We start from the raw sequence: 230,686 nt of genomic DNA on the forward strand, positions 1-230,686 counted from the left end.
ATGCCTTTGATATTAAGGGTAATTCTTTAAAAGACAAGGTTAAGGTTAAAGCAAATAATGTTGATACATCTAACCTTGGAGAATATGAAGTAACTTATGAAATATTAAGTAATAATAATAAGCCATACACAGAAACTGCTAAGGTTAGGGTAGTTAGTGAAAAAGATTATTTAAGTGATTTAAAAGCTGAAAAAGCAGAAGTAGGATACGGAACAGTTAAAAAGGATAAGAGTATTAGTGGAAATACAATAGCTCTTTTAAATGGCTTAGACTATGTAAAATATGATAAAGGTTTAGGACTTCATGCACCAGCTGAGTATGTTTATAACTTAGAAGGAAAGAATTACGAGTACTTTGAAGCTTATGTAGGTGTAGATGAAGCTATGGGATCTAGAGATAACCCATCTGTTGTATTTAAGGTATTTGTAGATGGAGAAGAAAAATTCAATAGTGGAGTTATGGGAAGCAAAACTAGTCAAAAGTACGTTAATGTAGATGTTAAAGGTGCTAAGGAATTAAAACTAGTAGTTACAGATGGTGGTAATGGAAATGGTTCAGACCATGCAGATTTTGCAGATGCTAAGTTAGTAACTTCTAATGCTATACCAAAATTAAATATTCCAAAATCTGTTTCAACAACTGTAGGAAAACCTATAGATGTTAAGGGTGAATTTAGTGCTATTGATGTAGAAGATGGAGATTTAACAGATAAGGTTCAAGTTGAAGGGGATGTCAACTTTGATAAGCCAGGTGAATATAAAATAACTTATACTGTAGAAGATAAAGATGGAAATAAGGTTTTTAAAGATAGAACTATAGCTGTTGTTGATATGAATGACTTTAAATATTTAACAGATTATGACTATAAGAAAGAAACTCACACTTATGCAGGTCCTAAGAAGGATAAATCTATAGATTCACATACTATAAGCTTAACAAACGAAAAAGGACAAGCTGTAAATTATGAGAGAGGTTTAGGAGCTCACTCAACTTCTACAATAGTTTATGATTTAAGTGATAAAAACTTTGACTACTTTAGCTCATATGTAGGAGTAGACAGAGAAATGTATGGAAGCATAGGTTCTGTAAGCTTTGAAGTTTATGTAGATGGAGAAAAGAAATTTGATAGTGGATTAATGAACTCAAAAGACCCAGCTAAGTATGTCTTAGTAGATATTAATGGAGCTAAGGAATTAAAATTAGTAGTTACAGATGGAGGAAATGGAAATGGTTCAGACCATGGAAGTTTTGGAGATTGTAAGTTATACTATGCAAATGAAAATGGAAAAGCTATAGATAAGGCTCCTTTAAATGACTTAGTTGAAAAGGTAGAAAAATTAAATCCAAGCATCTATGAAGAAGAAAGCTTTAATAACTTACAAAATACTTTAAAAGAAGTTCAAGAAAGCTTAAAGGATGGATATAACCAAGAGGAAGTAGACAACCTTTATAAAAAGTTAAATACTTCTTATGAAGCTTTAGTTAAGAAAACTGACTTTACAAAACTTCAAAGTCTTGTAGAGGAAGGAAGTAAGTTACAAAAGTTAAATTACGAACAAAATAGCTTTAAAGCTTATGAAGAGGTTCTTGCAAAGGCTAAGAAAACTTTAGAAAATAAAGAAGCAACTCAAAAAGAAATAGACTCTATGACTGAGGAATTAGAAACTGCTAAGAAGAATTTAGTTCTTAAAGAAAACAGAGTAGAACTTGAAAAAACTATAGAAAAAGCTAAAAAAATTGAGAATAAAGGCTATATTCAAATAAGATGGGAAAACTTTGTTTGGGCTATAGATTACGCAAGTGATATATACAATAATCCAAATTCTACAGATGAAGAAATACGTTCAGCTGTATTTACCCTAACTTATATGCAAGGTGAATTAAAATAATATTTTTAGCTTAAATTTAAGAAGGAGTACTAAAGTGCTCCTTCTTTTTTATTTAAAACTTATTTGTATATTAATTTTATTTTTCTTAAAAGTTAAATCCTTTAAGCTTTAAAAAGAGAGGGAAGGTATTTAAGAGGTAATAGTCTTATAAATTTTAAGGGGTAAAAATAGAATTTATTTATAGCTTAAAGTAAAAATAATTTCAAAGAATCTAAAAATAAGCCATATTAAAATAAATGTAATATATTTACAAAGGTTTTTATATGTAGTAATATGTTGAAGAATAAAATTAAAAAGAAAAATATGGAAAAGGGAATAAGGTTAATGAACAAAAAGAAAGAGGATTTTTTGAAATTAATTTTTAAAATTACCCTTCTTCTTCTCTCTGTAGCTTTTTTAAGTGCAATTCCTAGAAATAATATAATGCTTAAGGAAAGTAAGAAAATAGTAAACAAGGATTATGAACTTTGTAAGGATTTTGAAAACTCCTTTAAAGGAGGGGATAAAAGAGAGGGAATAAAGGAGGAAATGATAAAACATGATATTTTAAAAACCAAAGAGATATACTCCTATATACTTTTGCAAATTGTTGTAGCTATTATGGCCTTTGGATTTTTAAGTTATAGAAAAAAAGGATAGAACTTTTTAATATAGGTAAGAGTTTTATTTTCTAAAAATTTTATACTTTGGCAACGAAAAAAATATTAAATAAATATTAATAAAATAAAGATTATATGCTTTTAGAAAGCGTATAATCTTTATTTTATTATTAACTAAATGTAAAATAGTAAAATTTTTGTTTATATTATAAAGAAATATTTTTATGTAATATATTTACATAAAAGACTAAATGTAGTAATATGATTAAGAATAGTACTAAAAAACAAAATTTAGAAAAAAAGGGAGAAAAAGTATGGAGAAAAAAAGAGAAAATTTCTTAGGACTAATTAGTAAAGTTTTAGTTTTTCTTATGAGCTTAACATTCTTAAGTGCTTTTCCAAGTGAAAGCGTAAAAGCTAAGGAAAATAAAGAGGATACTATTAAGGAATATGAAATTTATCCTATTCCTCAAAGTATAAAATACGGAGAGGGTGCTTTAATTTTACAAGATAATGTTAATGTAGTTTTAGAAGATGAAATTGATGAAGCTACAAAAAATAGGTTACTAGAGGTTTTATCTATTAAGGGGATTTCTCATGAAGTAAGTGAGGAAATAAGAGAAGATAAAATAAACTTTCTAGTAGGAGTAAAGGATTCTAATGAAGTAGTTGATAACTATTTTAAAGAGAATAATTTAATTAAAGAAGGTCATTTTGATAAACATGATTCTCATATAGTTTCTATAAAGAATAATGTAGTTGCAGTTTTAGGAAAGGATACTGATTCTGCATTTTATGGAATAACTTCTTTAAAAGCAATTTTTAATCAATTAGAGGGAAATGAAATAAGAGAACTTCTAATAGAGGACTATTCAGATGGACAATGGCGTGGATTTATAGAAGGATATTATGGTATTCCTTGGAGCAATGAAAATCGTATGGATTTAATGAGATTTGGTGGAGATTTTAAAATGAATTCTTATATTTTTGCGCCAAAGGATGATGAATATCATAGTCTTAAGTGGAGAGAACCATACCCAGCTGAAAAATTGGCTGAAATAAAAGAGATGGTTGAAGTTGGAATAAGTACAAAAAATAAATTTATTTGGACAATTCACCCATTCTTAAAGGACGGAATGAACTTTGATACAGAGGAAAATTATAAAGAAGAATTAGAAAAAATAATAGCTAAGTTCGAACAGTTATATAGTATCGGTGTTCGTCAATTTGGAGTTCTTGCAGATGATGCTGAAGGTGATGCAGAAAATCAAGTGAAACTTATGGAAGATTTAGAAAAATGGCGTCTAGAAAAAAAAGATGTATATGAATTTATATTTGTTCCTAAAGTATACACAAAAGAAGCGGCTGGTGGTGATGTAAATAATGAATATTTAAAAACCATAAGTAAAATGCCAAAGAGTATAGATATTATGTGGACTGGTGATGTAGTTTTAGGATATGTTACAGAAGAAACTTTTAAGTTTTTTGAAGAAGCTGTAGGCAGACAAGCATTCATGTGGTTAAACTGGCCTGTAAACGATATAAACAATAAGCGATTATTAATGGGAAAAGGAGAAATGTTAGATCCTAAAGTTACAAATTTCAAAGGAATTGTAACAAATCCAATGCAAGAAGCTCAAGCTTCTAAAGTTGCTTTATTTGCAATAGCTGATTATGGTTGGAATAGAGCTGGTTTTGATATGGATAAGAGCTGGAAAGATTCTTTTAAATATATAGATAAAGATGCAAGTGAAGAATTGTATACTTTTGCAAAGCATATGAGTGATCCAGCTCCAAACTGGCATGGATTATCTTTAGAGGAATCTGAAGAATTAAGACCTATAATAGAGGAGTTTAAGAGAAAATTATGGAATAAAGAATCAATAATAGACTATAGCAAAGTAGTTCTTGATGAATATGAAGAAATTGTAGCTCATACTAATAGTTTCTTTGAAAAATCTAAAAATGAACTTTTAAAGAAAGAAATTAAAGGGTGGGTTGATTCTTTAAGAGATTTAAGTGAATCTACTATAGCTTATATAAACTCTGCAATAGCTTTTGAAAAAGGTGATTTAGAGGAGTCTATAAGATATTATTCTTTAGGAGAAGAAGAATATTTAGCTTCAAGATCTCATAGAACACCTATATTAGATGGACAATCAAGACCAGAACCAGGAACAAAATATTTAATTCCTTTCAATAAAGATTTAGCTAAAATTATAGGAGAAAATATAGATCAAGTTATAAATCCTGATTTTAAAAAGTTAAGACTTAATCCATATACAAATATGTCACCGCTTTATTGGGGACATGTTCAAGATATAGCAGATGGAGATAATACAAGATATTCTTCTATGTGGATTCGTAGAGCAGCAAAAGAAGGAGATTATGTAGCAGTTGAATTAGATGAAGTTACTAAGATTAATAATATTATTTTTGAGCAAGGACAAGATGAAGGGGATGAATTTAACTATGGCAAGTTCCAATATTCTTTAGATGGAGAAAATTGGGCTGATGTTGATGGGGTAGATTATGGACCTAAAATGCATAAAATAGTTGTTGAAAATTTAGATATAGAAGCTAAATATTTAAGATTTATTCCAACTAAAGAAATATTGAATAACTGGATTGCAGTAAGAGAATTCTCTGTAAATAAAGAAGATATTGATAATACTAAAGTCAAGGCTTATAGCAATTTAGAAACATTTAAAGAAAGTGATGTATTTATTAAAGAGGGAAAAGCTACTTTAAGTTTAGGAGAAGTAGTTTTAGGAAAAGATGATTTTGTAGGTATAAAACTAAATAAGTTAAGAGAAGTTAAAAATATAAATGTTGACTTTGAGAGTAATAAAAATATAGTTTTACAAAAGTCTATTAATGGTTCTGAATGGAAGGAAGTAGAGGATTTATCTGAGGTTGAAAGAGTTAGATATATTCGTCTTATAAATAAAGGAACTGAAGAAGTTAAATTCAATTTAAATTCTTTAGAAGTTGAGTATTCAGATAAAGAAGTTGACTTTGATGTAAGACCTTCAGCTGAAGAAAATTTTGAACCTAAAAATTTAATTGATGGAAAGCTTAATACATCTTTTAAACCAGCTGAAAATGCTCCGAAAAAAGGTGAGTTAACTTATATAATATCAGATAAAACTGATATATCTAAATTTACTATAATTCAAAATCCAAAGACAATTTCAAATGCTTTAGTTTCTATAAGAAATAAAGAAGGATGGAAGGAAGTTGGAAAGTTATCAAAAGGATTTAATGAATTTAGTACAGGAAAATATGGTGATATTTTTGAAATAAAAGTATCTTGGGATGGATTTGCACCAGTTTTACAAGAAATAGGAATTTCAACTGCTAAAGAAGGTACAGAAGATTCTGTAGATAAAACTAAATTAGAAGATTTAGTTTTAAAAGCTAAAGGTTTAAACAAAGATGATTATACTTTAGATTCTTTTGAAAATTTATGTGAAAAATTATCTATAGCTGAAGAAGTTTTAGGTAAGGAAGACGCAACTTATGAAGAAGTTGAAAATGCTTATTTAGGTTTAAAGGAAGCTTTAGATTCTTTAGTTAAAAAAGAAGAAAATGATGAAGAAAATTCAGAAAAGCCAGAAAATAATCCTGAAGTTCCAGAAAAACCAGAAGAAGATAACCAAGAAGTAAAACCTGAAACTCCAGAAAAACCTGAAAATGATGAGCAAGAAAAACCAAATAACCCTGAAAATGGAGAGGGAGAAAATTCAGAAAAACCAGAAGGAAATCTTCCAAATACAGGAGGAATATCAGCTTCTATATTTATGCAATTAGGTTTAGTTGCTATTACTACAGGAGCTATTGTTTATAAGAAAAAGAGAGATTAAATAAATTTTAATAAAAAGAAAATAATTTATTAATAAAATCTTTTTAGAAGGATTATTGACAAAAAGTGATTATAATCCTTCTTTTTTTAAATTTCTTTAAATTATAATAAAAAAAAACAATTTTTTTTAAAAATATTCATAAAAGCTTATGTAAAACATAAAAAAAACCTATTATTCTTTAATATTTTTTTAAAAAATACAGTTAAAGATTGTTAAATTTTAATAATCTAAAGTTTTGAGAATAATAAATGTAAAAATTTTGTATATGTGAAAGAATTATCATGGTTTTTTTTCTCATAAAGTGGTATCATTATAACATGATAAAAATATTTTAATGGTAAAATAACCCATTGAAATAATGGAAAACTAAATAGGGAATAAATAAGCACTAGAAGCAAAATATTAAGCTTACTAAAGTAATATTTTGCTTAAGGTATAAGCATTTCTTCTTTATAATTTTATGAAGACATAATAATTTAAATTTATGCTAAGTTTTAGCATATTAAAGACAGCTACTTAAAAGAATATTTTATCTTTTAAGAATAAGTTTTTGTATATAATGTGTGCAACTATTATTGAAAGTAGACAAGACCCTCTATAAGGTGAGATATAATATTTGTGCATTTTATAGAAAATATAGCAAATTTAAATATATCAATTAAGTTTTCTTAAATTAAGTCTTCTTATTTTGGTATAAATAAATGAAAGGAGAGATTAGGTCTATGAAAAAGAAATTACCTAAGGAAGCTTATGGCGGTGTAAATGGTAAAGATTACGTTCCTTATTTCACTGGAAAGTCCAAAAAAGGAGTAAATGTTCCAGTTTTAATTATAGGTATAGTCTTAGCTGTTATTTTTGCTGCTTCTACTGCTTATTCAGGTATGAAATCAGGTTTAACTGTTGCAGCAGGTATTCCTGGAGCTATTATAGGGTCAGTTTTTGTAGGTATTTTTGCTCGTAGTAAGGGTATTCTTGGGAAAAACATAACTCAAGGTATGGCAAGTGGAGGAGAATCTATTGCCAGTGGTATGATATTCGTTTTACCAGCTATCTTATTAATAGGAAGTAACTTTACATTCCTAGAAGGGGTAGCAGCTGGTGTTGGAGGAGTTCTATTTGGTATAGGAGGACTATCATTAGTTTACAACTACTTAATCATAGAGGAACATGGAAAACTTATGTATCCTGAATCTATGGCAATATCTGAAACTTTAGTTGCTTCTGAAGGAAGTGAAGAATCAATTAAGTTTATGGGTATTGGTTTTGTTATAAGTGGTATCATAAACGTTTTAACTGGATCATTTTTAAATGTAGTCAACAATACAGTAAACTATGTAGGTAGTAAATTCTATAAGTGGAAATTCTCAATAGAAGTAAACCCACTTTTACTAGGTATTGGATTTATAGTTGGTTTAGAAGTTGCTCTTACAATGTTTGCAGGTTCTATCTTAGCAAACTTTGGTATAGCACCTTTAATAGGTTACTTCAGTGATATGGCTGAAAAGAGCATGCATTCTTGGAATGATGCTTCAATCTTAATAAGCCAAATGGATGTAAATGCAATCTCAGGAAGCTATGTTAAGTATATAGGAGCTGGAATGATGCTTTGTGGTGGTATTATAGGAGCTGTAAAGCTTATACCAACTATAGTAGTTTCTATAAAAGAAACTTTAAAAGCAAGTTCTTCAGCTGATGGAAAAGGAGAAAAGAATAGCGGACCTATAATAATACTTTTAGCAGGTGCTGTTATAGTTTTCGTTGTTGGATTCTTTATTTCAAATAGTATTGCTATGGCTTTAGCAGGTGCAATAGTATCTATAATCTTATCTTTACTATTTGTAATAGTTGCAGGTCGTTTAACTGGTACTATAGGAACATCAAACCTTCCTGTATCAGGTATGACAATTGCTTCTTTAGTTATCTTAACTTTAGTATTCGTTGTTATGGGATGGACTGGAAAAGCTGATAATAAAGCACTTTTATTATTTGCTACATTCATGGTTGTTGCAATTTCAGTAGCAGGTGGATACAGCCAATCTCAAAAGGTAACTTACATCATAGGTGGAAGCAAGAAAGAAATGCAAAATTCTTTCATGATAGCAAGTATAATTGGTGTTGTTGTTGTTACAGGAACAGTTTTAGTATTAGCTAGCCAATTAACTCAAACAGGAGCAGATGCTCAATTTGCTTTACCACAAGCTAACTTAATGTCTACTTTAACTTCAGGTATAATGGAAGGTAACTTACCATGGCCAATGATAATAGTTGGAGTTGTTATGGCATTATTCTTATACTTAGTAGACCTACCAATAATGACTGTTGCTATAGGTTTCTACTTACCAATTTCAACAACTTCTATAATCTTAGTTGGTGCATTAATCCGTGTATTTGTAGAAAAAATTACTAAGAATGCACATGATAGAGAAGTTAGAGTTTCAAATGGTATAAGCTTATCTTCAGGATTAGTAGCTGGAGGTTCTATAATAGGATTAATAGGAATAATCCTACAAGTAACTGGTATCATAAAACCAGGTACACCAGCTGGATTCCTAGGTTCTAATGGAATGGCTATTATAGTCTTAGTTCTTTTAGTTCTTACAACAGTTGTACCTATTATGAGGTCTAAAGTAAAAAACAATAAGGTGAAAGAAAATGGATAATGAAGAGCTTTTAGATATGCACTTTAAAATTTCTGATAAAATTGAATATGAGGTTGATGAAAATGGTATAGTTACTATTTTAGAAAAACAAGACCATAAGATTCAAAGATTTTTCAGGAAGCTAAAATTTAAAATTCCAATGTATAAAAGAACTACTTTAGATGAATATGGTAGTTTGGTATTTTTAAATATTAATGGTGAAAACACTGTAAGAAAAATTGGGGAAATTTTAAAGGATAGATTTGGAGAAAAGGTAGAACCTCTTTATGAAAGATTGTTACTTTTCCTAAATCATATATATTTAAATTGCAAGTATATTGAAAAAGTAGAATAAATTCATTCTTTGGGTAACCTATAAGGGATAACACTCTTATAGGTTACTTTTTTATTTTATGTAAAATTAAAATAGCTTTTTAAGAAAATAAAAGGTAAGGCTTTAAGCTTCTTTATAAGATAAAAGCTTTTAAATTATTCTTGACCATATTAAAGTATGGAAATAAAATATATTTACATAAATAAGAGAATATAAATTTAAAAAGGAGTAGAAAATGAAGTATTATTTAGCACCTATGGAGGGAATTACAGGCTTTATATATAGAAATGCCTATGAAAAGTTTTTTGGAGGAATTGATAAGTATTTTGCTCCCTTTGTAGTTCCAAATAGCAGTAAAAGTTTAAAGACAAAGGAGCTTCGTGACCTTTTAAAAGAGAATAATGAAGGAATAAATTTAGTTCCTCAAATACTTACTAATGATTCCTTAGGCTTTATTGAAACTGCAAAAAAGCTACAAAGCTTAGGATATAAGGAAATTAATTTAAATTTAGGATGTCCTTCAGGAACAGTAGCTAAAAAGGGAAGAGGAGCTGGATTTTTAGGACATAAGGAGGAGTTAAATAGATTTTTAGAGGATATTTTTACTCTTAAGGACATAAAGATTTCTGTTAAAACTAGACTTGGAGTTTCAGAAGCATCTGAATTTTATTCCCTTCTACATATTTATAATCAATATCCTATGGAGGAGTTAATTATTCATCCTAGAACAAGAGAGGATTTTTATGGCAACACTCCAAATTTAGAGATTTTTAAGGAGGCACTTTCCTTAAGTAAAAATAATATTTGTTATAATGGAGATATTTTTACCTTAGAGGATTATAAAAACTTTTGTGAAAACTTTAAAGAGGTAGATAAAATAATGATAGGAAGAGGAATACTTTCAAATCCTGCCTTAATGAGAGAAATATTAAGGGGAGAATTTATGAGTAAGGAAGAACTTAAAGCCTTTCATTCAGAGATTTTTAATAAGTATAGGGAAGTTTTTAAGGATGATAAAAATGCCTTATTTAGAATGAAGGAGCTTTGGGGATATATGATACATATTTTCTCAGAGGGCAAAAAGTATGGAAAGGAAATAAGAAAGGCTAAAAATGTTATAGAGTATAATCAAGCTTTAACAAGACTTTTCTTAGAGGAGGATATTATAAGAGGACAAGGACTTTTTAGCTTAGAAAAATAATAAGTTTTTAGTAAAGGGCTTTTTAGGGCATAGAAAACTATGCTTTAAGGAGCTTTTTTTATTTTAAGAAGCTTTATTAAAGCTTAAAGAAAAAAAGCTTTTTCTCTTTATGGTATAATTTATATAAGTACATAGATAGGATTTTAATTTAACTTTAATAAAAGAAATTTTAAATTTATAGTAGGAAAAATGGAGATAATTATGGAAAAAGATAAAAAAGTATTAAACCTTTCAGGTTATGAGGATTTTAAATGCCTTGCAGATAAGTGTGATTTTACCTGCTGTGAGGGATGGGATATTAATATAGATGAGGATACATATAAAAAGTGGAAAAAAGATTGCAAAGAGTTTTTAAAAGGAACTAAGAAAAAGGAATTTAAGGGAGAAGAAGCTTATTTTATAAATAAGGAAACCTTTTCTAAGTGTCCCTTTTTAGATGAAAAGGGACTTTGTAATATTGTAAAAGAAAAGGGAGACCTTTATTTATCAAAAATATGTAGGACTTATCCAAGAATTGAAAACGTTCATGAGGATAAAGTAGAAAGGTCTCTTTCTTTATCCTGTAAGGCTGTTTTAGATATTTTAGATTCCTTATCTTCTGTTTCTTTTAAGGAAGAGGAGGAAGAAGAATTATTAAATTTAAAAATTAGAGATACCTTAGCTAGTATAGTAAAGGAAAGAGATTTTTCCTTAGAGGAAAGACTTTTAATTGCCTTTGATATGCTTTTAAGTATTTTAGAGGATGAAAGTTATACTAGTTATGAAGCCTTGTTAGAGGAGCTTAAAAAATATTACGATAAGGACTATAAAAAGGAAGTTGCTTATGTTTATAAGGAGATAGAAATAAATAAGTTAGAAGCTTTAGAGGAGATTAATGCTTTATTTTTAGATATGGTGCAAAATTATTTAAAGGTTAATAACTTAAAGGAACTTTTAGAACCTATAGAAAGCTTTGCAGGGGAAATTAAGATAACTTATTTAAAGGAAAATTATGATGAGTTTAAAAAGGCCTTTGAGGAATTTACTCCTTTCTTAGAGAAGGCAATTTTATATAAAATATACTCAAATTGCATAAGTTGTGATATGGAAAATTTAACTCTTTCTTTTCAGCTTATAATCCTTCAATTTCTTATGGTTAGATATGCTTCCTTCTTAAAATATTCCATAAGTAATGAGAAAATTGAGAAAGAGGATGTTAAAAATTATATTATGCTTTTTTCAAGAATTATAGAAAATAATATAGAAGGTATTTTAGACTTTTTAGAGGAAGGCTTTGGAGGAAGCATTTTAGAAATGGGCTATATATGTTTTATAACTCTTTTTTAAGTTAATTTTATAAAAAAGAAAGTTTAACTCTTCAATGAAGAGAAAACTTTCTTTTTTTATTTTTCCTCTCTTAAAGAAATATATTTAAGAGAGAATTTATTTAATTCTCTTTTCATTCTTTTAACTTCTTTATAGGTTAAAATTCTGTGGTATTGAGAGGCATAGGTTGCAGAACCATAAGGGTTTTCTCCTTTTTCCCCTCTTTTTAAGGATAGTATTGCCTTTTCTATAGAAGGACGTAAATTTTCACTATTTTTAAGTAAATATTTAAATTTATTTACATCCTGTATTCCTTCTTTTATCTTTTCTAATCTAGGAGTTGAATAAAAGCTTTTCCCTAAAGTATCTCTTTCTTTTGGATATATTAAAAAAGGGTCTCCACTTTCCCAGTATTTATATCTTATATCCTCTAGGGGAGAATTAACCCATCCATCTAGAGACCATCTAAGAAAGCCATCCATATTTTCATAAAGAGTATATAAAAGAGTGTAGACACTTTCTACAGGGTCACTTAAAGAAAAACTATTTGGATAATCTCCTGTGCAGGTATAAAGAGTTGTTAAAAGATTTAAACTTTTTCTTCTAGTAGAAAGTTCTCTTATTTTTTTACAGTCATGGTCTATATGAGATAAACCAATAGATATATAATCTATTTTATCTAAAATAAAGCTTTCATCTTTTAAGTTATAGTTAATAGCAGCAGATACCTTAAACTTTTCTCCCTCTTTTCCTCTAACCTTATCTATTAAAGATAAAAGGGCTTCAATTTCTTCAATACTTCTTTCATCTATAGAGATATAGGTTAAATTAAAACACTCCTTATCCTTTAGATGTTTCATAAAATCCTTTAAAAAATCCTCAAAGATTTCATAAAAAAGAGGGCTATTAACTTCTAGTTTTAAAGAGTTAAGCTCTCCCTTATAATCCTTAAAATAAAGAATATTTCCCCAGGGAAGTAGGCTATAACATTTAATCTTTCCTATATTCTCCTTAGGTTTTAATACTCCAAGGGATAGGTTAAAGTCTATCCACTTATCAAAGAGAGTATAGTCAAAGGAGAATTTCCCAAATTCATCTCTATTCCATTTAATTAAGGAAATATCACTATCATAGGATTGATGATTCCAAGGTTCTTCTACTATAGTTGCCATAATAGAATCACCACCAAGATTTTTATATTCTATTAAAATATCCTTTAAATAGGAAAGGTGTTTTTCTTTGAAAAAGTCCTTTTCTGAAATACCATAATATCTAGCTATAGCAAAAGGATGTTGCCAAAATTCAATTAAGGTATCTCCTTCCTTAGAAGAAGGAAGGGTTAAATCTAAAACCTTAAGCTTTAAGGAAAGAGATAAAAGTTTTGTCTTTTCATATTCTATAAAAATAGAACCCTTATATAAAGAAGCTTTAGCATCCTCTGGAACCTTTATTTTTAAGAAAGCACTTTTAAAGTCCCTTTCCTTTAAGCATAAGCCATCATAATATTTATGAATAATATCTGGTACATATAAGGTTTTAGAAGGAGTATCTCCTCTTCCTAAGGAGGCCTTTGTTTCATAAAGATAAGACAATTTAATATTCTCTTTATCTATAAAGTTACCTTTAGAGTTTTCTAAGGAGTTTTTTAAAATTTTTATATTATCAACCTTAAAGTCCTTTGTATAGAGAATAATCTTAAAGGTAATTTCTTCTCCTTTCCACAAAGTAGCTTCAAATTCCTTTTCATTTAAGTTTTTTATATTTTCATAATCTTCTTTAAAATGGTGAAAGTCTGTAGAGGCAAAGGAAGCAAAAAGCTTATTTTCCTTCTCCATAAAATTTCTCCTCCTTACATAAAAATTTCTAATAAATACATTATAAGGGAGTTTTCTACTTATTAAAATATGAAAAATTCTAAAAAATATTAAAGAAAATAAAAAAAGAGAAACCTAAAATTTTAGGTTTCTCAAATTTTATAAAATTTCTAAAACTTCTACATTGTAGCTTCCACCAGGGGCTTCTACAGAAACTATATCTCCTACCTTTTTTCCCATTAAGGCTTTTCCAAGGTCAGATTCTATGCTAATACACATATTCTCTAAATCAAGGTCCATAGTAGTAACTAAAGTAACTATATCCTCTTCATCCTCTTCTACAAATTTAATCTTAGCCTTACTGCTTAGCCCTAAAGTAGAATTATCTTCTTTCTTTTCATCAACTATAATAGCTGTAGAAATCATAGTTAAAAGATATTGTATTCTATTATCATTTTCTCTATAATTTCTACAAGCTTCTTTATACTCTGCATTTTCAGATCTATCTCCATGGGCTGCTGCCTCTAACTTTTCCTTTGCAATTTTTGCCCTTACAACAGACATTCTATAATCTAATTCTTCTCTTAACTTTTTAACATTTTCCTCTGTTAAATAATTATTCATAACAAAGCCTCCCAAAAACTTATTTAACTCTTTATTTTTTTATTATACATCATTTCAATAAATTTAAAAGGAGAGAAGATAAATTCTATATACAAATTTTATTCATAATTTATGTCGCACCTTTTTATTTAATGACTGCTTTATGCCAGAGTTATTTCCAAAGATTTCTTGATGCCTAAAGGTTTTAGCCATACTTGCCAAAGTTTTACTATTTTTTATATAGAGGAAAAAATAAAAAAAATAATTATTAGTATATTTTTTTTTTATAAAATAATATAAAAAGTATGGAAAAGTAGTCATAAAAGCCTTTAAAGCTAGTTATAGCAAGGCTTTAGCCTATGACTGCTTTAAAAAAACTCTGGCATATTTTTTCTAAACTCTGGCACAAAGAATTTTTATAAAGAATTTATAGCTATACTTAAACTTTTTTATTATTTAAATTTTGATGTTATAATATTATAATAAATATAAAAAAATACATTAGAGAATAAATTTAACATAATAAATGACTAATAAGTATTAATTTATTGTAATATAATTTTGAGTTAATAGTAAATTTTAAAAAATAATATACCTTTTAAAAGTTTATAATAAAAAATTAGACAAGCTTATACTTACATTTATTATTTATAGGGTTTATAAAGGAGAAGGTTTATAATGAATTTTATGAAGGATTTGCCAAAATCTTTTAAGGTAGAAAGTGCATATCTTGAGCAAATGCTTGATATGAAAAACTTTTCTGCTAGTTATAAAATGTTATGGCTATATGCTATTTATAAGGAGATTATTAAGGGGAAAAGTGAAGCTAGTGTAAAGAGGTTAGTTTCTAGAATGGTTGGTACAGTTTGGTATCCAATTATGTATTATAAGCTTAATTTAGGGGTACAGGATAAACTAAGTGATATAGTTTTTTATTTGCATGATGAATTAAATGTATCAAGAGAAGAAAATGAAGATTATATATCTGATTTTATTTTTAATAGTGAGGATAAAGAATTAAATAAAAAGGTAAATAATATAAGTCTATATGTTCAATATAGGCTTATTCGTCCACTTTATAATGAAAAAATAAGTATGAGAGAAAACATTTTATGTAGAAAACTTAAAGATAGTGAAATGCATTCTTATATTGTAGAGTTGTCAAATTCTGATAAAAAACCTTTTTATAGAATTGATAAAGAGAATAAAATAATAATATTTGGTTCTGATTGGGCTAATTATATTAAAGAAAATCAAGCAATTATTGAAGGGTGGATAAACTATAAATTTATATGTTATTTGCAGATAAAAAATCCTAATGTACCTGCAATACCTTTTAAAATATATCCACCTTTAAAACGTAACTTAGCACAGGCAAAAAAATATTGGAATTTAGTTAGTGAAGAATTGAAGATTACTGATATATATACAAGAAAGTTATTAGAAAAAAGTAACTTTGATATTTATGGTGATATAAGTATTGACCATTTTATACCTTGGAGTTTTGTTTTGCATGATGAACTTTGGAATTTAATACCTACTTTTAAAAACATAAATAGTTCAAAGGGAAATAATCTTCCAAACTTAGAGAGATATTATGATGATTTTTGTGATTTGCAATATAAAGCCTTTAAAGTAGCAAGAAAAAGTAAGAAAATACCTTCTAAGTATTTAGAGGATTATTTTAATGTAAATAAAAATCTTTATTCTTTAGATTTAAGCGAGGGAAAATCTAAGGAAATTTTTGTAGATTCCTTAAAAAATACTATAACGCCTCTTTATCAAATTGCTTTTAATCAAGGATATGGTACTTGGAATTGTAATTTAATTAATAGTAAGGAAATCTTAAAAGAACAAAATCTTAAAAATAAAGATATTATAAATGAAAATATTATTAAAAATTTTTAATTTAAGAAAAAATTAAATTTATATTTAATTAGAAATTTAATTTTAGTTTTTATAATACTATAACTTAGAGAATAATTTTATAAAAAATATACATTTATTATTAATTTTGTGTTTTATTTTTAAATAGTTAAATTCTTATAGCATAAATTAAAAGGCTAAAAATTAAAAAGAGAAAGAATAATAAAAAAGTAAATTTTTAATATTATTATGTATTATAGTATTAAATTAAAATATTTGTTAAAAACAGGTTTATATAGTAAGATTTCAATATAAATTATTTTTATAGGGGATTATAAAGTTTTAAAAGCTATTCCCTTTAAAATTTTATAGTAAAAAATAAATTTATAATTGATTAGGTGTTAAAATGGGAATAAAAGAAATGCAAGGAACACCAGCTTATCTTGAATACATAGGACCTAAAGGACGGAAGCATAGAAAAAAATGTATTTATAATGAGGGTGGAATTTGTAAATGTGGTAAAAGTAATTGTTATATACTAAAGTGTGTAGGAAGAATGTATTGCAAATATTATGATGATAATTGTGATAATTCTTCAAAAAGTGATTTAACCTTTGCAGAGCAGCTTAAATTACTGTCAAAGCTTTCCTGTGAAAGTGAAGCACAAGGATATAACAATGGAAAAAACAAAAGAAAAAATAATATTAAGAGAAATAAACTCTAACCTTTGCTGTCTTAATAAAACCTTTTGAACTTTTAAGTTTGAAGGGTTTTTTTTATTATATAAATTTATTTTAACAACAAATTTAATTAAGTTTATTGATATAAAAAATTTAACATATTATTTCTTTTGTAAATTTTATACTAATAATAATAAATATATGAAAAATTACTATATTTTATATTATTATTAAAATTAAGCTATGAATTTAACATATAAAGTCAATTTAAAAGTTTTTGAATATATACTTTACATAAAATTTCAATAGGAGTTGATTTTTTGAGAGAAATATTAGAGAAGTACAAAGAAAGATTAATAAATATTAGTGGAAAAAACAGAAGTTTAGTTATAAAGAAGTTATATAAAAAAAGAGCCTTTGATATTTATAATTTAATTGAATTTAATAATTCAATTTATGAAGAAATGATAAATTTTTTCAATGATTCTGAGGAGGAGAAAATTAAAATTCTAGAGGACTATTCTTTAGTTAATTCTATAGAAATAAAAAGATTAAAAAGAGGTTATGAGGAGTATTTATCAGAAATAGAAAACTTAAGAAATAGTGATAATATTGATAAATACAAGAAGGAAAAAGAAAAAATAAATAATAATTTTAAAGTTTTATATGAAAAGTTACAGAAAAAAATTAAAAGGATGCAAGACTATAGTTATTCCTTAAAAGATTTAAATAAAGAGTATATTTTGTTAGAAAAAGAGACTGGTAAAAGAGAATTATATTTAGCTTATCCTTTTATTGAAGGATACTTTAAGAACGGGAAATTTTTTAAAGCACCTCTTTTACTTATACAAGTTTATCTGAAAAAAGAGAGAGATAATTGGTATATATATAAAGGAGCCGAGAAAAAAATTATTTTAAATAAAGTTTTAATGCTAGCTATAGAGAAGTTTAACGAGGTAAAAGTTGAAGATTTTGATGAGTTTTATGAAGATGTTAGTGAAAAAACTATAAAATCTATATTAAATAAGCTTAATAATCTTGGATTATATATATCCTGTGTTAAAGATGACTTTTCTAAGTTTAAAGAATATACTAATAAAAATATGCCTAAATATTTATTTGGTAATGGAGAATTATTTAAAAATATTATAGTTGGACAATTTTCATTATCTAACTCAATTTATAATGATTATAAATCTCTTATATATTTAGGAGAAGAAAATCCTCTATTAAGGTCTTTATTAAAAACTAATGAGGAGTTAAGTAATAGTTTACCTTATGATTATGAAGAAAAAGAAGAATATGGAAAGTTATCTTTTAAAGAAAAGGATTTATCTTTAATCTCTCCTATAGATTATAGTCAAGAGATGGCAGTTAAATATTCTAATGATTTTAAAAGTCTAGTTATTTATGGGCCTCCTGGAACTGGAAAATCTCAAACAATAACTAATATAATATCAGATGCTCTTTCAAAAGAGAAGAGAATATTAATGGTTTCTCAAAAAAGAGCAGCTTTAGATGTAATATATAACAGGCTTGGAGATTTAAATTCTAAGGCTATTATAATACATAATGTAAATGAAGATAAAAAAGCCTTTTATAATAAAATTTCAAGTGTTATAAATAATAATGTTATTTCTGATTTTGACTTTAAGGAAGAAATAGAGAGTTTATCAGATAAAGTTGATAATAAATTAATTGAGTTAGAGGACTTATCTAAAACTTTATGCGAGAAAAATAAAAATGGTTTAAGTTTACAAGAGATGTATAGTAAAACTAAGAGAATATCATCTCATAAAGATGAAAGATATAGTGGTTTTATGAAATACAGACAGTTAATAAAAGATGAAGGTTTTAAGGAATATAGTTATGAAGAATTAAACTCAAATCTTCTTAACATAAGAGAGGAAAGCATAGAGGCTTTTGAAGTTTATTATAATATTTTAAAGGAAAACAACTATTTATATTTTATAAATTTAAATATAAATAGCATAGATATAGATGAAGCTATATTAAACTTTAATAACTTAATTACTTTTAATAAGAATATTTTAGATAATATTTCTCAAAATGAGGATGTTTTTAAAAGTTTAAAAGAATTTATTATAAAAAATCAAGGTAGTATAAATAAAGAGGAAATAGAAATTTTAGCTCTTGAATTAAATGAAGAAAAAAATGGTTATTTAAAGGAAGAGTTAAATAAGGGTAAATGGTGGATATTAAAAGAGGGAGATACAGAATATTATAATTTAGTAAAAAATAATATTGAGAAGAATGATTTTAATGTTAATAAAGAAAGCATAAAAAAATTAAGTGAAGAGGTAAACAAAAATAAAAATAAAAATCTAATTATACCAATTAATACAGTAGATTTTTGGAAAGGTAGAGAGGGAGAATTTGAAGATTTAATTTTTAATATATTAAAAGAGGATAAAGTAGGACAAGATTTATTCCATGAAACCTCTAAAGAAGGAATCTTATGTTATTCACCTAAATATGTTAAAGAAAGTCTAGAGTCAGATGTTAATAGTATTAAAGTAAGAACAGAGGATAAGTTAAACTTTATTGCAGAAGAATTTAATATGAAAAAAAATGGAGCTCTTTTAGAAAAGATAAATAAAGGAGAATGGTGGAAAATTAAAGGGGTTGACCCTTATTTAAATAAATTAATTTATGAAGCTTTTAATGAAGAAACTAAAGAAATAAATAATTATCAAATAGATAAATTAGCAGATAAAGTAAATAATGAACTAAATGGAGATTTAAATAAAGAGTTTAATGAGGATTTCTGGCTAAAGGATGTTGATTTTTCTAAAAATTATTTTAAGGAAGTATTAGATTTATTTAAAAATCAAGATTTTAATGTAGATAAAGAATTATTAAAAGAATTAGCAATAGAAAAGAATAATGAAAAAAATATAGATTTAACTAAAAGCTTAACAGCGGGTAAATGGTTTGATGTTTTAAAATGGGTAAAATATCCTTATAATAAAAAGAAAGAAAAAGAATTTTTAGAGGAGTTTGAAAGAAGATATAATAAGATATTAGATGAAATTATTGATATTAATAATGATTTAAAAATTTCCTATGAAAAGTATAAGAAAATTCATTCAGAAAATGTAGAGGAATTTAAAAGAAGAAAAGAAATCATAAAGAAAGATTTACTTAATATATATGAGGAAGTTAGAAAAATATTTATAAACAATGAGAAAAAGGAAAATGAAAATATAAAATTATTTAAGGAAGATTTAAATTTATTAAAAGAAAAAATAATGAAAATTAGAGACTCTATTTTTTCTGATTATTTAAATAATTATAAGTTAGAAGTATCAAATAAGAAAAGCTTTTGTAATATGCAAGAAAAATTAAATAAAGATTTATTAGATATTGCTTATAGCATAAGCAAGAAATATAAAGAAAATGCAGAAAAAGAAAAGAATAATTTAGCTGAATTTCATAAAAGATTTGATAATATATTTGAGGTTTTAAATTTATTTAGTGAAAATTTAATAGAGGGAATGCATAGTTTAAGTTTATTAGAATCAACTTTAAAATTTGAAAAATATTTTTATCTAAAAGATATGTTCTTAAAGGGTGATAATATTATAAAAGATTGCGAAAAATTTATCGAGGTCTTAGATTTATTATTTGAAGATATTGATACTATAAGTAAGGTTATATACTTAAATGAATTGCAGGGAAAAGCTTTAAAGTTTACTAAGGATAACTATAATATAATTTCAAAAGAAAATATTAAATATATAATTGATTTTTACATTATACAAAGCATAATGGATTTAGAAAAAACAGTAGAAGTTAAAGATATGATTAAATATATTGATGAATTTGATTCTATAGTTTATGAGGCAAATTCTTATATGGCTTCTAAAAGAAAAGATGTAAAAGAAGAAATATTAAATATGTATAATGATAAAATTAAAAATTTATATAGGAGATTTGAATATAAGGAATTTAAAAGACAAGCTGAGAAAAAGAGGTCTTTATTGTCTATAAGAAATTATATAGAAAAGTACTCTGACTTAATATTTGATGTATTTCCTTGTTTCCTTTTAGGTCCTGAAACAGTTTCTGATATTTTACCTTTAGTAGATGAACTTTTTGATATAGTAATCTTTGATGAGGCTTCTCAAATGTATATAGAAAATGCTATACCAAGTATATATAGGGCTAAAAAAGTTATAATAGCTGGTGATGACAAGCAGTTAAAACCAAGTAGTATTTTTAAAACTTCCATTAATAATGAAATTGAGGAAGAAGATATGGAAGAGGAATTTGAGGATTTAGCTGCAATTGAAGAGGAAAGTTTATTAGATTTAGCTAAAGTAAATTATAAAAGTGTATGTCTAAATTATCATTATAGATCTAAGTATGAAGAACTTATAAACTTTTCAAATTATGCCTTTTATGATGGTAAATTAAAGATTTCTCCAAATTTAGTAGGTAAAGAGTCAAATATTAGACCTATTGAAAGAGTTTTTTGTAAAGAGGGTAGTTGGATTAACACAGAAAATTTAGAAGAAGGTAATAAGGTTGTTGAATTACTACATAAGATATTAAAAGGAAGAAGAAATAAGGAAAGTGTAGGAATAATTACCTTTAATATAAAACAAAAAAACTTAATAGAAAATCTACTTGAAAAGAAAGCACAGGAGGATAAGGAGTTTAGAAATTTATATATAAATGAAATTGACCGTATTGAAAATAATGAGGATATAAGTTTATTTGTTAAGAATATAGAAAATGTACAAGGCGATGAAAGAGATATAATTATCTTTTCTATAGGATATGCTAAAAATGAAAAGGGAAGAGTATCAGTAAACTTTGGTTCTTTATCTCAAGAAGGAGGAGAAAATAGGTTAAATGTTGCAATAAGTAGAGCTAAGAAGAAAATATATGTAGTCACATCAATTGAACCTGAAGAACTTAATGTAGAAAATGTTAAAAATAAAGGAGCTATATTGTTTAAAAAATATCTTCAATATGTAAGAGCAGTTCATAATGATAATAAGGAAGAACAAGAATCTATACTAAATTCATTACTAAATTCTGAAAATAATAGTTCAAAGGAAGCAACCTTTGATAGTGATTTTGAAATGGAAGTATATGATAGGTTAGTAGAAAAAGGTTATGCTGTGCATACTCAAGTTGGAGTTTCAGGGTATAGAATAGATATGGCAATATATGATGAAAATGAGGATAAATATGTTCTTGGCATTGAATGCGATGGTTCTGCTTATCATAGTTCAAAATCAGCAAGAGAAAGAGATATACATAGACAAAGATATCTTGAGTCAAGAGGATGGAATATAATAAGAATTTGGAGTAAACATTGGTGGGATAATCCAAAGAAAGAAATTGAAAGAATTGAAAGCAAATTAAATAAAATAAAAAGAAATAAAAAGAATATTTCTTAGAAAAAATAAAAATATACCTCTATATTTAATATAGAGGTATATTTTTTTAAAAGAGAAAAGCTAAAATTTATTAAGATACAAATCTTTTAGCACACCAGCCTATATTACCATTATAATTAACTTTTAAGTAATCTCCACTTTCTTCTAAGATTAAAACCTTATTTCCTTTACTCATTACAGTTAATCTAGAGGAGGCCTTTGAATCCTTAGAAGAATGTAGCCACAAACCACTATGGGCTATGATGCTTCCTTCCCTTAAAGCTTCTTTCTTGTTTTCCTTTTCTTTATTACTTACTAAGGAAGAATCCTTTGAATTTACTGGGTTAGTTAAATATTTTAAAGAACACCAACCAGTTTCTCCATCTTGAGAAATTTTAGCAAAGTCATTACTTTCTTCTAATATAGTAACCTTTGTTCCCTTAGGCATAATTTTTATTCTAGAAGAAGAACTTGAATCTTTAGAAGAGTGTAGCCATAAGCCACCATTAGCCTTTACATAAGAGACCTTATTTAAGGTTTCTTCTTTCTTTTCAGGAGAAGGAGAGTTTTCCTCTTTTTTATTATCTTTAGGACTTTCCTTTTTATCTTCCTTTTTTATATCCTCTTTAATTTCCATTTTATAAGTGATTGGTTTACTTAAATATTCCTTTGCACAGTAGCCAACTTCTTCATTATATTGAACCTTAAACCATTCTCCTTTATCTTCTAAGATTTTAACCTTAGAACCTTCTTCCATAAGGGTTAATCTAGAGGAAGCATAAGAATTTTTAGAAGAGTGAAGCCATAGACCACCATTGGCTTTTACAGTAGCACTTTTAACATCCTCTACTATAACTTTTTTATTTTCTTCTATAGGTTTATTACTATTCTTATTTTCTTCAATAGTTTTTTTAGGTTCTTCCTTTTTAGCTTCTTCTTTCTTAGGAGTTTCCTTAGGGGATTCTTCTTTAAGGGTAACAATATCTTTTACATAGTCCTTTGAACAGTAACCAGTAATTCCACTATAATCTACCTTAAACCAAGAACCCTCCTCCTTTAAAATTTTAACCTTAGAACCATTATCCATTAAAGAAATTCTAGAGGAGATGTAAGTATTTTTAGAGGAGTGAAGCCATAGACCACCATTAGCTTTTATAGTGGCAATTTTTAAAGGAGCTTCCTCTAAAAGCTTATTTTCTTCCTTAGGTTTAGAGTTTTCCTCTTTATTTAAAGAAGAATTTTCCTCCTTAGGAGTGCTTTTTAAAAGTTCTAAAGAGGAATCATCCTTAGTATTTGGAGAGTTTTCCTCTAAAAAATCAGTATATTTATTGCTTATATAAGCCTTTTCTCCATTATAAAGAACTTGAAACCATCCATTAGAAGCCTTTCCAATTACAGTAAAGTCATCTCCCTTTGAGGCAAGTCCAAGAGCTTTTACACCAGAAGTTGTAGGAAAAGGTTTTTCATTAACATATACATCCTGTCTAGCAGTTACCTTTCCCTTTAAAGGAGTAACCTTAAAATCTCCTATAACTAAATTTGTTTTAGTAATATTAGAGTTTTCTTTTTTATTTTCTCCCTTATATTTATAATATCTGGTAGCCTTATACTGTCTATTATATCCATTTTCCTTACTAGGAACTTGTCCATTTAAATTACGTTGAGAATAGGCTTTGCCATAAAGATAGGCTTCATTTCCCATTACATAGGCAATTCCCTTTTCTTTATCCTTCCAGCCCATAAAACACATTGTATGATGTTCTCCACAAAAGATAATATCTCCCTTTTGTATATTTGAAAAATCTCTATGAAGTTCCCAGTTATTATTTTCAAGCCAGTTCCAAAAGTTTGAGGTATAGGCAATATGCTTTGGCACAGGAACTCCAATAGCTCTTAAAGAGGCCCCTTGAAAATAAACACAGGTATTACTTCTATCTCCATTATGAAGGTCAATAGCTTCTTTCATTGCCTTGCTTTGATTTTCCTTAGAGCTTTCATATTCATAAAGTCTTTTATTAATTTCTGAGGCAAAGTCTGAAGAGGTAGACTCCTTTTTAAAATCCTTATTATTATCCTTATTAACAGGTAAGATTACTTCTTCCATAGTAGGTTTTTCTAAAACCATATTATCTTTTTTATTAATAGTGTCATTATCCTTAGGAGCTTCTTTTTCTTTAGAAGGAACTTCCTCCTTTTTCTCATTTTTTAAAGGTTTAATATCCTCTTCCTTTTTATTCTTTGGAGTTTCCTTCTTTTTTTCTTCCTCCTTTTTAGGAGGAGCTTCTTTACTTTTTGTATTATTACTTTTAACTACAGCAACCTTATCATCAGATAAATCAACATTTATTTTATCCTTTTGTTGTTCTTGAGGTTGTTGCTGAACTACTGCTACAGCCATAAAATCATCTCCTATTTTCTTAAGTTTAAAATAGTTGTATAGTACTTAAATTTTCCATGTAATTATAACATAATTAAGAATGTTAATAAATGGTTTATTTTAAGTAAATAAAATTAAATATTTATTTAAAATTTATTAAATAAACTTTTCTTTAAGAGTTTTCACCTTAGAAAATACCTTTAAGAAAGAAATATGATTATTTAAAAAGAAAAAAGTAAAAAAATATTACTTTATAGGCTTGTAAACGTTTTGTTAATTGTGGTTTTTGTAAGAATAAGGGAGAGAAATTTTAAATATATATATAATGTGGACATGTTTACTTTTTAGTATAAGGGGGAATAGAGAAAATGCTTAAAAACAAAAAAATAATTGCTTTACTATTAGGAGGAGTTATTGGAGCATCATCTATTTTAGCAGGTTGTGGAAATTCTTCAGGAGGAGGAGCTTCTGCTGGAGGAGAAGGTGAAGAACCTGTTAATTTAGTTTGGTATGTAATAGGTAAACCTCAAACAGATGGTGAATTAGTAGAGGAGGAAGTTAATAAGTATATTAAAGACAAAATAAACGTAACTGTAGACATAAAACATATTGACTTTGGTGATTATAGTCAAAAAATGAATGTAATTGCAAACTCAGGGGAAGAATATGATTTAGCCTTTACTTGTTCATGGGCCTTCCCATATTTAGAAAATGCAAGAAAAGGAGCTTTCTTAGAATTAAATGACCTTATAGAAAGTAATGGGGCAGACCTTAAAGAAGTTATAGATGAAAGACTTTGGAAGGGTGCTGAAGTTGATGGAAAGATTTATGGAATTCCAAACCAAAAGGAAATAGCCCTAGCACCTATGTGGGTTTTTGATAAGGAGCTTGTAGAGAAGTATGATATTCCATATCAAGATATTCATACTGTAGATGACTTAGAGCCATGGTTAAAGGTAATAAAAGAAAATGAGCCAGACTTTGTTCCATTTTATACTCAAGGAGATGGTATTCCTATAGAAGGAATTGAGGATATTACTTCAGGTTTAGGAATATTTGTAGATGATGAAACTTTAACTGTTCAAAATATGTATGAAACAGAGGAAGTTAAGCATTTATTTAAGAAATTAAGAGAATTTTATGAAAAAGGATATATAAATCAAGATGCAGCAGTTAGTAATATGAAAAATGAGGTTAAGAGATTTGTATGGAAAGCAGATGGACAACCTTATGCTGAAAATATATGGGGACAATCTTTAGGAAGAGAAGTTGTTACATCTCCAATAGTTTCTTCAGCAGTTACTAATGCTTCAACTACAGGAGCTATGACTGCTATATCTTCAACTTCTAAACATCCAGAAAAAGCTATGGAGCTTATAAACTTAGTAAATACAGATGTTACTTTAAGAAATATGTTAATGTATGGTTTAGAGGGAACTCACTATGAAAAGGTTAGTGATAATCAAATTAAGAGAGATCCAAATGGACCATATAGTGTTACAAACTGGGCTTATGGAAACTTATTTGACACTTATGTTTTAGATAATGACCCAGTAGATAAGTGGGATGCTTTTGAAGAATTTAACCAATCTGCAAAAACTTCTCCAATTTTAGGCTTTAAGTTTGATTCAGAGCCAGTTACAACTCAAATGTCTGCTGTAGGAAATGTATTTAAAGAGTTCTTAAAGGCATTATATACAGGTTCTGTAGATACTGAAGAAACTTTAGAGAAGTTAAATAAGAAGTTATATGATTCAGGCTTAGAGGAAATAAAGGTTGAATTACAAAAACAATTAGACCAATGGAAAGCAGAGAATAAATAAAAAGGGGCTTAAAATAGAGATTTAAATATTAGGGGGCTTTAGGAATAAAATTAAATAGAAAAAAATAAAATGTGTAAAGGGAGAGTGTATTAAAATATAATAAAATTTATCTTAATACATTCCCTTTATTTTTTAATATTATAAGGGAGGATTTTAATAACATGGCAAGATTTACTTTACCAAGAGATATATATTACGGAAAAGATTCCTTAGAGATTTTAAAAAGTTTAGAGGGAGAGAGAGCCTTTATTGTAATTGGGGGAGGCTCAATGAAAAGATTTGGATTTTTAGATAAAATTTTAGATTACTTAAAAGAAGGTGGTTTAGAAACAAAGGTTTTTGAAGGCGTAGAACCAGACCCTTCTGTAGAAACTGTTATGAAGGGTGCAAAGGAGATGGAAGAATTTAAGCCAGACTGGATAATTGCCTTAGGGGGAGGTTCACCTATAGATGCTGCAAAGGCTATGTGGATTTTTTATGAGTATCCTGATTTTACCTTTGAAGAAGCTACTGTTCCTTTCTCCTTACCTAAGCTTAGAAAAAAGGCGAGATTTGTGGCTATTCCATCAACTTCAGGTACTGCAACAGAGGTAACTGCCTTTTCAGTAATAACTGATTATAAAGCTAAAATAAAATATCCTTTAGCAGATTTTGAAATAACTCCAGATATAGCAATTTTAGATTCTTCTTTAGCAGAAACTATGCCAGAGAAGTTAGTTGCACACACAGGAATGGATGCCTTAACTCATGCTATTGAAGCTTATACAGCAAGTTTAAGGTCTAATTTTTCAGACCCATTAGCTCTAAAGGCAATTGAACTTATAAATCTAAATTTAATAGATTCTTATAAAGGAGATAAAAAGTGTAGAGAGGAGATGCATGAGGCTCAATGCTTAGCTGGAATGGCTTTTTCAAATGCACTTTTAGGAATAGTTCACTCTATGGCACATAAGGTAGGGGCAGTTTTCCATATTCCTCATGGCTGTGCAAATGCAATATTCTTACCTTATGTAATTAAATATAATAGAAAAGCTTGTGAAGATAGATATGCAAATATTGCAAGACATATTGGCTTAAAGGGAGAAGAGGATAAGAGTTTTACAGAGGCTTTAATTAACTTAATAAATGATTTTAATAAAAAGCTTAATATACCATCTTCCATGAAGGAATATGGCATAGAAGAGGAGGACTTTAAAAATAATCTTAAGTTTATAGCCCATAATGCTGTTTTAGACCCATGCACAGGTTCAAATCCAAGAGAAATTGATGATGAAACTATGGAAAAATTATATACTTGTGCCTATTACGGAGAAGAAGTTGACTTTTAAAGGAAGTTGACTTTTAAAGGAAGTTGACTTTTAAAGAGGGAAATTTTTAGTTATATAGTAGTTAAAAATAGAGAAAGGATTGGATTGTATTAAACTCAAAGCTTTATAAAACCTTAGGAGGATTTAATACAATCCTATTTTTAATTTTATACTTTAACTTTGAGAGGGGTAATTTATGTTTAAAATTTTAGAGAAAAGATATTTAAATGATTTTGTGTACTTAATGAAAATTGAGGCTAAGAGAGTTGCTAAAAAAGCTAAGCCTGGTCAGTTTATTATACTTAAAACAGATAAAAAGGGAGAGAGGATTCCTTTAACAATTGCAGATTATAATAGTGAAGAAAACAGCGTTACAATTGTTGTTCAAGCCTTAGGTGCAAGTACTATAGACCTTGGCCATTATAATGATGGAGATTATATAGAAGATTTTTTAGGTCCTTTAGGAAGAGAAAGTGATTTTATATATGAGGATTTAGAAGAATTAAAAAAAGAAAATATTATTTTTATTGCAGGAGGAGTAGGAGCAGCTCCTGTTTATCCACAGGTAAAGTGGTTATATAATCATGGGATTTTAGCAGATGTTATAGTTGGAGCAAGAAGCAAAGAACTACTTATTTTTAAGGAGGAACTTGAAAAGGTTTCTAGGAATTTATATATAGCTACAGAGGACGGAAGTTATGGTTTTAAGGGAAGGGTAACCAATCTTTTAGAGAATTTAGTTAAGGAAAAGGGCATAAATTATAATAGAGCAATTGTAATTGGTCCCATGGTAATGATGAAGTTTACCTCTCTTCTTACAAAGGAGCTTAATATTAAAACTACAGTTAGCTTAAATCCTATAATGGTAGATGGTACAGGAATGTGTGGTGCTTGTAGGGTTACTGTTGGAGGAGAAGTTAAGTTTGCCTGTGTGCATGGACCAGAATTTGATGGGCATTTAGTAGATTTTGATGAATCAATTAGAAGACAAGCTCTTTATAAAACAGAGGAAGGAAGAGCATTTTTAAAGATTAAAGAGGGTGAAAGTCATAGTCATGGAGGCTGTGGCTGTAGAGGAGATGTGGAAAATGAGTAGTTTAAAGGGTAAAAGAATAAAACAAGGAGAGCAAGATTCTATAGAGAGAAGAAGTAACTTTAAGGAGGTTTCCTTAGGATATAAGGAAGAAGAGGCTATTTGTGAAGCTAAGAGATGCTTAAACTGTAAGAAGCCAAACTGTGTTTTAGGATGTCCTGTTTCTGTAGATATACCTTCTTTTCTTTCTTATGTAAAGGAAGGAGATTTTGCTTCTGCCTTTTATGAGGTTTCAAAATATAATTCTCTTCCTGCTATTTGTGGAAGAGTTTGTCCACAAGAATCTCAATGTGAGGGAAATTGTGTTTTAGGAATAAAGGGAGAGGCTGTAGCTATTGGAAATCTAGAAAGATTTGTAGCTGATTTTGCAAGAAAAAATAAAATAAGTCTTAACAAAAAGGAAGGGGAAAAGAGTTTTAAGGAAAAGGTTGCAGTAATTGGAAGTGGTCCTGCTGGTTTAAGTTGTGCTGGAGAGTTAGCAAAAAGAGGATATGAGGTTACAATCTTTGAAGCACTTCATGAGGCAGGGGGAGTTTTACTTTATGGTATTCCAGAATTTAGGCTTCCAAAGGAAGAGGTACTTAAATATGAAATAGAGGAAATAGAAAGTTTAGGAGTTAAAATAGAGAAAAATGTAGTAGTTGGAAAAACTATAGACCTTTCTGATTTAATAGAGGAGGAAGGATTTAAAGCAATATTTATAGGTTCTGGTGCAGGACTTCCTAAGTTTATGGGAATAAAGGGAGAAAATTCTAATGGAGTTTTTTCTGCTAATGAACTTTTAACTAGAGTAAATCTTATGCAAGCTTTTAAGGAAGAAAGTTTTACTCCTATAAATCTAGGAAAAGAGGTTGCAGTAGTTGGTGGAGGAAATGTAGCTATGGATGCAGCAAGAACAGCCTTAAGATTAGGAGCAAAAACTCATATAATTTATAGAAGAAGTGAAAAGGAGTTACCAGCTAGATTAGAGGAGGTTCATCATGCAAAGGAGGAAGGAGTTATTTTTGATGTACTAACAAATCCTAAGGAAATTTTATGTGATGAGAAGGGTTGGGTAACTGGAATTAAGTGTGTAAAGATGGAATTAGGAGAAGAAGATTCCTCAGGAAGAAGAAGACCTATTGAAGTTGAAAACTCAGAGTTTTTACTTAAGGTAGATAGTGTAATTATGTCCCTTGGAACATCACCAAATCCTCTTCTTTTACAAAGTACTAAGGGATTAAAGGGAGATAAGAGAGGATGTCTTTTAGTAGAGGAGGAAACTTTAAAAACTTCCTTAGAGGGAGTTTATGCAGGGGGAGATGCTGTTACAGGAGCAGCTACAGTAATTTTAGCTATGGGTGCTGGGAAAAAGGCAGCAAAAGCTATAGATGAATACTTAAGAGAAAAAGAGGAGTTAAAAAAGGGTTTAGAGGAAAATAAATAATATTTTATGAGAAAGAAAAAAAGCATACTACTTCCTTTAATATTATTTATTATAGCCTTATCTCCCCTTTTAGTTTTTTATATTTTACTTCCCTTAAGTGCTATAAAAATTCTTTTACTTTTAGTTTATTTAGTTTTTTCTTATGGTATTTTAACACTTATATACAAAATAAATTATGAATATTTTTGCAGAGATTGTTTTGAAAGTTTTCATGTAAATCCCTTTAAAAAAGAGGAAATAAGATGCAAAAGATGTAAGGGAATAAATGTTATTAAGGAGGTTTTTGTATCTAAGGAAGAACTTTGTGATTTTAATGAGGATTAATATTATTAATTTGTAAAGAATGTTTTTGTGAAACAAAATTGACACAGTTTTAGGGTATAATTCTAAAGAAAAATTTATGTGATTTTTAATAGGAGGTAGAAAAATGCGAAGAGGAACAAATCCTGCCTTAGAAGCTGGTTTTGAAAAGGCTGTAAGTACAGATAAAAGTATTATGACTGTAAAAGGAACCATAGTAAAGATATTAATACTAACAGCTATTTTAGGAGTTGCCTTTGTCTATAGCTATATGGCTTTTCAAAATCCAAGTATAAACTATAAAAGTGCTTTAATAGTTTCTTCTATAGGTGCCTTGATTTTAGGAATATTAACATCCTTTATGCCTAAAATTGCTCAATATACAGCAGTTTTTTATGCAGCCTTTGAGGGAGTTTTATTAGGTTCTATTTCAAGAGCTTTTGAAAATATCTTTGGAGGAATAGTATTTCCAGCTATACTTTTAACTATCTGCTGCTTAGTTGTTACTCTATTTATATATAGAAGATCTCAAAGTTTAGCTGACAGAATGCGTAAGGGAGTATTTATAGCTATATTATCTATAGGCCTTGTTTACCTTTTAGGTATGGTACTTAGTTTATTTAATATAACTTTACCTATATACAATTCAGGAATTATAGGTATTGCCTTTAGTTTATTTGTTGTAATAATAGCTACTATAAGCTTAATTATGGATTATGACTTTATATTAAAGGCTTCAACTTATAAATATCCAAAGTATATGGAGTGGTATGGAGCCTTTGGCTTAATGGTAACTTTAATATGGTTATATACTGAAATATTAAATTTATTCTCTAAAATTTCAGACAATCAATAAATAAAAAAGTCTTTTAGGAGTTTTTCTAAGAGACTTTTTTTATTTTAAAGTAAAATTTATGTCTTTTAAGATTTTTTAAGGGAAACTTTGCTATTTCTTTTAAATTTAATAATAAAAACTAAGTAAAGGGTAATTTTTAAAGGATTTTTTTTAAGAATATAAAAAAGTTTTCTTAAAAATAAGGGGATAAAAAGTAAAATATTTGAAATAAATCAAAAGGGACTATTTACATATATAGTAAATAAAGTATAATTATTATAAAGACTTCTTAAAAACTATGGCTATATATGAGGAATTTTAGAGATATTTATATAAAAATTATATTAAGTAGTAGATTATGGGAGGATTTTATGGAGAATAAAAAGGAAGATACCCTGATAGAAGAATTTAATGACTTAGTTTCAGAAATAAGCAAATCAGTTTTTGATAAATCTATTTATAGGGATTTAAAACTTACAGAAGAGAATTTAATAAAGACCCTTACAAGTACTTCAGAGAAGACTGCTACAATAAATAGAAATAACTTAATTAGTCTACAAAACAATATAAAGGTTATATTAGATAAAGCTATAGAGGATTTTAATTTAGGGGTTAAAGAGGGAGAAGAAAACTTTGAAAAAAAGGCCTCTAAATTTTTAAATAGCTTAGAAGAGTTAACCTATAAGTCTAAGGAAAATCTTTTTATTCTAAGAGAGAAGGCAGAAGATACCTCTAAGGATATAGAGAAGATTAAAGGCAATTTAGATGAAATAAATAGAAATATTTTTGACTTATCTAAAGAGGAAGGAATTCAAAATATAAATCTTTTAAAGCATATGTCTCTAGAGCTAAAGGAAAAAATAAATAAAAACAATACTGTTTTAAAAGAGCATATTGACACTTTAGATGAAATAGATAAAATGTTAAAGGGTGAATGCTTAAAAATAATGAATTCTGTAAATAAGCTAGAAAATAGGCTAAAGGTTAGCAAAATAGAAAACAAAGAAAACTTTTTAGGCCTTAAAGAATACTTAGGAGAGGGCTTTGAGGACATAAACACAACCTTTGAAAAGGATTTTAAAGAGATTGAAAATCTTTTTGAAATTGGCAATTCTGAATTAAATAATTCCCTAGAAATTTTAAATAACAATATAGAAAAATACAACCTAGACTTAATAGATTCCACAAGAAGACTTAGTGAAAGGGTAAATCTTTTAGAAAAGAAGATAAATAATATAAAAAAAGAAGATAATACAGAAAGTTTTTTTAAGGAAGAGTTAAAAAAAGATATGGATAGAAAATACTACTTTTTACTTTTTCTTATAGCTTTTATAGGATTTTTAGTTTTATTTTTTTAGGAGAAAAATATGGTTTTAAAGGATTTAGAAGAAAAGCTTTTTAAGGAGGAAATTTTAAATAAAAAGAAAAGAGAAGATATGTTTTTATCTCTTTATAAAAATTTAGAAGAATATAAAAAAGAACATAAGGTTTCTATTATAACCTTAAGACTTAGAGAATATATTTCCTCTTTAAAAAGTTATAATTTAAAGTTAAAAGAAATAAAGGGTGATTTAAAAGAAGGAGACCTTGCACTTTTGGCAAAACATATAGATTTTTATTTAAAGGAGAATGATTTTAAGTTACTTTCCTTAAAAAAAGAAAAGCTTACTTCTTTAGAGGAGAGCCTTTTAGAAGAAGTAATAGTTAGCTTAAAGTATAATATTTTAGAGCCTATTAAAGAATATAGAGAAAATCTTAAGGAAGAATATTTAAAGCATAATAAATGTCGATTAGACTTTGGACTTTCTACAAAAAAGATAAGGGAAGATTTTTTAAAGGATTTAAAATCTTATATGGAAGAGGCAAATAAGAAGGTAAAGGAAGAATTAAGTTTAAAATATAAGAATCTTTTAAGAGAAATTAAAATAAACTTAAAGGAGGAATTTAATTTAGATTTATTAAAAATAATAAGAGATGATTTTTTACAGCTAAAGCTTATAAACTCTAAAATTCTTTCTCTTTATAAAGTTTATGAAGAAAAAATCTATGAAAGCTTTTTTGAGGCTTTAAGTTCTTTTTCCTTAAGTGAAGATAAAGGAGAGAAAGATTATAAAGAGGAAGAGGGTTATTATAAGTTATTAAACAAAAGATTTTTAAAATTAATAGAAGGCTTTAATAAGGGCTTTATGAAAAACAGGCTTTTATTTGATATAGAAAATTTTATAAATCATGAAAGTTTAGAGAGAAAGATGGAAATTGAGCTTTTATATTCTTTAGATTTTTTTAAGGATAAATATCTAAAGCTTATAGATGAGATGATTTTTAATTTAAAGGAGGATTTAGAGGAAAAATTATATTTTGATTTTCAAAAAGACTTTGGGGATATATATTCCTTAGAGGAGCAAAAGCTTCTTTTAGATAAGATTTATTTAAGTTTAAAAGAAGTAAGCCTTTCAGACTTTAGTTACGTAAAATTAATTCACTATTTAAACTTTAGCAAGGAAAATAATATTTAGCATATTTTTAGAAATTTATAAATTTATCTTAGGGATTACAGATAAAAATATCCATATATTAATAAAAACTTTAAATTTGTAAAAATATGTAGTATTATAAAGGTGTCTATAGAAAAGAGTAGGGGGTAATATTGTGAAGAAAAAGGTAGTGTTCCCTATGGTTATTATAATACTTATTCTAGGAGTTTTTCTTTCTGTTTATGTTAAAAATTGTACCTCTTTAAATATGAAAGAGGGAGAAGTTGTTGCTATGAAATATTATATGAATAAAGAAAGAAGTGAAAATTATCACAATGTATCTAAGCATTTAGAAAAGGAGAGCCTTGAGGAATTAAAAGAGGTATTAAGAGAGTGTGAAAACACAGAGAAAAAGAACTTTGAACCTATAATAGATAGTGATAGAAAATTATACATCTTTTTAAAAAATAGTGATGTAATTGTTATAACAAACAATAGTATAGATGAAGAAAAATACATAGTTGAGTATCCTAATTACTCAATTTTAGGAGGAAGTAATAAGTCTAAATACCTTGTAATAAATTCAGATAGGTTAAAAAATTTATTTTTAAACATAGAAAACTCTCTTGAAGGTGTAAACGATTTTGGGGACAGGGTGAAAATTTAGAAGATTTATGGTAAAATTAAGAAAGTATTAAAAGCGATTTAAGGTTTTTAAATCGCTTTTTATTATTTTTATTAAACTAAGGTTAAAATAACATAAGAAACAATATTTCATAAGATAAAAAAAGGAGAGAACAAAAGTGAATGAAAAATTAAAAGATAGACTAAAGCTTACCTTAAAAGTTGCTTTTATAGGAATAGTTTTAGTTTTAGTTATCCTTGGATTTAAAAATATGTTTAAAGAATTTAATATGAAATACTTTAATATGTACAGAGATAGACTTCATTTTTTTAAACTTATCTTAATTTCTTTACTTGGCATTTTTGCCTATTTACCCCTATCAATTTATGATTTTTTCTTAAAGGAAAATGTAGGAATAAAATTAAAAAACACAAGGCTTTATAAATATTCCTTTATAGCAAGTTCTATTGCAAGTTTTTTAGGTTTTGGTGGTGCAACCTCCCTAGCCTTTAAGCAGTATTTTTATGGAGGATATGTAGAGGATAAAAAAAAGCTTTTAAAGGAAATTGGAAAGATTGTCTTTTTAAATTTAACAGGTCTTTCTATTCTTTGCATAATTTATCTTTTTTTAGAGTTTAAGAGCATAAAAGCTTTAGGAATAATAAAATATGTAGTTTATATAGTTTCTCTTTATGCTCCTTTAGTTCTTTTAAAATCTTTATATAATTATAAGAAAAATAAGGAAGAAGCTAAATTTACCATAAGAGTTGTATTAATATCCTTTTTAGAGTGGACTTTAAATATGCTTCTTATATACATAATTCTTAGAATTACAGGTGCTTTAGTAGATATTAAGGAGTTTTTTTATGTCTATGTAAGAGCAACTTCAATTGGAATAGTTAGTATGGTACCAGGAGGACTTGGAACCTTTGATTTAACTTTTATAGAGGGCTTTAAGAATCTAGGAGTTCCCATAGAGCAAAGTTTTTTAGTTTTGATTTTATATAGAATAAGTTATTTTGTATTACCAGCTTTAATAGGACTTATTTTATATATTCACGAATTTGGTATGAATTTTAGAAATCTTATAAATAATAGAAAAAATCTTAAATAGATTTTTAAAAATTCTAGACTTTTCCTAGTATTTTTTTATTTTAAAATTTAAGGTAAAAATAAGGTTTGTGAAACTTTAAATTAATATTTTAGAAGTAAAATAAGAAAATAAAGCCATTTATTCTTACAATAATGTAAGTGAAAAGAAAGATTAAAAAATGGATATTGAGAATAGGAGGGTGTATAATAAATTTTGACTTTGAATATTGGGAGGACAACAGGTGAAGGTAAATGTAAAAGTAAATGAAAAGGTAAAGCTATTTTTAAAAATAGCCTTCGTTTCTGTAGTAATACTTTTTATAGTTAAGGAGTTTACTTCAGTTTTTAGAAATTTTAATTCATCTTATTTCTTTATGTATAGAAATAAGTTAAACTTTTTAAACTTATTAATAATTGCAATTTTAGGCATAATATCTTATATTCCTTTATCTTTTTATGATTTTATTTTAAAGAAAAAGGTTGGAATTAGGTTAAAAAACAGAAAGCTTTATAAGTATTCATGGATTGCAAGCTCCCTTGCAAGTTTACTAGGCTTTGGAGGAGCAAGTTCTTTAGCCTTTAAGCAATATTTTTATGGAGATTATGTAGAGGATAAAAGAAAGCTATTAAAAGAAATTGGTAAGATAGTAGCTTTAAATTTAACAGGCTTATCAATAGTTTGTCTTACCTATATGCTGCTTAGAATATACTCATGGAATAATATTGGCATAATAAAATATGCTATAGGAATAATTGCTCTATATGCACCAGGATACATAATTTATTCTGCTTACAAATATAGAAAAACAAAGGATAAGTTAGAGTTTTTAAGCACTTTAGGAATTATATTCATATCTTTTTTAGAATGGCTTACAACCATAATTTTAATTTATGCAACCTTAATCATAACAGGCGCAACTATAAGTTTCTTTAATTTTTTACCAATATATATTGAGGCTGCTGTTGTTGGAATTTTAAGTTTAATTCCTGGGGGAATTGGTACCTTTGATTTAACCTTTATGAGTGGTTTAGAGGTTTTAGGTATTCCTATAGAACAGAGCTTGTTAGTTATAATATTATATAGAATTAGTTATTACATAATACCAGCTATTATAGGTATATTACTTTTTGTTCATGATTTTGGAGGAAAGATAAATGAAAAGTTTAATGGCTTACCTTATGAAATAGTATCTAAGGTAGCATATAAAATAGTTATTCTTTTAGTTTTCATATCTGGATGCATTATAGTTTTATCTAATATAGTGCCTGAATATCTTTTAAGAATAAAGTTTTTAAAAGCAATTTTAGGAAATCAAATTTTAGGATTATCTATTGGTATGAGTGTTATTTTAGGATTTTTAATAATATTAATGTCTCTTATGCTAAAATATAGAGCTAAAAGCATATACAAGGTAAGTATTATTTTATTTATCTTAGGAATAATTTTATCCTTAACTAAGGGAATTAACATATATGAGTTAATATTTTTAGTTTTAGTTGCTTATCTTTTATATTTAAGTAGAGGAATGTTTTATAGAGAAAGCTTTGTAGTTAGCTTAAAAAATACCCTAATAGATTCATCAATACTTTTTATATCTTTTATATCCTACTTTTTTATTTTATCAACCTTTGGAAAACACTTAAAATATGTAGGAATAGTTCGTAAGATGCCTTATAAAATGGCTTATAAGTTTGGTTTTATAGCTTTTGTTTTAATAACTGTAATATATGTTGCTATTTACTTTTTAAATAGAAGAAGAAAAATCCCTGTAAATACCTTTGATTCTTGCAAAAGTTATGTAGAGGAAATAATTAAATCTTACAAGGGAGATTCCCTAACTCATTTAGTCTTTTTAAAGGATAAATATATTTATTTAAATGAGAAAAAGGATTTATTTATTCAATATGAAGTTTATGGAGATAAACTTTTTGTCTTAGGAAATCCTGTAGGAAATAAGGAAAACCTATTTAGAGAAATAGAAAACTTTTGTGAATATGCAGATAAATATGGATACACTCCAGTTTTTTATCAAATAGATGAGGATATGATAAGTTATTTACACTCAAATGGATATGACTTTATGAAAATAGGAGAAGAAGCTAAGGTTTCTGTAGAGGATTTTAAAGTTGTTGGAAACAAGATGAAAAGTTTAAAAACTTCAAGAAGTAAGGTAACTAAGGAAGGATACACTTTTCATATGGTTAATCCACCTTTTTCAGAGGAATTTTTATTTTCCTTAAGAAAGATTTCAGATGAATGGTTAGATGGAAGAAAAGAAAAAGGCTTCTCTGTAGGGTTTTTTGATGAAGATTATTTAAATAAAGCACCTATTGCTATTTTAAAGGATAAAGAGGGAGAGATAAAAGCCTTTGCAAATATAATGCCAATGTATGATTTAGAAAGTTTTTCTGTAGATTTAATGAGGTTTAGTAAAAACACCCCAAGAGGAGTTATGGATTTTATGTTTATAAACTTAATTGAATATGGAAAAGAAGAAGGTTATAAAGTTTTCAATATGGGAATGGCACCTTTAGCTAATGTTGGCTTATCTAAATATGCCTTTTGGAATGAGAAATTAGCTCTTCAATTTTATGAAAACGGACAAGCGCTTTACTCCTTTAAAGGATTAAGAAGATTTAAGGAGAAGTTTAGTCATACTTGGGAATATAAATATATAGCCTATAGAAGAAATACCTCTATACTTATAACTGTAATACAGGCAGCTTTAGTTTGCTCAAGAAGTAGAGACGTAGAGGAGAGCATAATTTTTAGAAGCTTAAAAAGTGCTTTTAAGTAAGAAAATAAATTAATTAAATATTATAATATTTTAAGGGGATAAATATTTATCCTCTTATTTTTTGATTTAAAATAATTCTTAGTTTAAAATAAGTTTAATAAACTTATTTTAAAAGGAGATGAGAATATGAAAAAAATTAACTGGGGAATATTAGGCCCTGGAAGTATTGCCTGTGATTTCGCTAAGGCTTTAAATAGAGTAAATGGAGAAGTTTATGCTGTAGCTTCTAGAAACAAGGAGAGAGCTAATGATTTTGCTAAAGAATATAAGGTGCAAAAAGCTTATGGAAGTTATGAGGAGCTTATAGAGGATGAGAAAGTAGATGTAATTTATATATCAACTCCTCATAGTAATCATTATGAGTATATTATAAAAAGCTTAAAAAATAATAAGAATGTTTTATGTGAAAAAGCAATAACAGTAAATAAAAAAGAGCTAGAAGAGGCTATAAAAATAGCTAATGAAAAAAATCTAATTTTAGAAGAAGCAATGACTTTATTTCATATGCCTTTATATGAAAAACTTTTAGAAAAAATAAATAATAAGGATTTAGGAAAGGTAAATATGATTCAAGTTTCCTTTGGAAGTTTTAAGGAGTATGATGAAAGCAATAGATTTTTTAATCTTTCTTTAGCAGGAGGAGCTCTTTTAGATATTGGAACATATGCTTTATCCTTTGCAAGATATTTTTTATCTAGTATGCCAGAGGAGATTTTAAGTACAGTTAAAAAGGCTAAAACTAAGGTAGATGAAGAATCAGGTATAATTTTAAAAACAAGAGAAGAGGAAATTGCAACTATAGCTTTAGCCTTTAGGTCTAAAATGCCTAAAAGAGGCGTGGTTTCCTGTGATAATGGTTTTATAACTGTTGATAATTTCCCAAGGGCTAATAAGGCTCAAATAAATTACTTAGATGGAAAAGTGGAAGTTTTGCAGTATGGAGAAGAAGAAAAAGCTTTAGATTATGAAGTTTTATTTATGGAAGAAAGAATAAAAGAGAAAAAAGCTTCTAATACCTTAAATTTAACTTATGATGTTATTAAGATTATGGATAAATTAAGAAAAGATTGGGAAATTAAATATCCCTTTGAAAAATAAAGAGTATAAAATTATAGGGTGAAGAACAAATGTTCTATACCCTGTATTTTAGCATTTTTATTTATAAAAAAGTAAAGGTTAAAGAAAAAACTAGGTGAATAAATCACCTAGTTTTTCTTTTAAAGTTTTTCAACCTCTGTAGCCATAGGGCCTTTTTCCCCATCCTTTATTTCAAAAGAAACAGTATCTCCTTCTTTTAAACTTTTCATAGGTCCTTTATCCTTTAGCTGAGATATATGTACAAATATATCCTCTCCTTCTTTATAGGAAATAAAGCCATATCCCTTTTCTTCATTAAACCATTTTATTACTCCAGTTTTACTGTTCATAATACATCTCCTTAAATAAAAAATTAAACAGTAATAGTATTTCATATAAAAATAAAATTAAACATATTTTTTTAGTTTTTAAATAAAAAAATAAGCAGATTAAATTTAATCTGCTTATTTTTATTGCTACCTATGTTAAGTGAAGGAAAAGGAGAATCATAAACAGGGAATGTTATATTTCACTAAACATTGTAGCCTTGTAGGTAAAAGAAAAGTGAGGTTTTATTAATTCTATTACTTCTTTATATATCTATGATTTATCTTTTTTAAATATTACAAAAAGATAAGGAAAGAATTTAAATTTTTATTTACAAATTATTTAAAAGTTATTAATATAATATATATCAAATATTTTGAAAGTTTTATTGCATTTTGGAGGTGGTATAGATGGAAAGTCTTCCCCCTAGTAGGGATTTAGAAATTAACATAAGAGGAAGAAACCTTTTATATGCCTTTATAAAAAGATATTTATAGAAATCTTCATCTTATTTATAGAAAAGAGGAAAGTATATGAAAAAGAGAATAACAAAAGAAGAATTAAAAGAACTTTTAAAAAATTTTAAGAAAGAGAAATTAAATATTTTAGAGGAAATTCATCCAGCAGATATTTTAGATTTATTAAGAGAAGATTTTGAAAATATTTATCTTATAGAGAATTTACCAGAATACACTATTGCAAAGATTATAGATTTAGCAAAGGATGAGGAAAAACTTAAGATTTTAAAGAGTTTAAAGGAAGAAAAGAAAAAGAAGATTTTTTCTTTAATAGCCTCTGATGAACTTGCAGATTTATTAGGAAACTTAAACTGTGAAGAAAGTTATAAAATACTCTCAAGCATTCCAATTAAAGAAGCTAAGGATTTAAAAAATCTTTTAGCTTACAGTAAGGATACAGCTGGGGGAATAATGGCTAAGGAATTTATTTCTGTAAAAGAATTTATAACTGTAGAGGAGACTTTAAAGGAAATTCAAAAAAGAGCAAAAGAAGTTGAAAATATTTATTATATTTATATTGTAGATGATTTTAATAATTTAAAGGGAGTTATTTCCTTAAGAGATCTTGTAGGCTTTGACTTTAAAGATAATATATTAAAGGTTTCAAAGAAAAATGTAATTACAGTACCCTTTGATTTAGATCAGGAAGAAGTTGGTAATATTTTTGATAAATATGGTTTTTTTAGCTTACCTGTAGTAGACTATGAAGATAGGCTTTTAGGTATAATAACTATAGACGACGTTATTGAAGTTATAAAAGAGGAGTCCACAGAAGATATACATCTTTTAGGGGGAGTAGATGGAGAAGAAAAGGTTAATAACACTTTAATAGAATCTGTAAAGAAAAGATTGCCTTGGCTTTTGGTAAATCTAGTAACAGCTTTTTTAGCTTCTGCTACTGTTGGAGCTTTTGAAAGCACCATAAGTAAGGTTGTTATTTTAGCTACCTTTATGCCTATTGTAGCTGGAATGGGAGGAAATGGAGGAACTCAAACCTTAACTATTATAGTAAGAGGAATAGCCTTAGGTGAGTTAAACTTTAAAAATGCAAAAAGGATTTTTCTAAAGGAAATAGGCGTTGGGGTTTTTATAGGAATTGCTACAGGAAGTGTAACAGCTATAGTTGCCATAATTTTTACTGGTAAACTTGCCCTTGGTATAGTAATTGGACTAGCAATGATTTTAAATATGACTGCAGCTACTATGGCAGGATATTTAGTACCTGTTATTTTAAAAAAATTAAAGGTAGACCCAGCTTTAGCCTCATCTGTTTTTGTAACTACTGTTACAGATGTTTGTGGATTTTTCTTCTTTTTAGGATTAGGAACTTTATTTTTACCCTATTTAACATAATACTATATTAAAGAAGGTGTAATAAATGAAAAAGAAAAAAAACTTTAGACTAAAAAACATTTTACTAATACTTTGTTTGGCTTTTTTAGTTTTTTTAGGAGGAAAGATATACTTTAGCAATAGCGAAAACCTATCTAACTTAGAAGTTATTGAAAATCCTCAAGGAATAATAAATATACAAGAAACTAGATAAAGGTAAAATAACCCTTAGAAAAGTATAAGCTTTTCTAAGGGTTATTTTATTTATTATTTTTCTTAAAGAAAATATTTAAGCATAAAAAAAGTAAGAAGCATAAAAAACAAGCTAAGGCAACTATAATATAGACAAATCTCATTCCAGATATGAAAATATCAGGTCTTTCTTTTATAGAACCTAAAACTCTAAAACCTGCTAAAGAACTCATCTTTCCATATAAAAGAGAAGTTGAGGCAGAAACTCCAAAAGCAAGACCTAAATTTCTTATTAAAGCATTAGTACCACCAGCTATACCTAATTTATCCTTTGGCACAGAGGACATTATAAGATTTGTATTAGGAGATTGAAAAATACCATTTGAAAAACCTAATAAGGAAAGCATTATAAAAAGACTTATTTCCTTAGAAGTTTCATTTAGAGAAGAAAGTAGTATCATTGAAACTCCTGTTAAAAATAGACCTATTAAAATAAGTATTTTGCTTCCTATTTTATCTGATAAGCTTCCACTAAGAGGAGCTATTATAAATAAAACTAAGGGATAAGCCATCATTATAAAGGATATTTTTCCAGGATTATAGGATAAAATATCATTTAAATAAAAAGGTTGTATAACATTTATTGTATTTATAGCCATAAAGGATATAAAGGCACATATTAAACTTACAGAAAATATAGGGTTTTTAAACAAGTTTAAATTAAGCATAGGATTTTTAACTTTATTTTCATAAATTAAAAATACAATAAGTATAATAAGGCCTAAGATAATTCCTAAAATAACATAAATATTATTAAAACCTAAGTGTTGACTTAAAAGTATAAAGGTAAAAATAAAAATTGTAGAGGTGAAAAATAATATTGCACCTACTTTATCCATAGATTCTTTACTTTTAGTCTTTCTAATAGGTAAGTATTTTTTAGCAAATATGTAACAAATAATTCCTATAGGAAGGTTAATTAAAAAAATATAATGCCATGTAAAGTATGTAACTATAATTCCTCCTAAAGCAGGACCTAAAATTGACCCTAAGGCAACAAAGGAACCAGATATACCTAAAGCTTTTCCTCTTTCCTTAGGAGGAAACACATCAGTTATAATTCCTTGATTTGTAGCCATTAGCATAGAGGCTCCTATTGCTTGAACAATTCTAGATAAAACTAAAAAGAAAAGTGAATTTGATATTCCGCAAAGAAAAGAACCTAAAACGAAGATTAAAATTCCTTTTATAAAAACAGAACTTTTAGATTTTATATCTCCTAATCTACCAAAAATTAAAATAGAAGCTGAAATCATTATTAAATAAGAACTTACAATCCATTCTGTTCCTGCCATAGTTGCCTTAAGTTCCTTTTGAAGTATAGGAAGAGCTACATTTACTATACTGCTATCTAAACAGGCCATAAAAGGTTGCATAACTAATACTGCTAAAATAAACCATCTATTTTTATGGATTATTTCTTCTGGATTTTTTAAGTTTTCACCATCTTTACTCAAATAATCATCTCCTTTATTTAAAATATTAATATTTTGTAAAGTAACTATACAATTATAAAACGGCAGAATTTTATTGTCAAAAACAAGACTTTAAAAAGCGTGTCTTTCTTATTATTTTTAAAATATGAAAAAAAAATTAAATAATTTAAAATTTATTTTTATTAAAAAAACAATTAAACTTAATAAAAAGTAAGGCTTTTAGAAAATTAATATAAGTTTTTTGTTATATATTCATAAGATAATTGATATTTTTTTATTCTTTAATATTTGAAAAAAGGAAAGAAGTAGTAAAAGTGATAAAATATTAAAAAGGACTTATTTAAACTTAAAAAATTACTTAAATAAAAATAAGAAGGGGTTAAAGGTATGAATTTATTTGTAATATTAAAGAAACATTTTATAGAAAAGAAACTCCTAACTCTCTCTGTAGTTTTATCTCTTTTCATGGCTAGTATATTGCAGTGGAGTTTTTTTAGGTATATAGTAGGGGTTTTAGTTGCTTGTATGATTGTTATAGATTACAAGGATAAATTAGAAGAGATTAAAGAGGGCAGGAATGTCTTTAAAAAAATATATTTATATAATTTCATATTTTTTTTAGAAAGTTTTATTATTGGGTATTTAATAAATGAATTATTTTTTATTTTTACAAAAGATAAAATTTTTAAGATAAGTACAAATGATTTTAAAAGTACTTTTATAACTACAGTATGTATAATACTTCTTTTAAATTTGATTTATAGAAAGTTTATTTTAAAAATAGATTTTAAGGATATAGAGGAATTAAGTATTGTTATTACTCTTTTTATAATGAATAGTAATGCTATAAATGGAACTATAGGAAGCTTATACATTATACAAAGAAAGGATGGCATACACTTAATTATAAGCTTAATTTTGATTTTAGGCATAATAATTTTTCTTTACCTACTTTTAAGAAGGTTCATAATAAATGATTCTAAGAAGAATACTCTTAAAAATTAAAAGTAATTTTTAAAATATATAAATATATAAGCTTTTTCTTGGAAAGAATAAGTTAAAAGAAAAAAATAGGAGGATTTAAAAATATGAAAAATATTTTTAATAAAAAAATAGAACCTTTAAAAGATAAAGAATGTGGAGGAGCTTGTAAGGGAAATTGTGAATTTAACTTAAAGCCTTTAGACTTTGCTTATGATGCTTTAGAACCTTACATAGATAAGGAAACTGTAGAAATTCATCATGATAGACATCAAAAAGCTTATGTTGATAATTTAAATAAAGCTTTAAATAATCATAAGGAACTTTACAAAAAGAGCTTAGAGGAGATATTAAGTGATTTAGACAATACTCCTAGTGATATAAGAGGAGCTTTAGTAAATCAAGGGGGAGGAGTTTATAATCATGAGTTTTATTGGAGTATATTAGGAAAGGATAAAAACATCCCTTCTCTAGAAATGAAAAAAATTATAGAAAGAGATTTTGCTTCCTTTGAAAAATTTAAAGAGGAATTTAAAAAGTGTGCTCTTTCTACTTTTGGTTCAGGATGGGCATGGTTAGTATGTAATAAAGAAGGAAAATTAGAAATTATATCTACGAAGGATCAAGCAACTCCAATTTCCTTAGGATTAAAGCCTATACTTACAATAGATGTTTGGGAACATGCTTACTATTTAAAATATCAAAATAAAAGAGCAGATTATATAGATAATTTCTTTAATATAATCAATTGGGAAAAATGTGAGGAATATTATAAAAATAGATAGAATTTTTATATAAATTATACTAATAGCAATAAATAACCTTTATTTTAAGCAAAAAAATATATCTATAGCTTAAAATAAAGGTTATTTTATTTAAAAGAGTAATATTTATAATAATTATGTAATATACATATTATATTAAGAATAATTACATAATAAAGAAGTTGTTTCAATAAATTGGTAAAATATATGAGAATAATTATCAAATATTCTAATAAAATAAAAAAATATTTAGATTTTTTAGAAAAAATTTTAGAAATATATTGTTACATGGCCATTGTTTTGTTAAAATAGACATTGAGGGTAATTAAATATCCCATAGGGACATAAAAAGTCCCAAGTTGTTAAGAGGAATAGATATAGTAAATTCTTACTATAAGTTATTTTTTAGGGAGGAGAAATGAATATGATGTATTCAAGCGAAGTTCAAGAAATGTGTGTAATTGCTAAAGGTCCAAACCACGGTCCAGCACCAATCCCTGTAGAAGGTAGATGGGTTCAATCAAGAGAAATAAAAGATGTTTCAGGTTTAACTCATGGAGTTGGCTGGTGTGCACCACAACAAGGAGCATGTAAATTAACTTTAAACGTTAAAGATGGTATCATAGAAGAAGCTTTAATAGAAACTATAGGATGTTCAGGTATGACTCATTCAGCTGCTATGGCTTCAGAAATATTACCAGGAAAAACTATATTAGAGGCTTTAAACACAGACTTAGTTTGTGATGCTATAAATACTGCAATGAGAGAATTATTCCTTCAAATAGTTTATGGTAGAAGCCAAACTGCTTTCTCAGAAGGTGGACTACCAATAGGAGCAGGTCTTGAGGACTTAGGAAAAGGATTAAGATCACAAGTAGGTACTATGTACGGAACTTTAGCTAAAGGACCAAGATACCTTGAAATGGCTGAAGGATATGTAACAAAAGTAGCTTTAGATGCTGATGATCAAATTATAGGATACAGATTCGTTCACTTAGGTAGAATGATGGAAATGGTAGCTAAAGGAATGAACGCTAACGAAGCTATGGAAAAAGCTACTGGCCAATACGGAAGATTTGACGAGGCTGTTAGAACTATAGATCCAAGACACGAATAATCTATATATTCATTATTGAAGGAGGATAATAAAATGGCATTATTTGAAAGTTATGAAAGAAGAATTAACCAAATACAACCTGTATTAGAAAAGTACGGAATGGAAACAATAGAAGATGCTAAAGTAGTTTGCGAAAATTTAGGAATAGATCCTTATACAATCGTTAAAGAAACTCAACCAATAGCATTCGAAAATGCTGGATGGGCTTACACTTTAGGTGCTGCTATAGCAATAAAGAAAGGATGTAAAACTGCTGCTGATGCTGCTGAAGCTATCGGAGAAGGATTACAAGCTTTCTGTATTCCAGGATCTGTTGCAGATGACAGAAAGGTTGGATTAGGACACGGAAACTTAGGAGCTATGCTTTTAAGAGATGAAACTAAATGTTTCGCATTCTTAGCAGGACACGAATCATTCGCAGCTGCTGAAGGTGCAATCAAAATAGCTGAAAAAGCTAACAAGGTTAGAAAAGAGCCTTTAAGAGTTATATTAAACGGTCTTGGAAAAGATGCTGCATTCATAATTTCAAGAATTAACGGATTTACATATGTTGAAACTAAATTTGACTATGTAACTGGTAAATTAAACATCGTTAAAGAAACTCCATACTCAAATGGTCCAAGAGCTAAGGTTAAATGCTACGGTTCAGACGACGTTAGAGAAGGTGTTGCTATAATGCATCATGAAGGTGTTGATGTATCTATAACTGGTAACTCAACTAACCCAACAAGATTCCAACATCCAGTTGCTGGAACATACAAAAAAGAATGTGTTGAACAAGGTAAGAAATACTTCTCAGTAGCATCAGGTGGTGGTACAGGAAGAACTCTTCACCCAGATAACATGGCTGCAGGTCCAGCTTCTTATGGTATGACTGATACTATGGGAAGAATGCACTCAGATGCACAATTTGCAGGTTCATCATCAGTTCCAGCTCACGTTGAAATGATGGGTCTTATCGGTATGGGTAACAACCCAATGGTAGGAGCTACTGTTGCTGTAGCTGTTGCTGTAGAAGAAGCAATGAACAAATAATAGAACTTAACTTTTAGTTGATTCTATTTTAAAAGAAATAAAAGTACACGCTATGTAGATTTATGTCTTATAGTGTGTGCTTTTTTATTATAAATTTAATTAATTACTAGTTTTTTAAAAATAAAAATTAAAAATTCATATATATATTTTAATTTAGTAAACAAAATAGATAGATTTTTAAAAAGATTTAGGTTATAATATTGGATTATTTTATTTTAGGAAGTATAATAATAGTAGAAATACTAATAAAAATAATTAGGGAAATTCATTACCTTCTTAAAGTTAAATTAAGTTAGAATGGGTTTTTTATTGTTTATTATAAGATTTCAAATTTTTTTATTAAGGGAGTGTAATATGAAGAGAAATAGATTAAGTTGTCTAATAGTTGGTGCTGCAATAGGTGCTAGTGCTTTAATTTGCACAACAACCACTAAAGTTGATGCAAAACCCCTTGACTCTTTACAAAATATAAAAGCCACAGAAGGAACTTCTTTTGGAGAAGTTGTTTCATTTGAAGATTTAGCTTTAAGAAATAGTCAAGGCTCGGAATATAATGTAATAACTTTAATACCAAGTGGTTCAAGGGTTAAAATATTAGATAAAACTTCAGAAAAGTTTTATAAGGTTTCTTATAAAGATTTTGTAGGTTATGTAGAAAGCAGTAATATTAAAGTTTTGGGAGATGGATTAAAAGAAGATAATATTGGTTTAATTTCTACAAAAGAGTTAAATGTTAGAACCAGTCCAAATGCAAATGGCAAGGTAATAGGAACATTACATAAAAATGATAGGATAAACGTATTAGATAAGTCTAATGATGGTTGGTATAAAATTGATTTTAATGGAAGAAGAGCCTATGTAAGCAGTAAGTATGTAAATTTACTTTCATATAATGATGAAGAAGAAATTAATGCTACTAAGAAGGACTTATTTGAGGGAAATGGCTTTGTTAATGTAAATACCTCTTTAAATGTGAGACAAGCCCCTACTAATAATAGTAGAATAATTGGAAGCTTAAAAGCAGGAGATAAGGTAGATATAATAAATAAAGAAAAGGATTTTTATAAAATAAAATTTAATAATTCCTATGGATATGTTTACGCAGACTATATTTCAAAAAGTGAAATAAATAAAAAGGTAAAAGAAGTTAAGGAGGAGTCAAATCCTAAGAAAGAAACTTCAAAGGAGTTAGAAAGCAACTCTTTAAATAAAATTGGAATAATAGAGGTTAGTAGTTCCTTAAATGTAAGAGAAAAGGCAACTGTAAATAGTAAGTCTATAGGAAGTTTAAATAAAGGAAGTAAGGTAACTATTATAGGAGAAGAAGGAGATTTCTATAAGATAGAATTTAAAGGTTCTAGTGCTTATATATCAAAGGAATATGTTAAAATAGAGGGTTCTTCAGCTAAGGCTAAAAATGCTAGTAATATAGAAGAAAAACAAAATAATATAGAGGAAGAATCAAATAAAGCAGAAGATACAAATAAAGTACAAGCAGTAGAAGCTTCAAAGAAAAATGGAGTAGTAAATGTTAATAGTTCCTTAAATGTAAGAGCGAAAGCTAGTACAAGTAGTGAAATAATAGGAAGTTTAGGTGGCGGAAATAGAGTAACTATTATAGGAGAAGAAGGAGAGTTTTATAAAATATATTTTAAAGATTCCTATGGATATGTATCAAAGGAATATGTAAAAATAAGTGAAGCTTCAGGAAATGAAGAACAAGAAAATAAACCAAGTAGTCCAGAGAATAATAATACAAATACTTCAAAGAAAAATGGAGTAGTAGAAGTTAGTAGTTCTTTAAATGTAAGAAAAGGAGCTAGTACAAGTAGTGAAATAATAGGAAGCTTAAGTGGTGGAAATAGAGTAACTATTATAGGAGAAGAAGGAGATTTCTATAAAATAGAATTTAAAGGTTCTAGTGCTTACGTATCAAAGGAATATGTAAGAATAGTAGAGGACACAGAGGGAGAAGAAAGACCAGAAAGTCCAGAAACTACTGTAGGAATAGGTGTGGTTACAGCTACAAAAGGATTAAATATAAGAAGTGAAGCAAATACTTCCTCTCAAATTATAGGAGTATTAGGTAATGGAGAAAGAATTGAAGTAATAGGAGAAAAAGGCGATTTCTATAAGGTTATTTATAGAGGAGAAGATGGATATGCTTATAAATCTTATATAGAAATAGTAAAGGAAGAAGGGGGATTAAACCCTAACTTAGATATACAAAATTCATCTAAAACAAATTATAATGTAACTTTAGATAAGTATGTTAGACTTCAACAAAAGAATAATCCTGTTAGCTATTCTTATTCAGACCTTGAAAAGTATATAAACCCAGCAAAATCTACTAACACTTTACAATTTTTAAGAGTAGATAAATTTAGAGATATAAATGTTTCTGCTTTAAGTAGTAGACTTAATAATAAAGGAGTATTAAGTGGTCAAGGAGAAGCTTTTGTAAATGCTGCTAAGGCCTTTAATATGGATCCTATATTCTTAGTTGCTCAATGTCTTCATGAGACTGGAAATGGTACAAGCAAATTAGCAAAGGGTGTAACAATTACAGAAATAGCAGATGAAAGTAGTCCTATATATAATGGAGCAGGACAATTAGTTGGATATAAAATGATTAAATTAAAAAATCCTGTTACTGTATATAATCTTTTTGGAATAGGAGCAAAGGATAATTCATCAGTATTTCCTAATAGAGCTTTAATTTTAGGAACTACTTATGCTTATAATAGAGGATGGACAAGTGTTGATAGTGCTATAAAAGGTGCTGCAGAGTTTCTTTCTCTAAACTATGTTCATAGTTCAAAGTATGAACAAAACACTTTGTATAAGATGAGATATAATCAAAATATAGATAATATATGGCATCAATATGCTACAACTCCTTGGTACGCTTCAAGTATTGCAGATATTATGTCCTCTTATAAGGATTTATATATAGATAATAATTTTACCTTTGATTTGCCTAGATTTTTAGGATAAGAAATTTATAAAAAGTCTAAATAGTTTTTACTATTTTAGGCTTTTTATTTTTTTATTTATTATAGGAAATAAGAATAATTAAATACTTTATAAAGTAATATATTAAGAAAATATTTTTAGGAGTAACCTTTTGGATATTTTAAATTGGAAATTTATCTTTGCTATAATAGTCTTTGCTTTAATAGGGGTTATATGCCTTTTTAAAAGGTCTAAAGCTGGAGTTACGGCAAGTTCTGTAGGAATACTATTTACCATAGTCTTATGGGGGCTATTTAAGGCTACAATAAAGCTTAAAAATTTTCTAGGTAATTTCGGTTTAGATTTTAAGGACCTTTTTAATTTTATAGTTTTAGGAATCATTATAATAATAAGCTTCTTTCTTATTTTTATCTTATTAAATGGATTTAAGAGAGGAAAAAAGAGTTATAAAAAAAGCAGGAGGGGTAAAAAAAGATAGGGAATAAATATTCCTTATCTTTTTTATTTTAAGCTTGTCTACTTTTTACCATTCGCCAGGATAAGCTACAATATGAACTGTAACTTGACGTCTACCCCAAGCTATACATTCTTCATGAGAGTTCATATAAAGGTCTATTATATTTCCCTTTATAACTCCACCAGTATCAGAAGCAATGGCATATCCATATCCTGGTATAAAAACTTTTGAACCTAAAGGTATTACATTAGGGTCAACTGCTATTGTACTTATGCCATTTGGATCTCTAACAGGTCTAAGCCCCATAGCAGTTAAAGTACCACCACTATAAGCTGTAGCTTCCATAGACATGGTCTTTTTATATTTTCCATCACTACTTTCACTACTGCTAGATTGATTTGAGCTAACATTATTTAAATTTCCTAAGCTAGAGGAAGTGCTTTTAGCTTTTTCAGCCTCTTTTTTCTTAGCTTCCTCTTCCTTTATAGATTGAATTTTTTTATTTGCAACCTCTAAAGATTTGTTAGCTACATCCTTTACAGAATCAATGTTAAGTTGTGGGATTAATTGGTTTAATGTGCTTACAGCACTTTCAAGTTCCGAAAGGGACGAAGAAGAATCTATAATAGATACAGAATGAGAAATTAATGACATTTCATTATCTTTAATAACTCCTAAAACAGCATCTTTTTGTTTATTTAATTCTTCTATTTTCTTTTGTTCTTCAGATTTTTTACTGTCTAAAGTTTTAAGAGAGGTTTCTGTTGAAGCCTTAAGTTCTTTAAGTTCTTTTTTATCACTCTCTAGTTTTTCTATATCATTATTTAGAGAATCTTTTTGCGTATCTAAACTATTTATAAGGTTTCTATCTAAGGCAGACACTCTTGCAAGAGCATCAACTCTAGTTAGTAAATCAGAAAAATCTTCTGATTTAAGTAAAAATACTATAGGGTTCATAGTATCTTGCCCCTTATACATAGCACGCATTCTTTTCCCTAAAAGTTCTTGCTTATCTTCTATTTCAGCTTTTAAAGTGTCTACTTTCTCTTCAGTCTCTTTTAAATTCTCCTCAGTACTTTTCATTTTAGCTTTATTTTCTTCTAATTTAGAATTAAGTTCTTCAATCTCATTATTAAGCTTTGATACTTCAGAGTTTAGGGAAATAACTTGGTTATCTAACTGTGAATATTTTACCTTATTCTCCTCTATTGTAGATTTTTTGTCATTTACTGTATCAGCAAAAACCACACTACTAGTTGATAAAGTAATTGACGCAGCGATTAACGCTGATAAAAGTCTTTTTTGCATAAACTACACTCCTTTAGTTAAATTTTCCACAACTTAAGTGTATTTCATAACGTTTTACTGAATTATAACACAAAAGGTAATTGTAACACAAATTTAACCTTTAAAGATTTAAAATATGGTAAGAAAAAGTTAACAATTACATTATACTACAAAGATAAAAAATAAGAAATTCACCTTATATTGAAATAATTAAAATTATATATTATAATTAAAAAAAATAATATTTTGTATTTTTAGGTTTGATTTGATTAAAAGGGAAAGTGGTTAAAATCCACTACAGCCCCCGCTACTGTAAGAGGATACGAGTTTCTATAAGCCACTGATTTTAAAAAATTGGGAAGGGTGAAATAAGGATAAGCCTCAAGTCAGGATACCTGCCTAAAATTTATAAACTAAGCTTCGGAGGGAAGAGATTAGTATTTATTGTTCATAATTTTGGAAAATAATTACTTTGATTCAAAAGCATCTGTTCTTTGTAGCACAGATGCTTTTTATTTTTAATGTTTTTAGAGGTGAAAAATGAAAAAAGCTATATTAGTAGTAAGTTTTGGAACAAGTCATATAGAGGCAATAAATAACTCTATAAAAAAAATTGAAGATTCTATAGAAGAGAGCTTTAAAGATTATGATGTTTTTAGAAGTTTTACTTCACATATGATAGTTAGAAAGTTAAAAGAAAAATATGATATGGAGGTATTATTTCCAGAAGATGCTCTTAAAAAGTTAGGAGAAGAAGGGTATGAAGAAGTTATAGTTCAGCCACTTCATATTATTCCTGGGGAAGAATTTGATTACATAAAACATATGGTAGATATTAATAGACCTATGTTTAAAAAAATAGAAATAGGAAGACCTATTTTTTATTATGAAGGCTTTGAAGGAGGTCCTGATGATTATTCTTGTTTTATAGACACTATGAAGAATTTAATTGAAGAAAATTCTCCTTGTGTTTTTGTAGGACATGGTAGTGCAAATCCATCTAATGCTGTTTATGGATGCTTACAATCTGTTTTAGAAGATAAGGATTATAATGATGTCTTTGTAGGAACAGTAGAGGGATATCCTAATTTTTCAAATGTTTTAAAAAGAGTTAAGAAAAACAATATTAATAAAATAACTATAATTCCTTTAATGGTTGTAGCAGGAGACCATGCTAAAAATGATATGGCTTCAGAGGAAGAGGATTCATGGAAAAGTAGGTTTGAAGCTTCAGGAGTTTCTGCTAAGGTAATCTTAAAGGGATTAGGAGAATATGATGAGTTTTGCAACTTATATATACAAAGGATAAATGATGTTATAAAGGAAACCTACAAAGGTCTTGGAGAAACTAAAAAGAAACACAAGAGAGGAAGAAAATAATAATGGATTATATGAAAAGTCCTATGGGAATTGAAGAAAAAAGTTTTGAAATTATAGGTTCAGAAATGAAAAATGAAAGGAACTTTTCAGAGGAAGAACTAAATATAGTAAAGAGAGTAATACATACTACGGCAGATTTTGAGTATGAAGATTTAATAGATATAAGCAAAGATGCTATCGAAGCTGGAATATCTGCTTTAAAAAACGGAGCTAAAATATATACAGACACAACTATGGCTTTATCTGGAATTAATAAAAGAGCTTTAAAGGCATTAAATTCATCAGTTCAATGTTATGTTGGATTAGAAGAAGTATTTAAAATGGCAAAGGAAAATAATATTACAAGGTCAATGGCAGGGGTTGAACTTGCAGCAAAGGAAAATGTAGATATATTTGTTTTTGGTAATGCACCAACTGCTTTATTTAAGCTTAGAGAACTTATAAAAGAAGGAAAAGCTAAGCCAAAACTTATAATTGCAGTACCAGTAGGTTTTGTAGGAGCAAGTGAAAGTAAGGAAGATTTAGAGAGTATTAATACTCCTTATATAAGAGTTAGAGGAAGAAAAGGTGGAAGTACTGTAGCAGCAGCTATAATGAATGCTTTACTTTATATGAATTACAAAAGAGAAATGTAAATTAAAGAAGGTATAACAAATGTTTGATATGTATGTAGAAAGTGGAGGCAAAAAACTAAGGTGTGGCTATACAACAGGTTCCTGTGCAGCAGCAGCTTCTAAGGCAGCAACCTATATGCTTTTTAATAAAAACAACATAAGCTCTATAGATATAACTACTCCTAAAAATATAAAACTTAATTTAGAGATACATAATATAAATTTTTGTAAAGATAAAGTTTCCTGTTCTGTTATAAAGGATGGAGGAGACGACATAGATGCAACTTCTGGACTTGAAATTTTTGCAAAGGCAGAAGAAATAGAAGAGGGTTTTATTCTTTGTGGAGGAGAAGGTGTTGGAGTTGTTACAAAAGAAGGTCTTTTTGTAAAAAAGGGAGAAAGTGCTATAAATCCTGTTCCAAGAGAAATGATAAAAAAAGAGGTCTTAAGTGTTCTGCCTAAGGGAAAGGGAGTTAAGATAACAATTTTTGTTCCAAGAGGGAGAGAGATTGCTAAGAAAACATTTAACCCTAGACTTGGAATAGTAGATGGCATATCAATTCTTGGTACAACAGGAATAGTTTATCCAATGTCAGAGGAAGCTTTAAAAGAATCTATACGTATTGAAATAAGACAAAAAGCTTTAAAAAATAATAAATTATTTTTTGTTTTTGGAAATATGGGAGAAAGATTTTTAAAAGAAAGAGGGCATAAAGAGGATAATATAGTTGTTATATCTAACTTTGTAGGCTTTTCTATAGAGTGTGCCTTAGCCATTGGAATAAAGGATATAACTATAGTTGGTCATATAGGAAAATTAAGTAAGATTGCCTTTGGTTGTTTTAATACCCATAGTAGAGTATCTGATGTAAGGTTAGAAGTTATAGCTTTAGAGCTTACCTTAATGGGATATGATTTATCTCTTGTAGAAAAAGTTTTAGAAGAAAAAACTAGTGAAGGTGTTGTAAGGCTTCTTGGAGATGATTTTAAAAATCTTTACGAAAGAATAGGAGAAAAAATATTAAAAAGATTAGATATATACGCTTATGGAGAAGCTAATTTTAATATTTTAATGTACTATGGGGCTAAGGATATGAAGCTTTTATATAAGTCTTAAAGCTTTAAAGGTACTTATTAATTAGGAAAGGTTGAAGGATGCTTTGGTTAAAATACTCGGTTTAGGACCAGGACATGAAGATTATATAATTCCTAAGGTTTTTAAAGAAATTGAAAATAGTGATTATATAATTGGATTTGAAAGAGCAATTTCTAGCTTAAAGTTTTTAAGTTTTATAGAAAAAAATAAATTAAAAAAAGTAAAAAGCCTAAAAGGGATTATAGATTTTTTAAATAATAATAAGGGAGAAAAAATATCTATAGTGGCATCAGGGGATCCAACCTTTTATGGCATTACAAACTATATATGTGAAAATTATAAGGGAGAAGTTTCTGTTTTACCTGGAATAAGTTCTTTTCAGTATTTAACATGTAAACTTAAAAAGCCATGGAATAATGCTTTTGTAGGAAGTATGCATGGAAGGGAAGAGAATTTTATAAAAATTGTTAGGGAAAACAAATTATCTATTTGGTTAACAGATAAAAAAAACACTCCAATTACCTTAAGTAAAAAGCTAATAGAAAATTCTATTGATGCTACTTTATATGTAGGAGAAAATTTGTCTTATAAAGAGGAGAGAATAACCTTTGGTAAGGCAGAAGATATATTAAATAAAGAGTATGGGGATTTATCTGTAATAATAATAGAAAGATAGGTTTTCCTTTGGAGGAAAATTAAATGAAATTTTTAAAAGACTCAGATTTTATACGAGGAAAGTGTCCTATGACAAAGGAAGAAGTTAGAATACTTACTATTAGCAAACTAGAGTTAAGTGAAGATTCTACCTTTTTAGATATTGGAAGCGGAACAGGAAGCATTACTGTGCAAGGCTCAAAGCTTTTAAAAAAAGGAGTAGTTTTTTCTATAGAAAGAGATGAAGAAGCTATAAGAGTAACTAAGGAGAATATAAAAAAATTCTCTTGTAAAAATGTAACTCTTTTAGAAGGCGATGCTATAGAAAAAATGGAATTTATCTTAAAGGAGATAAATTTAGGGAAAATTTCGAAGTTTGATTCAATATTTATAGGAGGTTCTGGTGGGGGACTTGAAAAAATTATAAATATATCAGATAAAATTCTAAAGATAAAGGGAGTTTTAGTATTAAACTTTATAACTTTAAACAATTTATATAAAGCAATAGAATTTTTAAAGGAGTTAGGTTATAAAACTGAAATTTCTTTAGTTAACATAAGCAAAAATAAAGAAAATACATATATGATGATTAGCAATAATCCAATTTTTATTGTTAAAGCATTTAAGGAGGAAAATTAAGTGGCAATATTATACGGAATAGGTGTAGGTCCAGGAGATAGTGAGTTATTAACTGTAAAGGCAGTAAAGGCTATAGAAGACAGTAGTGTTATAGTTGCACCAAGTGCAGAGGAAAATGGAGAAAGTATAGCCTTATTAGCGGCTAATGAGTATATAAAAGAAGGAACAGAAACTTTTATTAAGCATTTTCCTATGGGAAAAAAAGATAGAGAGTTAAAAGTTAAGGAAGCTTATGAGCTTATTTTAGAAAAATTAAAAGAGGGTAAGAATGTAAGTTTTTTAACTATAGGAGACCCTTATGTTTATAGTACATATATTCATTTATTAAATTATGTAGAAGAACATGGTTTTTCTGTTAAAACTATTCCGGGAATAACTTCTTTCTGTGCAGCAGCTAGCATAGTTGACAGAACTTTAGTTGTTGGTAATGAGCCCTTACTTGTACTTCCAGCAGGAAGAGTTAAAGATATAAAAGATGAAAAATTTGTTGTTGTTATGAAGGTTTACAAAAAGGAAGAAGAGGTTTTAAATGTCTTAGAAGATAAGGGATTTAATTATGTGTTAGTTAGTAGAGCAGGAAGAGAAGGAGAAAAGATTTTAAAAACTAGAGAAGAAATATTACGTCATAGAGATTATATGTCTTTAATATTAGCTAGTAAGTAGACTATTTAAAAATCGTAATTATTTAGGAGGCAAAGGATAAAATGTTATATTTCATAGGTGCAGGTCCAGGAGCTGTGGACTTAATAACAGTTAGAGGAAGAGAATTATTAGAAAGAGCAGACCTTGTAATATATGCAGGGTCATTAGTTAGTGAAAAACATCTAGAATTTTGCAAAAAAGATTGTAAAATATATAATTCAGCTTCAATGACTTTAGAGGAGGTCTTATCTGTTATAAAAGAAAATGATGGTGAAGGTAAAATCATAGTAAGACTTCATACAGGAGACCCATCAATTTACGGTGCTATTAAAGAGCAAATGGATGAATTAGATAAATTTAATATAAGTTATGAAGTTGTACCAGGTGTAAGTTCCTTTACAGCAGCAGCTTCAGCAATAAAAAAAGAATTTACATTACCTTCTGTAACTCAAACTGTTATCTTAACTAGAGTAGAAGGAAGAACACCAGTTCCAGAAACAGAAGATTTAGAGAAGTTAGCTAAAATAGGAGCTTCCATGGCTTTATTTTTATCAATATCAATGATTGATAAGGTTGTTGAGAAATTAAAAAATGGATATGGAAGAGAAGATGTTCCTATAGCTGTAATTTCTAGAGCTACATGGGATGACCAAGAGGTAATAGTAGGGAACTTAAAAAATATATCTGAAAAAGTTAAGGAAGCTGGAATAAATAAATGTGCTCAAATATTAGTTGGGGATTTTATTGATTGTGATTATGAGAAAAGTCTTCTTTATGATAAGCATTTTACTCATATGTTTAGAAAAGGAATAGAATAAAATGATTGGAATAATAAGTGTTACTTATAGAGGCGATTTTATAGGAGATAAACTTAAAGACTTTTTAAAAAAAAACAGTATTAACTTTAAAAGTGCCTATAAAAGTAAACTTAAAGATTTTTCCTTAAAAGCTATAACTGAAGATTTTTTTAAAGAATGTACAAATATTATCTTTATAAGCTCAACAGGCATTGCAGTTAGAGCTATAAGTCCTTTTATAGTAAAAAAGGATAAGGACCCAGGGGTTGTTGTTATTGATGTAAATAATAACTTTACCATAAGCTTAATAGGAGGGCATATTGGAGGAGCTAATGAATTAACATTAAAATTAAGCAAACTTTTAAATAATACTCCAGTTATAACAACGGCTACAGATAATCAAAATAAAATTGCACCAGATATGGTTGCTAAAAGTAACAATCTTATTATAGATGATTTAAAAAAAGCAAAGGATATGGCCTCTAGACTTGTAAATGATAAAAAGGTCTATTTTTTAGATGAAGATGGACTTATAGAAACTCCTTTAGGCTATGAAAAAAGTGAAATTTTAAGAGATAACACCTTAGTTGTAAGCAATAAAGATTCTTTTTTAGGAGAGAAAACTTTAAAAGGAGTTTTAAAGTTAGTTAGAAGAAATATACTTTTAGGTATAGGCTGTAGAAAAAACACCCCTTCTAATAATTTAATATCTTTTATAGAAGAAGAACTTAAGAATTTAAATATAGACAAAAGAGCGATATTAAAGATAGGTTCTATAGATATAAAAAAAGATGAAAAGGCTATTTTAGATTTAAGCTCATATTTAAATTGTTCCTTTGAAACTTTTTCTAAAGAGCAAATTAAAGTTTTTCAAAATGAATTTGAGGGTAGTGATTTTGTTGAAAAATCTATTGGGGTAAGAGCAGTATCAGAGCCTGTAATTCTTTTGATGAATGGAAAAATAACAATAAATAAGCTAAAGAAAAATGGAATGACCTTAAGCATTGGAATACTTAAGGAGTAAAGGTTAAACCTAATAAACATAAGAAGGAGATATATAGATGGGAAAATTATATGTAATTGGAATTGGCCCTGGTGGATTAGATGAAATGACTTTAAGAGCTGTTAAGGCTATTGAAGAAAGTGAAGTAATAGTTGGATACACTAAGTATATAGAGATGATAAAAGATTTAATAAAGGATAAAAAAGTTTTTAAAACTGGTATGCGTGGAGAGGAAGAAAGATGCAGGGAAGCTTTAATCCTTAGCAGAGAACAAAAGGTTGCTTTAATAAGTACTGGAGATTCAGGGATTTATGGAATGGCAGGACTTATATTAGAAATGAGAAAAGATGAAGAGGTTGAAATAATACCAGGTATTACAGCTTCTAGTGCAGCAGGTTCAGTATTAGGGGCTCCTTTAATGCATGATAATTGTAATATAAGTTTAAGTGATTTAATGACACCTTATGACGAGATTAAAAAAAGAGTTCGCTTAGCTGCAGAAGGAGATTTTGTAATTTCTCTATACAATCCTAAAAGTAAAGGAAGACCATATTATTTAAAAGAGTGTGTTGAAATAGTAAAGAAATTTAGAAAAGAGAATACTCCTATAGCTGTTGTAAAGAATGCTTTAAGAGAAGGAGAAAGTAAGGAAATATTTACTCTAAAAAACTTTAATGATGAAGTTGTAGATATGTTTTCTATAGTTATTATAGGTAATTCAAAAAGTTATGTAAAAGATGGATATTTCATAACTCCAAGAGGTTATAAAATAAAAAAATAAACTAATGAGGATTAAAATATGATTGCACTTATATTAGGCACTTCTGAAGGAAGAGAGTTTTTAAAAGCTTTAAAGGGCTTTGAAGATAATATAGTTATATCTACAGCTACAGAGTATGGAAGTAATCTTTTAAAGGACTTTAATGTTAAGTTTAAAAATCATAAACCTTTAAATGAAGTTGAACTTTTAAATTTTGCTAAGAAATTTAATTTAAAAGCAATAGTAGATGTATCTCATCCTTATGCTAAAAATGTTAGTAAAAATACAATGAAAATTTGTGAAAGTTTAGATATAGAATATATAAGATACGAGAGAAGTGGCGTATTAGAAGAATTAAAGGATGAAAATATTATAAGAATTACTTCTTTAGAAAAGCTTAAGCATATAGATTCTATAATTGATGGTCCTATTTTAAATACTACAGGCAGTAATGGCGTAGAGGAAATAGTAAAGCTTTCTCTTAAAAATAGAATTATTCATAGAGTATTACCTTCTAAGAAGGTAATGAACGATTTAATAGCTTTAGGTATTAATATAGAGGATATAATTGCTATAAAAGGTCCTATTGGATATGAGCTTAATAAAGCCTTTATAAAGGAATATAAAGCAAAGGCTCTTTTAACTAAAGATAGTGGATTAAGAGGAGGAGCTTTAGAAAAAGCAAAGGCTTCACTAGATTCTAATATTAAATTAATAATATTAGAAAAACCTACTATAGATTATGGAAGAACCTTTTCTAATATAGAAGAATGTATAGAATTTATTAAGGGATTCTTTTAAATAAAAACCTCTTTAAGTTTTCTTAAAGAGGTTTTTTGTTATTTTTTAAAATAATTAAAAAATAAATTAAAGTAAGTTATTAAAAAAGTGTAAAAAACTAAAACTATAGGTTGAAAAATAATTAAAATTTAAATATAATCTAATAAAATAAAAAATTCTTTAAGATAGTCCAAGAGAGGCTACAAGAATTAATAATTTATATCATAAATAAAGTCTATTTATTAAAATTAACTTCTTGTTTTCTTAAGGTTTATCTTTTTTAACAAGAAGTTTTTTATTTTACCTTTTTAATTAAGTCCTGTGAGGCTAAAAAAGGGAGAAGCAAATTTGTTTTCTCCTTAAAAACAATAAGGAGGCATAAGTTTTTATGGCACAACAAGTAATAAATGAAGAAAAAGAAAATATTAAAAAAGTAGGACTTTTGGCATATTTAAAAAATGCTCTTTTAGGATTTCAACATTTAGTTGCTATGTTTGGAGCAACTGTTTTAGTACCTATAGTAACTGGATTAGATCCTTCAGTAGCTTTATTTACAGCAGGAGTAGGTACGCTTATATTTCATTTATGTACAAAGGGTAAGGTACCTGTCTTTTTAGGTTCTTCCTTTGCTTTTATACCTGTAATTCAGGCTGTTGCAGCTAAATATGGAGATTTAAGATATGCTCAAGGAGGTATTTTCTTTGCAGGTTTAACTTACATACTAATAGCTCTTTTAGTAAAAAGAATAGGTATGGATAAGATAAAAAGCATACTACCTGCAAGAGTAGTTGGACCTATGATAATGGTTATAGGATTAAATCTTATACCAAATGCTTTAAGTATGGCAGGAGTAACTTCTTTAATATCAGGAGAGAGTGGTGCCTTTTCTACAGTTTTAGTTGCCCTTGTAACTTTAGCTTTAGCTTTAAGTATAAGCAAACTTGGAAAAGGATTCTTTTCACAATTAGCAATAATAATCGCAGTTTTTGTAGGATATACCTTAAGTTTAATTTTAGGACAAGTAGATACTACTTTAATTCATGAAAGTACTATGATAGCTGTTCCACACTTTACACTACCAAAATTTGATTTTGGTGCAGTAATGATAACTTTACCTGTTATTTTAGCAGTATCTATGGAACATATAGGAGATATTACTACTAATGGTCAAGTTGTAGGTAAAAACTTTATAGAAGACCCAGGATTAAATAGAACCTTTTTAGGAGATGGACTAGCTACTGTAGTGGCTTCTCTTTTAGGAGGACCTGCTAATACAACTTATGGGGAAAATACAGGAGTATTAGCTATAACAAAAAATTATAATCCTGCAATTTTAAGAATAACAGCACTTTTTGCAATAGTACTAAGCTTTATTGCAAAGTTTGGAGCTTTCATAAGAACAATTCCACAATCAGTAATGGGAGGAATAAGTTTAATGCTTTTCTCTATGATAGCTTTAGTTGGAGTTAAGACAATTAAAAATGAAAAAGTTAAGCTAAATAAAACTAATGTAATTTTAATGGCTATTATAATCTTTATAGGGTTATCTGGAATATTCTTAGAAAATCCAATAGGAATTAAAATAACTGATTCAGTAAGTATATCAGGCTTAAGTTTAGCAGCCTTAGTTGGTATTATATTAAATTTAATTATAAGTTTTTTTGAAAAGAAAAAATTAGTAAATAGATAAAAAGCAAAGATTTATTCTTTGCTTTTTTTATTTATTTTGAATATTTTTAATAAATTATTTATTTTATTAATTATTTTCCTAAATAAATTTAATAAAAATGAATTAGAAAACTTTGTAGAAATGTGGTAAAATGTATAATAATATATATTAAAATTTTGTTAACTTGAAGTTGATGAGAGGAAGTGTCAAAAATGAATTTAATAAGTAGCAAAATTGACGAAATGAAAGATGATTTAATTGAGTCAGTACAAGATATTATTAGAATCAAAAGTGTTGAAGGAGAACCAAAGGAAGGAATGCCTTTTGGAGAGGGTGTATCTAAAGCTTTACAATGCGCATTAGACATATCTGAAAAATTAGGATTTAAAGTAGTTAATTTAGATGGTAATGTTGGTTATGCAGAGTATGGTGAAGGAGAAGAATATGTAGCTGCTTTAGGACATTTAGATGTAGTTCCTGAAGGAGATGATTGGATATATCCACCTTATGGAGCAGAAATACATGATGGAAAAATATATGGAAGAGGAACAACTGATGACAAAGGACCTATAATGGCTTCTTTATATGGTTTAAAAGCTATAAAAGAATTAGGATTACCTTTATCTAAAAGGATAAGAATAATATTTGGTACTAATGAAGAAACAGGAAGTAAAGACATGGAATACTATGTTGAACATGAAAAAGCACCTGTAGCTGGTTTTACTCCTGATGCTGAATTTCCTATAATAAATGGAGAAAAGGGAATAACTATTTTTGACATTGTAAAAAACTTTGGAGATGAAAAAAATAATGGAGATGTTTTAGTTTGTAGCATAAAAGGAGGAATTGCATCTAATGTAGTTGCTAGTTTATGTGAAACAAAGTTAAAAGCAAAAGATCCAGTTAAAACTTGTGAAGAAATAACTAATATTGCAAAAGAAAATAATATAAAATTTGAAGTATCACATAATGGTGATGAAGTAGAGTTAAAAGTATTTGGGGTTTCAGCTCATGGTAGTACTCCAGAAAAGGGTATAAATGCTATAATGCAAAGTATTAAAATTTTAGCTAATTTAGATTTAGCACAAGAAGATATAAAATCTTTTGTTAAATTCTTAAATGATAATATAGGCGAAGATGTTTATGGAGAAAAGTTTGGAATAAACTTAATGGATGAAGCTTCAGGCAAAGTAAGCTTTAATGTTGGAGTTATAGATTTAAATGATAAAGTAGGAAGACTTACTTTAAACTTAAGATATCCTGTAACAAAAACTTTAGAAGATATGATGAATCCATTTAATGAAAGAATAAAAGGTACAGGCATAGTAATTGAAAACTTTGAGCATCAAAAACCTTTATACTTCTCACCAGACCATCCTTTAATAAAGACTTTACAAAGAGTTTATAAGGAAGAAACAGGAGAAGAAGGAAAATTAATTTCAATAGGTGGAGGAACATATGCTAAAGAGATGCCTAATATAGTAGCTTTTGGGCCAATATTCCCAGGAGAAGCAGATGTTATTCATAAACCAAATGAATATATAAAAATAGATGATTTAGTTTTAATAAGTAAGATATATGCAAAGGCTTTATATGAATTAGCTAAATAAAAAAAGAAAATAAAAAAGGGGGGTTAATTACCTCCCTTTTTTATTCATGTTTATTTTGACAATCTTCACAAATTCCGTAAAAATACATTTTGTTTGAAAGTATTCTGTAGTTAGAAGTTTTTTGAGCTTCTTCATTTAGATGTGCATAATCTAAATTTTCAATATCATCAACTCTACCACAAGCTAAACATTGAACATGACAATGGTCATTAGAGTTACCATCGTATCTAAAATTACCTTCTCCTACGTTTATTTCTTGTATTAGTTCTACTTCTACAAGAGTTTTTAAGGCTTTATATACTGTAGCTAAAGACATTGTAGGATAGTCCTCTTGCAAAGCCTTATAAATTGTCTCAGCAGATGGATGTTCTTTTGTACCTTTTAAGTATTTATAAACAGCAATCCTTTGAGGAGTTAATTTTAATTTTTTCTCTTTAAAAATAGTAGTTATATTGTCCATTTCCACCATCCCTATCATATATAAGAATTAAATATATTATATAATAATAATTATTATATGTCAAAGATTATCTTTTAATACTGCCTAAAGCGAAATAATCTTTATATTGTTTAAAATATTTTAATAAAAAGGTTAAAAAACCTTGTAAAAATAACCTTTTTATGATAAAATCTATTTAAAATATTGTTAATTTATTAACAAAGTTTTTCCATGTTCATTTCATTTTCCTTTAAGAACAGTTTTTACTGTTCTTTTTTTATGTTTTTAGAAAATAATTAAATTTAAATTAAAGTTTTTTAAACGCTATTAACTATTTTACTTGTATAAAAAGAGAATTGCAAGTAAAGTGTTAAAAAATAATATTAATATGTTATAAATTTATAAGATTTTTTATAAATTTTTTTATTAATAATGGGGAAAAATTATAAATATAAAATAATTATAATAGTTTGAAAATTATGTATTTTATCCTTAAAATTTTTATAATTATTTAAATAATTACCATGCTTTACTTAATGTTAAAGTAGTGGTAAAATTTTCTATATAAATAAATTGCTTAGGAGGTTAATTATGTCAAAGTATAAAGTAGGCGACGAATTGATTATTGTTACTGATCCTAATAAAGAAACTCAAAAGTTAAAAGATTTAAGCTTCTTAAAGAAAGAAGGAGATTTTGCTTGTTTGTCATGGGGTATAAAAATTGTAGATATACTTTATGAAAAGCCCTATGTTACATTAACTTATAAAAATGTTATGGGAGAAATTAATAAGGTTTTTGCAGTTTGTAAAAATGTTCAAAATTTTGATCAAGAAAAGGTTTTAGAAAAAGCTTTGCTTAAGGCTTTTCAAAATGAGCTTACAACTATTACAGTTATCAAAAATTCAGGTTTAAAAACTATGTTATAAATATTTTAGAGGGGATTGAGATTATAAGATGGCATATTGTCCATTCTGGTCAAATGAAAGTGAGAAAATAAAGTGTCAAAAAGATTGTCCTATGAATGAAAGGATAACTGGTGAAGAATGTGTCTTTTTATTATATTTAGATAAGAACTTTTTGATAGAAGAAAAAGGTAAAAATAATAATTTAGTATTGGTTTAAAAATAAAGGAGCTTTAAAATTAAAGCTCCTTTATTTTTTATTTGTATATACTAGAATATTTATGAAGTAGATTATGTTTTAAATTCCATAAGCCATTTGATAAATCAACATAATAAGTATGAGGATTTTCAAATCTTAAAACTTCAGGCCAAAGTTTTTCACATTCTTTTTTTGCATAGTCTCTAATTTCCATTACTGTAGGATTTTTATAGCATATTTTACCTTTATCAAATATTTTAACAAGAAGGTCTTTAACATAATAATTAGTTAAAGTTTTTCTTTTCCAAACATGTATAGGGTCAAATATTTCTAAAGGCTTAGTAATATCTAATTCTTCATCATTTAAAAGAATTAAATCAGCTAAAGCTGTATGAGTATTTTTGTCAAAAATTCTTACTATTTTCTTAAAGCCAGGATTTGTTATTTTTTCTTCGTTTTCACTTATTTTTATTCTAGGAATTATATTTCCTTCATCATCTTCCACAGCAACTAATTTATAAACACCGCCAAAGACTGGTTCTGACCTTGCAGTTATAAGTCTTTCTCCAACTCCAAAGGCATCAATATAAGCACCTTGACTTAAAACATCTCTTATTATATATTCATCTAAAGAATTTGAAACTATTATTTTACAATCTTCGTAACCTGCTTCATCTAACATTTCTCTACATTTTTTAGATAAATAAGTTATATCTCCACTATCTATTCTAATTCCTTGAGGCCTTTTTCCTAAAGGTTTTAATACCTCGTCAAAAACTTTAATAGCATTAGGAACACCAGATTTTAATACATTATAAGTGTCTATTAGTAAAGTACAGTTATCAGGATAGGCAACTGCCCAGGCTTTAAAGGCTTCATATTCATCGCCAAAAAGTTGAATCCAACTATGAGCCATAGTTCCAATTGCAGGAATATCAAACATCTGGTCTGCTATTGTACAAGCTGTTGAATGACATCCACCTATGGCAGCAGCTCTAGCACCATAAATTGCTCCATCATAGCCTTGAGCTCTTCTAGAACCAAATTCCATTACAGTTTTGTCCTTAGCAGCTCTACATATTCTATTTGCTTTAGTAGCTATAAGCGTTTGGTGATTTATAGTTAAAAGTATCATAGTTTCTATAAATTGAGCTTGTATTACAGGCCCTTTAACTATTACTAAAGGCTCATTTGGAAATACTGGATTTCCTTCTGGAATTGCCCAAACATCACAGGTAAATTTGAAATTTATTAAAAAATCTAAAAATTCATTGCAAAATAAATTCTTTGACTTTAAATAAGCTATATCATCTTCTGAAAAGTTTAGATTTGATAAGTATTCAATAAGCTGTTCAACACCAGCCATTATACAATAGCCACCACCATCTGGAACCCTTCTAAAATACATATCAAAATAGGCAATTTTATTTTCTATACCATTTTTAAAATATCCATTTGCCATAGTAAGTTCATAGAAATCAACTAGCATTGTAAGATTTCTAGGATTTTTTACATCAAACTTATAATCCATATAAAATTTATCTCCTTTTCATAAGTTGTCAATAACTATTGTAACCAGTACTTAGAATTATTACAATATATATGTTATTAAATATTATGTTTTACTATAGGATTTTTAGTCAAGAATTAAAATAAATTTTAATATAAAAATTTATTTTAATTCTTGACTAAAGGTAAGAGCATGGGAGAGATTAAATGAATAATTTAGATAAATATCAAAAAAAAGCAATTGAAGCAAAAAGTGAAAAGACTCTTATAATAGCGCCTCCAGGAGCTGGTAAGACAACGGTAATATTAAATAGAGTAAAATATCTTTTAGACTATAAAAATGTTAAAGGGATAAATGTTATAGTAATTACTTTTACAAAGTCTGCAGCAGAAAATATGAAAAGTAGATTTAAAGAAATGCATAAAGAAGGAGCTATTCCTTTCTTTGGAACTTTTCATGGATTATTTTATAAAATTTTACTTAGAAATAAGGAAGATATAAAAATCATAGATAATAGAGAAGCTTATAATCTTATACGAAAGGTTTTAAGCTCTTATATGGAGGAGGTAAGTGATGAAAAAATAAAAGAAGTTTTAAACAATATCTCTAGGAAAAAGGTATCTTCTAAAGAGTTAAATTTATCTATAACAGAAAATATATTTAATAATTGTTATAAGGCTTATGAAGTATTTAAAAATGAGAGAGGACTTTTAGATTTTGATGATTTACAAATAAAAGCAGTAAAGCTTTTGAAAAATAATCCCAATATATTAGGATATTATAAAAATTTAATAAGATATATTTTAGTAGATGAATTTCAAGATTGTGATGAAATTCAGTTAGAGTTTTTAAAGCTTATAGATAATAATATTTTTTGTGTTGGAGATGAAGATCAAAGTATATATTCTTTTAGGGGAGCTACTCCTAAGTGTATGATAAAATTTAATGAGTATTTTAAAGCAGGAGAAAGTATATACTTAAAATATAATTATAGAAGTTTAAAAAATATTGTAGAACTATCTAAAGAGGTTATAAAAAATAATAGAGATAGATATAAAAAAGAAATATTATCCTTTAATGAGAATGAAGGTATTTTAGAGTTTAAAAGACCCTTTAATGAAGCAGAAGAAGCAAATTTAATTGCTTTAAAAATAGAAGAAAGTAAAAATTTTGGAGATAAATACTGTGATAGTGCTATTTTATATAGAACTAATATGGAAAGCAGAAGTTTTATTGAGGCTTTTATAAGAAAAAAAATACCTTTTAAACTTTTAGATAAAGAATATAATTTTTTTAATCACTTTATATGTAAAGATTTAATTTCATATTTAAGACTTTCTATATACCCTTATAGTAAAGAGGATTTTAATAAAATAATAAATAAACCTTTTAGATATTTTTCAAAAAGTGCTATTTATAAGGTTATGAATTCTAAGGTTAAAGAAAATGTTTTTGATATATTAATTAACTCTGAAGATATACATCCTTTTCAAATAAGAAAAATTGAAGAGTTAAAAAATGATATAGCCTACTTAAATAAAATTTCTCTAAATAGTGCTATTGATTTTATATTAAGTGATTTAGAATATAGTCAGTATATAAGAGAGTATTCAAATAAATTCAATCAAAATCAAGAGGAATTATTAGAGATTGTAGAAGAATTTAAAAGTTCTGCTACAGAATTTAAATCCATAGTTAGTTTTCTTTCTCATATAGAAAATGTACAAGAAAATTTAGAAAAAATAAATTCTAAAGGGAATATTGATTCTGTTATATTAAGTACTATTCATGGAGTTAAAGGAATGCAATTTAAAAATGTTCATATTGTAAATATAGTAGATGAAGTAATTCCACATAAAAATAGTATGGATAATTTAGAAGAGGAGAGAAGACTTCTTTATGTAGGAATAACAAGGGCTATAAATAATTTATACCTTTATTCTCCAAAAACTTTAAGAGGCAAATTTAAAGATAAATCTATTTTCTTAAATAATATAGAAATTAAGGATGAAGTAAAAAATTATGGTTTTTTAAAGGGAGATATTATAAGGCATAATTATTTTGGAGTGGGAGAAATTATTGAAATAAATAAGGATAATTTAGTTATTGAATTTCTTAAAGGAGATAAGAAAAATTTTTCTTTAAGAACTTTAATTGAAAATAATCTAATAGATAAAATAATATTAAATAATTAAAATAAAAAGCATAATAAAGTTATTTTATTATGCTTTTTATTTAGTAATAATACTCTTATATAATATACTCGTAAATGATGATAAAATACAATTGAAGAAAAAAAGAGAGTAATATATAATCAAAAATATATAAAATATAATATAATAAAAATTATACAAAAAAGAAGGTGTTAAAAAATGAATATAAATTTCAAAAAAGAAGCAGAAGAAATTAAAGATTTACTTATTGAATTAAGAAGAGATTTTCATGAAAATCCAGAATTAGGCTTTGAAGAATGGAGAACTTCAGGAATAATAAAGGAATTTTTAAAAAATGAAAATATTGAATATATAGAAACTGCTAAAACAGGAGTATGTGGAATAATAAAAGGAACCTTAAAAGATGATACTAAAAAAAATAGATGTATAGCCTTAAGAGCAGATATTGATGGACTTCCAATGGAAGATAAAAAAACATGCTCATATTCATCAAAAGTTAAGGGAAGAATGCATGCTTGTGGACATGATGCACATACTACTATACTTTTAGGTGCAGCAAAATTACTTGGAAAACATAGAGATAAATTTAGTGGAACTATTAAGTTACTTTTTGAACCAGCAGAGGAAACTACAGGGGGAGCTCCCATAATGATAAAAGAAGGAGTTTTAGAAAATCCTAAAGTAGATAAAATAATAGGACTTCATGTTGAAGAAACTTTAGAGGCAGGAAAAATAATGATAAAAAAAGGTGTTGTTAATGCAGCCTCTAATCCTTTTACAATAAAGGTAAAAGGAAGGGGAGGACATGGTGCTTATCCACATATGGCTATAGACCCTATAGTTATGGCTTCTCAAGTTGTTTTAGGATTACAAAGCATAGTAAGTAGAGAAATTAAACCAGTTAATCCAGCAGTTGTTACAGTAGGAAGTATAAACGGAGGAACTGCTCAAAATATAATACCAGATGAGGTAGTATTAAAAGGTGTTATAAGAACAATGACTTTAGAAGATAGAGCTTATGCTAAGGAAAGATTAAGAGAAATATCCACATCTATTTGTAAAGCTATGAGAGGAGACTGTGAAGTGGATATAGAAGAAAGTTATCCTTGTCTTTATAATAATAGTGATGTTGTAGATTTAGTAATTAAATCAGCAAAGGAAATTATAGGAGAAGATAATGTAAAAGAACAAGAAGCTCCAAAACTTGGTGTTGAAAGTTTTGCTTATTTTGCTCTTGAAAGAGATTCAGCCTTTTACTTTTTAGGTGCTAGAAATGAAGAAAAAAATATTATTTATTCAGCACACAACAGTAGATTTGATATAGATGAGAATTTATTACCAATTGGTGTTTCAATTCAATGTAAAGCAGCATTAAATTATTTGACAATGGAGTAAATTAATATTAATCTATAAAAAGTAATTATAAAAAATGATTTAAATTTAGGAGTGAAGCAATTTGAAAATAGAGATAGGCACAAATGAAGCAGGACAGAGGTTAGATAAGTTCTTAAGAAAATATTTAAAGGACGTACCTTTAAGTGCAATATTTAAAGCACTTAGAAAAGGGGATATAAGAGTAAATGGTAAAAAACAAAAAGAAAAATATTCTCTTTTAGAAGGAGATGTTATAGAGATTAAATATCTTCAAAGTGTTGTAACTAAAGAGAAAAAGAAGCCTAATTTCCAAATGGTTGATTCAGGTTCTCTTCAAGTAGTTTATGAAGATGAAAATATGCTTTTAGTTGAAAAATGGCCAGGAGTATTAGTTCATTCAGATAAGAAAAATGGAGCACCTACTTTAACTGATTATGTATTATCATATTTATTTAGAAAAGGAGATTATGTTCCAGAGAATGAATTAACTTTTACTCCTGCATCTTGTAATAGATTAGATAGAAATACATCAGGAATAGTATTCTTTGGCAAAAATTTTGAAGGATTAAAAGCACTTAACGAAATGATAAGAGATAGAAAAGTAAAAAAATATTATTGTGCTTTAGTAAAGGGAAAAATAAATCCAGGAAAATATGAAGCTTATATATCAAAAGATGATGAGCTAAATAAATCAACAGTATATGATACTGAAAGACCTGATACTAAAAAAATAAAAATGGATGTTAAAGTTATACAAACAAATGGAGCCTTTTCCTTATTAGAAATAGAGCTTATAACAGGAAGAAGTCATCAATTAAGGGCTCATTTAGCTCATTTAGGAAATCCTATTGTTGGAGATTTTAAATATGGTGATAATAAAATGAACTCCTTTTTTGAAAACAAGTTTGGATTAACATACCAATTCCTTTATGCATATAAAGTTACATTTAAAGAGGTGCCTGAAAAGTTTAGTTATTTAAAAAATAAAACAATAGCTCAAAGCTTACCTCCAATGTTTAAGAAAATAAAGAAAGATGTATTTAAATTTAGAATTTAGTTTTTAAGATAGGAGATTTATATGAAGGAGCAGTCTATAACTAAAGGCTTTGCAATATTATCTATTGCAAGCATAGTTGCTAAATTATTATCTTTAATTTACGTACCTTTTCTTACAAGAATTGTAGGAGATGTAGGTATGGGTATATATGGTAAGACCTATGATATCTTTGTTTTTGTATATGCTTTAACAAATGTAGGACTGCAAACTGCCATATCAAAATATGTTTCAGAATTAGATGCAGTAGGAAATTATAAAGATGCTTTAAGAGCATTTAAAATATCTAGATCTTTTCTACTTATAGTTGGAACAATATTTACTGTAGTTTTAATGCTTAGTGCTAATTTTATAGCAACAGTTAGTGAAACACCACAGATGGTTTATCCAATTATTTTTCTAGCACCAACTATTATGATTACAACTGTATTAGTTACATATAAGGGATACTTCCAAGGAAGGTCTCAAGCAACACCAATAGCTATAGCTACTGTAATTGAGCAATTTGTAAATGTATTTTTAAGCTTATTATGTGCATATTTCTTAATAAAGCAAAGTACCTCTTTAGGGGTTGCTGGTGGAACTATAGGTTCTTCAGCTGGTGCTTTAATGGCTGTATTATATTTAATATACATATATAACATTTATGGTGTTGAGAAGGAGGCTAGAAAAAAGCAAGACCCAGATGCTAAAAGAATTACTGGTAAGCAAATAGCAAGAACTTTATTTAAATATGGTCTTCCTATAACCTTAAGTACAGGACTTCAAAACTTAGGAAATATCATAGATATGTTAACTGTAAGTAATAGACTTGTTGATGCAGCAAACTTTTCTCAAAGTGATGCAAATGCCCTATATGGATATTTTTCAACAAGATATAAAATCTTACTAAATGTTCCTATGGTTTTCATAACTTCTTTAGGTTACATGGCTTTACCAGCAATATCTAGAGCCTATGCCTTAAAAGATAGAAAAGAAATTAAAAATAAAATTAATTTCTCTTTAAGAGTTACTTATCTTTTATCTATACCAGCAGCTTTTGGTTTAGCCTTGTTAAGTGAAAATATATATAAATATATTTTTGCAGATTCTAATGGATACTTAATGATGGTAATTGGTGCTGCTATGATACCATTAACAGCTATAGTACTTATGCAAAATGTTATACTGCAAAGTGTAAGTCAGTTTTATTATGTATTATTTACTTTAGCACTTAGCATAGTTGTTAAATTTACCTTGAATATGACTTTAGTTGGAAATCCAAAGATAAATATTTATGGAGCTGTAATTTCGGGAATGGTAGCTTTCATAATTTCTTTAGTGCTTAATCACTTTAGAATGAAGAAAACTTTAAAGATGAAAATATCAATGTTAAAATATGCTCTTAAACCTTTATTAGCTTCAGTATATATGGGAATAGGCATACTTATTAGCAAATATGTAATAACTTTATTTATAGATTTAAATAAACTTAACTTATTACTTGGTATATTAGTTTTACTTGTAATTATAGCTATAGGAGGCTTTATGTATCTTCATGCTATTATAGTTTTAGGAGGAATTAATAAAAGTGATATAGAAGAAATTTCCCCTAAACTTTTGAAAATTATGCCAAGATTTTTAAGAAAAAATATAAAATAAAAAAAGGACATCTATTATATTAGATGTCCTTTTTTATTTTAAAATAATATATAAGCTTTAACAATTACTTAAATTTTTATGAAGTTACAGAAATGTAAAGGAAAATTTAGTAAAATTAATTTATATATTAAATACTTTTAAACTAAGGAAAATTATTAATAAAAGAACTTTATAAGGAGGATAATTTAATCAAGCTAAAAAATTATTTGGGAAAGGTTTATGAAAATAACTTTTGGGAGGAACTAAATAAATGAATAAGGTTTATGACTTAGAAGCTATAGCTAGAAATTTTAATTTAACAGGGGAACTTAAGGAATGTGAAAATAATCTTTGTGGACATATAAATGACACCTTTATATTAAATTGTGAAGATTATAATAAAGAAAATAAAAAATATGTTTTACAAAGAATTAATTCTAATATTTTTGAAAAGCCTGAAGAAGTTATGGAGAATATTTATAATATAACTTCTCACTTAAAGGACAAAATAATAAAAGAAAATGGAAATCCCTTAAGGGAAACATTAAATATAGTTAAAACAAAGGATAACAAAAATTTTTATAAAGATGAAAAAGGAAATTACTTTAGGGTTTTTGATTTTATAGATGGAGCTAGTACTTATCAATTAGTAGAAAAGCCTGAACATTTGTATACAGCAGGAAAAGCTTTAGGTAAATTTCAAAAACAATTATCAGATTTTGATGCCTCTAAACTTTATGAAACTATTGTTGATTTTCATAATACAGAAAAAAGATTTGAAGCTTTTTTAGAAGCTCTTAAAAAGGATGAGGTAGGAAGAGCTAAGGATATTAAAGATGAAATAAAGTTTATTTTAGATAGAGAAGATGAAACTAGAATTTTAGTAAATATGATAAAAGAAGGAAAATTGCCTATAAGAGTAACTCATAATGATACTAAATTTAACAATATTATGATAGATGATGAAACAGAAGAAGGAATTGCTCTTATTGATTTAGATACAGTTATGCCAGGTTTATCCTTATATGATTTTGGAGACTCTATACGTTCAGGAGCTACAAAGGCTTTAGAAGATGAAAAGGATTTATCAAAGGTTAATTTTGATTTAGAGCTTTATGAAAATTTCACAAAAGGATTTTTAGAAAATGCTAAGGACTTTTTAACTAAGGAAGAAATTGAATATTTACCTTTTTCAGCTAAGCTTATTACCTTTGAATGTGGTATGAGATTTTTAACGGATTATTTAATGGGAGATGTTTATTTTAAAACACAAATAGATAATCATAATTTAGACAGAGCTAGAAATCAATTTAAACTTGTTTCAGACATGGAAAAGGAAGTGGATAATATGAAAAAAATTGTTTATTCTTGCATTGAAAAGTAATAGGAGAAAAGGGGCATGAAAAATAAAAGTACAGATTTGGGAAATGATAGTGTTTGGAAATTACTTTTTAAGTTAGGTATGCCAGCTATAATAGCTCAATTAGTAAATGTTTTATATAACATAGTAGATAGAATTTTTATAGGAAGATTAGATTCTGGAGAAATAGCAATTGCAGGAATTGGGGTAGCTTTTCCAATTATAATGATTATTTCAGCTTTTAGTGGATTAGTTGGTATGGGTGGTGCGCCTTTAGCGGCTATAAAAATGGGACAAGATAAAAAAGAGGAAGCTGAAGAAATAATGTCAAATAGTTTCTCTTCTCTTATAATTTTATCTTTAATATTAACTATATTCTTTTTTATATTTAAAGAGCCTATTTTATGGGCTTTTGGAGCTAGTAATGCTACAATAGGCTATGCTTTAGAATATTTAAGTATATACTTAATAGGAACAATATTTGTTCAAATAGCCTTAGGAATGAATTCATTTATAAATACACAAGGTTTTGCTAAGGTTGGTATGATAACAGTTATGGTTGGGGCAGTAATCAATATTTTATTAGACCCTATTTTAATATTTGGCTTTAATATGGGAGTTAAAGGTGCTGCTTTAGCTACAATAATTGCTCAAGGTGCTTCTGCTATATGGGTTTTATGCTTTTTATTTGGAAAGAAAAGTACTCTTAAAATAAGAAAAGAATTTTTAAAGCCTAAATTAAAAATAATTTTACCTATAGTTGCACTTGGAGTATCTCCATTTATAATGCAATCTACTGAAAGTTTAGTAATAATAAGTATGAATAATAACTTATTAAAATATGGTGGAGATTTAGCTGTTGGTGCTATGACAATTATGAGTAGTATAATGCAAATAATTTTACTTCCTCTAATGGGATTATCTCAAGGAGCACAGCCTATTATGAGCTATAATTATGGTGCTAATAAAATAGATAGGGTTAAAAAGACTTTTAAATTACTTTTAATAATATCTATGGTATTTACCTCAACTATGTGGCTTTTATTAATGTTTACTCCAGAGATGTTTGTAAGAATTTTTAATAAAGATGCTAACTTAATAAATATAACTTCTTGGAGTATTAGAATATACTTTGCAGGAGTAATTCTTTTTGGGGCGCAAGTGTCTTGTCAACAAACTTTTTTATCCTTAGGGAAAGCAAAAATTTCTTTATTTTTAGCACTACTTAGAAAAATTGTTCTTTTAATACCTTTTATTTATTTACTTCCAATATTCTTTGAGAACAAACTTAAAGGAGTTTTAATGGCAGAGCCCTTTGCAGATATAATAGCTGCTTTATCAACAATAGTATGTTTTACTATTTTTTATAGAAAATTTTTATCAAATAAAGAAGAACAGTCTTTATCAAAAAGTTTATAAAATAAAAAAATACAAAGAGTTAACTCTTTGTATTTTTTTATTTTAATTAAATGTTATATTATATAAATTTTATGTGATAAAGTTTATATATGAATATAATTTATGAAAAAGGTGATTTAATGGCAAAAAAACTTATACGAATTTCTGTAAGAAAATTAGTTGAGTTTGTTTTAAGAAAAGGAAACATAGATAGTAGTATTAAAGCCTCTTCAAGAGCCTTAGAGGGAATAAAAGCACATAAAAAAATTCAAAGTGCCTATTCTAAGGAAGATATGTCAGAGGTTAATTTAAAAGAAGATATAGAGTTTGATAATTTTATTTTAAGAATAGAGGGTAGAGCAGATGGAATCTTAAAAAAAGATAATAAAATAATAATAGATGAAATAAAAACAACCATGAAAAATGTTATGGATATAGATTATGATTATAACGAATTGCACTGGGCACAGGCTAAGGTATATGCATATATTTATAGCAAAAACAAAGGGTTAGATTATATAGAGGTACAGTTAACTTATTATAACATTGAAGACTTTACAATGAAATTTTTAAGAAAAGATTTTGAATTTATCACTTTAGAAGAATTTTTCTATAATTTAATAAAAGAATATAAGGACTTAATAATTTTAAATGAAAATTGGATAAATATTAGAAATACTTCAATAGAAAATCTTTCATTTCCCTTTAATTCATATAGAAAAGGACAAAGAGAATTAGCAATTAGAGTTTACAAAGCTATAGTAGAAAATAAAAAGTGTTTTGCACAAGCACCTACAGGAATAGGCAAAACAATTTCTACTTTATTTCCATCTTTAAAGGCTTTAGGTTTAAATAAAACAAGTAAAATTTACTATATAACTGCTAAAACAACCACAAGAGAAATTTCTAGTAATACTTTAAAGATTATGAGAAAAAAAGGATTAAAAATAAGAAGTCTAATCCTAAAGGCTAAAGAAAAATCTTGTAAAATGGAAGAAAAAAACTGTGTTCCTGATTATTGCCCTTATGCTAAGGGATATTTTGATAGGATTAATATAGCTTTAAAAGAAGCCTTAGAAAGTGAAGAAGATTATAATATAAATTATATAAATAAGTTATGTGATAAATATACTTTATGCCCTTTTGAATTTTCTCTTGATATAAGTGAATTTTGTGATGTAGTTATATGTGATTATAATTATATCTTTGACCCTAAAGCTTCATTAAAAGAAATTCTAGATAATAAAACTAAAGATTTCACCCTTTTAATAGATGAAGGGCATAATCTTTTAGATAGGGGAAGAAATATGTATTCTTCTAATCTATCAAGAGAAGATTTTTTAAAAATAAAAAGAGAGTTTAAGAAAAAAGATAAGAGTATTTATAATTCCTTAGAAAAAATCAATAAGTTTTTCTTAGAAAAGAAAAAGATTTTAGAAGGATTAGAAACTAATACTCTTATAGAAAAAGAAGAACCTTATAAATTATATGGAATTTTAAGAGATTTTTTAGATAAGGCAGATGTTTATGAAGATAAATCTAAAGAAGAAAATATAACTTTAACAGAATTATATTTTAAGGTTTATGATTTTTTAAATATTTCTAAATATTATAAAGAGGATTTTTCTACTTTATATAAACTACAAAGAAAAAATTTGACCCTAGAAATATACTGCTTAGACCCTTCTAGAATATTAAAATCTATAATAGAAAGGTTTAAATCTACTATAATTTTTTCAGCTACTTTAATGCCAATAGAATATTTTAAAGAAGCTTATGGTGCTTTAGAAGAAGATTATTTTATAAATTTGCCTTCTCCCTTTAATTATAAAAATAAGCTAACTTTACTTGGGAAAGAAGTATCTACAGTTTATAAAGATAGAAAAAAAACTATACCTAAAATTATTAATTATATATTAAATTGTGCTAGTGCAAAAAAGGGAAATTATCTTGTATTTTTTCCTTCATATGAATATATGAATATGGTTTATGAAGAAATAAGAAAAAGAAAGCTTAATTTTACTATTTCTATTCAAGATAATAATATGACTGAAGAGGATAAAAATAATTTTTTAGCTTTATTTAAAGAGGAAAATAAAGAAAAAAATAAAACCCATATTGGTTTTGCTGTTTTAGGAGGACATTTTTCAGAAGGAATAGATTTAACTTTAGATAAGTTAATTGGAGTTATAGTAATTGGAGTTGGTATGCCTAAAATATCCTTAGAAAGAGAAAGTATAAAAGACTATTATAATTCAATAGGTAAAAATGGTTTTGATTATGCTTATGTTTATCCTGGAATAACTAAAGTTCTTCAAGCTGCTGGAAGATGTATAAGAACTGAAAAGGATAAAGGTATTATCCTTTTATTAGATAAAAGATATTTTTCAAAAAAATATATAGAACTACTTCCTAAAGACTGGTTTTTTAATATGATAGATACAGAGGAGAATAAAGTAGAAGAGGTATGTAAAAGGTTTTGGGAGGAAAATTTTATTAAATAATAAATAGTATTAATAAGGTTTACTAAAAATTATTTTGATACATATAACTTTTAATGTTATAATCATATGAAGATTTATTTAGAGTAATTTTAAATAAGCTTAAGAAGAGACAAGTAGGTGAAGAAATGAGCGAAAATAAATTTTTGCCAATTTGCAAAGAAGATATGATAGAAAGAGGATGGGAACAATGTGATTTTGTACTGGTTACAGCAGATGCATACATTGACCATCATAGTTTTGGTACAGCTATTATATCTAGAGTTTTAGAAGATGCTGGATATAAGGTTGGTATAATAGCTCAACCAGATTGGAAAAGTGTTGATGACTTTAAAAAGTTAGGTAAACCAAGATTAGGTTTTTTAGTTAATGGTGGTAACATGGACCCTATGGTAAACCACTATACAGTAAGTAAAAGGTTAAGAAATAAAGATTTATATACTCCTAAAGGGGAAATGGGTAAAAGACCAGATAGAGCCACAATAGTTTATTGTAACAAAATAAGAGAAGCCTATAAAGATGTTAACATAGTAATTGGTGGAATAGAGGCAAGTTTAAGACGATTTGCACACTATGATTATTGGGATAACAAGGTTAGAAAATCAATTTTAGTTGATAGTGGTGCAGACCTTTTAGTATATGGAATGAGTGAAAAACAGATTGTAGAGGTTGCAGATTATTTAAATCAAGGGTTTGATGGAAAATACATAAGACATATACCAGGAACATGTTACATAGCTGATAGTTTAGATGAAATATATGAAGAACATATAGTTTTACCTACCTTTAAGGAAGTTTCTAGTGATAAGAGAACTTATGCAGAGTGTTTTAAAATTCAGTATGAGGAACAAGACCCTGTAAGAGGAAGAACTTTAGTTCAAGAACATAATGGAAAATATGTTGTTATAAATAAGCCAGAAATGCCTCTTTCAAGAGAGGAGTTAGATAAGGTTTATGCGTTGCCATATCAAAAGACATATCATCCTATTTACGAAAAAGATGGTGGTATAGCTGCTATTGAAGAAGTTAAATTTAGCTTAGTAAGTTCAAGAGGATGTTCTGGAAACTGTTCTTTCTGTGCTATAACTTTCCATCAAGGAAGAATTGTAACTAGTAGAAGTGAAGATTCTATAGTAGAAGAAGCTAAAGAAATAACAAAATATGATGACTTTAAGGGTTATATACATGACATTGGAGGACCTACAGCTAACTTTAGAAAACCAGCTTGTAAAAAGCAGTTAACTTTAGGTGCATGTAAACATAAGAGATGTATGTCTCCTGGCATCTGTAAGAATATGGAGGTAGACCATAAAGAATATCTTCATTTATTAAGAAGAGTTAGAAAATTGCCAGGTATAAAAAAGGTATTTATACGTTCAGGTTTAAGATATGATTATATAATGGCTGATAAGGATGATACATTTTTTAAAGAGTTAGTAGAATATCATGTAAGTGGACAGTTAAAGGTTGCACCAGAACATGTATCTCCAAATGTTTTAAAATACATGGGAAAACCAGCTGGAAAAACTTATGATGAGTTTAGAAGAAAATTCTTTAAAATAACTGAGAGATTAGGCAAAAAACAATTTATAATTCCTTATTTAATGTCAAGTCATCCAGGATGTAAATTAGAAGATGCTATCATGCTTGCTGAATATTTAAGAGATATAAACTATCAACCAGAGCAGGTACAAGATTTTTACCCAACACCAGGAACCTTATCAACAACAATGTTTTATACTGGTTTAGACCCTTTAACAATGGAAGAAGTTTATATACCAAAGAGTAAAGAAGAAAAAGCTATGCAAAGGGCTTTATTACAATTTAAAAATCCTAAAAACTATAACATAGTATATGATGCCTTAGTTAAAGCAGGAAGAGAAGATTTAATAGGTAATGGACCAAAATGTTTAATTAAGGATAAAAATAGTTTTAGATTTAATAATAAAACTAGAAAAAGTAAAAATGAAGGGCATAGCAAAAGAGAATCAGAAGAAAAGAGAAAAAGTTCTCATAGCAAAAAACAAAGAGGAAATAAATCAAAAAGCTTTACTTCAAAAAAGAACCAAAGAATTTCAAAGGGTAATAAAAGAAGATAAATAAAAAAATGCTAGTTAATTTTAACTAGCATTTTTTTATTTATTTTAAAACTTTTATTTGCTTTATTATTATATTAAATAAATTTTCAAATAAATTAAAAAATTCGTTATTATGAAAACTTTTAATTAGATGATATAATTAAATAATTATGATATAGTTAATAAAGAGTTAAGGACTGTTAAGGATTTTCTCTAAAAAAAATTAAACATATTTAATTTTTTTACTTAACATACATGAATTATCAATAAAGAGGTGACATTAACTTTGTATTATAAAATAGGAATTGATGCAGGGTCTACAACCTTAAAATGTATAGTCTTAAATGAAGAGGATAATATTATCTATTCAAACTATGAAAGACATTATTCTAAGGTAAGAGAGAAACTAATTGAAGAGTTTGAAAATATAAGAGGGTTAATAGAAAATAAAAAATTTAAAATAGCCATAACAGGTTCTGCTGGATATGGTATTTCAAAGGAATTTAACATTCCCTTTGTTCAAGAAGTCTTTGCTTCAACTTTAGCTATAAAAAAATATTATAATGATGTAGATGTAGCTATAGAACTTGGTGGAGAAGATGCTAAAATAATTTTTTTAACTGGTGGCTTTGAAGAAAGAATGAATTCAAGTTGTGCAGGTGGAACAGGAGCTTTCATAGATCAAATGGCCCATCTTATGGGGCTTACTGTAGATGAAATGGACAAGTTAAGTCTTAAAAATGAAAATATATATGAAATTGCTTCAAGATGCGGTGTTTTTGCAAAAACTGATATACAACCACTTTTAAATCAAGGTGCTAGAAAAGAAGATATTTCAGCTAGTGTTTTTCAATCAGTTGTAAATCAAACTATAGGAGGTTTAGCACAAGGGAGAAATATTGAAGGTAAAATAATGTTTTTAGGAGGGCCTTTATTTTTTTGCAAGGGTCTTAGAGAGAGATTTAAAAAAACCTTAAATTTAAAAAATGAAGAAATAGTATCTCCTAAAAATGCACAGGTTTTTGTAGCTCTTGGAAGTGCTATTTATTCAAAGGAAGAAAATAAGCTTTATGAATATAATACTTTATTAAAGAGATTTAAAGAAAATAAAAGTAATATAACTACATTAAAATTAATAGAACCCTTATTTAATTCTAAAGAAGAATATGAGGAATTTAAAGAAAGACATAGTAAAAATAAAGTTAAAATAAAGGATATAAATGATTATACTGGAGAAGGATACATAGGAATTGATGCAGGAAGTACTACTACTAAAGTTGTTTTAATAGATAAAAATGACAATATTTTATATGAATATTACGGCTCTAATAAAGGAAATCCTGTGGAAATTGTAAAGAAAGAATTAAAGAATATCTATAAGTTATGTAAAAATAAAATAAAAATTTTAGGAAGTGCTGTTACTGGATATGGAGAGGAGTTAATTAAAAATGCCTTTTCAATAGATTTCGGCATAGTAGAGACAGTAGCTCATTATATAGCAGCAAGTCATTTTAATCCAAAGGTAGATTTTATTTTAGATATAGGTGGGCAAGATATAAAGTGCTTTAAAATTAAAAATGGAATTGTAGCGAATATAATGTTAAATGAAGCCTGTTCTTCAGGCTGTGGTTCTTTTATAGAAAGTTTTGCAAATCAAATGGGCTATGATGTAGAAAGTTTTTCAAAGCTTGGTTTATTTTCAAAACATGGAGCAGATTTAGGCTCTAGATGTACTGTTTTTATGAATTCTTCAGTAAAGGAAGCTCAAAAAGAAGGTGCTACAGTTAATGATTTATCAGCAGGTCTTTCTGTAAGTGTTGTTAAAAATGCACTTTATAAAGTTATAAGGGCTAAAAGTTTAGAGGAACTTGGTAAAAATATAATTGTTCAAGGAGGAACAATGTATAATGATGCCATACTTAGAGCTTTTGAAAAGGAACTTTCTATAGAAGTTATAAGACCTAACATATCAGGGCTTATGGGAGCTTATGGATGTGCTCTTTATGCAAAAAGAAAAAAATTAAAAGAAAGTAAGATAATAAAAGAAGAAAACTTAGAGAACTTTATACATAACTCTAAAATTATAAAGTGTGGTTTATGTACAAATAGATGCAATTTAACTATAAATACTTTTAATGATTCAAAAAAATATATTTCAGGTAATAGATGTGAAAAACCAACAGGGAAAAAAGTTTCTGAAAATATACCAAATATGTATGAATATAAATATAGAAAATTAAGAGGATATGAATTTTTTGAAGAAGGAAGAAAAGAAACTATAGGAATTCCTATGGTGCTTAATATGTATGAGAATCTTCCAATTTGGGCTACATTTTTTAAAGAATTAGGTTTTAATGTTATTTTATCTGATGAGTCAAACAAAAAAATATATCTAAAAGGACAACATACAATTCCTTCAGATACTGTCTGTTATCCTGCTAAATTAGCTCATGGACATATAGAAAATTTATTAAGTAAAAATATAAGAAATATATTTTATCCATGTATGAGTTATAATTTTGATGAAGGCTTATCAGACAATTGTTTTAATTGTCCTGTAGTTGCTTATTATCCTGAACTTTTAAAAACAAATATAAAAGAATTAAAAAATATAAATTTTATAATGAACTATTTAAGTTTAAATAACAAAAAACTATTATATAAAGAACTTTATAAAATTTTAAAAGAAAAGTTTACATATATAAGAAAAAGAGATGTTAAAAAAGCTTTAGAAAAAGCTTTTTTAGAATATGAAAATTACACTAAAGATTTAAAGGAAAAGGGAGAAGAATTTATAAAATATGCTAAAGATAAAAATAAAAATATTATAGTCTTAGCAGGAAGACCTTATCATATAGACCCTGAAATAAATCATGGAATAGATAGAGCTTTAAGTTCCTTAGATATTGTTGTTTTAAGTGAGGATTCCTTAAACTTTACAAAGGAAAAGCCAGAGGTTAATATATTAAATCAATGGACATATCAAGCAAGATTATATAAAGCAGCTTATTATGTTGCAAATAGCAAAGATAATATTAATCTTATACAACTAGTTTCCTTTGGCTGTGGAACAGATGCTATAACTTCTGATGAAATTAAATGTATTTTAGAAAAAAATAAAAAAATATACACTCAGTTAAAGATAGATGAAACTAATAACTTAGGTGCTGCTAAGATAAGGGTAAGAAGTTTATTAGAAGCTATAATGCAGGAATAGGTGATAAAATGAATATAGAAAATAATGATTTTGCAACATTTACTAAGGAGATGAGAAAAACTCATACTATTTTAGCTCCTACAATGTTACCAATACATTTTAAACTTTTATCTGGAATAATGAAAAGTTATGGATATAATTTAGAATTTTTTGAGGGAGATACTAAAAGTGCCATTGAAGAAGGATTAAAAAGTGTACATAATGACATATGTTACCCTGCCATGATTGTAATTGGACAACTTATAGAAGCTTTAAAAAGCGAAAAGTATGATAAAGATAAAACAGCTTTAATAATTAGTCAAACTGGGGGAGGATGTCGTGCTTCTAATTATATTCATCTTTTAAGAAAAGCCTTAAAGGAAAATGGATTAGAAAATGTCCCTGTAATTTCTTTAAATCTTAGTGGATTAGAGAAACATGAAGGTTTTAAAATGTATCCAAGCTTATTAATAAAATGTATATATGCTCTTTATTATGGAGATTTACTTATGTATTTATATAATCAATGTAAATCCTATGAAATACATAAAAATAAAAGTGATGAAGTACTAGATAAATGGATTAATATATTAAAAAATAAATTTAAAAGCTTAAATTATTTAAATACAAGAAAGCTATATAAAGAAATAATTTTAGATTTTTCAAAGATAGAATTAGAAAAAGTTGAAAAAGTTAAGGTTGGAATAGTAGGAGAAATTTATTTAAAATACTCTCCTTTAGGAAATAATCACTTAGAGGAGTTTTTAAGAGAAGATAATGCAGAAGTTGTTATGTCTGGAGTTACAGACTTTTTTATGTACTGTTTATCTAATTCAGAAATAGATTATAAATTATATGGAATGAAAAAATTCTCTAGCAAATTTTCAAAGGTAGGCTCCTCATACTTAGAATATTTACAAAAAATAATGATAGATTCTATAAAAAAATATTCTAACTTTAGAGCACCAGCTCCCTTTAAAGAATTGAAAGCCTCTGTTAAAAATTATATAGGCAGAGGAGTTAAAATGGGTGAAGGCTGGCTAATGACAGCTGAAATGTTAGAACTTATACATAGTGGAGTAAATAATATAGTTTGTGCACAACCCTTTGGTTGTCTTCCAAATCACATAGTTGGAAAAGGGATGATTAGAGGAATTATGGAAAATCATCCAGAGGCTAATATAGTAGTTGTAGATTATGACCCTTCTTCAACAAAAGTAAATCAAGAAAACAGAATAAAATTAATGTTAGCTAATGCTAAATTAAGCGAATATATATTAAATAATTAAAAAAAGGTCTCCTAAAGGAGGCCTTTTTTTATAAAAACAAAATATTAAAATAAATTATAACACTTTAGAAAATATATAAATTAATATTATAATATATTTAGGAATTTAATTATAAGGAGGAGTTTATGAATATTTTAATAGCAGAGGATGAACAAGATATATTAGAGCTTTTAGAACTTCATTTACTAAAGGAAGGTTATAATGTCTTTAAGGCCTCAAATGGTATGGATGCTTTAGATATTTTAAGAAAAGAAGATATAAATTTAGCTTTATTAGATGTTATGATGGATGGAATAGATGGCTTTAATCTTTTAAAAATTTTAAGACAATGGAGTAAAATACCTGTTATATTTTTAACTGCAAAAATAGAAGAAGAAGATAAGATTTTAGGGCTTAAATTAGGAGCTGATGACTATGTAATAAAACCCTTTAAACCTAATGAATTAATAGCTAGAATAAATTCTAATTTAAGAAGATGTTATAATTATTCTCTTAAAGATTATATTATAAAAATAGGAGATTTAGAGCTTAATAAGGAAGAGTGTAGCGTAAAAAAGCAAGGAAAAGAAATTATACTAAATGCTAAAGAATTTAAAATTTTAGAAATGCTTATGAGTAGTAGGGGGAGAGTTTTTACTAAAAAGCAAATATATGAAAAGGTATGGCAAGAAGAATATTTAGGAGATGATAATACAATTATGGTTCATATAAGTCATTTAAGAGAAAAAATAGAAGAGGACCCTAAAAATCCTTGTAAAATCAAAACTATAAGAGGAATAGGTTATAGGTTTGAAAAAAAGTAATTTAATAATAGGAAATAGATATAAATTATCTAATATATTACTTAGAAATTATCTTAAAGTTTTTTTGCTTATAACTTTAATTACAGGAATTATATTTTTTATTTCTATTTTTATAGGAGCTAACTTTTATTTGAAAGATGAAGAACTAGAAGATAAGATTTTCTCTGGTATAGTTAAGGGCATTGATTATAATAATATTGAAAATGAAAATTACATTTCTGAACATGGTGGATGGATTGAAATTGTAGATAAGGATTTAAAGGTAATAAAAGTTATAGGAGAACCTAAAATAATAAATAAATCTTATTCAAGTGAAGAATTTAGCAAGATTTTATTAAATGAAATGTATGGTGATATTGATGAAGATTATATTTCTTATACTGCTTATAGTAAAGATGGAAGATTCTTTATTTTAACTAGAATACCTAGTGAGAATTTTTCAAAACTCTTTGTTAAAAGTCATAAAATAAGATTTAAAATATTTTTATACATAATGATTTCTATTTATATATTTTTATTTATAATAAGCCTAATACTTTATTCTAAATTAACTTCTAAGACCTTTACAAAGCCTTTAAAAAAGCTTATGGAAGGAGTTAGAAAGCTTTCACAGGGTGATTACTCTATAAGAATTAAAATAGAGAAAAATAATGAATTTGAAGAATTAGGGGAAGCTTTTAATAATATGGCTTCTAAAATAGAAGAGGAAAAAAATCTTAAAGAAAAATCAGAAAAACTAAGAAAAGAATTTGTAAGAAATATAGCTCACGATTTAAAAACACCTTTATCTAGTATAATTGGATATTCTAATATAATAAAAAACAATTTAGATTATGATAAAGAAACTTTATATAAATATATAAGTATAATTGAAAATAATGGGGAAAGAGCCAATGAAATGATAATGGAACTTTTTGAGTTTTATACTCTTCAAAGTTCTGAATTTTTATTAAATAGACAAAAGGAAAATTTAAGTGAATTTTTAAGAAATTTAATAGCTAATTATATATATCTTTTAGAGGAAAAAGACTTTGATTTTGACTTTCAAATAGAAGAAAAGGATATTTATTTTTCCTTTGATAGCAATAGACTTGAAAGAGCCTTAGGAAATTTAATAATAAATAGTGTTAAATATAATGAAAAGGGAACTAAATTTTTAATAAGTTTAAAGGAAGAAAGTTCTAAAATAAAAATAATAATTAGTGATAATGGAATAGGATTAAATGATAATCTTAAAGAAAATATTTTTAATCCTTTTATTAGAGGAGAAAAGTCTAGAAATTCTAAAAAAGGTGGTTCAGGATTAGGATTAACCATAAGCAAGGAAATAGTAGAGAAGCATGGTGGAAAAATTTATTTAGATAATAAACCTTTAAAGGGATGTAATTTTGTTATAGAATTTAATAAATTTTAAAATAAAAAGCTTAGATAAATCTAAGCTTTTTTTATGCAACTTTTCTTGAAGTTTTTCTTTTATATTTAGTCTTATTTCTACCTCTTCTTTTTTTATAGGAAAATTTCTTTTTAAAGTAACTATATACAAGGTCTGTTATAGTATGAAGACCTGAACCTAAAAAAAGTGCTAAAAATATATTAAAAAACAGTATTTTATTTTTTATAACAAAATTAAAAGATAATTTTATCATCTCTAAGGTTGAAATATTTACTATAGAAAAAGAGTATAAAAGAGAAAAAATAATTATAGGAATAATTAAAACATAAAGTATTCTTATAATAGGACCTAAGATAAAACCATGAGTAAATATACTTCTATGTTCAAAAATCTTTTGATATGGAATCCAAATAAATTTTAAGTACCCCCACCTTTTAAACTCTCTACTTTTAATATCTAAGTCTCCAGAGAACATATATCCGCCAAACATATATACAGATACTCCAAGTATTGTAAAGGCAAGACTGCTACCTAAGTCATCTAAAAAAATCATATTTAAAAATAAAAATAAAGAAGCAATAAAAGGGGCCATAATAACTGTAATTTTGTCATGTGTTTTTCCTGCTGCCAAAACTATCACCCCACTATAATATATTTATAATAATAATATAACATATTTTGTGTTAACATCACATAATTTATTCTATTATAATAATAAAACTTTTATTTTGTATTTTTTTATCAAATTATAATATGAATTGTTTAATAAAAAAACTGTTAATTTCATAACAATATTATAATTAAGATATATATTTAACTTTATTTTAATAAAAAGTTTTCAAATAATTCAAAAAATATTTTAGAAGTTTAAATTTTATGATAACATAGTATATTGTAAAAAGAAAACTTTATAACTAAGGAGGAAAATATGAGCAAAGAAAATAAAAGTAAATTATCTTTAACAGCGCTTATATTAATGATTTTCACATCAGTATATGGTTTTGCTAATATGCCAAAGGCCTTTTATCTAATGGGCTATAGCTCTATTTTGTGGTATATATTATCAGCCATAACTTTTTCTATTCCCTATGCTTTCATGATGGCAGAGTATGGAGCAGCTTTTAGAAAGGAAAGAGGAGGAATTTATTCATGGATGGCTAAATCTGTTGGCCCTAAATATGCCTTTATAGTAACATTTATGTGGTATTCTTCTAATTTAATATGGTTAGTTAGTAACTCCTCATCTATATGGATTCCTTTTTCTAACCTTTTATATGGAAAAGATACTACAGGTTCTTGGTCATTATTTGGATTAAGTGTACCTCATACAATGGCTTTATTAGGAATAATTCTTATAATAGTTATTACATATGCTTCTTCTAAAGGGCTAAAAAGTATAACTAAGGTAACCTCTATAGGAGGAACTGTAGTTGCTTTATCTAATATAGTTCTTATATTAGGTGCTATTATTGTTTTTATAAGTAATGATTTTAAACCTGCACAAGCTATAAACAAAGCTTCTTTTATAAGTTCTCCAAATCTTTCTTATTCATCGCCTTTAGGAATATTGGGATTTTTAGTTTTTGCAATTTTTGCCTATGGTGGTTTAGAGGCAGTAAGTGGATTAGTTGATGAAACTAAAAATGCTAAAAAAACCTTTCCAAAAGGTCTTATGATAGCTTCTATAATAATAGCTTTAGGTTATGCTATAGGAATTTTATGTATTGGATTATTTACAAATTGGACTGAAGTATTATCAGGAGAAAATGTTAATTTAGCTAATGTAGCTTATATAGTTATCCAAAACTTAGGAGTAAAATTAGGTGGAGTTTTTGGAATGTCTTTAGAAAATTCTATTTTATTAGGCTCTTGGTTTGCAAGATATATAGGACTTTCAATGTTACTTGCCTTAATTGGTGCTTTCTTTACAATAAGCTATGCTCCAATAAAACAATTAATAGAAGGAACTCCTAAAGAAATATGGCCTAAAAAATGGACAGTATTAAATAAAAATAATATGCCTGTTAACGCTATGTGGGTTCAATGTATTGTTGTTGTAATTTTCATATTGTTAGCTTCCTTTGGAGGAGAATCTGCAAATAAATTTTTTAGTTATTTAATACTTATGGGAAATGTAGCTATGACTATACCTTATATGTTTTTATCTGGAGCATTTCCAGCTTTTAAAAAGAAGGATTACATAGAAAAACCTTTTACAATGTATAAAAGTTACAAATCATCTTTAGTATGGTCAGTAATAGTAACCTTTACTATAGGCTTTGCAAACTTATTTACTATTATAAAGCCAGTTATTCAAGATAAAGATTATAAGGCTATGGCCTTTCAAATAACTGGACCTATAGTCTTTGTAATAATAGCTTTTATTCTTTATAGAAATTATGAGAAAAAAATAAAAAATAATAAAGTTAATTAAATTATAAGAAGCAGTTTTTAATTTTAGAAACTGCTTCTTAATTTTCTTATTATAGATTATTATTGAACTTATGTAGTATAATTATTTTAAAACAATAAAATGGAGAGTGTAGCATATGAAGAAAAAAAATTTAATTATTTTAGGGATCATATTAGTAGTTTTAATAGGTGCCGGGCTTTACTTTTTTAATAATAAGTCTACATATAAGGTTGTTATTAACAACAAAACCGATAAGGAAATTAGTGGGTTGCAAATAAGTTGCGGAAGTAATAGCAAAAATATAGAGGTTCCTGATATAGGTCCATCTTCTAGTAAAGAGGTTAGAGTTAAGTCAGAGGAAAATGGTTCTTTAGTTATGTATTATACAGATTATTTAGGAGATTCTCATAAAGAACTTTTAGCTGGATATTATCAAAAAGGGGCTAGTGGTAAAATAGTTGTAAATATAACTTCAATAAATGACCTTGGTATATATAGTATGGAGATAGCTTCTCCTGAAGCTGAAGAAGTTTTAGAGAATAATAATTAACAAAGGAAAAGGGGGGTGAGATAAAAGAAGATAAATCTTCTTTTATAAAATTTATGATAAAAATTATATACAGTATATTGTATATAATAGTATATAGCTTTTTAGGATGGTGTTGTGAAGTTATATATTGTTATATAATAGATAACAAGTTCACAAATAGAGGATTTTTAAATGGTCCTTTATGTCCTGTATATGGCTTTGGTGCTTTTTTTATATTATTATTTTTAAATAGGTATAAAAGTAATATAATATTAGTTTTTATTTTAGGAATAATAATAACTTCGCTTTTAGAGTATATAACTTCATTTTTATTAGAAGAAATATTTCATACTAAATGGTGGGATTATTCAAGGTATAAATTTAATATTCATGGTAGAGTATGCTTATTAAACTCTACCTTATTTGGTATATTATCTGTTATTCTTGTAGAGTTTATAAATCCAATTGTTGTTAATCTCATAAGTAAGCTACCTAAAATATTAGTTATTTCTCTTACCGTTATTTTTAGTATATCAATAATTATTGATTTTATAATAACTGTAAAAACCCTATTTAATTTAAATAAAAAATTAAATATCTTAGAAGATTTATCTAAAGATTTTGAAGGTCTTGGTATTTCCTTTGCTTATAAAGGAGAAAGAGACTTAGAAAGTATTATATCTAAATTTAAAGAAGAACCTTATGTTAAAGAAGAAATGTTAAATAAGGCTAAATATTTAAGAAAGAATAATTTTATACAAAGAAGAATATTAAAAGCTTTCCCTAATATGAGACATAAAAAATATAATGAATTATTACAAAAAATTAGAAAAGAAGAAAATTAAAAAAAAGACCATAATGAACTGATTATAATAAAGTATCATTATGGTCTTTTTTTTAATTATACTTATCTTTTGATAGCACTTCTTTTTTTACTAAAACTCCATTTTCATAAGTTTCCTTATAGGTTGTAGAGGATTTAGGGCCATGCTGGTCTACAGAAATAACAATTTCCTTTCCTTTATCCTCTTTTATGCCCCATATATTAGATTTTACTTCTCCTAAAGAGTTTATATAAGTTTGTACTATAACTGGATTTTTCATATTATTTTGAAATTTAAAATCAATAACTCCACTTGCCATAGTTGCATCTCTACCAATAGGGGCATATGTTACAGGTAGACTATGAGGTGCTCTTTCAACTATTTTCAAATCAGCATATAAAACTGAATTGTAAAGAGTTGTAACCCCTTGACATATACCACCGGCCAATATATCTACAACTTCATTACCAATATAACCTGGTGCATAAGTATATCCATTTTTTTCAGTTCTATCTTCTCCTTCTTTATCAGCTGAAAAAATATCTCCAGGCATTAATATAGTACCATTTAATTTGCTTAAATAATTGCTAATATTTTTAGTTCTACCTCCTGTTAAACTAGGTAGTTTAGTGCTATAACTTCCCAAAATAACCATATTATTAACCATATCTTGAGTTAGATTTGGTTTTATTTCTTTAACAGGTATTTCTATTGTACAATTTAAGCTTTCATGCTCATTATCTATATCCTTTATTATTTCATCATTAAGTGTTTCTAAATCGAGCTTGTACCCAATTTTTTCTTTGCTTGCTGATATAGAGTCTTCTGAAAAGTAAATAGTAGGTTCTACCTTCTCTTTGTTTATTTTATTACTTATTTCAGAAAGTTTTTCTTTTAAAACCTCTTCATTTTTTTCTGGTTTAAAAGAAAAATATTTAGGATTATACTTTAAGTTTAATCTTTCTTTAGTATTTGAAAAAATATTATTGTTTTTTCCAAACATAAAAACTTCCTTTGATAAATCATCAACATTAAAGAAAAAACCTAAATCTTTAGCAGAGAAAGTTTCCTTAAAAGAATCTTTGTAATTAAAGGTTATTTTAAAATTATCTAATAAATTAGAGTAGTGCTGATTTAATTTTTCCTTTAACTCATCTTCTTTTAAATTTGAAACGTTCATTTTTTCTACATAAAGTCCATCATAAGTAACATTTCTTTTAGAGTAAGTGTTTATTAATATTGCTGAAATTAAAATTAAGAATAAAATTATAAAGACTAGTAAAAATTTTAGTGCCATGTTTTTTGTGTTTAATCTTTTCATTTCTTTAATTCTCACCCTTATTACCTCAAATATATTTATAATAGATATTTAATTATAAACTAACAAATAAATATAAATAAAATGTGTAGATTTTACATAAATTTCTTTATTCAAATAATTTTAATTTATTGGTAAAAAGTTTTTAATTGTAAATTTTATATTAACCTTATTTAATTATAATATATTAAGTTGAAAAAATATACATCTTTGATTTATTTTTCATATTATATATTAATAAATTATAAAGTAGAGGAAAACAATGTTTAAAAATATAACTATAAAAGATAAAGATATCTATAAAAAACATTTGTTAAAAGAAAAATTTTTAAGCTGTGAATACTCCTTTGTTACCCTTATAATGTGGCAAAAATATAATAAAATAAAATATGATATATTAGATAATACTTTTATTTTGAAAAAATATGACAAGACTTTAGGAAATTTTTTTATGGAGCCTATAGATAATATTAAAGATTATAATTTAGAAAAAATAATAGAATTCTTAAGAAATATTCAGAAACAAGAAAATAATAATTGGCTTTTTGGTGATGTATCCTTTAAATTTTTAAAAAAATTAAAACTAATATACGGAGTAAACTTAATATATGAAGAAGAAAAAGATAATTTTGACTATATCTATAAATTAGATGACTTAAAGTATTTACAAGGAAAAAATTTCAATAAAAAAAGAAATAAATACAATGTATTTAAAAAACTTTATAATTATAAAATTAAGCTTTCTAAAAATTTTAATGAAAAAGAAATAAAGGAAGCTTTAGAATTTCTTTTAAAATGGTTTTCTTTAACTAAAAAAACTTCTATATCCTTTGAAGAAATAAAAGCTTGTGAAAATCTAATTTTTAACTTTAATAATTTAAATATAGAATCAATTAGAGTTTATGTAGATAATAAGCTAATTGGAATGAGTATTGGAGAAAATTTTAATAATAATATTTATATAATTCATATGGAAAAATGCTTTAGAGAGTTTAAAGGTATTTACGCATTTATTAATAAGGAATTTTTAAACACTTTAGACTTTAAAGGATTATATGTAAATAGAGAGGAGGACCTTGGAGTAGTAAATCTTAGAAAATCAAAACTAGAATATAACCCTGTATTTTTAGAAAAAAAATTCTTAGTAAAAATAAAATGAGGATAATCCTCATTTTATTTTTTTTATTTCATTTAATGAATCTTTTGCTACATTTAAAGTTTTATTTAGATTATTTAAAGTATCATTTATTAATTTTTTATTTTCTTCCTTTTTTACAGTATCAATAGCGTAATTAAGGTATTCTTTAGCTTTAAGTGCGCTTTTTACTTTATTATTTACTTCTTCTTTTAAATTTTTATTTAAATTATCCAATAAAAAACCTCCTTAAAATTAAGTTGATATTATTTTATGTCATATTTTAAAAATAATAAGTGGAAATTTTAAAGAGTAAATACTTATTATAACATAATAAGTAAAATATTTAATTTAAGTAATATTCTTATATAATATACTCTTAAATGATTATTAAATAAAAAATAAAAAAGCAGAGAAAAACTCCACTTTAATATTATTTATCAGAACTATTAAGTCTATTTATCATAATCTCCTTAGCCTTTAATTCAAAATTATCATCTAAGGGCTGTAAAGATACCTTAGAATATTTATTACTAAGAGCTAAAGTTAATATTCTATCTGCTAATTCTGGATTTTTAGATAGTAATGAACCATGGAAATAAGTACAAATAGTATTTTTATAAATACATCCTTCATATCCACTTTCACCATTATTTCCATGACCATGAACACATTTACCTAAAGGCTTTAGATTACCTATAAAAGTTCTACCTGAATGATTTTCAAAGCCAACATAAGTTTCCTTAAATTCTTCATTATAAATAACAGTATTACCTATAAATCTAGTATCTCCACCTTCAGTATATATATCTAAAATTCCTAATCCATCTATTTTTTCACCAGTAGGAGCAGTATAATAATTTCCTAAAAGTTGATATCCACCACAAATAGCTAAAAGAACTTTTCCTTCTTCAACAAATTCTTTTAATCCTTCTCTTTTTAAAGTTAATAAATCCTCAGAAACTATAGATTGTTCAAAATCTTGTCCGCCACCAAAAAATACTATATCATAATCATCTTTATTAAATTTATCTCCCATAGAGATGTTTATAACATTTACCTTTATTCCTCTTAATTCAGCTCTATGTTTTAATATTAAAATATTTCCTACATCTCCATAAACATTAAGCAAATCAGGATATAAATGACATATATTTAGCTCCATATAAATCTCTCCTTTAACTACCAAAGTTTATTAATATAACCTTTGGAATGTAAGTACTTTCTGTAATTAATCATAGCTGTATAAGTTGCAAGAATATAAACTTTATTTTCTTTAGAATTTTTAATTGCTTCTGTTAATCCTTCAAAATCTTCTCTTATTAAAAATTTATCAATAGGTAAGTTAGCAATTTTTAATCTTACAGCCATATCATAGGCTCTAATACCAGATATAAATATCTCATTTAATTCAATTGAATTTAATTTTTCAAAATCAACATCCCAAATCCAAGAAACATCCTTACCATCTGCATAATTATCATTTAATAAAAAGGCAGCAGAAAAACTTTCTGAATTTAATAAAAGTGTATCTAAAGCTTGATTATATCCTGCGGGATTTTTAACTAATATAATCCTAGCTTCCTTATCTCCAATTTTTATTGTTTCCTGTCTTCCAAAAGATGAACTTTGACTAGAGAATGACTTTTGTATAACTTCATCTTTAATATGTAATTCTTTCGCAACTGAATAAGCACATAATCCATTATATATATTATAAGTTCCCGGTTGAGTTATGGTAAATAGACTACCATTTATAACTACCTTAGAACTTTCAGGAGTAAGTTCTACTATTTCTTCTACCTTATATTTTAAATTTTCTCTTTTAAATCCACAATTAGGACAATAGAAACTTCCAAGATGATTATATGTTATAAAGTTGTAAGAATAAGGTTCTTTACAGAATTTACAGAACTTAGCATCAGCATTTATCTCTATATCCTTACTCTTATTTGGAGATACCTCAAATCCATAATAAACTTTAGGATTTTTAACATCTAATCCTCCTAATAAAGATTCATCACCATTTAAAAGAAGAGTAGTACTTGGAACCTTTATAACTCCCTCTAATATTTTATTTAAAGTAGTATATACCTCTCCATATCTATCTAATTGGTCTCTAAAAAGATTTGTTACAGTTATTATTTCAGGAGTTATATAATCTGTTATAAATTTTAAGTTTGCTTCATCAACCTCAATAACTGCATATCTTTCTTTACTTGAAGAGAATTTGTAATTTGCTACAAAAGTACTAACTATACCAGGGTATAGATTTGCTCCAGTAGCATTTGTTATAACATCTAATCCATTACCTTTTAGAACATTATATATCATTGAAGTAGTAGTAGTTTTTCCATTTGTTCCTGTAACTAAAATAACTTTATAATTTTTAGAAACTACCTTTAATATATCTCTATCCAATTTTAAAGCTACTTTACCTGGAAAATTAGTTCCACCCTTAAAAACTTTCTTTGAAATAACCTGTGTCATTTTAGATAAGATTATGCTTATATAAGATTTAATAGCTATTTTAAACACCACCTTATAATTAATTGCTTTTTTTAAATTTTCTTAAACTATTATAGTATAGCATAAACTATTTAAATTACCAATATAGTAATTAATTAATAGTTAATTATAATTTTCTGTTTATATAAATTTAATTAAATTTATTATAAACATACTAGAAATTTTACAATGCAATATATGTAGAAATATTGTATTATATATTAAGAAGGATATAATTAATAAGTAGCATTAATTATAAAAATAAATTAGACTAGGGGGAATACTATATGTATCCAATAAGATTTGAAAATTTATATTATGATAAAGTTTGGGGTGGAAGAGACTTTGAACTTTTTAGAGATAATATGCCAGAGGGAATGATAGGAGAAACTTGGGATGTTGCCTGTCATGAAAATGGAATGAGTATAGTTGAAAATGGTGAATATAAGGGATTAAGATTTGATGAATTAATAGATAAATTAGGAAGTGATTTAGTAGGAACTAAAATATCAAAAGAAAAATTTCCTCTTCTTATTAAATTAATAAATGCTAAGGACAAATTATCAGTTCAAGTTCATCCAAATGATGAGTACGGAATGAGAGTTGAAGGAGAGCTTGGAAAAACTGAAATTTGGTATGTAGTTGAAGCTTTTGAAGGTGCTAGTTTAATAGTAGGAACAAAAGATTGTACTAAAGAACAGTTTGTAAAAGCTATAGAAACTGGAGATTTTGATAAATATTTAAATAGAGTAAAGGTTAAAAAAGGAGATACTTTCTTTGTAAGAAGTGGACTAGTTCATGCTATATGTGAAGGAGTTATAATAGCTGAAATACAACAAAATAGTGATACAACTTACAGAGTATATGACTATAATAGAGGAAGAGAAATTCATGTAGAAAAAGCTTTAGATTGCATAGACTTTTCACTAAAAGGAGAGAAAGCTAGAGGATTAAAGGTTTCATATGATCAATATGATAAAACTTACCTTTCATTATGCGAATACTTCTCTTTAGAAAAATATGAAATAAAAGGCATATGTGAAGAAGAAAGTGATGTTGAAAGATTCTTCATATTCACTTGTGTTGAAGGCAAGGGAGTTATAACTTCAGAAAATAGTGAATTAACTATCAAAAAAGGAGATAGTATTTTTATACCAGCTACTTTAGGAAAATATTCTATTAAAGGTGATATTACTTTATTAAAAAGTTATGTTCCAAAAGAAGGCGCAGTTGAAGAAGAAATTATTTCTATAGTTAAATCTTAAATTTAATTAATTTATTTTGTTAAAAGTATGTAAAACTAGCTTAAATATAAGGGTTTTACATACTTTTTTTAATCCTATAAATATGGACAAATATATCTATTAAAATTATAATAAAAAAGTAAAACTTAAATACTAGAAAGAGAGTGTAGATATGGGAATTGATTTTTTATTTATAGTTAAGTCTTTAATAATTGCAGTTGTTGAAGGGCTTACAGAATTTGTTCCTGTTTCATCAACGGGACATATGATTCTTGTAGGAGACCTTATCCATTTTAATACACAATCAGGTGGATTTCCTGAAATGTATGAAGTTGTTATTCAATTAGGTGCAATCTTAGCTGTTGTAGTATTATATTGGAGAAAAATAAGTAGCTCAGTTGTTGAGTTTTTAAGCTACATATTTTCATTTATAGGATTAAAAGTTTCAGGAAATAAAAGAAAATATGAAAATAGACTTGCAAAATCACAAACAGGTTTTAAATTTGGTATAAATGTAATTATAGGAACTATACCAGCTGCTATTTTAGGTCTTTTATTTCATGATGAAATTAAAGAATACTTATTTTCAACAAAAACAGTAGCTGTAGGATTTATAGTAGGTGGTATATTACTTATAGTTATAGAAAACTATTTTAGAAAAAAAGCTAAAAAGAGCAAAATAGTTAAAGATATTGATAAAATGACTTTTAAACAATCTTTATTAGTTGGATGTTTTCAATGTTTATCATTATGGCCAGGTATGTCAAGAAGTGCCTCAACTATTATGGGAGGTTGGATTGCAGGATTAAGTACTACAGTTGCTACTGAATTTACATTCTTTTTAGCAATACCAGCTATGGTTGGAGCTTCTGGATTAGACTTATTTAAATTTGATTACTCTCAAATGAATTTAACAAATTGGATTTCTTTAATTTTAGGTTTTATAGTAGCTTTTATAGTTTCTTTAGTAGTTATAGATAAATTTATAAATTACTTAAAGAAAAAACCTATGAGAGTTTTTGCTATATATAGAATATGTGCTGGTATATTATTAGCCGTTTTAATATTTACTAAAGTTATAAATTAATAAGAAATAAAATTAAGACAAGGAATTTTTTCCTTGTCTTTTTGTTTATAAGAAATTTAAGATAAATTGTATTAATTTTCTAAATTTTTAAAATAAGTTTACTTTAAAATTTTTCCATTATATGATATTATTTACTTAAAGTTATTGTAAAAAACTTACAAACTATTCTTTGATTTTCTATAGGGGGAGGATTTTATATGAAGCAACCAATTAAAAAAATAGCTTTACTAACAGGTGGTGGAGATTGTCCAGGATTAAATGCAGTAATAAGAGCTGTTACTAGAGCTGCAATATTAAAATATGGATATGAAGTTATAGGGTATAAATTTGGATATAGAGGACTTTACAATAATGACTTTATAAAATTAGACCTTGATACTGTGTCAGGAATACTTCATAGAGGAGGAACTATTCTTCATAGTTCAAATAAAGATAATCTTTTTGATTACCAAGTTGAAGATGAAAATGGAAATCTAGTAAAAAAAGATGTTTCTCATGTTGGTGTAGAAAACTTAAAAAAAGAAGGTGTTGATGCTTTAGTTGTTATAGGAGGAGATGGAACACTAACCTCTGCAAGAGATTTTGCAAGAAAAGGAGTTAATGTAATAGGAGTTCCTAAAACTATTGATAATGATTTATTAGCAACTGATGTAACTTTTGGATTTAATACAGCTACTGAAATTGCTACTGAAGCTTTAGATAGACTTCATACTACAGCAGAATCCCATCATAGAGTAATGGTTTTAGAAGTTATGGGAAGAAATGCTGGTTGGATTGCTTTAGAATCAGGAATTGCTGGTTCTGCTGATGTAATATTATTACCTGAAATACCTTACGATATTAATAAAATAGTAGAAAAAGTAAAAGAAAGAGAAGCCCTTGGTAAAGAATTTACAATTATTGTAGTTGCAGAGGGAGCAAAACCTAAAGATGGAGAGGTTGTTGTATCTAAAATAGTTAAAGATAGTCCAGACCCAATAAGACTTGGAGGTATAGCTAATAAGATAGCTAATGATTTAGAAGAACTTATAAAAAATCATGAAGTTAGAAGTACTGTTCTTGGTCATATACAAAGAGGAGGAAATACCTCTACTTATGATAGAATCTTATCAACTAAATATGGAGTTAAGGCAGTAGAACTTATACATGAAAATTTATTTGGAAATATGGTTACTTTAAAAGGAAATCAAATTTCTTATGAAAGTTTAGAAAAGGTAATTGGAAACACAAAAAATGTAGACCCTGAAGGAGAATTAGTAAAAACTGCTAAGAGCATAGGAATTTCTTTTGCTGATTAGTATAATAAAAAAATAAAAAACTACCAATATTATAATTGGTGGTTTTTTTATTTTCACTCTTAAACATAAGAATATTAACAAGAAAAAATTTACAATTAATACTTCAAAATTTTCTGAAAATATGATACACTTTAAACAAGGCAACATAAAAAGCAACATTAAAAGAAAGCTGGTGGGTATTTATGAAAGAAGTTCAAAAATATTTAGAGGGCAGAATCGGTTCGTATAGCTTTTTCTTTGAAGATTTAAAGAGTGGTTATACTTATGGTTATAATGAAAACGTTAAAATGATTTCAGCAGGTTGCATGAAATTACCTATAGCTATAGCTCTTATAAAGGAAGTTGAAGAGGGAAAAATTAATTTTCTAGATAAAATTAAAATAGAAAGTTCTGATAAAGTATATGGCACAGGAATAATTCATGAATTTTTTGAAAGAGAATATACAGTATTTGAACTTATGGTAGCTATGTTAATACAGAGTGATAATACAGCTACAAATAAAATAATAGACTTAATTGGAATGGATAAAATAAATAAAACTATTAAAGATTTAGGAATGAAAAATACTGAACTTAATAGAAAAACTGCCGATGAGAGAAATTTTAAAGCTGATATAGAAAATTATACAACATCTTATGATTTAACCTTAGCTTGGAAAAAATTAAGTGAAGGTACTTTCTTAAGTAAAGAAAACTCTCAAATGCTTATAGATATACTTACAAGACAACAAATAAAAAATAAACTAGCTTTATATATTCCTGATAATCTTAAGTTTGATATATCAAGTAAAACTGGAGATAAAAAAGGAGTTGAAAACGATACAGCCTTAATTCATACTCAAAAAGGAAATTTTGCTTTTACTGTTATGTCAAGTGGAATACCTAATTCAGTTTACGGAACAGTTACCTTAGCAAAGTCAGGTAAAATGGCGTGGGACTCTATAATGAATAATTGGCATTAATATTTTAAATAGCAATTATAAAAATATTATTGACATAAAATTTCTAATATGGTATCATAAGCACAATAAGAATAGCTAATGTTTAGCTAAATAAAATAACCTTTAAATTTGATCCAGAGAGGTCAATAAGGAAGTTATATAGTTTGAATTATAATCTAAAGAGATTTATTTATACATGAAAAGTCTTCCTTATAAATAGGAAGACTTTTTTTCATAAAATTATATAGCTTTTCTTCTTTAAATTAACACAGAGAGGTTAAAAAGGAGTGAAATTTTATGTTAAAAAACAGACATTTATTAGACCCATCAGATTTTTCAATAGAGGAATTTGATGAAATATTCAAATTAGCACATCAAATAATGACAAATCCCAAAAAATATCAAAACATATGCAATGGTAAAATTCTAGCTACTCTTTTCTATGAGCCAAGCACTAGAACAAGATTATCTTTTGAGGCTGCAATGCTTAGATTAGGTGGACAAGTTATAGGTTTTTCAGAGCCTAACTCTTCCTCTGTTGCTAAGGGAGAATCTTTAAGAGATACTATAAAAACAATTAACTGCTATGCAGATATTATAGCAATGAGACATCCTTTAGAAGGAGCTGCAAAAGTCGCTTCAATGTATTCAGATATTCCAGTTATAAATGCTGGTGATGGAGGACATCAACATCCAACTCAAACTTTAACAGACCTTCTTACTATAAAGGAATATAGAGGAAACCTAGATGGAAATACAATTGCATTATGTGGAGACTTAAAATTCGGTAGAACAGTGCATTCTCTTATAAAAGCACTTTCAAGATATAAAAACAATAAATTCATCTTAATATCTCCAATTGAACTTAGAATCCCAAATTATATTAGAGAACAAATATTAGAAAATAATAATATAGAGTTTAAAGAAATAACAAGCTTAGAAGAGGGAATTAAAGAAGCTGATATTTTATACATGACAAGAATACAAAAAGAAAGATTTGTAGATGAAAATGAGTATGAAAGACTAAAAGATGTATATATACTAAATGAAGAAAAAATGAAAAAAGCTAAAAGTGATATGATGGTTCTTCATCCTCTTCCTAGAGTAAATGAAATAACTTACGAAGTAGATGAAGATAATAGAGCCTTTTACTTTAAACAAGCTAAATGTGGTATGTATGTAAGAATGGCTTTAATGGCAAAACTTTTAGGGGAGGCTTAAAAATGAAAAACAAGGAAATTAAAAATCATAAATGTAAAAATACAAGATGCATAACTCAATTTGAAAAATATGTTCCTCAAAGCTTTACTTTAGTGGACAAGAAAAATCATATTTATAACTGTGATTACTGCAATGCAGAAAATACTTTTAAGGCTCAATAATTTAGGAGGACACAAATTAAGATGAACTTATTAATAAAAAACGTAAATTTAATAGATGAAAACACTAATTTTTTTGGTGATATATATATAGAAAATGGTTTAATTAAAGAACTTGGAACTGAACTTAGTAAAGAGTGTGATATTTTAGAAGGTAAAGGCTTAGTTTTAATGCCCGCTTTTATAGATACTCATGCACATTTTAGAGATCCAGGATTTGAGTATAAAGAAAATATAGAAAGTGGTTCTAAAGCAGCAGTTAGAGGAGGATATACAACTGTAACTTTAATGCCAAATACAAAACCAGTATGTAGTTCTAAAGAGATTTTAGACTATGTTGTTAATAAAGGAAAAGAAGTAGGTTTAGTAGATTTATATCAAACAGTATCTATTACAAAAAATTTACTAGGAAATGAAATAGACCATCTAAAAAAATTTGAAAATGATAAAAATGTTAAAGCTATTACTGATGATGGAAAAGGGGTTTCAGATTCTAAAGTTATGTTAGATGCAATGAAAATTGCTAAAGATAATAATTGGATAGTAATGTCTCATGCTGAAAGCCCTGAATTTTCAAAGATTGATATGAGATTAGCTGAAAATATGATGACTTGGAGAGATATAGCTTTAGCTAAATTTGTAGATTGCAAACTTCATATGTCTCATGTAAGTACTAAAGAAGCTATGAAATATATAATAGAAGGTAAAAATGAGGGGGTTAAAGTTACCTGCGAGGTAACTCCTCATCACTTATCCTTAAATAATGAGAATATAAATTATAGAGTTAATCCTCCTATAAGAGAAGAAGAAGATGTAAATTTCTTAATAAAAGCAATAAAATTAAATTATGTTGATTGTATAGGAACAGACCATGCTCCCCATTCAAAGGAAGATAAGGAAAAAGGAGCTCCTGGAATGATAGGAATTGAACAAGCTTTCTCAATCTGCTATACAAAGTTAGTTAAAGAAAATAATATAAGTTTAAATAAATTAAGTGCATTAATGAGTGGAAATGCAGGAAGATTATTAAATATAAATAAAGGAAGACTTCAACCTGGATTTATTGGAGATTTAGTTCTTTTAGATTTAAATAAAAAAAGATTATTAAAAGAAGAGGATATAGTTTCTAAAAGTAAAAACACACCTTTTAATGGAATGGAGTTTTATGGAGATGTAGTAGCTACAATAAAAGAAGGTAAAATAGTTTATAAAAGCGAATTTTAGGAGGTATATATGATAGCTGATAAATTGTTTGAAAAGGTAGAAAAAAATGGAGTAGTTTGTGTTGGATTAGATACAAGCTTAGATTATATACCAAAGGAGCTTAAAGATAAATTTTCTAATGAAGGAGATATGCTATTTGCTTTCAATAAGGAAATAATAGATGCAACTTTAGATGTTTCAGCTTGTTTTAAAGTTCAAATAGCTTATTATGAAGCTTTAGGCCTTAAAGGATTAGAAGCTTATAAAAAAACCTTAAATTATTTAAGAGAAAAAAAAGCTTTAATAATAGCTGATATTAAAAGAGGAGATATAGCTGCAACAGCAAAAATGTATGCTAAGGCTCATTTTGAAGGAGATTTTGAAAGTGATTTTATAACTTTAAATCCTTATATGGGATTAGATAGTATTGAACCTTACCTACCTTATTTAGAAAAAAATGAAAAAGGACTATTTGTTTTAGTAAGAACTTCAAATAAGGGTGCTGTAGATATAGAATACTTAAAGGATTCTAAGGGAAATAGGGTTTATGAAGTAGTAGGAGAAAAAATTAATTCTCTTGGAAAAAAATATTTAGGAAAACATGGGTATAGTTCAATAGGAGCAGTTTTAGGTTGTACTCACCAAGAAGAAGCAAAGGAAATGAGAAATAAGCTAAACACAACACCATTTTTAATACCTGGATATGGAGCACAGGGGGGAACTGCTGAAAATGTAGTATCTTATTTAAAAAATGGAAATGGCGGTATTGTTAATTCCTCAAGGAAAATATTGTTAGCTTATAAAAATATGGATGATAGTAAAAATTTTGCAGAGTGTGCTAGAAAAGAAGCAATTTTAATGAGAGATAGCATAAGAGAAGCAATTTTAAAATAGTTAAAATACTTGGGAGGACAGATTATGGCTATGGAATATTTTAAAGGTAAAGTAAAAGAAAATATAAAGTTAGTAGAAGGTATATATTCATTAGTAGTAGAACATGAAGCAAAAATAAGTGCAGGGCAATTTTATATGATAAAAACCCCTAAGACATTTTTAGGTAGACCTATAAGTGTCTGTGAAGTTAATGGCAAAGATGTTCGCTTTGTATATGCTACTGTTGGTACTGGAACAAAGGAAATGAAAAAAATGATTTCTGGAGATGAAATAGAAATAATAGGTCCTTTAGGAAATGGCTTTGATGTAACAAAAGATTATGGCAAAGTTGCTTTAGTAGGTGGTGGAATAGGAGTAGCACCTCTTTTAGAACTTTCAAAATCTCTTAAAAAAAATAATAAGAATATAAAAGTAGATTTTTATGGTGGATTTAGAGAGGATATCTACTTAATAGAAGATTTTAAAAAGTATGTAGATGAAGTAAATATTTCAACAAATACTGGTAAATATGGATACAAGGGTTTTGTAACTGAAATTATTCCTCTTCAAAATTATGATACAGTATTATGCTGTGGACCGGAAATAATGATGAAGAAGGTAGTTGAAATGTGTAAAGAAGAAAATGTAAAGGTCTATGTTTCAATGGAAAAGCATATGGCTTGTGGGGTAGGAGCATGTTTAGTATGCACATGCAAAACAAAAAAAGGAAACAAAAGAACTTGTAAAGATGGTCCAGTATTTAATGGATTAGAAGTTGAATTCTAATTTTAGGAGGATTTAAAGTATGTTAAAAACAGTTATAAATGGAATAGATTTTAAAAATCCTGTTATAGCAGCATCAGGTACCTTCGGTTTTGGTGAAGAATACAATAACTTTTATGATGTTGGTATTTTAGGAGGAATAAGTTCAAAAGGACTAACTCTTAATAAAAGAGAAGGTAATGAAGGCATAAGAATATATGAAACTCCTAAAGGAATAATGAATTCAGTTGGACTTCAAAATCCTGGTGTAGAAAAATTCATAGAAGAAGAATTACCTAAAATGCTAAAGTTAGGAACAAAGATAATAGCTAATGTAGGTGGAGCTACTATAGAAGATTACGAAAAAGCAGTATCTCTTTTAAATAAAGAAAAAGTAGATATGATAGAACTAAATATTTCTTGTCCAAATGTAAAATCTGGAGGAATGGCTTTTGGAATACAATCAGATATAGCTTATGAAGTTGTTTCAAAGGTGAAGAAAATATGTAATAAACCCTTAATGGTAAAGCTATCACCAAATGCTGAAAATATATGCAATATGGCTTATAGCTGTGCAGAGGCTGGTGCAGATTCAATATCTTTAATAAATACTTTAAAAGGTATGGCAATAGATATAAGAAATAGAAAGCCTGTATTTAATAATACTTATGCAGGTCTTTCAGGACCAGCTATAAAACCAATAGCTCTTAGAATGGTTCACGAAGTTTCTAAGACTGTTAATATTCCTGTTATAGGTTTAGGAGGAATTTCTAATGCAGAGGATGCTATAGAATTTATGATGGCAGGTGCAAGTGCTATACAAATAGGAACAATAAATTTTGTAAATCCTAATGCTGGAAAAGAAATAATAGAAGGTTTAGAAAGTTTTTGTAAAAAAGAAGGATTAAAAAATATTAGTGAAATTGTAGGTTGTATAAAATAGTACTAAATAATAAAGAAAAGTTTTGGAGGAATTAAAAATGAAAAAAAATACAGATGCTATGGTTATAGATACATTAAAGGAAGTTGGAGCATTATTAGAAGGACATTTTTTATTATCATCAGGAAAACATTCAAATAGATATTGTCAATGTGCTCAATTATTAAAATATCCAGAGAAAGCTGAAAAAGTACTAAAGGTTGTAGCAGATCAAATTAAGGATATAGATTTTGATTTAGTTGTAGGACCTGCTATGGGTGGAGTTATAGTATCTTATGAATTAGGAAGACAATTAGGAAAACCTGCAATATTTACTGAAAGAGAAAATGGTGAAATGACTTTAAGAAGAGGCTTCACTATAGAAAAAGGACAAAAAGTAATAATAACAGAGGATGTTGTAACTACAGGTAAAAGTTTTAAAGAAGCAGCTAAAGTCATTGAAGAACAAGGTGGAGAAGTTGTAGCTGTAGTTTGTATAGTAGATAGAACTTCAGAGAAGGTTACTGATTTTCCAATGTTTAGTTCAATAAAGCTTGATATAGAAACCTTTGATGCAGAAAACTGCCCAATGTGTAAAGAAGGAATACCTTATGTAAAACCTGGAAGTAGAAACATTAAATAAAAAATAAAAGCTTTAGCTTTAAATAAAGCTAAAGCTTTTATTTTTTATTACAGAATATAGACTAAAATTTTTTTGAATTTTGTCTAAAGGAATTGATTATTTCCATTTTATTACTTATAATTAATTATAATATATGTTTTTTTTATTATATTATTTTATTTGAAATTGAAGAGGTATTATGGGGTTAGATAAAGTTATTTTTAAAAAAGATTTAATTAAGGATATAAAAAGCATTTCATACTTATATGAAAGTGCAGGATGGTTTGATTATACTGAAGACTTAGAAAGATTAGAAAATGCATTTAAAAACTCATTAAGGATAATTTCTGCTTGGCATGGTGATAAGTTAATAGGCCTTATTAGAGTAATTGGCGATGGGTTAACTATTATATATATACAAGATATATTAGTTCTTCCTGAATATCAAGGAAATGGTATTGGTAAGGAACTTCTTTACTCAGCCCTTAAAGAATATAGAGATGTTAAACAAAAAATTTTAATTAGTGAAGATAAAGATTCTTCTATTGAATTTTATAAAAATATTGGATTTAAATCAATTGATGACTATAATGGAGTAGCCTTTGTAAATTATATAGAATAATTTAAATAAAAGAGTACATAAATTTTATGTACTCTTTTATTTTTAACTTTATAAATTCCTCTTCTTCTTCTTAAAATTAAAGCTTTATTAAATAATATTTATTTTTAATTATAAAATGATTTATTTTATGTTTTCTATTAAAATATAATATATAATTAAATTATAAAAATATAAACTTTATTTAATTAGAATTTTATTAGAATAATTTATATATTGAATTTAGGAGGAATTTTAATGAAATTAATATCATGGAATGTTAATGGTTTAAGAGCTTGTGTTAAAAAAGGTTTTTTAGATTATTTTAACTCTGAAGATGCTGATATATTTTGCTTACAAGAAACAAAATTACAAGAAGGACAAATAGATTTAGCTTTAGAAGGATATTATCAATACTGGAACTATGCTGAAAAAAAAGGATATTCGGGAACAGCAATCTTTACAAAGAAAAAACCTCTAAATGTTTTTTATGGAATAAATATGGAAAAACATGATAAGGAAGGAAGAGTTATAACTTTAGAATTTGAGGATTTCTTTATGATAACTGTATATACTCCAAATTCTAAAAGTGAACTTGCTAGATTAGATTATAGAATGGAATGGGAAGATGATTTTAGAAACTATCTTTTAGAACTTTCCTCTAAAAAGTCTGTTATAGTTTGTGGAGATTTAAATGTAGCTCATAAAGAAATAGACTTAAAAAATCCTAAAACAAATAGAAAAAATGCTGGATTTACTGATGAGGAAAGAGATAAGTTTTCAAAATTATTAGAAAGTGGCTTTATTGATACTTTCCGTTACCTAAACCCAGACTTAGAAGGAGTTTATTCTTGGTGGTCTTATAGATTTAATGCTAGAAAAAACAATGCAGGATGGAGAATTGATTATTTCCTAGTTTCAAAGGATTTAGAAGATAAGGTTAAGGAAGCTTCAATAGATACTGAAATTTTAGGTTCTGACCATTGTCCTGTTAAATTAATATTAGAATAAAAAAATTAAACTCTCTAATCAATAAATTATTTTAACTATTGATTAGAGAGTTTTTTATAAACTTGAAATAAGACTTTATATTTAGTTAAAAAAACTTTCTTGCTTACATAAAATTTTAGAAAGTGGTATAGCTATAACTATTCCTACTCCTACTTGAATTATATTACCTATTATATCCTTAGCTGAATAAACTAAGGCTCCTATTAGAGTATTTGTATGTGAAGTAAAGAAAAGTGCAATTATTGCTCCTGAAATAAAATAAGCTATAACCATAAAAACTCCTGAAATTAAAAAAGGAACTAAATAATTTTTTCTGTGATTATGTTCTAAAATAGCTCCTGCTATATAAGCCATTAAAGCTTTTATTATAAAGGTAAAAGGTGCCCAAATTATATAACCACTATAAAGGTCTACAAGAGCCATACCTAAACCACTTGCTAAAGCACCATATTTTTTTCCTAAAAGTGCTGCAGATAATAGTACCATACAATCTCCTAAATGTACAAAACCACCTAATGTAGGTATCTTTATTAAATTTGCTGATATAAATATTATAGCAATCATTAGTGCTGTAAAAATACTTTTATGAAATTTATTAGTAGCATTCATATTTTTATACCTCCAAAAGCAAAATATAATTATATATTAAATTACTATAATAACATTTTCAAATGTATGGGTACAATTTTCATTTTTATAAAAATTATACCTTTAAAATTTATATATTTATGATATACTGTTAAATAATACATAATATAGAAATTTTACAGAAGAGGAGTTTGAAACATGAAAGAAAAAAATATAGCAGCTTTTTTTGATATTGATGGAACTATTTACAGAGAAGGACTTATAACTGAAGTTTTTAAAAAAATAATTAAATATGAATTAGCAGATGAAACTAAATGGTATAAAGATGTTCGTCCTGCTTTTTTAAAATGGGATAAAAGACAAGGTGGATATGATGAATACTTGCTTAAGATGGTAGATATTTATACAGAGGCTATAAAAGGTATAAGTAATCACCATATAGAGTATATAGCTAAAAAAGTAATAGAGCAAAAAGGTGATAGAGTATATACCTTTACTAGAGAAAGAATTAAATGGCATAAAGAACAAGGACATATAGTTATAGCTATTTCAGGTTCTCCTTATGAACTTGTGAAGGAAATGTCTCAAAAATATCATATGAATGATTTTAAAGGAACTATCTATAAGCTTGATGAAAATAAAACTTATAATGGAGATATAATACCTATGTGGGATTCTGAAAGTAAAGAAAAAGCTATTTTAGAACTTAAAGAAAAATATAATATAGATTTAGAAAATAGCTATGCCTATGGGGATACTTCAGGAGATTTTACAATGTTTAAAAATGTAGGAATTCCCTATGCTATTAATCCTACAAGAGAGCTTATAACAAAGGTTCTTAATAGCCAATGTATAAAAGAAAAAATTAAAGTAATAGTTGAAAGAAAAGATGTAACATATGACCTTGATATAAATAACTTAAAACTTTTATAAACTAAATTTAACATTCGTATTTTTATAGAAAAATACGAGGAAATACTTTTTATAGCTTAAAAATAGTTTGCATACTTCAGAATATTATAAAATATATATTATATTTTTATTCGTAAATATTCCTCTTCACCTTAGTTTTAAAGTAATAAATTCAAAAAAATCTCTTAATAATAATGAAAACTTTATTTAAATTTATGGGAAATTCCAAGAATTTTTTCTTAGAATTTGCTATAATATGTATATAAAAAGCGAATGGTGTAAAAGGGGGAAGACTATATGAGTAATGTTAAATTTTGTTCTATTATTATAAAGGATGATTTCAATAATATTTTAATTTCAAAAAGAAAAGGAAAAAAATCAGAAGAAAATCTATGGTATGTTTTTGAGAGAAAAATTAAGGGGAAAGAAACTCCAGAAAAATGTGCAAATAGAGCAATAAAGGAAGATTTAAAGACTATAGTCTTTGATTTAAATCAACTATGTGATTTTAACCTTAATGAAGAGGAGTCTTTAAGAGTTTTTACAGGTTCTTTAAAAGAAAAAATCACTTGTGGTGCAAATATAACTGCATATAAATGGATAAACAAAGATGATTTAAATGACTATACTTTTGCAAATGGGGAATTAGAAAAGATAAATGCTTTTTTTGATACTATATAAAAACATGCTAACATTGGCATGTTTTTCTTTTGTTGTTATAATAAAACCGTGAGGTGATTATTATGACATTATTAAGAAAGAAAATTTTAGGAGAAGATTTTCATGTTACTATAAAACCTATATATAACAGAGAAGATACCTTGGCATTTACATTTTCGCCTGAGCAAAAAAAAGTAGAAATCGGTGAAGAGATTACAATCACAGTAAAACATCCTACAGAAAAGTATGATGAATTTTGTGATGAATTAGTAGAATTAATAACTAAATATCAAGAAATATAAAAAAACAGTCCTTTTGGACTGTTTTTATTTTAAGCAGCATTTTTACCTATAAATTTATGCACAATTTTTTCACATGGTGGCATAAAAAATTGTATTGCTGGACCTGTGAAAAGTACTGCTATAATTGTTCCAAGACCTACAACACCAGCTAATAAATAACCAACTACTAGAAAGCTTAAATCTAAGCCGATACGTATCCAACGGTATTGGAAATTAGTTTTATCTCTTATAATAAGAGGAACTAAATCGTTTGGTGCAACTCCTAATTCTGTACTTACTAAGAATGAAAAACCTATAGCTATTATTACACAACTTAAAGCTACAATTATACATTTTGTAAATAAATTAAAGTCACTAAGGTAAGTATCTAATCCGAACTTATGTAATATTCCCATTATAGCATCTATTGTAGGACCTACAACAACAACTAAAACGAAAGTTCCTATTTTAAGCTGTTTTCTATCTGCAATAAATATTAAAATAACTAAAGCAACAAGTATTATCATGTTAGCATTTCCAGTAGAAATATTTAAAGCTTTTGAAAGCCCTTGAGTAAATACTGTAAATGGATCTGAACCAGCTCCACTTAATAAAAATATTACAACACCTAATTGTATAATTGCCATTCCTAATAAGAAAAATATAAGTTTAGGAATAAATTTTTCTTTCTTCATTTTTAATACACTCCTTGTTTTGAGTTTTGTGAATCGTATTTTGAATGTGAATTTAAAATATTTAATGTGTATTTAAAAACTTAAAAGAAAACCAAACACAATGATTATAACCATTGTTAACTTATATGTCAAATAATTTTAACAAATTCATAAAAATATTAATCTTTAAGTAATAAATTCAATAAATTATTACTGATTTACTATAATTAAGTAGTTTGAAAAATGGTATAATTTATTTTATAATTATTAGATTAAAGTAAAGAGGTGAACATATGAATAATAATTTAAAACCTAAGGAACATATTGCTAAAATAGCAAAGGATTCAACATATTTTATTTTTAAAAATGGACCTATAAATAAACTTTGTAAAGAAAATAAAATTTCTAAAGAGGAAGTTACTGAAATTCAAGAATATATGCAAAATCATTTAGCATATCTTTATGAAGTTTTATTAGAAGAAGGAAATTTAAAAAAATATGAACTTATAATGAATACTATGAGTCAGTTTTATGTAAATGATAATACTGAGGTTTTTTTAGCTGATGAAGGATTTGATTCTTTATACAATCAATTATTTCCTAAAAGTAATATAACTTTAAAATAATGATAAAAACTATACCATAAAATTTTATGGTATAGTTTTTACTTTAGTATGGATATTCTATTAATTACAACTTACTTTTGGAATAAATTCTTCCTTAATATTTTCTTTTTTATCCTTTTTATTTTTTCTTTTAAGTATAAATTCTACTATTATAGCTATAGCACCATCTCCAGTTACATTAATAGCAGTTCCAAAACTATCTTGTGCTGCATGAAGTGCAATCATTAATGATTTTTCTATATTTCCAAAGCCTAGCATCCCCTCTAAAAGACCTAAGGCTGCCATAACCCCACCTCCAGGAACTCCTGGAGCGGCAACCATAGTTATTCCTAACATAAAAATAAAAGGAATCATAAGAGAAAAAGTAGGAGTTTGTCCTTTCATATACATTACAGCCATAGAGCAAAGCACTAAAGTAATAGTATCTCCTGCTAAATTTATAGTTGCTCCTAGAGGAATAACAAAATCTGCAACATCCTTATCTATATTATTGTTTTTAGCACAACTTAAAGTAACTGGTATTGTAGCAGCTGAAGACTGAGTTCCTAAAGCTGCCATGTATGCTGGAAACATATTTTTAATTAACTTAATTGGATTTTTTCTTTTTAAAGTACCTGCTAATAAATATTGAGTAAATAAATATATTCCTTGTATTGAAAATAAAACTAAATATACAAGACCAAAAGATTTTAGTGTAGTAAATATTTCACCACTATAACTTAGTTTTGAAAAAATTGAAAGAATATAAATAGGTACTAAAGGTATTAATAGATTTTTTATAACTAATGAAATAACATGGTTAAATTCCTCTGATACTTTTAAAAGATAACTATTTTTTATTCTTGATATTCCTATACCTAATAAAAATGCAAAAACTAAAGCTGACATAACACTAAACATTGGTGGAATATCTATTGAAAAGTAAGGTTTAATGCTTGAAGTATTAGTATCTAATGAAGCACTTATTATAAACATAGGAAGTAATAGCTTCCCAACTAAAAAAGCAATAAGTCCAACTAAAAAGTTTGATAAATAAGATATTAAAGTTGTTATAAAAAGCCCCTTACCTGATTTACTCCCTAAGGATGCTATACCAGGTACTATAAATCCAACAATTATAAGTGGAATTAAAAAGCTAAGTAAATTTCCAAAAATAGAGTTAAAGGTCATAAGTATTCTAATTGGTATATCTAAATTAATATAGGAACAAGTAATTCCTATAATTATTCCTAAAACTATGGCAAAAATAATTCTTTTTATTAGTGATAAGTTTTTCATAATAGCCCCCTCTTTTGTATTTTATAAAAATACAAGTGTTTTCTGTATGAGTACATATTACTATAACACATATTTAAAGTCAATAATTAAAGACTAGTTTTTTAAATTTTATAGCTTATTGTTAAAAAAATATTGACTAATTGGAAATTTAATGTCATAATTGTTAATAGAAAGTGAATAACTGAGATAGAGGCGCGATGATTAAAAGTATCTTTGCAGAGGTAAGCACGTTGAAGCAAAGTGAAAGGATGATTCGCCGAAACCTTTAGAAAATGCTTTAATTCTAATAGGTTGGGGTTACATATAATATATGTAACACTGTCACAATTTATTTTGTGGTGTGCTATCATGAAAGAAGAGTATTGTATATAACTTTACGAACCCTTAAGCATGAAACACGCTTAAGGGTTTCTTTTGTTAGCGAAAACTTAGTTATCACTTATGGCTTAATTATTAAAACCATAAGGAGGACTAAAAATGAGTCAAGAACAAAATACTAATCTAAAAAGAGGTTTAAAGTCAAGACATCTTAGTATGATTGCCATGGGAGGTGCTATAGGAACAGGAATTTTCTTAGCAATGGGAGATACTCTTCATCAAGCTGGTGTTGGTGGAGCCTTTGTAGCTTATGGAATTATTGGAATCATGGTATATTTTTTATGTACAAGCTTAGGAGAAATGGCAACTTATATGCCAGAGACGGGTTCTTTTGGAGCCTATGCAACAAAATTTGTTGACCCTGCCTTAGGATTTGCCTTAGGATGGAATTACTGGTATAACTGGGCTATAACAATAGCCGCCGAAATGGTTGCAGGTTCTTTATTAATGAAGTTTTGGTTTCCTAATGTTCCAGCAATAGTTTGGAGTGCATTATTCTTAGTAATTATATTAACTCTTAATTTATTATCTGCTAAAGCTTATGGAGAATCTGAATTTTGGTTTGCTGCTGTAAAAGTAGCTACTGTTATAATATTCTTAATTGTAGGTGTACTTATGATTTTTGGAATATTAGGTGGAGAAAAAGTTGGTTTTAAAAACTTTTATGAAAATGGTGGACCATTTATAGGAGGAGCAAAATCAATTTTTATGATTTTTCTAATAGCTGGATTTTCATTTCAAGGAACAGAATTAGTTGGAGTTGCAGCTGGAGAGAGTGAAGACCCTGAAAAAAATGTACCTAAAGCAGTTAATACAATCTTTTGGAGAATATTATTATTTTATTTAGGAACAATTTTGGTAATTGGAGCTTTAGTTCCAAATGCTCAAGCTGGTGTAGAAACAAGTGCATTTACAATAGTATTTGAGAAATTAGGTTTAGCTGGTGCAGCTTCTATTATGAATGCTATAATACTTACTTCTGTTTTATCAGCAGGTAATTCAGGAATGTATGCTTCAAGCAGAATGCTTTATGCCATGGCTAAAAATAAAATGGCTCCTAAAATTTTTGAAAAAACAAATTCTAGAGGAGTTCCTGTTAATGCTATTATAGTAACAACAATAATAGCAAGTTTATGTTTCTTAACTGGAATTTATGCTGAAAATACAGTTTATGTATGGCTTGTTGCAGCATCAGGTTTATCAGGCTTTATAGCATGGCTTGGCATTGCAATATGTCATTATAGATTTAGAAAAGCCTATGTAGCACAAGGAAAAGATTTAAATAAATTAGTTTATAAAGCTAAATTATTCCCGCTAGGACCTATAATAGCTTTAATTTTATGTGGCGTTATAGTTTTAGGTCAAGGCTATGCATACTTAGATGTAAGAAACGGAGTAGACTGGGGTGGTTTAATATCATCATATATTGGCTTACCTTTATTCTTTGGATTATTTGCTTACTATAAAATAAAACATAAAACTAAAATAGTTCCTTTAGATAAAGTTGATTTAAGTGTAGAACCTATCAATAAAGAAGAAACTTTAGAAGAGGAAGAAGAAGTTTTAGTTTACTAAAAAAGAGGTACTAAAAAGTACCTCTTTTTATTTTAATATATTTGTTTTATTATATATCCTTTATCTATTAAAGCTTTTTTTATTTCTTCTATATGAGAATGACCATTTGTTTCTAAAGCTATTTCTACAACCATATTTTTAAGAGCATCTGTTGCTTTGAAATGATCTTGTTCAAGTTTTACTATATTTGCATTTATATCTGCAAGAACTTTAGCAATTTTTAGTATTTGTCCTGGTTTATGAGGAACTTCTAAGCTAAATGCAAAAAGTCTTCCTTTAGATACTAAGGCACTATTTATTAAAGAAGTTATTGTAACCATATCTATGTTACCACCACTTATTATAGAAACTACATTTTTACCTTTAAAATCTATCTTAGATGAAGCAGCTAAAGTTACAGCACCAGAAGCTTCTGCTAAAAGTTTATGTTTTTCACTTAAAGTAAAGAAAGCTTCAACAATTTCATGGTCTGATACAGTTATTATGTCATCTACATATTCTTTTATAAATTTAAAAGTTAAATCACCAGGTTTCTTTACAGCAATTCCATCTGCAATAGTATCAACAGAATCTAAAGCTATAACTTCTCCAGCTTTAAAACTCTTAACCATAGCATTAGCACCTTCAGCTTGAACACCTATTACTTTAACTTTTGGATTTAAAGCTTTAGCAGCTAAAGTAACTCCACTTATTAAGCCACCTCCACCAATTGGGCAAAGAATAACATCTACATCTTTTAAATCTTCAAATATTTCTAAGGCTACAGTACCTTGTCCACAAATTACATCAATATCATTAAAAGGATGAATAAATAATGCTCCTTGTTCTTCTTCTATCCTTTTAGCTTCATTAAAGGCATCATCATAAACATATCCTGATAATACAACATTTCCACCTAAATCTTTTGTTGATTGAACTTTTAATAAAGGAGTAGTTTTTGGCATTACAATAGTAGCTTTAACATTAGCTTGTTTTGCTGCAAAGGCTACACCTTGAGCATGGTTTCCTGCAGAGGAGCAAACAACTCCATTTGCTTTTTCTTCCTCTGATAAAGATCTTATTTTATTTAAAGCACCTCTTATTTTGTAAGCTCCTGTTAATTGTAGATTTTCACATTTCATATAAACATTGTTACCTGATTTTCTAGAAAACACCTCACTATATATTAAAGGTGTTTTTATAACTACATCCTCTATAGTTTTTTTTGCTTTATTAATTTTTTCTAAATACAAAATAATCACCTCTTAATTCTCTTAATGTAAACCTTTTATACTTTAATTATAACAAATAACTACCATTTTTTACAGAGCATAAATTTTTAAATTTTATATAAAATAATATAAAAATAGTTCAAAAGGAGTGTAGTATTTATATGGCTAATAAAATAGTTAAAGTAAAGAAAAATAATAATGGAGAGATTACAGATTATATATTAAGTAGTGGAAAAACTGTTTCAAAAGCAGAAGGTGTTAAACTTGCAGAAGAGGGTAAAATTCAAGGGGTTATAATATCCCATTCAAAGAATGGAGAAGCTTATTTAAGAAGCATACCAGATGGAAAAGAAAATAATAATCTTTATGAATTATCATAATACTATAAAAAAATTAGAATTAATATAGAAATTCTATATTAATTCTATTTTTTTATTTTTATCATTAAAAGCAATATTTTAATTAAATAAAAAGTAATACACACATATGTTTACTTAAAGTATTACTTTATAACTTCGCTAAAAATATTTGAAGAGATAGAAGGGTAAATAAAAACAATTTAATTTTAAAAACAAAATTCTTTTTCGTAATATATTAATTTTTTAATATACGTTCTTTTAATTTAAAAGACATATATTAAAAGTTAGTATGAGATAAAAGGTATAAACTAAAGCAAAAGTTGGTTATGATTTTTATAAAATCTTTATAAGTTTTATTTGTTTTTATATATAATAAATATTTTTTTGGTATATTTTGTTAAAATTACCCCAAAACAACTTCGCTAAATGTATATTTAGCGAAGTTGTTTTGATTTTCAACCAAAAACATGCTAAAATTTACTCATAAAATAGTTTTGAAAGGAATTTTACTATGATTAAAGAAGAAAATCATTTCAAAAATTTTCAGTATCCTAATGATATAAAAGAATTACTAAAGGTGGAATTAAGCAACTCTGATTTAGATAATTTAGATAAAATATATAATTATTACGATTCTCAAAATATAAATAGAAACTATGAAGAATTAATAGAAGATATTTATATACTGACATTTAAAAGAAATCTTTCTTTTAAGGAGCTTTCTAAAATTTACAAAGTAAATGAAAGAATTATAAAAAGATGGATAAAAGAACTTGCTTTAGATGATTTAATAAAAGAAAAAAACAACATCGATTCTGTTAAAAAAACAAATTTGAAAAATGATTCTAAGGTAGAAATTATAGATAATAAAAATTTCAAATTTGATTTTTTAGAGAAATCGAAGCATCCTAAAAGAGTTATTGAATTTCTAAATTACTTAGAAAACATAAAAGGAAAATCAATTAATACTGTAGATGCCTACTCTGTTGATTTAGGCTTATTTTTTAAATTTTTAAAGATTTATAAAGGTTTAGAAAATAATATATCCTTTGAAAATATAGAAGAAGTTGATGCCTCTAACTTAGATGATAATTTTATAAAAAATATAAGTTTATCTGATATATATGCATTCTTAGCATTTTTAGAAAAAGTTAGAAATAATAGCACTTATGCTAGAGCTAGAAAAGTAGCAACCTTAAAATCATTTTTTAAATTTTTAAGTTCAAAACTAAAGTTAATCCAGGAAAACCCTACAGAAGAATTAGAATCTCCTAAAATAAATAAAAGGCACCCTGTCTATTTAACCTTAGAACAAAGCATAGCTGTTTTAAACTCTATGGACAAAAAAAATAAAAATTATTACAGAGATTATTGCATATTAACTTTATTTTTAAATTGTGGAATGAGATTATCAGAACTTTGTAATATAGAAATAGATAAAATCAAAGGAGATACTTTAACAATTATAGGAAAAGGAGATAAAGAAAGAACCGTTTATTTAAATGAGGCTTCTATTAAATCTATAGAAAATTATTTAAATAATAGAAATGATTCTAAAGCTAGTGAGGAATCAAAAAAATATTTATTTTTATCAAGTAAATATAGACCTATAAATAAAAGAAGCGTTGAAATTTTAGTTAAAAAACATATAGAAAATGCAGGATTTAAAGATCAAAAATATACTCCTCACAAACTTAGACATACAGCAGCAACTCTTATGTATAAGTACGGAAATGTAGATATAAGAAGTTTACAAAATATATTAGGTCATGAAAATATATCAACAACTCAAATATATACTCATGTAGATGATGAAAGATTAAGAGAGGCAGTAAAAACAAATCCACTCTCTAATTTAAAATGATAAAAACAAGGCACTAGAACATATGTTCTAGTGCCTTGTTTTTATCATTTTTTCTTTATTTATCTTTTATTTTAAGTTTTCTAACCCCTGGAAAAACTTCTTCAGTCATTTCTTCCATAGTTAAATCATCATTAAAATCTATATCTTCAAGATATTCAATATGTTCAAAAGCATCTTCATAATCTTCTTGCTTAGCTAAGTATTCTTCCCAAGTTTCCTCTGTAAGAGCTTCCTCAAAGTCTTCTTCCTCTTCCCTCTCTTTTTCAACAAGTATTTTTAGAGTTTCTTCAATTTTCTTATTCTCCTCAACTTCCTTTGCTATATCAGCTATTCTTATGGCCTTTGTATCTATTCCTTCCATTTCTAAACAATCACCACAATTATCGCAAATTCTACCTTTATATATATCGCAGTAATCATCATTGTTAAATACTTTTTTATCCATAAAGTTCACCTCTTACTTAAAAATCATCTTTTCATTATAACAAAAATATTATTCTTTATCAAATAAAAGTTAATTAAAATTAGTTTTTATAGACATGAGAACATAAGTTTGCCATACTTCTTCTACTGTGGTATAATATTACCAAAGAATCGTGAGGTGCAATTGCTATGATTATTAATGAAAATTCAGATAAACAAACTCAAATATACAACTTTTTAATTGAATTTACAAAATCAAAAGGTTATCCACCTTCAGTAAGGGAGATTTGTCAAGCTGTAAGCTTAAAATCAACTTCAACTGTACATGGTCATTTAAAAAGATTAGAAAAAAAAGGGTTAATATATAGAGATCCAACTAAGCCAAGAGCTTTAGAAATTATAGAATTATCTAAGGAAGATAAAGAGCTAATAGATATTCCTATTATAGGTAAAGTTACAGCAGGAATGCCTATTTTAGCTACAGAAAATATAGAGGATATGTTCCAAATGCCTATAAATTACGTAAAACATAATAATGATTTATTTATTTTAAAGGTTACTGGAGATAGTATGATAGAGGCAGGAATATTAGATGGAGACTTAGCAATAATAGAACAAAAGAATATAGCTTCAAATGGTGATATTGTTGTAGCTTTAATAGAAAACGAAGCTACCATAAAAAGATTTTTTAAAGAAAATGAATTTATAAGACTTCAACCTGAAAATAAAAATTATCAACCTATAATAGTTGAAAACTGCTCTATTCTTGGAAAATTAGTAGGTATTTATAGAGCTTATTAAATAAAAAAATACATGTAAGTTTTTTACAGAAAATGTAGGGAAATTTGTGAAAAAACAAATTTCACTACATTTTTTTATATTCTTACTATTAACTTAATATTAATCCCCATTCTATTAAAAATTTATATACAAAATTATATATACTATATTTAAATAAATCATCTGAATTATTCTAATTTATATGGTTTGTTTAAATGTAAACTTAAAAGATATTCAACTAATTCATTATATTCATGTAAATCTATTTCAAAAGGCTCCCACTCAGCACTTCTTGGGCACCACCCTTTTCGAAATAAAGAATTTAATATTTTAATACTAGGAATAGTTTTATCAAATTGAGGCCTTAATAGCATTCCAGTATCAACTACTAAATCTCCTAATGTACCAATTTTATCTATGAATTCTCCATTTGAGCCATAAGCTTCTGGAGTTAAAAAATATCTTACCTTTCTCATAACTCCTCCTTTTATTTATTCTATAAATTCAAACACTTTCCTAGGAATTTCTTTAATTTAATAAATTAAGATTTTAACTTGTTTTCTAATAATTCTTTTTCATATTTTAATGTTTTTATATCTAATTCTAAGGACTTTCTTTCTAATTCTACTCTCCTTTCAAAATCTAACTTCATTTTCTCTTCTGCTTTTATTATAGCATTAGAATATTTATTTTCTAATAATTCAATTTCTTTTTTATGGTCCTTTCTTAAAGAATCTATAAAAGATTTTAAGGAGATAAGTTCCTCTTTATACTCTTTTTCTTTCTCTATATAAAAAGTTAATTTTTCTTCAAAGGCTTCTTTTTCAATTTTTAAAGATTTTATTTTATTTTCCTTATCTTTTATAACTTCTTTTTCCTCTTCAACCTGATTTTTTAATTTTTCATTTTCCTCTTTTAGTCCTTCTAATCCCTTTAAATAACTTATTTCTTCTTTATTTTTCTCGATTAAATCATAATTTCTAGAAACTAATTGAGATAAAGTACTTTTATCTTTTTCTAAAATCTTTATACTCTCTTTAAGGTTAACTATTTCCTTTTCTTTTCCCTTATTTTCTTCTTTTATTTTTTTATCCTTCTCTAAAAGTTCTTCCTCTCTTCTCTGCAATCTCTCTATAGTAACATCTTTTATAGAAAGTTTTTTAACAAATTCCTCTTCCGCTCTTTTACTAGCATCTTCACTCATTTGCAAAGAAGTTAAAAACAATTGATTTATCTTATTTAAATAATCTTGAAAGGATTCTATCTCTAACTTTCTTTCAACTAAAGTAGCCTTAGAATTTTCTAACTCATAAAGAGAAATTAAAGCATCTAAACATTGTCCTTGATTCCCAAATTCATCAGAAGCTATTTTTTTAAATTTATCAAAGGTTTCCTCAGTAACTCTAAAACTTTTTACTTTTAATTCTTTATTTTTATTATCTTCCAAAACGTTCTTCCTTCCTTTTAAAGTAATACATAATGTAATACATTATATGTATTACAAATTTCAAACAATTTACCCTTTATTTAATTATATATTAAATAAATTTTTATTTCTATAAAAATAAAAAAAATAGGTTATTATTAAATTATTAATAATAACCTATTTTCTAATTTATTAATAATATTTTTTACTTAAAAATATTATTTAACGCTATTAACACTCCAATTTTCGCATGGTCAAAAGTTAATCCACCTTGTAGATAAGCTATATATGGTTCTCTAATAGGTGCATCAGCTGAAAGTTCTATAGAAGAACCTTGAATAAATGCCCCTGCCGCCATAATAACTTCATCTGAGTACCCTGGCATAGCCCATGGCTCACATTCAACAAAAGAATCTATTGGAGAAGCATACTGAACTCCTTTGCAGAACTTAATAAGCTTTTCTTTATCATTAAATTTTATAGCTTGAATTATATCACTTCTCTTTTCATTATACTTAGGAAGCACTTCAAAACCAGCAAGTTCCATTATTCTAGCACAGAATATAGCACCTTTTAAAGCTTCTATAGCAACATGAGGTGCTAAAAATAATCCTTGATAAAAATCTTTCATAACACCAAAGGTACATCCACATTCTGCTCCTATTCCAGGGACAGTAAGTCTATAAGAAGCTTGCTCTACATACTTCTCTTTTCCAACAATATATCCACCTGTTGGTGCTATACCTCCACCTATATTTTTTATTAAAGAACCTGCCATTAAATCTGCACCAACATCCGTTGGCTCTATTATATCTATAAATTCTCCATAACAGTTATCAACAAATACTATTAAGTCTTCTCTTAATTCTTTAATTACTTTAATAGCCTCTCCTAATTCTTCAACTTGAAATGCATTTCTCCATCCATATCCTGTAGATCTTTGCATATGTATTAATTTTATAGTTTTGTCTTCTTTAATTATTTCTAAAACTTTTTCTATGTCTATCTTGCCATTTAAAAGGTCAACTTGCTTATAATTAACACCATATTCTTTTAAAGAACCTATATTTTCCTCTCCACTTATACCAATTACACTATGTAAAGTATCATAAGGACTGCCTGTTACAGCTAACATAGTATCTCCAGGTCTTAAATTTCCAAATAAAGCAGTACCTAAAGCATGAGTTCCATTAACAAAATGTGGTCTAACTAAAGCTTTTTCAGTATTAAATATTCTAGCATAAACTAAATCTAAAGTATCTCTTCCAATATCTCCATAGCCATATCCTGTTGAATTTGTAAAATGACTATCTGAAATTCTTTCCTCTTGAAAAGCTTTAAGAACTTTTAATTGGTTATATTCTCTTATTTCATCATATATCTTAAATTCATTTTCTACATCAATTATAGCCTTGTTATAAAGAGTTATAGTTTCCTCTGTAAAACCATATTGTTTTTTTAGTAATTCTATAGTTGCACTAAGCATTATTATACCCCCGCATTATTAAAAATATCGTACATTTATAAATCTTAACATATAGAAAAAAAATAGGCAAACCTCTTAAAATAGGTTGCCTATTTTTTATATATTAATTGTCATAAACTTGCGCGTTATTAAATAATATTGGTTTAGCTGGTGATACTGTGCTTATAGCATGCTTATAAACTAATTGTTGTTTTCCTTCACTATCTAAAACCACAGTAAAGCTATCAAACCCTTTAACTATACCCTTTAACTGAACACCATTTACCAAAAATATTGTTACAGGAATTCTTTCCTTTCTTGCATTGTTTAAGAATATATCTTGTAGGTTATTGATTGACTTATTCATTCTATTGCCCTCCATAAATTTTTAATATAATTTAATTATAAACCTAAGCATTTGTTATGTCATTAATAATTTTGTTAGAAATAGCCTCTTCAGAAATAAATTTATCCTTATCTATAAATATAGCTCTAGGATCCTTTCTAAACCAAGTAAGTTGACGTTTTGCATAATTTCTACTACCTTGTTTTATCATATCTATACATTCTTCTTTAGAAATTTTATTATCAAGGTAATATAAAACTTCCTTATATCCAATACCTTTCATTGATTGCATTGTATCTTTTAGTCCCATATTTTTAAGCTTTTTAACTTCTTCTAAAAGTCCTTTTTCAAACATTATATCAACTCTTTTGTTTATTCTTTCATAAAGTTTCTCTCTATTCATATTAAGTACATAATAATATATATTATATGGAGTTTCATAAATACTATTCTTAGCTTTAAAAGAAGAAAAAGGCTTTCCAGTTAACTTGTAAGTTTCTAAAGCTCTAATAACTCTTTTTCTATTATTAAAATGGATTGAATTATAACTTTCTAAATCAATATCCTTTAGCATTTCATGTAAATACTCATTTCCATATTCATTAGCTATCTTTTCAAGTTCTTCTCTATATTCTTCATCTTTTTCACTTTCTGCAAAATTCATATTGCATATTATTGAATTTATATATAAACCAGTTCCTCCAACTAATATTGGAAGTTTACCTCTGCTTTGTATATCTTTAATTTTTTCCGTAGCTAACTCTTTAAATTCTGCAACTGAAAACTCCTTATTAGGGTCAACAAAATCTATTAAATAATGAGGTATTCCCATCATTTCTTCCTTAGATATTTTAGCTGAGCCTATATCCATATGTTTATATATTTGCATAGAATCAACAGATATTATTTCTCCATTTAATTTCTTAGCTAAAGCTACTGAAAGGTCACTTTTCCCTACAGCTGTTGGTCCTGCAATAATAAGTAAATCATTATTCATTTAAAATTTATCTCTCCTTAAGTTATTCTTTTAAACTTCTTATCTAATTCATAACTAGTGAATTTAATTATGGTAGGACGACCATGTGGACAGTGAAAAGGGTCATTTATATATCTTAAATCTTCTATTAAATTTTCCATTTCTAATAAATTTAAAGTATCATTTGCCTTAACTGCTGCTCTACATGACATTGAAGCTATTTTATTATACTTAACTTCTACAGTTTGCCCACTACCCATTCTTTTTAAATTGTTTATAATAGCTATTATTAATTCCTTTGGATTTAATTTATCTAAAAAGTAAGGTACCTCTTCAACTCTTATAGAGTTATCGCCAAAATCACTTATCTTAAAGCCTGCCTTTTCAAAAATATCTTTATTTTCATCATAATAAAGATAATCATCTATAGGTAAATCTATAATTAAAGGAACTATTAAGGGTTGAATTTCAACATTTTTTTTAGCTATATCTAAGGAATATTTTTCAAACAAAATTTTTTCATGAGCTGCATGTTGATCTATTAAATAAAGTGTAGAATCATGTTCAGCAATTATATAAGTTTTATTAAATTGACCAATAACTCTAAGTTTTGGAAATTTAGCTTCCTTATTATAAGGTAAATCTTCTAAATGCTCTCTATCTTTAATTTTAACTTCTTCTAAACTTTCACTTAATCTATCTGTCAGTTCATTTTTTATAAGAATAGGTTCATAGATATTTTCTTTATTTGATAAAATTTCTTTACAAGAGGTATTATCTATAGAATTTTCTTGTAATATATTCTTATCCTTTATTAAAAAGTCAACTGGCAAAGAAACTTCCTTAACTTTTGAATCATCTTCTAGACTATCTTCTTTTAATTTATAAGCTATATTTTCCTTTAATTTTTCTAAAGTACTTATTTCCTTTTCTAAACTTTCTTGAATAACCTCTTCTTTAATATTTTCCTTTATCCTATCTTCTTCCTCTTCAATTATAAAGGTGTCTTTTACATATTCTCTCATAGCTAAGTGAACAGCATCAAAAACAACTTTAAATATAAATCTTTCATCTTTAAATTTAATCTCTGATTTTGTAGGATGTATATTAACATCTATAAGTTCTGGATAAGTATCTATAAATAAAACAAAAAAAGGAAACTTTCCTGTAACATTAAAAGACCTAAAAGCATTTTCAACAGCTACAGTTAAACTTTTATTTTTTACATATCTTTTATTTACAAAAATACTTTGATTATTTCTAGAGGCTCTTGCTAAAGTATCATTACCTATAAAACCATAAACTGATACTGTATCTTTATGTTCTTCAAAATATATTACATTTTCTGCAGTTGATTTTCCATAAATAGTTCTTATAACATCTATTAATTTTCCATTACCATAGGTATTTAAAACTTTTTTGTTATTATTAAATAACTTAAAAGAAACCTCAGGATTACAAAGAGCAATTCTGTTTACTAAATCATTTATTAAAGCACTTTCTCTAGCTGTTGTTTTTAAAAATTTCTTTCTAGCAGGAACATTAAAAAACAAATCTTTAACCTCTACCTTAGTTCCTCTATTCATAGAACAATCTATTAAAGCTTCCTTTTCTCCTCCATTTATTATAAGTTCTTTTCCAATATCAAAGTCATCTCTCTTACTTTTAAAGTTAACCTTTGAGATTGAAGCGATACTAGGAAGAGCTTCTCCTCTAAAACCAAGAGTATTTATACTAAAAATATCATAGGTGTCTTTTATCTTACTAGTTGCATGGGGGTTAAAAGCTTTTTCAATATCATCAGGATGTACTCCAATCCCATCATCTATTATTTTTATAAGTGTTTCTCCACCATTTTGAATTTCTATAGTTATATTTTTAGCCTCTGCATCTAATGAATTTTCTAAAAGTTCCTTAACAACAGAAGAGGGTCTTTCAACAACCTCTCCTGCTGCAATTTTATTTGCTGTATCTGCATTTAAAATATTTATTCTATTCAAAATCTATACCAGCTCCTTCCTTCTTGCTAAAGTAAATCTTTAGCTTCTTTAACTAGAGCATATAATTTATTCATAGCCTCCATAGGATTTAAAGATAAAATATCAACTTTTGAAAGTTCTTTTATTAAATTATCTTTTTCTATAGCAGAAAAATCTAATTGTAATTGATTATCTTCCTTAAGAGTATTTTTATCTAAAGCAACCTCTTTATCTAAACTTTCTAAATCAAAATTATCTTCTTCTCTATTATCTATATTATTAGAAGATTTATTTTCATTTTCTACCTTAAAAACCTCTGCTAAGTTTTCTTTAGAAGATTCCCTCTCAAGCGTTTCTAAGATTTCCTTAGCTCTAGCTATTACTTCCTCTGGAATACCAGCAAGTTTAGCAACCTCAATTCCATAAGATTGGTCTGCTCCTCCTTCTATTATTTTTCTTAAAAATATAATATTATTATCAACTTCTTTAACATCTACAGAATAATTCTTAACCCCTTTAATTTCTCCTTCTAATTTAGTTAATTCATGATAGTGAGTTGCAAAAAGCGTTTTACATCTTAAATTCTTATTTTTACATATATACTCTATAACAGACCAAGCTATACTTAATCCATCATAGGTACTTGTTCCTCTTCCAACTTCATCTAAAAGAACTAAACTATTTTCTGTAGCATTTTTTAAAATGTTAGAAACTTCCCACATTTCAACCATAAAAGTACTTTTTCCACCAGCTAAGTCATCAGAGGCTCCAATTCTAGTAAATATTTTATCCACTATACTTATATTAGCTTCTTTAGCTGGAACAAAGGAACCTATTTGGCACATTAAAGTTATAATTGCAACCTGTCTCATATAAGTTGATTTACCAGCCATATTAGGTCCTGTTATTATAAGCAGTTGATTATCTTCTTTATTTATAGTAGTATCATTTGGAATAAACTCTCCCTTAGGAATTACCTTCTCTACTACAGGATGTCTTCCATCTTTTATAATCGTTTCACCCTTTTCATTAATAGATGGTTTTATAAAGTCATTTTCTAAAGCTATAAAAGCTAAATTACTTAAACAATCTAATTCAGAAATTATTTTAGCTGTAGCTTTTAATCTATCTATATGATTTTCCACTTCATTTCTTATATCTATAAAAATATCATATTCTAAAGAACAAAGCTTTTCACTTGCCCCTAAAAGTTTTTCTTCTATTTCTTTAAGTTCTGAAGTTATAAACCTTTCTGCATTTGATAGAGTCTGCTTTCTTATATATCTCCCTTCTGGAATAGAACTATAATTAGCTTTAGAAATTTCTATATAATAACCAAATACTTTATTAAACCCTACCTTTAATGATTTTATACCAGTAAATTCTCTTTCTTTACTTTCTAAATTAGATATCCAATCCTTACCATTAGTTTTAGCAAGTCTTAATTCATCAACTTCATTATTAAAGCCATCTTTTATTAAATCACCTTCTTTTAAAGTTAAAGAAGGGTCTTCTTTTATTGATTTTTCTAAAAGGTCATATATATCTTTTAAATCATCTATATTTTTATAATAATCCTTTAAAAGCTTTGAATTACAATTTTCTATAATTTTTTTAACCTTAGGTATTTTCCCTATAGATGTTTTTAATGCTATTAAATCCTTAGCATTAGCATTTTTATTTGAAATTTTACCTAAAATTCTTTCTATATCATAAATATCATGTAAAGCTTCCTTTAAAGAATCATTTAAAGAAATATCATAAAATAATTCTTCAACAGAGTCTAATCTTAATTTTATTTTTTCTTTATTTACAAGAGGTTCTTCAATCCATCTTCTAAGCATTCTGCTCCCCATAGAGGTTTCTGTTTTATCTAAAACCCATAAAAGAGAACCTTTTTTACTCTTTTCTCTTAAATTTTCAGTAAGTTCTAAATTTCTTCTAGAACTTAAATCTATTGTCATAAAATCTACTAAGCTATAAACTTCAATATCATTTATATTAGTTAAACTTATTTTTTGAGTATCTAATATATATTTAACTAAAGCATTACTTGATTTTTTTATAATTAAACTTAAGGATTTTGATTTTTCTCCAAATTGAGAATTTAAATTCTCCTCAAAATTTTCCTCAAAATATTCTAAGGGTTTTCTACTTATTAATGCAGAAGTAGTTAAGGTTATATCCTTTATAAGATTATTATCTAAAGAATCTAAAAGTATTATTTCCTTTGGATTAAATTTAGACATTTCATCTAAAATAATTCCCTTCTCAAATTTGCCCTCTGTTGCTAAAAAATCTCCTGTAGAAATATCTGTTATAGCAAGAGAACATCTGTCTATTTTTGAATCTACATATATACTCATTATGTAATTATTTTTTGTTTCTTCTACAAAAGATGAATCTGTATAAGTTCCTGGAGTTATTACCTTTATAACATCTCTTTTTACAATCCCCTTAGCAACCTTAGGGTCCTCTACTTGCTCACAAATTGCAACTTTATATCCCTTAGAAACTAATCTTCCTATATATGAATTAGAGGCATGAAAGGGTATTCCACACATTGGTGCTCTTTTTTCTAAGCCACAATCTCTCCCTGTAAGAACTAGTTCTAATTCTCTTGCAGCAATTTCTGCATCTTCAAAGAACATTTCATAAAAGTCCCCAAGTCTAAAAAATAATATACAATCTTTATAATTTTCTTTTATTTCAAAATACTGACGCATCATAGGCGTTAAAGCCATTTTAAAGTACCTCCATCAAATCTATATACTAAAATTTTAAATTATATTTTTATGTCATAATAATTATTCTAGCATATTTTTTATGTAAGAAAAAACTAAAGCCTAATTTTAGGCCTTAGTTTTTATCTAAATAATTATATTAATTAAATATTTCTTTTTCAAGGTCTTTTAACCACTTTTTATCTAAAGGTGGAACTCCTTCTAATCTATAAGGAATATTTAAAACTTCATATTTATTTACACCTAAAACATGATAAGGTAAAAGTTCAACCTTTTCTACGTTATTAAGAGTATCTATAAAAGACTTAATTCTCCTTAAATCTTCTTTATTATCTGTATAGCCTGGAATAACAACATGTCTTATCCACATTTTTTTATTCATAGATTGAGCTATCTTTAAAAACTCTAAAGACTTATCTATTGGAACAGTTACTAAATTTTTATATTTTTCACTATCAGTTTCCTTTACATCAAACAATATAAGGTCAACATACTTTAAAATTTCTTCATAGTCTCCAAGTCCAACTCCTGCGGTATCTAAAGCTGTATGTATTCCTTCATTTTTACATAATTTTAAGCATTCTAATAAAAATTCAGGTTGAAGAAGTGGTTCTCCTCCTGAAAAAGTAACCCCTCCACCAGAGGCATTAAAATAAGTTTTATACCTTTTAATTTTATTTATAAGCTCCTCTGCAGTATATTCAGTACCTTTATTTTTACACCAAGTGTCTGGATTATGACAAAAGGCACATCTTATACCACATCCTTGCATAAAAACTACAAATCTTATGCCAGGTCCATCAACTAATCCCATACTTTCTAAGGAATGAATTCTTCCTTTAACCATATTCTAATACTCCTCCTTATGGAAAATTTCAAAAAGAGTGTATAGGTTAATTCTTAATTTGAACTATAGATATTATAAATTAATTATAATATCTATAGTTTTTAATAAACCTTATACACTCTTAATTGTTATATAAAATTATAGAGAGTCGTGGAATGTTCTACTTATAACTTCTAATTGTTGATTTCTAGTTAATCTATTGAAGTTAACAGCATAACCTGAAACTCTAATTGTTAATGTTGGATACTTTTCAGGGTGTTCCATAGCATCCATTAAAGTTTCTCTGTTAAACACATTAACATTTAAGTGATGTGCTCCTTGCTTAAAGTAACCATCCATAATAGCTACTAAGTTATTTATTCTAGATTCTTCCTCTTTCCCTAAAGCATCTGGAACTATAGAGAAAGTATTAGATACACCATCTTCACAAACTTCACAGTATGGAATTTTAGCAACTGAGTTTAAACTTGCTAAAGCACCACTATTATCTCTTCCATGCATTGGGTTAGCACCTGGTGCAAAAGCTTCTCCTGCTTTTCTTCCATCTGGAGTTGAGCCTGTTTTCTTACCATAAACTACATTTGAAGTAATAGTTAATATTGATAATGTATGCTTAGCTCCTCTATATAGCGGATGTTTTTTAAGTTCACTTGAGAACTTTTTAACTACTTCTATAGCTAAATCATCTGCTCTATCATCATCATTTCCATACTTAGGGAAATCTCCTTCTATTTCAAAATCTACAGCTATTCCATTTTCTCTTATTGGTTTAACCTTTGCAAATTTTACAGCACTTAAAGAATCAGTTACAACAGATAATCCTGCTACACCAAAGGCCATTAATCTTTTAACATGAGTGTCATGTAAAGCCATTTGTCCTGCTTCATAAGCGTACTTATCATGCATATAATGTATAACATTCATAGTATCTACATAAAGCTTAGCAACATATTCTAAAACTTTATCATAATTAGCTCTTAACTTATCATAATCTAAAACTTCATCTTTTATTGGCTCTAGTCCTTTTATAACTACCTTTCCTGACTTTTCATCAACTCCACCATTTATAGTGTATAGTAAAGCTTTAGCTAAGTTTGCTCTTGCACCGAAGTATTGCATTTGCTTACCAATTTGCATAGCAGATACGCAACATGCTATTGAATAATCATCACCATACATAGGTCTCATTAATTCATCATTTTCATATTGAATTGAATCTGTTTTAATTGATACCTCTGCACAGAACTTTTTAAAGCCTTCTGGTAATCTATCTGACCATAAAACAGTCATATTTGGTTCTGGAGCAGGTCCTAAATTAATTAAAGTTTGAAGATATCTAAAGGAGTTTTTAGTTACTAAAGGCTTTCCATTTACGCCCATTCCTCCAATTCCTTCAGTTACCCAAGTTGGATCTCCTGCAAATAAGTCATTATATTCAGGAGTTCTTAAATGTCTAACTAATCTTAATTTTATAATAAATTGGTCTATTAACTCTTGTGCTTCTTTTTCAGTTAATATTCCTAATTTTAAATCTCTTTCTATAAATATATCTAAGAAAGTAGAAGTTCTTCCTAAAGACATAGCTGCCCCATTATTTTCTTTAACTGCAGCTAAATATCCAAAATATAAAAATTGAACTGCTTCCTTTGCATTAGCTGCAGGCTTAGATATATCGAAACCGTATTTTAAAGCCATTGATTTCATAGCTTCTAAAGCTCTTATTTGTTCTGAAACATTTTCTCTTAACTGAATATATTCTTCAACAGAACCTTCACTTTCAAAGGAAATTTCTTTATAGTCTTTTCTCTTTTCTTCTATTAAATAATCTATACCATAAAGTGCAACTCTTCTATAGTCACCTATAATTCTTCCTCTACCATAAGCATCTGGAAGACCAGTTAAAAGACCTGCAGACCTTGCAGCTCTTGTTTCAGCTGAATATGCATCAAATACTCCTTGATTATGAGTTTTTCTATAAGCATTAAAATGATTTCTTATATCTTCATTTAACTCATATCCATATTCTTTTAATGAACTTTCAACCATTCTCATTCCACCAAAAGGATTAACTATTCTTTTAAGTGGTGCATCTGTTTGAAAACCTACAATAACCTCATTATCTTTATCTAGATATCCTGGCTCGTAGTTATCTATTCCTGATACTTTATCAGTAGCCACATCTATGATGCCTTTTTCAATTTCTTCTATAATTAATTTTTGAGCTTTTTCTAAAACTGCCTCTGTTCTTTCTGTTGCCCCTTGTAAGAAACTTTTATCACCTTCATATGCAGTATAATTTTTTTGAATGAAGTTTCTAACATCTATACCTTTTTGCCATACTCCTTCATTAAAGCCTTCCCATTGTTTAAACATACGGTCTACCCCCTATTTATTAATTGAAAATCTTTATCAATTTAAATTTAACACACTTAATCTTCCATGTAAAGTATTTGATAATCATTTTCAATACATTATAGGAATTTTTTTGCTAAATTGTTAATTTTTAAAGAGTTTCATAAAATAATCAATTAAATTATAAGGTATTTTTAAGAAAATATAAATAATAATTATTCAAAATTTTCATATACTTAATAAAATATAAATAAATTAATCATAATTTTACCAAAAAATATTTTAAATGTAATTTATGTATTTTTTTAATAATTAAATTAAAATAAAAAATATCACTAGAAAAATCTAGTGATATTTTTTATTTTATAAATTTTCTAATTCTTCTCTTATAAAATCTACTAAGGATTTAACCTTAAATTTTCTTGAAGTAGCTATATCTTCTATTTTAAAGAAAAATATATCCCCATTTAATCTCATAAGTTCAATATCTGTTTCTTCATAAGCTTTTTTCACTAATTTTAAATCTTTTAACTCTTTATTCCACTCCTCTCTTCCTTCTACTTTATAACCTCTATCTAAATGTTCATAGCCAAAATCTTCTTTTATACTCCAATTTAATTTACATAAATCAAAATCGCTATCTATTAAAAATCTATATTCTTTATTTTGAATCTTTATATAATCATTGCAAAAGGTAATTCTTACTTCAGAAACCTCCTCATTTTCTAATCTATAAATAAGTTCTTTTCCCTTTAAATCCTTAAAAAAATTTAAATCCTCTGTTAAAAACTCATTTATTTTTTTAGTCTCCTTTTTAAAAAAATCTTCCTTTGCCTTATAAAATTTATCTCTAATTATTAGTAATTCTCTAACTGTCTTATCTATTTCTTTTCTACATTGTTCTATTTCTAGTTCCCTTATATTATTTTCTTTTAGTTTATTTAAATCCATAAATAACCCTCCCTTTATTAAACTGATTTAATATGGTAGTTTAGAATTTAATTAAATAATATAAGCTCATAAACTAAATCTTCTTAACTAAAAGATAGTAAGATAAGAATTATAAATATAAAGCTTAAAAATTTAATTTTATGTTTTGCTTTTAAAACTTAAACTTTTAATTTTTATGGGTATAAATTCTTGAAACATAAATAACCACCCCACTAATACTTTATACTTTAATGTTAACAAATTATGTATATTATGTAAACCTTTAAATTAAACTTTATAAATATTAAGATTTATATCTTTTTTATTTATTTATAATATTTATTTAGCTGTTATACTTTATAGTTTTTAACCTATACTGCCTCTTACTTTACCCATTCTTACTATCCACTCATTTAAGATTTTAAGTTCTTCTTTACTATTACGCATTACATTTTCTTCAAGTCCCATAAGATGCATAATTATTGGCTTAGTAGTTTTAAGTAAAGTATGATAAAATTCATTTTCGTTTATAAAATCATAATCTAGTCCTAGATTTAATATTTCATTTACGTATTTCATATCTTCTTTATATTCTTGTCTAGCTTCTTCATCTATAATTTTTTTAGAAACTCCACCATTTGCAAATCTAGCAGCAAAAGCTAGGTCTTTTCTTAATATTGGATAAATTTCTAAAAGCTTATCTATTCCTTCTTGACCATACTTAGTCTTTATTTCATTTAAAGCTCTTCCCATACCCATAAGTTCTGGTGGCATTCCTAAAGTATACATAGCTCCTGTGAAAGAAATAGCTCTTGGAACTGCATATTCTTTTGTATTATCTATACTAAGTATTTCTGCTTTTAAAACTTCATCTTTAACTAAATTAGCTACATTATCTAAGTTTGCAACTTCTCTATTATATTCTAAGCCTGTTTTAGCTTTAGTTAATCTATCTCTGTTTTTAGGTATAAAATCAGAAACAAAAGAAACTGTATCTATTACCTTTAAGAAAGTTTTAAGATAATGCTTTGAGCAAATTCCTATAAACTCTTTCATTAAATCTCTATCTTCTTCACTAAAGTTTCTAGGTTTTGACTGTGATATTTTTGCTTTTAACTCTCTAACTGCTTCCTTAGTCGCTTCTTCGCCATGGTCATATCTTAATGCAGATTGGAATGTGAAAGTTTTAATTCCACTATATGTAGCAAGTATTTCATCTATATTTTCCTCTGAAAAATGTCCTCTAAATGGAAGAGAACCACATCCTAAAATTGGACTTATTGTTACGCCGTTCTTTTCTCCCCATTTATAAGCTCCATCAACTGCCATAAGAACTGATAAAACTCCTGAAATTAATCCATAAGACATTGCTGTGTCAGATCTTGCAATCATTATTCTAAGGTCTTTTAAAATATGCCCTTTACTTTTCTCTATTTCATAATGTTCGTCTAATATTTTATCTATATTTGCAAGGGCAGGAACATCTTCAACTAAAGGTATTATTCTAACACTATTTAAATCTAATTTAGTTTTGTAGTTCTTATTCCCCATATCAACTACAGAATTAACTCTATCTTGAAACTCTGAAATTTCTTTACCAGTTTCTATCATAGGAACAACCACTTCAGATATAGCAGGAACTCCTGTTAATTCCTTTGATTGAACATTTGTTTCAATTATAGACATTATACTCATAAGTTGTCTAAATACTGACTCTTTATTAGCATTAGGGATTCTAGGAGTTACTCTAACATCTTTTCCTGGAATTATTCCATTTGAAATTAATCCTAAAGCTATTTGTGATGTTTGATGATAAGGTGTTAACTTACCTTCAAAATCTATCATTACTTCCTCTATGCCTAAACCACCTTTTTCTTGTGGTGTTAATCCTTTTATTGCCTCTTCTGGCTCTTGTTGTATCGAAATATATGTTTCTACGTTATCCGGATGTTGTGTCATCATTGAACAAGGTATCTTCATCATAAGTCCCCCTTTTTAATTCTTCAAAATGAAATTCATAAGTTAATTATATTGCAACTTTTTATTAAAATCAAGTATTTATAAAATAAAAATGCAATTTTTTAAAAAAAGCACTTTCATTTTAAAAGTTGCAAGAAAACTTTCAATAAAAAAATAATAAACTTTAAAGCATATTTAATAACGAATTATTTTAAGCAAAATTTAAATTATAATTCGACTATATTTAAATTTTATCTTACTATTTGTCTTATTCCTAAATAGTATATATTAATTTATAAATTTTTATCCTTTATATAAAATATAATTTATATTAAGTTACCTTTTATATATTATATAAAACTTATAATAAAAAAAGATATGTCTTAAATAAGACATATCTTTTTTTATTATTCTACTATTTCTCCTATTAATGAGAAAGGTTGTGCTCTTAAAATTTTTACATTTACTAAATTACCAACTAAATTAGCATCTCCTGGGAAGTTTACTAATTTACCATTTCTAGTTCTTCCAGTTAATTTAGTTTCATCATTTTTACTTGGTCCTTCTACAAGAACTTCTACAACTTTACCTTCATATTCTTTATTTTTTAAGATAACTTTTTTATTTATAGCTTCAACTAATCTGTTAAATCTATCATGTTTTATATCATCTGGAATTTGATTTTCCATTTTATCAGCTGGTGTATGATTTCTTCTTGAATATATAAATGTAAATGCTGAATCATATCCAACTTCTTCACAAAGGCTTAAAGTATCTAAAAAGTCCTCTTCAGTTTCCCCTGGGAATCCAATTATTATATCAGTTGTTAAAGTAACATCTGGTATTTCAGCCTTAATTTTTTTAACTAAGTCTAAATAATATTCTCTATCATAGTGTCTATTCATTTCTTTTAATATTCTTGATGAACCACTTTGAACAGGAAGATGTACTTGTTCACAAAGTTTATCGCATTCTTTTATAGCCATTATAACATCATCACTTAAATCCTTAGGATGAGATGTCATAAATCTAACTCTCTCTAAACCTTCAACTTCATTAACTTTTCTTAAAAGACCTGCAAAATCTATGTCTTCTTCTAAGCCTTTTCCATATGAATTTACGTTTTGGCCTAATAAAGTTACTTCTTTATATCCCTTAGATACTAAGTCTTCTATTTCCTTTATGATATCTTCAGATTTTCTACTTCTTTCTCTTCCTCTAACATAAGGAACTATGCAGTATGTACAGAAGTTGTTACATCCATACATGATAGTAACAAAAGCTTTAACATCACTTTTTCTATCTATAGGTAATCCTTCCACAATACCTTCTTCTTTGTTTAGTATCTCCTTAACTTGAACTCCCTCTTGAAGAACTCTATTTAAGTACTCAGGAAATTTGTGAGCGTTATGTGTTCCAAATATTATGTCAACGTAAGGGAAAGTTTTTAAGACTTTGTCTGCCATACCTACTTGTTGCATCATACATCCACAAATTGCTATTACTAAATTAGGATTTTTCTTTTTTAATTGTTTAAGTTGTCCAAGATTACCAAAAACCTTGTTTTCAGCATTTTCTCTTACACAACATGTATTAAAGATTATGATAGAAGCTTCATCTTTATTTTCAGTTCTTTCATATCCTTGAGATTTTAACATCCCTGATAGTTTTTCTGAATCTTCTTCATTCATCTGACATCCGTATGTAGAAATACAGAAAAGTTTTTTATCAATGTTATTTTCTAATGTCATTTCATTTCCTCCAATTTAAATTCTTATCTGTTGTATTATAGCATAAAATTTATTTTTATTAAAAGATAGATTTTTTAAATCTTGTTATATAAACTTAAAAGATTAACTTTCTTTAAATTTTGTAATAAAAAAATAAAAAGTCTTAAAAATAAGACTTTTATATGTAAAAATTATTTTTTAAATATCATAGGTTACAATATTACCTTCTTTTAAGTTTTCTAAAGAAAATTCTCTTGTATCTACAGTATTAAAAGTACGTAAATATAATTTACCTAAATTTTGGTCATATGCACACATATAACTTGAAAAATCTGAATAATTTTTATTTTCACAAAAACGTTCAACATCTTTAGGAACCCAAACAGAATTTAAAATACTAAAAACCCTTGCTGGTGCTTCCTTATCAGTAATTTCTCCTATAAGATTTCTTAAATAAGCTACACGCACAAATCTTGATGGGGAAGTATAATCTCCTGGTAAACCTAACATTCCTGAACCGTTTGAAATAGGAGCTAGAAAAGTCTTATTATTTAGCTTATCTCCTTCACTATTAACACCTTGAACTTCAATGTAATTTGATAAATTAGTCATATGCCAATCAAAAGCTGGGTCATTAGCAAGAACTCCTACATTGTTATCAGAAACAGTAAAATGACCATTATTTGTTGGTTCTAATACAACTGAATTTCCACTTTTATCTGTAAAGGTATAATGAGCAGTAATAGGATTTCCTTTTCCAAGGTCTCCTAAGGAAGGAATATCATCAGAAGTTACTACAACCTTATTTATATTTTCCTTTATCTCCTTAACACTTTCAAAATTACTTAAAATCCAAGTAACTATTTCACCACTATTAATAGGTATAAGCCCTTCTTTTTCTATATTCTCTTTTTTATCCCATGTACATCTTTTAAAAAATAAAAGTCCTCCAGCTAAGCCTTTTTCATTAACTCCATCAAAAAATAATGTAGAACCTGATAAATTTATTCCTAAAAAAGCATATTTAGTTTTCCAAGGAGTACTTTCAGTTTCTAAAGTGAAATTTTTAGGAACAATTGTTACCTTAGAATTAACCTCAAAAGGATTAAAGGGTGCATCTAAAGTTCTTCCCCAATAAAAATTATTATTAACACTTGAAATATTTATGTGAGTACACATTTTAATCATCTCCTAAAAATAATATTAAATTTATATTTTTAGAATATATATCAAAAGATTTATTGTCAATTTATCCTAAATTTACACATCTCTATTAAAATTTAAGATTTTTTTAACTTCTCTTAGAAAAGTACTAATTATCTAAAAAACTTTTTATTAATAATATATCATTTTTTTATTTTTATAAATTTAAAGTGCTTTAAATAAATATTATTAAATTTATAAAATAATTTATTTTAAGTCTTTATGTCTTTATTATTTAATATATTCATATCCTTTTAATTTTTTATTCAATTTATGATATAATCTTATAAAAAGGAGGGGTTTTATGTACTTTCATGAATTATATGATTATAACAACTTTGGGATTATAGTTGCTTTCATATTATATTTAATAAGAATTTATCCAAGTTATGTAATGGCAAAGAGAGCTAATTTGAAAAATTCTTGGTTAATGTTTATACCTGTACTTGGAGAATTTCAAATGCTACATTTAGCTGGATTATCTTATTTATGGGGAATACTTTACTTAATTCCTGGAATAAACTTTATTTTTTGTTTTATAGTTTTTTATAAGATTCTTAGAAATTTTGGCTTTGGTATTTTAATGACAATTTTAGGAATTATATTTTCCTTTATTGCCTTTTTAACTTTCTGGTACATAGTTTTAACAAACAGAAGATTTGTAGGAAATATTCCTTATGAGTATCAAGATTATTAATCTTTAATAAATAAAAAAACCTTTGGCAATGCCAAAGGTTATTTTATTATTTCAAATATATAATTTTTAAAATCTTCAAAAGACATTTTTTCAATTGAAGCTCCCTTATTAATTTTTCCAGTTGCAAAATCATAAGAAGCTGAACCATAGTTAAAAGCAGGACTAGAAACTATAAAATTACTTCCTGGAGTTCTATAAGTAACTTTACATTTTAATATATCTTCGCAAAAGTTTAATATATCTAAATAATCATCTAAATGTTTTTCAGAAAGCATTTTTACTATAAAAGAAAATAATTGATATCCCCCTAATAAAGGTTGCATTTTTCCACCATGCATATTAAATATCTTATCTGTACTGTAAAAATACTTCATATCTTTATAAGTTAAAGTTTTAAATTCACTATTTATTTCTAAATCTTCTAAATTTAATCCTTTTAAATCTTCCTCTATATTTTCCCACTTAATAGACTTTGGTGTTGCATTATTATGTACTGTTTGAGTAAATTTTTCTAAAGCATTATCCATGTATTTATTAACTGAAACAACTTCATTATTTATATAAACAGTAAACTCTCCATTTTCATATACTAAGCTAATTTTATTTTCCATAAAAAAGCACCTCATTCTTTAATTGATAATAATTATTATATAATAATAAAATAAATTTGTCTATATAAAATATTTAATCTTCCTTTAATAAGATTACAAAAAATTGATAATACTATTTAAAAGGAGGTGAAATTTTATGTACGATTTAAAAGAGGTAGAAAAAAATAATAATACTGAAGAAGGTTCAAGCTTAGAATTAAGCGATAGAGCTTACTATAGCAATCACTTAACAGATAGTGTATTTAAAACAAAGGTTTCCTATGTTCCAACAGATACACTTTTATAAAAAAATAAAACTTACCAATCTTTTTAAGAAGATTAAATCAATCATTTTAAAATAGATTAGTAAGTTTTATTTTTAGTTTATCCTAATAGTTCAAATATGTTCGTTCTTGAATACTCCTTAAATCCTAACTTTTTATAAAGATTTAAAGCTTTTAAGTTGTCCTCTTTAACTTTAATGTAAATTTCTTGTAATCCCTTTATTTTAGCTTGATTTAATATGTGTATAAGTAAGGCTTCCCCATAACCTTTGCCTCTAAATTCCTCTAAAATTCCAAAGTTTGCAATAGTATATTTATTTTTTAAAAGTAATACCTGACCATAGCCTATTATATTACTATCTTTTAATTCAAAAAAAGCTAAATCTTTTAAAAAAGCCTTTCTATTACACTCATATACAATATCTCTAGTTTTCAAAGGAATTCTATTTTCTTCATGGAAAATTTCATTTTGAATCTTACATCTAACCTCTTCATCTTGCCCTTTAATAAAGGGAGCAAACTCAAAATTTTCTTCATTATATTTATTAAAATCACAAATATTCATTTTTAACATTATATTAGAAGACCTCTTTTCAAACCCATAATTTTTCAAAGCGAATTCCTCATTTTCCTCTAATGTTTCATATATATATTTTTTTATATTAAAGTCAGAAAATACTTCTTTATCTTCAATACAATTTCTATCATTATCAATATTGATAATTCTTTTTATATAGGCATTAAAATTTGACACATATTTTATTTCCCATAACATACAAACTTTATTCTTATAAGTTACCTTTAAAAAATAATTTAAATAAAGGCGACTTAAGGATAAATTTAAAGTTTTTGCATATTTAAAATAATCCCACAACTTAAATCTAACTATATTCATACTACTACTCCTAAACTATGTCATATATTATAAGTATAAAACAATTTCCAGTTTAATACCAGTAGTATAAAGTAATTATAAATAAATTGTAGGACTATATTTAAAATTAAAGTTCTTTAACCTTAGTAATTACTTCATTTATTATCCAATCAGGGGTAGAAGCCCCAGCAGCAATTCCTATAGTTTTAAGATTTTCATCCTTTAATAAATTTTCATCTAATTCCTTAACATTTTCTATATGATAAGTTTTAGGACATTCCTTTTTACATATTTCATATAGTTTAGTTGTGTTTGAACTATTTTTTCCACCTATAACAAAAACTAAATCTGCTTCTTGTGAAAGTTCTTGTACACTCTTTTGTCTAACATCAGTAGCAGAACAAATAGTATTAAATGCAACTATTTCCTTACTTTTATCAACTATTTCTTGTAAAACTTTATTCCATGTTGCCTTTTTCTCAGTAGTTTGAGAAACAACACAAACTTTAGGAGGAATATTTTCAAGCTCTTTCTTACCATTTGTTATTATAGCAGAATCATTACACCATCCATTTATGCCTATTACCTCAGGATGATTTTCATCTCCTATAATTATTATTTTATATCCTTTTTCATAACATTTCTTAACCTTTAATTGAATATTAGTTACATAAGGACAAGTAGCATTTTTAACTATTAATCCTTTTTCTGTTAAATCATTTATTACACTTTCTTTAACACCATGAGACCTTATAAGTACAACATCACCTTTTTGTAAGGAATCAGCCTCTGAAAGGTCAATTGCAAAAATATTATTATCCTCTAAATAAGTAACTACATCATTATTATGAATTAAAGGTCCTAAAGTATAAATTTTTTTATTAAATTCTTTTTGATATTTTATAGCTTCATCAACTGCTCTTTTTACTCCAAAACAAAATCCAGCGTTTTTAGCTAAAATTACATTTCTCTCCATATTATCTCTCCATATAGCTAGATATCTTTTCAACTACTCCCATTATATCTATTCCAGTAGTATCAATTTCAATAGCATCCTCTGCCTTTCTTAAAGGATCTACTTCTCTATTAGAATCTAGGTAATCTCTCTTTATTATATCTTGTAATATTTCATCATAGTTAACTTCTACGCCTTTTTCCATAAGTTCTTTATATCTTCTATCCGCTCTTTCTTCAGGACTTGCAGTTAAGAAAAATTTAAATGTAGCATCCTTTAATACAACTGTTCCAATATCTCTTCCATCCATTATTACGCTATATTTTAAAGCCATCTTTCTCATAAGATTAACTAATCTCTCTCTAACTTCCCTTATTGAAGCATAAGCTGAAACATTTTTACTTATATTAGGCATAGTTATTAATGAATTTATATTTTCACCATTTAATATAAGTTCATCATTTTCAAAGTGCATATCCATTCCATCTATCATAACTAATAATTTATCAACTTCTAAAGCTGAAATATTATTTTCTAAGGCCTTTAAAGTAACAGCTCTATACATAGAGCCTGTGTTTATATACATTAAATTAAATTTTTCTCCTATTATTTTAGCAATAGTACTCTTTCCAGCTCCTGCTGGACCATCAATAGCAACTGTAATTATTTTATTCATAACTTTTAAGTCCTTTCTCCTAAAAACATCTTTAAAATATATACTCTATTTTAGTTTACTACAAAGCTTATTATAAACTAATAAACCTTTTATTAACTTTATTAGATAATTATAAATTTAAATTGATTTTCCTGCTAAATATCCTGTTGATAAGGCTATTTGAACATTAAATCCTCCTGTAAAGGCATCTACATCTATAACTTCTCCAGCAAAATAAAGATTATTAATGATTTTTGACTGCATAGTTGAAGGGTCTATTTCTTTAGTTGAGACTCCCCCCGCTGTAACAATAGCTTCCTTTATATCTCTTAATCCTTTTACTTCTAAAGTTAAATTTTTTAATAAATTTAATAATGTTTTTCTTTCCTCTTTAGTTATAGAGTTAACCTTTTTATTTTCATCTATATTAGATAATTCTATAATAATAGGTATAAGCTTCTTTGGTAAAAGTTCATCTAAAGAATTTTTAAAATCTTTATTTAAATTCTTTTTAAAATCCTTTTGAAGTCTTAAATCTAACTGCTTTTCTTCTAAAGCTGGTTTTAAATCTAAAGATATTTCAAACTTTTCTCCTTCTTTTATAAATCTGCTTCCACTTAAAACAAGAGGTCCTGATATTCCAAAGTGAGTAAATAGCATTTCTCCCTGTCCACTATAAACTATTTTAGAATTTTTTTTATTTCTTATTTTAAGTTCTATATTTCTAAGAGAGAGCCCTTGTAATTTATGAGCCCATTCATCCTTTATTTCTATAGGGACTAAAGATGGCTTAGGTTCTATTATAGTGTGTCCCATCTTTTTAGCCAAATCAAAACCTATTCCTGTAGAACCAGTTAAAGGATATGATTTTCCTCCTGTTGTTATTATAAAATAGTCTCCTTTAATAATTGAACCATTCTCTAAAATAACAGCATCTATTTTATTATTATTAAAAATAACATCTTTAACTTTACTATGTAATCTTAGGTCTACTCCCTCTTCCTTTAATTTTTTTGATAAACCACTTATTATATCCGAAGATTTATCTGAATTTGGGAATACTCTAGACCCTCTCTCTACTTTTAACTTAACTCCAGCATTTTCAAAAAAATTCATTACATCAATATTTGTGTATGTATATAATGCACTATATAAAAAGTGTGGATTTCCTGGTATAAAATCAAAAAATTCACTTATATCCCTAGCATTTGTTACATTACATCTTCCTTTACCTGTAATAAATAGTTTTTTTCCTATTCTCTCGTTTCCTTCTAAAAGAATAACATCATGATTTTCTGCTGCAGATATGGCTGCCATCATTCCAGCTGGACCAGCACCTATAACTATTACTTTAGCCAATTTATCAGCTCCTTAATTTAATTGAATCAAACTAATAATAAACTTTATTAAATACATTTGTCAACAAAGGTATAAGTAAAGATAAATATAAAATTTTAGTGTTTACAAGAAGAATAAGTTAAGTATTTACAATTTAACTAGATTTTTATTTTTAAAAATTTTATAATTTAATTAAGAGTTTATTAAGAAAGAAGATGTAGTTAATGAATTTCATAATTGGAAATCCTGCTTTAGGATTATTAGTATTAATAATAATATTTTTAAGTGTCTTTTTAGTATCAATTTTTATGTTATATAGTTTAAATAAGCCTAAATTTAAATTATTAATAAAATGGTTATTTAATATAGAATAAATTATAAGAGATATGATTTTAAAGCTAATTTCTTATGTTTATATAACTATAGAAACTTGTTATGTCCTTGATTTTTTATGTGATTTATAAAATTTAAGCTATACAAGAATATAACTTTATAATTTAAATTATTTAATAAAATTTATATCCTTTGTATAGCTTTTTGTTATGGTTCTATATTATTTTTATTGTATGAATATACGTTATAATCTTTCCATATTTTCTCTAGTTCACTAAATGTTGATGTTATTTTTTCTTTCTCTCTTATACCAACTGCTATTATTAAAGCATTTATTACACTTAAAGGTGCTACTAAGGAATCTACAAATGAAGCCATATTACTCTGGGCTATAAGTGTATGGTCAGATTGAGATGCTAAAGGTGAAATTAAACTATCTGTAATAGATACTATCTTAGCATTTCTTGTTTTAGCAAACTCTAAGGCATCTATTGTTTTTAGTGCATAACGAGGAAATCCTATTCCTATTACTAAATCTCCTTCTCCTAAATTAAGCATTTGTTCAAAGGTATCACTTATACCATTTGAAACAACTCTTACATTATCTAATATTAGATTTAAGTAAAAGCCTAAAAATTCTGCAAGGGCAGTAGAACTTCTAAGTCCTATTATATATATTCTTTTAGCTTTGAATATTTCATTTACAACTTCATCAAAGGTCTTATGATTTATTTTTTCTAAGGTTGCTCTTATATTTTCTATATCAGCCTTTAAAACACCCTTTAGAGCATTTTCTTCACTTATAAAGTCATTTGATAACTCTAATCTTTGAACAGAAGTTAACTTGTTTTTTATTAATTCCTGAAGTGCTTTTTGCAACTTTGGATATCCTGAAAATCCAAGCTCTGTGGCAAATCTAACAACTGTAGATTCACTAACACCAACATTATTTCCTAATTTAGCTGCTGTCATAAATGCAGCCTTATCATAATTTTTTAATATATATTCAGCTATAAGCTTTTGTCCTTTACTAAGCTTTGGAAACTTAACTTGAATTAATCTCATTAAATCTTGACTTTCCATTTTAAAAATCCTCTCTATAATTACTTAAATCTTATTTAAATTTCTTTTCAATAACAACTAAGGAAGGAGCACTTTTAGCTCTATTTATAAATTCACTATGTAAAACTCCATATTTGTTCTTAGGTAATTTACTTGTAAATTTAATAACTTCCTCTTTTTCTATCTTTCCTTCCTTATGTCCACTATAAAGGGCTATTATCATTATTCCATTATCACCTAATAAATCCAATCCTACTTCTATGCTTTTTAAAGTGCTATGTGAAACCGTAGTTATCTCCTTATTATTTCCAGGAAGATAGCCTAAATTGTAAACTATACAATTTACCTCTTCTTTTATATAATCTTTAAAATTCTCATGAGAATCTAAAATAACTTCAACATTTTCTTTATTTTTTAATTTATATGAATTTATTGCCTCTTCTTGTATATCAAAGGCATAAACTTTTTTAAAAATCTCACTTAAAAAATCACAATCATGGCCATTTCCTAAGGTAGCATCTATTGCTACACTTTTATTTTCTACGAAAGAATTTATTATATTATGATATATATTACTTACATCAGATACATATTTAAACATAATTATTATAGAGATTTTATATAATTCACCTCTGAATCACTTAAGTATCTCCATTCTCCTTTCTCTAAATTCTTTAAGGTTAACTCTCCAATGGCCTCTCTTTTTAAAGAAACTACCTCATGATTAAAACTTGAACACATTCTTCTTATTTGTCTATTTTTACCCTCATGAATAATTATCTTTACTTTACAGCTATTTGCATATTTTTCTAATAATTCTATTTCACACTCTGCTGTTTTATAATCTCCAATATCTACACCTTTTTTGAATTTATTCATTTCTTCCTCTGTAAAAATTCCTTTTACTAAAGCAATATATTCTTTATTTAAATTAACTCTTGGGTGTATTATTTTATTATAAATTTCTCCATCATTAGTTAATAAAAGTAACCCTGAACTATCGTAATCAAGTCTCCCTATAGGATATATTCTTTCATTAACTTTTACAATATCTAAAATAGTTTTTCTATTTTTTTCATCTTTGTTTGTTGTAACATACCCTTCAGGTTTGTTTAACATTATATAAAGCTTATTTTCCTCAGGGCTTATTACCTTATTATTAACCTTTACTATATCTATCTCTGGATTAATCTTACTTCCAAGAGAATCTATAATAACATCATTAACCTTTACTTTTCCACTGCAAATTATTTCTTCACACTTTCTTCTTGATGCTACTCCACACCTTGCCATGTATTTTTGCAATCTTTCTTCCATTTTTCACACTCCATATGATAGTTTCTATTAATAATTTTAAATAACTATAATATAAAATGCAATATTTATTTAGAATAATTGCATTTTTTCTGAAAAAAACTTGAAAATTTATATATAAATTAATAAATTTGATAGATTATAATTCATATTAAATAATAATTGCTCAATATTGAAGAATTCTTACTGTTTTGCTATACTTTATAAAGAGGTGATAAAATGGAAAAACTTTTATTCGGAATTTCTGGTTTACCCCTAGGTGAAGAAGGTCAAAAATTCAACTATGCAACAGGAATTGAATATTTAAAAAAAATTGGATTAGATGCAATGGAACTTCCCTTTGTAAGATCTGTTAACGTTACAGCTAAAAATAGAGATAAAATAATAGAAGCTAAAGAAAAAAATGATTTTTATCTTTCAGCTCACGGTTCTTATTTTATAAATTTAAATGCTGAAGAAGAGGAAAAAAAAGAAAAATCTATTGAAAGAATTCTAAAGGGAGCTGAAGCACTAAAAAGTGTCGGAGGTAGAAGCTTAGTATTTCATCCTGGCTTTTATTTAAAAGCCTCAAAGGAAGATACTTTAGAAGAAATAAAAAGAAATTTAAAAAAACTTCCCTATGAAGGAGTAGATTATAGATTAGAAACTACAGGAAAAGGAACACAATTTGGAAATTTAGAAGAACTAGTTAATATATGTAAAGAAGTTCCAAGTTGTAAATTATGCATTGATTTTTCTCACCTTCATGCTAGAGGAATTGGTGCCTTAAAAGAATATAAAGATTTTGCAGAGATTTTAGAATATGTAAAAAATAATTTAGGAGAAGAAGCTTTAGAAGATTTACATATTCATATGTCTGGAATACATTATACAGCTAAAGGTGAAAGAAATCACTTGCCCTTTTTAGAAAGTGATTTTAACTTTGTTGAATGTCTAAGAGCACTTAAGGATTATAAAGTAAAAGGATGTATAATATGCGAAAGCCCACTTTTAGAAAAAGATGCCCTTTTACTAAAAGAAACTTATGAAAAATTATAAGATAGGAAAAATTCCTATCTTATAATTTAATATTTATTTAAAACCAATTTCCTCCACAACTATCAAATCCTCCACTTAATAGTAGAAGCCATAGTAATGGAAAGCTATTATAATTTCCAAAGCCACAATTATTTAAATTCCCATAATTACAACATCTATTATAATTATTATAACTATTACAATTATTTCTATAATTATAAGGGTAATAATTTCCTTGGCAATAATTACAAGAATTATAGCTACAGCATTTTCTTGACATAATATACACCTCGTTTCTTCTGTATAGTACAGTATATTCAACAAATAATAATTTGTTAATTACTTTTTATAATAAATTGAGTTATACTTATAATATAAAATGTAATTAGGAGGTGATGTTTTTTTGGACAAAAGAACTCGTATGGTTGCACCAAGAAATATTATAAATGCAAAACAATTGTATTCTTTCTATGTATTAAAGGAACTTTCAAAAGGAAATGAAATTTTTGGAAACAAAGTCTTAGAAGCTTTTAGAGATGAGTTCTCTAGTGCTCCCCTTCCCTTTCCAGTATCATCTAGCACCATATATGATACCCTTTACGATTTAGAACAAAAGGGGCTAGTTACAAGTTATTGGATTGGTGATGACTTTATAAATAAAAGAACTAAAAAAATGTATAGAATAACAGATGAAGGTAAAGAATACTACAAACTTCATGTTGCTAATTATGTAGATGCTTTAAGAAAAAATAAGTCTATAATAGATATATTAATTAAAATGCTTACAAAATAAGCTTTTAATAAAAAACACATGAGATAAATCTCATGTGTTTTTTTATTTTATAAATTTTTTTCTACATTTCTATATTTATTATATCTCTCATCTAATAAGCTTTTTAAATCCTTACCTTTCATTTCAGATAAACTTTCCAAAATTACTTTTTTAATATTTTGAGCTGTTTTACTTGGATTTTTATGCGCTCCCCCTCTAGGTTCTTTTATAATTTTATCAATTATGTTAAAAGCTTTTAAATCCTGTGCAGTTATTTTCATAACATTTGCTGCTTCCTCAGCTCTTGAAGCATCTTTCCATAATATAGATGCAAATCCTTCAGGAGACAGTATAGAATATATAGAATGCTCTAGCATAAATACTTTATCTGCAACAGCTAAAGCTAAAGCACCTCCACTTCCACCTTCACCAATAATTATTGAAATTACAGGAACCTTTAATCCCATAATCTCTAATAAATTTTGAGCTATGGCTTGACCTTGTCCTCTCTCCTCAGCTCCTATACCACAAAAGGCACCTGGCGTATCTACAAAACATATTACAGGTCTTTTAAACTTTTCTGCTTGTTTCATAAGTCTTAAAGCTTTTCTATATCCTTCAGGATGAGGCATTCCAAAATTTCTTTTTATATTTTCTTTTGTGTTTTCACCTTTGCATATTCCTACTACAGTAAAACTTAAATTATTTAAAAGAGCTATTCCACCTATTACAGCTTTATCATCTCCATAGGTTCTATCACCATGAAGTTCTATAAATTCATCAAAAATTTCCTCTATATAAAATTTAGCATTAGGACGGTTAGGGTCTCTCGCAATTTTAACTTTATTCCATGCATCTAATGTTCTTATTAGTTCTCTACTCATAATTCACCTCATGCATTCTTAGAAGGGAAGTTATTATTTGTTTTAAATCTTTTCTTTGTACAATCTTATCTATAAATCCTTTTTCTAGCAAAAATTCTGCTGTTTGAAAATCATCTGGTAATTTTTCATTAATAGTCCCTTCTATTACTCTTCTTCCTGCAAAACCAACTAAACAACCTGGCTCACTTAATATAATATCACCTTCCATAGCAAAGCTTGCAGTTACTCCTCCAGTAGTTGGATTAGTTAATACAGTAATATATAATAAATTTTCACTACTATGTCTATAAATTGCTCCACTAATTTTAGCCATTTGCATAAGAGAATATATACCCTCTTGCATTCTTGCTCCACCAGAACAAGTAAATATTATTAAGGGTAATTTATTTTTAGTTGCATACTCTATAGCCCTTGTAATTTTTTCTCCTACAGCCGTTCCCATACTACCCATCATAAAATTAGAATCCATTACACAAAGAACTACTTTTCTTTGTGCAATATAAGCTTCTCCTGTTAAAACAGCTTCTTTTAAGTTACTCTTTTTTTGATATGCTCTTATTTTTTCTTCATACCCATTAAAATCTAAAGGATTTTTTCCAACTAGTTTTTTATCAAATTCTATAAAAGTATTTTCATCAACTAAATAGTTAATTCTCTCAATAGCACTTAACTTAAAATGATATCCACAACTAGGACATACATTAAAATTTTCCTTTAAATCTTCAGTATATAAAATTTCTCCACACTTTTCGCACTTACTCCACATACCAGAGGGTATATTAGGTTTATCTCCTTCTTTTAATTCTGAATCATTTAACTCAACAGAACTAACAGTTATATACTTTCTTTTGTTTAAAAAATTCTTAATCATACTTATTCACCAACTTTTCAGATAAAAATGAAGTAGTATAAGTACCCTTTTCAAACTCTTCATTTTCTAATATTAAAAAGTGATAATCTATATTAGTTGTTATACCATCTATAACAAATTCATCTAAAGCTCTCTTCATTTTAGCAATAGCTTCGTTACGGTCTTTTCCATGTACTATTAATTTCCCTATCATAGAATCATAGCAATAAGGAATTTTATATCCTGAGTAAATTGCTGTATCTAACCTAACACCAAAGCCTCCAGGAAAGTTAACATCTCTTATAAGACCTGGGCAAGGCATAAAGTTTTTACTAGGGTCCTCAGCATTTATTCTACACTCTATGGAATGACCTGTTATTTTAAAATCTTCTTGAGTTATATCTAATTTTTTGCCATAAGCGATTTTTATTTGTTCTTTAACTATGTCAACACCAGTTATCATTTCAGTTATTGGATGTTCAACCTGTATTCTTGTGTTCATTTCCATAAAATAAAATTCACCATTTTTATCACGCAAAAACTCAATAGTTCCAGCATTACTATAATTTACAGCCTTTGCTGCCTTAAGAGCTATTTCTCCTAATTTTTTTCTTTCTTCTTCAGTTAAAATAGCTGAAGGAGCCTCTTCTAAAACTTTTTGATTTTTTCTTTGAGCTGAACAATCTCTCTCAAAAAGTTGAACTGAATTTCCATACTTATCACATAATAATTGAACTTCTATATGTTTTGGACTTTCTATAAACTTTTCAATATATATTTTATCGTCTCCAAAATTTGCTAAAGCCTCTGATTTAGCAGTATTATAACTAGAAATAAAGTCTAACTCATCATAAACTATTCTAATACCTTTTCCACCACCGCCTGATGAAGCTTTTACCATTACAGGAAATCCAATTTCTTTAGCTATTTTTAAAGCAGTCTCTTGGCTATCAATTTCACCTTCATACCCAGGAACAACAGGAACACCTGCTTTTTTCATTATCTCTCTTGCCATAGCCTTATTTCCCATACGCTCTATAGCTCTCCAGTTAGGACCAATAAATTCAATGTTGCACTCTTCGCACATTTTAGCAAATCTTGGATTCTCAGATAAAAATCCAAATCCTGGATGAATAGCTTCAGCTCCTGTTAAAACACAGGCACTTAAAATATTTTGAATATTTAAATAGCTCTCTTTAGAATTCCACGGTCCTATGCAAACAGACTCATCAGCTAACTGAACATGCAGTGCATCTTTATCTATTTCTGAATAAACCGCAACAGTAAGAATACCTAATTCTCTACAAGCTCTAATTATTCTAACAGCTATTTCACCTCTATTTGCTATTAATACTTTCTTAAACATAATTAAATCACCTAACCTATTGCAAACATAATTTCTCCAGAACAAGCGATTTTTCCATCAACAGTAGCCTTCGCTTTACCAAATCCAATACTTCCTCTTAATTTAATTATTTCAACTTCAAGTTTTAAAGTATCTCCTGGTAAAACTTGTTTTTTAAATCTTACCTTATCTATTCCAGCAAAGAAAGGAGTTTTACCTTTAAATTCTTCTTTGTTTAAAAGAGCTATAGCACCAGCTTGTGCTAAGGCTTCCACAATTAAAACTCCTGGCATTACTGGATATTCAGGAAAATGTCCTTGAAAAAAAGGTTCATTTATAGTTACATTCTTATATGCAACTACCTTTGTATCTGTTATTTCCTCAACTTTATCAACTAATAAAAAAGGATATCTATGAGGTAATATTTTTTTAATTTCATTTATATTCATCATAACTAAGCTCTCCTAATCTTAAATAAAGGTTGACCATATTCAACCATATTACCATTTCTAACTAAAATGTCAACAATTTCTCCAGCTTCTTCACTTTCAATTTCGTTCATAAGTTTCATGGCTTCAATTATACATAAAGTATCTCCCTTAGAAACTTTACTTCCTATAGAGACATAACTTTCCTCTCCAACCCCTGGTGATTCATAAAATGTTCCAACCATTGGAGAAGTTACTATGTATAAGTCTTCTTCATCAATAATTTCTTCATTTGAATGTGAGCTAACTTCTTCTAACTCTGAAACAGATATAGTTTTTTCATCTAAATTTTCAAATTTCTCAATTTTTTCTATTTTATCTATTTCTTCTAGATTTGAAGCTTTATTCTCTTTAGATATACTTCTAGTTAAAGATTTATCCATTTTTATATATGAATTATCTAACTTAACTTCAAAATAAGCAATATTAGAAGAATCGATTTTATCTATAAGCTCTTTAATCTCCTTAAGATTCATAAATTCAACTCCTAATCCCACTTTTTAAATAATAATGAGGCATTATGTCCTCCAAAGCCTAAAGCATTATTAATAGCATATTTTAAATCTGCTTCTCTACCTTCATTAACAACATAATCTAAATCACAGTCTTCATCAGGAACTTTATATCCTATAGTAGGTGGAACAAATCCTTCTTCTAAAGCTTTAACACATATTACAGACTCTATAGCCCCTGCTGCACCTAGTAAGTGTCCTGTCATTGATTTAGTTGATGAAACTGGAATATCATATGCTTTTTCACCAAAACAACCCTTAATTGCTAAAGTTTCAAATTTATCATTTAAAGGAGTACTTGTTCCATGAGCGTTTATATAAGAAACTTCATTTTTATCAATTTTTCCTTCTTCTATAGCAGCTTCTATTGCTCTTCTTGCTCCATCTCCTTCTGGGTCTGGTGAAGTTATATGATATGCATCACAAGTTGCTCCATATCCTATTATTTCTCCGTAAATTTTAGCTCCTCTTTTCTTTGCACTCTCTAAGCTCTCTAATATTAGTATACCAGCTCCTTCTCCCATTACAAAACCAGCTCTCTCCTTATCAAAAGGAATTGATGCTCTTTTTGGATTATTTCCAGTATTTAAAGCTTTAAGATTAGTAAATCCAGCAATAGCTGCTCTTGTTATAGCAGCTTCTGAACCACCTGTTATTATTATATCTGAATATCCATGTTTTATATTTCTATAGGCTGCTCCTATAGAACTAACTCCTGTAGCACAAGCAGTAACTAAAGATTCACAAATTCCCTTTGCACCATATTTAATAGCTATATTACCTGCTACTAAATTTATTATTCCAGCAGGTATTGCAAAAGGTGATACTCTATTTGGACCTTTAGTTAATAATACATCAAACTGTGCTTCTAAAGTTCCATATCCTCCAATTCCAGAGCCAACTATAACTCCAACTCTATTAGGGTCTATATTACTATCTTTTAAGTCTAACTTAGCATCTTTCATAGCTTCTTCTGTTGCAGCTAAAGCAAAATGAGTAAATCTATCTAAACGTTTTGCTTCTTTTCTATCCATAAAATCTTCTGCTTTAAAATTTTTAACTTCTGCTGCAATTTTAACTTTATAATCACTAGCATCAAATAAAGTTATTTCATCAATTCCACAAAGACCCTTTTTTGAATTTTCCCAAAACTCCTTAACATTATTTCCAATAGGTGTTACAGCACCTAATCCAGTTATAACAACTCTGTTTTCCATATGCCTAAATCCTCCTACATTACCATTCCGCCATCTACATTTATGACTTGACCTGTTATATAATTTGCTTCATCTGAAGCTAAGAATTTTACTAAATTAGCAACATCCTCAGGATTTCCAAGTCTCTTAAGAGGAATATTTTTTGAAACCTCATCTTTAACCTTTTCTGATAAAGAAGCTGTCATATCTGTCTTTATAAATCCTGGTGCAACAGCATTTACAGTTATTCCTCTACTTCCTAATTCTCTAGCTAATGATTTAGTAAGTCCTATAACTCCAGCTTTTGATGCTGAATAATTTACTTGACCAGCATTTCCAGCAATACCTACAACTGATGTCATATTTATTATTTTACCAAACCTTTGTTTCAACATTATGGCAGAAGCATGTTTTGCACAATTAAATGTTCCTTTTAAATTAACTTCTATTACTTTATCAAAATCTTCTTCTTTCATTCTCATTATTAATGTATCTTTTGTTATACCAGCATTATTTACAAGTATATCTATTTTACCAAAAGTTTCTATACACTTCTCTATAAGATTTTTAGAATCTTCAAATTTACTTATATCTCCTTTTACAGTAAGAACCTTTACTCCCTTTTCTTCTAAAATAGTTTTTAATTCTTCTGCTTCATTATCAGAGCTTCTATAATTTATAACAACATTAGCTCCACACTCTGCTAACTTCAAGGCTATAGCTCTACCAATGCCTCTTGTTCCACCAGTTATTACTGCTACCTTATCTTTTAACATAAATTAAAGTACCTCCATATCTTTTAATTTTGATAATGTTTTTTCTAAAGACTTTAAATCCTCAACATTAAGTACTGTAACATTTTTATTTATTTTTTTCACAAAGCCACTTAAAGTTTTACCAGGACCTATTTCAATAAAAGTATCTACACCACTTTCAATCATCTTTTCTATATCATTTATAAATAATACAGGTTTTTTTACTTGAGAAGTTAAAAGTTCTATTATGTCATCATCCTCTAAATAGGCATCACCCTTTACGTTAGACATAACAGTTCCCTTTATTTTTCCTATAGGAATTTTCTTTAATTCATCTTCTAATTTTTCAGCTGCTGGCTGTAACATTGAACAATGAAATGGTGCTGAAACTGGAAGCTTTATAGCTCTTCCCCCTACTTCTTTAATAAATTCCATTGCTTTTTCTAAAGCAACTAACTCACCAGAAATTACTATTTGACCTGGTGAATTATAATTTGCACCTTCAACAACTCCATAAGATGAAGCTTTTTTTATAACTTCATCTACCTGCTCTGGTGTCATTCTTAAAACTGCTACCATGCCTCCAACACCTTCTGCAACAGCTTCTTGCATAAATTTCCCTCTTTTTTTTACTAGTTTAACTCCATCTTCAAAATTAATGGCTCCACTATGAATAAGAGCAGAATATTCTCCTAAACTTAATCCACAACTTATATCAGATTTAATTCCTAATTTATTTATTGCTTCAAGTATAGCCATATTTGTAGTTATTATTGCAGGTTGAGTAAATTCAGTTTTATTTAATAAACCCTTAGGGTCATTAAAACAAAGTTCTTCCATATCAATGCCTAAAGCATCACTACTTTTCTTAAAAACTTCTCTACTTTCTTCAAACTCGTCAAAAAACTCTTTTCCCATACCTATGTATTGGGCTCCTTGGCCTGCAAATAAAAATCCTAGTTTAGCCATTAAAAATACCTCCCAAAAATTAACTGATTAAAAATAAATATATCTATAATTATATTCTTATTTAGTATTATTTTCTATATTTTTGTTTTTCAAATTATAATTTGATTAGAGCAGCCCCCCAAGTAAGACCTCCTCCAAAGCCTACCATTATTATATTATCACCTTTTTTTAAATTACCACCCTCTATATATTCACAAAGAGCTATTGGTATACTAGCCCCAGAAGTGTTTCCATAATTTTGAAGGTTAACTATAAATTTCTCTTTTTCTATATCTAATTTCTTAGAAACGTAATCTATGATTCTTAAATTTGCTTGATGAGGAATTATAGCTTTTATATCATCTATTTTCATATTTTCTTTTTCTAAAATATCTAATATACTCTCTTCCATAACCTTTGTAGCAAACTTAAATATTTCTCTTCCATTCATACTTATATAATTTGAAGAAACATCTTTTCTTTCTTTAAAGGGACTATTTAAAGGTAATCCTTGTATCACCAAAGAATTCCCCTTAGAACCATCTGATTTTACCTCTACATGTTTTATTCCACAATCCTCCTCCGTAGCAGTTAAAACAGTTGCACCAGCACCATCACCAAAAAGAACACAGCTTCCTCTATCTTCCCAATTTAAAGCTTTTGATAAAGTTTCTGCTCCTATTATTAAGGCATTTTTAGCTTCTCCTGAAGATATTAATGATCTTCCTATTTTAAGAGCATATATAAATCCAGTACAAGCAGCATTTACATCAAAAGCCCAAGCCTTTTCAGCTCCTAATTTAGCTTGAACTATACAAGCTGTTGATGGAGTAAAATTATCTGGTGTTACAGTAGCTACTATTATTAAATCTATCTCCTCAGCTTTTAGCTTAGCATCTTTTAAAGCTCTTTTACTAGCCTCTACAGCTAAATCAGATGTATTTTCCTCTAGAGAAATGTATCTTCTTTCTATTCCAGTTCTAGTTCTAATCCACTCATCACTAGTTTCTAAAAATTCTTGTAACCTTTCATTTTCAATTAAATTTTTAGGTGTATATAGACCAAAGCCTATCATTTTAGCATTTTTCATATTAAATCTCCTTTGATTTCATAAGTTCTAGTTTCTTTTGAAAGAACTTATCTAACTTATCTAAAGAACTTATTAAAACCTCTTCTTCCCCAACACCTAGTTCCTCTAAAACATGGTCTATCATTTCTTCATGAAATTTTTCATGTACTTTATAAGCTAGAGTTCCTTTCTCAGTAAGTTCTATCATAACAACCCTTCTGTCTTCTTCTATTCTTCTTCTACTTACATAACCTTTTTTTATTAATTTGTTTATAGCAGTTGTTAAAGTACCTACAGTTATCTTAAGGTCTAAAGCTACCTCTGACATTGTCCTTGCCCTTTTTATCCCTATAGCTTCTATAGTATGCATCTCTGTTATAGATAAATCTTTAAAAGGTGAAGTTTTTAAAGCAAACTCCTCTATTCTTAAAATATTGTTAAATAATTTAACTAAAATATTATTTAATACTAATTCACTATCCTTCATGTTAAAATACTCTCCCTTACTCAAATCCTTAGATAAAAATCTAAATATTTTGAATATCAAACTAAATATTTTGATATTCAAAATATACTATATTCCCAAAAAATTGTCAACTATATATGAATTTTCTTTAAAATAAACCCCATAGTTTTAAACTATGGGGTGATATTTTAAACATCTTCTGGATTAAAGGATATTAATAAATTCTCTCTTTTACTGCCTAAGTATCTGTATTTTATATTTGCCTTATCAAACATGAATTTAGATGCCTTAACAATATCTGTATCTTTATATTTATCTGAAAGATATATAACTTCATTTATCCCTGATTGAATTATTGCTTTTGCACACTCATTACAAGGAAATAATGTAGCATATAATCTACAGCCCTTAATATTTTTCCCTATACTATTTAAAATAGCATTAAGCTCTGCATGACATGCATAAGGATATTTTGTTTCTAAAAAATCTCCTGTATTTCCCCAGGGAAGATCATCATCTGAGCACCCCTTTGGAAAACCATTATAGCCAATACCTACTATTTTATTATCATTATCAACTATACAGGCTCCAACTTGAGTGTTTGGATCCTTACTTCTTTTTGCACTAATTAAGGCAACTCCCATAAAATATTCATCCCATGAAATATAATCTTCTCTTTTGCTAATCATATTAACCTCCTAAATAGAAACTTAACATTTATTTTAAAGTTTTTTTATTTTTTTTCAAGTATTTTTAAATTTTCCTTTGATTTATTTTTTTAATATAATTGTTTTCTTAGGACATTTATTTAAGCATATTTCGCAAGAAGTACATTTTTCATAATCAATCTTTGCAAGATTATCAGAAACTTTAATTGCCTCACTAGGACAATTTTTTTCACAGATTTTACATCCTATGCATCCTACTGCACAATTTTTATTTGTAACTTTTCCTAAATCCTTAGAATTACAAGCAACTATTACCTTTTGCTCTTTACTTACTATTTCTATAAGATTTTGTGGACAAGCATTTACACAGGCTTTGCAAGAAACACATTTTGAAGAATCAATTCTTGCTATACCATTTTCAATAATTATTGCATCAAATTTACAAGCCTCTTTACAACTTCCTAAGCCAAAACAGCTAAAACTACAGCCCTCATATTCTTTATCCTTTAATAAATTTTTAGCCTCTACACAATTTTTAGCCTCTGAAAGATTAAAGTTAATCTTTTTATTTTCACAATTCCCCATGCATTTTACAAAAGCTACCTTTTCCTCTTTCTTATCTAAAGGCGTAATTTCTTTTCCTAAAATTTCTCCAATTTTAATAGATACATCATTTCCACCAACACCACAAAGTGTAGCACTAGCTCCTTCTTCAACTAAAGCGTTAGCATAGGCATCACACCCTGGGTATCCACAACCTCCACAATTTGCTCCAGGAAGAATTTCTCTTATCTTTATAATTCTTTCATCTAATTTAACTTCGAATTTTTTAGAGGCAAAACCTAAAACTATCCCAAAAATTAACCCTAAAATTCCTAAAACTAAAATTGAATAAAATATACTTGAAAAATCCACTTTAAAGTCCCTCCTTAATTATATAAGCCCTTGAAAGCCTAAAAAAGCTATTGACATAAGAGCTGCTGTAAATAAAGTTATTGGCAAGCCTCTAAAGCAAGGATGTATCTTTTCATTTCCATCAATTCTTTCTCTTAAAAAAGACATTAAAACTATAGCTAACATAAAGCCACCTGCTGCCCCTAAGGCATGAACTATAGACTGAAGGAAAGTATAGCCTTCTTCTACATTAGTAACTGCCATTCCTAAAACAGCACAATTTGTAGTTATTAATGGTAAAAATATTCCTAAAGCTTTATATAAAGCAGGACTATATTTTTTTACTACCATTTCTACAAATTGTACAAGAGCTGCTATAACTAAAACAAATACTATAGTCTTTAAATATGTTATATTTAATTTGTCTAAAACTAAATTATATACAATCCAAGAAATAACACTAGCTAAAACCATTACAAAGGTAACAGCAAGTCCCATTCCTACGGCAGCACTTCTCTTTTTAGATACTCCTATAAAAGAACAAATCCCTAAAAATTGAGATAAAACAAAATTATTAACTAACATAGCACCTATAAATATAAGAAATAATTCCATAAAATTCACCTCTTTACCATTTACAAATTAAGAACTTTTGCCACATCCAGAACAAGTACTACAATTATGTTCTAAACATTTAGCTTTTTCTCCATTTTTTCTAGCCTTTTTAATATTTCTATAATTTAAAAATGTCATTAAAGAACCTAAAGTTAAGAAGGCACCAGGTGCTAATATCATAATTGTAGCTGGTTTAAAACTCTCAGGTAATACTCTCTCTCCTAAGAAACTTCCAGCTCCTAAAAGTTCTCTAAAGGTTCCTATAGAAAATAAAGCTATAGTAAATCCTATTCCCATACCAAGTGCATCAAAAATTGAAGGTAAAACTTTATTTTTAGATGCATAAGCTTCTGCACGCCCTAAGATTACACAGTTAACAACTATAAGAGGTATAAAAATACCTAAGGATTTATATAAGGATTGAACATAAGCATTCATAAGCATATCAACTATAGTTACAAAAGATGCAATTATAACTATATATGCAGGAATTCTTATTTTACTTGGTATAAATTTTCTCAAAGCTGAAATTATCATATTAGAAAAAATTAAAACTACAGTAGTTGCAATTCCCATTCCTAAAGCATTTTCTACACTAGATGTTACTGCTAAGGTAGGGCACATAGCAAGAACTTGAACAAATATTGGATTTTCATTTATTATTCCATTTTTTAATCTTTCAAATAAAACTTTCACTATATTCCCCTCCTATTTTAAATTGCTATTATAAAAATTAATTATATTAGTAACACCTTTTATAACAGCCATAGAACTCTTTGTAGCTCCACTTATTGCATCAACATTAATAACTTCTCCATAAGTACTTAAATCAATTTCTTGAGTATTTTCTTTAACCTCAAGCTTATCTGAAACTGAAATTCCAACAAAGGAATTTAAGAAACTTTCCTCTTCTATTAAATCTCCTAAACCTGCTGTTTCATTGTGGTCTATTATTTGCAACCCTGTTATAATTCCATTATTTGAAATTCCAAGAGCAAATTTAATAGGTTTTTCCTCATACATTCCGAAAGCATTTCCTTCAATAGCATATCCTATTTCACTTCCATCTTTAGATATAATATAAACCTTATCTATTCCCTCTTGTAATGTAATGGTAAGTTCTTTCATTTCACCTTCTAAGTTTATTTTTGATAAATCTAAAACCTTTTCTTTTGATAAGTCTTCACCTAAAATATTTTCCTTATAAAAATCAATAGCTTCTCTAACCCCACTTAAAAGTGCATTTGAAGATATAGTAGCTCCTGTTATTCCTTGTATTTCTCCTTTAGAGCTAGCTGAGTTTTTAACAATTTTTATGTCATCATCAATAGCTAGCCCCTTAAATTTTTCATAAAAAGCTTTTTCTGAAACCTTAGCCCCTAATCCTGGTGTTTCTGCCTGTGCTAAAACTTTAACACCTGTTATTTCATTTTCTTTATTTATTGCAACTACCATATCTATAGGACCATTAAATCCCTTTGGTGAAACCTTTATTATATGTCCTTTATCCTCTTTGTTTTTACTTGCTTGAAAAACTTCCTGTATGTTTGATTCTTCACTCTTTTCAAAAGTAAAATCTTTTAGCTTGTTTGCCTCTGGTAAAATTTCTTTTAAATCCTCTGGACTTAATTTTGCATTTTGAGCAATAACCTCCTTTGTAAATTCATTAGCTACCCCTAAAAGTCCCCCTGAAAAAGAAGTTATTAAACAAAGTATAATTCCTAATTTTAGATTTTCTTTCATTAAAATTCCCTCCCTATAAACAATTTAAAAATCTAAAATCTTTAGTGTATTACTTTGAATTTATTTACCCTTATAAATTCTAACTTCCTTTGAATTAATCTTTTTTACTCTATATTAAAAGGTAGTTTATTAAAGCTTAAAATATTACAAAAAAATAAAAAAACATAAGGCTATATTTGTATAGCCTTATGTTTTTAAATCTTTTAATAAATATATCTTTTTTCTATACTTGAGTCAGCTATGATAGGAGAAAGTTCTATTTTCAAAAGTGAATCTTTTGTGCAGTTTTCCATAGAAATAATAGTTACATTCATATTAACTTTTCCTAAAATTTTAACAGGAACATTCTTATTAAAGATTAGACTTCTCTCTCTAAACCTTCTATAAACCATTCTAAACATATCATAAAAAACATTATTTTTTATTTCTCTGCTTACACCTAAGCCATGAACATTTCCACACTCTATAATTCCAATTTCCATATCTTTATCAGCCTTAAAAAGACAACCATAACCTACTGTTTGTCCTTTAGATATCCTATAAGTATTTACAGGCTTTGCATAATACTCATAACTTTTTTTAATACCTTTATTAAAACCTATATATCCATATAATACATTACCTGCTCTAGCCCCTGTAGTAAAATCACAAGCTTTTCTTAAATCATCATTTACAATAGCACTTGATGCCATACAATGTATAACTCTAACCTTATCTTTATACTTCTCAACAGTTGATTTAAAAAGTGCTATTTGCTTTAAAGTATAATCAACATCTTTAGCATTATGTAAATGTGTATATATACCATCTATTTTAATGTTCTTAAAATCCTTTTGTATTTTTTCTATAAAGGAATCTAGTCTATCAGGTTTTATTCCCATTCTATTCATTCCTGTATCTACATATATATGTACTCTTTTATTTATATTTTTATCTAACTCACTTAAAATTTCTTCATTATCTAAAGTTAAAATTAAGTTTTCTCTCTCATCATAAAAATCTTCCTTTGTGCATAAAGGAGACAAAATAAGAATATCTTTTTTTATTTCCTTTAAAGCTAGGCTTTCCTCTATATTTCCAACAGCTATTATATTTACCTTATTTTCTATAAATTTAGCAATATCTTTAAGACCTAATCCATAGGCATCTCCCTTTATAACTGCAATTAAATTTTTATCTCCAATTAAATCTTGTATTACCTTTATATTGTTTTCTATATTTTTTAAATTTACATCACACCAAAAATAATTACTCATTTTAAAATCCTCTTTCTAAATTGAAATTATCTTTTTATATAATAACATTTTTTTTAAAATATATAAATTATTAATTTTATTATAAAAAAAGACCTCTTACCTTATTAAAAGTAAGAGGACAAGTTAAATGCCTACGTAAGCCCTTTTGAAGGCTCATATATATTATATACTATATAAAATTTATTTATTCTCTTTATTATCTTTTAACATATCAGCAATAGCAGCTATACTACCTAAAGAGGAAACTGCTTCACTAGGCAATATAAGCTTATTAGCTGGGTTAGTTGCCATTTCTTTTAAAGCTTCAATTTGTTTTAAAGCAATTACAACTTCATTTGTTCCTGATTCTATAATTGAAGAGTTTATTCTTTCAATAGCTAAAGCTTCTGCCTTTGAAACTTCTTCAATAGCTCTTGCCTTACCTTCAGCTTCAAGTAATTGAGATTCCTTTAAGCCTTCAGCGTGTCTAATATTCGCTTCCTTTTCAGCTTCTGCTCTTAAAATTTTAGCTTGCTTTTCTGCTTCTGCTCTTGCTATTTCACTTTGTTTTAATCCTTCAGCTTGTAAAATAGTAGCTCTTTTATCTCTTTCTGCTTTCATTTGTTTCTCCATAGCATCTTGAATCTCAGCTGGTGGAATTATATTTTTAATTTCTACAGAAAGTATTTTTATTCCGTATGCATCAGTTATGGAATCTATTATAGTTAAAAGTTCTAGATTTATCTTATCTCTTCCTGATAAAACTTCGTCTAAAGACATATTACCAACTATATTTCTCATATTTGTTATAGTTGAATAAATTATACCTGACTTAAAATCCTCTATGTTATAAACTGCATCCTTAGCATTTAAAACCTTATAAAATATAACATTATCAATTTCAATTTTTACATTGTCTTTAGTTATAACATATTGAGGTGGTATATCTAAGATTTGTTGTTTTGTTGAGATTTTTTTTCTTACGAAGTCAGCAAAAGGAATAACTATATGCCAACCTGGTTCTAAAATTTTACTGAATTGTCCAAAACGCTCTAGTACATAAACATATCCTGTATTTACAACTTTAATAGATGAAATAGCTGCAAATAACACTATTAATAATAAAATTATAACAATTATAGTAGTTACCATAAATAAGCCCTCCTAATTTTTATTTTTTACCAAAATTTTATTTCCTTCTATTCCTACTATTTCTACCTTTGTTCCCTTTTTCAAAGGACCACTTACACTTTTAAAAGTCCAGTATATTCCTTCAAATTTTATTAAGGCTGATTCTTCTAAGTTTTTATCTAAAACTACTTCTTTACCTATATAAGATTGTTCCATAGTTTTTGTTCCTATATTATCTACCTTTATCATCTTTTTAATTTTAGGAGAAACATAGAATAAAAATAGAATTGTTATTGCTGAAAATACTATAAATTGCAAAATAACACTTACACTAAAAAATGCTAGTATTAATGCAAAAAAAGCCCCAAAAGAAAAACCTACAAACAAAACATCAGAACTTAAGTAATCAATAATTATCCCAAGTAAAATCACTACTACCCAAAGCCATAACAAAAATTTCACCTCCTCCTTTTAAAAAATTATTAACTCTTTATTAATATTTACTTTATTATACAATTTATATACTCTTATTTCAAGGGCTATAATAAACTTTTTAAAAAGTTATTTGTAACATTTATAAGAGTTATTTATAACTATTTATATTTAGTTGCTTTTATAATAAATTAACATTAATATTTAATATATATACTTTTATTTAGTAAAAGTTTCTACTTATAAATAATATATTTAAGTTTACCTTTATTTATAGGATATTCTTTTACTATTAAAGAAATAATAAAGATAAAAATATACTGGAGAGATGATATTATGGATTTCATAAAAGTAGGTGCAGCTTCACCTAAAGTAAAAGTAAGCGATACTAAGTACAACCTTAAAGAAATTAAAGATATTATTTTAAAGGCTATAGATAAAGAGGTTAAGGTTTTAGTCTTCCCAGAATTAAGCATACCAGCTTATTCTTGTGGAGATTTATTTACTAATCAAAAACTACTTGAAAACTGCAATATAGCTTTAAAAAATTTAGTTGATTTTTCAAAGGATAAAGATATATTAATTGCAGTTGGTGCTCCCCTTTTATATAACTACTCTTTATATAACTGTGCATATGTAATATTAAATGGAGATATCTTAGGAATAGTTCCTAAAAGTTACATACCAAACTACTCAGAATTTTATGAAAAAAGATGGTTTACAGAGGGATTTAATATAAAAAATTTAAAGGTTAATCTTCCTTTTCAAAATGATGTTCCTTTTGGAACTGATTTAATATTCTCTTTTGATAATTTAAAGATTGGTTTTGAAATTTGTGAAGACCTTTGGGTTACTATACCTCCAAGTTCTAATTTAGCCTTAATGGGAGCTAATATTATTTGTAATCTTTCAGCTTCTAACGAACTTGTATCAAAAAGTTCTTATAGAAAATCTTTAGTGGCAAATCAAAGTGCTAGAGCTATGTGTTCTTATATATATTCCTCTGCTGGTGTTTTTGAATCTACTACAGATTTATTATTTAGTGGTCATATGCTAATAGCTGAAAATGGTAGCATATTAAAGGAAAATAATAGATTTAAAAGAGAAAATGATTTGTTAATAGGCATAGTTGATTTATTTAAATTAGATTCTGAAAGACTTAAAAATATAAGTTTTAGAAACTCATGCTTTAATGAAGTAAGCTCTCCTAGATTTATACCCTTTAAATTAAAGGATATAAAAATTAAAAATTTTGATAGAAAAATTGATAAACATCCATTTTTACCAAAATCTAAAGTTGATATGGAAGAACGTTGTGAAGAAATATTAAATATTCAAGCTTCTGCTCTTGCAAAAAGATTAGAACACACTAATCTAAAAAAAGCAGTAATAGGTATTTCAGGGGGATTAGATTCTACACTTGCTTTATTAGTTGTAGTAAAAACCTTTGATATGTTAAATATAAAAAGAGAAAATATAATAACTATAACTATGCCAGGTTTTGGTACTACAGATAGAACTTACAATAATGCAGTAACTTTATGCAAAGAACTTCATTGTGATTTTAGAGAAATAAATATAGTAAAGGCTTCCCTTCAACACTTTGAAGATATTGGCCATGATAAGGAAATTCATGATGTAACTTATGAAAATGTTCAAGCAAGAGAAAGAACTCAAATTCTTATGGATTTAGCAAATAAAGAAGGAGGACTATTAATAGGTACTGGAGATTTATCAGAACTTGCTTTAGGATGGTGTACTTATAATGGAGACCATATGTCTATGTATTCTGTTAATTGTTCTATTCCTAAAACTCTAGTTAAGTTTTTAGTTAGATATTTTGCAAATAATGAAATATCTGAAAATGCTAAAGAGGCTTTAATAGATATTTTAGATACTCCTGTAAGTCCTGAACTTCTTCCAAAAGATAAAGAAGGAAAAATATCACAAAAAACAGAAGATATTGTTGGTCCATATGAACTTCATGACTTCTTTTTATATAACTTTATAAAAAATGGCTCAAGTCCAGAGAGAATATTATTTTTAGCTAAAATAGCCTTTAAGGATGATTATGATGAAGAAACCATAAAAAAATGGTTAGATAAATTTTTAAGAAGATTTTTCACACAACAGTTTAAACGTTCTGCTTTACCTGATGGACCAAAGGTTGGTTCAATATCATTATCTCCTAGAGGAGATTGGAGAATGCCTTCTGATGCTTCATATAATGACTTTTTAATTTAATACTTTCAATACCCTAGAAATATTTCTATTTCTAGGGTATTTTTATGTCTTTTTTAAAAAATGATGAACTCTAAAAATATATTATTTATGCAATTTCTAGGGCTTTTTCAATAAAAATATCTTATTTTGTTAAAAAAATAAGAACATTGACATAGTTTTGCCAAAAATATATTGTAAACTTTTATATATATAAGGTATAATTAGAATTTAGACAGATACTTATTATTTTATCGAAACCTATTTGATAAAAATTATAAAAAAAGGAGGAGCTATAAAGCTATGAGTAAACATGATAAAAAACTTAAAAAGGCATTAGCTCAATTTGAAAACGGAAATTATGAAGAAGCATTAGATATATGTGAAAAAGTACTTGATAAAGATTACAATAATGAAGAAGCACTTACTTTAGAAGCAAGATCCCTTGAAAAGCTTAACAGAATAAGCGATGCTATTGTATCTTGGAAAATAAATGCTGAATATAACAATAATGAGGAAGCTAGAACTAAATTAGATAAATTTAATAATTTAGATGAAAAAAAATTAGCTATGAGCACAATATTTAGTGAAACTATGAAGGATGAAATAAAAGCTAGACTTCAAGAGGAAGCTCAAAAAGAATATAATAAACAATTAGAAAAGAGAGATTCTGAAATAAAATCTCCTAAAGAAGAAGTTAAAAAAGAGATTGTTGAAGATATAGTAATAGAAGACATAAAACCTGTTGCACCTATTAAAGAAGAAAAGAAAACTGATGAACCTAAAATAAAGGTAGATAATAAAGAAGTAAACATTGAAAATCCTAAGGTTAAAGAAATTAAGCTAGAAGAAATCAAAATTGAAAGACCTTTAGAGGAAGAAAAAAAATCTAATAATGAAAGCTTTGGAAATGTAACAATTGATAATGTAACTAAGGTTGATTTTCAAAAGAAACATAGTAGTAAAAAAAATAAAGGTAAAAATATAAATACTTCTAATACTGAAGAAGAACCAAGAGTTATTAGCACACCTAATTTTAAGAATGAAAAAAACAATGCTAAAAATTCTAACAAAAAGAAACCTGTTAAATATATAGCTATAGCAGTTTCAGGTGCAATAGTTTTATTACTTGCCTATGGCGTAGCTAAAAATATAAAACACACAAATGCTAGTAAAGCCCCAACTGAAACAGCAGAACAAGCTAATCCTAATGGTTCTACAACAAGTTCAACTGAAAATAAACCTGAAGACAAGAAAGAAGCTTCTAAAAATTTAACTTCAGAAGAATTAAATAAGGCTATGGAAAATAATGATTTAAATTCTCTTTATACCCTATTAACATCAACTGACAAAGAAAATGTTCCAAAGGATGTTTTAGATACTTATAATAAAGCAGAAGACTTTATGAAAAATGAAGGTGTTAAAGACTTCTATCTAAAAGGTTCTGACCTTTTTAAAGCAGGAAAATACGAAGATGCTATTAAAGATTTCGAAAAAGCCTATACCTTTGCATCAAATTCTTATCTAAGACCTCATTTAATATACTTTATGGGAACTTCCTATGAAAACTTAGATAAAAATGATGAAGCAATTAAATATTTTAAAGAGTATTTAGATGATTATAAAGCTAAGCCAGATGCTGAAGACCTTATGTATACACCACAATGCTTATATAATTTAGCTATTATATATGATAAAGAAGGTAAAACAGCTGATGCTAGAAAATATGCTCAAGAAATCGAAGATGATTATCCAAACACAATGTTTTATAACGATGTTACTAAAAAAATTATATACGGTAAATAATAAAAAAGCACAGAGAAGAATTCTTCTCTGTGCTTTTTTAAATTGCTTTAGAATCTAGAAAAAGATTTTTTGCTACCTCTTCAAATTCAGCACCTACGTATTTTGAACTATGAGAGTCTGAACCAAAAACCATAGGAATATCATATTTTAAACATAAATCTAAAAAAATTCCTTCAGGATGAATTTCTCCACACTTTTCTCTTCTAAGTCCTGATGTATTTAAATCAATTTCATACTTACCTTTTTTCATTTCTTTCAAAATATTATCTAGAATCTTTAAATTATATTTCCCTTTAGGAAAATCTTTTTTATACTTTCTAACTAAGGTAGGATGTCCTATTCTTTTAGGTTTAAATTTACCTAAATCACATTTAATTGATTTTAACATAGTTTCATAGTATAAATCATAAAGTTTGTCCATTCCTCCTATTTTATGAAGAAGCTCTGAAATCATATCAGCACCATTTCCTATTTGATAATAATTCCCTTCAAATTTTACTATATGTACAGAAAGAATTGCATCATCTAAATATTTTCCATACTTATCTAAAATAGCTTTAGTTTCTTTTTCATACCCTTCTATGTAATCTACCTCTAAACCAACATTTACTTTTATCTTATCCTTTACCTTTTCTTTTAATAAAGTTATTCCTTTTAAATAAGCTTCTAAATTCTCTAAAGGTAGAGCACTATTTTTCCTTGGTGAAGGGTCTTCTATTGGTAATGGCATATGTTCTGTAAAAGTTATTTCCTCAATTCCATTTTTTATAGCTGTATCAATATACATCTCTAAGGTATCATTGCTCCCATGAGGACAGTAAGGGCTATGAACATGTCCATCTCTTTTTGTGTTTAAAATCATTTTATCCTCCGTATAATATAAATTTTTTAAATAATATTAAACTAATTTTTTAATCTATATTATATTATACATGATTAATTAAATAAGAGAAAATATATCTATTTTAAAGTTAAAACACAAGTAACAGGATAATGGTCTGAAGGATATCCCCCATCTATTTTTCTATCATCTATATTTAAAGATTTTATAAAAAAATCATCTGAATAAATTATATAATCTATTATTCTTCCCTCATATCCTCCTTTAAAATAATGAAAAGTTCCTTTTATATTATGTTCTATATTTTCGTAGCATAAATTTAAAACTAATTTCTCTTTATTATCTTTTATTATATTAAATAAATTATCTTCTAAATAACAATTAAAATCTCCCATAATTATAAAAGGCAATTTATCTTTAAAATAAGAAGAGGCTACTTTTTTTAAAATTATTTTAATTCCTTCTTCTCTTGCTAATAAACTTTCATGGTCTAAATGAGTATTATATATATTAAATAAAATTCCACTTTCCCTATTTTTTAATTTAACCTTTGTACATATTCTAGGAAGACTACTATTAAAATCTTTGCTTCCCTTAATATTAGGAGTTTTAGATAGCCAAAATTGTTCTCCTTCTATAAATTCAAATTTATCTTTTAGAAAAAATATAGCATTATACTCATCTTCTCCATATCCACTTCTATCTTCTCCAAACCAAGAATAAGTTTTTAAAGAGTTTTCAATATCTTCTAGCATATGAATAAGACCTTCTTGAGTTCCTATTATATGAGGAGAATTTTCTTCTATTATTTTTTTAATTCTTAAAACTCTTTTTTTCCAATTATTATTATCTTCACATTTAAAGTCATATTTTAAATTAAAGGTCATAACTTTTAAATCTCTCATAAATTAAATATCATAATTAAGTATAAAACTTAATTAATTTCCTCCCTTTAAATTATTAAAATAAGCTCTATTTTTAAATAGAGCTTAAAATAATTATAATATTTAATTAATGATTTTTTATAGTGCAAAATTCCAATTTCTTTGAACTTATTTTAATATTAAATGGAATTTTTAAAATTTTAAATTTGAAACTTGCTTAAACATATTTATTTCCTTTTCTGATTCTACTGAATCTAAAGTTTCATTCCAATTTTTATCAAAGTTAATTTTAAAAAGTTCAATATCTTCCTTATGATTTTTAGGAGCCATAGCTACATATTCAGAACCACATATTAATTTTTGTTCTAAAATTAAATATTCAATTGTTTCACCTTTTTCATTTTTAAAACTAACTATATTATTGTCATTCATTTTTCTTTTCTCCTTTTCTTTTTTATTATATATTATTTATTTTATTTTTTTATTTATACTATCATCATTTACGAGTATATTATTTAAGAGTTAATGTGATAAAAAAATAAGGTCTTAAAATAGACCTTATTTTTTATAAATCAATATTTTAAATAATATAAATAAAATTTGTAATATTAACACTATTAATTGTATTAATATGAAATAATAATAAGCTAAAAGACCTTTAAAAAAATTCAAATTTATTACAAAAAATAAAATTAATGAAAATATACTAGTAATAATACTTTCTTTACTTAGATTATATTTATTTATTTTTTTTAAGTGCAGAAATATAATAAAAAATAGTATAAATATTAAAATAGCTATTAAACTTAATATATTAAGTTTAAAATTACTAATAATATTTCCATACTCATACTTTTTATAACATACATGATGCATTACACCAGCTTTTTTATGAGTTAAATATTCAATAAGAATACCAAATATCCATAATAAAATCTGAACTGTTCTTAATAAAAAAACTGCTACTCTTTCTTTTTTATTCATATATTACTTTTAGGCTCTCCTGTAACTGATGGATTATTTCCATTACTCCAACCTATCCATCCATCACTATATATAGATATATTTTTAAGCCCCATTACCTTTGCATAAGAATAAACCTCTGCTGCTCTCCATCCACTTCCACACATAAAAGCAAGATGATTATTTAAATTTATTCCTTGACCTTCTAACAATTTTTCTATTTCATATCCATTTCTCATTGTATTATCTACATTTCTATAATATTCTAAAGAGGTTGGACCATTTACTCCTGCATAAGCAAAAACAGCTCCATCTATACGCCCTTTTTTGTCATGATAACTATATCCAGAACTTTTTCCTATATACTCATCCCAAGTTCTATTATCAACTAATGTAAAATCTTTTTTATTTAAACTTTCTTTAAGTTCATTTATTGTCATAATAACCCTTGGATTACCAGGAATTACAGAACCAAAATCATCTCCTTTAACCTTCTGATTAACTTTAGTTTCTAATTCATAGCCTTCATTTTTCCAAGAACTATCTCCACCATTTAAAACTCTTACATCCTTAACTCCTATATAACTTAAAACACTTGCTAATCTATAAGAAGCCATTTGCTCAGCTCCTGTAAGAATTACAGTATCATCTTTTTTAAGCCCATAGCTTAAGGCAAAATCTTTTAAAGCTTCATCCTCTGCAAGCATCCATGTTGGTGGTGGTTCTATTGTATCTGTATTTATGTGAACACTACCTGGAATATGCCCTTTTCCATAAGTTTGATTTTCATCTCCCCAACTAGCTTCAAGTATTTTTATATTTTTACAATTTTCAAAGCTTTCTGGTCTTTTCCCCTCAACAACTTCTTTCAATATTTTAGCTGGAACTAATAAATCATATCCTTCATATTTTTCTAAAGGAAGGCTTTTATCCTTAGCCCAATTTTTAATATCATAAAAGTATATATTGTTATATCCCTTTGAAGAAAGATAATCATAAACTACTTTTGAATCTTCTCCATTAGCATCATAAAGGATAATATTTTTATCCTTAGTTATGCCTTTAACCTTTAAAGCTTCATTAAGTCTATTTTCCTTGTCCTTAGCCTCTACTTTTATCCAATTTGCAGAGAAATCCTTAGAATTTGGAATATGCCCTCCTCTTTCTTCATTATATAGAATCCAACCATTATAAGAATCACTTAATCTTGTGTCTACTAAAACCCAAGAATCATCCTTTAAATTTTCTTCTACTTCCTTTGTACTTAAAGATTTAATAGAAATATTTTTAGCTTCATTGTTATTTTCTTTAGAACAACCTATAAAAGTTATTGGTAAAGAAGCTATTACTATTCCTATTGTTAGTTTTTTTAATAAACTCATCTTTTCCTCCTTAGTTTTATTAAGTTTTGTTACTCTAATATCCTTTAAATAATATCAAATTTATATTATTTAGTAAATAAGCAGTATTTTTTATTAAATTAATATTTTTACGCTATTATAGATGAATATTTTATTAATTTTTCCATAAAATATATTTATTTTATTATTTTATATTTTTTTCTTAATATTCTCATATGTATTTTAAAGTATTTTATAATTAATTTCCTAGATTCACTAAATTTAAGCTATAAAAGAGTATTTTCAAAAAGATTTTTCAAAAAATATAATGTATCATAAAAATATAAAATTAAATGACGAGGTGATTTTTTATGGAAATTAACAAAAGCATAGTAAAGGCACTAGCTGAAAATCTTTCAGATAAAACCTTTGATTTACAATATTGGGATGGAGAAACTATAAAATATGGGGAAGGCGAACCTGAATTTAAGGTTATAATAAAAAATTTTCCAAGTAAAAAAGAACTTTTAGCAGACCCTAGCGTAGCTATAGGTGAAGCTTATATGAGAGGAGATATAGATGTAGAGGGAGATCTTCAAAAGTTTTTTGAAAGCATAATTCGTAATAAAAATAGCTTCATGAATAAGAGCTCAGTACTTAAGATTGCATCTAAAATAAAGGCTCCTTCTTTAATGAAGTCTAAAAAAGATATAGCACATCATTATGATATAGGTAATGATTTTTATAGCTTATGGTTAGATAAAACTATGAGTTACTCTTGTGGATACTTCAAAAATCCAACAGATACTCTTTATGATGCACAAATGAATAAAATACATTACATACTAAAAAAACTTAATTTAAAAGAAGGCCAAAGCTTACTTGATATAGGTTGTGGTTGGGGATATTTAATAATAGAAGCTGCAAAACTTTATAAAGTTAAAGCTTTAGGTATAACACTAAGTGAAGAACAATTTAAAAAAGCTACTGAAAGAATTAAAGAAGAAGGTCTTGAAGATTTAGTTGAAGTTAAATTAATGGACTACAGAAATTTAGAAAAATCAAATCTTCAATTTGATAGAGTTGTTAGTGTTGGAATGGCAGAACATGTTGGTCATGCTAACTTACCATTATTCTTCCAAAATGTAAATTCAGTTCTTAAAGAAAGTGGATTATTCCTATTACATAACATAACTAATTTAATTGAAACTGAAGGAAATAAATGGATAACAAAATACATATTCCCTGGTGGATACCTTCCAACTTTAAGAGAAGAATTAAATATAGCAGCAGATATGAACTTCCGTACTATAGATGTTGAAAGTTTAAGACTTCACTATATGAGAACTTTAGAAGAATGGTGCAAAAACTATATGAACCATTTAGATGAAGTAAGAAAAATGTTTGATGAAGAATTTGTAAGAATGTGGCATTTATATCTGGCTACTTGTGCAGCAGCTTTCCATTACTGGGATATAGATTTACATCAAATACTTTTCTCAAAAGGAATAAACAATACTCTTCCAATGACAAGAAAATATTTATATGAAGATTAATAAAATAAAAAACAGCAAATTATTTATATTTGCTGTTTTTTTAATAAATATAATTATTACATATTATTAAACATTTCTTTTAAAATTGCTGTTGAATTTTTAACTCCTATAGGAATAAATTCTTTATAATCCATATGAGCTCCATTATTAGCATTATCTGATATAGAACGAATAATAACAAAAGGTATTTTATTAAGATATGCCACTTGTGCTATAGCTGCACTTTCCATTTCAACAGCTTTAGCGTTAAAGTCTTTCTCTAAAGATTCAACCTTTTTACTATCTGCAATAAACTGATCTCCAGATACTATTCTTCCCACATAAGTCTTAACTCCTTCAATATTTTTTGAAGCTTCTACTGCTAAATTTAATAATTTTTCATCTGCTTTAAAATCATATACATCCATTCTAGGAATTTGTCCTAATTTATCTCCAAAAACAGAAGCATCTACATCATGTTGTACATATGTATCTCCTATAACTATATCTCCAGGATATATATCTTTTGATACTCCTCCAGCAACACCTATATTTATTAAAGAACCTACATTAAAATTACTTGCTAATATTTGAGTACATGAAGCTGCATTAACTTTTCCAACTCCTGAAACTACAGCTACAACATGCTGTCCCCATAAATCACCTTCATAAAAAGTTAAATCATTTATTTTAACTTCCTTTTTATTGCTCATATCCTTAAGAAGAACTTCAAGTTCTTCATTCATAGCTCCTATAATTCCTATTGTATTTTTACCCTTACTTTCTTCTTTTAAATTATTACTTTCTCCACAAGAAATTAAAGTGAAGCTTAAAATAATTGTAACTAATAATACACTTCCTAGTTTTTTTAATATATTCAATTTTATCCTCCTTATTCGAACTATATAGTATAAATAGAATTAATAGTTCGTTATTACACAAATAATTATACATAACATTTTAATAATTTCAAGTATTTTTTAATTTATTTTTAATAAAATTTTAAAAATAAAAACAAATAAAAAAACAGAGAAAATATATATTTTCTCTGTTTTTTGACTATATTAAATTATCCTTCTTTAAAAGATTATATAATGTAGGACTTAAATTAAATTCTTCTAAAAGATTATTAACCTCTTTTAAAGCCCTTTCTTTTTTTGTTTTAGAAACATTTCCTTTTACTGCTCTTATTAATATATTTTTAGGAGAATGTGCTATGTCTATAAATTCTAAAAGTTGAGTTTTATATCCTAAAACCTCAAGAAGATTTGCTCTAACAGAATCTGTCATAAGAGCAGATACTCTTTCTTTTATTATGCCATAATTAGTAAGTATAGAAAATTTTTCACTTTCTATTTGACTATTAAATTCATGTTGACAACATGGAACTGAAAATATCATTTTACTATTCCATTTTATTGCATTATATAAAGCATAGTCAGTAGCTGTATCACAGGCATGTAAAGTTATTACCATATCAACTTTATCATTATACTTAAATCCATTTATATCTCCTAGCTCAAAAGATAAATTTTCATAATTATACTTTTTAGCTATTTCATTGCATTTCTTAATTACATCTGCTTTTAAGTCTAATCCTATCATTTTAACATTTATTTCTTTTATCTTAGTAAAATAATAATATAATATAAATGTTAAATAAGATTTACCACAACCAAAGTCTAAAATTGTAAGTTCTTTTTTATCTATCTTTTTTATTTCATCATCAATTATCTCTATAAATCTGTTTATTTGTTTATATTTATCATACTTAGAATTTATGATTTTACCTTCCTTAGTAAAAATCCCTAGGTCTATAAGAGGTTCTATTATCATTCCCTCTTCTAATATGTAATTTTTCTTTCTATTATGTTCTTTTTTTATTTCTTTTAAAGGCTCTTTATTTTGTTTAACCCCTAAGAAAACCTTTCCTTTTTTAGAAACTTTAAGGTCAAAGCACTTATCCTTTGAGAAAGCATTTAATTGCTTATAATCATTAATAAAAAGCTCCTTAGCTCTTTTTTTAAGCTCTTTTTTTTCTATATTTTCATGAAAAACTTGTTTTTCAGTATATTTTTCTATTTGATAAAATTCTTCTTTATTTTTTTCTTTAAGTTGAAAAACTATTTTTTTATATTCATTATCCTTCTTTACCTTATTACTAATAACTAGTTTTATGATTTCTTCCCTTGTAATTTCATCAATTGCTTTTATTAAATCATCCATTAAAACTCACCTTATAAATATTATTAAAGTTAAGCTTAAATTTATCTTTGTTTAAATACTACTTAAACTTAACTTGATATATATATATAATACATAAGATTTAGGTATATATCAAATAGGAAAATATAATTAATAAAAAAGAGTATTAAGTAATTTTACTTAATACTCTTTTTAAAGCTAATTTTTTATTAAATTTTCAACATACTTCATATCTATATTTTCTTCTAAAAGTTCACAAAGCTTATTATATTGGCTAAGTTTATATTCCTTATAATCTATTTCTTCGCTTTTTTCTATATTCAAATCTTTTTTCAACTTATTTATAAGTTCTTCTCCAAAACTTCCATAGTCAAAAACTCCATGAATATAAGTACCAAAAACATTTCCTTCAGTATTTTTCATACCTAAAACATTTCCACATTTTTCTTTTAACCATATATTTTCTTCAACAGTAGGAATACTCTCGCCATTATGAATTTCATAACCAGTAAATATATTTCCTTCTAAGTCAAAGGCAGTAACTTGTTTTGTTGTTTTTTCTTTGTTAAATGAAGTTGTTATATCTAAAAGGCCTAAACCTTCTTCTTCTCTAATATCTCCTTCAACTCCAATTGAATCAATTATCCTCTCACCTAATATTTGATATCCTCCACATATACCTAATATTAACTTACCTTTATTTTTTTCATTTATTATAGCATCTTTAAAACCATTTTCCTTTAAATAAATTAAATCATCTATGGTATTTTTACTTCCTGGAATTATTATCATATTTGCTTTTTCTAAATCTTTAGGATTTTCAGCATAACTTATTCCTACATCCTTTATTCTTCCTAAAGCATTAAAGTCAGTAAAATTTGACATATGTGGCAACTTAACTATTGCTATGTCTATACTACTATTTTCATATTTTTTCAATTTAATAGAAGCACTATCTTCCTCTTCTATATCCAAATCAAAATAAGGCATAACACCTAAAACAGGTATTTTTATTATTTCTTCAATCTGCTTCATGGCAGGTTTGAAAAATTCTTTTTTACCTCTAAATTTATTTATTATAACCCCTTTAACTCTTTTTCTTTCTTCTTCAGTTAAAAGCATTATAGTTCCAACAATAGAAGCAAAAACTCCTCCTCTGTTTATATCAGCCACTAAAATAACATCAGCATCTGCCATTTTAGCAGTATGCATATTTGCAATATCAGTTTCTCTTAAATTTATTTCAGCACAACTTCCTGAACCTTCTAAAATTATTAAGTCATAGTCCTTTGAAATATCAAAATAAGCTTCCTTTGCTTTCTCCTTAAGATACTTATTTAAATCCTTATACTTATAAGCATCCATAGTACAATAAACTTTTCCTCTAACTATTACTTGAGTTTTAAAACCTGCACTTGGTTTCATAAGAATAGGATTCATATATTCTTTAGGCTCAATTTCACAAGCTTCAGCTTGTACAACTTGAGCTCTTCCAATTTCATCCCCATCTCTCGTAACAAAGGAATTTAAAGAAATATTTAAAGCCTTATAGGGAGCAACACTATATCCTCTTTTTTTAAAATATCTACAAAAGGCTGCTGCAACAGTACTTTTTCCTACAGAAGATGCTGTTCCAAGAAGCATTATACTTTTATACTTCATAAAAACACCTACTTAATATCTAAAAATCCATGAGTTTCAGTTAATATATTATCTCCAGTTTCAAAGCTTATTTTTTCCTTAAATAAAGGACCGTCAAAAACAAAGGTATGATATTCTCCATTTTCACCACAAGCATCTGAACCTGCAGCTTTTAATCTTTCAACTACTTCTTTAGTTAAAACTTCTCCTAAGAACTCTTCTCCTAGAATACTTAATTTTACATTTTTAATTACAGTTTTAAATCCACTATCTATAAATTCATAAGTTAATTTTTCTCTATCTTCTTCCCAAAGTGGAAAAATAGCTTCAAGTCCAGCCTTCTCACATTTATCTTCACACCAAGTTCTGTGAGCCATTAAATCAATATCTCCAAAAACACAAGCTTCAGCACCTTTTTCTTCTTTTATTTTCTTTAAAGCTTCAATAAAAGTTTCACCATAATTTTCTTTTCCATTACTTGCAACTAAAACTAAAGGTATATCTAAAGATTTTGATACATCTTTTAATAATTTATTTGGTATTCCATGAAACCAACTTCTTAAAACCTTCTTATCTACAGTAACTAATAAAGCTACAGGAACATGTCCTTCCTTTATCATTCTATATAAAGATAATGTGCTATCCTTTCCACAACTATATGATACTACAAACTTCTTTTTCATTTGTTTACACCTACTTCCATCTTTCTAATGCTTCTAGCATGAATTTTCTTATGTCTATCTTATATACATCTTTAATCTTAGGACTATTTAATATGTCCTGTGCTTTTCCACTACTATAGATTTTGCCTTCTTTTATCAAAAGTGCATCTTCACTAAACATCTGAACTAAATTCAAATCATGCAAAACACCTATAACAGTTTTATTTTTCTCTTTTGTCCATTTATTTATATGACTTAAAATTTCTATTTGACATTTTAAGTCTAAATGATTTGTGGGTTCATCTAAAAGTAATATCTCTGGGTCTTGAGCAAAAACCCTAGCTAAATAAACCCTTTGAAGTTGCCCACCTGAAAGTTCATTTATTAATCTATCCTTTTCATTTAAAAGCCCAACACTTTCAATACATCTTAAAACTATATCTCTATCATGATTTGTAAGGCTAGCAAACATACCCTCCATATGAGCATATCTACCTAAAGAAACAGTTTCAAAAACAGTGTAAGAAAAATAAACTTCAGAATTTTGACTCATTAAAGCAACTTTCTTAGCTAAATCTTTTCTTTTTATATTCTTAATCTCTACACCATCTAACTTTATTTCTCCACTATACTCTATTAGGTTAGCTAAAGCTTTTAAGACTGTGGATTTTCCACAACCATTAGGTCCTATTATAGAGATATTTTCTCCTCTTTCTACGCTAAAGGATATATTATGAATTACTTCATTTCCATCATATCCACAACATAAATTTTTAACTTCTAACAAAAATATCACCTACTTCTTTTTCCAAAGTATAGATAAGCAAAAAATGGTGCTCCAATTAAAGCTGTAATTGCTCCAACAGGTAATTCAGAAGGGGCAATTAGTGTTCTTGAAACTAAGTCTGTTAAAACCATAAGCGTTCCCCCAAGGGCTATGCACATAGGAATTACAACTTTATGACTTGCTCCAAATACTTTTCTAACTATATGAGGAGTTATAAGGTCTATAAATCCTATAACACCACTTAAAGCAACAGCACTTCCTGTTAAAATTGCTACAGCTATAAGTAAAGACTTTTTAACCTTTTTAGTTTCAACTCCTATAGCCTTAGCACCTTCTTCTCCAAAACTTAGTATGTCCATTTCTCTTGTATATTTTACGGCCATAAAAATACCTATTATTAAAAAGGGAACTCCTGCAATTACATATGACCAACTTTTCATAGCAAAGGAACCCATTTGCCACATTGTAATAGCCTTTAAATCTTCACTACATAAGGATGTTACTGTAGTTAACACAGCGCTAGTAAAAAGTGATAAAACCATACCAGCTAATATTACTGTGTTATTTGAAAGCCCTTTATCTACCTTATTTGAAAAAATTATAACTGCAAAAACAGTTAAAACCCCACATAAAAATCCTATAACAGGCATTGCAAAGTTTCCTATAAAAGGAATTGAAATTCCAAGAACTATATATACTCCAACACCTAAAGAAGCACCTGAAGATACTCCTAAGGTATAAGGTGAGGCTAAAGGATTTTTTAATATTGATTGAATTATAGCTCCACTAACAGCAAGAGAAGCTCCAACTCCAAAAGCTAATAATACTCTTGGTAGTCTAATTACCCAAATAATTGCTACGTCCTCTGGTTTTATACCTGCTCTAAGAGGAATATTTAAAATCTTATTTCCTACTATAGAGATAGTATCCCATATATTAATATCGGAACTTCCAAAGGAAGTTCCGATACATAATACTAATATAACTAATGGAATAGATAGTAATATTAGCAATTTTCTTTTTTTAGATTCCTGCATACTCTTCTGGATAAATATCCTTTGCCATTTGTTTTAATACAGTTACCACATTTTGACTTCCACGTGATGATGCATTATTATCTACTAAGAATATCTTATTATCCTTAACAGCAGTTATTGAATTCCAACCTGGACGTTTAGCAATTAATTCTGTAGCATTTTCAATATAACTTTCATTTGTTAATATAACATCTGGATTAGCTTTTATTACAGCTTCCTCACTTGGAGATATCCATCCTTTTTCATCCTTAAATATGTTTTCTGCACCTACTATATCTAATAAGTTATTTAAGAAAGTATCATTTCCAAAACTATAAAGTTTTGAGCCAGAGCCAATTTCAAAATAAACAGTTTTCTTGTCTTTTATTTTTTCGCCTATAGATTTTATTTTATCTACTTCGCTCTTCATAGAATCAACCATTTTCTTTCCTTCAGCTTCTGTTCCTGTTAACTTAGCTAAGAAATCAATATCTTCATATATTCCATCAATGCTTTCGCTAGTTGGAATATATACAACTGGTATTCCTGCTTCTTTTAAAGCCTTAAATGGATCTTCTTTTCCTGTTCTATTATGTCCTGAAGCTATTATTACATCTGGTTTAAGTGCTACTATAGCCTCTGCATCTGGATTTCTAAAGTCTATTTTAGGAATATCAGGATTTAATCCCTTAACATCAGCAGAATACGTATCAACAGCAACTATTTTATCAGCAAGACCTAAACCAACTAATATTTCAGTATTAGATGGAGCCGTTGAAACTATTCTTTCAATTTTTTTAGGTACTGTAAATTCAGTTCCCTCCATGTCTTTCATGGTTACTGTCTTGCTTCCACAGCCAGTAAAGATTAGTAATGCCATCATACTTATCATTAATAATGACAATACTTTTTTAAAGTTTTTCATACTATTCCTCCAATTTTACTTTATAGTTTTTTAAGCTTATGAAGGAAATTTCTTTAACCTATGAAACTTATATTATTTAATTTTTCCTAAGTCTCAACAAATCAAATATTTGTTCATAAAACTTAAAAACTAAAATATTTTTTTGAGGCTTAGATTACTACGTAGAAAATAAAAAAACATACCACTAAAGAAGGTATGTTAGGCATATTTAGGTACTACGCACCCTACTATCCTACCCTCAGAAGACAGTAGTACTTAAATAAAAGGCAGGTATCCCGACTTTGCTTCATCCTCCATCTCGTCTTCCCACAACAAGCTTGCAGTGACATATTGAGATTTTGTCTGCTTCACGGTTACTGAGGTAGTTGAAGACTTTAACTTCATTCCCTATTAAGCGAAAATCGCACCAATTATTAGTTAATCATTTTGATTATATTATTATATTTTATCCTTGTCAAACACTCTTTATAAGCTTTAATATTAAAATTTTTTAATATATAAATGATTTATATTTCAATCTGTGCAAGCGCTTCTAAAAGCCTTTTATTTTCCTCTCTAGTTCTAACAGCTACTCTATAAAAACTATCATCTAGTCCCTTATAGTTATTGCAACTTCTTATTATAATACCTCTCTTAATTAATTGTTCTCTTAAATTTATATTTTTATGCACCTTAAAAAATATAAAATTTACAGCCCCTTTAAAAGGAGTTATATATTTAATCTCTTTAAGACCCTTATATAAAAAATCATTTTCTTTCTTTACATAATTTACAGTTCTTTTTATATAACTTCTATCTTTTAAGGCTTCTCTTCCTGCATAATCTGCTAAGGTGTTTACACTCCAGGGAACCTCTACTTCCTTAATTTTATCTAAAAAAACTTTATTAGAACATAATCCATATCCTAATCTTATTCCTGGAAAAGCAAAGAGCTTAGTTAAAGATTTAACAACAATTAGATTATTGAACTTATCTAATTCTTTAACAAGTGAATATTTAAAATTATCCTCAACAAAATCTAAAAAAGATTCATCAAAAACTACAGTAATATTAAATTTTCTAGCTTTCTCTAAAACCTTTAAGGAAAAATCTTTAGAAATTAAAGCACCTGTTGGATTGTTTGGATTACATAAAAATATAATATCTAAACCTTCTTTAATTTCACCTAAGAAATCTTCATCTAATGAATACTTATCTTTTAAAAGATAATAATTCACTTTACAATTAATAGAATTTAATGCATCTTCATATTCTGAAAAAGTTGGTGCTATTATAAGAGCTTCCTTAGGTTTTATTCCTCTTACTATATTAAAAATAACCTCTGCTGCTCCATTTCCTAATACTATATTTTCTAAAGAAACTTCCTCAAAGTTAGAGATTTCACTTTTTAAATTATAGTAAGTTATATCTGGATATCTTTCTATGTGATTTATTCCTTTAATTATAGCTTCTTTTACTTTTTCAGCTATGCCTAAAGGATTTATATTAGCAGAAAAATCAATAATTTCTTCTTCCTTTAAATTATAAAGCCTTTTTATTTCCTCAACATTACCACCATGACCTAAATTCATATAATCACCTCTAAAATAAATCTAATAATAAGGGCTAAAACCATTCCTAAAAAAGAAACCATACTTAATATTTTATTAGTTTTATAAACATCTAAAATTTCTATCTTCTTTTTAAAATCTCCTATAGTTGGCTTTTTAACAAGTTTTCCAAAGTAATAATTTTCTCCTCCAAGTTTTATTTCTAATGCCCCAGCTACAGCAGCTTCTGGATGAGCACTATTAGGACTTGAATGGTTATATCTATCTCTTTTATATATTTTAAAGCTATCTTTCCAATTAAATCTTAAAATAAAAGATGAAATAATTATAAGATAGGCTGTTATTCTAGCTGGGATATAATTAAATAAATCATCTAAATTAGCTGAAAAAAATCCAAAATCTTTATATTTATCATTTTTATATCCAAACATTGAATCACAAGTATTTACTGCTTTATATAAAAAAGCTAAAGGTGCCCCACCAATTCCTGCAAAAAATAAAGGTGCTATAATACCATCTGACATATTTTCTGCTATAGTTTCAATTACTGCTCTAACTATAGCTTCTTCATCTAAGTTCTTAGTATCTCTGCCTACAATAAAAGATAATTGCTCCCTTGCCTTATTTATATCACCTCTTTTTAAAATCTTAATAACTTTAAGTCCTTCAACTTTAAGTCCCTTAGCAGAAATACAAAAATAAATAAGTATTCCTGATACTAACACTCCTAAAATAGGATTAATCTTATTTGCAATATGTACAATTCCTAAAGTAATTATAAAGGTTATAAAAACTATGAAAAGCCATGCAAAAAAACCTGCAACCTTAAGATTTTTTTTAAAAATTTTTCTAAAAAGCTTCTCCATACTAGAAGCTAATTTTCCTATATACCTAATAGGATGGTAGGGATTATTAGGATCTCCTATTATCAAATCTAAAACATATCCTATTATAATCTTTATCATTTCTAAAACCTTTCTATTATTTCTAGTTTTAAGTTATCTAATATATCTTTTTCAAATTCTAAATTTGAAAAGTCCTTGTTTAAGTTATCCTTATTATATTCAACCTTTATTTTATATCCACATCCACATTTAGGTTGATAAGAATAAAAGTCTAATTTACTTTTTTCAAAAAGCTCTAAAATACAAGCTATACTTCCTCCATGACAAAGAACTAAAGCTTCCTTTTCCTTTTCTTTATAAAGCTTTGAAATTAAATTTAAAAGTGCTTTTTTCATTCTTTTTTCAAAGTCTTTTCTTGATTCTCCTCTAGGACAAGAAACCTCTTTCTTATCATCTAAAATCCAGTCTAAATAATCCTTATTATTTTTTAACATTTCATAAGACTTTAACTCAAAATCTCCAAAATTATATTCTGAAAAATCTTTCATAACTTCATAATCTTTATTTGGATATAAAATATTAAAGCTTTCATTAGCTCTTTTTTTACCACTTGTAAAGTTTATTTTGCACTGTGGTAAAATACTATTTTCTCTTTTATCTTTTAATTCTTTTTTTCCTTCTTCACTTAAAGGGATGTCACTTACTCCACAATAAAGTTTATTTTCGTTGCAATAAGTCTTGCCATGCCTAATTAAATAAATTATCATTTTTATCATCCTTTAATTTTTGTTCCTATTCCAAAAAATATTCTATAAACTTCTTCACTTTCCTTAGAAAGTAACTGTAAAACTTTTCCTGTTTCTTCTCTCCATAATCGTTCCTCTTTTTTCAAAGGAACTATTCCCGAGGATATTTCATCACAAATTAATATTTTATCCTTTAATAAATCCTTGTTATCTACAAAAAAACTTAAGGATTTCTTTCCTTTTAATGAATTAAAATAAATAAATTTATCAATACCACTAATAACAGTTTTAGAAAAGTCTATATAATCTTCCTTGCAATAAAAAATATCCTTTTCCTCTATTCCTAAATTTTCTTTCACATATCTTAATTTCCCATTATAAGAACCACCAAAAAAAAGTTTCAAAAGCTTCTCCTCCTTAAATAATTCCTAAGACTAATATTCCTGTAAACTCCATAAGTACAAGAATATATCCAGCAACATCACCATTTATCCCACCTAATTCTTTTTTCACCTTTAAAAGTAGCATAAAGGCAACAAGTCCCATTAACAAAATAGAAATTAAATACTTTAAACCTAATGTAAAAAAGACTACAATAGCAACTAATAAATAAATGCCTAATAAAATTATTTTATCTATACTTCCTGTTCCTTCCTTAAAAAATTTAGCTAAGGAGCTTTGTCCTATCATTTCTTGACTTACAATAAAATATCCATTTATTGCTCTTGAGGCTATAGGAATTAATATTAATATTTTCATATCTAAACTTTTATTTAATACTGAAACCATAGCTGCAAATTCTACTAAAAGTAATAAAACTACAGAAATAACTGAAAAGGCTCCAACTGTTGAATCTTTTAAAATTCTAAGCTTTGTCTCCTTATCTCTTCTTGATAAAAGTGCATCAGAAACATCCATAAAACCATCTAAATGTAAAAATCCAGTTAAAATATAGGGTACTGTTAAAATAAGAGCTGCCATAAGAATAACTTGAATATTTAATTTACTTAAAATAAAAAAACTTAAATACCAAATAAGTCCAATAACTAATCCTATAAAAGGATAAAGTTTCATTATATGCTTTGCCGCTTTATCATCCCATTCATACTTAGGAAGAGGTATTATGGTAAACATACTTAAAGTCATATTTATCGCCTTATAAAATATTTTCACCCTCTAAAACCTCCTTTCCCTTATGAAATATTAAATTTCCAAAGGAAGCTTCTATAACTACATCTGCAAAGGAAACTAAGCCACAATTTATTTTACCTAATTCTCTTTTAAAGGATTCAGTATAATAATCATATTTAATTCCGTCGCTAAACACATAATCTGATACTATTATCAAATTTAAAACACTATTTCCTAAAACTTTAAGTTCTTCTAAAATAGTCTTATGCACACTTTTATTAAAGTCTTTTCCAACAAACATATAGTTTGTAACTAAAGATGTTAAGCTATCTAACAATATAGTATCTCTTTTAGAAAACTTTAAAAATATTTCATTTAAATCTCTATGCTTTTCAATTGTTTTAAAATTATACTTTTCTCTACTTTTTAAATGATTTTCAATTCTTTCCAAATCCTCTAAATCATATGGTTTCATAGTTGCTAAATAATAAAGACTTCCTTTTTCCTTTTTTGAAAGATTACTGCTATAAAATTCAGCATAAGAAGATTTACTACTTTTAGCCCCTCCAATAATTAAAACTATCATAAATTAACTCCTTTAATATTAAAAGAATTATTAAACAATATAACATTCTTCATCTTTTACTTCTTCTAAATAACTATTATCAATATCTCCTTCTTCAAAGGTTGCCATATTATTAATCATTGCTACTGCAAAATCAATTACAGAAAAAGCTATAGGACATCCACTTCCTTCCCCTAATCTCATATTTAAATCTAACATAGGCTCTAACCCTAATTCTTTAATAGCTAAATCATATCCTATTTCTTGTGATTTATGAGATGTAAAACAAAAGTCTTTAACTAAAGGATTTAATCTATTAGCTAAAAGAGCTGCTACAACAGATATAAATCCATCTATTACTACAGGAATTCTATAAAAAGCTGCTCCTATAAATACTCCTGTCATAGCTCCAATATCATAGCCTCCAACCTTTGATATAATATCAATTGGGTCTTTAAAGTTTATATTATGTTTTTTAATAACCTCTTCTACAATTCTTTTTTTCTTTTCAAAGGATTTATTATTAATTCCACCACCCTTTCCTACTACATCCTTTGTTTCACAATTAATAAGAGCTTTTAAAACAGCTGCTGAAGTAGTGGTATTTCCAATTCCCATTTCACCTACTCCAAGTATTTTATATCCTTTTTCCTTAGCTATCTTTACAGCCTCTATTCCAATTTCTAAGGATTTTTTAGCTTCTTCATAGGTCATAGCTGGTTCTTTATAAATATTTTTAGTTCCCTTTGATATTTTTCTATTTAAAACACCAGGTATAATCTCCTCTGAATTAATTCCAACATCAAAAACCATTAAATCTGTTCCATTAACCTTTGAAAGTGTAGCAACACCTGTTGTACCCTTTATAAAATTTTTTGTTTGAAGTAAAGTTACACATTGAGGTGCTGATGCTACACCTTCTTCCTCAACTCCATTATCAGAAGACATTATAATTACACATTTTTTATCAATATCATTGAAAATATTTCCAGTTATTCCAGCTAACTTAATAGCTATATCTTCTAATTTTCCTAAACTTCCTAAAGGCTTAGCTAAAGAATCAACTCTTTTTTTAGCTTTAGTTAAAGCGTCCTCATCTAAAGCTTTTATATTTTTTAATGTCTCATTTAACATTACCTATTTCCATCCCTTCTTTTTTTGATATAATATTTTCATCAGAATATAAGGAGATTAAGATGATTAATAAAATGAAAAAGCATAAGATAACTAAACTAGGTGGACTTAATAATTCAAACTATTTATTAGAGAATGAAGATAACAAGTATGTCTTAAGAATACCTAGTAAAGATAATAAAAATAATTTTTTAGAGGAAAATTTTGTTTTAACTCTTGCTTCCTTAAACAAGTTATCCCCCCCTATTATATATCATAATAGAGATAATGGAATACTAATTAGTAAATTTTTAGAGAACTCAAAGGTAAATATGAGTACCTTTACATCTCTAGAATTTATCGAAAAATTAAGCTTTTCTTTAAAAAAATTACATAAACTTAATACAAATTACATCTTTGACCCCTTTTACCACATATTAAATAATTTTAACATTTTAAAGAAAAGAAACTACAAACTTCCTAAGGAAATAAATCTTCTTTTAGAGAAACTACTATATCTTAAAGAAGATTTAAATAAAGATAAAATAATAGGCTTATGTCATAATGACTTAAATTCCTCTAATGTACTTTATTACAAAAATAAGGTTTTCTTCATAGATTTTGAATTTTCTGCTATGGGAGATATATTTTTTGATTTAGCTACAATTTCTTGGATGTTAGAAAAAGAAAAAAGATACTTTCTATTAAAAAGTTACTTTGGTTATTATTCCTATGCTTTAAATGAAAGACTAGAAAAATATTTATTTGTGGTAAAACTTTGGAATGCCTCTTGGAGTCTTTTAAAATCCTTAGATTACAAATCAGATTATGATTATGAATTAGGTGGAAATATGATAATTGATGACCTTTTATCTACTTTATAATCTTTTAATTATCTTATAAATCCATAATTTATAAATAATAATTTCCCTTTATTGATTAAACATTTTTATTTAATCAATAAATATTTTGTTTACTATTTAAATTCTTATAAATAAAAAGGTATTACTAAATTTAGTAATACCTTTTCTATATTAATGACTACAACCATGATGATTGCAAGTATGTGTACTTGAAAATTCAACTAATTCTCCCTTTTGTAAAGCAGATATATTATCCTCTATATTTCCTTCTATAGCTTTATATACTTTAATTCCCATAGAATTTAACTTACTTATAGCGCCTGCACCTATGCCACCAACAACTACAGCATCTACTACTTCACCTGATAAAGCTTTTATAGGTTGACACTTTCCATGTTCATGACCTAAATCACCATTTCCTACTGCTTTTAACTCTTTACTTTCTAAATCATATATAAGAAAATTTGGAGCTGTTCCAAAATGACCATAAGGAACACTTTTAACCCCTTCATTATTTTTTACTGGAAAACAAACTTTCATTTCTTTTTCCTCCTTCACTTTTTTTTCATTTAATAAGTTGTTATTTTTACATTTCATGTTACATCTTTTATATTTATTTTCTTTTATATTATTATCATCATTTACGATATAATCAATTAAGATGTTTATACTTTCTAAACTTTCTAAATTTAAATCATAAAGGATGTTATAACCTATTTTATAGCCAATAACAAGATTAGCTTCTTTTAAAATTTTTATCTGTTGTGAAATTGCTGATTCTGAAATACCAAGTTCTAGAGCTATTTTTTTTGCACATAAAGCTCTTTTGTTTATAAGATGTAGAATTTTTATTCTAGTCTCATCTCCTAAAGCTTTAAATATCTTTATTTTATCCTCCATAAATCACCTCAAAATTTAATTAAGTATTTCCTTAATTAAATTTTACTACTTTAAAATAAATAATTCAAGCTTTAATTAAGTATTTCCTTAATTAGATTTTAAAGCAAAAAAATATATGTAGCTTATTTTAAGCTACATATATTTTTTATTTATACTATTTATTATTTGCTACCCACTCATCTAATTGTTTTTGCATTTCAGCTTTTATTTCATCTATTCCTGAAGCTTTTAATTTTTCATTTAATTGATTTAATCCTTCTACTGGGTCTACAGAACCTGTATATAAAGATCTTTCAAACTCTTGTAATACATTGTTAACTGCTGATATTTGAGTTGTAACTGGCTCTGTATTAAATTTAAATCCTAAGATTGATGAAGTTTTAGCATTTTTATTAAATTCTTCAAAAGCATCCCATTTATCTGCTGGGTCACTGTCTAAAACATAAGTATCAAATAAGTTTCCATAAGCCCAGCTAGTAACACTGTATGGTCCATTTGGATCTCTCTTAATTTGATTATCACTAACCTTTTCATAGTGAGTTCCTTCTAAACCAAACATTAACATATTTCTTAAAGTTGAATCAGTATTTATTAAGTTTATAAGCTCCATAGCTTTTTCAGGATGCTCAGAAGTTGCTGATATAGCTGTCATTGCTCCTGTTGTTGAGTTGTTTGTTACATATGAAGGAATTATTGATGAAGTAACAACTTCTCTTCCTAAAGCTTGTCCCCAACCATTTTCAGCATAAGGTTGTCCATCTGCTTTCCATACAAATCTCTTAACCTCATTTTTCATATTACTAACTGCTGCATCTTGATTTATATATCCTTTTTCATAGAACTCTCTTAATTTTACCATCATATTTTTCATTTCTTCAGTTTCATACATATTTTGAACTGTTAAAGTTTCATCATTAAAGAATACTCCTAATGGTCTCATTATTTCGTCAAATTCTAAAGGAATTGAATCTCCTTGAGTATAGAATGGAACAAAATCTGGCTCATTTTCTTTTATTACCTTTAACCATGGTTCTAAATCTTCTACTGAATGTATGTCTTGATATGGAATATCATACTTTTCTACAAGCTCCTTATCAAAAACCCACATAGGTGCTAGAGCTATTTCTTTTTGGTTTGGAACTCCATAAATCTTTCCATCAACTTCTGCACCCTTCCAAAGTCTTTCATCTATAACATCTTTAAGGTCTGCCCCATTACTTTCTATAAGGTCATTTAATTCTAAGAAAGCACCTTTTCTTGCATTTTCTAAATATGGGAAGGCCCATGAACAAGTAAAGGCTAAATCATAAGGCTCTCCTGAGTTTGCAATTACATTCATTTTTTGGCTATAATCACCAAAGTCAATATGTTTTATATCTACAGTTACGTTTATCTTATCTTTGATATACTTATTAACCTCTTCTTCAACTAATTCTCCATCTGTTTGTGGTTTACCTATAACATACCAAACTAAATTTACTGGTTCTTCACTAGCTGCTCCTCCTTCTGCACTTTGCTCACCAGCTCCGCCACATCCTGCTAGTGCTAAGGATGTAGTCATTAAACCTCCTAAAATTAATGCTAATAATTTTTTACGTCTAAGCATTTTTTTCTCCCCCTCATACTTCTCTTATACCAAACTAGAAACTTTAACCTTACAAGAAACGTTTACAAAGATATAACCTCAATCATAATCCCTTTTTTATTTATAAAAATAATTACCATTGTAAGAAATTTAAGTAAATTAAAGTTTCTATAGTTAATTTATACCATTTAAATAAAAAAGTCAAATTATAGAAAAATATATAAAAAATATAAAAAATGGCTTTATTACTAAGTTATAGCTTTTAATTTTAAAGATAATAATATATATATATTATGTTAATATTTTAAATATTTTAAAAACTTTAAAATATTTGTAATATTTATATGAAATAAATGTTTTTTATTTTTTATTTTGCTTACAAATAATAAAAAATCTTATTATTATTTATTTTTACTTAATAATAAAATTCTGTTAAGATTATAAAGTAAAATTTAAAATTTAAGGAGATGAAATTTATATGCAAAATTTTTCCTTAGCTTTAATAGTTGGTTTAGGTGGTTTTTTAGGAGCATTTTTTAGATATATAATTTCAAATTTTTTCTCAAAAATTTTTCAAGGAAACTTTCCTTATGGAACCTTAATAGTAAATATTATAGGAGCACTTTTAATAGGATTTATTATGGAATTTAGTTTAAATAGTAATTTACTCTCTCCTAATGCAAGACTTTTTCTCACAACAGGAGTTTTAGGAGGATTAACAACCTTTTCTACTTTTTCCTATGAAACTATAAAACTTTTAAATAACGGTAATATACTTCTTTCCCTTCAAAATATAGTTTTAAATCTAGGATGTAGCTTATTATTTGTTATTATAGGACAAAAATTTGCTAAGTTTTTCTTTTAAAATAAAAAAGCAGACTTTTTATTAGTCTGCTCCCTTTATTCTCCATTCATTTAATTGTTTTTCTAATTGAACCTTAACTTTATCAACTCCTGCATCTTTAAGTTTCTTTAAAAATTTCTCTAAATAATCTTCTATATCAATTACTCCTGTATAAAGGCTTTTTGTAAATTCTTCTAAAACTAAATTAATATCATTTACTTCTTTCTTTACTAAAGTATTATCAAATCTAAAACCTAAAGCCTTAGAAGCTTTACATTCCTTATTTATTTTTTTAAACTCTTCCCATTTATTACTTGGCTCACCTTCTAAAGTATAAGTTATAAATAAATTTCCTAAAGTGTAATAATCAACCATATAATTTTTAGAGTCTTTTAATAACCTTATTTTATTATCTGAAATTTTTTCATAATGTACTCCCTCAATTCCATAATTCACAAGATTTCTTAAGTATTTGTCTGTATTTAAAAGATTTAAAAATTCCATTGCCTTTTTAGGATTTTTTGAATTTTTAGATATAGCAATCATAGAACCATTTAAGGAATCATTTGTAATATAACTATCTAAAATTGGATTAACCAAAACCTCTTCCCCATTTTTAACAGACCATATTTTCTCTGCATAAGGCTGACCATCTGCTTTAGTAACAAACTTCTTTGTAGAAAAATCTCCTGAATTTCCAATTTTCTTATTTGTGTAACCTAATTTATAGTATCTATTCATAGTCTTTAAATTTTTTAACATTTCTTCTGTTTTAAAGATATTTACTACATTAAAGTTGTTACTTTCTAAGTTAATGCCTAAGGCCTTGCTTAACTCATCCCAAATCATAGGTACAGAATAACTATCATCTATATAAAAAGGAATTACGTCTTTTTCCTTTTCTTTTATTAATTTTAACCATGGTTCTAAATCTTGTAATGTTTTTATCTCCTTATAAGGAATATTGTATTTATCTACATATTCTTTTGAAAAAACAAACATTGGAATAGTTGCTATCTCCTTTTGATTAGGTATAGCATATATTTCTCCTTCTATTTTAGCTCCCTCTAAAAACCTTTCATCAATGGCTTTATATAAATCTTTTCCATATTCATAAATTAAATCATTTAACTTTAAAAAATGTCCTTCTTTTGCATTAGGATAATAATCATTAGCCCAAGAGGATGTAAAAACAAGGTCAAACTCTTCCCCTTTATTAGTCTTATTTTCCATAACCTTAGTAAAATCTGCATATCCTACAAATCTAATATCAATTGTAGAATTTATAGAATTAATAAGATATTTATTAATTTCTTTCTCAACCATATCCATATGTGGAGGTTCTATTCCTATGGTATACCATATAAGTTCAGTTTTATTATTTACTAACTTATTAATATATCCTCCTTCTTTTAAAAAATTAAATATAATAAAAAAAATAATTACTATTACAATAATAATTATGAAAAGAGTTTTTTCTAATTTCCGCAAACATTAGACCTCCTTTTTATTGCTACAAATACATTATATTTCCTTTTAATAACTCTTTAAATGAATAATTTTCATATAATCTTACTTTTTTTTATAAACATATTTCCTTATTTTTAGTAGACTTATAAAAAGATTAGTAATACAATATACTTATTATTTTTAGGAGGTGAAAATATGCACTTTATTCAAAATATAGATATAAATATACTATATTTTATACAAAATCATATTCAAAATAAATTTCTAGACCCTATAATGATTTTTATAACTTCCTTAGGAAATCTAGGATTTATATGGATTTTAATAAGCATACTTCTTATTATTTCAAAAAAATATAGAAAAATAGGAATTCTTACCCTAAGTGCCTTAATTTTAGATACAATTTTAGGAGAAGGCATACTTAAACATATTATTCAAAGACCTAGACCCTTTACTACATACCCAGATTTACATATAATTATTACTAAACCTCTTAGTTATTCTATGCCATCTGGACATGCTTCAGCATCCTTTGCAGCAGCCTTTATGTTAGCTTATTTCTTTAAAAACATTAGGGTTTATATCTTTGCTTTAGCAGGATTAATAGCCTTTTCTAGATTATATTTACTTGTCCATTATCCAAGTGATGTTTTATGTGGAATAATCTTAGGATATATAAGTTATGTAATAGTAATCAATGTTTATAAAAAAATAATATGTAAAAAACTCAAAAGAAAAGTATAAAGATAAGTTACCTATAAATTTTATTTATAGGTAACTTATCTTTTTAAATAAGCTTTACTTCATAACCTTTTTCTTAAACTTAATAAACAAACTCTCATAATAATCTATTATATTTTTAAGAGTTTTAACTATATACTCTTCATTTTCTCCAGTACTTGTTTCCCCTGTTAACATAAATCCCTTAATTCCTAATTTAATAAATCCATATATATCACTTAACTCTCCTATAGTAGGATTATTACTCTTATTTTTTATAGAAGAAAGTAAATTTGTTGCAACAGTTATATCTACCTTTTCTTCTTTTAAGGAATATATTATTTTTTCCTGAACTATAGGTACGTTTAACCTTCCAATTTCTGCTGTTAAATCCCCCCTAGCTATAACAAGGCCATCTAATTCCTTTGCTATGTCTTTTATATTTTTAACGCCTTCTTTTGTTTCTATTTTCCCCCAAAGCTTTGGAATAATTTGTTTCTCTTCTAAATTTTCAAAAACTATACTTTTAAACTCCTTACATTCTTCTACATAAGAACAATAGGAATAATCTATAATATCAACTTTATTTTTTAAAGCAAATTTTATATCACATAAATCAGCCTCATTAACCCCCCAATTTTTTCTATCTAAATTTGGTAGATTACACCCCTTTTCAGCTCTAACAACTCCTCCTAATTTAACTTTGCTTTTTATTAGTCCTAATTCATTTTTAATTACTAAAAATTCCATAGTAGCATCTTTCATATATATTTTTTTAAAACTACTTTTCTTAAGGAAATCATTTTTTAAATTTAAGGGAATTAAACTATATTCTTTTATTTTATCTTTATAAAAGTCATACGTATCCTCTGCACAAAAATAAACTATTTCTCCACTACTAACTTTAAAAATTTCTTGAAAATTTTTAGAAACTCTAACTTTATTTCCTTGAAGGTCTATTAAAACTTTTACATCTTTATACTTTCTTTTTATGTAATTTATACAAAGTTCAACATCCTCATGATTTCCATGAGACAAATTTATTCTAATAGTATTTGCTCCTCCTAATACTATTTTATCTATTTTATTAAATATTCTTTCTTTACTCTCTGTACTTTTACTAATAAACTTTGTATTTATACTTCCTATAATATACATATATTCCCCCATTAAATATTGATATTTATTTGATTTATATGCAAATAAAAATATAAATATTATTTATATTTTTATTATTAATTAAATATTCTTAACATAAGATATTACATTTTAAATAAAATAAAAGAAGTTATATTAAATAAAAGCTTTATATAACTTCTTAAAGGGAAAATTTTAACTTTTCATGTATTTTAACTAACTTCTTTAACTATTTTATATAAAGATTCAATTAATTTATAATTGTTTATCTTCTCTTTCTCTCCATCACTTATATTTATAATTAAGCATAAAGATTCTAAGTTTTTTACTAAATAAAGTCCCTTACCACTTTTTATGCTCATCTGAGAAAGTCCCATATAATCTACTAAATCCTCTAAGTTTAAAGAAACAACTCTTCTAAGAATTAAATCATCACCTAATATTTCTATCTTTTTTTCTTCTCCTACTTCTCTTCTTATTCTTATAAATATATCAACCTTCATATTATTAGATAATAATACCTTTTTAAAAAAGTTTTCTCCTAAACATCCCTCTTCTGAAAAACAATCTATAATAATATCCTCTTCTTTTTTTATTTTGTTTATTAAAGACTCCTTTAACATAGAATCTTCTATATCTAAAGCATATTTCATTATAAATCACCTCCAAAGAAATAAAGATAATCGTACTATATATTATTCATTTTCTTAAAAAAAGTTCTACTAAAAACATAAGTTTCATAAATTAAACTAAAAGAGGTGATAAATGATATGAAAAAACTAACTAAAATATTTTTAATAATCCTATGTTTTTCTCTTCTATTAATTTCATGTTCTAAAATTAATATTCCTTCTAAAAACAAAAGTTCCTTAAGTTATCACACTAAAAATTTAAGTGAAGAAATTTCCCATAATATAAAAATTAGATTATTAGATATGAATATATATAGTGAAACTATTGTTGATAATGAAGATATAAGAATTATTTATGATTTATTAAACAATTTAAAAGATTCTAACTTTATAGAAGAAGAAGCTTTGCCTGATAAACCTTTATATAAAGCATTTATTGACTTAGAAAAGGAAAGATATGTAATAGATATTTATGGAGATGATTTAATAACACTCTATCCTTGGAATAGTGATATAAATAAGGATTACTTAAGCTTAAAAAACATTCCTAATGCCTTTAAACTAGAACCCTTTTGTAGATATGTCTTTAATAAAAAACATTAAAAAATATGAAGTTTAGAAATTTTATTCTAAACTTCATATCCTTTTTAAAAGTTTATTTATTGCAAAAATTTTTTCACCAAAATAATCTTATTTCTTTCTATTTAACTCCTCTAGAAGCTCAAAAACACGCTTTTTATATAAAGAATGAATTTTATATGGTGCAATTTCATTTAAGGGTTCTAAAACAAAACTTCTCTCATGCATTCTTGGATGTGGAAGTATAACCTTATCATCTTCACTTACTAAGTCATTAAAAAATATTATATCTAAATCTATAGTTCTAGGCCCCCACTTAATCTTTCTTTCCCTTTTTAATTTCTTTTCTATATCTAATAAAAAGTTCATTAATTCCCTTGGATTTAAAAGGGTCTTTATTTTACAAGCTCCATTTAAAAATTCTTCTTGCTCTAAATATCCCCAAGGTTCTGTTTCTATTAAAGTTGATTTTTTTATAATCTTAGTATGATAAAAGCTATCCATTTCCTTTAAGGCCTCTTCTATATAAAACTTCTTATCTCCTATATTAGAACCATATGAAATATAAGCTTCATTCCATTCTCTTTCAATTTCTATTTTTACCGTATCTAAAGTTCTTAATATAGGAGCCCAAGGTTTCTTCAAAGAAATTTTAACCTTTTTAATAATTGGATATTCTATTAAGATAAACTCACATAATTTTTCAGCTACTGTTTCTATTAAATCATAGCTTTCTCTTTTAAATTCCTCTTCAATCTTATGTGTAAGCTCTCCATAATGAACAGATTTGCTTAAATCTCCAGTAATTCCTGCTTCTCTAGTATTTAAAAAAAGTTCTATACTTAAAATAAATTTTTGTCCAAGCTTCTTTTCCTCTTCAAAAACTCCATGATTCCCAAAAACCTCAAAATCCTTAATAATAATCTTATCCATTAACGCTCTAACTCCTATCTTTTTATAATAGCATCAGTCATAAGGGCATTTCTTTTATTCTCTAAAACATCATGAACTCTTACAAAATCACAGCCTTTAATTATTCCAAGAGTAGTTGTAGCTAAAGTTCCTTCAAGTCTTTCATCTGTTTTAAGATTTAAAGTATTTCCTATTACTGATTTTCTTGATGTTCCTAGTAAAACAGGATAACCCATATTACAAAACTCATCTAGTCTATCTAAAACCTCTAAATTTTGATTATAATCCTTAGCAAAGCCTATGCCCGGGTCTAAAATTATATTCTCCTTCTTAACTCCAGCTTCTAAAGCTATATTTATGCACTCTTCCATATCCTTTTTCATTGTTTCTATTATGTCATTTCCATAATCTTTATCATTTCTATTGTGCATTATACAGCAAGGAACTTCATATTTAGAAGCTACCTTTGCCATATTTTTATCCTTTTTAAATCCCCAAACATCATTTATTAAATTAGCACCAGCCTTTATAGCCTCCTCTGCAACTTTACTCTTATAGGTATCAATTGATATAGGAATATCAAATTTTTCTCTTAAAGCTTTTATTATAGGCACTACTCTCTTTAATTCTTCCTCTTCTTCAACAGGTGTATGAGTTGGTCTTGTTGACTCTCCTCCAATATCTATTATGTCAACACCATCTTCAATCATCTTCTCTGCTCTTTTTATTGCTAAATCAATATCATTATATTGTCCTCCATCTGAAAATGAATCTGGAGTAACATTTAAAATTCCCATTATATATGTTCTTTTTCCTATTTCAAAATCTTTATTTCCTATTTTCATAAAAGTTCCCCCTAAATAATTATGTCTAAATTTTTCTTTTCCTTCTCCCACTTGCAAAGTTTTTCTCCTTTGCATAAAAAACAAGCTCTAGACTCTTTATCTGCTAAATAAATAATCTTATCTAAGCCCTTAGAATCCTTATTTCTATGATTTAATATTCCACTTAAAATAATTTCTATCTCCTCTTCTTTAAAAGCACATTCTTTTAAGATAGGTAAACTTAACCTAAAGGAAGCTTTATTATGTTTTTCTCCTCCTTCATACTGAACCCATCTTCCTATATCATGAAGAAGGGCTATTGCATATATTATCTCCTTAGAAACCTTTATATCTTCTTCTAAAACCTTTATATATGCAATCCTTGCCACATCTAAAAAATGTTCCAAATTATGCTTACAAAAAATCCTATCTTTTTCATAAAAAGAATTTTTATCTAAATATTCTTTATACTTATTGTTATTAAGTATATTATTTACTCTCTTCATAAATAAACACCTCAAAGAATAATATCTACATAGAAATCATTCTAAATACATCATTTTTTAAATTTTCATCCTCTAAAAACTTACCTCTATAAGTTGTTGTAACTGTTTTTGTACCAGGCTTTTTAACACCTCTCATAGTCATACACATATGCTCTCCCTCTACAACTACCATTACTCCCTCAGGCTTTAAAGATTCCATTATAGAATCAGCTATTTCACTTGTAAGTCTCTCTTGAAGTTGTGGCTTCTTTGAATAAACCTCAACACATCTTGCAAGTTTAGATAAACCAACTACTCTCCCTTTTGGTATATAGGCTATATGCACCTTTCCATAGAAAGGAACTAAATGATGTTCACACATTGAATAAAAAGTTATATCCTTTTCTAAAACAAGGTCATTACTATTTACCTCAAAGGTTTTATTTAAATGTTTCTTAGCATCCTTACCTATTCCTGAAAAAATCTCTTCATACATTCTTGCAACCCTATCTGGAGTTTCTAATAGCCCTTCTCTATTAACATCTTCTCCTATGGCTTCAAGTATTAATTTCATTCCTTCTCTTATTTTATCTTTATCCATTATTTCCCTCCATCATTAAAAGATTTTAATAGAATTTTCGTACTTCTCCTTTACTTTTTCTATTAAATCTTGTTCTAAAAAATTTTTCTCTTCTAAATTTCTTACTTTCATTATGCCAAGAAGAGAATTACTTATAAAAATCCCTTCACTATTTTTTAAATCCTCTAAAGTATAAAATCCCTCTTGAACTTCAAAATTTTTAATTATCCATTTTCTAATTATTCCATCTAAAAGCCCACATTTAACACAAGGAGTATATATCTTATTATTTTTAATAAAAAATATATTACTTGTAGCCCCTTCTGCTACATTTCCCTTTTCATTTAAAAATATTACCTCATGAAAGCCTTTATTTTTAGCCTTTTCTTTCTCTAAAATATTTTCAATATAACAAGTACTTTTTAAATAAGTTAGCATAGATGTACTATTTCTTCTTACCTTACTAAGTCTTAAAGAAAATCCTCTTTTATAATCTTCTTTATTATATGGAATTTCTCTAATTGAATAAATTATATTATTTTCAGTAAGAGTTATTTTTAAGACTTTATTCCTTATATTATTTTTCTTAATAAATTCTGTAACATCTTTTTTTGTAATGTTAAAAGGAATATCTAATTTTAAACACCCTAACTTTAATCTTTCTAAATGTTCCTTTAAAAAAACTCCTTTATTTAGTACAAGTATAGTTTCAAAAACTCCTCTTCCAAAAAACACAGAAGAATCCACTTTAAAATTTTCTTCACTACAACTTATAAAAGAATCTTTTATATTTTCTCCTATATAAATCAATTTATATCACAACCTAAATCATAATACTCTCATTAAGGCTTTAGCCTTATCTAAGGTTTCTTCATATTCCATCTCTTCTTCTGATTCAATAGTTATTCCTCCACCTACTCCAAAGTAAGCTTTATTATCCTTTGTAAGTATAGTTCTTATTACTATATTAAAATCACAATTACCTCTAAAGTCAAAATATCCTATAGCTCCAGTATAAATCCCTCTTCTAATTCCTTCTAACTCCTCAATAATTTCCATACTTCTTATTTTAGGCGCTCCTGTTATAGAACCTCCAGGAAAACATTCTCTTATACATTTTACAGAGCTTACATCCTCTTTTAATTCTCCTATAACAGTTGAAACTAGGTGAAATACTGTTGAATACTCCTCTAATTTAAAAAGTTCTGTAACTTTAACTGAAAAAGGCTTACAAACTTTGCTTAAATCATTCCTCTCTAAATCAACAATCATTAAAAGTTCTGATTTATCCTTTTCACTATTTAAAAGTTCTTTTTTATTTTTTTCATCTTCAAAAGAATCTTTTCCTCTTGGTCTTGTGCCCTTAATAGGTCTTGTTTCAACTTCCCTATTAAATACTTTTAAAAATCTCTCAGGAGAAGAACTTATAATTTGAAATCCTTCTAAATTTAAATAGGCAGAAAAAGGTGCTTTATTTATACTCCTTAAATTCATATATGTATTAAAAGGATTAGAATTAAAATCACAAGAAAACCTTTGTGTTAAATTTGCAATATATGTATGTCCTTCTTCTATATAATTTTTAACCTTTTTCACAGCCTCTATATATTCTTCCTTTGAAAAATTAGATGAAAATTTAGTATCTTTATCTAAGTCCTTATTGAAATTAAAATTATAACTTCTTATTTTTTCATAAATCCTATCTATACTTTTATCTGAATTTTCATTAATTCCTAAAGCTGTTATATAAGTTTTTTTATTTTTCAAATCAAATATAATTAAATTATCATAAAATAAAAAATAACTATCAGGAATAGAAACATCTTCTAATGCACTTTCAGGTAATTTTTCAATAACCCTTCCAATATCATAAGAAAAATACCCAATAGCCCCTCCTAAAAAAGGTATATTACTTTTGTAATCTATTTTATATTTTGAAATGAGCTCCTCTAATTTTAAGAAAGGTTCTCCTAAAACTAATTTATCATCAATTAAAATCTTTCTTCCTTTAGAAACAAACTTTTTAAAAGGATTTAAGCCTATAAAAGAATATAAGGAAAACTCACTATCTTCCTTTGAACTATCTAAAAAAATACTATTTATCTCTTCACTAAATAAAGAATATACTTCCTCTGCTTTAAATTTATTTTCTATTTCTCTAATTTTAAAATCCAAATCAATCACCTATCTAAAAAATTATTTTTTGATTGGTCTATAAAATTTTTAAGCATTTCATGACCATACTCTGTTAAGACAGCTTCAGGATGAAATTGTACTCCTTCTATAAAGTATTTTTTATGTCTTATTCCCATAACTACTCCATCATCACTTAAAGCACTTACTTCTAAATCTTCTCCTAATAACTCTTTATCAACTATTAATGAATGATATCTAGTTACATTTATATTATTTTTAATTCCTTTAAAAATCCCCTTGTTATCATGCTTTATTTTGCTTATCTTTCCATGAATAGGAAATTTACCCTTTTTAACTTCACTATTAAATAAATAAGCTATACATTGATGCCCAAGACATACACCTAAAATAGGTATTTTCCCTTTAAAATAATCTATTATCTCTAAACACTCTTTCATATCCTTTGGTGCTTTAGGCCCTGGAGATATAATTATCCCTGTAGGATTTAGCCTTTCTATTTCTTCTATACTTATTTTATTATTTCTCCTTATCTTTACCTCTTCATTTAATTCTTTAAAATATCTATATAAATTAAATACAAAGGAGTCATAATTGTCTATAATTAAAAACATTAATTCACCTCTAAAAATTAGTTTAAAATAATTATATCAAAAACCCCTAAAAAAAAATATTAAAATTAATCTCTTTAAATTTATTAAGATTTTAAATTATTGTATAAAATTAAAGATAAAAATTAATTATTTTATTTCATTGTTATGTGTTAAAATATTAATACTACAAATATTTTTTAAAATTAACAATATTATAAAAATACTATATATTATTACATTAATTAAAGGAGGTTTTATTATTAAGATTCATGCAGAATTTCATTGTCATTCCTTAGCATCTGATGGAACTTTATCGCCAAAGGAAGTAATAAGAGAAGCTAAAAAAGCTAACATTTCTTTAATAGCCTTAACAGACCATGATATAACATCTGGTCTTGATGAAGCTATGGAAGAAGCTAAAAAATTAGATATAAAATTTATTCCTGGAATAGAATTAAGCTGTGAGCATAAAGGAGCTACAGTTCATATTCTTGGATACTTTAAAGATGATACTTATAAAGGAGAAAAGTTTCAAAGTTTTTTAAGAGAACTTAAAGACTCTAGAATAAATAGAGCAAAAAAAATTGTTGAAAACCTAGATAAGTATTTTGACATAAAATTAGATTATAAGGATGTGTTAGCTAAAGGAAAAGGTGTAGTAGCTAGACCCCATATAGCACAATGCATAGTAGATGCTGGTTATCCTTATGACTGGGAATACATATTTGATAATTTTATAGGAAATGATAGCAAAGCTTATGTTCCTAACAAAAAAGTTTCTGTAGAAGAAGGTATAAATATTTTAAAAGAAAATAATGCCATTACAGTTCTTGCTCATCCAAAACTTATAAAAAAAGTTCCTGTAGAGGAAGTAATGTCCTTTCCCTTTGATGGCATAGAGGCTATTTATTATCAAAATACTAAAAAAGATACTGATTTCTTTATATCTTATGCAGTTCATCATGACCTTCTTATAACCTGTGGTTCTGACTTTCATGGAGACCATGAAGGAGATGAAAGACATGGTCATATTGGATGTATGAGCATTCCTGTTGAATATGTTGAAAAATTTCTAGAAAAATACAATTCACAATAATTTAATTAATAATTAAAATAATGGTAATATGGTTTAAATGCCAAATTACCATTATTTTTTTAAATTTTTAGAGAATATAATATTTTATTAAAAAAACTATTTACATTTCATTGAAAAAGAATATAATTTAATTGTAGGTATTAATTAATAATTAATATCCATTAATGGCGATTGTTATAATTTTAACATATATTAGGTGGTGTTTTTAATGAATTATTTAGAAGTAAAAAAAGATATTTACTGGGTTGGTTCTTTAGACCCAGAATTAAGAGTTTTTGATATTATTATGTACACTCCTTATGGAACTACATATAACTCTTATGTAGTTAAAGGTAGTGAAAAAATAGCTGTTTTTGAAACAGTAAAAGAAAAATGTTTTGAAGATTATTTATCAAAACTTACTAGTTTAGGAGTAGACCCTAAGATGATAGATTACATAGTAGTAGATCATACAGAACCTGACCATGCTGGCTCTGTTGAGAAATTACTTGAATTATCTCCTCAAGCTAAAGTTATTGGTACAATGCAAGCTATAGAATTCTTAAGAGATATAGTTAATAAAGACTTTGAATATATAATAGTTGGAGATAACGACACTATTTCATTAGGAAACAAAACTTTACAATTTATCTCTGCGCCATTTTTACATTGGCCAGATTCAATGTATACTTATATTCCTGAAGATAAAACATTAATAACTTGCGACTCTTTCGGAAGCCACTATTCTTGTGAAGAGGTATTTAATGACTTAGTACCTAATGAAGAAGAATATTTAGATGCCTTAAGATATTACTATGATTGTATCTTCGGACCATATAAGCCATATGTTTTAAAAGCTATTGATAAAATTAAAGATTTAAATATAGATTTAGTTTGTCCAGGTCATGGTCCTGTACTTAGACAAGATCCTTGGAAAGTAATAAACACTTACAAAGAGTGGAGTACTCCTGTAAAACCTCAAATAAACGGAGATAAAAAAGTTACAATTCCTTATGTATCAGCTTATGGATATACTAAAGAATTAGCTGAAGAAATTGCAAAAGGAATTCAATCTGAACATAACGTAGAAGTTAAATTATATGATTTAACTTATAGCAAACAAGAAGATGCTTTAGCTGATATTGTAGATTCTAATGGTATCTTATTTGGTTCACCAACAATAGTTGGAGAATTATTACCTCCTATTAGAATTTTATTAGCTAACTTAAACCCTGTAATTCACGGTGGAAAATATGCTGCTGCCTTTGGTTCTTATGGTTGGAGTGGAGAAGCTGTTCCTAGAATAGAAGCTAGATTAAAAGAATTAAAAATGAATATATTTGGACCTGGCTTAAGAATTAAATTCAAACCATCAGTAACCGAATTAAAAGAAGCCTTTGAATTTGGTAGAGATTTTGCAAGAACTATGTTTGGAGAAAAAGAACTTGATTATTCACCAAACCATGCAACTGAAACTAAGGAAATATTAACTGGAAACGGAAAAACTAGATATTGGAAGTGCTTAGTTTGTGGTGAAATCTTCGAAAGTCCTGTTTGTCCTGAGGTTTGTCCTGTTTGTGGTGCTGGAAAAGAGCAATTCATTGAAGTAGAAATGGATGTATTTGAAAAGAATGATACAGATGATAACTTCGTTATAGTTGGTAATGGTGCTGCTGGTTTCTATGCTGCTAAAACTATAAGAGACATAAATAAAAAAGCTACAATTAAATTACTTTCAAGTGAAGAAGTATCATCTTATTCAAGACCTAACCTTTCAGATCTTTTAAATGAAGAAATGAATATAGATACTTTCTACTTAGAAAAAGCTTCTTGGTATAAAGAAAATAATATAGAAGAATTATTAGGTGTTACTGTAAAATCTATAGATAAAGAGGCTAAAAAAGTAATCTTAACAGATGGTACTGAAATACCATATACTAAACTTATCTTAGCAAATGGTAGTCATAACTTTATACCACCATTTAAAGTTAAAAATAATTCTGAAGAAATAACTTTAAATAGTGAAAATATCCATACATTAAAAGGAATCTACTCAATCAAAGACTTAAAAGATACTTTTGATGTAAAAGAAGATATGAAAGAAGCTAAGAAGGTTGTAATAATAGGTGCTGGTCCTTTAGGCTTAGAAGCTGCTTGGGAAATGAAACTAGCTGGCTTAGATGTTACAGTAGTTGAATTCTTACCAAACCTTATGAACAATCAATTAGACCAAGAAGGTGCTGATATCTTTAGAAAACAAGTTTCAGACTGTGGAATAAACTTTATAACATCAGAAGAATGTAGTGAAATAATAACTACTGATGGTAAATTAACAGCTGTAAACTTAAAGAGCGGAAAAACTCTAGATGCTGATATACTTTTAGTTTCAACAGGTATTAGAAGCAATATAGCTTTAGCTAAAGAAGCTGGTATAGAATGTAACAGAGGAGTTATTGTTAACGAAAAGATGGAAACAAGCATTAAAGATATCTATGCTTGTGGAGATGTAGCTGAATTTAGTGGAGTTGTTTATGGTAACTGGCCTGCTGCTATAGAAATGGGTAAAACTGCTGGTGCTAATGCAACTGGAGCTGAAAAAACCTTTGAAGACTTTACACCATCTATAATATTAGATGCTTTAGGAACTCATGTATTCTCAGCTGGATTAATTAGATTTAATGACCCATCTTATGAAAAAATAAGTTCTAAAGATGAAGCTAAAGGAAATTACACTAAGTTATTCTTCAAAGATAACATCTTAGTTGGAGGAATTATAGTTGGTGATACTGCTAAGGCAGGACAAATTATAATTGCAATAGATAGTAAATTATCTAAAACTGCAGCTTTAGCAAGTAATCTTCTATAAAAAATAAAAAATAAAAAAAGTGACTAAAATAGTCACTTTTTTTATTTTTAATCTTTACAAACTTTCCTTATAAGCTTCTAAAGCTTTTGCAAGTTGATCTGGACAAGAAGTTCCCTTGCCACCACAATCTATTCCTTTTAATCTTAAAATAGCTTCTTCAATATTCATTCCTTCTACAAGCTTTGAAAGGCCAATCAAATTTCCAGGACAACCATTTAAAAAAGTAACATTTTTTACTTTGTCATCCTCAATATCAAAGTTGATTTCCTTAGCACAAACTCCTTTAGTCTTATAATTCATAAGTAAAACCTTCTCCTATCCATTTTAACTTACAAGGATAAAACTATTTTTATAATAAAGCTATAACTTCAATTTCAACCTTAGCATCCTTTGGTAATTTAGCAACCTCTACAGCACTTCTTGCTGGTTGATTTTCTTTAAAATAAGTTGCATAAACTTCATTCATTTTTGTAAAATCATTCATATCACTTAAAAATACAGTAGTTTTTATTACTTTATCCATTGAAGTTCCAGCTTCTTCTAATATAGCTTTTACATTTTTTAAAGATTGAGCTGTTTGTTCTTCAATTGTTTCAGCCATTAAACCAGTTTCTGGGTCTAGTGGAATTTGTCCTGAAGTATAAACTAACTCTCCTATTTTTACTCCTTGTGAATAAGGACCTATTGCACCAGGTGCCTTATTTGTTTTTATGATTTCTTTTTCCATATAAAACATCTCCTCTTCTTCAATACAAAAGTTTAATCTCACAATTTAATTTTAATACAGTAGCACCCTAAATTCAACGTATTATCTACTTATCTTTCTCATTTTCTAAATTGTTTATATTTTGGTCTAAAGTTTTTAACTCATTGTTCTCTTTTAAATTATTTCCCTCTATATTATTATTTAAAATTCCTCCCATAACTAATATAGATAATATTAAGGTAACTATTTCATTATAATTTTTCGGCAAAATACTTATATTAAATCCCTCTAATATTAAAGGAATAAGTGCAAAAATAGCTAACCATAATCTATAATTTTTAAAAACACTATAATTTTTCATAAAACTCTACCATTTTATTATTACACTTTATAATATTCCATTTAAGATTTTATTGTTATTTAAATTAAAAACTCATTTTCTAAAATTATTTCAATAATAATTTTAAGAAAATGAGTTAACAACTAACTTTTACTATATATCTGCCATTATAAGTTTAGCACTTTCAGTATTTGTAGCTAAAGGTACTTTATAAACATCACAAAGTCTAAGTAATGCACTAACATCAGGTTCATGAGGTTGAGCTGTTAGTGGGTCTCTTAAAAAAATTACCATATCAACATCATGATTTGCTACCATAGCTCCTATTTCTTGGTCTCCACCTAATGGGCCACTTTTACATCTTTTAACTTCCAAAGATGTATTTTGCATAATTTTAAGACCAGTAGTTCCTGTTGCAACTAGTATATGTTTACTTAACTTATCTTCGAATTTTTTTGTAAGCTCTATCATTTCTTCTTTTTTCTTATCGTGTGCAATTAATGCTATTTTCATCTTACTCTCCCCTTTTTTCCAAAGCAAAATAAATTTATAATATTTATTGCTTTTTTAAAAATTTACTTCTGTTTTTAAACATTTACATAAATAATTATATAATAAATAACTATATTTTAAAATATAAACTAAGTTAAAAATAGATAAATTATATTATTAAAATTTAAAATAAAAAAGCACTATATAAAATATAGTGCTTTTTTTATTTTATGCTTCTTCAAAGAAAGCTCTATAGCATTTTTTAGTTTCATATAAATCAGCTTTAGAAGCAACTTCTAAAGGTGCATGCATATTTTGTAATGCTACTCCACAATCTATAACTTGCATATTGTATTGAGCTAAAATATAAGCGATTGTACCACCGCCTCCTTGGTCAACCTTTCCAAGTTCTCCTGTTTGCCATACAACATTATTCTTATCCATTATTTTTCTTAAATGAGCTATATATTCTGCATTAGCATCATTGCATCCTGCCTTACCTCTAGCACCTGTATACTTGCTAAATACTACTCCATGGCCAAAGTATGCAGTATTTTTCTTTTCACATACAGATGGATAATTAGGATCAAAAGCAGCTGTAACATCTGCTGATAACATCATTGAGTTTTGAAGACATCTTCTAAGCTTTAACTCAGAGTATTCTTCTTTTCTATCCATAAGTTCTGCAATTACATTTTCAAAAAATCTAGATTGCATTCCTGTAGCCCCTACACTACCTATTTCTTCTTTATCCACTAATAAAGCAACACAAGTTTTATCAACTTCACCTAATTCCATTAAAGCTTCAGCTGAAGTATAAGAACAAATTTTATCATCATGTCCATATGCTAAAATCATACTTCTATCTAAACCATAATCTCTAGCTTTACCAGCTGGAACAATTTCTAGTTCAGCAGATACAAAATCCTCTTCAGTTATACCATATTTTTCATTTAATAAAAGAAGAATATTAGCCTTAACAGCTTCTTTTTCCTCTCCTTCTTTTAAAGGCATACTTCCAACTAAAACGTTTAAATCTTCTCCTTCTACTACTTTAGCACCTTTTTTCTCTAATTGGTCTGCTGATAAATGTACTAAAAGATCTGAAACTCCTAAAACAGGGTCCTTTTCATCTTCACCTATATTAATACAAACCTTACTTCCATCTTTTTTAACAACAACTCCATATATAGCAAGAGGTGTAGTTACCCATTGATATTTTTTTATTCCACCATAATAATGAGTGTCTAAAAAGGCTAATTCTGAATCCTCATATAAAGGATTTTGTTTAACATCTAATCTTGGTGAATCTATATGTGCACCTATTATTCTTAAACCTTTTTCTAAAGATTCATGTCCTACTTTTATTAATGTTATAGTTTTATCCATATTTACAGAGTAAAGCTTATCCCCAGATTTAACCTTTTCTCCCTTTTCAATAACATCACATAAATTTTTGAATCCCTTTTCTTCAGCTTCTTTTCTTAAAACCTTTACGCATTCTCTTTCAGTTTTTGCAATAGACATAAAGTTTTTGTATCTTTCTCCTAAAGAAAATACTTCTTCTAAATCTTTTTTGTCATATTTTGTCCAAGCATTTTCATATTCTTTTTTTAACTCTTCTATACTTTTCATATTATAGCCCTCCTAATTATTTTATTTTATAACTTAATTCTATATTTTTGGTAATATTTTGTCAAACTATAGAAACTTTCTTAATTTAAAAATTAAGATTAAAAATAAGGCTGTAAAAAAAAGCATACCAATTAAGGTGTAGAATCCATATGGTGAGCTTTTAAATGGTATAAAGTCAAAACTCATAGAAAATATAGCTGTTATTAATTCTAAGGGTAAAAATATAGCTGTTATTATGGTGAAAACTTTCATAAGGTCATTGGTCTTATTAGCTAACTCAGATTCATAAGCTTCTCTTACAATAGCTAACTCTTGAGATAAATTATCTAAAGAAAGTATTAGCTTTTCTATTTTACTATTTATATTTTTAAAATATGCCTTATTATTCTCTCCTATAACTTTATTTTCATCTATTATAAGAGTATCACCTATATACCTTAAAGGTTTTATAATCTTTCTAAGCTTAAAAACCTCTCGTCTTATAAATAATAAGGAATTTAACTGCTTATTTTCAGTACTTTTAAGAATTTCTAATTCAATTTTATCCCCTTCAATTTCTAAATTTGATATTATATTATAGTTATTTATTATTATCCTATCTAAGATATAGTAAAGAATTATAGATGCTTTTTTATTTTCCTTAAATAGTTGACAATTTTTTTCTTCTTTTATATCCTCTATTAATTCATATAAAAGAGAAATTTTACTTTTATAAAGAGTAATAATAAAGTCTTTTCCTAAAAATATATCTAATTCTTTAGAGATTATTTGCCTTTCTATTTGTTCTATTATATTTATTAAAATAAAATTATAGTCCTTAAAAGAATCTATTCTCTGCTCTTGTTTATAATCAATACATTCCTTTATACATTCATAAGAGAAATTTTTTTCTAAAAAGCTAACTTCATCTTCCTCCATTAGTATCCATACATTACACTCTCCCCTTTTCCACTCCTTAAGTATTTTAAAATTTTCCTCAATATTAAATATAACCATATCATCACCTTTATTTTTGATATGGTTATATTCTTTGTTTTTTTATTAAATTTTACTCTCATTTTCCATGCTATCTAGCATTCTTTTTTCTATAATATCAACAGGAGAAACATCTGACATTCTTTGATATCTATAATTTGCAGCAGCTGCTTCTATAATTACAGCTATATTTCTACCTGGTCTTATAGGAACCCTTAACTTTTTAACCTTAACACCTAAAATGTCTTGATATTCATCGTTTACTCCTAATCTATCATAATCTCCATCATCTTTCCAATGTTCAAAATGAATGATTATTTTTATTTTTTTAGAAGTTAAAATTGAACTTAGTCCATATAAAGCTGATACATCTATTATACCCATACCTCTAACTTCAAGCATTCCAAAAGTTATCTCTGGAGACCTACCTATTAAATCCCCATCAATTTCTTTTATATCTACAGCATCATCAGTTACTAGTCTATGACCTCTTTTTATAAGTTCAAGGGCTGTTTCACTTTTACCAATTCCACTTTCCCCTGTAATTAACATACCTATACCATATACATCAACAAGAACCCCATGAAGTCTTGTTTCAGGCGCCATTTTATCTGATAAATACATTGTAATTTTACTTATAAATTTAGTAGTTACCATGTTACTTCTAAGAATCCATAAGTTTCTTTTCCTTGCTGCCTTTAACAGTTCTTCATGTATTTCTAATTCTCTAGTTATAATAAGACAAGAAATATCAAAGGAAAAAAATTTATTCAATCTTTTTTTTCTAAGGTCTGGAGACATATCTTCTAAAAAGCTCCATTCAGCTTTCCCTATAACTTGAATTCTCTCAGGAGCAAAATAGTTATAAAATCCTGCTAATTGAAGTCCTGGTCTGTTTACATCACAAACATTTATAGGAACATTTTCTTCTCCAACTTGCACTACCTCTAATTTAAAATCCTTTATTAATTTCTCTATTGTAACACCCACAAAAATCACCCTTAATTTTTCTTATTTTTCGGCTCAATTCCCTTTAATTGTTCTCTTAAATTACATTTAAATCTATTTATATATTCTCTTCTAAGTTCTTCTCTTTCTTTGTGTTCTTCTTCTGATAATCCTTCTTCTTTATGTTTTTTATGTAGTTCATTTATTCTTTTTGTTAATTCATCTATGTTCATCTTTAATCTCCTTTTTAACTTTAATTTATTTATAATATTATTTTACATTTGTATCTATTTTTTAGCAACAATCTTTCTTACTAAATTAACATTTTAAATCATAATATATTAAAACTATATATATTATGTTAATTTCTTTGAAATTTTTATCTTTTTAAATTGTAATATATTTCAAATTATTTTTTTTTATCTTATAATATTTTATATACTTTTTTTAATAAAGAAAGAACTTAATATTCTAATTAATATTTTTTATTAAAGGTGATGAATTATGAATAAAATAGCTTTAAATTTTAAAAACATGACAAATTCAGATAAAGTTAAATTTATAAATAATTCCTTAGTTTTAGATGGCATTAACCTAAATGAACTTTCAAAAAATCTAAATCTATCCCAAACAGATATAGTTATTTTTATGAAAAAAGAAGGTTTTTTCTTTGATAATACTGAAGGATATTTTAAAAAAGATAAAGATATTCCAACCTTAATAAATATGGAACCTTTAAATTTATATAATACAGATAGTTCTATAAATAAAAATTATAAAAAGAGAGAAGATGTACAATCTATTATAGATTCAATAAATGAAAAATTAAATATAAAAGAAGAAGATCCTAAATCTTTATTACCAGAGATAAAAGATATTGAAATTAATACTTCTCTTAAAGAAGAAAATACTATAAAATCTTATGAAAACATTAAAATTCCTAGAATTTCAAGAAGTGAAAGATTAAGAAAAAAAAGAAATAAAAATATATTTCTTAAGTTTATTTATTTTTTCAAAAATAAATTTAAGAAAAAAAACTCTAAAAAAGAAAATCTTATAAATGATAAAAAAAATAATAACTCCATCTTAAAAGAAGTAGCCTTAGATAATAATTTAAATAATCAACCTTCTTTAGATAAAATAAATCAAAGTAAAATTCCTAAAGAAAAAAACAATTATTCACAGTTTAATCCTAAAAAAATTAATTCTATAAAATTACCCAAAAACTTAAAAGGAAAAATTAAAAATTTAAGGAAAAGCTATAATAATAGCGACACCTTTATTTATAATAGTGATTTATATTTTAAAGAACTAAAAAAAGAATTTTTAAATTTAAAAGAAGAAAATAACAATTCTCCTAAGGAGGAAACTAAAGTATCTTTAGAAGAAAGAGTTAGTAAACTTGAAAAGAAAGTTCAAGAATTAGAGGATTTTTTCTTAGAGATATTTCAAGAAATGTCCAAAAAATAGTATAATAGTCTGTGTCTTTTTCTTTTAATATGCTATACTAAAGTGTATTTTTTTTAAAAGGTTCACAGACTATTCTTTGTTATATGATCATAAAACTAAACTTATACTTAATTAAAATAGCTTAAAATTTGAGGAGATTTGTTATGAATAAAATTAAGCTTTTTTTAACTGAAAAAAAATTTGGTGCAATATTCTCTTTAATCACCTTTATAGCCTCTATAACTATGATTTATGTAGCCCTTAAATCAAAGCTTTTATTTGTAAATATAGTAGGATTAATTTCTAGCTTTTTCTTTATGCTAAGCTCTATAAATACAATATATTTCAATTTAAAAAATTTATAAAATAAATTAAAAATAACATTAGCTAAAGTTTTTCCATTCTATATCCAATTTCCTTATTAGCTAATTCATATCCTTCTTTTATCATTTCATCTTCACTTTTTTCTTTCCCCATAATAGAATCTATAGTAATTTGTCCTCTATCTTTAAAATACTTTTCTAATAGCATATTTTCAATATCTTTTTGATTGCATAAAGAATAATCATGGAGTATATGCTTTACATTAAAGCCAATTTTATCCAATTCTCGCCCTACTAATATACTTCTATGGCACCTAATAGGCTCTTGCATAGCCCCTAAAAGAGCTATTTTATACCCTTTATCTATTCCATCTTTAAGCCTTTCTACTCCTTTTTTAAAAGAATCTTCCTTTATAACCTTGTTAAAATCAGCATATCCTAGAGAATTATATGAAACCTTGCTTTCTCTTTTAGCTGCAAATTCTTTAGCCATATAAACATAAGTAAAACCTAATTTATTTAAAGTATTCTTAATAGTTTCTTTATTATACTGCACATTATATTTAGAATAAGGAATTCCCCTTATATCAACTACACAGTTAATATTATATTTTCTTAGCATTTCTACAAGTCTCTTTACTTCATAATTAGAATGTCCTATAGTATATATTTTCATATTAAAAATCCTCCAAAATAATTATAAAATATAATTACAATAAAAATTTTACCATGAAATTAAAAAAGGTTGTAAGAATAATCTTACAACCTATAATAAACAAATTATTATCTATTATTTCTTTGAGCTTTTCTTGCTCTTCTGCAATCTAAGCATCTTACTGGATCATTTTCAAATCCTTTTTCTTTGTAGAAAGCTTGTTCTCCCTCAGTGAATATGAAATCTGCTCCACAGTCTTTACATTTTAATGTTCTATCTGCCATTTTGACATCCTCCTTAAATTTAAAGATTTAAATGGATTAATAAAAATTTTCTTTATTCTTTAAGTTTAAGGAAAATTTTATTCATCTTTTAAAGCTTTGTATCTTATGTTTAAATTATATCATTAAAATTTTAAAATAGCAAGTTTTTATTCACTATTTTTTAACTTTTACTTTAGTGTGATAAAATTTTTAAACCTTTCTCTTACAGCTTCCTCACCCATAATTTGCATTATTGTATATAGGTCTGGAGTATTCGCTCTATGTGTTAAAGCAGCTCTTACAGCTCCTGCAACATCTGATACCATTCCTTTATATTCCTCTGGATTCTTCTTATATTTCTTTCTATCAGTAGCATATCCTAAACTTACAGCAACCTCTTTTAAATCAGAGAACCAAGTATCTTTATCTGTATTAAAATTATATGCTTTTTCATAAGCTTCTATTATTCTCTTAGCTTCTTCTAATTCTAAAGTTTTTGGAAGTTCCACATTTTCTGCTGTTTCTTTATCAAATAATTCATCAAAGAAATAAAATACCTTCTCTCTAACTTCATCCCACTTAGCAAAATCTTTTCTTGGCTTTGGACCTTCCTTATCTATATTAAATACTTCCTTCATCATTTCTTCTTTTGCTGTAACTAAATTATACATTTCTTCATCATAATCTTTTGCCCACTTTGTATATAAATCATATACTTCCTCTGGCTTCATTTTACAGATTACATCTTTACTTACATCATTTAATTTAATTAAGTCAAATAAGGCTCCACTTTTACTCATTTTGTCTAATTCAACTTTATATTCATGATAATCCTTATCTGGATTTTCAGCTCTCCACTCTTCAAAGGCTGAATTTATAATATTTAAAAGATATTCAATAACTGATTTAGATGGATATCCTTTTTCTCTATAGTAACTTACTGCACTTTCTGCATCTTTTCTTTTTGATAATTTTCTTTTTGAGCTTCCATCCATTTTCATTATTGTTGGAATATGAGCATACTTAGGTGCTTCAACTCCTATAACATCAAAAAGTTGAAGATGTATTGGAAGAGATGATAACCATTCTTCTCCTCTTATAACATGAGTAGTTCTCATTAAAGTATCATCTACTACATGAGCAAAATGATAAGTTGGAAGTCCATCTCCCTTTATTATTACTACATCTTGAAGGTTTTCAGGAAATGAAACCTCTCCCTTTATCATATCTTGAGCAACAACTCTTTTTTCAGGATTTCCTGGTGATTTCATTCTTATAACATAACTTTCACCATTTTCTATTTTCTTTATAGCTTCTTCAGGAGATAAATCTCTATACTTAGCAAACTCACCATAACAACCTGGTGTTAATTTTTCAGCAATTTGCTTTTCTCTTAAAGCTTCTAACTCTTCAGAAGTCATAAAACAAGGATAAGCTAATCCTTTTCTTAAAAGGTCTTTAACAAAGGCTCTGTATATCTCTGCTCTTTCACTTTGCTTATAAGGCGCATAAGCTCCTTTTTCTGAATTTTCTCCTGTTATTCCTTCATCAAAGTCCATACCAAAACTATGCATAGTTTTTATAGTATCATCTATAGCACCTTCAACTTCTCTCTTTTGGTCAGTATCCTCTATTCTTAAATAGAATATTCCACCACTTTGATGAGCTAATCTTTCATTTATTAATGAAGCAAAAACTCCTCCTATATGTTGAAATCCTGTTGGACTTGGTGCATATCTTAATACCTTAGCACCTTCTTTTAATTCTCTCTTTGGATACTTTTCAAAATAATATTCCGGTGTTTTATCTACCTCTGGAAATATTAAATTAGCTAAATTTTCATAACTCATTTTTTCACTTTCCTTTCTAAATTTATGTAATAAAAAAATCTCTCGTCCTAAAAATTAGGACGAAAGACTTAACTTCCGCGTTACCACCTAAATTAGTTAGATATAAAACTAACTCACTTAAAATATTTAAGGGAATTATCCCTAGACCTACTCCTTAAAGATTAAGATTTTCAGCCTAAGCTCCGAAGCTTCTTTCTATAAAATTATCTTTTAGGCTTACACCCTCCCTAAATCGCTTTAAAATAATTATTTATATACTCTTCTTCATCATAGCAATAAAATATATAATTTTAAATAACAAATTATATTATAGCAGATTATATAAAGTTGTAAATATAAATATTGACTATTTAAAGCTTTCATTCTTTTAATTTACTTTAAATATTTATATTATATTTTTACAAAGCCTAATTAATAAAATCATTCCATATTTTAAGATTTTCTTCTTTAAATAAAATTTTATATCTAACATATTCATCATTATACGAAACAGAACATAAATCACATCTAATAAACCATGCTTTTATTAAATAACTTAAACTTTTAGAATATTCCTCTAAAACTTCTATGATTTTAGGATTAAAAAGGTACTTATTATAACTTAAAATTTTATTATGATTTTCATTATAACCCTTAAGATTATCTTTAATATAATTATTATCCTCTACTTTAAACCATGTCCATAAAATATATTCATATTCTTCTAAAATAGATATAACATCTTTTTCTATTAAATATTCTTTTAAATGCCATAAAGGAATTATGTTATTTCTAAATAAATAATTATTTGCGAAAAAATCGCATTTATTTTTTAATAAGCTATAAAAAAACTCTTCCATAGAAAAATTATTATGCTTATTTTTAATTAAAAGCTTTATTATTTTATCTTTTTCACTTAAATTACTTATTCTTTCTAAGAAATAAACTAGTAAAGGAGCCTTTGTATAATGTAAAAACTCTATTTTACCATGACTTCTTATACTTCCTTCCTCCATTGGAATAATACTAAACCTAAGTGGTTCTTTTAATGTCATATATAAGTATCTAGTATATAAGTTAGCCATTTCTCTATTAAAACTTATATTTAAATTTTCCTTAAGTCCTTTTTCTAAAGATTCTAAAGATAAATTTTCATAATATGTAGCTAAGCCTTCTGTTAACCAAAGATTAGGAGGAAGATGATAGGCTCTTTCTTTTAAAATACTATCCATAAAGCTATGAAATAATCTATGAGATAACAACTGCCAGTCCCTTTTTTTATAAGGATTAAAGGTAGCACTTATAATATTTTTCCCACTTCCTCCTAAAATATATGAATTATTTTCTTCATTCTCTCTAAGTAAAACTATATTAATATTTTTTTTATTAAAACAATTTATATTAAATAACTCACAATAATATTTATAAATATTATTTATATTTTTTAAAACTATTTCTTTTTCTTCCATACTTTTCACTAAATTATTTTTAATGTCATAGTATAATTTAAGATTTCCTTCTTCATTTTCTAAAATATATTCAGAAAAAAATCCAAAGGTATAGGAAGATTTCATTATTTCATAAAAATCACTCCAAGTACCCTTTAAAAGTTTTAATTTAAAATCAGTTTCTTTAAAAGGTATAATATTTTTATAATTATCTTCCTTAAAATTCTTATTATTTAAAAACCTTATAAAAGACATAAAATCTACCTCTAAAGTAAAAGGTGATTTTTCCTTATCTTTAATTGTAAGAATTTCAACTGGAAGTAAAAATACTTGCTCTCCTAAAAAACTTATCAAATCTTCTTTTATTACTCCTATTTTTCCATGCTTTCCTAAATATCCTATGGAAACTTCATACTCTAAATTAAGTTCTTTATTTTTATTATTTATATATATAAAATTTGAATCTGAATAAAACTCTTCATTACAATTAAATTTAACTATTCTTATCTTTCCTTTATAAAACTGAAGGATACCTAAATAAGCATTTTTAATATTAAGTTTTACCCTTAAAACATCTTTTTTATCTAAAGCTATATCTATTATAAATTTTATACTCTTAGCCCCACACATCTTAAATCTCCCCATTTTAAACATCAATATTTTTAATAACTTCTCCAAGCTTATTTATATAAAGTTTTTCTAAAGGCTCAAAAATACCTTTATTTTCTAAACTTTTAGAAAGTATATAAACCTCATAATAAGTTTTGTTTTTTAAAACCTTATCTCCTAATACATAAGCTTCTAAATCTTTAATATTTAACTCAGCTTCATACAATCTTGCAAACTTTTCTATTTCTAAAACTTCCTCATTACTCATATTTAAGTTAGTTATAAGGTCATAAATTCCACTTAAAGCTTCTCCATTTTCTCCTTTTAAAACCTCTCCTCTTTTGTTTATAATAATTCTATCTACTATCCCTGTTAACTCCTCTCCCTTTACGCTTTTAGAGTATAAAGTTACTTGATAATATCTATCCTTTCCAATGTCCTTAAATCCGTCTATATTAGCTCCTAAGTCCATAAAATAAATCTTTTTCATATAATCTAGTGCATACTCTTTTACTAAATTTTTTTCCTTATCTTTTATATAAAAATCATCATATTTATTTAAACTCTTATTTAAATTAAATTTGCTGTTTAACGTATCCTCTTTTAATAAATTATCTTTGTAAATTATACCTTCACTAAAAAACAAAGTAGAAACTAAAATATTTGCTATTAAAAATCCTTTCACTTTCTAAACTCCAATCAAATTCATTTTAAGTATATTATTTACAAAATTTATATTTATTAATCATTTTATAAAATAAGATAAAAATCTAAGAATTTAAACTTTTACAATAAACTTTAAATTTTACTTTATTATAATTTAAAACTTTAACCTTTTATATTCTTAAAATAAAATAAAGTTTTAAAATATAGTAAAAATTTTATACACAAGATATATTAATATAAAGAATATTCCTAAGCATATAGCTAATTGGCATAAAGAAAATACTATAGCAAAACTTCCTAAAAATACTGAAACAATCCTCTCTATATTCCTTAATAAAATCTTAAATTTAGAAGGTTTTCCCCCATAATATCCACTACTTGAACTATCATTGCAATCTGAAGAAGAACTTCCATAACTATATTCATCACAATCATCGGAAATATAAATATCCTCTAAATCATCCATATCATCAATATCTAAGTCATCTAAATCGTCAATATCATAATCATATCTATCTCTTAAACTTTCATAATCTATAGACTCTCTTGTACTTGGCTTTTTAGATTTATAGCTCATCCTTATCCCTCCATTTATAAGTCTATTTTAAAATACTAACAATTTATCTCTTTAAATTTATTTTATCATTTTATTTATTTTATTATATCTAAATAATTGTATTATATAACATTTTATTACATATTCATATTAAACAACTATTAAATTTAAATAAAATACTTATTACTAAATTTATAAAAATTCTAGTTCTCTTTAAACTTCTTGTTACTTAATATTTTAAAATATATAATTAATATTGAATATAGATTAGAGGTGTTTTAATGGAAAATAAAGAGCTATTAGAAGAGTGTACTCTTTGTACTAGAAGGTGCAAAGTTAATAGATTTAAATCTCTTGGAGTTTGCATGGCTAATGAAAAAATTAAGGTAGCTAGGGCAGAACTTCATAAATGGGAAGAACCACCTATTACTTTTAAAAAAGGTTCTGGTACTGTATTTTTTTCTCACTGTAATTTAAAATGTGTTTTTTGCCAAAATCATGAAATAAGTCAAGAATTTAAGGGAATTGAAATTTCAATTGAACGACTAGCTGAAATATTTTTAGAACTTCAAGAAAAAGGTGCTGAAAACATAAATCTAGTTACCCCAACTCATTATGCAGTTCAAATATTAGAAGCATTAAAAATAGCAAAAAGAAAGGGCTTAAATATTCCTATTCTTTATAATACAAATGGCTATGATACCTTAGAAACAATAAAATTACTAGATGGCTACATAGATGTTTATCTTCCTGACTTTAAATATTTTAAAGATGAATATGCCCTTAAATATTCAAAGGTTAAAAATTATAAAGACAATCTTCTTATAATTTTAGAAGAAATGTTTAAACAAGTAGGTCCTCCTAAGTTTTCAGAAGAAGGAAAACTTTTAAAGGGTCTTATAATTAGGCATTTGATGCTTCCAGGACTTTTATTCGATTCAAAAAAGATTATAGATACAATATACTCTAAATTTAAAAACAATGTATATATAAGCATTATGAATCAATATACTCCTATGCATAAATCCTGTAACTACAAAGAAATAGATAAACCTTTAAACCCTAAGCATTACGACTCTCTTATAGATTATGCACTTTCCTTAGGAGTAGAAAATGCTTTTATTCAAGAAAATGGAACTAATTCAAAATCTTATGTTCCTTCCTTTGAGTTTCAAGGGGTTTTAAAAAATAAATAAAAAAATAATTTCGTAGGAATTGTTTTCCTACGAAATTATTTTATTTAGCTTATCTATATCCTTTATTATCAAGGATTTATTACCTCTTATTTCAATTAATCCTTCCTGTTCAAAAATTGAAAGTTTTCTACTCATTGTTTCTCTGGTTATTCCACAATAGTTAGCCATATCCTCTCTATTTATAGGCAAATCTATAAATATATCTCCACTCTCTACTTTTCCATACTTCTTTTTAAATTCTTTTAGCATATAAGCTATTCTTACCTTAACATCATTAGTTACTAATTTATGAGCAAATTCCTCTGTATCTCTTAAACGATTAGTCAATGATTTTAAAACTATCATTGCAATTCTTGGATTTTCTTCTAAAATCCCTTGAACCTTCTCTTTATCTATAGCACAGACTATAACTTCATTTAAAGCAATAGCATTAAATGAAATCTCCTCTTCCTTGTTAAAAAGACTTGTTTCCCCAAAATAATCTCCTAAGGAAAATATATGTATTATCTGTTCTTTTCCTCCTTTAGTAAGCTTAGATATTTTTACACTTCCTTTACTTATTAAAAATAATTTTGAAAGCTTTTCCCCTTCATAACAGATATACTCTCCCTTATTAAAATGAAAACATGTCATTCCAGCAGCTAACTTGTCAAATTCTTCTTCTGTTAAATCCTTAAATATAGTAAGTTCCTTATTGCTAATACAATTTTTATAGCCCTTGCAATCACATTTTTTCATAAATTCTCTCCTAACTTATATTAAAACTTATAAACCTTTAATCTTTAGTATTTATTATAATATATTTATAAACTTTTTTTTACCCTTATTTTTAAGCTTTTATAATATGTAAAAAGACTTATAAAAAATATATTATTTATATTTTTTATAAGTCTTTATTTTAATACTCTAATTCTACAAGGTATAACCCCTTAGAAGGAGCTTTTTCTTTAGCCTTTTCTCTTTTTTTAGCCTCTAATATTAAAGACACCTCTTTAGGTGAAATCTCTTTAAGACCAACAGAAACTAAAGTTCCAACTATTATTCTAACCATATTTAATAAAAATCCATTTCCATTTATTCTAATTCTCAATATATTATTATTTTCTTGAAAACTTATATTGTTTATTGTTCTTAAAGTTGATTTATTTTTTGATTTTAAACTTGTAAAACTTTTAAAATCATGTGTTCCTAATAAATACTTAGCTCCTTCTTCCATACTTTTTAAATCTAATTCTTTGCTTATATGCCAAGAATATTTTCTTAAAAATACATCATGAAATTTATTATTGTCTATAACATATTCATATGTTTTTGATTTAACATTAAATCTTGAATGAAATCTAAGACTAGCTTCTCTTATATCTTTTACTCTTATATCCTCAGGTAAATATTCATTTATATATGTAATCATAAAATCTAAATCTTTATTTGAATTTGTTTTAAAATTTGCTACATAATTTTTTGCATGAACTCCTGAATCCGTTCTTCCACAACCTATTAATTGAATATCCTCCTCAAGCATCTTACTTATTAACTTTTCTAATTTATCTTGAATGGTGCTAACACTATTTCCCTTTTGATTTTGCTTTTGCCATCCCTTATACTTACTACCATCATAATCTAATATAATTTTTATATTTCTCATTCTAAAGTCCTCTCAAAGTTTTTAATTTTAGCCTTATTACTTATTCTATTTTATTTCTATGAATATATAGAGTCAACAATAAAAAAATTCTATATCTACATTAATAATAAATTAATTTTTACATAAAATATTCCTCTTTAAAAATCTTCTCTTTTATTATAAGATAATTAAATAAATATTAAGAGGTGATTTAATGAATACTATGCAAAAACTACTAAGTAAAGCTAGACAAGCCATAAATGAATATAAACTTATTGAAGAGGGCGATAAAATAGCTGTAGGTTTATCTGGTGGTAAGGATAGCTTAACTCTTTTACATATATTAAAAAACTATCAAAAATTTTCTCCAGAAAAATTTGAATTAATAGCTATAACTTTAAATCCAGGTGGCGTTGATAATTCCCCTTTACATAAACTTTGCAAGGAAATTAATGTTCCCTTTTATGAAATACAAACAGATATTCAAGAAATAGTCTTTAATGTAAAAAAAGAGAAAAATCCTTGCTCTTTATGTGCAAATCTAAGAAGAGGAGCTTTAAATGACAATGCTAAAAAATTAGGATGTAATAAAGTAGCCTTAGGTCATCACAAAGATGATGCTATAGAAACGCTTATGTTATCTATAAGTTATGAAGGAAGAATAAATTGTTTTTCTCCTAAAAGTTTTATGGATAAAAATGATTTAACTCTTATTCGTCCTATGGTATTTATAGATGAAAGCCAAATTAAAAAGGCTTCTAGGGAATATGATTTTCCTGTAATAAAAAATCCTTGTCCTGCTGATGGAAATACTAAACGAGAAGAAATTAAAAGAATTATTAGAGATTTAGATAAAAAAATACCTGGCTTTAAGAAGAATTTATTTAAATCTTTAAGAAACTCAGAACAACTTTTTATTTGGGATAAGGATGTTGTAAGAGAAATGTAAAAAAGTGTACAAGTAAATACTTGTACACTTTTATTTAAATTACTTACCAAAAACTTTTTCTTTTAACATAAGTCCAGTCTTAGTAATAGCAACTCCTCCTAGAGCTGTTTCTCTTAAAGATTCAGGAAGTGCTTTTCCTACTTGAGCCATAGCAATTACTGTATCATCAAATGGTATCTTTGATTTTATTCCAGCCATTACAAGGTCAGCTGCACAAATAGCACTTACAGCCCCTGATGCATTTCTCTTTGCACAAGGAATTTCTACAAGTCCAGCTACAGGGTCACAAACTAATCCTAAAATATTCTTAATTACTATAGCTGCTGCATTTAAAGACATTTCAGGTGTTCCTCCCATAAGTTCTACAAGAGCTCCAGCTGCCATTGCTGCTGCTGAACCACACTCTGCTTGACATCCACCTTCAGCCCCTGCAAAAGTAGCATTTCTTCCTATTATAAGTCCTATAGCTGATGCTGCTAAAAGTCCATCTAGTAATTTTTCATCATCTAAGTTTAATCTTTCCTTAGCAGTAAACATTACAGCAGGAACTATTCCACAAGAACCAGCAGTTGGACATGCAATTATTTTACCCATTGATGCATTTACTTCCGATGAAGAAATAGCCATAGCCATAGCTAAAATAGCTCCATCTCCTGTAAAGGACTTTCCTGATTCTAAATATTTTTGTAATTTATAAGCGTCTCCACCTATTAAACCACTTAAAGAATAAACTTCTTCTTTTCTTCCCTTTGAAGAAGATTCTTTCATAACTTCTAAAGTTTTTCTAAGTTTTGCATAAACTTGCTCTCTAGTTAAGTTTTTATTTTCCATTTCAGATACTAAGGCATATTCACTAAGTTTAATACCTTCTTCTTTACATATTTCTAAAAGTTCTTCTCCAGTTTTTGCAACTTTCATCGGTTACTCACCATCCTCCTCTAGATTTATAAATATAACTTTCTTTATTCCGTCAATTTCTTCTATATGCTTTATTAGACTTTCATCAATTTCATTATCTATCTCTAAAGTCATTGTAGCATCCATTCCCTTTTGAGTTCTTGAAACATTCATAAATGCTATGTTTATTTCTTTTTCAGAAAGAAGCTCTGTAACCTTACTTACAGTTCCAAATTTATCATCATGACATGTAATAAGAGTTGGATAAGCTCCACTAAAGCTAGCTTCTTTTCCATTAACTTCTACGATTTCTATACTTCCTCCACCTATTGAAGAACCTAAAACCTCGCAGTGTTTACCAGATTCACATTCAATTATGAATTTAACTGTATTTGGATGGTAATCTCCTAAATCACATTCTACAAATTCATAATCTAAACCTTGTTCTTTAGCAATTTCTAAAGATCTTTTAAGTCTTTCATCATCTGGATTCATTCCTAATATTCCAGCAAGTAAAGCCTTATCAGTTCCATGACCTTTATAAGTCTTTGCAAAAGAACCATGAAGTAAGAATTTAACACTTGCTATTTTTTCTCCTGCTACAGCTCTTGCTACTTTTCCAAGTCTTGCTGCTCCTGCTGTGTGTGAGGAAGAAGGCCCAATCATTATAGGGCCTAGTATATCAAAAACACAAAGATTATTCATAAGTACACCTTCCTTTTTTTAATCATAAACTAGACGACAACATAATCATCTTTTTCTTTGTCTGCATCAACTTCTTGTACTTTGTTGTTTCTAACTTGATCTGCTGTCATTATCTTGTAATTTCTAAATAATAGATATCCTATCATACCAGCAATAACGTTTAGCACTATGATTATTGCAGCTGCAAGTAATACTTTAAGTGCTGGGTTATAAGCAAACATTACTGCGAAACCAGCTATTGGTGTTGCAGTTCCTGGAGTATTGTTAACAAGACCCATTAAAGCAACAACTATACCTGATAATGCTCCACCTATAAAGTTAGTTACATAGACCGGTATAGGGTTTGCAGAAATAATATCCGCCTGCGTAAGTGGTTCTATGGCAACGGCAATGGTATCTTTTTTACTACCAAATTTCATTTTTCCAAAGAATACGAAGTTCATGAAAGATGAACCAAATACTGCTAAAGCTCCAATTGCCATTGGAAGACCAGTTAATCCTAACATAGCTGTTAAAGCCATTGAACTTAATGGTGCTGTAGCAACTACAGTGATTATTCCACCTAGAATAATTCCCATGATTATTGGGCTAGCTGTTGATGTAGCTGTTATAACGCTTCCTATATTTTGTAGAGTTGTTTCTACAAGTGGGTTTGATATTGTAGCTATACCTCTTACAAGTGGTGCTCCTACAATGATAATAACTATTAAATCAAGTCCTGCAGGTATTTTTCTTTCTAAAAACTTAATAACAAATGATCCAAGATATCCCGCTATAAATCCTGGTAATATTCCAAACCCTGAACAAGCAAGTCCAGTTAAAACTGCATATACTGGAGATACGCCAAGAGCTAATGGTACTAAAATTGCAGCAGCAACTCCGCCTAAGCTACCGTTAGCAGCTCCAACTTCTGCTAAAAAAGGTATTTGTAAAACGTCTCCAAAGAAAGCCAGATGAAAGGCTTCAACTAGAAAGCTGGCACAAGCAGCATTTGCTAGTCCACCCATTGCTTTCATTCCATGAGGTGCTTTGTAACTAAATAAAGTAAATCCTCCTAAAACCAATAGTAACAATAATGTTCCAAATAAAATTTGCATGAAAAAATCCCCCTATGTATTTTTTTGTCTAATCTAATATTAAAATACTTTTATTAGCAAAATCATTTTACAACACAAAGTTATTTCAGAAAAGGTTTTCATGCCATTATTTACAATTTATTTTATTTATTAAATATTTATCAAAAAAATATAATAAAAGTTTATATTTAAAAGTTAAGGTTTACACCAAATAGATGTAAACCTTAACTTTTAAATATTATATATATCTGATAATTCTATTTTATAAAACTCTTCTCTATTTTCTTTTTCAGAAAAATTTATATATTGACTAAATTCGCCTTCATTTTCAATCCTTTTAACTGGAAGTTTAACTAAAACCTCAGTGCCTTCTCCTAATTCACTTTTAATCTCCATTTCTCCACCATTTATTTTAACTAGCTCATTAGCTATATAAAGACCTACACCACTACCTTCATTAATTTTTGTAAGCCTATTGCTAATTTTTTTAAACCTATTAAATAAGATATTCATTTTATCCTTAGGAATACCTATTCCCGTATCTTTAATGCTTATTATAACTTCTTTATCAGTAAAACTCATATTAACATCTATATTTCCATTTTCTTTATTAAACTTTATTGAGTTAGATAATACATTTAATAAAACTCTCTCTAAATGACTTAAATCAAAAGCAATTATTTTTTCTTCTTCTTCAGTATCAAAGGTTATATTTATCTTATTATTTTTAGCAAATTCACATATCCATAAAGTTATATCCTCAACACAACTTACTATATCATGATTTTTAATATTAATATTAAAAAATCCTGCTTCTAATTTAGTACTATCTATTAAATTGTTTATAAGCTTTAATAATCTAAATATATTTTGTTGAGCCATCTTAATGTAATTTATATATCCTTCTGAATCCGAATCTATGCTTTTTTTAAATTTCAACTCTAAAAGCTGAAGGGCACTATAAATTAAATTAACTGGAGTTTTAAATTCATGAGATATATTTGCAAAAAACTCCATTCTTAACTTATCCATTTCATGACTTTGTTCTATACTATCTGTAATATCATTAATAACTATAATTCTCCTAACTGATTTGCCAGTTTCATCCTTTACTGAATTTGCTCTAAATAAAACATTTCTAATTTCATTATCGCTTCTTATTATTCTTGCACTTTCCATAAAAAAATTGCTAAAATCAATATTATTAAACTTATGTCTATCCTCTGGATGTATCATATCTAATTTTACTATCATACTTTTTTCTTTATATAACTCTTTACAATTAATTCCATATAATTTTTCAAAAGCATTATTTACATAAATAGTTTTTTCTCCTTCTTTTATAATTACAACATCTTCTAAATAATTCAAAACCTCAAAAAACATTCTATTACTTTTTTCACTTCTATAACAATTATGATTATCACAAGGAAAACTACTACTTATTATGCCTTTATTTTCTAAATATAGATTTTCCTTATTAAAAAGACACTTATTATTTGCACACTCCTTAATTAAAGACTTTTTTATATGTAATTTTAAATTCTTTTTATCTACATATTCTTTTAAAATATTTAAAAGACTTATAACTAAAGCCTTTATTTTATCTAGTGAATTTTCTTTAGTTGTTTCTTCCTTTAGTAAACCTTTACTAAACCAAAAAACAACTAAATTATCCTCAATTAATTTTACACTTATTTTTCCACAGACCATATCTTCTAAAAAGTAATTCTTATTCTTAAATAAATATTTAAAGTCCATATTAATATTTAAAAACTCATTTAAAAACCTATTGTTGAATTCCTTTATACTAGAATTAACAACAAAAAAATCCTCCTCTTTTACTGTTCCGTAAATATACTCCATAGGACATAATTCTAATATTTGTTTAAAATTTAAATCTGTCATAATAGTATAACTCCCCTTTAAGTTATGTAAAATATTAAAAACCAAAGCAATCTTTCCCTTTATTTACTCTCTATTATAGGCATTTTTACACTTTAAAACAATATATTAAATTTATTTTAATTATGTAAAAATATGATAATTAATAAATTTATATATTAAATTTTATATTAAGTCAAGCTTAAATAAATTCATTTTGTACTAAATAATAATTATATTTATTTCATTAATAATTCATTACTTTAATAATATTTACTCTTTACCCCAAAATTACAAAAGAGTATAATTAAGACAATACAAGTATTTAATCAATAAAGTTTATTTACTGATTTTTATTTGTAAAATAAATAATAAAAATTTTTAAAGAGGAGGTAAAAAAATGAGTAAGAAGACTAAGAAGAAAAAGTTTTCATTTCCGACGGCCTTTACTGTGCTATTTATTGTTTTGATATTTTCAGCTGTTTTAACTTACTTAATTCCTGCAGGGTCATATTCTAAATTGTCCTACAATGAAGAAGAACATACTTTTATTGTTACTAATCCCCAAGGAGAAAGTACTAAAGAAGCTGTAAGTCAGGATACCTTAGACAAGCTTGGTGTAAAAATAGACTTAGATAAATTTACTGATGGAAGTATAAATAAGCCTATTGCTATACCAAATACTTACGAAAGGGTTACACAAAATCCTCAAGGTATTGCTGAAATAATTGAGGCTCCAATACAAGGAACCTACGATACAATAGATATCATAATGTTCGTTTTAATAATTGGTGGAGTAATAGGTGTTTTAAATGCAACTGGTGCATTTAACGCTGGTATAGCTAGCCTTTCAAAGCTAACTAAGGGTAAGGAATATATCCTTATAATACTACTATCAATTATAGTAGCACTTGGTGGTACTACATTTGGTTTAGCAGAAGAAACCATTGCCCTGTACCCGATTTTACTACCCATATTCCTAGCCTCTGGCTATGATGCCATTGTTTGTATAGCTACCATATATATGGGTTCCTCAATAGGTACAATGTTTTCAACTGTCAACCCATTCTCATCAGTAATAGCATCAACTGCTGCTGGAATAAGCTTTAAAGAAGGTCTTAACTTTAGAACTATAGGATTAGTTTTAGCTACAGCTATTGTTATAATTTATATCCTTAGATATGCTAAAAAAGTTAAAAACGATCCTACTAAATCACTTGTTTATGACCAAAAAGAAGAAATCGAAAAGAAATTCCTTCATGATGCTAACACAGAGGCTCCTAAATTTACTTGGAGACTTAAGCTTATGTTATTAATATTTGCTTGTTCTTTCCTAGTACTAGTTTACGGAGTTTCATCTAAGGGTTGGGGCTTCATACAAATGACTGCTCTATTCTTAGTAGTTGGAATAATCCTAGGTGTTATATCTGGAATGGGAGAAAAGAAATTTGTAAATACCTTTATAGCAGGTGCAGCTGACTTAGTTGGTGTTGCTCTTGTAATAGGTGTTGCAAGATCTATAAACTTAATACTTGAAAATGGTAAGATTTCAGATACATTACTTTATGTTTTCTCAAACGGAATACAAGGTATGGATAAAAACATCTTTATAATCTTAATGCTTGTTATATTCATAATCTTAGGATTCTTTATACCATCATCTTCAGGTCTTGCAGTTTTAGCAATCCCAATTATGGCACCTCTTGCAGATACTGTTGGATTATCTAGAGATGTTATAGTTAGTTCATATCAATTTGGACAAGGTTTAATATCCTTCATAACACCGACCGGATTGATTTTGGCAACTCTGGCAATGGTAAATATAACCTACAACAAGTGGTTGAAGTTTATTATGCCTCTAATGGGAATAATAGCTGCCTTCGCAGCAGTATTACTATTAATACAAGCGAACTTTTAAAATTATATTAAACATTTAAAAATTAAGTCCTATAAGATAATTTTATCTTATAGGACTTTCTTTATATATCTTGATTTTTAATTATATACTTTATTTTTAATTTAAAATTATAAATTAAAAATAAAAAAGGAATTTCTAGAAACCTTTCTAGAAATTCCTTTTAAAAATAATTTTTAAATAAATTAAAATTACCTATAACTAATTTTCTTCTTTTAATTCACTCATAAACTCTTGAGCTTTTATCTTTAGTGGACTATCATCTTTAAGCTTTTGTAGTCCTATACTTAAGCCTTCCTTGTCAATTACTAATCCATCAGTAGGAATATACCATTTTACTCTTCTACAATGTTGCATAGGTAATTCATCTAATCCTACTTTATTAAATATAGGTTCAAATCTATAAGGGCTTGTTACTTTTCCAGCTGCTACAATAGTAAAACTTCCATCTCTTGAATTTATTTGTTTTAAGATAAGCACATCTCCAACCTTAACTTCCTCTGCAAATCTTTTTATAACAGCTCCATCCTTTTCTAAAAGTTCATATTCTTCCTTATTATCAAAGTAATCACCTATATTTCCAGGACCAACAATTGCTACTCCTAAATCAAAGAATATATCTATTAAATTTGTATTTCCTATCTCTGCTGATATTTGCCAATAATTCATAATTATTACCTTCTTTCATTTTATTAATTATACATAATAAATAAAGTTATCAACAAAGTTAATATTTCTTCCTATTTAATTATACTCCTTTAATTTATTTTTGTTTAGCCCTTATATTCCCCTACGCTCTTAAATAATCACAGGTATATTTTATAACTTCCATTATTCTATTTAATTCACTCTCTTTATTTGATTTTCTCCAAACTGATTTATAATCATAAAACCAAAGCTCTAATTCCTTAGCTAAATTATTTTTATTAATTTCTATTAAGCTTTTTTTATTAAATTCTCTTTCAAGAATTACCATGAAAATTTTATTTAAAATTTCTAAGCCCTTTGAAGATAAGATAAATCCTTGAATAGCTTCCTTGTTTTCTACCTCTTTAAGCATTCTTATAAAATCTTTTCTTACCTCTATAGAAGTATTATATCCTTCTAAAAGCTTTAAAGTATCTATATTTTTAATTTCTTCTCTTGTTTCCTCTCTCTTATTAAATTTTTCTTTCCATCTAACAAGTTCTCCCCATCCTGCAACTTGATTTTTAGATAACTTATTCATTAAAGAAACTACATTTATAGCCTTATCTCCAAACTCCATAATTGATATTGATTTAAAGACTTCATTAAAATCTTCTTCCCTTGGATTCCATGAAAGACTAGCTCCATAAATCATAGATGGAATTGAATTTTCTAATAAATTTATATTTCCATAATCGCCCCAGTTTGTATTTAAAACTCCTATAGCTCCATATTTTATTCCATGGTTAACCATTCTTCTTATATTACTAAAGGAACCTTCTATAAGATTCATAAGCATATTCCATCCGCAAACGCCAGGACAAACATATTGAACCTTATTATTTTCAGCTATAATTCTTGGTGCTACATCATTAGCTTGAGGATGATAATTCCAAGTTAAACAAGTTAAATCCTCTGGTATATATTCTAAAAGTTCAGGATATCCAACTATAATATCTCCCCAAAACATAACCTTTTTATTAAATCTCTTTGCAATGTTATAAACCTTATTTAAAAATTCAGTATATATTCTTCCAACACCTAATTCTTCTGCTTTATTCTTACTTTTTCCTCTTCCTAAATCAAAGGTTTCATCACAACAAATATTAAATTTATCTGAAGTAAATAAAGGAATAAATTCTAAAAGCATTGATTCAACTAGCTCTAAACTCTTAGGATTTGTAACATCTAAGGTGTGATGAGCCATTCTATCTACAAAGGAATACTCACAATCTATCTCCTCTAATTCACAAAGTTCTTTAAAGGACTTACTTCTTAAAACTTCATATAAATGTCCAAAGGTAGATAAAGACGGTACAAGCTCTATGTGCCTTTCTAAACAATATTTATCTAATATTAATATTTCTTCTGAAGTTAAAGGGTCCTTATCCATCCAAACTTCACTCATTCCCTTAAAAGCAAAGGTATGTTCTATATATAATTGAAGTTGATTTATTTTATAAAAAGCTGCTTTATCTACTAATTCTTTTAAAGTCTCTAAAGTTGGTACCATACCTCTTGTTACATCATGATAAAAACCACGATATTTAAAATATGGAGAATCTTCTATTATCATACTTGGAATACAAGCACCAAACTCTCTTATAAGTTGTCTTAAACTTTGACATCCATAAAAAAGTCCCTTATCCATTCCCTTTATTATTATTTTATCTTTATTTATTTCAATCTTATACTCTTCCTCTTCTTCAAATTGAACCTTTTGAAAAATTATTGAATTATTATAATCCTTTTCAATAAATAATTTATTTATATTAAGGTTATATCCTAAGGAATTTTCTATTTCCTCTTTAAGTATTAATGCAGAGTTTAAATTTTCAAAGGATAACTCACTACTTAAAATAATTTCTGTATCTCTTTCTATGAAGAACTCTCCTTCTTTATTTAAAATGTTTTTTGGTCTCGGTATTAAATGCATATATTATTCCCCCTAATAAACCCTTTACTTTAAAAAAGATTTTTATATAATAATTATAAAGAATTTAAATGTTTACTATTATTATATAAAATTACTTTTTATCTTTAAGTAATAATTTTGCCATTTTTTAATACAATATTGCTTTCAATTAAGGAGGTTTTATGAAAAATTATATATACGAAAATCATTGTCATAAGGACTTAAAATTCCCTATAATATTTCATTGTGATATTTTAGATGATAATAGACCTAGCTATTTTATGCATTATCATGAAGGTTTAGAAATATTATTTTTTTTATCTGGTGAGGCCTTAGTTTACTGCAACAATAAAAAAATAAATATTAAACCCTTTAATACAGTTATTGTAAACTCAAAAGAACTACATTCTATAGAAAAAAAATCCTCTTTTTGTAAGTATTATTGTCTTATTATAGACAATAATTTTCTTAAAGAGAATTTAAAAAACTTTACTGATTTTAAGCTTGAAAACTTAATTGATGATTTATACATAAAAGAAAATTTTGAAAAAATAGAAGCAGAGTTTACCAATCAAGACCTTTACTTTAAAGAATCCATAAAAATAAAAATTTTAGAAATGCTAATATATCTTAAAAGAAAGTATTCAAATAATAATATAAACCTCTTACCTCTTAAGGAAAACAATAAAATTTTAATGGTAAAAAATATAATAAGTTATTTAAATGATAATTTTAAAGAGGATATTTCTATAGAGGATATCTCTAGACATGTATCCTTTAGTAAATATTATACCTGTCGTGTCTTTAAAGAATTAACAGGTAAAACTATCTTAGATTATACAAATAATTTAAGATGCCTCAATGCAAGAAATTTAATAATTTATAATGGATATACAATTTCTGAAAGTGCCTATAAAAGTGGCTTTAATAATTTATCATATTTTTCTAAAACCTATAAAAAACACTTGGGAAAATTACCTTCTGAAGAAAAATTTACATAAATTAAGCATTATAAAGTAAATTCAAGATACTGCAATCTATTATTAATAGACTACTAATTTCTATTAATAATTTTTATAAATTAGTTTGATTAATTTTCCTTTTAATAATACAATTATTTTATAGAAATAATTAAAAGAAGGTGTACATATATGTTAAGTGAAAATTTATTAAAAAAACTTAATGACCAAGTTAATTTTGAATTCTATTCCTCATATACTTATTTAGCTATGGCAGCTTATGCTGAATCAGTAGATTTAAGTGGTTTTGCTAACTTTTTTAGAGTTCAAGCTCAAGAGGAATTATTCCATGCAATGAAGTTTTATGACTATATATTCCAAAAAAATGGTGTTGTTGAATTAGAGCAAGTAAATAAACCTAGAGTTGAATTTGCTAATATTATTGAAGCCTTTGAAAAGGGATATGAGCATGAACAATTAGTAACAAGCAGAATTTATGCTCTTGCTGATATAGCTTTTGAAGAAAAAGAACATGCTACTATGAGCTTATTAAAATGGTTTATAGATGAGCAAGTTGAAGAAGAAAATAACTTCCATTCATTATTAAAGAAAGTTAGAAGATCAGAAGGCAACCCTGCAGCTTTATATATGATGGATGAAGAATTAGCTTCTAGAGTGTTTACTCCTCCTGTAGCTACTAAATAATAAAGAGAAGCAAAATTGCTTCTCTTTATTATTTTAAAATAACTTCATTCTTTCTTCTCTAGCTCTTTTATTTATATAAT

At 26.8% G+C, this 230,686-nt stretch carries 213 protein-coding genes, 3 riboswitches and 1 other annotated feature (2 of these 217 only partly in view); of the genes, 102 read left to right on the forward strand and 111 right to left on the reverse strand.

What is annotated here, in order from left to right:
- The 7 genes from AC4FQV_RS04365 to fliB form a co-directional block, all read left to right on the forward strand.
- Positions 1–1,889, forward strand: partial view of an NPCBM/NEW2 domain-containing protein gene (locus AC4FQV_RS04365; protein ID WP_491164634.1) — the 3' end only. It extends 3,751 nt beyond the left edge of the window; 1,889 of the gene's 5,640 nt are visible here — the last part of the coding sequence; the start codon falls outside the window, past its left edge; its stop codon occupies positions 1,887–1,889.
- A 324-nt stretch (positions 1,890–2,213) separates the two neighbouring features.
- Positions 2,214–2,528, forward strand: coding sequence for a hypothetical protein (locus AC4FQV_RS04370; RefSeq protein ID WP_491164635.1), 315 nt, complete (start codon positions 2,214–2,216; stop codon positions 2,526–2,528).
- Positions 2,529–2,802: 274 nt separating this feature from the next.
- Positions 2,803–6,354 carry a glycoside hydrolase family 84 protein gene (locus tag AC4FQV_RS04375; protein ID WP_491164636.1) on the forward strand — a complete coding sequence of 1,184 codons (3,552 nt, stop codon included), beginning with the start codon at positions 2,803–2,805 and terminating at the stop codon, positions 6,352–6,354.
- A 722-nt stretch (positions 6,355–7,076) separates the two neighbouring features.
- Positions 7,077–9,014: an OPT family oligopeptide transporter gene (locus AC4FQV_RS04380; protein ID WP_491138548.1), complete on the forward strand. Its 1,938-nt coding sequence runs from the start codon at positions 7,077–7,079 to the stop codon at positions 9,012–9,014.
- On the forward strand, positions 9,007–9,348 hold the full coding sequence (locus AC4FQV_RS04385; protein WP_491138547.1) for a PqqD family peptide modification chaperone: 342 nt from the start codon (positions 9,007–9,009) through the stop codon (positions 9,346–9,348). Before AC4FQV_RS04380 ends, AC4FQV_RS04385 begins: the two co-directional genes overlap by 8 nt.
- Before the next feature lie 214 nt (positions 9,349–9,562).
- Positions 9,563–10,528 (forward strand): tRNA dihydrouridine synthase, encoded by a 966-nt coding sequence (locus AC4FQV_RS04390; protein WP_491164638.1) that lies wholly within the window; start codon positions 9,563–9,565, stop codon positions 10,526–10,528.
- A gap of 201 nt (positions 10,529–10,729) precedes the next feature.
- Positions 10,730–11,854, forward strand: coding sequence for a flagellin lysine-N-methylase (fliB, locus tag AC4FQV_RS04395; protein WP_491164640.1), 1,125 nt, complete (start codon positions 10,730–10,732; stop codon positions 11,852–11,854).
- A gap of 56 nt (positions 11,855–11,910) precedes the next feature.
- On the opposite strand, the gene AC4FQV_RS04400 is transcribed toward fliB, so the two are convergent.
- Positions 11,911–13,668, reverse strand: a complete 1,758-nt coding sequence (locus AC4FQV_RS04400) for a DUF4091 domain-containing protein (RefSeq protein WP_491164642.1) — start codon at positions 13,666–13,668, stop codon at positions 11,911–11,913.
- 138 nt (positions 13,669–13,806) lie between these two features.
- Positions 13,807–14,271, reverse strand: a complete 465-nt coding sequence (locus AC4FQV_RS04405) for a GreA/GreB family elongation factor (RefSeq protein WP_491138542.1) — start codon at positions 14,269–14,271, stop codon at positions 13,807–13,809.
- 657 nt (positions 14,272–14,928) lie between these two features.
- Here AC4FQV_RS04405 and AC4FQV_RS04410 point away from each other — a divergent pair.
- The 3 genes from AC4FQV_RS04410 to AC4FQV_RS04420 all read left to right on the forward strand — a co-directional run bounded on the left by AC4FQV_RS04410 (position 14,929) and on the right by AC4FQV_RS04420 (position 22,231).
- Complete coding sequence (locus AC4FQV_RS04410) at positions 14,929–16,158, forward strand: HNH endonuclease domain-containing protein (RefSeq protein ID WP_491164644.1); 1,230 nt, start codon at positions 14,929–14,931, stop codon at positions 16,156–16,158.
- A gap of 364 nt (positions 16,159–16,522) precedes the next feature.
- On the forward strand, positions 16,523–16,840 hold the full coding sequence (locus tag AC4FQV_RS04415) for a hypothetical protein (protein WP_491164646.1): 318 nt from the start codon (positions 16,523–16,525) through the stop codon (positions 16,838–16,840).
- A gap of 276 nt (positions 16,841–17,116) precedes the next feature.
- Positions 17,117–22,231, forward strand: a complete 5,115-nt coding sequence (locus AC4FQV_RS04420; RefSeq protein ID WP_491164647.1) for a PDDEXK-like endonuclease domain-containing protein — start codon at positions 17,117–17,119, stop codon at positions 22,229–22,231.
- Positions 22,232–22,301: 70 nt separating this feature from the next.
- Here AC4FQV_RS04420 and AC4FQV_RS04425 read toward each other — a convergent pair whose 3' ends face one another.
- Positions 22,302–24,608, reverse strand: coding sequence for an SH3 domain-containing protein (locus tag AC4FQV_RS04425; RefSeq protein WP_491164648.1), 2,307 nt, complete (start codon positions 24,606–24,608; stop codon positions 22,302–22,304).
- A 347-nt stretch (positions 24,609–24,955) separates the two neighbouring features.
- Here AC4FQV_RS04425 and AC4FQV_RS04430 point away from each other — a divergent pair, with 347 nt between their 5' ends.
- The 12 genes from AC4FQV_RS04430 (at position 24,956) to AC4FQV_RS04485 (ending at position 39,458) form a co-directional block, all read left to right on the forward strand.
- The gene (locus AC4FQV_RS04430) at positions 24,956–26,410 is read left to right on the forward strand and encodes an ABC transporter substrate-binding protein (protein WP_491164650.1); all 1,455 of its coding nucleotides are present in this window, start codon (positions 24,956–24,958) and stop codon (positions 26,408–26,410) included.
- A gap of 161 nt (positions 26,411–26,571) precedes the next feature.
- Complete coding sequence (locus AC4FQV_RS04435) at positions 26,572–27,738, forward strand: iron-containing alcohol dehydrogenase (RefSeq protein ID WP_491164652.1); 1,167 nt, start codon at positions 26,572–26,574, stop codon at positions 27,736–27,738.
- Positions 27,739–27,913: 175 nt separating this feature from the next.
- Positions 27,914–28,813, forward strand: coding sequence for a sulfide/dihydroorotate dehydrogenase-like FAD/NAD-binding protein (locus tag AC4FQV_RS04440; protein WP_491164655.1), 900 nt, complete (start codon positions 27,914–27,916; stop codon positions 28,811–28,813).
- Positions 28,806–30,236 (forward strand): NADPH-dependent glutamate synthase, encoded by a 1,431-nt coding sequence (gene gltA / locus AC4FQV_RS04445; protein ID WP_491164657.1) that lies wholly within the window; start codon positions 28,806–28,808, stop codon positions 30,234–30,236. The genes AC4FQV_RS04440 and gltA overlap by 8 nt, the downstream gene beginning before the upstream one ends.
- A 6-nt stretch (positions 30,237–30,242) precedes the next feature.
- Positions 30,243–30,560, forward strand: coding sequence for a hypothetical protein (locus AC4FQV_RS04450; protein ID WP_491138530.1), 318 nt, complete (start codon positions 30,243–30,245; stop codon positions 30,558–30,560).
- 103 nt (positions 30,561–30,663) lie between these two features.
- The gene (locus tag AC4FQV_RS04455) at positions 30,664–31,392 is read left to right on the forward strand and encodes a Bax inhibitor-1/YccA family protein (RefSeq protein ID WP_491138529.1); all 729 of its coding nucleotides are present in this window, start codon (positions 30,664–30,666) and stop codon (positions 31,390–31,392) included.
- Positions 31,393–31,742: 350 nt separating this feature from the next.
- Positions 31,743–32,729: a hypothetical protein gene (locus tag AC4FQV_RS04460; protein WP_491164660.1), complete on the forward strand. Its 987-nt coding sequence runs from the start codon at positions 31,743–31,745 to the stop codon at positions 32,727–32,729.
- A gap of 9 nt (positions 32,730–32,738) precedes the next feature.
- Positions 32,739–33,887, forward strand: a complete 1,149-nt coding sequence (locus AC4FQV_RS04465) for a hypothetical protein (RefSeq protein WP_491164664.1) — start codon at positions 32,739–32,741, stop codon at positions 33,885–33,887.
- Between the two features lie 133 nt (positions 33,888–34,020).
- Positions 34,021–34,512, forward strand: a complete 492-nt coding sequence (locus tag AC4FQV_RS04470) for a hypothetical protein (RefSeq protein WP_491164666.1) — start codon at positions 34,021–34,023, stop codon at positions 34,510–34,512.
- 136 nt (positions 34,513–34,648) lie between these two features.
- Positions 34,649–35,584 carry a lysylphosphatidylglycerol synthase domain-containing protein gene (locus AC4FQV_RS04475; RefSeq protein WP_491138524.1) on the forward strand — a complete coding sequence of 312 codons (936 nt, stop codon included), beginning with the start codon at positions 34,649–34,651 and terminating at the stop codon, positions 35,582–35,584.
- Between the two features lie 220 nt (positions 35,585–35,804).
- A complete protein-coding gene (gene mprF / locus AC4FQV_RS04480) occupies positions 35,805–38,360 on the forward strand; it encodes a bifunctional lysylphosphatidylglycerol flippase/synthetase MprF (RefSeq protein WP_491164668.1) in 2,556 nt (851 codons plus the stop codon).
- A 126-nt stretch (positions 38,361–38,486) separates the two neighbouring features.
- Entirely contained in the window at positions 38,487–39,458 is a 972-nt protein-coding gene (locus tag AC4FQV_RS04485) for a Gfo/Idh/MocA family protein (RefSeq protein WP_491138521.1), read from the forward strand.
- A gap of 119 nt (positions 39,459–39,577) precedes the next feature.
- Here the strand turns inward: AC4FQV_RS04485 and AC4FQV_RS04490 are convergent, their stop codons facing one another.
- Positions 39,578–39,787 (reverse strand): cold-shock protein, encoded by a 210-nt coding sequence (locus AC4FQV_RS04490; protein WP_491138520.1) that lies wholly within the window; start codon positions 39,785–39,787, stop codon positions 39,578–39,580.
- Positions 39,788–40,297: 510 nt separating this feature from the next.
- Here AC4FQV_RS04490 and mgtE point away from each other — a divergent pair.
- Together mgtE and AC4FQV_RS04500 are read left to right on the forward strand one after the other, a co-directional pair.
- Complete coding sequence (gene mgtE, locus AC4FQV_RS04495; protein ID WP_491164670.1) at positions 40,298–41,635, forward strand: magnesium transporter; 1,338 nt, start codon at positions 40,298–40,300, stop codon at positions 41,633–41,635.
- Between the two features lie 25 nt (positions 41,636–41,660).
- A complete protein-coding gene (locus AC4FQV_RS04500; protein WP_491138518.1) occupies positions 41,661–41,828 on the forward strand; it encodes a hypothetical protein in 168 nt (55 codons plus the stop codon).
- Between the two features lie 46 nt (positions 41,829–41,874).
- Here the strand turns inward: AC4FQV_RS04500 and AC4FQV_RS04505 are convergent, their stop codons facing one another.
- Positions 41,875–43,323 carry an MFS transporter gene (locus AC4FQV_RS04505; RefSeq protein WP_491138516.1) on the reverse strand — a complete coding sequence of 483 codons (1,449 nt, stop codon included), beginning with the start codon at positions 43,321–43,323 and terminating at the stop codon, positions 41,875–41,877.
- Positions 43,324–43,689: 366 nt separating this feature from the next.
- Between AC4FQV_RS04505 and AC4FQV_RS04510 the strand changes: the two genes are divergently transcribed.
- The 6 genes from AC4FQV_RS04510 (at position 43,690) to AC4FQV_RS04535 (ending at position 50,653) form a co-directional block, all read left to right on the forward strand.
- Positions 43,690–44,307 (forward strand): hypothetical protein, encoded by a 618-nt coding sequence (locus tag AC4FQV_RS04510; protein WP_491164673.1) that lies wholly within the window; start codon positions 43,690–43,692, stop codon positions 44,305–44,307.
- Positions 44,308–44,390: 83 nt separating this feature from the next.
- Positions 44,391–45,068, forward strand: a complete 678-nt coding sequence (locus AC4FQV_RS04515) for a superoxide dismutase (protein WP_491164675.1) — start codon at positions 44,391–44,393, stop codon at positions 45,066–45,068.
- Between the two features lie 403 nt (positions 45,069–45,471).
- Entirely contained in the window at positions 45,472–46,164 is a 693-nt protein-coding gene (locus tag AC4FQV_RS04520; RefSeq protein ID WP_011592237.1) for an iron-sulfur cluster assembly scaffold protein, read from the forward strand.
- 33 nt (positions 46,165–46,197) lie between these two features.
- Positions 46,198–47,199: a GGGtGRT protein gene (locus tag AC4FQV_RS04525; protein WP_491138512.1), complete on the forward strand. Its 1,002-nt coding sequence runs from the start codon at positions 46,198–46,200 to the stop codon at positions 47,197–47,199.
- Between the two features lie 354 nt (positions 47,200–47,553).
- A complete protein-coding gene (locus AC4FQV_RS04530; RefSeq protein ID WP_491164677.1) occupies positions 47,554–50,196 on the forward strand; it encodes an SH3 domain-containing protein in 2,643 nt (880 codons plus the stop codon).
- A 130-nt stretch (positions 50,197–50,326) separates the two neighbouring features.
- A complete protein-coding gene (locus AC4FQV_RS04535) occupies positions 50,327–50,653 on the forward strand; it encodes a hypothetical protein (protein ID WP_491138508.1) in 327 nt (108 codons plus the stop codon).
- 45 nt (positions 50,654–50,698) lie between these two features.
- On the opposite strand, the gene AC4FQV_RS04540 is transcribed toward AC4FQV_RS04535, so the two are convergent.
- Positions 50,699–51,940 carry a 3D domain-containing protein gene (locus AC4FQV_RS04540; protein WP_491138507.1) on the reverse strand — a complete coding sequence of 414 codons (1,242 nt, stop codon included), beginning with the start codon at positions 51,938–51,940 and terminating at the stop codon, positions 50,699–50,701.
- Positions 51,941–52,158: 218 nt separating this feature from the next.
- Positions 52,159–52,336, forward strand: a riboswitch (cobalamin riboswitch).
- Positions 52,337–52,459: 123 nt separating this feature from the next.
- Between AC4FQV_RS04540 and AC4FQV_RS04545 the strand changes: the two genes are divergently transcribed.
- The 12 genes from AC4FQV_RS04545 (at position 52,460) to pepV (ending at position 63,563) form a co-directional block, all read left to right on the forward strand.
- Entirely contained in the window at positions 52,460–53,299 is an 840-nt protein-coding gene (locus tag AC4FQV_RS04545; RefSeq protein ID WP_491138505.1) for a sirohydrochlorin cobaltochelatase, read from the forward strand.
- Between the two features lie 2 nt (positions 53,300–53,301).
- The gene (locus AC4FQV_RS04550; protein WP_491164679.1) at positions 53,302–53,934 is read left to right on the forward strand and encodes a precorrin-8X methylmutase; all 633 of its coding nucleotides are present in this window, start codon (positions 53,302–53,304) and stop codon (positions 53,932–53,934) included.
- Positions 53,935–53,953: 19 nt separating this feature from the next.
- Entirely contained in the window at positions 53,954–55,030 is a 1,077-nt protein-coding gene (cbiD, locus tag AC4FQV_RS04555; protein WP_491138502.1) for a cobalt-precorrin-5B (C(1))-methyltransferase CbiD, read from the forward strand.
- 43 nt (positions 55,031–55,073) lie between these two features.
- Entirely contained in the window at positions 55,074–55,685 is a 612-nt protein-coding gene (gene cbiE, locus AC4FQV_RS04560; RefSeq protein ID WP_491164681.1) for a precorrin-6y C5,15-methyltransferase (decarboxylating) subunit CbiE, read from the forward strand.
- A gap of 23 nt (positions 55,686–55,708) precedes the next feature.
- The gene (gene cbiT, locus AC4FQV_RS04565; protein WP_491164683.1) at positions 55,709–56,302 is read left to right on the forward strand and encodes a precorrin-6Y C5,15-methyltransferase (decarboxylating) subunit CbiT; all 594 of its coding nucleotides are present in this window, start codon (positions 55,709–55,711) and stop codon (positions 56,300–56,302) included.
- Positions 56,303–56,965, forward strand: coding sequence for a cobalt-factor II C(20)-methyltransferase (locus AC4FQV_RS04570; RefSeq protein ID WP_491138497.1), 663 nt, complete (start codon positions 56,303–56,305; stop codon positions 56,963–56,965).
- Positions 56,966–57,006: 41 nt separating this feature from the next.
- Positions 57,007–57,762, forward strand: coding sequence for a precorrin-4 C(11)-methyltransferase (gene cobM, locus AC4FQV_RS04575; RefSeq protein ID WP_491138496.1), 756 nt, complete (start codon positions 57,007–57,009; stop codon positions 57,760–57,762).
- Between the two features lies 1 nt (position 57,763).
- Positions 57,764–58,765, forward strand: a complete 1,002-nt coding sequence (gene cbiG / locus AC4FQV_RS04580; RefSeq protein WP_491164686.1) for a cobalt-precorrin 5A hydrolase — start codon at positions 57,764–57,766, stop codon at positions 58,763–58,765.
- A gap of 37 nt (positions 58,766–58,802) precedes the next feature.
- A complete protein-coding gene (cobJ, locus tag AC4FQV_RS04585) occupies positions 58,803–59,525 on the forward strand; it encodes a precorrin-3B C(17)-methyltransferase (protein ID WP_491138494.1) in 723 nt (240 codons plus the stop codon).
- Positions 59,526–59,543: 18 nt separating this feature from the next.
- Positions 59,544–60,305 (forward strand): cobalt-precorrin-6A reductase, encoded by a 762-nt coding sequence (locus tag AC4FQV_RS04590; RefSeq protein ID WP_491138493.1) that lies wholly within the window; start codon positions 59,544–59,546, stop codon positions 60,303–60,305.
- Positions 60,306–60,672: 367 nt separating this feature from the next.
- Complete coding sequence (locus AC4FQV_RS04595; protein ID WP_491164688.1) at positions 60,673–61,974, forward strand: uracil-xanthine permease family protein; 1,302 nt, start codon at positions 60,673–60,675, stop codon at positions 61,972–61,974.
- Between the two features lie 191 nt (positions 61,975–62,165).
- Positions 62,166–63,563 carry a dipeptidase PepV gene (gene pepV / locus AC4FQV_RS04600; protein WP_491138490.1) on the forward strand — a complete coding sequence of 466 codons (1,398 nt, stop codon included), beginning with the start codon at positions 62,166–62,168 and terminating at the stop codon, positions 63,561–63,563.
- A gap of 40 nt (positions 63,564–63,603) precedes the next feature.
- On the opposite strand, the gene perR is transcribed toward pepV, so the two are convergent.
- Positions 63,604–64,023, reverse strand: a complete 420-nt coding sequence (perR, locus tag AC4FQV_RS04605; RefSeq protein WP_491138489.1) for a transcriptional regulator PerR — start codon at positions 64,021–64,023, stop codon at positions 63,604–63,606.
- A gap of 570 nt (positions 64,024–64,593) precedes the next feature.
- Between perR and AC4FQV_RS04610 the strand changes: the two genes are divergently transcribed.
- A complete protein-coding gene (locus AC4FQV_RS04610) occupies positions 64,594–64,929 on the forward strand; it encodes a hypothetical protein (protein ID WP_491138488.1) in 336 nt (111 codons plus the stop codon).
- 28 nt (positions 64,930–64,957) lie between these two features.
- Positions 64,958–65,125, forward strand: coding sequence for a hypothetical protein (locus tag AC4FQV_RS04615; RefSeq protein WP_491138486.1), 168 nt, complete (start codon positions 64,958–64,960; stop codon positions 65,123–65,125).
- A 37-nt stretch (positions 65,126–65,162) separates the two neighbouring features.
- On the opposite strand, the gene AC4FQV_RS04620 is transcribed toward AC4FQV_RS04615, so the two are convergent.
- On the reverse strand, positions 65,163–66,635 hold the full coding sequence (locus AC4FQV_RS04620) for a nicotinate phosphoribosyltransferase (RefSeq protein ID WP_491138485.1): 1,473 nt from the start codon (positions 66,633–66,635) through the stop codon (positions 65,163–65,165).
- 185 nt (positions 66,636–66,820) lie between these two features.
- Between AC4FQV_RS04620 and AC4FQV_RS04625 the strand changes: the two genes are divergently transcribed.
- The 12 genes from AC4FQV_RS04625 (at position 66,821) to AC4FQV_RS04680 (ending at position 86,875) form a co-directional block, all read left to right on the forward strand.
- Positions 66,821–68,809, forward strand: coding sequence for an ATP-dependent helicase (locus tag AC4FQV_RS04625; RefSeq protein WP_491164690.1), 1,989 nt, complete (start codon positions 66,821–66,823; stop codon positions 68,807–68,809).
- 177 nt (positions 68,810–68,986) lie between these two features.
- Entirely contained in the window at positions 68,987–70,183 is a 1,197-nt protein-coding gene (locus tag AC4FQV_RS04630) for a M20 metallopeptidase family protein (protein ID WP_491164692.1), read from the forward strand.
- 61 nt (positions 70,184–70,244) lie between these two features.
- Positions 70,245–71,219: an RluA family pseudouridine synthase gene (locus AC4FQV_RS04635; protein WP_491138480.1), complete on the forward strand. Its 975-nt coding sequence runs from the start codon at positions 70,245–70,247 to the stop codon at positions 71,217–71,219.
- 21 nt (positions 71,220–71,240) lie between these two features.
- On the forward strand, positions 71,241–72,857 hold the full coding sequence (locus tag AC4FQV_RS04640; protein ID WP_491164694.1) for a putative polysaccharide biosynthesis protein: 1,617 nt from the start codon (positions 71,241–71,243) through the stop codon (positions 72,855–72,857).
- Between the two features lie 250 nt (positions 72,858–73,107).
- On the forward strand, positions 73,108–74,220 hold the full coding sequence (locus AC4FQV_RS04645) for a phosphotransferase enzyme family protein (RefSeq protein ID WP_491164696.1): 1,113 nt from the start codon (positions 73,108–73,110) through the stop codon (positions 74,218–74,220).
- 15 nt (positions 74,221–74,235) lie between these two features.
- On the forward strand, positions 74,236–75,615 hold the full coding sequence (locus AC4FQV_RS04650; protein ID WP_491164698.1) for an MATE family efflux transporter: 1,380 nt from the start codon (positions 74,236–74,238) through the stop codon (positions 75,613–75,615).
- A gap of 119 nt (positions 75,616–75,734) precedes the next feature.
- A complete protein-coding gene (locus tag AC4FQV_RS04655; RefSeq protein WP_491164700.1) occupies positions 75,735–78,098 on the forward strand; it encodes a helicase C-terminal domain-containing protein in 2,364 nt (787 codons plus the stop codon).
- Between the two features lie 125 nt (positions 78,099–78,223).
- Positions 78,224–80,194 (forward strand): YgiQ family radical SAM protein, encoded by a 1,971-nt coding sequence (locus AC4FQV_RS04660; protein ID WP_491164703.1) that lies wholly within the window; start codon positions 78,224–78,226, stop codon positions 80,192–80,194.
- A 265-nt stretch (positions 80,195–80,459) separates the two neighbouring features.
- Entirely contained in the window at positions 80,460–83,390 is a 2,931-nt protein-coding gene (locus tag AC4FQV_RS04665; RefSeq protein WP_491164706.1) for an acyl-CoA dehydratase activase, read from the forward strand.
- An 8-nt stretch (positions 83,391–83,398) separates the two neighbouring features.
- Positions 83,399–84,658, forward strand: coding sequence for a 2-hydroxyglutaryl-CoA dehydratase (locus AC4FQV_RS04670; protein WP_491164709.1), 1,260 nt, complete (start codon positions 83,399–83,401; stop codon positions 84,656–84,658).
- A 125-nt stretch (positions 84,659–84,783) separates the two neighbouring features.
- Positions 84,784–85,461 (forward strand): response regulator transcription factor, encoded by a 678-nt coding sequence (locus tag AC4FQV_RS04675; RefSeq protein WP_491138468.1) that lies wholly within the window; start codon positions 84,784–84,786, stop codon positions 85,459–85,461.
- A 130-nt stretch (positions 85,462–85,591) separates the two neighbouring features.
- Entirely contained in the window at positions 85,592–86,875 is a 1,284-nt protein-coding gene (locus AC4FQV_RS04680; RefSeq protein ID WP_491164711.1) for a HAMP domain-containing sensor histidine kinase, read from the forward strand.
- A 31-nt stretch (positions 86,876–86,906) separates the two neighbouring features.
- On the opposite strand, the gene AC4FQV_RS04685 is transcribed toward AC4FQV_RS04680, so the two are convergent.
- A complete protein-coding gene (locus AC4FQV_RS04685) occupies positions 86,907–87,485 on the reverse strand; it encodes a metal-binding protein (protein ID WP_491164713.1) in 579 nt (192 codons plus the stop codon).
- A 297-nt stretch (positions 87,486–87,782) separates the two neighbouring features.
- Between AC4FQV_RS04685 and yjeM the strand changes: the two genes are divergently transcribed.
- From yjeM to AC4FQV_RS04700, 3 genes are all read left to right on the forward strand, one after another.
- Positions 87,783–89,288 (forward strand): glutamate/gamma-aminobutyrate family transporter YjeM, encoded by a 1,506-nt coding sequence (yjeM, locus tag AC4FQV_RS04690; RefSeq protein ID WP_491164715.1) that lies wholly within the window; start codon positions 87,783–87,785, stop codon positions 89,286–89,288.
- Positions 89,289–89,403: 115 nt separating this feature from the next.
- Complete coding sequence (locus tag AC4FQV_RS04695) at positions 89,404–89,817, forward strand: hypothetical protein (RefSeq protein WP_491138462.1); 414 nt, start codon at positions 89,404–89,406, stop codon at positions 89,815–89,817.
- A 53-nt stretch (positions 89,818–89,870) separates the two neighbouring features.
- Positions 89,871–90,641 carry a putative ABC transporter permease gene (locus AC4FQV_RS04700; protein ID WP_491138461.1) on the forward strand — a complete coding sequence of 257 codons (771 nt, stop codon included), beginning with the start codon at positions 89,871–89,873 and terminating at the stop codon, positions 90,639–90,641.
- 52 nt (positions 90,642–90,693) lie between these two features.
- Here the strand turns inward: AC4FQV_RS04700 and AC4FQV_RS04705 are convergent, their stop codons facing one another.
- Positions 90,694–91,941, reverse strand: a complete 1,248-nt coding sequence (locus AC4FQV_RS04705; protein WP_491138460.1) for a VanW family protein — start codon at positions 91,939–91,941, stop codon at positions 90,694–90,696.
- Positions 91,942–92,200: 259 nt separating this feature from the next.
- Between AC4FQV_RS04705 and AC4FQV_RS04710 the strand changes: the two genes are divergently transcribed.
- Positions 92,201–93,097 carry a DUF2156 domain-containing protein gene (locus AC4FQV_RS04710; protein ID WP_491164718.1) on the forward strand — a complete coding sequence of 299 codons (897 nt, stop codon included), beginning with the start codon at positions 92,201–92,203 and terminating at the stop codon, positions 93,095–93,097.
- Between the two features lie 9 nt (positions 93,098–93,106).
- Here the strand turns inward: AC4FQV_RS04710 and AC4FQV_RS04715 are convergent, their stop codons facing one another.
- The 3 genes from AC4FQV_RS04715 to AC4FQV_RS04725 all read right to left on the reverse strand — a co-directional run bounded on the left by AC4FQV_RS04715 (position 93,107) and on the right by AC4FQV_RS04725 (position 95,611).
- A complete protein-coding gene (locus AC4FQV_RS04715) occupies positions 93,107–93,310 on the reverse strand; it encodes a hypothetical protein (protein WP_491138458.1) in 204 nt (67 codons plus the stop codon).
- A 196-nt stretch (positions 93,311–93,506) separates the two neighbouring features.
- Entirely contained in the window at positions 93,507–94,238 is a 732-nt protein-coding gene (locus tag AC4FQV_RS04720; protein ID WP_491138457.1) for a type 1 glutamine amidotransferase, read from the reverse strand.
- A 17-nt stretch (positions 94,239–94,255) separates the two neighbouring features.
- Positions 94,256–95,611, reverse strand: a complete 1,356-nt coding sequence (locus AC4FQV_RS04725; RefSeq protein ID WP_491138456.1) for a MurT ligase domain-containing protein — start codon at positions 95,609–95,611, stop codon at positions 94,256–94,258.
- A 257-nt stretch (positions 95,612–95,868) separates the two neighbouring features.
- Here AC4FQV_RS04725 and manA point away from each other — a divergent pair, with 257 nt between their 5' ends.
- The 13 genes from manA (at position 95,869) to AC4FQV_RS04790 (ending at position 107,518) form a co-directional block, all read left to right on the forward strand.
- Positions 95,869–96,846, forward strand: coding sequence for a mannose-6-phosphate isomerase, class I (manA, locus tag AC4FQV_RS04730; protein WP_491138455.1), 978 nt, complete (start codon positions 95,869–95,871; stop codon positions 96,844–96,846).
- Between the two features lie 151 nt (positions 96,847–96,997).
- Positions 96,998–97,912, forward strand: coding sequence for an undecaprenyl-diphosphate phosphatase (locus tag AC4FQV_RS04735; RefSeq protein ID WP_491138453.1), 915 nt, complete (start codon positions 96,998–97,000; stop codon positions 97,910–97,912).
- Between the two features lie 197 nt (positions 97,913–98,109).
- The gene (locus AC4FQV_RS04740) at positions 98,110–99,210 is read left to right on the forward strand and encodes a 6-phosphofructokinase (RefSeq protein WP_491138452.1); all 1,101 of its coding nucleotides are present in this window, start codon (positions 98,110–98,112) and stop codon (positions 99,208–99,210) included.
- 182 nt (positions 99,211–99,392) lie between these two features.
- Positions 99,393–100,172 carry a serine hydrolase gene (locus tag AC4FQV_RS04745; protein ID WP_491138450.1) on the forward strand — a complete coding sequence of 260 codons (780 nt, stop codon included), beginning with the start codon at positions 99,393–99,395 and terminating at the stop codon, positions 100,170–100,172.
- Between the two features lie 276 nt (positions 100,173–100,448).
- A complete protein-coding gene (gene pyrB / locus AC4FQV_RS04750) occupies positions 100,449–101,372 on the forward strand; it encodes an aspartate carbamoyltransferase (RefSeq protein ID WP_491164720.1) in 924 nt (307 codons plus the stop codon).
- Between the two features lie 2 nt (positions 101,373–101,374).
- Positions 101,375–101,533 carry an aspartate carbamoyltransferase gene (locus AC4FQV_RS04755; RefSeq protein WP_491138447.1) on the forward strand — a complete coding sequence of 53 codons (159 nt, stop codon included), beginning with the start codon at positions 101,375–101,377 and terminating at the stop codon, positions 101,531–101,533.
- Positions 101,534–101,554: 21 nt separating this feature from the next.
- Positions 101,555–102,754 (forward strand): dihydroorotase, encoded by a 1,200-nt coding sequence (locus tag AC4FQV_RS04760; protein WP_491138445.1) that lies wholly within the window; start codon positions 101,555–101,557, stop codon positions 102,752–102,754.
- A 9-nt stretch (positions 102,755–102,763) separates the two neighbouring features.
- Complete coding sequence (pyrF, locus tag AC4FQV_RS04765) at positions 102,764–103,627, forward strand: orotidine-5'-phosphate decarboxylase (protein WP_491164722.1); 864 nt, start codon at positions 102,764–102,766, stop codon at positions 103,625–103,627.
- A gap of 24 nt (positions 103,628–103,651) precedes the next feature.
- The gene (locus AC4FQV_RS04770; RefSeq protein WP_491164724.1) at positions 103,652–104,392 is read left to right on the forward strand and encodes a dihydroorotate dehydrogenase electron transfer subunit; all 741 of its coding nucleotides are present in this window, start codon (positions 103,652–103,654) and stop codon (positions 104,390–104,392) included.
- Between the two features lie 19 nt (positions 104,393–104,411).
- Complete coding sequence (locus tag AC4FQV_RS04775) at positions 104,412–105,311, forward strand: dihydroorotate dehydrogenase (protein WP_491138441.1); 900 nt, start codon at positions 104,412–104,414, stop codon at positions 105,309–105,311.
- A 37-nt stretch (positions 105,312–105,348) separates the two neighbouring features.
- Positions 105,349–105,930, forward strand: coding sequence for an orotate phosphoribosyltransferase (gene pyrE, locus AC4FQV_RS04780; RefSeq protein ID WP_491138440.1), 582 nt, complete (start codon positions 105,349–105,351; stop codon positions 105,928–105,930).
- A gap of 178 nt (positions 105,931–106,108) precedes the next feature.
- The gene (locus AC4FQV_RS04785) at positions 106,109–106,531 is read left to right on the forward strand and encodes a GNAT family N-acetyltransferase (protein ID WP_491164726.1); all 423 of its coding nucleotides are present in this window, start codon (positions 106,109–106,111) and stop codon (positions 106,529–106,531) included.
- Positions 106,532–106,765: 234 nt separating this feature from the next.
- The gene (locus AC4FQV_RS04790) at positions 106,766–107,518 is read left to right on the forward strand and encodes an exodeoxyribonuclease III (RefSeq protein ID WP_491138437.1); all 753 of its coding nucleotides are present in this window, start codon (positions 106,766–106,768) and stop codon (positions 107,516–107,518) included.
- A gap of 81 nt (positions 107,519–107,599) precedes the next feature.
- Here AC4FQV_RS04790 and AC4FQV_RS04795 read toward each other — a convergent pair whose 3' ends face one another.
- Entirely contained in the window at positions 107,600–108,127 is a 528-nt protein-coding gene (locus tag AC4FQV_RS04795) for an ECF transporter S component (RefSeq protein WP_491138435.1), read from the reverse strand.
- 177 nt (positions 108,128–108,304) lie between these two features.
- Between AC4FQV_RS04795 and AC4FQV_RS04800 the strand changes: the two genes are divergently transcribed.
- From AC4FQV_RS04800 to AC4FQV_RS04810, 3 genes are all read left to right on the forward strand, one after another.
- Positions 108,305–109,039, forward strand: coding sequence for an HAD-IB family hydrolase (locus tag AC4FQV_RS04800; RefSeq protein ID WP_491138434.1), 735 nt, complete (start codon positions 108,305–108,307; stop codon positions 109,037–109,039).
- A 276-nt stretch (positions 109,040–109,315) separates the two neighbouring features.
- The gene (locus AC4FQV_RS04805; RefSeq protein ID WP_491138433.1) at positions 109,316–109,699 is read left to right on the forward strand and encodes an NUDIX hydrolase; all 384 of its coding nucleotides are present in this window, start codon (positions 109,316–109,318) and stop codon (positions 109,697–109,699) included.
- A 62-nt stretch (positions 109,700–109,761) separates the two neighbouring features.
- Entirely contained in the window at positions 109,762–109,980 is a 219-nt protein-coding gene (locus AC4FQV_RS04810; RefSeq protein WP_491138432.1) for a hypothetical protein, read from the forward strand.
- 29 nt (positions 109,981–110,009) lie between these two features.
- Here AC4FQV_RS04810 and AC4FQV_RS04815 read toward each other — a convergent pair whose 3' ends face one another.
- Complete coding sequence (locus AC4FQV_RS04815; protein ID WP_491138431.1) at positions 110,010–110,654, reverse strand: YczE/YyaS/YitT family protein; 645 nt, start codon at positions 110,652–110,654, stop codon at positions 110,010–110,012.
- A 272-nt stretch (positions 110,655–110,926) separates the two neighbouring features.
- Here AC4FQV_RS04815 and AC4FQV_RS04820 point away from each other — a divergent pair, with 272 nt between their 5' ends.
- Positions 110,927–111,259, forward strand: coding sequence for a hypothetical protein (locus tag AC4FQV_RS04820; protein ID WP_491138430.1), 333 nt, complete (start codon positions 110,927–110,929; stop codon positions 111,257–111,259).
- Positions 111,260–111,319: 60 nt separating this feature from the next.
- Here AC4FQV_RS04820 and AC4FQV_RS04825 read toward each other — a convergent pair whose 3' ends face one another.
- Positions 111,320–112,537, reverse strand: coding sequence for a dicarboxylate/amino acid:cation symporter (locus AC4FQV_RS04825; RefSeq protein WP_491138429.1), 1,218 nt, complete (start codon positions 112,535–112,537; stop codon positions 111,320–111,322).
- Between the two features lie 179 nt (positions 112,538–112,716).
- Positions 112,717–112,891, forward strand: a riboswitch (Lysine riboswitch).
- A gap of 123 nt (positions 112,892–113,014) precedes the next feature.
- Here AC4FQV_RS04825 and AC4FQV_RS04830 point away from each other — a divergent pair.
- Positions 113,015–114,490 (forward strand): amino acid permease, encoded by a 1,476-nt coding sequence (locus AC4FQV_RS04830; protein WP_491138428.1) that lies wholly within the window; start codon positions 113,015–113,017, stop codon positions 114,488–114,490.
- Between the two features lie 32 nt (positions 114,491–114,522).
- Here AC4FQV_RS04830 and ilvA read toward each other — a convergent pair whose 3' ends face one another.
- Positions 114,523–115,722, reverse strand: a complete 1,200-nt coding sequence (ilvA, locus tag AC4FQV_RS04835; RefSeq protein ID WP_491138426.1) for a threonine ammonia-lyase — start codon at positions 115,720–115,722, stop codon at positions 114,523–114,525.
- Between the two features lie 140 nt (positions 115,723–115,862).
- On the opposite strand from ilvA, the gene AC4FQV_RS04840 reads away from it, so the two are divergent.
- Positions 115,863–116,081 carry a DUF3892 domain-containing protein gene (locus tag AC4FQV_RS04840; RefSeq protein WP_491138425.1) on the forward strand — a complete coding sequence of 73 codons (219 nt, stop codon included), beginning with the start codon at positions 115,863–115,865 and terminating at the stop codon, positions 116,079–116,081.
- Between the two features lie 838 nt (positions 116,082–116,919).
- Positions 116,920–117,924 carry a tyrosine recombinase XerC gene (locus tag AC4FQV_RS04845; protein WP_491164988.1) on the forward strand — a complete coding sequence of 335 codons (1,005 nt, stop codon included), beginning with the start codon at positions 116,920–116,922 and terminating at the stop codon, positions 117,922–117,924.
- Between the two features lie 55 nt (positions 117,925–117,979).
- Here the strand turns inward: AC4FQV_RS04845 and AC4FQV_RS04850 are convergent, their stop codons facing one another.
- On the reverse strand, positions 117,980–118,369 hold the full coding sequence (locus AC4FQV_RS04850) for a hypothetical protein (protein ID WP_491164728.1): 390 nt from the start codon (positions 118,367–118,369) through the stop codon (positions 117,980–117,982).
- Positions 118,370–118,536: 167 nt separating this feature from the next.
- Between AC4FQV_RS04850 and lexA the strand changes: the two genes are divergently transcribed.
- Positions 118,537–119,148: a transcriptional repressor LexA gene (gene lexA, locus AC4FQV_RS04855; protein ID WP_491138421.1), complete on the forward strand. Its 612-nt coding sequence runs from the start codon at positions 118,537–118,539 to the stop codon at positions 119,146–119,148.
- 167 nt (positions 119,149–119,315) lie between these two features.
- Here the strand turns inward: lexA and AC4FQV_RS04860 are convergent, their stop codons facing one another.
- The 13 genes from AC4FQV_RS04860 to AC4FQV_RS04920 all read right to left on the reverse strand — a co-directional run bounded on the left by AC4FQV_RS04860 (position 119,316) and on the right by AC4FQV_RS04920 (position 137,060).
- Positions 119,316–119,603 (reverse strand): hypothetical protein, encoded by a 288-nt coding sequence (locus AC4FQV_RS04860; RefSeq protein ID WP_491138419.1) that lies wholly within the window; start codon positions 119,601–119,603, stop codon positions 119,316–119,318.
- A gap of 65 nt (positions 119,604–119,668) precedes the next feature.
- Complete coding sequence (locus tag AC4FQV_RS04865) at positions 119,669–120,574, reverse strand: hypothetical protein (protein WP_491164731.1); 906 nt, start codon at positions 120,572–120,574, stop codon at positions 119,669–119,671.
- 184 nt (positions 120,575–120,758) lie between these two features.
- Positions 120,759–122,039 carry a methionine gamma-lyase family protein gene (locus AC4FQV_RS04870; RefSeq protein ID WP_491164733.1) on the reverse strand — a complete coding sequence of 427 codons (1,281 nt, stop codon included), beginning with the start codon at positions 122,037–122,039 and terminating at the stop codon, positions 120,759–120,761.
- Positions 122,040–122,142: 103 nt separating this feature from the next.
- Positions 122,143–122,385, reverse strand: a complete 243-nt coding sequence (gene hfq / locus AC4FQV_RS04875; protein WP_491138415.1) for an RNA chaperone Hfq — start codon at positions 122,383–122,385, stop codon at positions 122,143–122,145.
- 43 nt (positions 122,386–122,428) lie between these two features.
- Positions 122,429–123,361, reverse strand: a complete 933-nt coding sequence (miaA, locus tag AC4FQV_RS04880) for a tRNA (adenosine(37)-N6)-dimethylallyltransferase MiaA (RefSeq protein ID WP_491164736.1) — start codon at positions 123,359–123,361, stop codon at positions 122,429–122,431.
- A gap of 17 nt (positions 123,362–123,378) precedes the next feature.
- Positions 123,379–125,340 (reverse strand): DNA mismatch repair endonuclease MutL, encoded by a 1,962-nt coding sequence (gene mutL / locus AC4FQV_RS04885; RefSeq protein WP_491164739.1) that lies wholly within the window; start codon positions 125,338–125,340, stop codon positions 123,379–123,381.
- 26 nt (positions 125,341–125,366) lie between these two features.
- On the reverse strand, positions 125,367–128,063 hold the full coding sequence (gene mutS / locus AC4FQV_RS04890) for a DNA mismatch repair protein MutS (RefSeq protein ID WP_491164741.1): 2,697 nt from the start codon (positions 128,061–128,063) through the stop codon (positions 125,367–125,369).
- A gap of 139 nt (positions 128,064–128,202) precedes the next feature.
- The gene (gene pflA, locus AC4FQV_RS04895) at positions 128,203–128,910 is read right to left on the reverse strand and encodes a pyruvate formate-lyase-activating protein (protein ID WP_491164744.1); all 708 of its coding nucleotides are present in this window, start codon (positions 128,908–128,910) and stop codon (positions 128,203–128,205) included.
- Positions 128,911–129,048: 138 nt separating this feature from the next.
- The gene (gene pflB / locus AC4FQV_RS04900; RefSeq protein WP_491164747.1) at positions 129,049–131,283 is read right to left on the reverse strand and encodes a formate C-acetyltransferase; all 2,235 of its coding nucleotides are present in this window, start codon (positions 131,281–131,283) and stop codon (positions 129,049–129,051) included.
- 342 nt (positions 131,284–131,625) lie between these two features.
- Positions 131,626–132,213: a hypothetical protein gene (locus tag AC4FQV_RS04905; protein ID WP_491164749.1), complete on the reverse strand. Its 588-nt coding sequence runs from the start codon at positions 132,211–132,213 to the stop codon at positions 131,626–131,628.
- 345 nt (positions 132,214–132,558) lie between these two features.
- Positions 132,559–134,172 carry a phosphoenolpyruvate carboxylase gene (gene ppcA / locus AC4FQV_RS04910; protein WP_491164752.1) on the reverse strand — a complete coding sequence of 538 codons (1,614 nt, stop codon included), beginning with the start codon at positions 134,170–134,172 and terminating at the stop codon, positions 132,559–132,561.
- 386 nt (positions 134,173–134,558) lie between these two features.
- Complete coding sequence (gene miaB / locus AC4FQV_RS04915; RefSeq protein ID WP_491138408.1) at positions 134,559–135,902, reverse strand: tRNA (N6-isopentenyl adenosine(37)-C2)-methylthiotransferase MiaB; 1,344 nt, start codon at positions 135,900–135,902, stop codon at positions 134,559–134,561.
- Between the two features lie 177 nt (positions 135,903–136,079).
- Entirely contained in the window at positions 136,080–137,060 is a 981-nt protein-coding gene (locus tag AC4FQV_RS04920; protein ID WP_491164755.1) for a linear amide C-N hydrolase, read from the reverse strand.
- Positions 137,061–137,388: 328 nt separating this feature from the next.
- On the opposite strand from AC4FQV_RS04920, the gene AC4FQV_RS04925 reads away from it, so the two are divergent.
- Complete coding sequence (locus tag AC4FQV_RS04925; protein ID WP_491138405.1) at positions 137,389–137,781, forward strand: DUF5684 domain-containing protein; 393 nt, start codon at positions 137,389–137,391, stop codon at positions 137,779–137,781.
- Between the two features lie 38 nt (positions 137,782–137,819).
- Here the strand turns inward: AC4FQV_RS04925 and AC4FQV_RS04930 are convergent, their stop codons facing one another.
- Positions 137,820–138,392 carry a hypothetical protein gene (locus AC4FQV_RS04930; protein ID WP_491138403.1) on the reverse strand — a complete coding sequence of 191 codons (573 nt, stop codon included), beginning with the start codon at positions 138,390–138,392 and terminating at the stop codon, positions 137,820–137,822.
- A gap of 136 nt (positions 138,393–138,528) precedes the next feature.
- Here AC4FQV_RS04930 and AC4FQV_RS04935 point away from each other — a divergent pair, with 136 nt between their 5' ends.
- Positions 138,529–138,678: a hypothetical protein gene (locus AC4FQV_RS04935; RefSeq protein ID WP_491138402.1), complete on the forward strand. Its 150-nt coding sequence runs from the start codon at positions 138,529–138,531 to the stop codon at positions 138,676–138,678.
- Positions 138,679–138,755: 77 nt separating this feature from the next.
- On the opposite strand, the gene AC4FQV_RS04940 is transcribed toward AC4FQV_RS04935, so the two are convergent.
- From AC4FQV_RS04940 to AC4FQV_RS04955, 4 genes are all read right to left on the reverse strand, one after another.
- A complete protein-coding gene (locus AC4FQV_RS04940; protein ID WP_491138401.1) occupies positions 138,756–139,550 on the reverse strand; it encodes a GNAT family N-acetyltransferase in 795 nt (264 codons plus the stop codon).
- Between the two features lie 106 nt (positions 139,551–139,656).
- A complete protein-coding gene (locus AC4FQV_RS04945; RefSeq protein ID WP_491138400.1) occupies positions 139,657–140,505 on the reverse strand; it encodes a 4-hydroxy-3-methylbut-2-enyl diphosphate reductase in 849 nt (282 codons plus the stop codon).
- A gap of 1 nt (position 140,506) precedes the next feature.
- The gene (cmk, locus tag AC4FQV_RS04950) at positions 140,507–141,160 is read right to left on the reverse strand and encodes a (d)CMP kinase (protein WP_491164758.1); all 654 of its coding nucleotides are present in this window, start codon (positions 141,158–141,160) and stop codon (positions 140,507–140,509) included.
- A 117-nt stretch (positions 141,161–141,277) separates the two neighbouring features.
- A complete protein-coding gene (locus AC4FQV_RS04955) occupies positions 141,278–142,498 on the reverse strand; it encodes a BaiN/RdsA family NAD(P)/FAD-dependent oxidoreductase (protein WP_491138397.1) in 1,221 nt (406 codons plus the stop codon).
- Positions 142,499–142,701: 203 nt separating this feature from the next.
- Here AC4FQV_RS04955 and AC4FQV_RS04960 point away from each other — a divergent pair, with 203 nt between their 5' ends.
- Positions 142,702–142,851: a hypothetical protein gene (locus AC4FQV_RS04960; protein WP_491138396.1), complete on the forward strand. Its 150-nt coding sequence runs from the start codon at positions 142,702–142,704 to the stop codon at positions 142,849–142,851.
- A gap of 166 nt (positions 142,852–143,017) precedes the next feature.
- Here the strand turns inward: AC4FQV_RS04960 and AC4FQV_RS04965 are convergent, their stop codons facing one another.
- The 3 genes from AC4FQV_RS04965 to AC4FQV_RS04975 are packed head-to-tail and all read right to left on the reverse strand — an operon-like array spanning position 143,018 to position 145,189.
- Complete coding sequence (locus tag AC4FQV_RS04965; protein ID WP_096515963.1) at positions 143,018–143,893, reverse strand: MurR/RpiR family transcriptional regulator; 876 nt, start codon at positions 143,891–143,893, stop codon at positions 143,018–143,020.
- A gap of 31 nt (positions 143,894–143,924) precedes the next feature.
- A complete protein-coding gene (mnmM, locus tag AC4FQV_RS04970; protein WP_491164761.1) occupies positions 143,925–144,473 on the reverse strand; it encodes a tRNA 5-(aminomethyl)-2-thiouridylate-methyltransferase MnmM in 549 nt (182 codons plus the stop codon).
- A 5-nt stretch (positions 144,474–144,478) separates the two neighbouring features.
- Entirely contained in the window at positions 144,479–145,189 is a 711-nt protein-coding gene (locus AC4FQV_RS04975) for a pseudouridine synthase (protein WP_491138394.1), read from the reverse strand.
- 216 nt (positions 145,190–145,405) lie between these two features.
- Between AC4FQV_RS04975 and AC4FQV_RS04980 the strand changes: the two genes are divergently transcribed.
- Complete coding sequence (locus AC4FQV_RS04980) at positions 145,406–146,224, forward strand: TIM barrel protein (RefSeq protein WP_491138393.1); 819 nt, start codon at positions 145,406–145,408, stop codon at positions 146,222–146,224.
- Between the two features lie 37 nt (positions 146,225–146,261).
- Here AC4FQV_RS04980 and AC4FQV_RS04985 read toward each other — a convergent pair whose 3' ends face one another.
- Positions 146,262–146,483 (reverse strand): hypothetical protein, encoded by a 222-nt coding sequence (locus tag AC4FQV_RS04985; RefSeq protein ID WP_491164764.1) that lies wholly within the window; start codon positions 146,481–146,483, stop codon positions 146,262–146,264.
- A gap of 123 nt (positions 146,484–146,606) precedes the next feature.
- On the opposite strand from AC4FQV_RS04985, the gene AC4FQV_RS04990 reads away from it, so the two are divergent.
- A complete protein-coding gene (locus AC4FQV_RS04990) occupies positions 146,607–146,996 on the forward strand; it encodes a PadR family transcriptional regulator (protein ID WP_491164767.1) in 390 nt (129 codons plus the stop codon).
- A gap of 47 nt (positions 146,997–147,043) precedes the next feature.
- Here AC4FQV_RS04990 and AC4FQV_RS04995 read toward each other — a convergent pair whose 3' ends face one another.
- From AC4FQV_RS04995 to AC4FQV_RS05080, 18 genes are all read right to left on the reverse strand, one after another.
- Positions 147,044–147,859, reverse strand: coding sequence for an acetyl-CoA carboxylase carboxyltransferase subunit alpha (locus AC4FQV_RS04995; RefSeq protein ID WP_491138389.1), 816 nt, complete (start codon positions 147,857–147,859; stop codon positions 147,044–147,046).
- Positions 147,852–148,730, reverse strand: coding sequence for an acetyl-CoA carboxylase, carboxyltransferase subunit beta (gene accD / locus AC4FQV_RS05000; RefSeq protein ID WP_491138388.1), 879 nt, complete (start codon positions 148,728–148,730; stop codon positions 147,852–147,854). The genes AC4FQV_RS04995 and accD overlap by 8 nt, the downstream gene beginning before the upstream one ends.
- Positions 148,723–150,075, reverse strand: coding sequence for an acetyl-CoA carboxylase biotin carboxylase subunit (locus AC4FQV_RS05005; protein ID WP_491164770.1), 1,353 nt, complete (start codon positions 150,073–150,075; stop codon positions 148,723–148,725). Before AC4FQV_RS05005 ends, accD begins: the two co-directional genes overlap by 8 nt.
- A gap of 11 nt (positions 150,076–150,086) precedes the next feature.
- Positions 150,087–150,506 (reverse strand): 3-hydroxyacyl-ACP dehydratase FabZ, encoded by a 420-nt coding sequence (fabZ, locus tag AC4FQV_RS05010; RefSeq protein WP_491138386.1) that lies wholly within the window; start codon positions 150,504–150,506, stop codon positions 150,087–150,089.
- Positions 150,507–150,508: 2 nt separating this feature from the next.
- The gene (gene accB / locus AC4FQV_RS05015) at positions 150,509–151,018 is read right to left on the reverse strand and encodes an acetyl-CoA carboxylase biotin carboxyl carrier protein (RefSeq protein WP_491138384.1); all 510 of its coding nucleotides are present in this window, start codon (positions 151,016–151,018) and stop codon (positions 150,509–150,511) included.
- Between the two features lie 11 nt (positions 151,019–151,029).
- Positions 151,030–152,271: a beta-ketoacyl-ACP synthase II gene (gene fabF / locus AC4FQV_RS05020; protein WP_491138383.1), complete on the reverse strand. Its 1,242-nt coding sequence runs from the start codon at positions 152,269–152,271 to the stop codon at positions 151,030–151,032.
- 14 nt (positions 152,272–152,285) lie between these two features.
- The gene (gene fabG, locus AC4FQV_RS05025; protein WP_491164772.1) at positions 152,286–153,026 is read right to left on the reverse strand and encodes a 3-oxoacyl-[acyl-carrier-protein] reductase; all 741 of its coding nucleotides are present in this window, start codon (positions 153,024–153,026) and stop codon (positions 152,286–152,288) included.
- A 3-nt stretch (positions 153,027–153,029) separates the two neighbouring features.
- Positions 153,030–153,974, reverse strand: a complete 945-nt coding sequence (gene fabD / locus AC4FQV_RS05030; protein ID WP_491164775.1) for an ACP S-malonyltransferase — start codon at positions 153,972–153,974, stop codon at positions 153,030–153,032.
- Between the two features lie 94 nt (positions 153,975–154,068).
- A complete protein-coding gene (locus tag AC4FQV_RS05035; protein ID WP_491164777.1) occupies positions 154,069–155,043 on the reverse strand; it encodes a beta-ketoacyl-ACP synthase III in 975 nt (324 codons plus the stop codon).
- A 1-nt stretch (position 155,044) separates the two neighbouring features.
- Positions 155,045–155,509 (reverse strand): MarR family winged helix-turn-helix transcriptional regulator, encoded by a 465-nt coding sequence (locus AC4FQV_RS05040; RefSeq protein ID WP_491138379.1) that lies wholly within the window; start codon positions 155,507–155,509, stop codon positions 155,045–155,047.
- 167 nt (positions 155,510–155,676) lie between these two features.
- The gene (locus AC4FQV_RS05045; protein ID WP_491138377.1) at positions 155,677–156,177 is read right to left on the reverse strand and encodes a deoxycytidylate deaminase; all 501 of its coding nucleotides are present in this window, start codon (positions 156,175–156,177) and stop codon (positions 155,677–155,679) included.
- Between the two features lie 81 nt (positions 156,178–156,258).
- Positions 156,259–157,071: an RnfABCDGE type electron transport complex subunit B gene (locus AC4FQV_RS05050; protein WP_491138376.1), complete on the reverse strand. Its 813-nt coding sequence runs from the start codon at positions 157,069–157,071 to the stop codon at positions 156,259–156,261.
- A gap of 18 nt (positions 157,072–157,089) precedes the next feature.
- The gene (locus tag AC4FQV_RS05055) at positions 157,090–157,665 is read right to left on the reverse strand and encodes an electron transport complex protein RnfA (protein ID WP_491138374.1); all 576 of its coding nucleotides are present in this window, start codon (positions 157,663–157,665) and stop codon (positions 157,090–157,092) included.
- A gap of 27 nt (positions 157,666–157,692) precedes the next feature.
- A complete protein-coding gene (locus tag AC4FQV_RS05060; protein WP_491138373.1) occupies positions 157,693–158,361 on the reverse strand; it encodes an RnfABCDGE type electron transport complex subunit E in 669 nt (222 codons plus the stop codon).
- 12 nt (positions 158,362–158,373) lie between these two features.
- Positions 158,374–159,408 carry an RnfABCDGE type electron transport complex subunit G gene (locus tag AC4FQV_RS05065; protein WP_491138371.1) on the reverse strand — a complete coding sequence of 345 codons (1,035 nt, stop codon included), beginning with the start codon at positions 159,406–159,408 and terminating at the stop codon, positions 158,374–158,376.
- 203 nt (positions 159,409–159,611) lie between these two features.
- Positions 159,612–160,664, reverse strand: coding sequence for an alanine racemase (locus tag AC4FQV_RS05070; RefSeq protein ID WP_491138370.1), 1,053 nt, complete (start codon positions 160,662–160,664; stop codon positions 159,612–159,614).
- A 180-nt stretch (positions 160,665–160,844) separates the two neighbouring features.
- The gene (locus tag AC4FQV_RS05075) at positions 160,845–161,795 is read right to left on the reverse strand and encodes an SPFH domain-containing protein (protein ID WP_491138368.1); all 951 of its coding nucleotides are present in this window, start codon (positions 161,793–161,795) and stop codon (positions 160,845–160,847) included.
- Between the two features lie 12 nt (positions 161,796–161,807).
- Positions 161,808–162,227, reverse strand: a complete 420-nt coding sequence (locus AC4FQV_RS05080; RefSeq protein WP_491138367.1) for an NfeD family protein — start codon at positions 162,225–162,227, stop codon at positions 161,808–161,810.
- 315 nt (positions 162,228–162,542) lie between these two features.
- Here AC4FQV_RS05080 and AC4FQV_RS05085 point away from each other — a divergent pair, with 315 nt between their 5' ends.
- Both AC4FQV_RS05085 and AC4FQV_RS05090 read left to right on the forward strand, forming a co-directional pair.
- On the forward strand, positions 162,543–164,450 hold the full coding sequence (locus AC4FQV_RS05085) for an NAD(+) synthase (RefSeq protein WP_491164779.1): 1,908 nt from the start codon (positions 162,543–162,545) through the stop codon (positions 164,448–164,450).
- A 279-nt stretch (positions 164,451–164,729) separates the two neighbouring features.
- Entirely contained in the window at positions 164,730–166,232 is a 1,503-nt protein-coding gene (locus AC4FQV_RS05090; RefSeq protein WP_491138364.1) for a tetratricopeptide repeat protein, read from the forward strand.
- A 37-nt stretch (positions 166,233–166,269) separates the two neighbouring features.
- On the opposite strand, the gene hisJ is transcribed toward AC4FQV_RS05090, so the two are convergent.
- The 4 genes from hisJ to AC4FQV_RS05110 all read right to left on the reverse strand — a co-directional run bounded on the left by hisJ (position 166,270) and on the right by AC4FQV_RS05110 (position 170,302).
- Entirely contained in the window at positions 166,270–167,094 is an 825-nt protein-coding gene (gene hisJ / locus AC4FQV_RS05095; RefSeq protein ID WP_491164782.1) for a histidinol-phosphatase HisJ, read from the reverse strand.
- 98 nt (positions 167,095–167,192) lie between these two features.
- Entirely contained in the window at positions 167,193–167,978 is a 786-nt protein-coding gene (locus AC4FQV_RS05100; protein ID WP_491164785.1) for an endonuclease/exonuclease/phosphatase family protein, read from the reverse strand.
- Positions 167,979–168,149: 171 nt separating this feature from the next.
- On the reverse strand, positions 168,150–168,389 hold the full coding sequence (locus tag AC4FQV_RS05105) for a DUF1292 domain-containing protein (protein WP_491164787.1): 240 nt from the start codon (positions 168,387–168,389) through the stop codon (positions 168,150–168,152).
- A 548-nt stretch (positions 168,390–168,937) separates the two neighbouring features.
- Positions 168,938–170,302 carry a rhodanese-like domain-containing protein gene (locus AC4FQV_RS05110; protein WP_491164789.1) on the reverse strand — a complete coding sequence of 455 codons (1,365 nt, stop codon included), beginning with the start codon at positions 170,300–170,302 and terminating at the stop codon, positions 168,938–168,940.
- A gap of 329 nt (positions 170,303–170,631) precedes the next feature.
- Here AC4FQV_RS05110 and AC4FQV_RS05115 point away from each other — a divergent pair, with 329 nt between their 5' ends.
- The gene (locus tag AC4FQV_RS05115) at positions 170,632–171,816 is read left to right on the forward strand and encodes a class I SAM-dependent methyltransferase (protein ID WP_491138356.1); all 1,185 of its coding nucleotides are present in this window, start codon (positions 170,632–170,634) and stop codon (positions 171,814–171,816) included.
- A gap of 56 nt (positions 171,817–171,872) precedes the next feature.
- Here the strand turns inward: AC4FQV_RS05115 and AC4FQV_RS05120 are convergent, their stop codons facing one another.
- The 14 genes from AC4FQV_RS05120 to cobT form a co-directional block, all read right to left on the reverse strand.
- The gene (locus AC4FQV_RS05120; protein ID WP_491138355.1) at positions 171,873–172,676 is read right to left on the reverse strand and encodes a 5'-methylthioadenosine/adenosylhomocysteine nucleosidase; all 804 of its coding nucleotides are present in this window, start codon (positions 172,674–172,676) and stop codon (positions 171,873–171,875) included.
- 178 nt (positions 172,677–172,854) lie between these two features.
- Positions 172,855–174,021, reverse strand: coding sequence for a class I SAM-dependent methyltransferase (locus AC4FQV_RS05125; RefSeq protein ID WP_491164792.1), 1,167 nt, complete (start codon positions 174,019–174,021; stop codon positions 172,855–172,857).
- A 177-nt stretch (positions 174,022–174,198) separates the two neighbouring features.
- Complete coding sequence (locus AC4FQV_RS05130; protein ID WP_491164794.1) at positions 174,199–175,662, reverse strand: cobyric acid synthase; 1,464 nt, start codon at positions 175,660–175,662, stop codon at positions 174,199–174,201.
- An 8-nt stretch (positions 175,663–175,670) separates the two neighbouring features.
- Positions 175,671–176,324 (reverse strand): Dph6-related ATP pyrophosphatase, encoded by a 654-nt coding sequence (locus AC4FQV_RS05135; RefSeq protein WP_491164797.1) that lies wholly within the window; start codon positions 176,322–176,324, stop codon positions 175,671–175,673.
- 10 nt (positions 176,325–176,334) lie between these two features.
- Positions 176,335–177,090 carry an ABC transporter ATP-binding protein gene (locus AC4FQV_RS05140; protein WP_491138349.1) on the reverse strand — a complete coding sequence of 252 codons (756 nt, stop codon included), beginning with the start codon at positions 177,088–177,090 and terminating at the stop codon, positions 176,335–176,337.
- A gap of 5 nt (positions 177,091–177,095) precedes the next feature.
- The gene (locus AC4FQV_RS05145) at positions 177,096–178,127 is read right to left on the reverse strand and encodes a FecCD family ABC transporter permease (RefSeq protein WP_491164799.1); all 1,032 of its coding nucleotides are present in this window, start codon (positions 178,125–178,127) and stop codon (positions 177,096–177,098) included.
- Positions 178,114–179,031: an ABC transporter substrate-binding protein gene (locus tag AC4FQV_RS05150; protein WP_491138345.1), complete on the reverse strand. Its 918-nt coding sequence runs from the start codon at positions 179,029–179,031 to the stop codon at positions 178,114–178,116. Before AC4FQV_RS05150 ends, AC4FQV_RS05145 begins: the two co-directional genes overlap by 14 nt.
- Before the next feature lie 248 nt (positions 179,032–179,279).
- Positions 179,280–179,457: riboswitch (cobalamin riboswitch) on the reverse strand.
- A gap of 80 nt (positions 179,458–179,537) precedes the next feature.
- On the reverse strand, positions 179,538–180,602 hold the full coding sequence (gene cobD / locus AC4FQV_RS05155; RefSeq protein ID WP_491164802.1) for a threonine-phosphate decarboxylase CobD: 1,065 nt from the start codon (positions 180,600–180,602) through the stop codon (positions 179,538–179,540).
- Entirely contained in the window at positions 180,599–181,546 is a 948-nt protein-coding gene (gene cbiB, locus AC4FQV_RS05160) for an adenosylcobinamide-phosphate synthase CbiB (protein ID WP_491164804.1), read from the reverse strand. The genes cobD and cbiB overlap by 4 nt, the downstream gene beginning before the upstream one ends.
- Before the next feature lie 2 nt (positions 181,547–181,548).
- Positions 181,549–182,193 (reverse strand): histidine phosphatase family protein, encoded by a 645-nt coding sequence (locus tag AC4FQV_RS05165; RefSeq protein WP_491164807.1) that lies wholly within the window; start codon positions 182,191–182,193, stop codon positions 181,549–181,551.
- A 5-nt stretch (positions 182,194–182,198) separates the two neighbouring features.
- Positions 182,199–182,576 (reverse strand): bifunctional adenosylcobinamide kinase/adenosylcobinamide-phosphate guanylyltransferase, encoded by a 378-nt coding sequence (locus tag AC4FQV_RS05170; RefSeq protein WP_491164809.1) that lies wholly within the window; start codon positions 182,574–182,576, stop codon positions 182,199–182,201.
- A gap of 13 nt (positions 182,577–182,589) precedes the next feature.
- On the reverse strand, positions 182,590–183,345 hold the full coding sequence (locus AC4FQV_RS05175; protein ID WP_491164811.1) for an adenosylcobinamide-GDP ribazoletransferase: 756 nt from the start codon (positions 183,343–183,345) through the stop codon (positions 182,590–182,592).
- On the reverse strand, positions 183,329–183,889 hold the full coding sequence (locus AC4FQV_RS05180; protein ID WP_491138339.1) for a bifunctional adenosylcobinamide kinase/adenosylcobinamide-phosphate guanylyltransferase: 561 nt from the start codon (positions 183,887–183,889) through the stop codon (positions 183,329–183,331). The genes AC4FQV_RS05175 and AC4FQV_RS05180 overlap by 17 nt, the downstream gene beginning before the upstream one ends.
- Before the next feature lie 30 nt (positions 183,890–183,919).
- Positions 183,920–185,002 (reverse strand): nicotinate-nucleotide--dimethylbenzimidazole phosphoribosyltransferase, encoded by a 1,083-nt coding sequence (gene cobT / locus AC4FQV_RS05185; RefSeq protein ID WP_491164813.1) that lies wholly within the window; start codon positions 185,000–185,002, stop codon positions 183,920–183,922.
- A gap of 62 nt (positions 185,003–185,064) precedes the next feature.
- On the opposite strand from cobT, the gene AC4FQV_RS05190 reads away from it, so the two are divergent.
- Positions 185,065–185,865, forward strand: coding sequence for a phosphotransferase (locus AC4FQV_RS05190; RefSeq protein ID WP_491138336.1), 801 nt, complete (start codon positions 185,065–185,067; stop codon positions 185,863–185,865).
- A 150-nt stretch (positions 185,866–186,015) separates the two neighbouring features.
- Here AC4FQV_RS05190 and AC4FQV_RS05195 read toward each other — a convergent pair whose 3' ends face one another.
- A complete protein-coding gene (locus AC4FQV_RS05195; protein ID WP_491138335.1) occupies positions 186,016–186,744 on the reverse strand; it encodes a metalloregulator ArsR/SmtB family transcription factor in 729 nt (242 codons plus the stop codon).
- A gap of 154 nt (positions 186,745–186,898) precedes the next feature.
- Positions 186,899–188,350, reverse strand: a complete 1,452-nt coding sequence (locus AC4FQV_RS05200) for an ABC transporter substrate-binding protein (RefSeq protein WP_491164815.1) — start codon at positions 188,348–188,350, stop codon at positions 186,899–186,901.
- A gap of 457 nt (positions 188,351–188,807) precedes the next feature.
- Here AC4FQV_RS05200 and crcB point away from each other — a divergent pair, with 457 nt between their 5' ends.
- Positions 188,808–189,194 carry a fluoride efflux transporter CrcB gene (gene crcB / locus AC4FQV_RS05205; protein WP_491138333.1) on the forward strand — a complete coding sequence of 129 codons (387 nt, stop codon included), beginning with the start codon at positions 188,808–188,810 and terminating at the stop codon, positions 189,192–189,194.
- Positions 189,195–189,215: 21 nt separating this feature from the next.
- Here the strand turns inward: crcB and AC4FQV_RS05210 are convergent, their stop codons facing one another.
- A complete protein-coding gene (locus AC4FQV_RS05210) occupies positions 189,216–190,664 on the reverse strand; it encodes an ABC transporter substrate-binding protein (RefSeq protein ID WP_491138331.1) in 1,449 nt (482 codons plus the stop codon).
- Positions 190,665–190,838: 174 nt separating this feature from the next.
- On the opposite strand from AC4FQV_RS05210, the gene AC4FQV_RS05215 reads away from it, so the two are divergent.
- Positions 190,839–191,387: a phosphatase PAP2 family protein gene (locus tag AC4FQV_RS05215; RefSeq protein WP_491138330.1), complete on the forward strand. Its 549-nt coding sequence runs from the start codon at positions 190,839–190,841 to the stop codon at positions 191,385–191,387.
- Between the two features lie 54 nt (positions 191,388–191,441).
- Here the strand turns inward: AC4FQV_RS05215 and AC4FQV_RS05220 are convergent, their stop codons facing one another.
- Together AC4FQV_RS05220 and AC4FQV_RS05225 are read right to left on the reverse strand one after the other, a co-directional pair.
- Positions 191,442–192,521 carry a pyruvate kinase gene (locus AC4FQV_RS05220; RefSeq protein ID WP_491138329.1) on the reverse strand — a complete coding sequence of 360 codons (1,080 nt, stop codon included), beginning with the start codon at positions 192,519–192,521 and terminating at the stop codon, positions 191,442–191,444.
- A gap of 191 nt (positions 192,522–192,712) precedes the next feature.
- On the reverse strand, positions 192,713–193,153 hold the full coding sequence (locus AC4FQV_RS05225; protein ID WP_491164818.1) for a hypothetical protein: 441 nt from the start codon (positions 193,151–193,153) through the stop codon (positions 192,713–192,715).
- Between the two features lie 117 nt (positions 193,154–193,270).
- On the opposite strand from AC4FQV_RS05225, the gene AC4FQV_RS05230 reads away from it, so the two are divergent.
- Positions 193,271–193,735 carry a DUF4883 family protein gene (locus AC4FQV_RS05230; RefSeq protein ID WP_491138326.1) on the forward strand — a complete coding sequence of 155 codons (465 nt, stop codon included), beginning with the start codon at positions 193,271–193,273 and terminating at the stop codon, positions 193,733–193,735.
- An 87-nt stretch (positions 193,736–193,822) separates the two neighbouring features.
- Here AC4FQV_RS05230 and folK read toward each other — a convergent pair whose 3' ends face one another.
- Genes folK through AC4FQV_RS05265 form a run of 7 tightly spaced genes read right to left on the reverse strand, consistent with a single transcriptional unit; the run spans position 193,823 to position 199,280 of the window.
- Complete coding sequence (gene folK, locus AC4FQV_RS05235; protein ID WP_491164820.1) at positions 193,823–194,644, reverse strand: 2-amino-4-hydroxy-6-hydroxymethyldihydropteridine diphosphokinase; 822 nt, start codon at positions 194,642–194,644, stop codon at positions 193,823–193,825.
- Between the two features lie 14 nt (positions 194,645–194,658).
- Positions 194,659–195,468: a dihydropteroate synthase gene (folP, locus tag AC4FQV_RS05240; RefSeq protein WP_491138322.1), complete on the reverse strand. Its 810-nt coding sequence runs from the start codon at positions 195,466–195,468 to the stop codon at positions 194,659–194,661.
- Between the two features lie 11 nt (positions 195,469–195,479).
- Positions 195,480–195,953 (reverse strand): HD domain-containing protein, encoded by a 474-nt coding sequence (locus tag AC4FQV_RS05245; protein ID WP_491138321.1) that lies wholly within the window; start codon positions 195,951–195,953, stop codon positions 195,480–195,482.
- Between the two features lie 25 nt (positions 195,954–195,978).
- A complete protein-coding gene (gene folE, locus AC4FQV_RS05250) occupies positions 195,979–196,533 on the reverse strand; it encodes a GTP cyclohydrolase I FolE (RefSeq protein ID WP_491138319.1) in 555 nt (184 codons plus the stop codon).
- Between the two features lie 15 nt (positions 196,534–196,548).
- Positions 196,549–197,322: an aminotransferase class IV gene (locus AC4FQV_RS05255; protein ID WP_491138318.1), complete on the reverse strand. Its 774-nt coding sequence runs from the start codon at positions 197,320–197,322 to the stop codon at positions 196,549–196,551.
- An 18-nt stretch (positions 197,323–197,340) separates the two neighbouring features.
- Positions 197,341–198,687: an aminodeoxychorismate synthase component I gene (gene pabB, locus AC4FQV_RS05260; RefSeq protein WP_491138316.1), complete on the reverse strand. Its 1,347-nt coding sequence runs from the start codon at positions 198,685–198,687 to the stop codon at positions 197,341–197,343.
- A 5-nt stretch (positions 198,688–198,692) separates the two neighbouring features.
- A complete protein-coding gene (locus AC4FQV_RS05265) occupies positions 198,693–199,280 on the reverse strand; it encodes an anthranilate synthase component II (RefSeq protein WP_491138315.1) in 588 nt (195 codons plus the stop codon).
- Between the two features lie 238 nt (positions 199,281–199,518).
- Here AC4FQV_RS05265 and AC4FQV_RS05270 point away from each other — a divergent pair, with 238 nt between their 5' ends.
- Together AC4FQV_RS05270 and AC4FQV_RS05275 are read left to right on the forward strand one after the other, a co-directional pair.
- Positions 199,519–200,355: a PHP domain-containing protein gene (locus tag AC4FQV_RS05270; protein WP_491139514.1), complete on the forward strand. Its 837-nt coding sequence runs from the start codon at positions 199,519–199,521 to the stop codon at positions 200,353–200,355.
- 208 nt (positions 200,356–200,563) lie between these two features.
- Complete coding sequence (locus AC4FQV_RS05275) at positions 200,564–203,200, forward strand: FAD-dependent oxidoreductase (RefSeq protein WP_491164822.1); 2,637 nt, start codon at positions 200,564–200,566, stop codon at positions 203,198–203,200.
- Positions 203,201–203,254: 54 nt separating this feature from the next.
- Here the strand turns inward: AC4FQV_RS05275 and AC4FQV_RS05280 are convergent, their stop codons facing one another.
- From AC4FQV_RS05280 to AC4FQV_RS05315, 8 genes are all read right to left on the reverse strand, one after another.
- The gene (locus AC4FQV_RS05280) at positions 203,255–203,500 is read right to left on the reverse strand and encodes a TIGR03905 family TSCPD domain-containing protein (RefSeq protein ID WP_491138311.1); all 246 of its coding nucleotides are present in this window, start codon (positions 203,498–203,500) and stop codon (positions 203,255–203,257) included.
- A gap of 49 nt (positions 203,501–203,549) precedes the next feature.
- On the reverse strand, positions 203,550–203,927 hold the full coding sequence (locus tag AC4FQV_RS05285; protein WP_491138310.1) for a RidA family protein: 378 nt from the start codon (positions 203,925–203,927) through the stop codon (positions 203,550–203,552).
- 85 nt (positions 203,928–204,012) lie between these two features.
- On the reverse strand, positions 204,013–204,267 hold the full coding sequence (locus AC4FQV_RS05290; RefSeq protein WP_491164824.1) for a hypothetical protein: 255 nt from the start codon (positions 204,265–204,267) through the stop codon (positions 204,013–204,015).
- Between the two features lie 132 nt (positions 204,268–204,399).
- Complete coding sequence (gene mgsA, locus AC4FQV_RS05295; protein WP_491164826.1) at positions 204,400–204,759, reverse strand: methylglyoxal synthase; 360 nt, start codon at positions 204,757–204,759, stop codon at positions 204,400–204,402.
- Positions 204,760–204,966: 207 nt separating this feature from the next.
- Positions 204,967–206,373 (reverse strand): aminopeptidase, encoded by a 1,407-nt coding sequence (locus tag AC4FQV_RS05300; protein ID WP_491164830.1) that lies wholly within the window; start codon positions 206,371–206,373, stop codon positions 204,967–204,969.
- A 66-nt stretch (positions 206,374–206,439) separates the two neighbouring features.
- A complete protein-coding gene (locus AC4FQV_RS05305; protein ID WP_491164832.1) occupies positions 206,440–207,369 on the reverse strand; it encodes a magnesium transporter CorA family protein in 930 nt (309 codons plus the stop codon).
- Between the two features lie 45 nt (positions 207,370–207,414).
- On the reverse strand, positions 207,415–208,338 hold the full coding sequence (hprK, locus tag AC4FQV_RS05310; RefSeq protein ID WP_491138304.1) for an HPr(Ser) kinase/phosphatase: 924 nt from the start codon (positions 208,336–208,338) through the stop codon (positions 207,415–207,417).
- Between the two features lie 11 nt (positions 208,339–208,349).
- On the reverse strand, positions 208,350–208,529 hold the full coding sequence (locus tag AC4FQV_RS05315) for a DUF896 domain-containing protein (protein ID WP_491164835.1): 180 nt from the start codon (positions 208,527–208,529) through the stop codon (positions 208,350–208,352).
- Positions 208,530–208,800: 271 nt separating this feature from the next.
- Here AC4FQV_RS05315 and AC4FQV_RS05320 point away from each other — a divergent pair, with 271 nt between their 5' ends.
- Together AC4FQV_RS05320 and AC4FQV_RS05325 are read left to right on the forward strand one after the other, a co-directional pair.
- Positions 208,801–209,766, forward strand: a complete 966-nt coding sequence (locus AC4FQV_RS05320; RefSeq protein WP_491138302.1) for a hypothetical protein — start codon at positions 208,801–208,803, stop codon at positions 209,764–209,766.
- A 143-nt stretch (positions 209,767–209,909) separates the two neighbouring features.
- Complete coding sequence (locus tag AC4FQV_RS05325; protein ID WP_491138301.1) at positions 209,910–210,110, forward strand: hypothetical protein; 201 nt, start codon at positions 209,910–209,912, stop codon at positions 210,108–210,110.
- 22 nt (positions 210,111–210,132) lie between these two features.
- Here AC4FQV_RS05325 and AC4FQV_RS05330 read toward each other — a convergent pair whose 3' ends face one another.
- The 6 genes from AC4FQV_RS05330 to AC4FQV_RS05355 all read right to left on the reverse strand — a co-directional run bounded on the left by AC4FQV_RS05330 (position 210,133) and on the right by AC4FQV_RS05355 (position 216,115).
- The gene (locus tag AC4FQV_RS05330) at positions 210,133–210,744 is read right to left on the reverse strand and encodes a DUF488 domain-containing protein (RefSeq protein WP_491164837.1); all 612 of its coding nucleotides are present in this window, start codon (positions 210,742–210,744) and stop codon (positions 210,133–210,135) included.
- 107 nt (positions 210,745–210,851) lie between these two features.
- Positions 210,852–211,007 (reverse strand): zinc-ribbon domain-containing protein, encoded by a 156-nt coding sequence (locus AC4FQV_RS05335; RefSeq protein ID WP_003481131.1) that lies wholly within the window; start codon positions 211,005–211,007, stop codon positions 210,852–210,854.
- A 167-nt stretch (positions 211,008–211,174) separates the two neighbouring features.
- Positions 211,175–212,836: a glutamate--tRNA ligase gene (gltX, locus tag AC4FQV_RS05340; protein WP_491138298.1), complete on the reverse strand. Its 1,662-nt coding sequence runs from the start codon at positions 212,834–212,836 to the stop codon at positions 211,175–211,177.
- A 52-nt stretch (positions 212,837–212,888) separates the two neighbouring features.
- Positions 212,889–213,116: a binding site (T-box leader), on the reverse strand.
- 127 nt (positions 213,117–213,243) lie between these two features.
- Positions 213,244–214,893 carry a hypothetical protein gene (locus tag AC4FQV_RS05345; protein WP_491164840.1) on the reverse strand — a complete coding sequence of 550 codons (1,650 nt, stop codon included), beginning with the start codon at positions 214,891–214,893 and terminating at the stop codon, positions 213,244–213,246.
- Positions 214,894–214,909: 16 nt separating this feature from the next.
- Positions 214,910–215,557 (reverse strand): hypothetical protein, encoded by a 648-nt coding sequence (locus AC4FQV_RS05350; RefSeq protein WP_491164842.1) that lies wholly within the window; start codon positions 215,555–215,557, stop codon positions 214,910–214,912.
- Between the two features lie 177 nt (positions 215,558–215,734).
- Positions 215,735–216,115 carry a hypothetical protein gene (locus AC4FQV_RS05355; RefSeq protein ID WP_491138292.1) on the reverse strand — a complete coding sequence of 127 codons (381 nt, stop codon included), beginning with the start codon at positions 216,113–216,115 and terminating at the stop codon, positions 215,735–215,737.
- Between the two features lie 260 nt (positions 216,116–216,375).
- On the opposite strand from AC4FQV_RS05355, the gene AC4FQV_RS05360 reads away from it, so the two are divergent.
- The gene (locus AC4FQV_RS05360) at positions 216,376–217,290 is read left to right on the forward strand and encodes a radical SAM protein (RefSeq protein ID WP_491164845.1); all 915 of its coding nucleotides are present in this window, start codon (positions 216,376–216,378) and stop codon (positions 217,288–217,290) included.
- 27 nt (positions 217,291–217,317) lie between these two features.
- Here AC4FQV_RS05360 and AC4FQV_RS05365 read toward each other — a convergent pair whose 3' ends face one another.
- Together AC4FQV_RS05365 and truA are read right to left on the reverse strand one after the other, a co-directional pair.
- Positions 217,318–218,028 (reverse strand): Crp/Fnr family transcriptional regulator, encoded by a 711-nt coding sequence (locus tag AC4FQV_RS05365; RefSeq protein ID WP_491164847.1) that lies wholly within the window; start codon positions 218,026–218,028, stop codon positions 217,318–217,320.
- A gap of 160 nt (positions 218,029–218,188) precedes the next feature.
- The gene (gene truA / locus AC4FQV_RS05370; protein ID WP_491164849.1) at positions 218,189–218,935 is read right to left on the reverse strand and encodes a tRNA pseudouridine(38-40) synthase TruA; all 747 of its coding nucleotides are present in this window, start codon (positions 218,933–218,935) and stop codon (positions 218,189–218,191) included.
- A gap of 202 nt (positions 218,936–219,137) precedes the next feature.
- Here truA and AC4FQV_RS05375 point away from each other — a divergent pair, with 202 nt between their 5' ends.
- Positions 219,138–219,863, forward strand: a complete 726-nt coding sequence (locus AC4FQV_RS05375; protein ID WP_491164992.1) for a tRNA 2-thiocytidine biosynthesis TtcA family protein — start codon at positions 219,138–219,140, stop codon at positions 219,861–219,863.
- A gap of 39 nt (positions 219,864–219,902) precedes the next feature.
- Here AC4FQV_RS05375 and sdaAA read toward each other — a convergent pair whose 3' ends face one another.
- The 4 genes from sdaAA to AC4FQV_RS05395 all read right to left on the reverse strand — a co-directional run bounded on the left by sdaAA (position 219,903) and on the right by AC4FQV_RS05395 (position 224,449).
- Complete coding sequence (gene sdaAA / locus AC4FQV_RS05380; RefSeq protein WP_491138288.1) at positions 219,903–220,781, reverse strand: L-serine ammonia-lyase, iron-sulfur-dependent, subunit alpha; 879 nt, start codon at positions 220,779–220,781, stop codon at positions 219,903–219,905.
- 3 nt (positions 220,782–220,784) lie between these two features.
- Entirely contained in the window at positions 220,785–221,465 is a 681-nt protein-coding gene (gene sdaAB / locus AC4FQV_RS05385; protein WP_491138286.1) for an L-serine ammonia-lyase, iron-sulfur-dependent subunit beta, read from the reverse strand.
- Positions 221,466–221,494: 29 nt separating this feature from the next.
- The gene (locus tag AC4FQV_RS05390) at positions 221,495–222,562 is read right to left on the reverse strand and encodes a PTS sugar transporter subunit IIC (RefSeq protein ID WP_491138285.1); all 1,068 of its coding nucleotides are present in this window, start codon (positions 222,560–222,562) and stop codon (positions 221,495–221,497) included.
- Between the two features lie 210 nt (positions 222,563–222,772).
- A complete protein-coding gene (locus AC4FQV_RS05395; RefSeq protein ID WP_491164851.1) occupies positions 222,773–224,449 on the reverse strand; it encodes a PAS domain-containing sensor histidine kinase in 1,677 nt (558 codons plus the stop codon).
- A gap of 376 nt (positions 224,450–224,825) precedes the next feature.
- Here AC4FQV_RS05395 and AC4FQV_RS05400 point away from each other — a divergent pair, with 376 nt between their 5' ends.
- Positions 224,826–226,343: a YfcC family protein gene (locus AC4FQV_RS05400; RefSeq protein WP_491138282.1), complete on the forward strand. Its 1,518-nt coding sequence runs from the start codon at positions 224,826–224,828 to the stop codon at positions 226,341–226,343.
- A gap of 198 nt (positions 226,344–226,541) precedes the next feature.
- Here the strand turns inward: AC4FQV_RS05400 and AC4FQV_RS05405 are convergent, their stop codons facing one another.
- Positions 226,542–227,009, reverse strand: a complete 468-nt coding sequence (locus AC4FQV_RS05405) for a DUF8426 domain-containing protein (RefSeq protein ID WP_491138280.1) — start codon at positions 227,007–227,009, stop codon at positions 226,542–226,544.
- 121 nt (positions 227,010–227,130) lie between these two features.
- A complete protein-coding gene (locus AC4FQV_RS05410; RefSeq protein ID WP_491164854.1) occupies positions 227,131–228,963 on the reverse strand; it encodes a beta-N-acetylhexosaminidase in 1,833 nt (610 codons plus the stop codon).
- Between the two features lie 161 nt (positions 228,964–229,124).
- Between AC4FQV_RS05410 and AC4FQV_RS05415 the strand changes: the two genes are divergently transcribed.
- Both AC4FQV_RS05415 and AC4FQV_RS05420 read left to right on the forward strand, forming a co-directional pair.
- The gene (locus AC4FQV_RS05415; protein ID WP_491164857.1) at positions 229,125–229,943 is read left to right on the forward strand and encodes an AraC family transcriptional regulator; all 819 of its coding nucleotides are present in this window, start codon (positions 229,125–229,127) and stop codon (positions 229,941–229,943) included.
- 150 nt (positions 229,944–230,093) lie between these two features.
- A complete protein-coding gene (locus tag AC4FQV_RS05420) occupies positions 230,094–230,606 on the forward strand; it encodes a ferritin (RefSeq protein WP_491138277.1) in 513 nt (170 codons plus the stop codon).
- Between the two features lie 33 nt (positions 230,607–230,639).
- On the opposite strand, the gene AC4FQV_RS05425 is transcribed toward AC4FQV_RS05420, so the two are convergent.
- Positions 230,640–230,686 carry the end of a hypothetical protein gene (locus AC4FQV_RS05425; protein WP_491138276.1) on the reverse strand. 307 nt of this gene lie beyond the right edge of the window, so the window shows 47 of its 354 coding nt (coding positions 308–354); the start codon falls outside the window, past its right edge — the gene reads right to left on this strand; its stop codon occupies positions 230,640–230,642.

The organism is Clostridium sp. TJA038, assembly GCF_058310255.1.

Bases quoted from the DNA above. Each gene is read 5' to 3' on its own strand.
- AC4FQV_RS04370 (WP_491164635.1), top strand. From the start codon at position 2,214: ATGAACAAAAAGAAAGAGGATTTTTTGAAATTAATTTTTAAAATTACC.
- AC4FQV_RS04375 (WP_491164636.1), top strand. From the start codon at position 2,803: ATGGAGAAAAAAAGAGAAAATTTCTTAGGACTAATTAGTAAAGTTTTA.
- AC4FQV_RS04380 (WP_491138548.1), top strand. From the start codon at position 7,077: ATGAAAAAGAAATTACCTAAGGAAGCTTATGGCGGTGTAAATGGTAAA.
- AC4FQV_RS04385 (WP_491138547.1), top strand. From the start codon at position 9,007: ATGGATAATGAAGAGCTTTTAGATATGCACTTTAAAATTTCTGATAAA.
- AC4FQV_RS04390 (WP_491164638.1), top strand. From the start codon at position 9,563: ATGAAGTATTATTTAGCACCTATGGAGGGAATTACAGGCTTTATATAT.
- fliB (WP_491164640.1), top strand. From the start codon at position 10,730: ATGGAAAAAGATAAAAAAGTATTAAACCTTTCAGGTTATGAGGATTTT.
- AC4FQV_RS04400 (WP_491164642.1), bottom strand. From the start codon at position 13,668: ATGGAGAAGGAAAATAAGCTTTTTGCTTCCTTTGCCTCTACAGACTTT.
- AC4FQV_RS04405 (WP_491138542.1), bottom strand. From the start codon at position 14,271: ATGAATAATTATTTAACAGAGGAAAATGTTAAAAAGTTAAGAGAAGAA.
- AC4FQV_RS04410 (WP_491164644.1), top strand. From the start codon at position 14,929: ATGAATTTTATGAAGGATTTGCCAAAATCTTTTAAGGTAGAAAGTGCA.
- AC4FQV_RS04415 (WP_491164646.1), top strand. From the start codon at position 16,523: ATGGGAATAAAAGAAATGCAAGGAACACCAGCTTATCTTGAATACATA.
- AC4FQV_RS04425 (WP_491164648.1), bottom strand. From the start codon at position 24,608: ATGGCTGTAGCAGTAGTTCAGCAACAACCTCAAGAACAACAAAAGGAT.
- AC4FQV_RS04430 (WP_491164650.1), top strand. From the start codon at position 24,956: ATGCTTAAAAACAAAAAAATAATTGCTTTACTATTAGGAGGAGTTATT.
- AC4FQV_RS04435 (WP_491164652.1), top strand. From the start codon at position 26,572: ATGGCAAGATTTACTTTACCAAGAGATATATATTACGGAAAAGATTCC.
- AC4FQV_RS04440 (WP_491164655.1), top strand. From the start codon at position 27,914: ATGTTTAAAATTTTAGAGAAAAGATATTTAAATGATTTTGTGTACTTA.
- gltA (WP_491164657.1), top strand. From the start codon at position 28,806: ATGAGTAGTTTAAAGGGTAAAAGAATAAAACAAGGAGAGCAAGATTCT.
- AC4FQV_RS04450 (WP_491138530.1), top strand. From the start codon at position 30,243: ATGAGAAAGAAAAAAAGCATACTACTTCCTTTAATATTATTTATTATA.
- AC4FQV_RS04455 (WP_491138529.1), top strand. From the start codon at position 30,664: ATGCGAAGAGGAACAAATCCTGCCTTAGAAGCTGGTTTTGAAAAGGCT.
- AC4FQV_RS04460 (WP_491164660.1), top strand. From the start codon at position 31,743: ATGGAGAATAAAAAGGAAGATACCCTGATAGAAGAATTTAATGACTTA.
- AC4FQV_RS04465 (WP_491164664.1), top strand. From the start codon at position 32,739: ATGGTTTTAAAGGATTTAGAAGAAAAGCTTTTTAAGGAGGAAATTTTA.
- AC4FQV_RS04485 (WP_491138521.1), top strand. From the start codon at position 38,487: ATGAAAAAAATTAACTGGGGAATATTAGGCCCTGGAAGTATTGCCTGT.
- AC4FQV_RS04490 (WP_491138520.1), bottom strand. From the start codon at position 39,787: ATGAACAGTAAAACTGGAGTAATAAAATGGTTTAATGAAGAAAAGGGA.
- mgtE (WP_491164670.1), top strand. From the start codon at position 40,298: ATGAAAAAGAGAATAACAAAAGAAGAATTAAAAGAACTTTTAAAAAAT.
- AC4FQV_RS04500 (WP_491138518.1), top strand. From the start codon at position 41,661: ATGAAAAAGAAAAAAAACTTTAGACTAAAAAACATTTTACTAATACTT.
- AC4FQV_RS04510 (WP_491164673.1), top strand. From the start codon at position 43,690: ATGAATTTATTTGTAATATTAAAGAAACATTTTATAGAAAAGAAACTC.
- AC4FQV_RS04515 (WP_491164675.1), top strand. From the start codon at position 44,391: ATGAAAAATATTTTTAATAAAAAAATAGAACCTTTAAAAGATAAAGAA.
- AC4FQV_RS04520 (WP_011592237.1), top strand. From the start codon at position 45,472: ATGATGTATTCAAGCGAAGTTCAAGAAATGTGTGTAATTGCTAAAGGT.
- AC4FQV_RS04525 (WP_491138512.1), top strand. From the start codon at position 46,198: ATGGCATTATTTGAAAGTTATGAAAGAAGAATTAACCAAATACAACCT.
- AC4FQV_RS04530 (WP_491164677.1), top strand. From the start codon at position 47,554: ATGAAGAGAAATAGATTAAGTTGTCTAATAGTTGGTGCTGCAATAGGT.
- AC4FQV_RS04540 (WP_491138507.1), bottom strand. From the start codon at position 51,940: ATGCAAAAAAGACTTTTATCAGCGTTAATCGCTGCGTCAATTACTTTA.
- AC4FQV_RS04545 (WP_491138505.1), top strand. From the start codon at position 52,460: ATGAAAAAAGCTATATTAGTAGTAAGTTTTGGAACAAGTCATATAGAG.
- AC4FQV_RS04550 (WP_491164679.1), top strand. From the start codon at position 53,302: ATGGATTATATGAAAAGTCCTATGGGAATTGAAGAAAAAAGTTTTGAA.
- cbiD (WP_491138502.1), top strand. From the start codon at position 53,954: ATGTTTGATATGTATGTAGAAAGTGGAGGCAAAAAACTAAGGTGTGGC.
- cbiT (WP_491164683.1), top strand. From the start codon at position 55,709: ATGAAATTTTTAAAAGACTCAGATTTTATACGAGGAAAGTGTCCTATG.
- cobM (WP_491138496.1), top strand. From the start codon at position 57,007: ATGTTATATTTCATAGGTGCAGGTCCAGGAGCTGTGGACTTAATAACA.
- cbiG (WP_491164686.1), top strand. From the start codon at position 57,764: ATGATTGGAATAATAAGTGTTACTTATAGAGGCGATTTTATAGGAGAT.
- cobJ (WP_491138494.1), top strand. From the start codon at position 58,803: ATGGGAAAATTATATGTAATTGGAATTGGCCCTGGTGGATTAGATGAA.
- AC4FQV_RS04590 (WP_491138493.1), top strand. From the start codon at position 59,544: ATGATTGCACTTATATTAGGCACTTCTGAAGGAAGAGAGTTTTTAAAA.
- AC4FQV_RS04595 (WP_491164688.1), top strand. From the start codon at position 60,673: ATGGCACAACAAGTAATAAATGAAGAAAAAGAAAATATTAAAAAAGTA.
- pepV (WP_491138490.1), top strand. From the start codon at position 62,166: ATGAATTTAATAAGTAGCAAAATTGACGAAATGAAAGATGATTTAATT.
- perR (WP_491138489.1), bottom strand. From the start codon at position 64,023: ATGGACAATATAACTACTATTTTTAAAGAGAAAAAATTAAAATTAACT.
- AC4FQV_RS04610 (WP_491138488.1), top strand. From the start codon at position 64,594: ATGTCAAAGTATAAAGTAGGCGACGAATTGATTATTGTTACTGATCCT.
- AC4FQV_RS04615 (WP_491138486.1), top strand. From the start codon at position 64,958: ATGGCATATTGTCCATTCTGGTCAAATGAAAGTGAGAAAATAAAGTGT.
- AC4FQV_RS04620 (WP_491138485.1), bottom strand. From the start codon at position 66,635: ATGGATTATAAGTTTGATGTAAAAAATCCTAGAAATCTTACAATGCTA.
- AC4FQV_RS04625 (WP_491164690.1), top strand. From the start codon at position 66,821: ATGAATAATTTAGATAAATATCAAAAAAAAGCAATTGAAGCAAAAAGT.
- AC4FQV_RS04630 (WP_491164692.1), top strand. From the start codon at position 68,987: ATGAATATAAATTTCAAAAAAGAAGCAGAAGAAATTAAAGATTTACTT.
- AC4FQV_RS04640 (WP_491164694.1), top strand. From the start codon at position 71,241: ATGAAGGAGCAGTCTATAACTAAAGGCTTTGCAATATTATCTATTGCA.
- AC4FQV_RS04645 (WP_491164696.1), top strand. From the start codon at position 73,108: ATGAATAAGGTTTATGACTTAGAAGCTATAGCTAGAAATTTTAATTTA.
- AC4FQV_RS04650 (WP_491164698.1), top strand. From the start codon at position 74,236: ATGAAAAATAAAAGTACAGATTTGGGAAATGATAGTGTTTGGAAATTA.
- AC4FQV_RS04655 (WP_491164700.1), top strand. From the start codon at position 75,735: ATGGCAAAAAAACTTATACGAATTTCTGTAAGAAAATTAGTTGAGTTT.
- AC4FQV_RS04660 (WP_491164703.1), top strand. From the start codon at position 78,224: ATGAGCGAAAATAAATTTTTGCCAATTTGCAAAGAAGATATGATAGAA.
- AC4FQV_RS04670 (WP_491164709.1), top strand. From the start codon at position 83,399: ATGAATATAGAAAATAATGATTTTGCAACATTTACTAAGGAGATGAGA.
- AC4FQV_RS04675 (WP_491138468.1), top strand. From the start codon at position 84,784: ATGAATATTTTAATAGCAGAGGATGAACAAGATATATTAGAGCTTTTA.
- yjeM (WP_491164715.1), top strand. From the start codon at position 87,783: ATGAGCAAAGAAAATAAAAGTAAATTATCTTTAACAGCGCTTATATTA.
- AC4FQV_RS04695 (WP_491138462.1), top strand. From the start codon at position 89,404: ATGAAGAAAAAAAATTTAATTATTTTAGGGATCATATTAGTAGTTTTA.
- AC4FQV_RS04700 (WP_491138461.1), top strand. From the start codon at position 89,871: ATGATAAAAATTATATACAGTATATTGTATATAATAGTATATAGCTTT.
- AC4FQV_RS04705 (WP_491138460.1), bottom strand. From the start codon at position 91,941: ATGAAAAGATTAAACACAAAAAACATGGCACTAAAATTTTTACTAGTC.
- AC4FQV_RS04710 (WP_491164718.1), top strand. From the start codon at position 92,201: ATGTTTAAAAATATAACTATAAAAGATAAAGATATCTATAAAAAACAT.
- AC4FQV_RS04720 (WP_491138457.1), bottom strand. From the start codon at position 94,238: ATGGAGCTAAATATATGTCATTTATATCCTGATTTGCTTAATGTTTAT.
- manA (WP_491138455.1), top strand. From the start codon at position 95,869: ATGTATCCAATAAGATTTGAAAATTTATATTATGATAAAGTTTGGGGT.
- AC4FQV_RS04735 (WP_491138453.1), top strand. From the start codon at position 96,998: ATGGGAATTGATTTTTTATTTATAGTTAAGTCTTTAATAATTGCAGTT.
- AC4FQV_RS04740 (WP_491138452.1), top strand. From the start codon at position 98,110: ATGAAGCAACCAATTAAAAAAATAGCTTTACTAACAGGTGGTGGAGAT.
- AC4FQV_RS04745 (WP_491138450.1), top strand. From the start codon at position 99,393: ATGAAAGAAGTTCAAAAATATTTAGAGGGCAGAATCGGTTCGTATAGC.
- pyrB (WP_491164720.1), top strand. From the start codon at position 100,449: ATGTTAAAAAACAGACATTTATTAGACCCATCAGATTTTTCAATAGAG.
- AC4FQV_RS04755 (WP_491138447.1), top strand. From the start codon at position 101,375: ATGAAAAACAAGGAAATTAAAAATCATAAATGTAAAAATACAAGATGC.
- AC4FQV_RS04760 (WP_491138445.1), top strand. From the start codon at position 101,555: ATGAACTTATTAATAAAAAACGTAAATTTAATAGATGAAAACACTAAT.
- pyrF (WP_491164722.1), top strand. From the start codon at position 102,764: ATGATAGCTGATAAATTGTTTGAAAAGGTAGAAAAAAATGGAGTAGTT.
- AC4FQV_RS04770 (WP_491164724.1), top strand. From the start codon at position 103,652: ATGGCTATGGAATATTTTAAAGGTAAAGTAAAAGAAAATATAAAGTTA.
- AC4FQV_RS04775 (WP_491138441.1), top strand. From the start codon at position 104,412: ATGTTAAAAACAGTTATAAATGGAATAGATTTTAAAAATCCTGTTATA.
- pyrE (WP_491138440.1), top strand. From the start codon at position 105,349: ATGAAAAAAAATACAGATGCTATGGTTATAGATACATTAAAGGAAGTT.
- AC4FQV_RS04785 (WP_491164726.1), top strand. From the start codon at position 106,109: ATGGGGTTAGATAAAGTTATTTTTAAAAAAGATTTAATTAAGGATATA.
- AC4FQV_RS04790 (WP_491138437.1), top strand. From the start codon at position 106,766: ATGAAATTAATATCATGGAATGTTAATGGTTTAAGAGCTTGTGTTAAA.
- AC4FQV_RS04795 (WP_491138435.1), bottom strand. From the start codon at position 108,127: ATGAATGCTACTAATAAATTTCATAAAAGTATTTTTACAGCACTAATG.
- AC4FQV_RS04800 (WP_491138434.1), top strand. From the start codon at position 108,305: ATGAAAGAAAAAAATATAGCAGCTTTTTTTGATATTGATGGAACTATT.
- AC4FQV_RS04805 (WP_491138433.1), top strand. From the start codon at position 109,316: ATGAGTAATGTTAAATTTTGTTCTATTATTATAAAGGATGATTTCAAT.
- AC4FQV_RS04810 (WP_491138432.1), top strand. From the start codon at position 109,762: ATGACATTATTAAGAAAGAAAATTTTAGGAGAAGATTTTCATGTTACT.
- AC4FQV_RS04815 (WP_491138431.1), bottom strand. From the start codon at position 110,654: ATGAAGAAAGAAAAATTTATTCCTAAACTTATATTTTTCTTATTAGGA.
- AC4FQV_RS04820 (WP_491138430.1), top strand. From the start codon at position 110,927: ATGAATAATAATTTAAAACCTAAGGAACATATTGCTAAAATAGCAAAG.
- AC4FQV_RS04825 (WP_491138429.1), bottom strand. From the start codon at position 112,537: ATGAAAAACTTATCACTAATAAAAAGAATTATTTTTGCCATAGTTTTA.
- AC4FQV_RS04830 (WP_491138428.1), top strand. From the start codon at position 113,015: ATGAGTCAAGAACAAAATACTAATCTAAAAAGAGGTTTAAAGTCAAGA.
- AC4FQV_RS04840 (WP_491138425.1), top strand. From the start codon at position 115,863: ATGGCTAATAAAATAGTTAAAGTAAAGAAAAATAATAATGGAGAGATT.
- AC4FQV_RS04850 (WP_491164728.1), bottom strand. From the start codon at position 118,369: ATGGATAAAAAAGTATTTAACAATGATGATTACTGCGATATATATAAA.
- lexA (WP_491138421.1), top strand. From the start codon at position 118,537: ATGATTATTAATGAAAATTCAGATAAACAAACTCAAATATACAACTTT.
- AC4FQV_RS04860 (WP_491138419.1), bottom strand. From the start codon at position 119,603: ATGAGAAAGGTAAGATATTTTTTAACTCCAGAAGCTTATGGCTCAAAT.
- AC4FQV_RS04870 (WP_491164733.1), bottom strand. From the start codon at position 122,039: ATGCTTAGTGCAACTATAGAATTACTAAAAAAACAATATGGTTTTACA.
- hfq (WP_491138415.1), bottom strand. From the start codon at position 122,385: ATGAATAAGTCAATCAATAACCTACAAGATATATTCTTAAACAATGCA.
- miaA (WP_491164736.1), bottom strand. From the start codon at position 123,361: ATGAATAATGATTTACTTATTATTGCAGGACCAACAGCTGTAGGGAAA.
- mutS (WP_491164741.1), bottom strand. From the start codon at position 128,063: ATGGCTTTAACGCCTATGATGCGTCAGTATTTTGAAATAAAAGAAAAT.
- pflA (WP_491164744.1), bottom strand. From the start codon at position 128,910: ATGGTTAAAGGAAGAATTCATTCCTTAGAAAGTATGGGATTAGTTGAT.
- pflB (WP_491164747.1), bottom strand. From the start codon at position 131,283: ATGTTTAAACAATGGGAAGGCTTTAATGAAGGAGTATGGCAAAAAGGT.
- AC4FQV_RS04905 (WP_491164749.1), bottom strand. From the start codon at position 132,213: ATGGATTTAAATAAACTAAAAGAAAATAATATAAGGGAACTAGAAATA.
- ppcA (WP_491164752.1), bottom strand. From the start codon at position 134,172: ATGAAGATACCTTGTTCAATGATGACACAACATCCGGATAACGTAGAA.
- miaB (WP_491138408.1), bottom strand. From the start codon at position 135,902: ATGACATTAGAAAATAACATTGATAAAAAACTTTTCTGTATTTCTACA.
- AC4FQV_RS04920 (WP_491164755.1), bottom strand. From the start codon at position 137,060: ATGTGTACTCACATAAATATTTCAAGTGTTAATAATAATTTTTATTGG.
- AC4FQV_RS04925 (WP_491138405.1), top strand. From the start codon at position 137,389: ATGTACTTTCATGAATTATATGATTATAACAACTTTGGGATTATAGTT.
- AC4FQV_RS04930 (WP_491138403.1), bottom strand. From the start codon at position 138,392: ATGGAAAATAAAATTAGCTTAGTATATGAAAATGGAGAGTTTACTGTT.
- AC4FQV_RS04935 (WP_491138402.1), top strand. From the start codon at position 138,529: ATGTACGATTTAAAAGAGGTAGAAAAAAATAATAATACTGAAGAAGGT.
- AC4FQV_RS04940 (WP_491138401.1), bottom strand. From the start codon at position 139,550: ATGAATATAGTTAGATTTAAGTTGTGGGATTATTTTAAATATGCAAAA.
- AC4FQV_RS04945 (WP_491138400.1), bottom strand. From the start codon at position 140,505: ATGGAGAGAAATGTAATTTTAGCTAAAAACGCTGGATTTTGTTTTGGA.
- cmk (WP_491164758.1), bottom strand. From the start codon at position 141,160: ATGAATAAAATAATTACAGTTGCTATTGATGGTCCAGCAGGAGCTGGA.
- AC4FQV_RS04960 (WP_491138396.1), top strand. From the start codon at position 142,702: ATGAATTTCATAATTGGAAATCCTGCTTTAGGATTATTAGTATTAATA.
- AC4FQV_RS04965 (WP_096515963.1), bottom strand. From the start codon at position 143,893: ATGGAAAGTCAAGATTTAATGAGATTAATTCAAGTTAAGTTTCCAAAG.
- mnmM (WP_491164761.1), bottom strand. From the start codon at position 144,473: ATGTTTAAATATGTATCTGATGTAAGTAATATATATCATAATATAATA.
- AC4FQV_RS04975 (WP_491138394.1), bottom strand. From the start codon at position 145,189: ATGGAAGAAAGATTGCAAAAATACATGGCAAGGTGTGGAGTAGCATCA.
- AC4FQV_RS04980 (WP_491138393.1), top strand. From the start codon at position 145,406: ATGGAAAAACTTTTATTCGGAATTTCTGGTTTACCCCTAGGTGAAGAA.
- AC4FQV_RS04985 (WP_491164764.1), bottom strand. From the start codon at position 146,483: ATGTCAAGAAAATGCTGTAGCTATAATTCTTGTAATTATTGCCAAGGA.
- AC4FQV_RS04995 (WP_491138389.1), bottom strand. From the start codon at position 147,859: ATGAGTAGAGAACTAATAAGAACATTAGATGCATGGAATAAAGTTAAA.
- accD (WP_491138388.1), bottom strand. From the start codon at position 148,730: ATGATTAAGAATTTTTTAAACAAAAGAAAGTATATAACTGTTAGTTCT.
- AC4FQV_RS05005 (WP_491164770.1), bottom strand. From the start codon at position 150,075: ATGTTTAAGAAAGTATTAATAGCAAATAGAGGTGAAATAGCTGTTAGA.
- fabZ (WP_491138386.1), bottom strand. From the start codon at position 150,506: ATGATGAATATAAATGAAATTAAAAAAATATTACCTCATAGATATCCT.
- accB (WP_491138384.1), bottom strand. From the start codon at position 151,018: ATGAATCTTAAGGAGATTAAAGAGCTTATAGATAAAATCGATTCTTCT.
- fabF (WP_491138383.1), bottom strand. From the start codon at position 152,271: ATGGAAAACAGAGTTGTTATAACTGGATTAGGTGCTGTAACACCTATT.
- fabG (WP_491164772.1), bottom strand. From the start codon at position 153,026: ATGTTAAAAGATAAGGTAGCAGTAATAACTGGTGGAACAAGAGGCATT.
- fabD (WP_491164775.1), bottom strand. From the start codon at position 153,974: ATGGCTAAACTAGGATTTTTATTTGCAGGCCAAGGAGCCCAATACATA.
- AC4FQV_RS05035 (WP_491164777.1), bottom strand. From the start codon at position 155,043: ATGAAAAATGCTAAAATGATAGGCTTTGGTCTATATACACCTAAAAAT.
- AC4FQV_RS05040 (WP_491138379.1), bottom strand. From the start codon at position 155,509: ATGAAGGATAGTGAATTAGTATTAAATAATATTTTAGTTAAATTATTT.
- AC4FQV_RS05045 (WP_491138377.1), bottom strand. From the start codon at position 156,177: ATGATTAGCAAAAGAGAAGATTATATTTCATGGGATGAATATTTTATG.
- AC4FQV_RS05055 (WP_491138374.1), bottom strand. From the start codon at position 157,665: ATGGAATTATTTCTTATATTTATAGGTGCTATGTTAGTTAATAATTTT.
- AC4FQV_RS05065 (WP_491138371.1), bottom strand. From the start codon at position 159,408: ATGAAAGAAAATCTAAAATTAGGAATTATACTTTGTTTAATAACTTCT.
- AC4FQV_RS05070 (WP_491138370.1), bottom strand. From the start codon at position 160,664: ATGAGTAATTATTTTTGGTGTGATGTAAATTTAAAAAATATAGAAAAC.
- AC4FQV_RS05075 (WP_491138368.1), bottom strand. From the start codon at position 161,795: ATGGTAACTACTATAATTGTTATAATTTTATTATTAATAGTGTTATTT.
- AC4FQV_RS05085 (WP_491164779.1), top strand. From the start codon at position 162,543: ATGGATTTCATAAAAGTAGGTGCAGCTTCACCTAAAGTAAAAGTAAGC.
- AC4FQV_RS05090 (WP_491138364.1), top strand. From the start codon at position 164,730: ATGAGTAAACATGATAAAAAACTTAAAAAGGCATTAGCTCAATTTGAA.
- hisJ (WP_491164782.1), bottom strand. From the start codon at position 167,094: ATGATTTTAAACACAAAAAGAGATGGACATGTTCATAGCCCTTACTGT.
- AC4FQV_RS05100 (WP_491164785.1), bottom strand. From the start codon at position 167,978: ATGAGAGATTTAAAAGTTATGACCTTTAATTTAAAATATGACTTTAAA.
- AC4FQV_RS05105 (WP_491164787.1), bottom strand. From the start codon at position 168,389: ATGAATGACAATAATATAGTTAGTTTTAAAAATGAAAAAGGTGAAACA.
- AC4FQV_RS05110 (WP_491164789.1), bottom strand. From the start codon at position 170,302: ATGAGTTTATTAAAAAAACTAACAATAGGAATAGTAATAGCTTCTTTA.
- AC4FQV_RS05115 (WP_491138356.1), top strand. From the start codon at position 170,632: ATGGAAATTAACAAAAGCATAGTAAAGGCACTAGCTGAAAATCTTTCA.
- AC4FQV_RS05125 (WP_491164792.1), bottom strand. From the start codon at position 174,021: ATGGATGATTTAATAAAAGCAATTGATGAAATTACAAGGGAAGAAATC.
- AC4FQV_RS05130 (WP_491164794.1), bottom strand. From the start codon at position 175,662: ATGAAGTATAAAAGTATAATGCTTCTTGGAACAGCATCTTCTGTAGGA.
- AC4FQV_RS05135 (WP_491164797.1), bottom strand. From the start codon at position 176,324: ATGAAAAAGAAGTTTGTAGTATCATATAGTTGTGGAAAGGATAGCACA.
- AC4FQV_RS05145 (WP_491164799.1), bottom strand. From the start codon at position 178,127: ATGCAGGAATCTAAAAAAAGAAAATTGCTAATATTACTATCTATTCCA.
- AC4FQV_RS05150 (WP_491138345.1), bottom strand. From the start codon at position 179,031: ATGAAAAACTTTAAAAAAGTATTGTCATTATTAATGATAAGTATGATG.
- cobD (WP_491164802.1), bottom strand. From the start codon at position 180,602: ATGAATTTAGGTCATGGTGGTAATGTTGAGGAAATAAAAAGGCTTTAT.
- cbiB (WP_491164804.1), bottom strand. From the start codon at position 181,546: ATGATAAAGATTATAATAGGATATGTTTTAGATTTGATAATAGGAGAT.
- AC4FQV_RS05165 (WP_491164807.1), bottom strand. From the start codon at position 182,193: ATGATAATTTATTTAATTAGGCATGGCAAGACTTATTGCAACGAAAAT.
- AC4FQV_RS05180 (WP_491138339.1), bottom strand. From the start codon at position 183,889: ATGATAGTTTTAATTATTGGAGGGGCTAAAAGTAGTAAATCTTCTTAT.
- cobT (WP_491164813.1), bottom strand. From the start codon at position 185,002: ATGTTAAATGAGACATTAAAAAATATAAAAGCTTTAGATGAGGACGCT.
- AC4FQV_RS05190 (WP_491138336.1), top strand. From the start codon at position 185,065: ATGATTAATAAAATGAAAAAGCATAAGATAACTAAACTAGGTGGACTT.
- AC4FQV_RS05195 (WP_491138335.1), bottom strand. From the start codon at position 186,744: ATGGAGGATAAAATAAAGATATTTAAAGCTTTAGGAGATGAGACTAGA.
- AC4FQV_RS05200 (WP_491164815.1), bottom strand. From the start codon at position 188,350: ATGCTTAGACGTAAAAAATTATTAGCATTAATTTTAGGAGGTTTAATG.
- crcB (WP_491138333.1), top strand. From the start codon at position 188,808: ATGCAAAATTTTTCCTTAGCTTTAATAGTTGGTTTAGGTGGTTTTTTA.
- AC4FQV_RS05215 (WP_491138330.1), top strand. From the start codon at position 190,839: ATGCACTTTATTCAAAATATAGATATAAATATACTATATTTTATACAA.
- AC4FQV_RS05220 (WP_491138329.1), bottom strand. From the start codon at position 192,521: ATGTATATTATAGGAAGTATAAATACAAAGTTTATTAGTAAAAGTACA.
- AC4FQV_RS05225 (WP_491164818.1), bottom strand. From the start codon at position 193,153: ATGAAATATGCTTTAGATATAGAAGATTCTATGTTAAAGGAGTCTTTA.
- AC4FQV_RS05230 (WP_491138326.1), top strand. From the start codon at position 193,271: ATGAAAAAACTAACTAAAATATTTTTAATAATCCTATGTTTTTCTCTT.
- folK (WP_491164820.1), bottom strand. From the start codon at position 194,644: ATGGATAAGATTATTATTAAGGATTTTGAGGTTTTTGGGAATCATGGA.
- folP (WP_491138322.1), bottom strand. From the start codon at position 195,468: ATGAAAATAGGAAATAAAGATTTTGAAATAGGAAAAAGAACATATATA.
- AC4FQV_RS05245 (WP_491138321.1), bottom strand. From the start codon at position 195,953: ATGAAGAGAGTAAATAATATACTTAATAACAATAAGTATAAAGAATAT.
- folE (WP_491138319.1), bottom strand. From the start codon at position 196,533: ATGGATAAAGATAAAATAAGAGAAGGAATGAAATTAATACTTGAAGCC.
- AC4FQV_RS05265 (WP_491138315.1), bottom strand. From the start codon at position 199,280: ATGTTTTTAATTATAGACAATTATGACTCCTTTGTATTTAATTTATAT.
- AC4FQV_RS05275 (WP_491164822.1), top strand. From the start codon at position 200,564: ATGAATTATTTAGAAGTAAAAAAAGATATTTACTGGGTTGGTTCTTTA.
- AC4FQV_RS05280 (WP_491138311.1), bottom strand. From the start codon at position 203,500: ATGAATTATAAGACTAAAGGAGTTTGTGCTAAGGAAATCAACTTTGAT.
- AC4FQV_RS05285 (WP_491138310.1), bottom strand. From the start codon at position 203,927: ATGGAAAAAGAAATCATAAAAACAAATAAGGCACCTGGTGCAATAGGT.
- AC4FQV_RS05290 (WP_491164824.1), bottom strand. From the start codon at position 204,267: ATGAAAAATTATAGTGTTTTTAAAAATTATAGATTATGGTTAGCTATT.
- mgsA (WP_491164826.1), bottom strand. From the start codon at position 204,759: ATGAAAATAGCATTAATTGCACACGATAAGAAAAAAGAAGAAATGATA.
- AC4FQV_RS05300 (WP_491164830.1), bottom strand. From the start codon at position 206,373: ATGAAAAGTATAGAAGAGTTAAAAAAAGAATATGAAAATGCTTGGACA.
- AC4FQV_RS05305 (WP_491164832.1), bottom strand. From the start codon at position 207,369: ATGGTTATATTTAATATTGAGGAAAATTTTAAAATACTTAAGGAGTGG.
- AC4FQV_RS05315 (WP_491164835.1), bottom strand. From the start codon at position 208,529: ATGAACATAGATGAATTAACAAAAAGAATAAATGAACTACATAAAAAA.
- AC4FQV_RS05320 (WP_491138302.1), top strand. From the start codon at position 208,801: ATGAATAAAATAGCTTTAAATTTTAAAAACATGACAAATTCAGATAAA.
- AC4FQV_RS05325 (WP_491138301.1), top strand. From the start codon at position 209,910: ATGAATAAAATTAAGCTTTTTTTAACTGAAAAAAAATTTGGTGCAATA.
- AC4FQV_RS05330 (WP_491164837.1), bottom strand. From the start codon at position 210,744: ATGAAAATATATACTATAGGACATTCTAATTATGAAGTAAAGAGACTT.
- AC4FQV_RS05335 (WP_003481131.1), bottom strand. From the start codon at position 211,007: ATGGCAGATAGAACATTAAAATGTAAAGACTGTGGAGCAGATTTCATA.
- gltX (WP_491138298.1), bottom strand. From the start codon at position 212,836: ATGAGTTATGAAAATTTAGCTAATTTAATATTTCCAGAGGTAGATAAA.
- AC4FQV_RS05345 (WP_491164840.1), bottom strand. From the start codon at position 214,893: ATGTGTGGGGCTAAGAGTATAAAATTTATAATAGATATAGCTTTAGAT.
- AC4FQV_RS05355 (WP_491138292.1), bottom strand. From the start codon at position 216,115: ATGAGCTATAAATCTAAAAAGCCAAGTACAAGAGAGTCTATAGATTAT.
- AC4FQV_RS05360 (WP_491164845.1), top strand. From the start codon at position 216,376: ATGGAAAATAAAGAGCTATTAGAAGAGTGTACTCTTTGTACTAGAAGG.
- AC4FQV_RS05365 (WP_491164847.1), bottom strand. From the start codon at position 218,028: ATGAAAAAATGTGATTGCAAGGGCTATAAAAATTGTATTAGCAATAAG.
- truA (WP_491164849.1), bottom strand. From the start codon at position 218,935: ATGAGAAATATAAAAATTATATTAGATTATGATGGTAGTAAGTATAAG.
- AC4FQV_RS05375 (WP_491164992.1), top strand. From the start codon at position 219,138: ATGCAAAAACTACTAAGTAAAGCTAGACAAGCCATAAATGAATATAAA.
- sdaAA (WP_491138288.1), bottom strand. From the start codon at position 220,781: ATGAAAGTTGCAAAAACTGGAGAAGAACTTTTAGAAATATGTAAAGAA.
- sdaAB (WP_491138286.1), bottom strand. From the start codon at position 221,465: ATGAATAATCTTTGTGTTTTTGATATACTAGGCCCTATAATGATTGGG.
- AC4FQV_RS05390 (WP_491138285.1), bottom strand. From the start codon at position 222,562: ATGCAAATTTTATTTGGAACATTATTGTTACTATTGGTTTTAGGAGGA.
- AC4FQV_RS05395 (WP_491164851.1), bottom strand. From the start codon at position 224,449: ATGACAGATTTAAATTTTAAACAAATATTAGAATTATGTCCTATGGAG.
- AC4FQV_RS05400 (WP_491138282.1), top strand. From the start codon at position 224,826: ATGAGTAAGAAGACTAAGAAGAAAAAGTTTTCATTTCCGACGGCCTTT.
- AC4FQV_RS05405 (WP_491138280.1), bottom strand. From the start codon at position 227,009: ATGAATTATTGGCAAATATCAGCAGAGATAGGAAATACAAATTTAATA.
- AC4FQV_RS05410 (WP_491164854.1), bottom strand. From the start codon at position 228,963: ATGCATTTAATACCGAGACCAAAAAACATTTTAAATAAAGAAGGAGAG.
- AC4FQV_RS05415 (WP_491164857.1), top strand. From the start codon at position 229,125: ATGAAAAATTATATATACGAAAATCATTGTCATAAGGACTTAAAATTC.
- AC4FQV_RS05420 (WP_491138277.1), top strand. From the start codon at position 230,094: ATGTTAAGTGAAAATTTATTAAAAAAACTTAATGACCAAGTTAATTTT.